We start from the raw sequence: 223,640 nt of genomic DNA on the forward strand, positions 1-223,640 counted from the left end.
CCTGGACAACACCAACTCCTACTCGCGCTACAAGTGCAACAACGGCTGGTGCGCCTATCTGTACGGCCTGTACTTCGAGAAGGACCAGGCGCTGGCCAACAGCAGCATCGGCGGCCACCGGCATGACTGGGAACACGTGGTGATCTGGGTGCAGAACGGCGCGGTCCAGTACGTCTCGACGTCCAACCACGGCTCGTTCACGGTCACCGCCGCCTCCGGTGTCCGCTTCGACGGCACGCACGCGAAGATCGTCTACCACAAGGACGGCATCAGCACGCACTGCTTCCGGCTGGCCAACTCCAACGACGAACCCCCGGAGAACGCCAAGGGCACCTGGCAGTACCCGCCGCTGGTCGGCTGGAACGGCTACCCGTCGGGGCTGCGCGACAAGCTGAGCGCCTACGACTTCGGCAGCGCCAACTTCGGCCTCAAGGACGCCAACTTCGCCTCGCACCTGTCGTCGGCGAAGCCGTCGGGGATCTCCTTCGACCCCAACGCCTGACCAGGTGACACGATCGGGCGCGGGACCTAGGTCCCCCGTGCCCACGGGTTCCGTCCCGCGCCCGATCCCCGCCGCCCCGGCCCCCGCATAGCGTCCTGTGCATGGACACGACCGACACGAGCGACACCAGCGGGCACCTCGAAGAGGCCCTGGACCGCGTCCACGCGGCCGGCCCGGAGCGGGAGGGCTGGCTGAGCAACCACGCCCCCATGGTGGTCGAGGCGCTCGCCGCGCACGGACAGGCCGGCTCGGTGCACCGGTGGCTCGACCTGTACCGGGACAGGCTGGAGGACTTCCCCGACCGCACCGCTCCCGTCACGGACGACAACTGGCCCTCGGCACTGGGCGATCCGCGCCGGATCGCGGACTGGACCGACCACTACTCCCGCACGCTCGCCGAACGCCCCTGGCAGGACGTCCTCGCCGAGTGGTGGCCGCGCCTGCTGCCGGGCATGTACGGCGGCGCCACGCACACCGTCATCCGGGTCGGCCACGCCGTCCGCGCCGTGCGCGCCCACGAGAACGCGCCCCGGCTCACCGAACTCGCGCACGCCCTGGGCTACTGGGCGGCACGCCACCAGCCCGTGACCGGCCTCGTGGAACTGCCGGGCGCCACGGCCGCCGCGGACGCCCTGGACGCCGTACCCGCCATCGAGCCCGGCCACCTGGGCTTCCGGAACCGTCTGGGCGCCGTACGCCGACTGCCCGGGTGGGCGCGTGACGTCACCGACCCGGACACCGCGAAGGAGCGGCTCACCGAGCTCGTCCGCGCCGCGACCCACCGCTACGCCACCCACGGCCACGGCGAGCCGACCATGCTCGTGCACGCGGCCACGGCCCCCAACGCCGTACTGCGGACCCTGGACTCCCTCCCCCGCGACCAGTGGGTGCCGAGCCTGCACGCGGCCTGGACCGCGTCGGCGGCGGTCACCGCGATGTACGCGCCGGTGGCACCGGTCGCCTACGCCCCACCCGCGCGCCTGACCGCCGAGGAGGTCCTGGAACGCGCCCTCGCCCACGGCGACGAGCACGTCATCAAGCTCACCGACACCGCCCTGGACATCGGCGACGAACAGGCCCTCGCGGCCGCCCTGCGCTCGGTCGAACTCAGCGAACCCCTCGTCTGAACATCCGTACCGGGCAGGGCCGACGGCGGTGGACGCGGCCGGGACCGGCGGCCGATGATGACCGGATGGATCTTCACGAGGAACTGCCCGCCGCCGTCGACGTCGAGGCCCTGCTCGCCCTCGCCGACACCCACCACGCCCGCCCCGTACGGCCGTTGGGCACCAGGGAGGCCGCCGGGCACCTGGTGAAGGTGTACGCGCTGGAGGCGCCCGGCCGTACGGTGTCCGACGAGGACGCCGAGGCCGGGCTGCGGATCGCCGCCCGGCATCTCGGACTCGGGCCGCTGCGGGGCTCCCTCGGGCTCGCCGTCCTCATCGTGCACGCGGGCGGCGACGGCGACTACGTCCTGGTCCAGAGCTGGATCGAGGGCGACATGGCGGACCTGGCCGTCTTCGCGGGCCCGGCGGGCGAGCCCGAAGCGCTGCGGCCCGGCCGGGCCGGACTGGCGCCCTGCGTGTGGGAGGCCGCCGTCCTCGCGCACGAGCGGGACGCCTACTCCCGCCACGTCCTGGACGGCACCGGGTCGCTCGCCGGACGCCTCACGGCCTGGGGCGCGGACACGCTCGCGGGGGACGTCCGATGAGCGACTCCCCCCACGTCCGGCACGCCGAGCGGGCCGACCTGCCCGCGGTCGCCGAACTCGCCACCCGGCACGCGGAGTACGAACAGGCGGCGCCGCCCCCGCGGGACCTGCCCGACCGGCTGGCCGCGCTCCTCTTCGACACACCCGCGCCCCGCCTGCGCTGCCTGGTGGCCGCAGTCCCCGACGGCGAACTCGCCGGCTACGCCACCTGCGCGCCCGAACTCTCCACCTGGCAGGGCCGCGAGTACCTGCACCTGGACTGTCTGTTCCTGCTCCCCGGCCACCGCGGACTCGGACTCGGCGTGCTGCTCATGGACGCCGTGGCCGCCGAGGCCCGCGCGCTGGGGCTCGACGAGGTCCAGTGGCAGACGCCGACCTGGAACGACGGGGCGATGCGGTTCTACGACCGGTTGGGCGCCCGCTCCCGGCAAAAGGTGCGCTACTCCCTACCCGTCGGACCCTGAGCGTCAAACACGCGACCGCCGCAGGGTCTATCGTGTCCCGCATGTCCCTCCCGGAACCTGTCCGTATCGTCTCCCGTGACTCGCCGATGGCGCTGGCCCAAGTGGAGCGTGTCAGAAGCGAGTTGACAGCCCTCTACCCCGGTGTGCGCACCGAGGTCGTGCCGGTGAAGACCACCGGTGACAAGTGGATGGGCGACCTGTCCAAGGTCGAGGGGAAGGGCGCCTTCACCAAGGAGGTCGACGCCGCGCTGCTGGCCGGCGAGGCGGACCTCGCGGTGCACTGCGTGAAGGACGTGCCCGCCGACCGGCCGCTTCCCGCGGGCACCACGTTCGCGGCGTTCCTCAAGCGCGACGACATCCGCGATGCCCTGATCCACCCGGGCGGACTCACCCTGGACGAGCTTCCCGAGGGGACCCGGATCGGCACCTCCTCGGTGCGCCGCGTGGCCCAGCTCGCCGCCACCCACCCGCACCTGGAGTGCGTGCCGTTCCGCGGCAACGCCAACCGGCGGCTCGCCAAGCTGGCGGCCGGCGAGGCGGACGCGCTGCTGCTCGCGGTCTCCGGCCTGGAGCGCATCGGCCGCGAGGACGTGATCAGCGAGATCCTCTCCCCCGAGACGATGATGCCGCCGATCGGCGCGGGCATCCTCGCGCTCCAGTGCAGGGAGGGCGACACCGAGCTGATCGACGCGGTCAGCGCGCTGGGCGATCCGGACACCTTCCGGGAGGCGACCGCCGAGCGGATGTTCCTGCATGTGCTCCAGGGCCACTGCAACAGCCCGATCGCTGGGTACGCGCGCGTGGACCACGGTGGCGAACTGTCCCTGCGGGCCTGTGTGTTCACCGCCGACGGCAAGGTCCGGCTGAACGCGCACGAGTGGGCGGGCCGGCTGGACCCGGCCACGCTGGGCACCTCGGTCGCCGTGGCGCTGCTGCGTCAGGGTGCCCGCGAGATCATCGACGGCATCCCGCACTGAGGCCCGCGCGGGATCAGGCGGTGCCCTCTTCGGCCTGGTCCCGCAGGAAGTTGCTCACCTGGCAGGCCAGGCCCTCGCGGCCCACACCCACGTGCGCGGCGCCCTCGTCGAGTCCGATGCCGCCCGCCCACAGCCTGCGGTCGGCCCACTCGTCGTCGACCCGCAACTGGATCTGCACGTCGATCTGGCCGAGGGTCGCCTCCGGTCCCGCCGCGAACAGCACGGCGGTGGCGCGGCGCAGCGGGTAGACGTCGAACCCCTCGATGAACTGCGAGTTGCGCCAGTCGATGAAGGCGCTCTCGCCGTCGGGGCCGATCCGCACGTCGATCTGACCGTCCTCGAGGTGGACGGTCGGATGCCGGTCACCTCGGTTCTCGACGGTCACCCGGACGCTGAAGTACGTGAGCCCTTCGGCGGCGTCGTCGCGTCCACGCGGCGGCTCGGCCGCCTCCAGACGGTGGACGCGGACACGCAGACCGGCATGCTCGTCGTACTCCTGCCAGTCCCCGACCACGTTGGGCTCGTACACAGTGCACCTCTTCGACCTCAGAGAGCTGCTTCCTATCTGTGTGCTCAATGCACTGTCAAATGAGCAGAATGCGCTGTGGCCAGGGAATTCGCCCCCTTTGATCACTGATCAAGCCGTGCGCAGGAAGAATCCGCCGAACGGCCGGAAAAACCCTTCCGCGGGCGTGCCGCACATCACGTTCCGCTTCCATGATCAACGGGCCAGCCGGCCGAGGAGCGAGGAGGCCGCCGTGATGCCCAGTACGGCGGCCACCGCCAGTACCCCGAAGTCGAGCGCGAGATGGGCGGGCGTGCCGAGGAGCAGCCCGCGCAGGGCGTCGACCTCGTAGCTGAGCGGGTTCACCTTGCTGACGGCCTGGAGCCAGCCGGGCATGACCGACAGCGGGTACAGGGCGTTGGAGCCGAAGAAGAGCGGCATGGTGATGGCCTGCCCGATGCCCATCAGCCGGTCCCTGCTCAGCACGATGCCGGCGATGGTCATCGACAGGCAGGAGAAGAACGCCGAGCCGAGGATCACGATCACGCCGACGCCGAGGAGCTTGAGCGGGTTCCAGGTCAGGGACACCCCGAGCAGGGCGGCGATGACGATGACGACGACGGCCTGGATCAGCGACTTCACGCCGGCCGCGAAGGCCTTGCCGGTGGTCAGCGCCGAGCGCGGGGTGGGGGTGACCAGGAGTTTGTTGAGGACGCCCGCGTCCCGTTCCCAGATGATCTGAATGCCGTAGAAGATCGCGATGAACATGGCCGACTGGGCGATGATGCCCGGGGCCAGGTAGTCGATGTAGGGGATGCCCTGGGTGGGGATCGCCTTGATGCGGGTGAAGGTCTGGCCGAAGATCAACAGCCACAGGGCGGGCTGGACCGCGCGGGTGTAGAGCTCGGTGCGGTCGTGGCGGAGCTTCTGGAGCTCGACTGCGCACATCGCCACCACCCGTGCGGGCAGCAGGCGCCAGCCCGCGCGGGGCTCCGGTGGCCTCAGCAGCAGGTCCGTGTCAGCCGACACGGTTCGCGGTGCGGCGGGTGCTTCGGACATCGCGGAAATCCCCTCCCTCGTCTTCGAGTCCGCTGCCGGCGACGTCACGGAAGACGTCCTCCAGGGTCGGCAGGGCGTCGGTGCCCCGCTTCTCGGCCAGTGACCGCCTGAGTTCGGCGGGCGTGCCGAGGGCGCGGACGCGGCCGCGGTGCATGAGGCCGACCCGGTCGCAGTACTGGTCTGCCTCGTCCATGTAGTGGGTGGTCACGAGGACGGTCATGCCGGTCGCCTCGCGTACGGCGTTGATGTGTTCCCAGACGCCGGTGCGGGCGATCGGGTCGAGGCCGATGGTCGGCTCGTCGAGGATCAGCAGCCGGGGCGCGCTGACCAGGGCCTGGGCGAGTTCCAGTCGGCGGACCATGCCGCCGGAGTAGGTGCCGGCGAGCCGGTCGGCGGCGTCGGTGAGGTCGACGGCGGCCAGGGCCTGGGCGACGCGCCGGGCGCGTTCCCTGCGGGCCACGTCGAAGACGCGGGCGAAGAGGGTGACGTTCTCCCGGCCGGTCAGGTTCGCGTCCGCCGACAACTGCTGCGGTACGTAGCCGAGGAGCCGGCGTACGGCCATCGGCTCGTCGGCGGTGTCTCGGCCGAAGACGTGGATCATGCCGGCGGGGACGGGCAGCAGGGTGGTGATGCAGCGGATGGCGGTGGTCTTGCCGGCGCCGTTGGGCCCGAGGAGTCCGAAGACCTCGCCCTCCTCGACGGTCAGGTCCAGCCCGTCCACGGCTCGGGTGTCACCGAAGGCGTAGGTCAGCCCGGTGCAGGAAACAGCTTCGGGAGTCATCTCTCCTCGGCCTCCTCGTGCAGATCGACGGCGAGCGCGCGCAGGGCGGGGAGCGCGGCGCGCAGGGCCTCCTGGTCGGCCGCGTCCAGACGGGTGACGTGCCGGGTCACGAGCGCGACCCGCCGCTGCTTCCAGTCGCTGAGCCGCGCCTCGGCCTTCTCGGTGAGCAGCAGCCGGGCGGCGCGCCGGTCGTCGGGGTCGGTCTCGCGGACCAGGTGGCCGTCCTTGACCAACTGGTTGACCAGGGTCGAGACGGAGTTCCCGGCGAGGTACAGCTCCTTGGCCGCGTCGGAGACCCGGATGCCGGGCCGTGACTCGACCAGCCGCAGCAGTTCGACCTGGGCGCCGCGCAGCCGCGGCACCGTCATCCCGGCGCGCAGCCTGCGTCTGAGCAGTCGCTGGACCCCGACGAGCGCGTCGGCCAGCTCCTCGGGGAAGGTCTCTTCGTCCACACCGGTGACATTACCTCTGAGTCAGAGCTATCTCGCTCAAGAGTCGGTCAAGGACACCCGGGACGATTGGCATCTTTGTTTCATTTCACCCGAGAGCGGGAATCCACTCCTCAGTGCTTCGGACAGGAGGCACGTCCGTGGGTGCCCCGCCGAGCGGGCCCCGGATGTCCTGCCAGGGTCCGAGTGCGTGTCTCCCACGGTGTCTGTCCATCCAGCACCCGCTCAGGGAGGTGCGCGACATGTCCGTCGCCACCAGAACGAAGCCGCATCCGCACGACGACGCCCCCGACACCAACGAGGCGTTCGAGCGCCTGTCCCACCTGCCCGAGGGTCCGGAACGCAAGGCGCTGCGGGACGAGCTCGTGGAACTCTGGCTGCCCATGGCCGAGCGGATCGCCGTGCGTTTCCGGGGCCGTGGGGAGTCCCTCGAGGACCTCTACCAGGTGGCCGCCCTCGGGCTCGTCAAGGCCGTCGACCACTACGACCCGACCCGCGGCAGCGCCTTCGAGGCGTACGCGGTGCCGACCGTGACCGGCGAGATCAAGCGGCACTTCCGCGACCACATGTGGACGCTGCACGTGCCGCGCCGGGTACAGGACCTGCGCAACCGGGTCCGGCAGGCCGCGAAGGAGCTCGCCCAGACGCCCGGCCGGGCGCCCACCGTCGCCCAGATCGCCGAGCTGGCGCACCTGACCGAGGACGAGGTGCGCACGGGCGCGGAGGCGCTGGAGTGCTTCTCGGCGCTGTCGCTGGAGGCGGAGATGCCCGGCACGGACGGGTACGCCCTGGGCGACTCGCTCGGCGGCCCCGACCCCGGCTACGACGTGGTCGTCGACCGCGTGGCCGTCGGGCCCCGCCTCAAGGCCCTGCCGGAGCGCGAGCGGACCATCCTGTACCTGCGCTTCTTCCGGGGCATGACCCAGAGCGGCATAGCCGAGGAGCTCGGCATCTCGCAGATGCACGTCTCGCGACTGCTCAGCACGTGCTTCGCGCAGTTGCGCGAGGAGGTCCTGGCCGACGACCGCTGAGCCCGCGGGCGGGGTCTCACTCGGGCGGCGCACCCGGAATCTGCGTCGGACCGTACCGGTCGAGAGCCTCCTCCAGCTCCACGCGGATCTCCCGGGGGATCTCGCCGGACCGCCCCCAGATGAGGATCAGCTCCGCGACGTTGCGCAGTTTGATGTTGGTGTGCTGGGAGACGTCCTTCAGTACGGCCCAGCCCTCGTCGGGGGTGATCCTGCCGAGCGCGACGACCATGCCGATGGCCTGGTCCACGACCGCGTGGGAGGCCACCGCTTCCTTGAGCTGGCCGATCTCCTCCTCCAGGGCGAAGATCCGGTCGGACTCGTCGGCTGGTTCGTTCGGTACGACTGGCACGCATCCATCCTGTCACTCGGGCAGGCCCACGCCACCGGGCGGAGGCGAACGGGACACCGTTTCGGCGGCGCCCCCGGGGTACTCGGCAGGCGCCCGAAGCGGTTCCGGACGGACACTGGGGGAGACCGCCCGGTGGCCGCCGGCCGACGAGAGCAGGACGCGACTGCCATGAACCACGATCCGAGACATCCCACCGCGACCGCGGACGTCGTCTCCACCCACCATGTCTTCGGAGCGCCCTGCTGGGTGAGCCTGACCAGCCGCGACCAGCAGACCACGGAGGACTTCTACGGGGCCGTCCTCGGCTGGGAGTGGAAGCCCGCGAAGCTCGGTGAGCGCTTCCGGGTGGCGCTGGCGAACGGCACTCCGGTCGCCGGGATCGCGGCGGTGGCGTCGATGTGGCAGATGGCGGTGGCCTGGACGCCGTACTTCGCGGTGCCCAGCGCGGACGAGGCGGCGGCGCGCGTGCAGGAACGCGGCGGCACGCTGGCGGTCGGCCCGCTGTCCTTCCCGCCCGGCCGGGCGGCCCTGCTCTCCGACCGCGACGGCGCGACCTTCGGCGTCTGGGAGGGCGACCTCGTCGCCAACTGGGAGGGGTGGCGACGCGCCCAGCCGGCCTTCGTGCGCCTCCACACCCGCGACGCCTTCGACGCCGCCATCTTCTACGGCGAGGTCCTCGACTGGGCGACCGAGCGCCCCGACTGCTGCGAGGTCCGCTACGAGGGCGACGAGGTGGTGCTGCGCAGCAGCGGCGACGTGGTGGCGCGCATCGAGTCGGGGGCGCTGGGCTCGGCCCCCGATCCCGCGATCCGCCCGCACTGGCAGGTCCACTTCGCGGTCGCGGACGTCGCGGCCTGCGCCAAGGCGGCCGAGGTGCACGGCGGCAGCGTCCTCTCCCACGACCCGGCCGAGGCCGTGCTGCGCGACCCGGACGGGGCCCAGTTCACGGTCACGACCCGCCGGACCCGCTGAGCACGAGGGCGCCGCGCGCCAGGGCTTCCCAGGCTCGCTTCCGCCGGCACACCCTTCGACATCCTCCACCGCCTCGCCACACCAGACGCTCTGGACGAGGACCCGGCGCCCGCCTTGACGGTGCCCGCGTGGGGCGGCCGCCCACGACCGTCTGGCACCACACGCACGAAGGGCGAGGCCCACGGGCCTCGCCCTTCGTTCACACGCCGCGCCGTGCAGCGTCACGCTTCACGAACCCCCGCGGGACGGTCGCGACAGCAGGACCATGCTGCGGGCCTCCACCGTCATCTCCGTGCCGGACTTGTGTTCGGCCTCGTCGGCGCCCTGGGGCTCGGACGTGTCCAGCACCGTCGTCCAGCGTTCGCCGTAGGCAGGGTCGGGGAGGCGGAAGTCGACGGGCTCCCAGTGGCCGTTCAGCAGCAGCAGGAAGGAGTCGTCGACCACCCGGTTCCCCCGCGCGTCGGGCTCGGCGATGGCGTCGCCGTTGAGGAAGACCCCGACCGCGTGCGCGTCGGAGCGCTGCCAGTCCTCCTCGGCCATCTCGCGGGCGTCCGGCAGCAGCCAGACCAGGTCGGGCAGCGGCTGCCCGGCGTGCGTCACGGTCTCGCCCCGGAAGAACCGGCGCCTGCGCAGGACGGGATGCGCCGCGCGCAGACCGATCACGTGCCGCGTGAAGTCGGCGAGTTCGCGCTGCTCCCCGGACAGCTCCCAGTCGATCCAGGAGATCTCGTTGTCCTGGCAGTAGGCGTTGTTGTTGCCCCGCTGCGTCCGGCCGAGTTCGTCGCCGTGGCAGAGCATCGGGATGCCCTGGGACAGCATCAGCGTGGCGATGAAGTTGCGCTGCTGGCGGGCCCGCAGCTCCAGGATCGCGGGGTCGTCGGTCTCGCCCTCGGCCCCGCAGTTCCAGGACCGGTTGGTGCTCTCGCCGTCCTGACCGTCCTCGCCGTTGGCCTCGTTGTGCTTGTCGTTGTACGAGACGAGGTCGCGCAGGGTGAAACCGTCGTGCGCGGTCACGAAGTTGACGCTGGCACGCGGGCGCCGCCGGCTGTGCTGGTACAGGTCGGACGAGCCGGTCAGCCGTGAGGCGAACTCACCGAGCGTGTGGGGCTCGCCCCGCCAGAAGTCCCGTACGGCGTCCCGGTACTTGCCGTTCCACTCCGACCACAGCGGGGGGAAGTTGCCGACCTGGTAGCCGCCCTCCCCCACGTCCCAGGGCTCGGCGATCAGCTTGACGCGGCTGATCACCGGGTCCTGCTGGATGAGGTCGAAGAACGCCGACAGCCGGTCCACCTCGTGGAACTGCCGGGCCAGGGTGGCCGCGAGGTCGAAGCGGAAGCCGTCGACGTGCATCTCGGTCACCCAGTACCGGAGCGAGTCCATGATGAGCTGGAGCACGTAGGGATGCCGCATGAGCAGGCTGTTCCCGGTGCCGGTGGTGTCGTAGTAGTGCTCCCAGTCGCCGTCCACCAGCCGGTAGTACGAGGCGTTGTCGATGCCCCGGAAGGAGAGTGTGGGCCCCTTCTCGTTGCCCTCGGCGGTGTGGTTGTAGACGACGTCGAGGATGACCTCCAGGCCGGCCGCGTGCAGCGCCTTCACCATCGCCTTGAACTCGGTGACCTGCTGTCCGCGGGTGCCGTGGGCGGCGTAGGCGTTGTGGGGCGCGAAGAAGCCGATCGTGTTGTAGCCCCAGTAGTTGGCCAGGCCCCGGTCCTGGAGCACCCCGTCCTGCACGAACTGGTGCACCGGCATCAGCTCGACGGCGGTGACGCCGAGCGAGGTCAGGTGGTCGATCACCGCGGGGTGCGCGAGACCGGCATAGGTGCCGCGCAGTTCCGGTGGGACGTCCGGGTGGGTGCGGGAGAGCCCGCGGACGTGGGCCTCGTAGATCACGCTGTCGGCGTAGGGCCGGCGGGGCGGCCGGTCGTCGCCCCAGTCGAAGGCGGGATCGGTGACCACGCCGAGCATGGTGTGCCCGGCGCTGTCGGCCTCGGGGGTGTGCAGCGAGGGGTGGCTGTCGACCTGCCCGTCCACCGCTTTGGCGTACGGGTCGAGGAGCAGCTTCGACGGATCGCACCGGTGGCCGAACGACGGCTGCCAGGGTCCGTGCACCCGAAAGCCGTACCGCTGGCCCGGTCCGACGCCCGGCACGAAGCCGTGCCAGACGAATCCGTCGACCTCCGTCAGCGGGACGCCGGTGTGGGCGCCCCGCTCGTCCACCAGCACGAGTTCGACACGCTCGGCGACCTCGCTGAACAGGGCGAAGTTGGTGCCCTCTCCGTCGAACGAGGCGCCCAGCGGGTAGGGGTGCCCGCTCCAGGCCGGCACCCGCTTACCGTTCCCGTCCGGCTTCTTCCTGGACGACGCCATGCTCAGCACCCGCCGTCGGCGGTCGCGGCGGCCAGGGCCGCGACCGGCATCTCGCGGGGCACCTGGAGCACCTCCCGCAGGCTCGGGGCGGGGGCCGTCGGCACGAGCGGGACGCGCTCACCGGCGCGGGCCCGCTGCGAGAACCAGATGACCTTGCTGCCGGTGTCGGTGGCGCAGCAGCCCCAGCCGTCGCTCATCGCGGCGATCCGTTCCAGGCAGGCGCGCAGGTCCAGGTCCGGGCGCAGGTCGCAGTCGTTCTCGGCGACGGCGGTGATGAGGTGCTGGCCGTTCCACCACAGCTCGATGGAGGTGTTCTTGTCCCTCGCGTGCTCGTCGATGGCCTTGAGCAGGAGTTCGGCACCGCGGCAGACGGGCTCGACCAGGGTCTCCAGGTCCCAGAGCCGTAGGTGGGCGGCCAGGATGCGCCTGACCTGTCCGACCCGTTCCGGGCTGACCTCCACGTCGAGGTGGTAGTAGCAGGGCACTGCGGTCTTCATCGTCGCTCCTCACCGGCGAAGCTCCCGCTCCCTCCCGATCCCCGCGGGACCGGGCCCCGTAAGCACGGAGCGTGAGCGCTGATCGCTTCAGAGTCACTCCAGAGTGGGAGTGCTACGCCATTCGTGCAACACGAGCGACCAGCGAGGTAGTTGAAGAACCAACAAGACGCTGAGTCGTCACACGTGCACCATGAGTGAAGATCTCTTGAATCCCGGATCTTCTTGAGCCCTGGATCTTCCCGAGCCCGGACACTTCCGCGCCCTGGATCCTCCCGAGTCCGAAAGGTGAACGGCGCCATGCTGCTACCGGCCAAAGCCGAAGTCGCCCGGCAACTGCGGCGCTATCGCGCCTGGGAGCGGGTCATGCTCGCCTCCCCCGCCGACCGCGACGTCCGGGCCACCTTCGAGGACTCGGGCTACACGCTGTGCGTGCTGATGGGAAAGCGCTGTGCGCGTGAGGCGGCCGAGGCGGCCGAGCGCTATCTCAGCAGCAGCGTGGTGGCCTACCTCCAGGAGCAGAGCGACCTCCCCCGGGCGGGTGCGGTCGCCAGACGTGGTCCGCCGAGGGCCGCGGAACGTTCCCCCGCGGGGAGGTAACCCCTTCCGGCGCAGCTTGGACCCCCGGCCGGGCGCAGTCAGCGCCCGGCCTCGAGCACGGCGGAGGCGAGAGCATGAGTTCCACCCCGGTCATCGGCCGCATCCCGGTTCGGGACGTCCGCCCTGCCGTCGATTCCGGCAGACGCCCGGCGAAGGCGGTCGTGGGAGAGACCTTCGAGGTCACCGCGACGGTGTTCCGCGAGGGCCATGACGCGGTCGCCGCGAACGTCGTCCTGACCGACCCGGAAGGGCGGCACGGCCCCTGGACGCCGATGCGGGAACTGTCCCCCGGCAGCGACCGCTGGGGTGCGGAGGTCACCCCGGACGTCGAGGGCCGCTGGACGTACCGCGTCGAGGCATGGAGCGACCCGGTCGGCACCTGGCGCCACGTCGCCCGCATAAAGGTTCCCGCGGGCCTCGACACCGGGCTGGTCCTGGAGGAGGGCGCGGAGCTCTACACCCGGGCGGCGGCGGGCGTCCCGGAGGGACCACAGCACGCGGTGCTGGTGGCCGCGGCGCAGACACTCGCGGACGACTCCCTGCCGGTCGCCACCCGTCTGGCGGCAGCGCTGACTCCGGACGTGGACGCGGTCCTCGCCCGTCATCCCTTGCGGGAGTTGATCACGGCGTCGGAGTCGTTGCCGCTGCTGGTGGAGCGGGAGCGGGCGTTGTTCGGGTCGTGGTACGAGTTCTTCCCCCGGTCGGAGGGCACTCCGGAGCGGCCGCACGGCACGTTCCGTACGGCGGCGCGCAGGTTGCCGGCGATCGCGGCGATGGGTTTCGACGTGGTGTATCTGCCGCCGATCCACCCGATCGGCACCACGTTCCGCAAGGGCCGCAACAACACGCTGTCCGCGGGGCCCGAGGACGTGGGGGTGCCGTGGGCGATCGGCTCGCCGGAGGGCGGCCATGACGCGGTGCACCCGGATCTGGGCACGATCGAGGACTTCGACTGGTTCGTGCAGGAGGCGGCCGGCCAGGGGCTGGAGATCGCGCTGGACTTCGCCCTGCAGTGTTCGCCGGACCATCCGTGGGTGCACAAGCATCCGGAGTGGTTCCACCACCGCCCGGACGGGAGCATCGCGTATGCGGAGAACCCGCCGAAGAAGTACCAGGACATCTACCCGATCGCCTTCGACGCGGATCTGGAGGGGCTGATCGCGGAGACGTGCCGGGTGCTGCGGCACTGGATGGGGCACGGGGTGCGGATCTTCCGGGTGGACAATCCGCACACCAAGCCGGTGGTGTTCTGGGAGCGGGTGATCGCCGACATCAACGCCACCGACCCGGATGTGATCTTCCTTGCGGAGGCGTTCACCCGGCCGGCGATGATGCACACCCTGGCCCAGATCGGTTTCCAGCAGTCGTACACCTACTTCACCTGGCGCAACAGCAAGCAGGAGCTGACCGAGTACCTGACGGAGCTGTCGGAGGAGGCGGCCTCCTACATGCGGCCGAACTTCTTCGCCAACACCCCCGACATCCTGCACGCCTTCCTCCAGCACGGCGGCCGGCCCGCGTTCGCGCTGCGCGCGGTGCTGGCCGCCACGCTGTCGCCGACCTGGGGCATCTACTCCGGCTACGAACTCGCCGAGAACACCCCCCTGCGCGAGGGCAGCGAGGAGTACCTCGACTCGGAGAAGTACCAGCTCAAGGCCCGCGACTGGGACACCCCGGACTCCCTCGCCCCCCTGATCACCCAGCTCAACACCATCAGACGCCGCCATCCCGCCCTCCAGCACCTCCGCAACATCCGCTTCCACCACACCGACAATGACTCGGTCATCGCCTACAGCAAGCGCACCGGCGACGACACGGTCCTGGTGGTCGTGAACCTCGACCCGCACCACACCCAGGAGGCGACGGTCTCGTTGGACATGCCGCAACTCGGCCTGGAAGGGCACGAGTCCCTGTCCGTGCACGACGAACTGACGGGTGAGACCTACCACTGGAGCAGAAACAACTACGTGCGTCTGGAGCCCGGCCGGGCACCGGCGCATCTGTTCCAGGTCCGCAGGTCGGCGCCGCAGATCGGAGGATCCACAGCGTGACTGTCAACGAGCCCGTCCACGACACCTTCGAGGACACCCCGGCCAAGGACCGGGACCCCGACTGGTTCAAACGCGCGGTCTTCTACGAGGTGCTGGTCCGCTCCTTCCAGGACAGCAACGGCGACGGCGTCGGCGACCTCAAGGGCCTGACCGCCAAACTGGACTACCTCCAGTGGCTCGGTGTCGACTGCCTGTGGCTGCCGCCCTTCTTCAAGTCACCGCTCAGAGACGGCGGGTACGACGTCTCCGACTACACCGCCGTCCTGCCGGAGTTCGGCGACCTCGCCGACTTCGTGGAGTTCGTCGACGCCGCCCACCAGCGCGGCATGCGCGTGATCATCGACTTCGTCATGAACCACACCAGCGACCAGCACCCGTGGTTCCAGGAGTCCCGCAAGGACCCCGACGGCCCCTACGGCGACTACTACATGTGGGCCGACGACGACAAGCAGTACGAGGACGCGCGGATCATCTTCGTCGACACCGAGGCCTCCAACTGGACCCACGACCCGGTCCGCGGCCAGTACTACTTCCACCGCTTCTTCTCCCACCAGCCGGACCTCAACTACGAGAACCCGGCCGTCCAGGAGGAGATCCTGGCCGCCCTCCGCTTCTGGCTCGACCTCGGCATCGACGGCTTCCGCCTCGACGCCGTCCCCTATCTGTACGCGGCCGAGGGCACCAACTGCGAGAACCTGCCCGCCACGCATCAGTTCCTGAAGCGGGTGCGGCGCGAGATCGACGCGATGTACCCGGACACGGTCCTCCTCGCGGAGGCGAACCAGTGGCCGGAGGACGTCGTCGACTACTTCGGCGACTACCAGGCCGGCGGCGACGAATGCCACATGGCCTTCCACTTCCCCGTCATGCCCCGCATCTTCATGGCCGTGCGCCGCGAGTCCCGCTACCCGATCTCCGAGATCCTCGCCAAGACCCCGGCGATCCCGCAGAACTGCCAGTGGGGCATCTTCCTGCGCAACCACGACGAGCTCACCCTCGAAATGGTCACCGACGAGGAACGCGACTACATGTGGGCCGAGTACGCCAAGGACCCACGGATGCGCGCCAACATCGGCATCCGCCGGCGCCTGGCCCCCCTGCTTGACAACGACCGTGACACGATCGAGCTGTTCACCGCCCTGCTGCTGTCCCTGCCGGGTTCGCCGATCCTCTACTACGGCGACGAGATCGGCATGGGCGACAACATCTGGCTCGGCGACCGGGACGCCGTCCGCACCCCCATGCAGTGGACCCCCGACCGCAACGCGGGCTTCTCCACGGCCGATCCGGGCCGGCTCAACCTGCCGATCATCATGGACCCGGTCTACGGGCACCAGGTCACCAATGTCGAGGCGTCGATGGCCTCCCCGTCCTCCCTGCTGCACTGGACCCGCCGGATGATCGAGATCCGCAAGCAGAACCCGGCGTTCGGCCTCGGCACCTTCACCGAACTGCAGTCCTCCAACCCGGCGGTGCTGGCCTTCCTGCGGGAGTACGAGGACGACCTGGTCCTGTGTGTGAACAACTTCTCCCGGTTCGCGCAGCCCACAGAACTGGACCTGCGTGAGTTCGACGGCCGGCACCCGGTCGAGCTGTTCGGCGGAGTGCGCTTCCCGGCCATCGGTGAACTGCCGTATCTGCTGACCCTCGGCGGGCACGGCTTCTACTGGTTCCGGCTCTCCCGAGTCGCATCCCGCATCGGCCGACGCCTTTGAGCGTGCCGACGAAAGGACGCGTCACCATGCCGAAGACCGCACCCCTCAGCCCCAGACCCGCGCCCGCGGCCGATCTCATGGCCTCGCTCGGTGAGCTGCTGCGCCAATGGCTGCCGCGGCAGCGCTGGTTCGCGGGCAAGGACCGGCCCGTGAGCGAACTCGGTCTGCTGTCGATGACCGAGCTGTTCCCGGGCTGTCTGCACCTGCTGGTCCACACGGGTCACGGCGGGGTGCCCGCGCCCGGCGGCGGCGCCCCGAACGGTGACTGCTACCAGTTGCTGCTCGGGGTGCGCAAACACCTCTCGCCGCGGCTGGGCCGCGCCCTCATCGGCCGCGTCGAGCAGGGCCCCCTGGCCGGACTCACGGTGTACGACGCCCTGCACGACCCGCGCTCGGCCCAACTGCTGCTGGAGCGGCTGCGGCAGCCCGGCACGGCCGGCCCGCTGCGCTTCGAGCGGGCCCCCTCGGTACCGGTGCCCGCCGGGCTCCCGCCGCGGCTGCTGGACGCCGAGCAGTCGAACTCCTCACTGGTGTACGGCGACGAGTTCATCCTGAAGGTCTTCCGCCGCATCCAGCCCGGGGTCAATCCGGACCTGGAGGTGCCGGTCGCGCTGGCCGGACAGGGCTGCCGCCGGGTGCCGGCGCCGGTCGCCTGGTTCCGCACCACGCATCCGCAGGAGGCCACGCTCGGCGTGCTCCAGCCGTATCTGCGCGACGCGTCCGACGGCTGGGCGCTGGCCCTGCAGGCCCTCGCCTCGGGTGACGACTTCACCGTGCAGGCGCACGAGCTCGGGCGGGCCATGGCCGAGGTGCACCTGGCCCTGGCCGCCGCCTTCCCCGGCAGCGGCCACGACGACAACGGCGCCACCGCGGCCGCGATGACCGAGCGCCTCGACTCCGCCGCGCACAGCGTGCCGGCGCTGCGGCCCTTCGTCCCGGGCCTGCGCAACGCCTTCGGTGCACTCGCCACCTGCGACTCCGGACCGCCCGCCCAGCGCGTCCACGGCGACCTGCACCTGGGTCAGGTGCTGCGGGCCGGCCGCGAGTGGTTCGTCATCGACTTCGAGGGCGAGCCGTCGCGCCCGCTCGCCGAGCGGTGCACCGCCCAGTCCCCGGTGCGGGACATCGCCGGCATGCTGCGCTCCTTCGACTACGCGGCCCGGCAGCGCCGGCCCTGGCGCCCGGAGTGGGCGCGCCGCTGCCGGGAGGCCTTCTGCGGGGGCTACGCCGCCCTCGCCGGATGGGATCCACGCAAGAAGCACGGCCTGCTGCGCGCCTACGAGACCGACCGGGCCGTCTACGAAGTCCTGTACGAGGCACGACACCGCCCTGACTGGCTGCCCGTGCCGATGGCGGCGATCGAACGCCTCGCCGTGAGAGGAGACTGAGCCGTGGCCCTGCGCGACACCACACTGCCCGAGCCGTCCGGACCGGCGCGCTGTGCCCCGGCACCCGCGCTCGACCCCGCGGACCGGGGCCGGCTGCTGGCCGGCGCCCACCACGACCCGCACGCCCTGCTGGGCGCCCACCCGGCCGCGGAGGGGGTCGTCTTCCGGACCCTGCGCCCCTTCGCCCGCGGGGTGAGCGTCGTGATCGACGGCGAGCGCCAACGGCTGGCCTCGGAGGGGGACGGCCTCTTCTCCGGTCTGCTGCCCCTCGACGCGATCCCGGACTACACCCTGCTGGTGTCGTACGCGGACGGCGAGCAGGAGGTGCACGACCCCTACCGCTTCCTGCCCGCGCTTGGCGAGACCGACCTCCACCTCATCCGGGAGGGCCGCCACGAGCAGCTCTGGAAGGCACTCGGCGCGGAGCCGATGACCCACCAGGGGGTGACCGGCACCCGCTTCACGGTCTGGGCGCCCAACGCCCAGGGCGTCCGGGTGGCCGGGGAGTTCACCTTCTGGGACGGACAGGCGTTCCCGATGCGCTCGCTCGGCTCGTCCGGGGTGTGGGAGCTGTTCCTGCCGGGGATCGGCGAGGGCGCCCGCTACAAGTTCGAGATCACCTCGCGGTACGGCGACCGGTTCCTCAAGGCCGACCCGATGGCGCGCGCCACCGAGGTGCCGCCCGCGACCGCGTCCGTGGTGACCGCCTCGCACTTCGAGTGGGACGACCAGGAGTGGATGGCCCGGCGCGGCGAACTCCCCGTGCACCAGGCGCCGTTCTCGGTCTATGAGGTCCATCTGCCGTCCTGGCGACAGGGCCTGACGTACCGTGAGCTCGCCGAGCAGTTGCCCGCCTACGTCAAGGACCTGGGCTTCACCCACGTCGAGCTGATGCCGGTGGCCGAGCACCCCTTCGGTGGTTCCTGGGGCTACCAGGTCACCGGGTTCTACGCGCCGACCTCCCGGCTGGGCACGCCCGACGACTTCAAGTACCTCGTCGACGCGCTCCACCGGGCCGGTGTCGGTGTGATCATGGACTGGGTGCCGGCCCACTTCCCCAAGGACGACTGGGCGCTGGCCCGGTTCGACGGGGACCCGCTGTACGAGCCGGGAGACTCCCGCCGTGCCGAGCACCCGGACTGGGGCACGTACGAGTTCGACTTCGGACGCGTCGAGGTGCGCAACTTCCTGGTCGCCAACGCCGTGTACTGGTGCGAGGAGTTCCACATCGACGGGCTGCGGGTCGACGCGGTCGCCTCGATGCTCTACCTCGACTACTCGCGCGACTCCGGACAGTGGAGCCCCAACGTGTTCGGGGGCCGGGAGGATCTCTACGCGGTCGCCTTCCTCCAGGAGATGAACGCGACCGTGTACCGCCGGGCGCCGGGTGTCGTCACGATCGCCGAGGAGTCCACGGCGTGGGACGGCGTGACCCGCCCCACGGACAGCGGGGGCCTGGGTTTCGGCCTGAAGTGGAACATGGGCTGGATGCACGACTCCCTCGGCTACATCAGTCATGAGCCGGTGCACCGCAAGTACCACCACAACGAGATGACCTTCTCGATGGTGTACGCGTACAGCGAGAACTACGTCCTGCCGATCTCCCACGACGAGGTCGTCCACGGCAAGCAGGCGCTGGTGTCCAAGATGCCGGGCGACTGGTGGCAGCAGCGCGCCAACCACCGCGCGTACCTCGGCTTCATGTGGGCACACCCGGGCAAGCAACTCCTGTTCATGGGCCAGGAGTTCGCCCAGGGCGCCGAGTGGTCCGAGGCGCACGGCCCGGACTGGTGGCTGCTCGACCCGGCGTACGGCGCCGAGGCCGACCACCGGGGCGTCCGTGACCTGGTCCGCGACCTGAACACCGTCTACCGGGCGACTCCCGCCCTGTGGGAGCGCGACACCGACCCCGGCGGCTTCCGGTGGGTGGTCGGGGACGCGGCCGAGGACAACGTCTTCGCCTTCCTGCGGTTCGACGCGGCGGGCCGCCCGCTGCTCGCGGTCTCCAACCTCTCCCCCGTCGTGCGCGAGGACTACCGACTCACCGTGCCCGAGGGTCTCCCCCTGTGGCAGGAGTCCCTCAACACGGACGCCGAGCGGTACGGCGGCGGTGACGTCGTGCGGCGCGACCCGGTCAAGGCGGAGGACGGGGAGCTGCGGCTGACCCTGCCGCCGCTCGCGACGGTGTGGCTGGTCCCGGTGCCCGACTGAGTCCGCAGGCGACGCGGAGGTGTCCGACCGGCCCCCAAGGGGCAGTCGGGGTCGTACGAGAACCAGCATCCTCGTCGTCGCCGAGGGCCACAGAAAGGGCTGCATCACGTGCGCACCGTGGGAGTGGAGGAGGAACTCCTCCTGGTCGACCCCGAGACCGGCGAGCCGCAGGCACTGTCCGCGGCCGTACTCGCGCGGGCCGAGCAGGACGAGCAGGACCAGGACGTCTTCGAGAAGGAACTGCACAACCAGATGGTGGAGTTCGCCACCCACCCGCAGTCGAGCATGGACGAACTCCGCGCGGAGATCGGGCGCTGCCGCAAGGAGGCCGCCCGGCTGGCCGGTGACAGCGGCTGTGCGGTGGCCTCGCTGGCCACCTCCCCGCTGCCCGTCAGCCCCTCCGTGGGGGTCGGCCGGCGCTACCAGTGGATGGCGGATCAGTACGGCATCGCCACCCAGGAGCAGCTCGTCATGGGCTGTCATGTGCATGTGTCCGTGGAGTCGGACGAGGAGGCCGTCGCCGTCGTCGACCGCATCCAGCCCTGGCTGACCGTGCTGGCCGCGATGAGCGCCAACTCGCCCTTCTGGCAGGGCAAGGACACCGGTTACAGCAGTTACCGCAGCCGGGTGTGGCAGCGCTGGCCGTCGGCCGGCCCGACCGAGCCCTTCCGCTCGGCGGAGCGCTATCACCGGCGGGTCGCGGACATGGTGGCGACCGGCGTCATCCTGGACGAGGGAATGATCTACTTCGACGCCCGGCTGTCCCGGAACTTCCCGACGGTGGAGATCCGGGTCTCGGACGTCTGTCTGCAGGCGGACACCGCGGCGCTGCTCGCGACCCTCGCCCGCGGGCTGGTGGAGACGGCCGCGCGCGACTGGCGGGCGGAGCGGGAACCGGTGACGCACAGCGTGAGCCTGCTGCGCCTCGCGGCCTGGCGGGCCGCCCGCTCGGGGCTGTCCGAGGAGCTGCTCCACCCGGCGACCATGCACCGGATGCCCGCGGAGACGGTGGTGCGGGCCCTGCTGGAGCACATCGAGGACGCCTTGGCCGACAGCGGCGACCTGGAGCAGGCCCGAGCGTCCTGCGCCGAACTGCTGCGGCACGGCAACGGCGCCCGGGTGCAGCGTGACCTGCTGGAGCGCACCGGCAGCCTGCGGAGCGTGGTCACCGAGTGCGTGAAGCTGACCCAGTCGTAGGTCTCACAGGGCCAGGACGATCGCGTACACCAGGAAGAACGCGGCGACGAGGACGACCAGGAGCAGGATCAGGGCCAGCGGCCCCTTGGCCCAGCCCCTGGTCGGGGCGTGCGTCTCCCGGGGGCCGGCCTCGGGCATGCTGCTCTCGGCGGGCGGGGTCTCGCCCGGGGGTACGCCGCCGCCCGGTTCCAGTCCGGTGGTGCGCTCGGGTTCGGGATCGGGGTTCGTGTAACTCATGCGGTCCGAGTGCCCCGATCTCGACGAGATCACGGGTGACCGCTTACTTCCGTATTCCAGGTACCACTCGCTCGCGCCTGGGCTAGATTCGAGCACCGCGGTTGACCCAGCTCGTCCGCGCAGTCACAGCTCGTACACGTCAGGAGCAGCGCATGCGCGACTTCGCCCTCGCTCCCCGGACCCTCTCGCGCTCCAGCGGCGGTCTGGCCGACAGTGTGTTCGAGCGGGCGGAGCTGGAGCCCGCCCTGCCGGTGCTGGCCCGCCGCCCCGAGGGCTCCTCGGGAGGCTGGCAGAAGGTCACGGCCGTCCAACTGCGGGACGAGATCGTGGATCTCGCGAAGGGACTGGTCGCCTCCGGGATCTCGCCCGGCCACCGGGTGGCGATCATGGCGCGCACCCGTTACGAGTGGACGGTCCTCAGCTACGCGCTGTGGACGGTCGGCGCCGAGGTCGTCCCGATCTATCCGACGTCCTCCCGCGAGCAGGTCGAGTGGATCCTGCGCGACGCCGCCTGTGTGGGCGTGGTGGTGGAGGACGAGCAGGCGGTCATGACGGTCGGCTCGGTGTGCGCCTCGCTGCCCCGGCTGCGGCACGTCTGGCAGCTCGACGCGGACGCGCTGGCGGACCTGACGGAGCGGGGCCGGACCATCCCGCTCGCCACGGTCGAGTCGCTGCGCCGGATCGTGCTGCCCGACTCCACGGCGGTCGTCGCCTACACCTCCGGCACCACCGGCCACGCGCTGGGCTGCGCCCTCAGCCACAGCGGCCTCGCGAGCCCGGTCGACACCCTCCTCGAAGGCTGGCGCCAGATCACGGCGGCCCCCGGGGAGCAGCCGTCGGTCCTCGCCTTCCTGCCCTTCTCCCATGTGTACGGCCTCATGATCCAGGGCGTGTGCATCCGCGGCGGTCTGCTCATGGCCCACGAGCCCGACCTCGGCGAGGAGGCGCTGGCGGCCTCCCTGCAGTCCTTCCGCCCCACCTACTTCTACGCCGTGCCCTCGGTGTTCGAGAAGATCTACAAGAACTTCCTGCGCGCCTCCCAGCAGGCGGGCCGCGGCGCGCTGTTCGAGCGGGCCGCCGACACGGCCCGCGACTTCGCCCTGGCGTGCGAGCGGCAGCGGCTGGGCGAGGGCCCCGGCCCCGGGTTCGACCTGCGGCTCCAGCACGCCCTGTACGAGCGGACGGTGTACCGCAGACTGCGGGCCGCGCTGGGCGGCCGGGCCCGCCGGGCCACCTCGGGCGGCTCCACCCTCAACCGTGAACTCTCCCTCTTCTACGAGGGCATCGGGATCTACGTCCACGACGGGTACGGCCTCACGGAGACCTGCGGCGGCATCACCATGCAGCCGCTGGGCCGGGAGAAGTCCGGGACCGTGGGCCGTCCGCTGCCGGGCGTGGATCTCCGGGTGGCGGACGACGGGGAGATCCTGGTGCGCGGGCCGTCGGTCTTCCAGGGCTATGTCAACGACGAGGCCGCGACCCGGGCCGCGCTGTACGGCGGCTGGCTGGCGACCGGGGACCTCGGCAGGCTGGACGCCGACGGCTATCTGACGATCACCGGCCGCAAGAAGGACATCATCGTCACCGCCAGCGGCAAGAGCGTGGCCCCGGCCGCCCTGGAGCACCGGCTGAGGATGCATCCGCTCGTCCACCAGGCCGTGGTGGTGGGCGACAACCGGCCCTGCGTGGGCGCCCTGCTCACCCTGGACCCGGTGTTCCTGGCGCACTGGCGCGGAGTGCTGGTGGCCCAGCAGGACCCCTCGGCGCGCGAGGCCCGGGAGGAGAACGCGCTGCGGGAGGAGATCGCGCGGGCGGTGGCCGCCGCCAACAGCACGGTCTCGCGCTCGGAGTCGATCCGGGTGTTCCGTGTGCTGCCCGAGCCGTTCGACCTGGCCAACGGCCTGCTGACGCCGTCGATGAAGCTGCGCCGGGACGAGATCGTGCGCCGGTACGCGGCCGAGATCGACGCGATGTACCAGGCCCGCTCGGCCGGTGCCCGGCGCAGCTCGACGGAGGACTTGCTGAGCTGGGACGACTCGGACAACGTGTTCCGGTGAAACCTCGCCCGCCGAGCGCGTTCCCGAAGGTGAGGACGATTGGGCGGCCTGCCCTCGGGAACACGGCTCATTGGCGACGTGAGAGAGTACGACAACCCGCTGACGCCGGGCCGTGAGAGCGGCTCGGCACCGAGCCGCATTGGGACGAGACACTGACTTCCGAGGCGATTCCGAGCCGCACCACCCGTTTCGCGGGCGAGCCGCAATGCGTGACGGGTGCGCGGCTCGCCGCTGAAGAATTCCTGGACGAACTCGGCGAGAGCGTGCCGCCCGCGACCCCTGAGCACTGGGACGACATCCTGCTCGTGGTCACGGAACTCGCGGCCAACGCCGTCCAGTACGCCCCCGGGCCCTTCGTGCTGCGCATGCGCCGCACCTTCGACGGCGTGCACGTGACGCTGCGCGACACCAACCCGACACCGCCGGCCCCCCGTTCCTTCGATCCGCGCACGGGCGGCGGCGGCATCGGCTGGCACCTGGTCCACGCGCTGTGCGACCAGGTCAGCGTGGTGACGGACGAGCGCGGCAAGGACGTGCACGTCTTCCTGCCGTGGTGACCCGCCCCGCTCGCGTCAGGCGGTGGCCGTGAGCCCCAGGTAGTAGGCGCCGACCGCCGCGAGGTACTCACGGTCCCTGGTCTCGCTGTCGGTGCGGAAACGGGGGGCCGCCTTCACCTCCGACCCGGTGCAGGCCAGCGTGATCCGCCGGGCCTCGGTGTCGACCCGGGTGACGACGCCCACCGGGACCAGCACACTGCGGCCGAAGATCCAGACCCCGGTGTCGACGACGAGGTGCGCCAGGCCGTCGGGGGCCGCCTCCCGGTCCACGTGTCCGATCGTGCCGTCGCTCGCGACGACGCTGAAGTCCGTCAGGTCCTGTCCCTCGACGTATCCGCTGTCCGGCGCGTACGACCAGATTCTGTCGGTGGTCACGCTGCTCCTTCCCTCCCGAGCGCTGCGTGGATCCCGCCTCCTCGGTGCGGGCGGGCCCACAGCACCCAATACCCTTCTGCCGCACACGCATTCGGCGACCGGCACCCTCACAAGCGGTTTCCCCGCGTCCGGTCCGCGCACCTCCTTCACCTTTCTCCCGGTGCACTTTCAAGCCAGGACGGGCAAGGTGGTCATCGACGCATTCGTCGCGCCCGCACGGGCACACGAAGGGCGTTCGAGGCAGACCGCCTGGAGCCGCAGAAAGGGATGAACACCGTGACACGACCCAGGATCCTGGTGGTCGGCGCCGGCTTCGCCGGTGTCGAATGCGTGCGCCGGCTGGAGCGGAAGCTCTCCCCGGACGAAGCCGACGTCACCCTGGTGACGCCGTTCGCCTACCAGCTCTACCTCCCCCTGCTGCCCCAGGTCGCCTCGGGTGTCCTGACGCCCCAGTCGATCGCCGTCTCCCTGCGCCGCAGCAAGAGGTACCGCACCCGGATCATCCCGGGTGGCGCGATCGGCGTGGACCTCAAGTCCAAGGTCTGCGTGATCCGCACCATCACCGACGAGATCGTCAACGAGCCGTACGACTACATCGTGCTGGCCCCCGGAAGCATCACCCGTACCTTCGACATCCCCGGTCTCACCGAGCACGCCTTCGGCATGAAGACCCTCGCCGAGGCCGCCTACATCCGCGACCACGTCATCTCCCAGCTCGACCTCGCGGACGCCAGCCACGACCCGGCCGAGCGGGCGGCCCGGCTGCAGTTCGTGGTGGTCGGCGGTGGCTACGCCGGCACCGAGACCGCCGCCTGTCTGCAGAAGCTGACCCACGCGGCGGTCAAGCGCTACCCGCGCATCGACCCGTCGCTGATCAAGTGGCATCTGATCGACATCGCCCCGAAGCTGATGCCGGAACTGGGCGACAAGCTGGGCCGCAGCGCACAGGAGATCCTGCGCCGGCGCGGCATCGACGTGTCGCTCGGGGTCTCCATCGCGAAGGCGGGCCCCGACGAGGTCACCTTCACCGACGGCCGGGTGGTCCCGACCCGGACCCTGATCTGGACGGCCGGGGTCGTCGCCAGTCCGCTGATCGCCACGCTCGGCGCGGAAACGATTCGCGGGCGGCTCGCGGTGAACGCCGAGATGACCCTGCCGGGCCACGACGGCGTCTTCGCGCTCGGCGACTCCGCCGCCGTCCCCGACAAGGCCAAGGACGACGACAGCGCGATCTGCCCGCCCACCGCCCAACACGCCATGCGCCAGGGCAAGACGGTCGCCGACAACGTCATCGCGACGCTGCGGGGCCAGGCGCTGAAGCCGTACGTCCACAAGGACCTCGGCCTGGTCGTCGACCTCGGCGGAACGGACGCCGTCTCCAAGCCGCTCGGCATCGAACTGCGCGGCCTGCCCGCCCAGTTCGCGGCCCGCGGCTACCACTGGGCCGCGCTGCGCACCAATGTCGCCAAGGTCCGCGTGGCGACGAACTGGACGCTCAACGCCGTCGCCGGCGACGACTTCGTGCGCACCGGCTTCCAGGCCCGCAAGCCCGCCAAGCTGAAGGACTTCGAGTACACGGACGCGTATCTGACGCCGGAGCAGGTCCGGGCCCAGGTCGAGGGGACAGGACAGCTCGACCAGTAGGTGTGGCGCACGTCACTTAGAGTCGCCGATCGGTTCCGTGCCGGTCGGCGGTCTCATGAGGGACAGCACATCGCCACCGAGAGGACACCGCCATGGCCGAGACCGTGAAGGGCCCCGCGAGCTACTTCCCGTCCATCGAGAAGAAGTACGGCCGCCCGATCGCCGAGTGGCAGGAGCTCGTCCGCTCCTCGCCGCTGACCCGGCACATGGAGCTGGTCGCCTGGCTGAAGACCGAGCACGGGCTGGGCCACGGGCACGCCAACGCGCTGGTCGCCCACACCCTCGCGGAGGCCGGGGGCGAGTGATCCACCCCGCCGTGCCATGCTGGAAACGGATCATGACGTGACACGGGAGTGAGTACGGCGGAGTGAACACAGCGAGGCTGCGCGATCGGGTCGCCGCGTCGGACCCGGGGCTGCTGCGCCTGGCCGCCGGTCTGCGCACGGTGGGGGCGATCGCGCTCACGCTGGTCGTGCTCGGCGTGCTGGGGGTCAGCGTCCCGCACCTGGTGGCGGGCGCCATCGCGGCGATGGTCGCGACCTTCGCCATCCGGGAGAAGCAGCGCGCCCCGCAGGCCGTCACCCTGGCCCTGGGCCTCCCGGTGGCCCTGGTCTCGATGTCTCTCGGGGCTCTGCTGAGCTCCCGCGTCCTGGCCGGCGACCTGTTCTTCGTCGCGCTGATCTTCTGCGCGGTCTACAGCCGCCGCTTCGGCGACCGGGGCACCGCACTCGGCCTGATCGGCTTCCAGGTCTACTTCGTGTCCCTGTTCGTCGGCGCCACCGTCTCCGGCCTGCCGGAGCTGTACGGCGTCCTCGGCGTCGCCTTCCTGTGCAGCGCGGCGGCCCGCTTCCTGCTGGTGCCGGAGACCCCCGCGGGCCTGCTGGAGCGCCTGCGGGAGGCCTTCCGGGTCCGGCTGGCCCAGCTCGTGTCCGCGCAGCTCGCGCTGCTGGACGCGGGGCCCGAGGAGATCGACGCGGCGCTGAAGGACGTACGCGAGGGGACCGCGCGGCTGCACGAGACCGCGCTGATGATCCAGGGGCGGCTTGAGGAGGGGACCTCCGACGCGGCCGCGGCGCGGCTCGTGCAGCGGCGCGTCGCGGACGCCGAGATCGCCGCCGAGCGGCTCGGTCTGCTCCTGCTGACGGCCCGCAGTTCCGAGCGCGCCGACACCCTCACGCTGCATCTGCCGGGCGCGCCGGCCCCGCGGGCGGACCGGATGCCCGGCCGGGACGAGGCGATGAACCGGGTGCGCCGCGATCTGGAGGCCCTGCGGCTGCTGGTGCTGCGCCCGGTCGCCGCCAGGTCCGGCACGGCCCTGTCCCAGGTCCGCAACCGGCTCCTCGGCTACCGCGAGGAGGAGAACCTGCCGCCCGCACCGGCCGCCGTCCAGGACGTTTTCCGGGGCGTCGGCGAGGCCGCCCGCGCGGTCCTCGGCCTCAGGATCGCCCTGGACGGCCCGCAGGACGAGTCGGACGACTCCCCCGCCACGGCCCGCTCCCGTGAGGAGCTGGACGCCGAGGACGCCGTCATCGACGCGGCCGAGGAGGACGGCGGGGCGCAGGAGGAGCTCACGGGGCTCCGGCGGCCCACCACGCGGGCCGCGGTGCAGGTCGCCGTGGGGTCCGCGCTGGCCATCGTCGGCGGCGAGTTCCTCTCCAGCCAGCGCTGGTACTGGGCCGTGCTCACCTGCTGGATCGTCTTCATCAACACCGCGTCCACGGGCGAGATCCTGGTCAAGGGCTATCGCCGGCTGGTGGGCACCGTCCTCGGTGTGCTGGCCGGGATCGTGCTCGCGGGAGCCGTCGGGCAGCACACCTGGACGGCGTTCGCCCTGGTGCTGGTGCTGGTGTTCGCGATGTTCTACACCGCGCCGCTCTCCTACACGCTGATGTCGTTCTTCGTCACCGCGGCGCTGGGGCTGCTCTACACGCTGCTGCACACCTACAGCCTCTCGGTGCTGGTGCTGCGCGTGGAGGAGACCGCGCTCGGCGCGGCCTGCGGGGTGATCGCGGCGGCCTTCGTCCTGCCGGTGCGCACGGACCGCCGTACGAACGACCTGCTCGTCACCGTCCTGGAGCGGCTCGACGAGGTCACCGAGGCCGCCGTGGACCAGCTCAGCGGCGGAACCCCCGAGGAGCTGCTCGACCGGGCGCGCGACCTGGACCAGGCGCTGGCGGACCTGCGGGCGGCCACCCAGCCGCTCACCCACCCGATCACGCCGCTGCGGGCCCGGCGGGACACGGCCCGCTACGTCGTGGCGCTCCTGGAGACCTGCGCGTACCACGCGCGCTCACTGGCGGCCACGGCGGAACTGCTGCCCACGCACCCCTCGATCGCGGCCGATCCCCGGCTGCGCAGGGCCGGCCGGCGCATCGGGGAGAACATCGCGGCCATCGCCGCGCATGTCGCCGACGAGCACTCCACGGCCCGGGTCGAGACCGGGCCGAGCATCGCCTCGCTCCTGGAGTCCGAGGTGCCCGGCACCCCGCGCTTCGGCCGGGTCACCGACCGCGTGCTGCGGCACGTCCAGCGACTGGACGAGACCCTGGTGGGTCTGGCCCGGCCGCTGGACGTGCCGGTCGCGGCGCCCGGACGATAGGGCGCTCACAGATCCGTGGGCAGACCGCTCACCTCGGCGATGCCGCGCAACTCGTCGTCGAGCCGCCGGCGTTCGCGGATGTAGTCGGCTATCTCACCGAGGCGGACCGGATCGGAGGCCGTGTCCGCGTCGGTGACCACCCGGATCGGGCTGGTGGTGTCGTCGACATGGAGTTCGATCACCTTGTTGTCCATGCGGCCGGTCACCGCCGTGGCGATGACCAGGGCGGCCTCGTCGCGGATCTCCTGGGGCAGCCCGTCCTGCTGGCTGTCCTCGAGCGCGAAGTCCAGGGCGGGCAACTGATGTTCGTCGATCGCCCGCAGGACCGGACGGACCACGCTGAGCAGGAGCTCGTAGTCGTCCGAGGCCATACGGATGCGCAGAAGGTCCAGGTAGACGTCCACGGGCCTACCGTCGGGCGGAAGCTCGGGTTCGTTCATGAACCCCGGGTTCCCCGTGACCCGCGGCTCAGACCCGCCGCCAGCGAGCCATCGCGAACGAGAACACCCCGAACAGCACCAGCCCCACCGCGACCAGCACGAGCAGCCACGGCCCCAGCGGGGTGTCGGCGAAGGAGCGGAGCGTGTCGTCGAGACCCTTGGCCTTCTCGGGCTCGTAGTCGACCGCCGCCCGGACGGCGAACGCGCCCGCGGCGGTGAACACCACACCGCGCGCCACTCCGCCGGCCACGCCCGTCACGTCGACGAACTTCCTGACCCGCGGACCCATCTGGCCGAGCTTCATCTTGTCGTGGAAGGACCTGCGCAGCGCCTGTGCGGCGATCCACACACCGGCCACCGCGACACCGACGCCCGCGACGGCCACCAGCCACTGCCCGGCGGGCCACTCCAGCACCCGCGCGGTGACGTCCTTGGACTGCTTGTCGCTGGAGCCGCCACTGCCCGAGCCGACGGCGAAGGACAGCACGGAGTAGGCGACGAACGCGTAGAAGACACAGCGGGCCGCCGACAGGAGGCGTTTGGTGGCCTTGCCGCCGTCGGGGCCGACCGAGCCGAACACGACCTCCGACAGGCGCCACAGGGCCATGCCGACGAGTCCGATGCCCAGCGCCCACAGGACGACGGATCCGAAGGGCTTGTCGGCGAGGGCGGCGAGGGCGCCGCCGCGGTCGGCCTGACGCTTGCCGTCGCCGAAGGCGATCTGCAACGCCAGCACACCGACCAGCAGGTAGATCACCCCGCGGGCGGTGAAGCCCGCGCGGGCGGCGCCCTCCATGACGGAACCGCGTGCCGCGCGCCTGGCCTGGATCCGACCGGTGGGTGCTGTGGAGCTCGTGGTCATGTCGACCTCCTGGAAGTCCGGACGCCGTCCTGCCGGACGGCCGCGCGGGGTGCGGTCAGTCTGCCGGTCACGCGGGTTCGGGCGTGGCACCGAGCAGACGGTGAGCCGTCTCCAGGGCCAGCCGCACGTCCCGCGTGCCGGTGGATACACAGAGCGTGTAGGCGAGGTCCCGGGCCCGTGGGCTCGGTTCGGCCGCCGTCGCGGACTCCTCGGTCCGCAGCGCCTCGTACTCCTGGACGAGGCGCCGCAGAAACGTGCGATCGGGTATCAGCATCTGACTCCGTCCTCGTGTTCTCAGGCCTCGGCCGGGCCGTCGGACTGCCGCCTCGCCCGGTCGGCCAGCGCCTCGTCGCGCACGCGGGCGCAGCTACGGCTGATGAGCCGGGAGACGTGCATCTGCGAGATGCCGAGCTGGTCGGCGATCCGGCTCTGGGTCATGTCCTCGAAGAAGCGCATGTAGAGAATGGCCCGCTCGCGCTCGGGCAGCCGGCGCAGGCCCTCCTTGGCCGACTCGCGGTCGACCACGACGTCGTACGAGGTGTCGGGGCCGCCCAGGGTGTCGGCGAGGCTGTAGCCGTCGTCGCCGGCCGAGAGCTCGGCGTCCAGGGAGAGGGTGCTGAAGCTCTCGAGGGCTTCGAGGCCGGTGGTGACCTCGTCCTCGGTCAGGCCGGTGTGGGCGGCGATGTCGGCGGGGCTCGGTTCGGGGGATCCGGGGTTCTGGGTGAGCTCGCGGCGGGCCACCCGGACCTTGTTGCGCAGTTCCTGCACGCGGCGGGGCACCCGGAGGGCCCACATGCGGTCGCGGAAGTGGCGCTTGACCTCACCGGTGATGGTGGGGACGGCGTAGCTCTCGAAGGCTCCTCGTTCCGGTTCGAACCGGTCGATGGCCTTCACGAGGCCGAGGGCGGCGACCTGGCGCAGGTCCTCGATGGACTCGCCGCGGTCGCGGAACCGGCCCGCGATGCGGTGGGCCATGGGCAGCCACGCGGTGACGAGTTCGTCGCGCAGGACGTCGCGTTCGGGGCCGTCCTCCAGCCCGGCCAGCCGGGTGAAGAGGGCCATGGTGTCGGGGGCGTCGTCGTGCCGCCGCCTGCCGGGAGCGGTGGGACGGTCCTGCGTAGAGGGACGGCTGGTCGACGTGTCGGTGAGCATGCGGATTCGCTCCTGAAGAACGGGTTCAGGGACTGACCGCGGGAGGAAAGACGCCGGGACCGCCGAAGTGGGGCCCGCAGCAGCCATACCGCTCCCGCTGGCGCGCCTCCGGTCCGAAGCACGAAAGTGCGTCTGCCCTGCTCCATGGGGCCCAAACTCCGCCGGTGGAACTCCGTTTTCCGGCGGCTTGCACAGGGGTGTCGGACTAGCTCAGGGGCACCACGGCGGTGATGCACTTCCCGCCCGAGGGCAGGTCGGTCACGCGCACGTCGCGGGCCAGCCGGCACACGATCGGCCAGCCGTGGCCGCCGGGGTGCCACCTGCCGTGGGGATCGACGGGTTCCTTGGCGACCGGCAGCGCGGCGCTGCGGTCGCTGACCGAGACGCACACGCCCCTGCCCTCGACGGTGACACGGAAGTCGGTGACCCCGCCACCGTGGAGGATGGCGTTGGTGGTGAGTTCCGAGGCGACGAGCAGCGCGTCCGAGAGCGCCTGCGCGTCGCACGGGGTGTGCGTGGCGCGGCAGCGCTCGGACACGGCCCGCTCGACGGCCTGGCGAGCCTCGGCGGGCCTGCACGGCCGCGGGCTCACGCGCCAGCGTGCGACAGAGATTTCGGGGGTGGCTTCGGTCCTGTGCTCGTCGCACATGACGTGGCTCCTGATCAATGGATCGACTGGTCGTTGCAGGTCGGTGAAGCAGAAGCCGGGCCCGGCCGGACCCACGGACACGGTGACCGTGCTGTACGGTGCGCGCCCTCCGTAGGCCTCCAGTAATCGGCTGACCTGTGTGCGCCGGGTCAAACCTCCCCGTTTCGGGCGGGAACCCGGGCGGTTCGATCGCGTTCCCGGGGTACGCGCACTGCATGACGGATGTCGTGGACTCAGATGAACTGCTGCGCCGGATCCAGCGTGCCCGGGCCTGTGCGGCGGAGGAGGAGCGGTCCTGGCGGGCCCGCAGCGACGAGCTGGAGGCCTCCGATCCGCAGGGCGCCCGGGACGCCGCCGTACGCACCCTGGCCTACGAGGCCGTGACCCGGGTGCTGGACGAGGTGTTGAGGCCGGGCAGTCGCTGATCCGCCGGGCGCCGCGGTCCGGATTGACCCACGTCCGGGCCGGGCACCCGGGGGCCATGACTGTGGATCACACCCGAGCACCGGTTCTGGAAGCCCTGGCCGACTACCACCGCCGGGGGCAGCTCTCCTTCGCGCCCCCGGGGCACAAGCAGGCGCGGGGGGCCGATCCGGCGGTGCGGGAGGTCCTGGGGGACGCGGTCTTCCTCGGGGACGTGCTCGCGTCGGGCGGCCTGGACGACCGGCTGACCCGGGGGCGGGTGCTGGAGCGGGCCGAGGAGCTGATGGCCGACGCCGTGCACGCCGACCACACCTTCTTCACCACGTGCGGGAGTTCCCTGTCCGTGAAGGCGGCGATGCTGGCGGTCGCGGGCCCGCACGAGCAACTGCTGATCGGGCGGGACGCGCACAAGTCGGTGGTGTCCGGGCTGATCCTGTCCGGCATCGAGCCGGTCTGGGTGGAGCCGCGGTGGGATGCCGAGCGGCACCTCGCCCATCCGCCGTCCGCCGCGGAGTACGAGCAGGCCTTCGAGGCCCACCCGGACGCGAAGGGCGCCCTGGTCACCAGCCCCACCCCGTACGGCACGTGCGCGGCCCTCGGGGACATCGCCGAGGTGTGCCACCGCCGTTCGGTGCCGTTGATCGTGGACGAGGCGTGGGGGGCGCACCTGCCCTTCCACCCCGATCTGCCGTCCTGGGCCATGGACGCGGGCGCCGACATCTGTGTGACCAGCATCCACAAGATGGGCAGCGGCCTGGAGCAGGGGTCCGTGTTCCATCTGCGGGGCGACCTGGTGCCGCCGGACCTGCTGAAGATGCGGGCCGACCTGCTGGGCACCACCAGCCCGTCGGTGCTGCTGTACGCCGGTCTGGACGGCTGGCGCCGGCAGATGGCGTTGCGCGGCAAGGAGTTGATGGGCGGGGCGCTGGATCTCGCGGCCCGGGTGCGTGCCGCGATCGAGGAGATCGACGGGATGCACGTCAACGACCGCGACGACTTCTGCGGGCCCGGCCTGGCCGACGACTTCGACCCGCTGCCGGGCGTCATCGACCTCTCGGAGCTCGGGATCTCGGGGTTCCAGGCGGCGGACTGGCTGCACGAGCACCGGCACATCGACGCCCATCTCAACGACCACCGGCGTATCGGGATGCAGATCACGCACGGCGACGACGACGCGACGACGGATGAGTTGCTCGCGGCGCTCAGGGATCTCGCCCGGGTCGCACCGGAGTTGGGCCCGGCCCCGCGGACGGAGGTGCCACCGCCGTCCGAGCTGCGGATGGAACAGGCCAGGCTGCCCCGGGACGCGTTCTTCGGGCCGGCCGAGAACGTGCCGGTCTCGGAGGCTGCCGGGCGGATCGCGGCCGAGATGATCACGCCGTACCCGCCGGGGATCCCGGCCGTGCTGCCCGGTGAGCTGCTGACCGCGCCCGTGCTGGAGTATCTGCGGACCGGACTGGCCGCGGGCATGAACCTGCCGGACCCCGCCGACGGCAAGCTGGAGACGATCCGGGTGGTCGGCACGTCCGCCGAGTGAAACCGGTCACGCACCCCGGATCGGATTGCGCGAAATCGCCATGGATGGTTTACGGTTCATCCATACGTGGTGACGGGGTCGACACACCGTCCTCCGACACCGCCTCTGACTGCCCTGGCTGGCCTCCCCCGTCCAGCCAGGGCTTTTTCATGCCTTCCGCAGATCCTCACATCCGCCGAGGTGCCCCGGACGGCGGCAGCCGCTGAAATGGGCGTAGGCACAACACCGGAATCCATCGCCGGCGAGGAGCCCCGCGTCATGACCAAAGCGATAAAACTGCTGACCGCACTGCCGCAGCCGCAGCGCCAGAGCCTGATGACGCTCGCCAGGGAGGTCTCCTTCCCCGAGGACTTCCACATCTTCGAGGCCGGCGGTACGGCCGACCGCTTCTGGGTCATCCGCTCCGGAGCGGTCTCGCTGACCCAGCAGGTGACCAGCCACCACCTGGTCACCGTCGCCGGACTCGGCTCGGGCGACCTGCTCGGCTGGTCCTGGCTGTTCCCGCCGTACCAGTGGGACTTCGGCGCCGAGGCCTTCAGCCCGGTGCGGGCCTACGAGTTCGACGCGGCCGCGGTGCTGCGGCTGTGCGAGGAGGACCGGCAGCTCGGCATGATCCTGGTGCGCAGCGTGGCCGAGATCCTCGCCCACCGCCTGGAGACGACCCGGGGCAAGCTCATGGAGCAGTACGGCTCGCAGCGCAGGAGGGTTCTGTAGGGCTCAGATCCGGTAGCGGCGCAGCGCGGGCACGGCGAAGGCCAGGGCCAGCATCACGGCGACGACCAGGAGGCCGCCGCCGGCCACCGCGCTGCGGGCACCGAAGACCGATCCTGCGGTGCCGTGCAGGACGTCGGCGAGGCGGGGGCCGCCCGCGACGACGACGGTGAAGACGCCCTGCATCCGGCCGCGCATCTCGTCCGTGGCGGCGGAGAGCAGGATCGCCCCGCGGAAGACCATCGAGACCATGTCGGCGACCCCGGCGGCGGCCAGGAACACCACCGCGAGCCAGAGACTGCCGCTCAGCCCGAACCCGGTGATGGCCACACCCCATGCGACGACCGCCCCGATGACCATCCAGCCGTGCCGGCGGGCCCGGGAGAACGTGCCGGAGAACAGTCCGCCGACCACCGCGCCGATCGGGATGGCCGCGAACAGCAGGCCCAGCGCGAGCCCTTCGTCGTACGCGGCGTAGGTCTCGGAGGCGAGCTGCGGGAACAGCGCCCGGGGCATGCCGAAGACCATGGCGATGATGTCCGCGAGGAAGGACAGCAGCAGCACCTTGTGCGCCGAGATGTACCGGAAGCCCTCGGCGATCTCGCGCACGCCCGCCCGGCGGGCCTTCGCGGCGGCGAGCGGCGGCAGGGAGGGCAGCCGGTACACCGCCCACACCGTGACGCACAGCGCGAGGGCGTCGACGAGGTACAGCTCGGGCAGGCCGATCACCGGGATCAGCACACCCGCGAGGAGCGGGCCGACCACCTGTCCGGTCTGCATGACGGTGGAGCCGAGGGCGTTGGCGGCGGGCAGTTGCCCCTCGGGGACCAGTCGGGCGATGGAGGCGTTGCGGGCGGGCGCGTTCAGGCCCCAGAACGCCTGCTGCACCGCGAGCAGGACCATGAGGACGGCCACCGAGTCGAGTCCGCCGGCCGCCTGGAGCCAGAACAGGACCGAGGTGACGGCGATGCCGATGTTGGTGATCAGCAGGAGCTTGCGGCGGTCCATGGTGTCGGCGACCGCGCCGCCCCAGAGCGCGAACACGATCAGCGGCAGCAGTCCGGCCAGACTCGCGGCGCCGACCCAGGCCGAGGAGCCGGTGATGTCGTAGATCTGCTTGGGCACCGCGACGGCGGTGAGCTGGCTGCCGACCGCCGTGACGATGGTCGAGCTCCACAGCCGGCGGTAGGCCGGGATGCGCAGCGGGCGGGTGTCCATCGCCCAGCGGCGCCAGCCGCGCCGGGGCGGCGGCGCCTCCTGCGTCGCGGGTGTCTGGGGTTCGGTGCTGCTCTCGCCGGTGTCCACGCGAATCCTGGTTGCTCGTTACATCTATCGGGTCCAGGGTTCACTATCGCAGCATCGACCAGGCGTTCGGGACGCGGTGTCCCAGGTCGTGGTCGCGGAGGGGATCACGCGCCGGCCACGAGGGTGGCGCCCAGGGCGATCATCGTCGCGGCGACCAGTCCGTCGAGGACCCGCCAGGCCGTCGGCCTCGCCAGGAAGCGGCTGAGCAGCCGGGCGCCGAAGCCGAGCGCCACGAACCAGCACAGGCTCGCGAGCACCGCGCCGAGGCCGAAGGTCCAGCGCAGCGGGCCGCGGTCGGCGGCCACGGAACCGAGCAGGAACACGGTGTCGAGGTAGACGTGCGGGTTGAGCCAGGTCATCGCCAGACAGGTCAGCACCGCCCGCTTGCGGGAGCCGCTCGCCTCGCCTTCCGCGCGCAGGCCCGACTCCCCCGGCCGCAGGACCCGGCGGGCGGCCAGGGCGCCGTAGCACAGCAGGAACCCGCCGCCGATCCAGCCGACCAGGGCCAGCGCGCCCGGCCAGGCCACCACCACCGCCCCGACACCGCCGACCCCGAGGGCGATGAGGGCGGCGTCGGACAGGGCGCAGATGCCGACGACGGCGAGGACCGCGTCCCGGCGGACCCCCTGGCGCAGGACGAAGGCGTTCTGGGCGCCGATGGCGACGATGAGCGAGAGGCCGGTGCCGAAACCAGCGGCGGCGGCGGACAGAGCAGCGGGCATGAGGTCGACGGTACGGAGACGATCACTGTACGTACAGCTAAAGATTCTTACGTATCATTAGCTGTCGTGATGATGACCGAACTGCCTCTGGATCAGGTGCGGACGCTGCTCGCGGTGGTCGACGAGGGCACGTTCGACGCGGCGGCCGCCGCCCTGCACGTGACGCCCTCGGCGGTGAGCCAGCGGGTGAAGGCGCTGGAGCAGCGCACCGGGCGGGTTCTGCTGGTGCGCACGAAACCGGTGCGGCCGACCGAGTCCGGCGAGGTGGTCGTGCGGTTCGCCCGCCAGCTCGCCCGCCTCGAACGGGACGCGCTCACCGAGCTCGGGATGCCGGGCGAGGGAGAGGTGACCCGGGTGTCGGTCGCGGTGAACGCCGACTCCCTGGCGACCTGGTTCCTGGAGGCGCTGACACGGGTGCCGGACCGGGAGCGGTTGTGCTTCGAGCTCCGGCGCGAGGACGAGACCCGTACGGCGGAGCTGTTGCGCGAGGGGCTGGTGATGGCGGCGGTGACGTCCTCTCCCCAGGCCGTGGCGGGCTGTTCGGTGCGCGCGCTGGGCCGCATGCGGTATCTCGCGGCCGCGGAACCCGGATTCGTCGAGCGGTGGCTCGGAGGGTCGTCGCCGGAGGGGCTGGCCGACGCGCCGGTGGTGACCTTCGACCGGAGCGACGACATCCAGGACGGCTTCGTGCGGGGGCTGGGCCTCAGCGGGGCGAGCCGGGTACGGCACGCGGTACCCACGTCGGAGGGGTTCGTGGAGGCGGTCGCGCTGGGACTGGGGTGGGGGATGGTGCCCGAGGTCCAGGCGGACCCCCTGCTGCGGACCGGCCGCCTGGTCCCACTGGCCCCGGACCGCCCCGTCGACGTCCCCCTGTACTGGCAGCAGTGGAAACTGGACTCCCCGGCGTTGGCGGCGCTGGCCGACGCGGTGACGGGGGCGGCATCAGCGGTACTCCGCTGAGGGCCCGGGATGAGCGTGCCCCGCTGACGGGACCGTCTCAGAGCTGCCCCGCCGACCCGGCCGCCCCCTCGGCTCCCATCCGCTGTTCCACGCTGTCCAGGAGCATGTCCAGCGCTGTGGGGTACGCGCTGGTCACCATGTGGGTTGCCAGGAGGTGGGCCGCTTCGGCGATTCTCGGGTACCGGTCGGCGGGCAGGTGGGCGTACGTCGAGCGCCACTTGTCCTCGTCGGCGTCCAGCGCCGCGCTCGGCAGGGCCAAGGACGCCGCGTCCAGGGCGGCGAAGGCCAGCGTCTGGTCGATGAAGGCGTGGTAGATCCGCACGGTCTCCGGGAGGGGCAGGCCGGCCCCGCGCAGGATGTCCAGGACCGCCTCGTCCGCGGCCAGTTCGTTGGCCCGGCCGGTGACCCTGCTGGTGGTCAGCACGGCGGCCTGGGGATGGGCGACGTACGCCGCGTGGATGCGCAGGCCCACCTCGCGCAGGTCGTGCCGCCACTCCCCCGTCGGCGCCCACCCCTCCAGCGCCTGGCCGATCAGGGCGTCGCCGATGGCCAGCGTCAGCTCGTCCATGCCGCGGAAGTAGCGGTAGAGCGTGCTCGGGTCGGCGTCCAGCGCGAGGCCGAGGCGGCGGGCGGTGAGCCCGGTGCTGCCGTGCTCGCGGAGCATGCGCAGCGCCGTCTCGACGATCAGCCCCTCGGACAGCACGGTCCCGCTCCTGGTGGGCCGGCGCCGACGGCGTTTCTCCTCCGGGACCACGGGTTTCGGCATGGCGGCCTCCTTATGCCAACGCCATTGACCTTAAGCGAGCGCACGGCGTTGTATCTCCGCCAGGGCCCCCTTCTTCCGTCTCGACCCGTCAGGGAGTGTTTGCCATGCGTGTACTGCTCGTGGGCGCCGGGGGCGTCGGCACCGCCATCACCCGGATCGCCGCCCGGCGGCCCTTCTTCGACGCCATGGTCGTCGCCGACTACGACCCGGCCCGCGCGGAGGCCGCGGTGACCGCGCTCGGCGAGAGCGGCGAGCGCTTCCGCGCCGAGCGCGTGGACGCGAGCGACGAATCGGCCGTGACCGCGCTGCTGGAGCGGCACGCCTGCGACGTCCTCCTCAACGCCACCGACCCGCGGTTCGTGATGCCGCTGTTCCGGGCGGCGCGCGCGGCCGGGGCGACCTATGTCGACATGGCGATGTCCCTGTCCCGTCCGCATCCCGAGCGGCCGTACGAGGAGTGCGGGGTCAAGCTCGGCGACGAACAGTTCGCGCAGGCCGAGGAGTGGGAGAAGGCGGGCGCGCTCGCCCTGGTCGGCATGGGCGTCGAGCCGGGTCTGTCGGACGTCTTCGCCCGGTACGCGGCCGACGAACTGTTCGACGAGATCGAGGAGATCGGTGTCCGCGACGGTGCGAACCTCACCGTCGACGGCTACGACTTCGCGCCCTCCTTCAGCATCTGGACCACCATCGAGGAGTGCCTCAACCCGCCGGTGGTCTACGAGGCCGACCGCGGCTGGTTCACGACGGAGCCCTTTAGCGAGCCGGAGGTCTTCGACTTCCCCGAGGGCATCGGCCCGGTCGAGTGCGTGAACGTCGAGCACGAGGAGGTGCTGCTCGTCCCCCGCTGGGTCGGCGCCCGCCGCGTCACCTTCAAGTACGGCCTGGGCCGCGAGTTCGTCGAGACGCTCAAGACCCTGCACCTGCTGGGACTTGACCGCACCGAACCGGTGACCGTGCCGGGCCCCGAAGGACCGGTCGCCGTCTCGCCGCGGGACGTCGTGGCCGCCTGCCTGCCCGACCCGGCGACGCTGGGCGACCGGATGCACGGCAAGACCTGTGCGGGCACCTGGGTGAAGGGCGTGAAGGACGGGGCGCCGCGCGAGGTGTACCTGTACCACGTGGTCGACAACCAGTGGTCCATGGCGGAGTACGGCTGCCAGGCCGTGGTGTGGCAGACCGCCGTGAACCCGGTCGTCGCCCTCGAACTCCTCGCCGGCGGCGCCTGGACCGGCTCGGGCGTCCTCGGTCCCGAGGCGTTCCCGGCCCGGCCCTTCCTCGATCTGCTGACCGACTACGGCTCCCCGTGGGGCGTTCGGGAGCAGTGACCGGGCGGATCCCACAGGACCCGGTTGTTTCACCGCGCATCGACAGGTGACCCGATAGCGAGTAAGGCATGCACGAGGGCACGTACGACTTCGATCGCAGGTGACTTTGATGGACAACTGGCGAACCCATGCCGCGTGCCGCCGCGAGGACCCCGATCTCTTCTTCCCGATCGGCACCACGGGCCCCGCGCTGGTTCAGACGGAGCAGGCCAAGACCGTCTGCCGGCGCTGCCCCGTCCAGGAGCAGTGCCTCCAGTGGGCCTTGGACACGGGACAGAGCATCGGCGTCTGGGGCGGCACCAGCGAGACGGAACGCCGGGCTCTGACCCGGCGCGCGGCCGCCGCGCGGAGAAGGTCCGGCTGACGGGCAAGCCCGGACGGGCCCGGTTTCCACCGGGCCCGTTCAGCGGCCCGTCCGGCGCAGCGGGCCCCAGGGATTCTCCTGCCGCCCCACCGCGGCCCGCGCCTCCTCGATCACCTGGGGGTCGATCCAGCACATCGGACGGACGTCGGCGACGAGCGGCTCGTTGTCCGGCCCCCGGCCCCGCTCACGCCCCTGGAGCACCCAGGGCCGTACGCCGGGGCCTTTCTCGTGCGGCAGGTGCGAGTAGTCGTACAGGCGCCGGGCCACCCATAGCTGCACAGGCCGCCCCTGCCACCAGTCCTCGACGTCGAGCGGGTTCGCCGACAGCCCCGGCAGGGACAGGCCGGTGAGCTCGTCGGTGCTGGACGCGCGGGCCAGATCCATCTCGGGGCCACGCGACCAGCGGACGTAGAGCCGGTCGTGCCGCTCGGCCAGGTCCGCCAGTTCGGCGAGTGTCCGCACCACCGGCAGCCCGTCCGCCACGGTCATCTCACGTCCTCCCATTCCTTCCGCGGGCATACGGGGTACCCGCACGCCACGGGGGGAATCAGGCGTCCGGCCCCGGCGCGGGACCCCCCGGCATCCGCAGGGTGAAGACGCTGCCGGCGCCGTGCTCGCTCGCCGCCGCGACCGTTCCGCCGTGGGCCGCGAGCAGGTGCCGGACGATGGGAAGGCCCAGGCCGGAGCCGCCGGTACGACGGCTGCGGGACTTCTCCGCGCGCCAGAACCGGTCGAAGACGTGCGGCAGGTCCTCGGGCGCGATGCCGCTGCCGGTGTCGGCGACCTCCAGGACGATGTCGTCGCCGTCCCGGCGCGCGGACAGGGCGACTTCGCCGCCGGCCGGGGTGTGGCGCAGCGCGTTGGACACCAGGTTGCCGAGCGCCTGCCGCATGCGGACCGGGTCGGCGTCCAGCCAGGGCTCCCCGTCGACGTCGGTGCGCAGTGCGACCCGGGCCGCGTCGGCGGCGACGCGGTGGGCCGCGGCGACCTGCTGGAGTAGTTCGTCGCAGCGGACCGGCTCCCGGTGCAGGCGCAGGGTGCCGGCGTCGGCGTCGGCGAGGTCCTGGAGGTCGTCGATGACGCGCTGCAGGACGAGGGCCTCGTCGTGCAGGGAGGCGAGCAGGACGGGGTCGGGTTCGACGACACCGTCCCGGGTGACCTCCAGCCAGCCGCGGATGTTGGTGAGCGGGCTGCGCAGTTCGTGGGCGATGTCGCTGACCATCGCCTTGCGCTGGGCTTCCAGGCGTTCGCGGCGTTCGGTCAGGTCGTTGAAGGCGACGGCGAGGATGCCGGTCTCGTCCCGGGTGGTGACGGGGACACGCACATGGAGTTCGGGCGGCTGCTGGGCCGCTGCGGTGAGCGCGCGCAGCGGCCGCACCAGCCGAGTGGCGACCAGGGCCGTCGCGGCGACGGTCACGGCGAGCACGAGCCCCGCGGTGCCGACGACCTTGGCCTTGTTGGCCGGAGACATGTCGAACAGCACGGCCGGCGTGTCCCCGGTGCCCAGGAAGAGTTCGGCCACCGGCGCCACATAGGGGTCGAGTTGAGCGCGGCGGGCCTGGTCGAGACAGGGCTGGGCCTGGCGCGCTTCCTTGTCGCCGAGCTTGCCGGGCAGAATTCCGTGCACGTCCGCCCCGCCCGGTCCGCTGCCGAGCAGTGCGGCATATCCGTCGTCGAGTCCCGCCTTGACCAGGCAGTCACGGGCGAGCGTGCGCAGCGCCTCGGTCGCCCTCTCCTCCGTCGGGGTGGGTGTGTTGAGCAGTCCGTCCGCGCAGGCGTCGGGCACGTAACCGGGTGTGGCACCGGTGTCCGGGTCGATGAGGACCGTCCGCCCGCTCGGAGTGCGGCGCAGGCTGGTCTCCACGCCCTGCTTGGCGAAGCAGAGCCGGCGCTTGGCGGCCAGGGCGGCGACCTTGCGGCGTTCCGCGTCGGTGAGCCGGTACGGGCCCACCGCTCGCGGGTCCATGCCGGGGATCTGCGCGCCGCGTTCGCTGTGGGTGTCGGTGTGCAGGGGGTCGACGGCGGCGGCCGCGCTCGGCGGCAGGGACGTGCCGGGCGTCGCGGAGTCGGCGATGATCCGACGGTCCGAGGTGGTCAGGGCGATACGGCGGCCGGTCTTCGCCGACAGCTCCCGTACCGTCCGGGCCACGTCGGACCAGTCCGGGTGGGTGGCCGCGTACCCGCTGAGTGCGGCGAGGACGTCCATGTCGTCGGCGAGGGCCTGACCCTGTTCCTCGCGCAGGGCCTGGGTGGTGGTGGCCACGGCCAGCCAGGCGGTCGCGGCCACCGAGCACACGGCGATGAGCCCGGACGTGATCAGCAGGCGGACCAGCAGCCGCTTGTGCAGGGGTATCCGCGCGCTCATCCGCGGCCGCCGCTGAGCTTGTAGCCGACGCCGAACACCGTCAGCAGCCGCACCGGCCGGCGCGGATCGGCCTCGATCTTGCGGCGCAGGTTCATGATGTGCACGTCCACGGCCCGTTCGGTGGAGGCCCGGTCGGTGCCCCGGGTGACCTCCAGCAACTGCCGCCGGGAGAAGACCCGTTCGGGCTCGGCGGCCATGGCCAGCAGGATCTCGAACTCGGCCGGGGTGCACTCCACGGGCGTCCCGTCGCACCGCACCTCGTGCCGTACCGGGTCGACGGAGAGGCCCGCGGCTCGGACGACGGGGTCCTCCCGCCGGTCGGACACGGCGGCCCGTCCGCTGCGCCGCAGCACCGTCCGGATGCGGGCCATCAACTCCCGGGGGCTGTACGGCTTGGTCATGTAGTCGTCGGCGCCCAGTTCCAGGCCCAGCAGGACGTCGTCCTCGTCGGACCGCGCGGTGAGCATCACGACCGGGATGTCCGCGTCGCGGCGCAGCACCCGGCACACGCCGAAGCCGTCGATCACCGGCAGCATCAGGTCCAGGACGACGAGGTCGGGGGCGACCCGCCGGGCCGCGTCCAGGGCGGCCCGGCCGTCGTGGACCACGGTGGCGGTGTGACCCTCGGCGAGCAGGGACCGCCGTATGAGTTCGGCCTGCATCTCGTCGTCCTCGGCGACCAGCACATGTGCGCACACCTGGCGGATCCTAGGCGCTCAGCGGTGCAGGGACCCGGCGTCGCCCATGACGACGACGGGGTGGAGGTCCGGGTCGAGGGTGAGGAGGAGCTCCTTCATGTGCTGCTCGGCGATGCTGACACAGCCGTGGGTGGGGCCGCCGTGGTCGACGTGCAGCCATATCCCGCCGCCGCGCCCCGCGCCCAGCGGCCGGGTCCAGTCCAGCGGAGTCGTGCCGGGCTGCCGGTTGTAGTTGATGGCGATCACGTAGTCGAAGGACCCGGCCAGCGGTTCGCCCTCGAAGCCCCTGCCGGGTGCGGTGAAGCCGACCCCGCGGTCGTACGGCAGCTTGGTGCCGGGGTTCTTCAGGAGTCCGCCGGCGTCGGTCAGGGTGTACACGCCAATTGGTGAGCGCAGGTCGCCGGCCAGGTGGTGGTCGCTCCAGCCCTTGAGGGCGTTGTGCGCGGGCCAGTTCGCGCCGGCCTGCCAGCCGGCCCCCGTGCGTTCCCAGAGCACCACGGTGGAGGTCGACGAGTTCCGGCCCCGCCCGGTGACCACGACGGCCTGCCGGGCGTCGGCCGGTACCCGCGCCCACGTCTTCGGGCCGAGCCCGGGTATCTGCTGGGGAGCCACCTCGACGGAGATCTCCGGCGAGGGAGCGGTCCCGGTGGGCTCCCGGGACGGCGTGGGTGCGCTCCGGGTGTCGGCCACGGCACCGCCGCCGCATCCCGTGAGCAGCAGGGACGCGGCGAGCAGGGCGACGTGGGTTCTGCGTGTGATCATGGAACGACTCTGACCGACACTTGTGAGGAACTCGTCAGCTCTCAGGGCCGGTTCGGCTTGCCGGACGTGTCGAGCCAGGTCCGGAACAGCCCGTCCAGTTTCCTGCCCGACACCCGCTCCGCGAGACGCTCGAACTGCGCGGTGGTGCCGTTGCCGTAGCGGTGCCCGGTCGCCCAGGCGCGCAGGATCAGGAAGAACGCCCGGTCGCCGACGGCCTTGCGCAGGACGTGCAGGGTCATGGCACCCCGGGCGTAGACGGGGGTGCCGAAGATGTTGGCGCCGCTGCCCGGGTTGCCGGGCGGGAACTCCCACAGGTCGTCGCTCGACGGTTTCGCGTACAGCTCGTCGAAGGCCTTCTGCGCGCTGTCCCCGCCGTGCTGCTCGGCGTACAGCCACTCCGCGTAGGTGGCGAAGCCCTCGTTGAGCCAGATGTCCTTCCAGGAGGTCAGCGAGACGTAGTCGCCGAACCACTGGTGGGCGTTCTCGTGGACGAGGGTGCTCAGGTCGGGGGCGCGGTCGTAGACCGGGCGGCTCTGGGTCTCCAGCGCGTAACCGACGTCCGGGGCGCGGTCCACGATGGATCCGGCGGCGCGGAACGGATAGGGCCCGAACAGCTTGCTCTCCCACTCCAGGACGGAGGGCAGTTGCTTGAGCACGGGTGCCGCGGCGGCGGCCTCGCGCGGGTCGACGGCGTTGTAGACGCGGATGCCGTCGCGGGTGGTGAACTGCTCCACCCTGAACTTCCCGACGGTCGCGGTGGCCAGGTAGGCGGCCATGGGCTCGCTCTGCCGCCAGCGGAACGTGGTCTTCCCGTGCTGGGTCCGCTGCGAGAGGAGCACGCCGTTGGCGACCGCGGTGCGCCCCTGGGGCACGGTGATCGTGAAGTCGTACGACGACTTGTCGGTGGGGTGGTTGTTCGCCGGGAACCAGGTCATCGCGCCCTGCGGTTCCCCGGCGACGAAGGCTCCGTCGTCGGTGGGGATCCAGCCGTCGAGCGAGCCGTCCGGGTCGGTGACGGGCGCGGGCTTCCCCTGGTAGGTCACCGTGATGGTGAATCGTTCCCCCTTGCGCAGGGCGCGCTGCGGGGTGACGACGAGTTCCTGTCCGGCGCGGCGGAATCCGGCCTTGGTGCGACCGACCGTCAGGCCGGTGACGGTGAGCCCCTTGAAGTCGAGGTCGAAGCGGGTCAGGCGCTGGGTGGCGCGGGCGGTCAGGACCGCCTTGCCGTCGAGATGCCGGCTGCCGGGGTCGTAACGGAGTGTCAGGTCGTAGTGGCCGACATGGTAGCCACCGTTCCCGGCGAGCGGGAAGTAGGGGTCGCCGGCTCCGGACGAGCCCGTCGACGAGGGCGCGGCGGCCCCGAGCAGAGCGGTCAGGGCGAGGGGGGTGGTGACGAGGACGAAGGTGCGTCTGACGGCCTTCGGCACGTGCTCTCCTACGGGTCGGGGGGCGGACGACTGCTTCACACTAAAGGCCCCCTCCCCCGCAACTCACCCTTGATCAGGTCAAGTCGCGCCGGACTGCGCAGTACGCTCCGAGCCACCCGTCCCTGCGTCGAGAGGCCGCCCGTGAGCGTGCGCGTCCGCCGTGTCTACGAACCGCCCGAGCCCGCGGACGGTGTCCGCGTCCTGGTCGACCGGCTGTGGCCGCGCGGCCTGTCGAAGGACGCGGCCCGCGTCGACGAGTGGCCGAAGGCGCTGACCCCGTCCACCGAGCTGCGCCGCTGGTTCCACGCGGGCGAGGGCTCGTACGAGGAGTTCGCCGAGCGCTACGAGGCGGAGCTGACCGATCCTGAGGCCGTCGAACTCCTGGAGCGCTTGCGGGAGTTGGCGCGGAAAGGCGACGTGACCCTGCTGACCGCGTCGAAGACGCCGGAGCAGAGCCACGCCACCGTGCTGGTGCGCCTGATGCGGGACTGACCGCCTCAGCCGGTCTGCTTCGCCGCCGCCCGTCCCGCGGCGCGCCCGGAGAAGAGGCAGCCGCCGAGGAAGGTGCCCTCCAGCGCGTTGTAGCCGTGGACGCCGCCCCCGCCGAAGCCCGCGACCTCGCCCGCCGCGTACAGCCCTTCGAGAGGCTTGCCGTCCGTGCCCAGGGCGCGGGATTCGAGGTCGGTCTGGATGCCGCCGAGGGTCTTGCGGGTCAGGATGTGCAGCTTGACGCCGATCAGCGGGCCCGCGGCGGGGTCGAGGATGCGGTGCGGGGTGGCGACGCGTCCGAGGCGGTCGCCGATGTAGCGGCGGGCGTTGCGGATGCCCTGCACCTGGGCGTCCTTGCTGTAGGAGTGGGCGATCTGGAGGTCGCGGGCCTCGATCTGGCGGCGGATCGAGGCGGCGTCGAGGAGGGCCTTGTCCGTCAGGCCGTTCATCTTCTCCACGAGCTGCTCCAGGTCGGGCGCGGTCACAAAGTCCGCGCCCTTGCGCAGGAACGCGTCGACCGGCCCGGGCGCGCCCTTGCCGAGGACCCGCTCCTTGAGGAAGCCCGCCCGGTCCTTGGCGGTGATGTCGGGGTTCTGCTCGGAGCCCGAGAGCGCGAACTCCTTCTCGATGATCTTCTGGGTGAGGATGAACCAGGAGTGGTCGTGCTCGGCGATGTCCTCGGTGGTGCGCAGGTGCCTGAGGGTGCTGAGGGTGTCGTAGCCGGGCAGGCAGGGGTCGGGCAGCCGGCGGCCCAGGGCGTCGAACCACATCGAGGACGGGCCGGGCAGGATGCGGATGCCGTGACCGGGCCAGACGGGGTCCCAGTTCTGGATGCCCTCGGTGTAGTGCCACATCCGGTCGCGGTTGACCAGGCGGACGCCGGCGCCCGCGCTGATGTCGAGCATCCGGCCGTCGACGTGGGCGGGGACGCCGGTGATCATCTCGGTGGGCGGGGTGCCGAGCCGCTCGGGCCAGTAGCGGCGGACGATGTCGTGATCGGCGCCGATGCCGCCGGTGGTGACGACGACGGCCTGGGCGGTGAGTTCGAAGTCGCCGATCCGGTCGCGGTTGGAGGCCACCCCGCGCGCGGAGTTGTCCTCGGCGAGCACGGTCCCGCGCACGCCCCGCGCGGTGCCGTCCGTCACGACGAGCTCGTCGACCTGGTACCGGTGGTAGAAGGTCAGCAGCCCGTCGCGCGCGGCCTGCTTGGCGTAGCCGACGAACGGCTCGACGACACCGGTGCCGGAGCCCCAGGCGATGTGGAAGCGGGGCACGGAGTTGCCGTGGCCGTGGGCCCTCAGGTCGCCGCGCTCGGCCCAGCCGACGGTGGGCAGGAACTTGATGCCGTGCCCCTCCAGCCAGGACCGCTTCTCGCCGGCCGCGAACTCGACGTAGGCGCGGGCCCAGCGCACCGCCCAGGAGTCCTCGTCGTCGACGCGGTCGAACTTCGCGCTGCCCTGCCAGTCGCTCCAGGCGAGGTCGAAGGAGTCCTTGACGCCGAGGCGCCGCTGCTCGGGGGTGTCGACGAGGAAGAGCCCGCCGAAGGACCAGAAGGCCTGGCCGCCGAGGTTCGCGGCGTTCTCCTGGTCGACCAGCGCGACCCTCCTGCCGCGGCTGGTGAGTTCGTGCGCGGCGACCAGGCCCGCGAGCCCCGCTCCGACGACGATGACGTCGGCATCCATGGCGACCGTCCCTTCCCTCATACGGTGGTGTCGCTGCCGTCGGTGAGCAGCGCGGTGAGCAGTTGCTTGAGCCAGGCGCGGGCGCGCTCGGCGTCGGCGTCCAGCAGCAGTTGGACGGTGACCCCGTCGTAGGCCGCGACCACGGCCTGGGCGGCGCCCTCGACGTCGACCAGGACGGCGGGCAGTTCGGCGTGCCCACGCGCGCGTGCCAGGCGGTCGGCGATGGCGCGTCTGAGCCTGGCCCGGTGTTCGAGCAGGGTCCGGGCGACCTCGGGGACGCGGGCGGCGTGCACCAGGAAGTCGGTCTTCACCAGGAGCCAGTCGCGGTCCAGGAGCAGCACCTCGGTGACCCGGTCGACGGCGGCCGGTACGTCGAGGCCGGGGCCGTCGAGGGCGAGGGCGCAGGCGACCTGGTCCGCGATGAGGTCGGCGCGCTCCCGGTAGAGCGCGAAGAACAGCTCGTCGAGGCTGTCGAAGTTCGAGTAGAAGGCGCCGCGGCTGTATCCGGCGGCCTCGCAGACCTCCTCGATCGAGACCCGTCCGAAGCCCTTGGCGGCGAACACCGCGAAGGCCGCGTCCAGGAGGTTGGCACGCGTGCGGACCCGGCGCCTGGTCACACGCCTGGTCGGGTTCTCCACCGCCATGTGGGGCCCTCCGTTCGATACGGGAATGTATCCGATACACCCGTGTATCGAAAGGGCCGCGCACGCCAGAGAATCCCATGGGAACAGATTTTCGAATCAGGGAGTACGCTGGATCCATGACCGCGCACCTCCAGGGCTCCCTGTTCGACCAGACCGACCAGCTCCGGCTCGGCCCGCTCGACGGGATCCGCCGTACCGTGCTCGCCCACGGCGCCTGGATCGACGTGCTGCCCGGATGGCTCGGCGGCTCGGACGCCCTGTTCGAACAGCTCGCGGCCGAGGTGCCCTGGCGTGCCGAGCGCCGCAAGATGTACGACCACGTCGTCGACGTCCCCCGGCTGCTCGCCCACTACGGCGTGCACGACGAGCTGCCGCATCCCGTGCTCACCGAAGCCCGGGAGGCGCTGACCGCGCACTACGCCGACGAGCTGGGCGAGCCGTTCACCACGGCCGGGCTCTGCTACTACCGCGACGGCCGGGACAGCGTCGCCTGGCACGGCGACCGGGGCGGGCGGGGCGCGAGCCAGGACACCCTGGTCGCGATCGTCTCCGTGGGCGCCCCGCGCGACCTCCTGCTGCGACCGACCCGCGGTGGCGGCGAGACGCTGCGGCGACCTCTTGGCCACGGCGACCTGATCGTGATGGGCGGCTCCTGCCAGCGCACGTGGGAGCACGCCGTACCGAAGACCACCCGCGCCACGGGCCCACGCATCAGCATCCAGTTCCGCCCACACGGCGTGCACTGAGCCCCTCCGGGGTTGGGCGGATGACGGAGGGGGCCGCATCCCTCGGGGGCGGGTTGCCGGCGGAGGCAGTCTCGTCCCTCCGGGTCGAGCGGGGAGAACCGGCGAGAAGCCGCTGCGGCGGTGGTGCGGGCGTGCCAGTCCCGTGGCCTACGCGCGGCTGAGGGAAGACGCCCACCGCCCCGTCGCCTTCGACGCCTTGTCCCTCCGGGGAGGGGGGCGGGGAGGATCCGCGCAACGCCGCTGCGACTGTGGCGCGGGCGCGTCGGCCCTGCGCTCGCACGGCTGCCGGAAGGCGCCCACAGCGTGTCGCTGTACGACGCCGGGGGCAGCTTCCGTCCCCCGGCCTGGTCCCGCCGGAGAGCGGGCGGCGGCTGGAGAGAAACTGCTGCGGCGATGGCACGGACGCGCCAGTCCCGTGGCCACCGCCCGGCTGACGGAAGGCGCCCACCGCCCGTCGCCGTCCGGCGCCGGAGGCGGCCTCGTACCCGCGTGGGTCCGGGGGCCGCCTCGGGGCTGGGAAGTTGAGCGCTGGAGGACCGGTACCCGCCGCTCCGGATCGGCTGAGCGTCTGCTTTGCTGTGTGCCGTCGGGCAGCAACTCACCGGGCGGGGCGATCATGAGCGCAGGCGTGCAGCAAGTGGCGGACGGCACCTATCTGGTGCACGGCAGCAACACCAACTGGGTGATCCTGACCGAGGGCAGCTCCGCCACGCTCATCGACACCGGCTACCCGGGGGACCGGGAGCAGGTGCTCGCCTCCCTCGCCGAGGTGGGGAGTTCCCCGGAGGCGCTCACCGCCGTGCTCGTCACGCACGCCCACAACGACCACCTCGGGTCCGCCGAGTACCTGCGCGCCACCTACGGCACGCCGGTCTACCTGCACGAGGCCGAAGTCCCCCACGCGCGCCGGGAGTTCCTGCACCAGGTCTCCGTCGGGACGGTCCTGAAGAACGGCTGGCGCCCCGGAGTGCTGCCGTGGGCGGTGCACGCGATCCGCGTGGGCGGCACGGCCCACGTACCGGTCGCCTCCCCGCAGCCCTTCCCGGCGGCGGGCGCCCTCGACCTGCCGGGCCGCCCGGTGCCCGTGCCCACCCCGGGCCACACCGACGGGCACTGCGCCTTCCACCTCCCCGACCGCGGTGTGGTGATCTCCGGCGACGGCCTGGTGAGCGGCCACCCCACCTCGCGGGTCACGGGCCCCCAACTGCTGCCCGACATGTTCCATCACGAGCGCGCCCGTGCCGTGACCTCGCTGGACGTGTTCGCCGAGCTGGAGGGCGATGTGCTGCTGCCAGGACACGGCCCGGTCCACCGCGGTCCGGTCCGTGAATCGGCACTTCAGGCCAAGGAGCGCGCGCTCTAAGGTGAGGTGACGATCACCGGCCGGACAAGGACACCGCACCATGGCACTGCAGATCAGCGCGACGAACCCGGAGCACCCCGCGCTCCTGCTCGAACTGCCGTGGCATCTGCCGCTGGAGCAGTGGCCGGACGAGGTCCTGGTCCCGCTGCCGCGCGGCATCTCCCGCCACGTGGTGCGCTACGCCCGCGCCGGTGACGAGGTCATCGCCGTGAAGGAGCTCGCCGAGCGCCCCGCGCTGCGCGAGTACGAGCTGCTGCGCGACCTGGACCGGCTCGGCATACCCGCCGTCGACCCGCTCGCCGTCGTCACCGGGCGCACCGACACCGAGGAGGCCCCGCTGGAGTCGGTGCTGGTCACCCGGCACCTGGGCGGCTCGATGCCGTACCGCTCGATGTTCGAGACGACCATGCGGCCCGCCACCATGCACCGCCTCATGGACGCCCTGGCGGTCCTCCTGGTCCGGTTGCACCTGGCCGGCTTCGCCTGGGGCGACTGCTCCCTGTCCAACACGCTCTTCCGCCGGGACGCCGGCGCCTACGCCGCCTACCTGGTGGACGCCGAGACCGGCGACCTGCATCCGCAGCTCAGCCCCGGACAGCGGGACTACGACCTCGACCTCGCCCGCGTCAACATCAGCGGCGAGCTGCTCGACCTGGAGGCGTCCGGGGCCCTGCACCCCTCCGTGGACGCGATCGAGTTCGGCATGGAGATCTGCGCGCGCTACGGCAGCCTGTGGGAGGAGCTGACCCGCCGGTCCGTCTACCCGGCGGGCAAGTACCACTACATCGAGCGCCGGATCAGGCGGCTCAACGACCTCGGCTTCGACGTGGCCGAGATGCAGATCGAGCACGCGCCGAACGGCGACTCGGTCACGTTCGTGCCGAAGGTCGTGGACGCGGGTCACCACCAGCGCCAACTCCTGCGCCTGACGGGCCTGGACACCGAGGAGAACCAGGCCCGGCGGCTGCTGAACGACCTGGAGAGCTGGATGGCAACCCAGGACGACTACGCCCCGGGCGACCCGCTCGGCGCCCGCCCGGAGGTGCTCGCGCACCGCTGGGTGCGGGACGTCTTCCGGCCCACCGTGCGGGCCGTGCCGCTGGAGATGCGCGGCTCGATGGACCCGGCCGAGATCTACCACGAGCTGCTGGAGCACCGCTGGTACCTGTCCGAGCGGGCCCAGCACGACATCGGGCTGGACACGGCGGTGGACGACTACATCACGAACATCCTCCCCAAGGCCCGCGAGACGCTCCAGCCCACCCCGGCCACCGCGGACTGACCTCAGACGTGCGGCACCACGGCCACCGGGCAGTCGGCGTGGTGCAGCACCCCGTGCGCGACCGAGCCGATCCGGGCGCCGACGGCGGTACGGCGGGCCCGGCGGCCGACGACCATCAACTGGGCCCGCGCGGTCACCGACAGCAGCACCTGGCCCGCGCTGCCCATCTCGACGTGCTCGACGACCGGCACGTCGGGGAAGCGCTCCCGCCACGGCTGGAGCGCAGAGGCCAGCCCCTTCTTCTCGTACGGCTCCAGGCCGCCGGCCTCGTCGAGGAGCTTGAGCGAGCCGGGGCTGTAGGCGAACACCGGCGGCAGCGTCCAGGCCCGTACGGCCCGCACGGTCGCGCCCCGGGCCGCCGCCGTCTCGAACGCGAACCGCAGGACCTTGGCGCTGTCCTCCGGGTCGCCCTCCTGGCCCACGACGATCTCGCGTCCCGCGACCTCCGCTGTGGCCTGGTCCCCGGCACGCACCAGGACCACGGGCCGGGTCGCCTCGGCGATCACCTGCTGGCCCACCGAGCCCAGCAGGAAGCCGACCACCGGGCCGTGCCCGCGGGAGCCCAGGACCAGCAGTTCGGAGTCGGCCGCCGCGGCCACCAGGACGTCGACGCTGCCGCCCTCCACGAGGTCGGTGTCCACGTCGAGCCCGGTGTGCCGCCCGGTGACGGCCCGCACGGCCTCGGCGACGGCGTCCCGAGCCCAGCCCGCCTGGGTGTCCCGGTCCCCCGCGTCGATCCCCTCGTACGGCTGGAACCGCCACGCGTGCACCACCCGTAGCGCCGCGCCCCGCCGGACCGCCTCCCGCGCGGCCCAGCCGAGCGCGGCGAGGCTCTCCTCGGTTCCGTCGATCCCTGCGGTGATCGGGCGGGTCATGCGGGGGCCTCCCTGGTTCGCGGTCACGTCCGTCGGGTCCAGTCTTCACTACGCTGCCCCCATGGCCTTGGAATGGGAGCAAGTCATCGTGGACTCGGCCGACCCCGTCGCTCTCGGGCGCTGGTGGGCCGAGGCGCTGGGCTGGGTGGTGGTCGGGGAGGCACCCGACGAGTTCGAGATCCGCCCCGAGAAGGACCGGATGCCGGGGCTGCTCTTCGTGCCGGTGCCGGAGCCGAAGAGCGTCAAGAACCGGCTCCACCTCGACTTCCGCCCGGACGACCAGGAGGCCGAGGTCACCCGCTTCCTCGCCCTGGGCGCCCGGCACGCGGACGTGGGACAGGGCGAGCAGCCCTGGGTGACGCTCATGGATCCCGAGGGCAACGAGTTCTGCGTGCTGGGCGAACGCCGGGCCTGACAACGGCGGGGTCGGACATCCCTGCGCGTTGCCCGGCGATCGAACATACGATGGGCGGGACCGGGCCGGTGACCACGGGGGGCGCCGTGCCCCGACCGACCGCCCGGCGTGGGGAGACGCATGGCACAGGCCGCCGAATCGGCGCGGACCGTCATCCTGACCGTGGACGACGACCCGGGAGTGTCCCGTGCCGTCGCCCGCGATCTGCGGCGGCGCTACGGCGAGTCGTACCGGATCGTGCGCGCGGAGTCCGGTGAGTCCGCGCTGGAGGCGCTGCGGGAGCTGAAGCTGCGCGGCGACCTCGTGGCGGTGATCCTGGCCGACTACCGCATGCCGCAGATGAACGGCATCGAGTTCCTCGAACAGGCCCTGGACGTGTACCCGGGCGCCCGCCGCGTGCTGCTGACGGCGTACGCGGACACCAACGCGGCGATCGACGCGATCAACGTCGTCGACCTCGACCACTATCTCCTCAAGCCGTGGGACCCGCCCGAGGAGAAGCTCTACCCGGTGCTGGACGACCTCCTGGAGGCGTGGCGGTGCAGCGACTACCGGCCGGTGCCCGCCACCAAGGTGATCGGGCACCGCTGGTCGGCGCGCTCCTCGGACGTGCGGGAGTTCCTGGCCCGCAACCAGGTGCCGTACCGCTGGTACTCCACGGACGAGCCCGAGGGGCAGCGGCTGCTGTCGGCCGCGGGCCAGGACGGGCAGCGGCTGCCGGTGGTGATCACCCCGGACGGGACGCCCCTGGTCGAGCCGGAGGCACCCGACCTGGCCGCCCACGTGGGTCTCGCCACGACCCCGACCGCCGACTTCTACGACCTCGTGGTCATCGGCGGCGGTCCGGCCGGGCTCGGAGCCGCGGTGTACGGCGCCTCGGAGGGGCTGCGGACCGTGCTGGTGGAGCGGTCGGCGACCGGCGGGCAGGCCGGGCAGAGCTCGCGGATCGAGAACTACCTGGGCTTCCCGGACGGGGTGTCTGGCGCCCAGCTCACCGACCGGGCCCGCCGGCAGGCGACCAAGTTCGGGGCCGAGATCCTCACCGCCCGTGAGGTGGCCGGTCTGGAGGTCAACGGCGCGGCCCGCACCGTGCGGTTCTCGGACGGGTCCGCGGTGGCCGCGCACAGCGTGATCCTCGCGACCGGTGTGTCGTACCGGCAACTGGAGGCGCCGGGCTGCACGGACCTGACCGGCTGCGGGGTGTACTACGGCTCGGCCCTGACCGAGGCGGCCTCCTGCCAGGGGCAGGACGTGTACATCGTCGGCGGGGCCAACTCGGCCGGGCAGGCGGCCATGTACCTGTCCAGGGGCGCCAAGTCGGTGACCCTGCTGGTGCGCGGCCCCGATCTCGCGGCCTCGATGTCGCACTACCTGATCCAGCAGATCGAGGACGCCCCGAACATCTCGGTCCGCGCCCGCACCGTCGTCGAGGCCGCGCACGGCTCCGACCACCTGGAGCAGCTCACGCTGCGCGACACCGAGACCGGGAAGACCGAACTCGTCGACGCGCAGTGGATGTTCGTGTTCATCGGCGCGGCCCCGCTGACCGGCTGGCTGGACGGCACGGTGCTGCGGGACGAGCACGGGTTCATCCTGGCCGGACCCGACCTCACCGCCGACGGGCGACCGCCGGCGGACTGGGAGCTGGATCGGCCGCCGTACCACCTGGAGACCAACATTCCGGGCGTGTTCGTCGCGGGCGACGCGCGCGCCGAGTCCGCGAAGCGGGTCGCGTCCGCCGTCGGAGAGGGAGCCATGGCCGTGATGCTCGTCCACCGATTCCTGGAGCAGTCGTGAGCGGGCAGTTGATGCCGTGCAGCCCCGCGGAGATCGGGTCGCTGTTCCTGTTCGAGAAGCTGACCCCGGAACAGCTCGGGCAGTTGTGCGCCGCGGGACGGGTCGAGAGGTTCGAACCCGGCCCGGTGTACAACGAGGGTGAACCCGCCACCTGCTTCTACGTGATGATCGAGGGCACGATCGTCCTCTCCCGCCGGGTCGGCGGCGACGACATCGAGATCAACCGCACCTCGCAGCGCGGGGTGTACGCGGGCTCCATGCAGGCCTACCTCGGCGACCGGGTGCAGCAGACCTACGCCGGCTCCATGCGGGTCACGGAACCCTCGCGGTTCTTCGTCCTGCCCTCGGAGACGTTCGCGGCCTTCATGCAGGAGTGGTTCCCGATGGCCGTGCACCTGCTGGAGGGGCTGTTCTTCGGTTCGAAGAACACCCAGCGGGCCATCGGTCAGCGCGAACGGCTGCTGGCGCTCGGCTCGTTGTCGGCCGGTCTCACGCACGAGCTCAACAACCCCGCGGCGGCGGCCGTACGGGCCACGGCGACCTTGCGCGAGCGGGTCGGCAAGATGCGGCACAAGCTCGCCGTCATCGCCCAGGGCGCCTACAGCCCCGAGGTGATGGCGAACCTCATCGACATGCAGGAGCGCACCGCGGAACGGGTCGCCAAGGCGCCCGCGCTGAGCCCGCTGGAGGCCTCCGACCGGGAGGACGCCCTCGCCGACTGGCTCGACGACCACGGCATCCAGGAGGGCTGGCGGATCGCGCCCACCTTCGTGCAGGGCGGCCTCGACGTGGACTGGCTCGACCAGGTCGCGGCGACCGTGGGCGAGGAGGTCCTGCCGAACGCGATCGGCTGGCTCAACTACACCGTCGAGACCGAGCTGTTGATGGACGAGATCAACGACTCCACGGCCCGGATCTCGCACCTGGTCGACGCGGCGAAGCAGTACTCCCAGTTGGACCGGGCGCCCTACCAGGTGGCCGACGTGCACGAACTCCTCGACAGCACCCTGCTGATGCTGTCGGGGAAGATCGGGCAGCAGATCAAGGTCGTCAAGGAGTACGACCGGACCCTGCCGAGGGTCCCGGCCTACCCCGCCGAGCTCAACCAGGTGTGGACGAACCTGATCGACAACGCGGTGCAGGCCATGAACAGCGTCGGCGGGGAAGGGACGTTGACCGTCCGGACCGCCCTCGAGCACGACCGGCTGCTGGTGGAGTTCCGGGACACCGGGCCCGGGGTGCCGCCGGACATCCGCGGGCGCATCTTCGACCCCTTCTTCACCACCAAGCCGGTGGGCGAGGGGACGGGACTCGGGCTCGACATCTCCTGGCGGATCGTGGTCAACAAGCACCACGGGACGCTCCAGGTGGAGTCGTCGCCGGGCGACACCCGCTTCCAGGTGCTGCTTCCGCTGACCGCCGTGGACAACGACTCGACCGAGGAGCCGGTATGACCGACATCAAGGGGATCGACCCGACCGTCCCGCCGAGCGGCGACGGGTGTGTGGAGTGCGACGCGGCCGGTGGCTGGTGGTTCCATCTGCGGCGGTGCGCGCAGTGCGGGCACGTGGGGTGCTGCGACTCCTCCCCCGGGCAGCACGCGACCGGCCACTTCCGGGATTCCGGGCATCCTCTGGTGCAGAGCTTCGAGCCGGGTGAGGAGTGGTTCTGGGACTTCTCGACGAACGAGATGTTCGAGGCGGGACCGGAGTTGGCGGGGCCGGGGAGCCATCCGGAGTCGCAGCCGGCTCCTGGGCCGGAGGGGCGGGTGCCGGCGGATTGGGCGCGAGTGTTGCGCAGGTGAGCTCGGGGCGACCTGTTTGACGGCGGCTGCGGGTTGATCGTGGCTGGTCGCGCGGTTCCCCGCGCCCCTGAGGGGATCGACCGGCTGTCAGTGCAAAGTGCCAGGATGTGTTCGTGTCGCAGATCTCCAGCAGTACTCCGCTCATCGGGCGAGACGACGAACTCGGCCGGCTCTCCGGTGTTCTTGAGCGAGCCCAGCGCGGGGAGGCGCGTGCCGTTCTCGTCGCCGGGGACGCCGGGGTCGGCAAGACGCGGTTGCTGGACGAGGTCAGGGGGCGGGCCGCGGCGGCCGGGATGACCGTGCTCGCCGGGCACTGCGTCGACCTCGGTGACGTGGGCCTGCCGTACCTCCCGTTCACGGAGGTGCTCGGGACGATCGCGCAGGACGAGCGGTTCGCGGGTGCTCTCGCCGCGTACCCGGTGGTGGAGCGGCTGCTGGGCGGCGGCTCCGCGGGGGACTCCGGTGGGCGGCTCCGGCTGTTCGAGTCGATCGCCGCGCTGCTCGCCGACCTCTCGGACATCGCTCCCCTGTTGCTCGTCCTGGAGGATCTGCACTGGGCCGACCAGTCGTCCCGGGACCTGCTGCGGTTCCTGCTCAGCCGGGGGATCCTCCAGCGGTCGGCGGGCGGCACGCCCACGCACCGGCTGGCCGTACTCGCCTCGTACCGGGCCGACGACCTGCACCGGCGGCATCCGCTGCGCCCGCTGCTCGCCGAACTCGTGCGGCTGCCCGCCGTCGACCGGCTGGAGCTGCGCCCGATGGCCGACGGCGAGGTGGCCCGGCTGGTGCGGGCCCTGCGCGAGGAGCCCATGCCGGACACCACCGTGCGGCGGATCGTCGAGCGGGCCGAGGGCAACGCCTTCTACGCCGAGGAACTCCTCGCCGCCACGGGCAGCGGACAGGGCGGAGTGCCCAGTGGGCTCGCCGACGTCCTGCTGATCCGGTTCGAGCAGCTCTCCGGCACCGCCCAGCAGGTGCTGCGGACCGCCGCAGTCGCCGGCCGACGCGTCGAGCACGACCTGCTGCGGGAGGCCGTACGCCTGCCCGACGAGGAGCTGGAGGCGGCCCTGCGCGAGGCCGTCGGGCGGCAGCTCCTGGTGCCCGGTGACGGGGACACGTACGCGTTCCGGCACGCCCTGGCCCGTGAGGCGGTGTACGCCGATCTGCTCCCCGGTGAGCGGGCGCGGCTGCACGGTGCGTTCGCCCGGCTGCTCGACGGGCGGGAACGGCGGGCCGAGAGCGCCGCGGAGCGGGCCCACCACTACCGCGAGAGCCACGACCTCGCCCCCGCACTCGCCGCCTCCCTGGAGGCCGCGGACCACGCCGAGCGGGTCGGGGCGCCCGCCGAGGAGCTGCGGCACCTGGAGGCGGCCCTGGACCTGTGGGTGGCGGTGGAGTCGTCCGCGCGGCCCTCGGGCGAGGGGGTCGACCGGGTCCGGCTGATGCTGCGGGCCTCGTCGGCGGCCGCGCACGCCGGCGAACTGCACCGGGCGGTCTCGCTCACCCGGGCCGCCCTCGCCGGCGTCGGCCAGGAGGCGGACTCCGAACTGGCCGCCCGGGTGCGCTACACCCTCGCCGGGAACCTGATGAGCGTCGACAACCTCAGCGCGGCCTTCGCCTACAGCAGCGAGGCGCTCGCCATGATCCCCGCCGATCCGCCGACCCGTACCTGGGTGTGGGCCGCGGCCACCCACGTGGTGGCGGCCCGGCAGGTCGGGGAGAACGAGGTCGCGCTGCGGGTCGCCCGGCAGGCCCTCGGGGTCGCCGAGCAGTTGGGCGTGCCGGACGCCCAGGCGGATCTGCTGATCTCCCTGGCCGTCCTGGAAGGCGGTGGCCGCCGTACGCCGGCCGGGCGGGAGCGGCTGCGGCAGGCCCGGGAGCTGGCCCGCGAGGCGTGCAACACACCCGTGGAGATGCGCGCCCTGTTCAACCTCGCCGTCGGCTGCTTCGAGTCCGGACACCTCGACGAGTGCCTGCCCTGGCTCACCGAGGGCCTGGACCGGGCCCGGCGCGCGGGGCTGCTGTCGTCGCCGTACCCGATGGAGATGCGTTATCTGCACCTCCTGGTCCTGTACACGCTGGGGCGCTGGGACGACTGCGTCCGCGCGGCGCACTCCGACGCCGAGGTGCTGCCCGCGGCCGGCGGATACACGATGGCGCCCGCGCTGTACGTGGCGCTCGCGCGCGGCGACTTCCGGGCCACCGAGCGGGCCCGGACGCTGCTGGAGGGGCCGTTCGACTGGATGGCCACCCTCGTCGCGGGCATCGTGCTGACCGACGCGGCGGCGCTGCGCGGTGACCCGGAGGAGGCCGTGGAGCGGACGCGGGCCACCGTCACCGCACTGACCGACGACATGGGCACGGCTCCCCATGTCACCGTCCGGCTGGCCGCCCTGGCCCTGTCCGCGGTCGCCGACCGGGCCGCCGAGCTGCGCCTCCGGGGGGATCAGGCGGGCGCTCACCGCTGGGTGGGGACCGCGACCGAGCTGGTGGAGCTGGCCAGGACCGCGGCCGTGCAGGGGGAGGGCGGCATACCGCAGGGCCCCGAGGGCCAGGCGTGGCTGGCCCGGGCCGAGGCCGAGTGGACGTGGGCCGTGTCGGGACCGGACGCCGAGGCCTGGGCCAAGGCGGTCGCCGCGTTCGACTTCGGTGACGTGTACGAACCGGCGCGCTGCCGACTGCGGTACGCCGAGGCGCTGCTCGCGGCCGACCGGCGTGAGGAGGCCGCGACCGAGGCGCGTGCGGCCCGTGAGGTGTTCGCCCGGCTCGGTGCCACGCCGCTGCTCCGACGGGTGGACGAGCTGGTCCGGCGCGGTCGCCTGGGCGAGACCCCGCCGACCGCGTCGCCGCTCACCGCCCGTGAGCAGGACGTGCTGCGGCTGCTCGCCCGGGGCCGCAGCAACCGCCAGATCGGCGAGGAGCTGTTCATCACCGGCAAGACGGCCAGCGTGCACGTCTCCAACATCCTCGCCAAGCTGGGCGCGGCGAGCCGCACCGAGGCCGTGGCCGTCGCCTACCGGCAGGGGCTGATCACCCCGGAGACGACGGCCCGCGGCTGACGGTGCCTCAGCGGCGTGCGCAGTCCAGGCTGTCGAGGTCGACGGAGTCCGCCATGGCCTGCATGCCCTTGTCGTTGGGGTGGATGTGGTCCCCGCCGTCGAACACGGGCAGCATCCGCTCGTGGTCGTAGGGGCTGCGCAGGACGCGGTCGAAGTCGCTGACCGCGTCGAACTCGTCGCCGTGGCTCCTGACGAAGTCGTTGACCTCCTGTCGTACGGCCTCTGCGGCCGTGTCCCATTCGGGCCAGCCCTTGAACGGGGCGATGGTGGAGACGACCACGCACTTGCCGGCGTCGTGGGCCCGGTCGACGATCTCGCGGTAGCCGGAGATCAGGTCCGCGGCGGTGACACCGCTGTGGGCCTTGAGGTCGTTGACCCCTTCGAAGAGGAACACGGTCCGCACGCCCGGCTGTGAGAGCACGTCCCTGTCCAGCCGGTTCAGGGCGCTCGGCCCGGCGCCGTCGGCCAGCACCTTGTTGCCGGAGATTCCCTCGTTGGCCACGCCCTTGACCGTGGTGCGGGCCTTCTGGAGACGGCGGGCGAGGTAGTCGGGCCAGCGGCGGTTCTGGTCGGTGGTGGACTGCCAGCCGTCGGTGATGGAGTCGCCGAGCGTGACGACGGCTCCGGTGCTCGCGGGCGCCCGCACCGAGACCGCGTCGAGGTAGAACCACGACCCGATGCTCTCGGTCCAGTGGGTGCCGCTCTCCTCGGCGGTGTGGTCGCCCCGGGTGGCGTACGAGGTCTGCAAAGCCATCGAGTGGCCGGTGACCGGGCCCGCGGCGTCCGGGGTGTGGACGCTGACGACCAGGTTCGACCCGGCGGCCAGCGTGCCGGGCAGCGGGTCGCTGTACACCGTGTCGCCGGGTTCCACAATGACGGAGGACGAGCCGTCGAAGGTGAGCCGCCGGTTGCTGCCGCGCACCAGCTCGGCGTCCTTCAGTTGCCGTCCGGCGTAGACGCTGTCGAAGGTCACCGGCTGCTGCCCGAAGGCGTTGGACAGCCGGATGCGCGCGTCGCGGCCGTCGACGCTGGTGTGGACGACCATGCGGTAGCCGCGGTCGGCGGCCGATTCGCCGATGGAATAGGCGCTCGCGCCCCAGGTGATCACCCCGTCGGGCGGGGTGACGGCGGCCTGCGCGGGCGTGGCCTGAAGGGCCGCGGACGCGACCGTGACGGCGAGGAGCCGGGCCCAGCGGGCTGCCGGGCGGCTCATCGGCCGAAGCCCTTCAGGGTGACCGTCTCCCCCGGCTTCAGCGTCACCGTGCGGGTGCTTCCCGCGTGGGCGACCGTCGTGGTGCGGCCGCCGGTACTGCGGATCCGTGCTTCGGTCGGTTTCCCATCCCGCCAGCGTAGGTCCACGACGAAGCCGCCGCGGGCGTTCGCTCCGCTGAGGGAGCCGGAGGCGGCCCAGGCGTCGGGCAGGGCCGGCAGGAGTTCCAGGTGGCCGGGGCGTGAGTACAGCAGCATCTCGATCATCGCTGCCGGGGTACCCAGATTCGCGTCGATCTGAAAGATCCCGCGGCCCTGTTCCACCTGGTAGATGTCGAAGAGGTTGAAGGCGGTGCCGTTGCTGCCTCCGCTGGAGGGGCGGAGGTTGTTGAGCACGAGCTGGTAGGCCTTGTCGGCGTTCTTGAGCCGGGCCCAGCACAGGGCGCGCCAGGCGTTGGCCCAGCCGAAGCTCTCCATGCCGCGTGCGGTGAGCAGGGCGGTGGCGCCGTCGACGATCTCGGCCGGGGTGGAGCCGTCGGGTCGGATGCGGTCGCCGGGGAAGAGACCGACGAGCGGGGACAGGTGGCGGTGGGTGGTCTCGCCGAGGTTGTCGGGGGACATCCACTCCTCCAGCCAGCCGGTGGTGGGGCTGACCTGCGGGAGGTAGAGGCGTTTGCGGAGGCCGGCGATCGTGGCGGCGAAGCCGGTGTCCTTCTTCAGCGCGGCGGCGGCCGCGCAGTAGTTGCCGAACAGGGCCCACACGAGTTCCTGGGCGTAGGTGATGCCCTTGGCGTCGAGGGGGCCGTGCTCGGGCGACCAGTCGCTGTCGGCGATCAGGACCTCCCGCGAGGTGCCCGGGAGGGTCGTGGTGAGCAGCCGCGCCTCCCAGAACTCGCAGGCGCCCTTCAGGAGCGGGTAGATCTTCTCCAGGTGGGTGCGGGAGGTGGTGAACTCGTAGTGCTCCCAGAGGGAGTTGCACAGCCAGGCGTTGCCGGCCGGATGCCACCACCAGCCGCCACCGCCCCAGGGGTTGGTGGAGATGGCGACCGTCCAGCCGGCGTTCTTCCCGGTGGAGTTGCGGTAGCGGTTGCGGGGGTCGTTGAACAGTCTGCGGGTGAGGTCGGTCCAGGACGGGAGCTGGGCGACGCAGTAGTCCGTGAACGCGTCGAAGCACTGGGACAGGCCGGCCCGGTCGGTCGCCCAGTAGTTCATCTGGATGTTGATGTCGGTGTGGTAGTCGCCCATCCAGTCGGGGTCGTTGCCGTCGAGCCAGAGCCCCTGGAGGCCGAGCGGCAGGCTGCCCCGGGAGGCCGCGATCGTCAGGTATCGGCCGAACTGGAGGTACTGGGCCTCCAGTTCGGGGTCGGGTGTCCCGCCCGCCACGCGTGCGTGCAGGCGCTCCCAGGTGTCGAGGGAGCGCTGCTCGGCGGTGGACGTGCCGAGCGAGAGGTCCAACTGCCCGTACAGGGCGTGGTGGTCGGCCGTGTGGGTGCGCAGCAGGGTGGCCGCCGAGTGGCGGGCGGCCGTACGGACCTTGGTGCGCGCCAGTTTCTGCGGGTCGAGGGCGGGGTCGCGGTAGTGGGCGGCGGCGTCGGGGGCGTAGTTGGTGCCGCCGCTCAGGACGACGGTGAGGTCCCTGCACCCGCTGAAGGCGATGTGCGGGCCGTCGACGGTGACGCTGCCGCCGGAGCCGTACGCCGCGATCGCGGCTCCGTAGCGCAGCCCGTTGGGGAGGGTGGCCCCGAAGGAGACCGCGGGCTCCTCGCCGTGCGTGCCCTCCAGCGTGACGGTGCCGGTGTAGCGGCCTCCCCCGCTCTGGGTGAAGTGCAGGACGACGACGTCGTCGGGGTGGCTGGCGAAGATCTCCCGTCGGTAGGTCACGCCGGAGCGGACGTACGACGCGGTGTTGACGCCCCGGTCGAGGTCGAGGGTGCGGCGGTAGCCGGAGACGGCGGACAGGTCGTGGTCGGGGATGTCGACCGTGAGCCGGGCCAGCAGGGTGAAGGAGCCGAAGTCCCCCCGCCCGTAGGGGAACTGGCCGTCGGAGTCGAGGGTGTCGTTGAGGCCGCCGGTCCACATCGTGGCGTCGGTGACGAGGAGGAGTTCACGGCCGGGGTCGTTGCTCACGAGGGCGCCGAGGCGGCCGTTGCCGACGGGCAGGCCCTGTTCGATCATCGAGTGCTCGTCGGCGGGGGCCTGCCACCACAGCCGGTGGCGGGCGTCGGCGTCGGGGGCGGACGAGTCGGCGGGCCGCTGTGGCGCGGCGGTCGCCTTGAAGGCGGGCAGGGCGGCGAGCGCTGCGGTCAGCGCGAGGACACCGCGTCTGGAGGGGGCGGGGGTCATGGCGGCTCCTGGTGGCTCGGTCAGGACTTCGGAACGTCGATCCGGTCGATGTCCGGCGCGTAGCCGGTGCCGCTGTCGAAGGTGATCGTGTTGGCGCCGGCCTTGAGCGTCACGGGCACGTAGACGCTGGCCACGGTCCCCCAGTCGCCGGTGGCGGGCAGCTTGTGGCGGGTGGCGCCGCCGCCGTTGGCCGAGATGTCCACGGAGCGGGCGTCACCGCTGATGTAGGAGACCTTGATCTGGTAGGTGCCGGCCTTCGCCACGACGACGTCGTTGAAGGTCAGGGTGCCGCCGAGGTACAAGTTGCCGACCTTCTTCCCGTCGGAGCAGGCGGAGCAGTCGGCGACGGAGGCGTTGCCGCCGAGGGTGTTGGCGGAGGACTCGGCCTCGTAGCCGGTGAGGGCGACCGCGGTGCCGCGCGGGGTGACCGTGAACAGGCGGGAGCCGTGGGCGGGCAGGGCCTCGGTGATCTTGTTCTTGTGGGTGCCGAGGTTCTCGTGGTTCCACAGGTCACGGACGGACGCCTTGCCGGTGAAGCCGAGGGTGCTCCAGTCGGCGGTGACGGCGGCGGGGGCGTCGGCGAGGTTGAACAGGGCGACGGTGTAGGTGCCGTCGGTGTTCCTGGCGGCCCACACCTGCTGCGGGTCGGAGGGGGTGACCGGCTGGGCGGGCGGGTTGGGGCCCTGGTCGATCGCGATGACCTCGCGGTTGGTCAGCAGGGAGAGGCCGTAGGAGTCGAGGCGGGTGAGGTCGTCGCCGGTGTACAGGGGGGACTTGGCGATGGCCCACAGGGTGGCGTAGCTCTGCCGTTCGGCCTTGGTGAGGCCGTCCATCTGTCCGTTGCCGACGTCGAGGGAGTCGAGGTCGTTCCAGCCTCCCGGTCCCGCGTGCCGGGTCCAGGCGGGGGTGTCGTCCCACCGGTCGTCGACGGAGTTCTCCCAGCTCACGAGGGTGTTGCAGTAGCACTCGACGTCGGTGTCGATGCGCCAGCCCTGCGAGTACTTCTTCCAGTCGGCGGCGTGGCCGATGTCGAGGGACCAGGAGAGTTCGAGGTGGATCGGGCGGCCGGTGCCGGCTATCGCCTGGTGCCAGGCGGCCACGTCGGCAACGTTGTCGTACTGGTCGCCGCTCTTGCCGGAGCCGGGACCGACGCCGTCGAGCTTGAGGAAGTCGAAGCCCCAGTCGGCGATCAACCGGGCCTGGGAGTCGATGTACTTGCTGGTGCAGGGCTTGGAGAAGTCGAGCTTGTACGCGCTGTCCCAGCCGTTGGTGGTGCGCAGGTCGTCGTAGACGATGTCGGCCGTGGTGCAGCCCTCGGCGTTCCAGACCGGCGTCTTCCCGTCGCCGTAGGCACCCTTCTCCAGGCCGGCCGGGAGGTAGATGCCGGCCTTGAGGCCCTTGGCGTGGATGTGGTCGGCGACGGCCTTCATGCCGCGCGGGAAGCGGACCGGGTCGGGCTTCTGGCGGCCGTACTGGTCGAACCCGGACTTCCAGGTCTTGTCCATCCACCAGCCGGCGTCGATGTTGACGTACTCGTAGCCGTACTTCTTCAGCTTCGTGGCCAGGGCGTCGGTCTGCTTGAGGACGTTGGCCTCGGTGAGGTAGCTGTAGTCGCCGTCCGGGTTGAGGCCCGGGTACTTGGACGACTGCATGCTCCAACTGGACCAGCCCATGTAGGGCTTGGCGGCGAGGGTGGGTGCGGGGGTGTCGGCGGCGTGCGCCGTGGGGACGGCGACCGCGGTGAGGGCGAGCACCAGCAGGGCTCTGGCGGGCATGGCGAAGTACGAGGATGACCGCATGGGTCGTACCTCCAATGGGGTGCGGGTTCTTATCGGCTCGTGACCGGGCTGATGAAGGACTGGATGGCGGTGGCGGCGGCTCCGCGGGCCCACTCGTCGAAGGGCAGCGGGTGGGTGCGGACGTCGCACTGGGCGGCGGAGCCGAAGGCGGCCGCGACGAAGGCGTCACGGATCTGCTCGGCGAACAGGTCGTAGGCGGCGAGTCCCTCGCCGGAGATGATCACGCGTTCGGGGCCGAGGAGGTTGGCGACGGTGGCGATGCCCCGGCCGATCGCCTCGCCCGCGCGGGCGTACACGTCCCGGGCCCCGGCGACGCCCTCGCGGGCCAGGGCCAGCGCGGCCGCGGCGTCGGGGAGTTCGGCGCCGGTGGCCGCGCGGACCTGCCGGACGATCGCGGCCTCCCCCGCGACGGCCTCCACGCAGCCGCGGTTGCCGCAGTGGCAGAGCGGGCCGGACGGATCGACGGTCACATGGCCGATCTCGCCGGCCACTCCGTGCGCCCCGGCGACCACCCGGCCGTGCACCACCAGACCGCAGCCGATCCCGGCGCCGACGGTGACCACGGCGAAGTCGGACAGGCCGACCCCGGCGCCGAACCACTGCTCGGCGACCGTCAGGGCGCGGACGTCGTTGTCGACGGTGACCGGCAACCCCGTGGTCATGGCGGCGAGTTCGGCGAGCGGGACGTCACGCCACTCCAGGAACGGCGAGTAGCGGACCGTGCCCTCGCCCCGGTCGACGTCGCCGGAGACCGCGATGCCGAGGCCCAGGACCGCGGCCGTGGCGTCGTCCGTCTCGGCGAGGAGCTGCCGGACAAGCTCCGCGATGCCCTCGAGCACCGCCTTGGGGTCGCGGTCGGACAGCGGCAGGTGCCGGGCGGCGCGGATGCGGCAGCACAGGTCGGTGAGGACCGCGATGATCTCGCCGCCGGTGACCTTGACGCCGATGAACAGGGCCCGTCCCCCGTCGACCCGCACGAGATTCGCGGGCCGGCCGAGCGCCGGGCGGGCCTCCTCGTCCACGCCCTCCACCAGGTAGCCGGCCTCGATGAGCGGCCGGACCGCCTTGGTGACGGCGGCCGGGGACAGGCCCACCCGCCGGGCCACCTCCAGTCGGGGCAGGGGCCCCTGGGACAGGACGGTGGTGAACACCTGGGAGGCGGCCGGTGTGTTGACCGGAAACGTTTCGGCTGGCGGGGTGGAGCGCATGGCCGGGAACTTAGAGTGATTCTTTTCCGTCGTCAATAAAAGAAGCAGGATTGGCTGTGCGTTCCTGAAGAGACTTCTGTGCCAGCCGGGGCGGCAAATCATCACTTTTCGTGCTCTTCATGGCGATACTCTCCGCATCCGTACCGGAACTGACGAAGCGACAGGAGTTCAGCCGGATGACATCAGCACGAGTGGTGGTCGGCGCGGTGGCCGGAGCGGTCCTGCTGCCCCTTCTCGCGGTCCCCGCGCACGCCGGGTCAGCCACCGCGCCGGAGGTGGATCTCGCAGGTCTGCGCGGCGTGTTGCGTTCCGCGCAGGTCCAGGGCGCGCCCGGAACGATGGCCCGGATCGACGACGGGGGCACGGTGTTCCGGGCCGCAGTCGGCGTCGCGGACCGCGGGAGCGGGCGGGCCATGAGCGACACCGACCGGTTCCGCATCGGCAGCGTCACCAAGATCTTCACCGCCGTCGTACTGCTCCAACTGGTCGACGAGCAGAAGCTGCGCCTGGACGCGCCGGTCAACCGCTATCTGCCCGGGCTGCTGCCGGACGACCGGATCACGGTGCGGCACGTCCTCGGCCACCGCAGCGGACTGTACGACTACACCAACGACATGTTCGCCCGGACCGTCCCCGGGTTCGAGGCGGTCCGCAAGAGGGTCTTCACCCCCCGGGAACTGGTCGGGCTCTCGCTCGCCCGACCGCGCACGAACGCGCCGGGCGCGGCGTACTCGTACTCGAACACCAACTTCGTCGTCGCCGGGATGCTCATCGAGAAGCTGACCGGGAACCCGGTGCACACCGAGTACGAGAACCGGATCATCGCGCCGCTGGAGTTGCGCGACACGCTCTACGTGCACCCGGGCATGAAGATCCCCGGCCCGCACGCCCGCGGCTATCTCACCCCGGACGAGGCGGGCGCCCCGCTCGTCGACGCGACCGAGCAGACCGTGTCGTGGGCGCAGAGCGCGGGCGCGCTCATCTCCAGCACCCGGGACCTGAACACCTTCCTGTCCGCCCTGCTCGGGGGCCGGCTGACCTCGGCCGCCCAACTGGCGCAGATGGAACGCTGGATGCCGTCGGGCACCGCTCAGGCGTACGGCCTCGGGCTGCGCCGCCGCGATCTGTCGTGCGGGATCTCGGTGTACGGCCACACCGGTGCCGTACAGGGCTTCTACACGTACGCGTTCGCCTCCAAGGACGGCAAGCGCTCCCTGGCGGCGGTCGCCAACACGTCCAACAACGGCACGGTCCTCAACACCATGCTGCGCACCCTGGACTCGGCGTTCTGCGGCAAGACCGCCAAGAACCTGCCCGGGAAGGCACCGCGCGGCAAGGCTCCGGTGGAGCGGCACGAGGACGTGGCACCGGCGCTCACGCGGGACTGAGCACGGGCCGGGAACCCCCGCGCCCCGGTGTCCGTTCTCCCGGCGAGCGACGACATCAGGGCGGCACGATGAGCGACTTGGTCCCCGGGGGCAATCTGCCCCTGCCCGAGGGGGCCGTCACCGTGCGGGTGCCCGGCCCCTTCGACGTGTCCGCGCTCGTCACGGACGAGGGCGGCAGGGTCCGGGGCGACGCGGACTTCGTGTTCTACAACCAGCCCGCCGCTCCCGGCGCCCGGCTCGCCGCCGACACGCTGACAGTCGATCCCCGGCGGCTGCGCGCGGGCGCCGCCCGGGTCACGGTCGTCGTCAGCCCGTCCGACCCCGGCACCCCCCTGGGCCGGCTGCCCGCCCCGGTCCTCGAGGTCACGGGCGCGGGGGGCCGTCCGCTGGCCCGGTTCACGCCGCCGCGCCCACGGCAGGAGACGGTGTTGCTGCTCGTGGAGATCTACCGGCGCGGTGACGGCTGGAAGCTGCGGGCGCTCGGACAGGGGTACGCGGACGGGCTGGCGGGGCTGGCCCGGGACTTCGGGGTGGACGTCGTGGACGACACGCCGACGGGAGCGGTGCCTCCGGCGTCGGCGCGAGCCACTGCGCCCTCCGCGCCCCCGGCGGACACCGCGCCCGCCGCGTCACGTACGGCCGCCGCGCCGTCCGGGGCGCCGACGGCCTCGGGGACGCACCCCGCTCCCGCCGTGCGGGCCGCGCCGGGGCTCCACCCACCCGCCCCCTCCCCCGACGCGGCCGCCTTCCTGGCCCTGGTCAACTCGGCTCGCGCCACGGCCGGTTCACCTGCGGTCGCGCTCGATCCGCGGCTCTTCCGGGCCGCCCTCGCCCACGCCACCGCCATGGCCGCCGCGGGCCGGCTCGGTGTCGAGGGCGCGGACGGCGTCTCCGTCTTCCAGCGGCTCACCGCCACCGGCTACACGTACCTCACCGTGGGCGAACACCTCGTCTCCGGCCCCCGCAACCCGTCCGAACTCGTCGAGTACTGCCTGCGCACCGAGCAGCCCAGGCGGACCCTGCACGACCCCGCCCTCCGCCATGTCGGTCTGGCACACTCCGCCGAGGGCCGCTCCGGCGACACGTACTGGACCGCGCTGTGGGCCACGCCGCTCACGCCCGGCGCCCTCACGCGGACCGCGGACGAGGTCGTCGACCTCACCAACCGCGAGCGCGGCCGGGCCGGTCTGCCGCCGCTCACCGTCGATCCCCCGCTGGCCCGGGCCGCGCAGGCGTACAGCACCGACATGGCGGCCCGCGCCTTCTACTCCCACACCTCGCCGGAGGGCACCCAGCCCTGGGACCGGGCCGCCGCCGCGGGCTCCGGACGCCGCTCGATCGGCGAGAACATCGCGTGCGGCCAGCGCTCCGCCGCCGAGGTCGTCGAGGGCTGGATGAACAGCCCCGGGCACCGCGCCAACATCCTCAAACCGGACTTCACCCACATCGGGATCGGGTTCGCGGGCGGCGGCCCGGCGGGCACGTACTGGACCCAGCTCTTCGGAGCCTGACTCGGGCCGTGGGAAAGGGAGTCGGGCCGCGATCTTGGCGGAGGGAATCCCTCCGGGCCAGGATGCCCCCATGAAGGGTGACCTCTTTTCCAGTGAGCACATGGTGCAGCCGGCCACCGCGCCGGGCATGACGGTCGAGAACTCCAAGTGCATCCGGTACACGGTGCACGGCGAGATGCTCGCCCGCCAGGGGGCGATGGTCGCCTACCGCGGCAGTCTCCAGTTCGAGCGCAAGGGCCAGGGCGTCGGGGGCATGCTCAAGCGGGCCGTCACCGGTGAGGGCCTGCCGCTGATGGCGGTGCGCGGCCAGGGCGAGGCCTGGTTCGCGCACGAGGCCCAGAACTGCTTCGTCGTCGACGTCGAGCAGGGCGACGAGTTCACGGTCAACGGCCGCAACGTCCTGTGCTTCGACGCCTCGCTGGCGTACCGGATCTCGACCGTGAAGGGTGCCGGCATCGCGGGCGGCGGGCTGTTCAACAGCGTCTTCACGGGCCACGGCAGGCTCGGTCTGGTCTGCGACGGCGACCCGCTGGTGATCCCGGTCGCGCCGGAGTTCCCGGTGTACGTCGACACGGACGCGGTCGTGGGCTGGACGGCCGGGCTCGCGACCTCGCTGCACCGTTCGCAGTCCATCGGGTCGATGCTGCGCGGCGGTTCCGGCGAGGCGGTGCAGCTCATGCTGCAGGGCTCCGGCTACGTCGTCGTACGGCCGAGCGAGGTGACCCCGCAGAAGGCGCAGCAGCACTGACCCCGCGGACAGTGATCTGCGCCGCACAGGCAACCCGTCCGCCTCCGTCGCCGTCTTGACCGGCGACGGACGATGCCCCGGCCCACCGGCCGGGGCTCATTTTCAAGGCACTATGCACACTATGTATACACACCATGTATACATGCGGTGCATACGGGACGGAAAGGCGTACATGTACGGCAAGGCATTCGCCCCGGAGTACCAGGGCGCGCTCACCGATCTCTCCGTGAACTCCTCGCTGGAGGACGTACTGGCTGCCGGCACCGAGCAGTTGAGAGCGGCCGAGCGGGCCGGACGGCACGAGGAGGCGGCGCGTTCCGGACTCGCGGTCGCGGAGGCGCAGCGCAGGCTCGGCCGGGTGGCCGACGCCGACCGGGCGTGGAAGGCGAGCTACCGGGCCGCCCGGCAGGGCGGGGACATCGCGGGGATGGCCTGGGCGCTGTGGAGCGGCGGCACACTGGCCCGGCAGCGGGGCGGATTCGCCCTGGCCCGGCGGCTGCTGGGGCTGGCGGCCGAGTTGGGCGAGCGCGGCGGGGACGTCGTGGTGCGCGGTTACTCGCTGGCGGGACTGGCCGAGACCGGCCGCATCCAGGGCGACTACGAGGCCGTCGGCCGGCTGCACGAGCAGTTGCTGGCCGAGGCCAGGCGGCGAGGCGAGGCCCGGCACACCGTGTGGGCGCTGTCCGGCATCGCGCAGATGCACCGCAACACCGGTTCCCACGACACCGCGTTCGCCATGTTCGAGGAGGCCGCCCGGATCGCCGCGAACGCCGACGACCGGCGCGGCCACGCCTGGGCCCTGCGCGGGCTCGCCGATCTCGCCTCCGTGCGCGACGGCGACACCGAACGGGCCCTCGCCCTGCTGTCCGAGGCGGAGGCGACGTGCCGGGAGATGAACCTGTCCAGCGCGCTGGCCTACAACCACAAGATGCGCGGCAACGTCCTCTACCGGGCGGGGCGTTACCCGGAGGCCCGCGACCTGTACGAGCAGGCGCTCGCCGAGTTCCGCGCCATGAGCGAACCGCGCGGGGAGGCTCTGGCCCGGCTCGGGCTGGCCAAGACGCTGGCCCGCCTGGGCCGCGACCGGGCCGAGACGGCGGCCGAACTGGACGATCTGGCCCGCCTGTTGGAGCGGACCGGACTGCGGCACGCCCGGGAGATGGTGAGCCGGGCCCAGGAGGAGTTCGGCGTGCGCGCGGAGGTGGCTCCGTGACGACGGTCGCCGCTCCCGAAGTCCTCACCCGCTGTCGCGCGTTGGTACGCCCCGCGCTCCGGGAGGCCGTCGGCGGACTGCACCCCTGGGTGCGCGAGATGGCCGCCTACTCCTTCGGCTGGTGCGAGGTGGGCGGCGCCCCGGCCACGGCGTCCGGCGGCAAGGGGGTGCGCCAGGCGCTCGCCGTCCTGGGGGCCGAGGCGGCCGGAGCACCCGGACGGGCCGGGGTGCCCGCGGCGGTCGCGGTGGAGCTGGTGCACGTCTTCTCGCTGCTCCACGACGACATCATGGACGGCGACCCGGCCCGGCGCGGCCGCCCCACGGTGTGGAAGGCGTACGGCACCGGACCCGCCGTCCTCGCGGGCGACGCCCTGTTCGCCCTCGCCGTCGAGACCCTGGCCGGGGCCGGCGCGGGCGCCGTGCGGCTGCTGTCCGCGGCCCTGTCCGACCTGGTCCGGGGGCAGGCGGACGACCTCCTGTTCGCCACCCGCCCCTGGACGGGACCGGATCGGGTGCTGCCGGACGAGTACCGGGCCATGGCCGAGCACAAGACCGGGGCGCTGCTGGGCTGCGCGGCCGCGCTCGGCGCCCTCCTCGGCGGGGCACCCCCGGCCGCGGTGGCCGAGCTGGACCGGGCGGGACGGCATCTGGGGATCGCGTTCCAGATCGTCGACGACGTCCTGGGCATCTGGGGCGACCCCCTGGTCACCGGCAAACCCGTGCACGGCGATCTGCGCGAGCGGAAGAAGACGTTCCCGGTGCTCGGCGCGCTCGACTCGCCGACTCCCGCGGCGGGGCGGCTGGCCCGGCTCCTGGAGTCGGACGGGGCACCGCGGGAGATCGCGGCCCTGGTCGAGGAGTGCGGCGGCAGGGCGGCCGCACTCGCCGAGGCCCGCCGCCACATCGCGGCCGCCGAGAAGGCGTACGCGCTGCGGCCCGTACTCGACTACCTCCTGCGGCGTGATCTCTGAGACGGAGTTGACCTGCGCCGCGCGTGGGGACAGGGTTCGAGGAGAGCTCTCCGCGCCGGAAGGAAAACCCCTTGATCGGGATCACGGACATCGAGCGGCAGGCCGGACTGATCGCCGGACACGTCGTACGCACCCCGACCCTGCCCAGCCCCGGTCTGTCCGCACTGCTCGGTGCTCCCGTCACCGTCAAGCTCGAACTGCTCCAGCGCACCGGCTCGTTCAAGGCGCGCGGGGCGACGGCCAAGCTGCTGTCGCTGAGCGAGGCGGAGCGGGCGGCCGGGGTCGTGGCGGTCAGCGGCGGCAACCACGGGATCGCCCTCGCCCACATGGCGGCCGCCCTCGACGTCAAGGCGACGGTGGTCATGCCGCGCTCGGCGCCCGCCCGGTCGGTGGAGATCGTCGAGGCGGCCGGAGCCTCGCTCCGGCTGACGGACGACATGGACGGTGCCTTCTCGCTCGTGAACCGGCTGCGGGACGAGGGCCTGACCCTGGTCCACCCCTTCGACGACCCCCTGGTGATCGCGGGGCAGGGGACGGTCGGGCTGGAGTTCGCCGACGACGCGGGCGACCTCACCGACGTCCTCGTCAGCGTCGGCGGCGGTGGGCTGATCGCCGGGGTCGCCGCGGCCCTGCGGGCGCGCCGGCCGGGTGTCAGGGTCTGGGGCGTGGAGACCGAGGGCGCCGAGGCCATGTCCCGGGCGCTCGCCGCGGGCGGGCCGGTGCCCGTCGCCCTGTCCTCCGTCGTGTCCACGCTGAGCGCCCCGTCCGTCTCGCGGCTCACGTACGACCATGTGGCGGCTCTGGTCACCGAGGTCCTCGTGGTCCCGGACCGGGAGGCCGTCCAGGGCTGCCTCGACCTGGCCGACCACGCCAAGGTGTGGGGCGAACCCGCTGCCGGTTGTCTGCTGCCCGCCGCCCGGACGGTGCTGGAGCGGGTCGGCGACGGGTGCAGGCTGGGCCTCGTGGTGTGCGGCGGCAACGCGACCACGTCCGACGTCATGGACTGGGCCGCGCGGTTCGGCCTGCGCTGACGGGGGCGTTCCGCCGCGCCCGTTCTACTGACCCGTGAGTCAGAAACGGAGCGGCCGGAAAGCGGAATCCATCGGTTGGGGAATTCATTGAACGCACCCCGCCGCACCCGCCGTACCTCTGTGAAAGGTGAGAGCCAGGGGTTCAGCGAGGGATGACCATGGTCAAGGCGCACGTCTCCACACACGAGTTGGTCGCCGGACGGTACCGGCCCCTGGACGTCCTGCACCGGGAGACCAACCGGACGTGCTGGTACGGCGAGGACGTCGCGGCCGAACGCCCCTGTCTGCTCACCGGGATCGGGCTGCCGGCCGGCACCGACGAGGAGAGCGCGCTGCGCACCGCCGCGGGAGTCGTCCGGATGTCCAAGACCATGCGGCTGCTCTGTCCGGGCCGGATCGCCTCGGTCGTGGACGCCGTGGCGCAGGAGGGCACCCTGTGGACCGTCACCGAACCGGTCGACGGCGTCCCGCTCGGTGAACTCCTCGGCCGGCAGGGGACGTTCGACTCCGCTCGGGCGGCCCGTATCGGCCTGGAGGTGCTGGAGGTCCTGGAGGCGGCGCACGGCGAGGGCATCACCCACGGTGAACTCAGCCCCGGCCAGGTGTTCGTGCACCACCAGGGCACGGTCGTGCTCACCGGCTTCGGCCTGGCCGGGGCGACCCTCGCCCCGAGGCTCTCGGCACCCTCGTACGCCTCCCCCGAACAGGCCCGTGACGAGCGCATCGGGCCGGCCGCCGACCTGTGGGCGCTCGGCGCGATCCTCTACACGCTCGTCGAGGGACGTCCGCCGTTCAGGGACCGGGACCGGCCCGCGGCCACCCTGAAGGGGGTCGACCGGCTGCCGCTGCGGGCCCCGGTGCGGGCCGGGCCACTCACCCCGATCGTGCAGGGGCTGCTGCGGAAGAACTCCCAGGAACGGCTGAGCCGCACGGCCGCGCGCAACGCGCTGCTCCGGGTCCTGGACGAGGACCCCGAGGCGGACCCGGCGGAGGAGCCCCGGCCGCGCACCCTGCCCGTTGTGCCCCCGGGCCGCGGCAACCGGCTCCTCGTCGCGGGGACCGCCCTGGCCGTCGTCACGGTGGCCGCCGCCGTCCTCACGGTCACCAAGGCGCTGCCCGGCGGCGACAGCGCGACGACCGGGGAGGCTCCCGCCCCGTCCGCCTCGGCCTCCGCCACCGCTCCCGCCCCGGTGCCGTCGGCGCCCTCCCCGTCGGTGACCGCGACCGGCAGCCGCACCGACGAGAGCTCCGCCCCGCCCGCGTCCCCGACGGGCGGCCCGAGCCCCGGCAGGACGGCCACCCCGACCGCGGGCACGGGGCTGCCGCCCGGGTTCCGCACGTACCGCTCCCCCGAGGGCTTCTCCGTCGCCCTCCCCCAGGGCTGGAAGCCGCTGGAGACCTCGCGCCAGGCCGACCTGGCGTACCGCGTGACCTTCGGCGCCTCCGGTGACCCGCGGACCCTCGCCGTCACCTACAGCGAGGCCGTCGGCACGGACGCCGTGGCCGTGTGGCGCGACGACGTGGAGCCGCGGCTGCGGGACGACCCCGGCTACGAGCGCCTCGGTGACATCCGCGCGACCACCTACCAGGGCCGCGAGGCCGCCGACATGCAGTGGGTCGAGGACGTCGACGGCACCCGGGTGCGCACCTTCGGCCGCGGCTTCCTGATCGGCGACGGCCGCGGCTACTCGCTGCGCTGGACGACCCCGGCGGCGGACTGGAACGACGACGCGAACCGGACGGCACTGGACACCGTCCTGAGCACCTTCCGGGCGCCCTCGCACTGAGCGCGCCCGGGGACGGTTCTCAGGCCGGGCGCGGGGCCCGCATCCGCCGCAGCGGGCCCCCGTGCAGGGGCTGGGTGCGCCAGCGCGCGGTGAAGGTCCGGTCGCCCAGCGAGCACGTCAGAAGCAGGCGGTGCGGGGTCTCCAGGAACGCCACGTCGATGACGAGGGTCTCCGCGTCGGTCCAGCCGCCGCTCACCGCGACGGGCACGGTCTCGTCGGCGACCGTCCAGCCGCCCTCCCCCGCTGCGAGCCGCAGGTCCAGCCGGTCGCCGTCGTCGACGAGGGTCACCCGGCCGCCCCGGTCCACCTCGACGCTGGTGAGGGTCGGCCGGTCGGCGCACGTGCCGCCGCGCGGCGCGAAGGCGGTGTCCCAGTCGTCCGCCCGGCCGACCGGGACGGGCCCGCCCTCGGCGGGCGGCAGGGTGAGCCGTGCCAGCCGTGCGGCCAGCGCCGCGTCGGCCGCCTCACCGCCGGGCGGCGGACCGGCTCCGAAGGCGGGCAGCAGGTGCTCCCACACCAGGTCCAGGACCTTCTGCATGTCCTCGGTCTCCGAGGTGATCGCGAGCACCGCGTCCTGCTCGGGCAGCACCACGCAGAACTGCCCGTAGGCCCCGTCCCCGCGGTAGCCGTGCCGGGCCATCCAGAACTGGAAGCCGTAGCCCTGGTGCCAGTCCGACCTGCCGCCCTCCTCCGCTGCCTCGTGCGCGATCTGGACCCGCGTCGCCTCGGCCACCCAGGTCTCGGGCAGCAGCCGCTCGCCTTGCCAGAACCCGCCCCGCAGATACAGCTCGCCGAGCCGGGCCACCGCGTCGGTCCTTGCGTGCAGCCCGCTGAAGCCGAGCTCGCGGCCGCGCCGGTCGGCGATCCAGGCCGCCTCGCCGATGCCGAGCGGCTCGAACAGCCGGGGCCGCAGGTACTCGGTGAGCCTCTGTCCCGTGACCCGCTGGACGATCGCGGCGAGGGTGTAGGTGGCGGGCTGGTTGTAGGCGAAGACGGTGCCCGGGTCCCGGTCCGGCGGAACCAGCAGGAAACCCCGGACGAGCTCGTCGGGGTCCTGGGCGCGGGCCCGGTCCAGGGTCTCCTGCGCATGACCGCTGGCCATCGACGCCACATGCCGGACGAGCATGGCCCGGCTGCGCGGGTCGGTGACGTCGGCCTCGAACTCCGGGAAGTAGGAGATCACCGGGTCGTCCAGCGCGATCAGTCCCTCGGCGACGGCGAACCCGGCGGCCGTGGCCGTGAAGCTCTTGCTGAGCGAGTAGAGGAGCTGGGGCCGTTCCGGGGCGTACGGCGCCCACCAGCCCGAGGCCACGACCCGGCCGTGGCGCAGCAGCATCAGACTGTGGGGCGCGATGTGCGGGTCGGCTTCGAGGGCGTCGAGCAGGGCCTGTATGCCGGCCGCGTCGACGCCCTCGGCGGCGGGGGTGCTCATGGGCAGGGAACTCATAGGCGCATCCTCCCCCGTGCGACGGTCTTGATCGAGAGTGCCGCGAAGCCCGTTTTCCCCTCCGGCCCCCGGGGGACTCGGGCCCCATGGTGCAGATCGGATACACGATGATGACCGAGCAGGCGGGCCCCCGTGAGCTGGTGGGCCATGTGGTGCGGGCCGAGGAGGTGGGCTACGACTTCTCCGTGACCTCGGACCACTACTTCCCGTGGCTGCGGACGCAGGGGCACTCGCCGTACGCGTGGAGCGTGCTCGGGGCCGCCGCCCAGGCGACCTCGCGCATCCCGCTGATGACGTACGTGACCTGTCCCTCCTTCCGCTACCACCCGGCGGTGGTGGCGCAGAAGGCGGCGACCATGCAGCTCCTGTCGGAGGGCCGGTTCCGGCTGGGACTGGGTTCCGGCGAGAACCTCAACGAGCACGTGGTGGGCGGCGGCTGGCCGTCGGCCGATGTGCGGCACGAGATGCTGGAAGAGGCCGTGGAGATCATCCGCGCGCTGTTCCGGGGCGGTCACGTGAACCATCGCGGCACCCACTTCGACGTGGAGTCGGCACGGCTGTGGGACCTGCCGGACGAGCCGCCGCAGATCGGTCTGGCCGTCTCCGGCGAGCAGTCCTGCGCCCTGGCCGGCCGTCTCGCGGACCTCGTCATCGCCACGGAGCCCAAGGCGGGCCTCCTCGACGCGTTCGACCGCAACGGCGGCGAGGGCAAGCCTCGGGTGGGGCAGCTCCCCGTCTGCTACGACCCCGACCGGGACACCGCCGTCAAGCGGGCGCACTCCCAGTTCCGCTGGTTCGGCAACGGCTGGAAGGTCAACTCCGAACTGCCGCACCCGGACTCCTTCGAGTCGGCCACCCAGTTCGTCACCCCCGACGACGTGGCGGCGTCGATTCCGTGCGGTGACGATCCCGACGCCTTCGTCGAGGCGGTACGCCCGTACGCGGAGGCCGGCTTCACCGAGATCGCGCTGGTGCAGATCGGCGGAGAGTCCCAGCACGCGTTCCTGGACTGGTCGGAGAAGACACTGCTGCCCGCGCTGCGCGACGCGTTCGCCTGAGCCGCCCGGCTGCCGAGGCGGCCCCCTCGGGTGCAATAGGCTTTTCGACTCGCACGCCGTGCGGTTCGAACGAACCTGACCAGGAGAAACACCCGTGACTCTAGCGATCGACCCTTCCGAGGCGTCGGCCCCCGTCTCCTCCGGGACACCGGAGGAGACGTCCCCCGCGCCCCTGAGTGACCTCGTCGCGCGGGACGCCCGCGAGTTCGGGGTCTACGCGCGGACCGGCGGATGGGCCTTCGGCCTGATGGTGGCGCGCAGCGTGCGGCCCGGCGGCCAGAGCGCGGACGAGACGCCGAAGGTGTCCGCGAAGGAGTTCGCCGAGCTCGCCGGCTGCTCGCCCGAGCGTGTGATGCGCTACTACAAGGCCTGGGACCGGGCCGCCGACGACGGCATGGTCCCGCACTTCGAGGCGCTGGCGCCGGGCCAGGAAGTGGAGCTGCCGGACGCCGACGTGTGGCTCGGCTACTACGTCTCCCGCAGCAGCGCCGCCTCCGAGCGCGGCACCGCCATCGCCGAGGCCGCGGAGGCCGAGGGCATCCGGCCGACGAAGGCGCTGGAGGTCGCGGAGAACCCGACCGCGCTGCGCGCCGCGATCCTCGCCGACCCGTCCACCGCCCGGGCCGCGCGCAGCGCGCTGCTCGACCGGATCAAGGAGGACCCCGAGCTCCAGGCCTCGCTGGCCCGCGACGTGGTGCGCACCGACGACCTGAAGAAGGCCGTGGCCACCGAGAGCAGGGCGGCCGACCGGATCGGATACGTCCGGCAGATCGCCGAGTCCGGGCAGGTCAAGACGCCGGCCGGCCAGACCATCGACGCGCCCGTGGACCTGCGCCAGGAGGCCGAGCGGCACCTGTCCCTCCTGGAGGAGCTGGAGGAGGACGAGGACACCGGCGAGTGGGCGGCCGAGGCGTTCGACACCATGAAGTCGCTCGTCGCCGAGGCCGTGGAGGCCGATCCCGAACTCCGGGTCCAGGAGCGGCGGACGAAGTTCTACAACAGCCTCCAGCGGGCCACCAAGGTGTTCGAGGAGCTGACCTTCGACGACGCCCAGGACTTCTACGAGGACGACATGGTCCAGCAACTGGAGGAACTCCAGCAGGCCATCGCCTCGTGCATCACGGCCCTGCGCACCGCGAAGGGGAATCACCCGGACGGCTGAGCATCTTGGCCGTGGAAGGGGTACTAGAGGGCTCTATGTCGTTCTTCCCGGAGGCCTCCAGGTGAACCCCTTCGTCCGCAGGACCGCCCACAAGACCCTCGTCGTGCAACTGCAGGCGGGCGGCACGGGCCGGTGCCCCGTGCTCGCCCACCTCGGGTACGACGCTGCGGACCCGTTCGCCGTCACCGCAGTGTTCAGCCATGACGGCCGGGTGCTGGCGCGGTGGCGGCTGGACCGGGAGATGCTCGCCGAGGGCCTGGGCGGCCCGGTCGGGGTGGGTGACGTGCGGCTCGGCCCCGTCTCGACCGGTGTCTGGGAGGAGCTGCGCATGGAGTTCTTCGGCGAGGCCCGTCCCGACGGGGGCCGCCAGCACGCCGTGGTCTTCGCGTGGGCCCCGGCGCTGGCGTCCTTCCTGCGCGAGACCCGCGAGATCGTGCCGCCGGGGAAGGAGGAGGTCAGAGTGGACGACTTCCTGGCCTCGGTCATCGCGGGCGGCTGAGACCGGGCTGGATGCGCACGCGGCCTGAGTAGCCGTACTCATGCCGTGGTCGTCCCCGTGCCCCGACGATGGGGGCTCCTACGACGAGGAGCTCCTCATGACCGCTGTGCGACGGCCCCTGCCGGTCCTGCTCGCCTGGGCCGTGGTGGCCGCACTGGCCCTGTCCGCCTGGGGTCCGCGCGACCGCACCACCTGGTTCCTGGAGACCGTCTGGGTCCTGGTCGGGCTGCCGCTGATCGTGCTGACGTGGCGCCGCTTCCCGCTGACCGACCTGCTGTGCTGTCTGCTGGCGGTGCACGCGCTCGTGCTGATCGTGGGCGGCCACTACACCTACGCGCAGGTTCCGCTGGGCGACTGGGCGCGGGACACGTTCGGGCTCGACCGCAATCCGTACGACCGTCTCGGGCACCTCATGCAGGGTTTCGTGCCGGCGGTCCTCGTACGGGAGCTGCTCAGCCGTACCTCGCCGTTGCGGGGCAGCCGCTGGCTGGCGCCGCTGACGGTGTGCGCGTGCCTGGCCTTCAGTGCCGTCTTCGAGATGCTGGAGTGGGCGGCCGCGGTGACCGGCGGTCAGGCGGCGGACGCCTTCCTGGCCACGCAGGGCGATGTGTGGGACACCCAGTGGGACATGTTCTGCGCACTGATCGGCGCCACGGTCTCGTTGCTCGTGCTGGCCCGCCCGCACGACCGGCAGTTGGCCGGGCTCGCCCTCACCGCGTCGTATAGCGCCGGCGCGTCCACATCGGCACGCCGAACCAGCACAGCAGGTACCAGGCCACGACTCCGGTGACGAGCCAGGGCACCCAGTCGTCATGGGTGGCCACGCGCAGGATCAGCAGCAGGGCGCAGGTCATCGTCGTCAGCAGCAGGACCAGCCCCACGAAGGTCAGCCGGGAGGCGATCCGCACGGCCTGGGGTTTGATGCGCCGCCCCGAGACGAGGCGGTGCAGGGAGACCGGTCCTATGAGGGCTCCGGTGGCGCAGGAGCCGAGCACCACGGTCACGATGTAGATGACCTGGTCGGTGTGGGCGAGGTCGTCGTACTTCGGTGTGAACACCACGGTGAGCAGGAAACCGAAGAGGATCTGCACACCTGTCTGCGCGACGCGGATCTCCTGGATGAGTTCGCCCCACATGCGGTCCGCGCGCTCTTCCTCGGTCTCGTCGCGTCCCGTCCGTCTCACCGTCTCGACCATGCGGTACGGGTATCCGGTAGCTGATCGTTCAAACGGTCCGGCGCCGGGAACGGCGAGCGCGGTTCCCGGCGACGGAAACGGTCACCAGCGGTTCTCCACCTGCTCCTTGACGCGACGGTCGTAGAGGTCGCGGACGGCCGCGAGGGTCTCCCGGGACAGCGGCGGCAGCTTCGCGGCGGCCGCGTTCGCGCGCGCCTGCTCGGGGTTGCGGGCGCCGGGGATGACGGTGGTGACGCCGGGCTGCTCGATGATCCAGCGCAGGGCGAGCTGGGCCGGGGTGTAGCCCTCGGGCGTCAGGGCGGTGAACTCGGCGGCGGCCTCGACACCGGTCGTGTAGTCGACGCCGGAGAAGGTCTCGCCGACGTCGAAGGCCTCGCCGTGCCGGTTGTAGGCGCGGTGGTCGTTCTCCGGGAAGACCGTGTCCTTGGTGTACTTGCCGGACAGCAGGCCGGAGGCCAGCGGGACGCGGGCGATGATGCCGACGCCCGCCTCCTGAGCGGCGGGGAGCACCTCGCGCAGCGGCTTCATGCGGAAGGCGTTGAGGATGATCTGCACGCTCGCCACCCCCGGCCGGGCGATCGCGGTCAGCGCCTCCGCGCAGGTCTCGACGCTGACGCCGTAGTGGGCGATGCGCTCCTCCTCGACCAGGGTGTCGAGGGCGTCGAAGACCTCGTCCGTGGAGTACACGGACGTCGGCGGGCAGTGGAGCTGGACCAGGTCGATGCGGTCGACGCCGAGGTTGCGGCGCGAACGGTCGTTCCAGGCGCGGAAGTTGTCGAGGACGTAGTTCTCGGGGATCTGGTCGACGCGGCGGCCCATCTTCGTCGCGACCAGCACATGAAGGTCGGGCCTGCTGCTGAGGAAGGTGGCGATGGTCTGCTCGCTGCGTCCGTCGCCGTACACGTCCGCCGTGTCGAAGAAGGTGACCCCCGACTCGGCGGCGGCCTCCAGCACGGAGAGGGCTTCCTTGTCGTCGACGTCTCCCCAGTCGGCTCCCAGTTGCCAGGTGCCGAGTCCGACGACGGATGCGTGCTGCTGCGACCTGCCGAATGTGCGCTCGTCCATGGCGTCAGTCTGTCATCTGTCGCCGACCTGCGCGGAACGAGGGGCTCCGGGGCGGGACCTGTGAATTGTTCACTCGCACGGGTGACACGCCCCCGCGAGGGGCATGCACGTGTCAACGGCCGCCTAGCGTGACCCCGTGACTGATCGTTCCGTGAGCAACCACCCGCAGGACACGCCGTCCTGGACCCGTCGCGGCTTCCTCGCGAGCGCCGCCGCCCTCGCCGCCGTACCGATTCTGCTGCCGGCCGACCCGGCGGCCGCGGCCGATGAGCTGCCCGGTTTCCCGGCGGGCGTGGCCCTGCACCGTTCGGCGTACCGCAACTGGGTCGGCGAGATCACCGCCGACGGGCTGTGGGCCTGTGCGCCCACCGGCCCGGACCAGGTGGTCGAGGTCGTCAACTGGGCCTGGCGGCACGGCTGGCGGGTCCGCGCGCGGGGCTCCTCGCACGGCTGGTCACCGCTCACCGTCACGGAGGGCACCGCCTCCGACGCGCCCGTCCTCCTCGTCGACACCGCCTCCCACCTCACCGGCCTGTCCCTGGACTCCGCCTCCGCCGTCCGGGCCGGCACCGGCGTCACCCTGGAGGCGCTGCTCACCTATCTGGAGGAGCACGGTCTCGGGGTCACCGCCGCGCCCGCGCCCGGAGACCTCACCCTGGGCGGCGCGCTGGCGATCGACGCGCACGGCACCGCCGTTGCGGCGGCTGGCGAGGAGCGGCTGCCGGGACAGACGTACGGCTCGCTGAGCAATCGCGTCCTGTCGCTGACGGCGGTGGTGTGGGACGAGGAGGCCGGGGCGTACGCGCTGCGCACCTTCAGCCGCGCCGAGGCCGACAGCGCGGCCCTGCTGGCCCATCTCGGGCGGGCCCTCGTCACCGAGGTCGTGCTGCGCGTGGGGGCCGACAGCAATCTGCGGTGCGTGAGCCGGGTCGACATCCCGGCCGCGGAGCTCTTCGCGGCGCCCGGCGGTGACGGGCGGACCTTCGCGAGCTTCCTGGAGGAGACCGGGCGGGTCGAGGCGATCTGGTTCGCGTACACGGAGTTCCCGTGGCTGAAGGTGTGGAGCGTGGCCCCGACCAGGCCGCTGACCTCGCGGCGCGTGACCTCGCCGTACAACTACCCGTTCTCCGACAACGTCCCGACCGTGGTGGCGGACCTGGCCGGGCGGATGGTGTCGGACGCGGCCTGGTACCTGGCGCCGGTGCTCGGGAACGCGCAGCTCGACGTGGCGGCCGTGGGGCTCACGGCGACGCTGTCGGCGGACATCTGGGGGCCCTCGAAGAACACGCTGCTCTACATCAAGCCGACCACGCTGCGGGTGACCGCGAACGGCTACGCGGTGCTGACCGCCCGGGACCAGGTGCAGCGGGTGGTGTCCGGGTTCACGGACTTCTACCGGGAGCGGCTGGCCGCGTACACCGCCCAGGGGAAGTTCCCGGTCAACGGGACGGTGGAGATCAGGGTGACCGGGCTCGACGACCCGGCCGAGGCCGAGCTGGACGGGGCGCGGGCCCCGCTGCTGTCGGCGCTGCGGGCTGACCGGGCGCGCCCCGAGTGGGACACGGCGGTGTGGCTGGACATCCTGACGCTGCCGGGGACGCCGTACGCGGAGGCGTTCCTGCGGGAGGTCGAGCAGTTCCTGTTCGAGGGGTACGAGGGGACGCGCGTCGAGTGGTCCAAGGGCTGGGCCTACACCGACGACGCCGCGTGGGCGGACGAGGAGGTGCTGGGGACGACGATTCCCGGGTCGTTCGGTGAGGCGGTGTGGGGGCAGGCGGCGGGTGTGCTGGACCGGCTCGACCCGCACGGCGTCTTCGGCAACGCCTTCCTGGACCGGCTGTTCGGCTAGGGCGTCAGGTGGGCCTGCACCGTGGGGGCGTAACGGTCCACGAGCTCCTCCACGGAGCTCGCCCGCAGCTCGGTGCCCCGGGCGATGCCGTACATCACGCCCAGGCCGAGGAGGGTGCCCACCGCCAGTTCGGCGCGCAGGCCGGCGTCCGGGCCCGGCAGCCGCTCCGCGAGGCGATCGACCACCTGGGTACGGAAGTTGACGCGCAGGATGTCACCGTGCTCGCCCTGGACGGGGGCGAAGGCGATCCGCAGCAGGGGGTCGGCGCCGCGCTCGATCTGGCCGGTGAGGACATGGCGGACCATGTGGCGGCCCAGTTCGTCCAGGGGGGCGTCGAGCAGGGCCGTCGCGTCCGACTCGAAGGACATCACCCGGGCGAGGAGGGCGTCCTTGTTGCCGAAGTACTTCACGATCAACGGCGGGCTGACACCGGCGCGTTCGCCGACCGCCTTGAGCGTGATGTCGGCGTGCGGGGTGCGGGCCAGGAGGTGGCGGGCCGCCCGGAGGATGGCGGCCCTGGTGGCCTCGGCGTCACGGCGGGCGGGTGCGGCGGCGGGGGGCGTGGTGCTCACGGCACTCATGCTCCCTCCATCGCCCCGTCCCGCGCGCCCCGGGTGCCGCCCTCGGCCCGGCGGGTCTCCTCGGGCGCGGGGTCGCCGGGGATGGTCAGGGCCGCCGCGCAGGCAGCGAGGGCGACCGCGCCCGCCATGGCGAAGGCCAGCAGGTAGCCGTGCAGGGTGGGCACGAGGGCGCCGCCGACCGGGCTGGTGTGGTGGACCAGCACCGCTGCGACGGCCGCGCTGGAGGTGGCCTGTCCGATGGTGCGCATCAGGACGTTGACGCCGTTGGCGGAGGCGGTCTGGTCGGCCGGGACGGCGCGCAGGATCAGGGTGGGCAGGGCCGAATAGGCGAGGGTGGTTCCCGTGGCCACCACGGTCGCGCCGAGGATGACCATCCACAGGTCGCGGCTGTCCGCGATGCGCAGCGCGTAGCCGCAGGCGATGACCGCGGCGCCGAGGGCGAGCGTGACGCGCGGGCCGCGGGAGGCGGAGATCCGGGCCGAGAGCGGGGAGAACAGCAGCATGGTGACGCCGCCCGGCAGCAGGCACAGGCCGGTGGCCACGATCGACAGGCCGAGTCCGTAGCCGGTGGCCTTCGGCGCCTGGACGAGCTGGGCCGTCACCAGGGAGTTGGCGTAGAACGCGAACCCGGTGAGCAGGGCGGCCACATGGGACAGGCCCACGCGCGGGCGGGTGACGAGCCGCAGGTCGACCAGGGGCTGCTCGGTGCGCAGTTGGCGCCACCACCACAGGGCCAGGACGGCGACGGACACCAGGAAGAGGCCGAGGACGCGGGGGCTGCCCCAGCCCCACTGGCCGCCCTGGGAGACCCCGAGCAGCAGGCTGACGAGGCCGACTGCCAGTCCGAGGGCGCCCGGTACGTCGAAGCGGCCCGGCTGTCGTACCGGTGACTCGCGGACCGCCCACGCCACGGCCGTGATCCCGAGGGCGCCGAGGGCGCTGGTCATCCAGAACATGGTGTGCCAGTCGGCGTACTGCACGACCACGGCGGCCAGCGGCAGGCCGAGCGCGGCGCCGATGCCGACCGTGGAACTCATCATCGCGACCGCGGAACCCCGGCGCTCGGGCGGCAGTTCGTCGCGCAGGATGCTGATGGACAGCGGCACCACGGAGGCGGCGGCCCCCTGCAGGGCGCGGGCCGCGATGAGCACGGTGATGTCGGACGACAGGGCGCACATCACCGAGCCGGCCGTCATCAGCCCGAGGGACGCCGTGAGCACCTTGCGCTTGCCGTACATGTCGCCGGCGCGGCCGAGCACCGGGGTGAGGACGGCTCCGGCCAGCAGGGTCGCCGTGACCATCCAGGAGACGGCGCCCGCCGAGGAGTGCGTCAGCCGGGGCAGGTCGGGCAGCAGGGGGACGACCACGGTCTGCATGACGGCCATGAGCGTGCCGCACATCGCCAGCGCCGGCACGGTGAGCCGGGCCCGCAGGCCGGCTCCGCGGGGCGGGGATATCGGGCCCTGCTGGTCCATCAGCGCTCCGGATGCGGTGAGAAAGAAAGCGGGTGAATGGCAATTCACTTTAGCGGTGAATCGCCATTCACCCAACCCGCCCCGGATGTGGCGGCTACTTGCGGGAGGCCAGCTCCCGCGCATGCACCCCGCGCGCGAGCTTCGGCCCGAGCCAGCGCTTGAACCTGCGCAATGCCTCCAGTTGCCCGGCGGCCCGGTCGATCCGGTAGTAGAGCTGGGGCGGGACGTGCGGCAGCAGCGGTGAGTGACGCTGGCCGAGCAGGGCGAACATCTGCTCCGGGGGCAGGTCGATGTAGCGGGGCAGGTTCTCGTACCACTGGGCGCTGTAGCGGGCCGCGCTCTGGGCGGAGAGCAGCTCCGACGTGCGCTGCCGCTCGTAGTGGGCGAGGGCCCGCGGCAGCTCGCCGTGCGCCTGGAGGGCTCCGGCCAGGGCGATGGCGTCCTCCAGGGCGAGGGTGGTGCCGGCGCCGATGGAGTAGTGGGTGGTGTGGGCGGCGTCGCCGAGGAGGACGAGGTTGTCGCGGTGCCAGGTGCGGTTGGTGAGGGTCCGGAAGTTCAGCCACTGGGCGCTGCCCGAGCCGGCGGAGCGGCCGATCAGCGGGTGCCCGTCGAGGATGTCGGCGAACAGCTTCTCCAGCAGGGCGAGCCCGTCGGCCTCCCCGGCGGCGCCGAGGCCGAGACCGGTCCAGGTCGGGGGTGCGCACTCGACGACGACGGTGCTGCGCTCGGGGCTGAAGGCGTAGCCGTAGCACCAGATCCAGCCGTGCTCGGTCTCGACGAAGGCGAAGGTGAAGGAGTCGAAGACCTTGCTCGTGCCGAGCCAGATGTAGTGGTTGCGGCCCTCCTCGGTCCGGGCGCCGAAGTGCTCGGCGTACCCGGTGCGCAGGGCGCTGCGTACGCCGTCCCCGGCCACGAGGAGGTCGGCCGCGGGGAGGTTCCCGTGGGTGATCTCGTGCTCGTACTCCAGGCGGACGCCCAGGGAGCGGGCCCGGGCGGCGAGGATCTCCAGCAGGCGGTGCCGGCCGATGCCGAAGCCCTCGTCGCTGGGGCGCCGGGTGACCAGGTCGCGCACCCGGGCCTCGCCCTGGTTCCAGGTGACCGAGGCGTCCTCGATCGCGCGGGCGGACTCGGGGTCGTGCGCGTGGAGCTTGTCGAGCAGTCCGCGCCAGTAGGTGACGCCCCAGCCGTAGGTCGAGCCCTCCGGGTCGCGCTCGTGGACCGTGATGTCGTGGGACGGGTCCTGCCGTTTCAGCAGGATCGAGAGATACAGGCCGGCGGGCCCGCCGCCGACGCAGGCGACCTTCACACGCACCCCTAGGAATTACCCAAAGCAGTCGATTGGCAACGCAGGGTAGCAGTCGGCGTGCGGGGCCTTCGCGCCGCTTCACGCCACTTTCGCGAGGTGAGCAGGGCCACTGCCAGCGGGTTCACCCGCAAAGGATCTTCGGAACGACCGCGCACGGGAGAAGGAATTCCTCCGTCCGGGTTCCAGAAAGCCCTCTCTGTGGCAAGATCATCTTCGTTCAACTCTGTACGACATGTAGGTAATTGTCTGGATCACAGCCAACCGGTCATGCGCGATTTCTCCCGCTCCCACCTGGGCCGATAGGCATGCGGAGTCCGTCGACTCAGGAGGTACACCGCATGCCGGAACTCACCCGCCGTACCGCGCTCACCGCGACCGCCGCCCTCGCCGCAGCGACCGTCGTGGCCCCGCGCGCGTCCGCCGAGGAGCACCACCACGACTCCCCCGAGTCCTTCGACGAGGTCTACAAGGGCCGCCGCATACAAGGGCGTTCCACCGGGGGCCATCACGGGGGCTACCGGGTGACGGTCGACGGCGTGGAGCTGCACCTGATGCGCAACGCCGACGGCACCTGGATCAGCGTCGTCAGCCACTACGACCCGGTGCCCACCCCGCGCGCCGCCGCACGGGCCGCCGTCGACGAGCTCCAGGGCGCGCGTCTGCTGCCGTTCCCCGCCAACTGACCGCCCCGCACGTTTCCTTGGAGCATCCGCACATGACCGTCCGCAAGAACCAGGCCACCCTGACCGCCGACGAGAAGCGGCGGTTCGTCGCCGCCGTCCTGGAGCTGAAGCGCAGCGGCCGCTACGACGCGTTCGTCACCACGCACAACGGCTTCATCATGGCCGACACCGACAACGGCGAGCGCACCGGCCACCGTTCGCCCTCCTTCCTGCCCTGGCACCGCAGATTCCTGCTCGACTTCGAGCGGGCCCTGCAGTCGGTGGACCCCTCGGTGGCACTCCCCTACTGGGACTGGAGCACCGACCGCTCCCCGCGCGCCTCGCTGTGGGGCCCCGACTTCCTCGGCGGCACCGGGCGCAGCCGGGACGGGCGGGTGATGGACGGCCCGTTCGCCGCGGACACCGGCAACTGGCCGATCAACGTGCGGGTCGACGGCCGCACCTATCTGCGGCGCTCGCTCGGGACCGGCGTCCGGGAGCTGCCGACCCCGGGCGAGGTGGACTCGGTGCTGTCCATGGCGACGTACGACATGGCTCCCTGGAACAGCGCGTCGGACGGTTTCCGCAACCATCTGGAGGGCTGGCGCGGGGTGAACCTGCACAACCGGGTCCATGTCTGGGTGGGCGGGCAGATGGCGACCGGGGTCTCCCCCAACGATCCGGTCTTCTGGCTCCACCACGCCTACGTGGACAAGCTGTGGGCCCGGTGGCAGCGGCGGCATCCGGGCTCCCGCTACCTCCCGGCGGCCGGCACCCCCGATGTCGTCGACATCGACGAGACCATGCGGCCGTGGAACGACGTACGCCCCGCGGACCTGCTGGACCACACCCCCCACTACACCTTCGACACCGCGTGAGCGTCGTAGCGGCGGTTTGCCCTCCGGTTGACGGGTACCCGCGCCGCACACACCGAGAGGACGAAGGAGGGATTCACCCGTGTCGCAGGTCGAGGAGTCCATCGAGGTCGGCGTGCCGGTGCACACCGCTTACAACCAGTGGACGCAGTTCGAGACGTTCCCCGAGTTCATGAGCGGGGTCGAGCGCATCGAGCAGCGCACCGACACGCTCACGCACTGGGTGACCAACGTCAACGGGGTGCACAGGGAGTTCGACGCGGAGATCACCGAGCAGATCCCGGACGAGCGGGTCGCGTGGACCACGATCGCCGGCGAGGCCAAGCAGGCAGGTGCGGTGACCTTCCACCGGCTCGACGACGGCCACACCAAGGTGATGCTCCAGATGGACTTCCATCCGGACAGCATCACCGAGAAGGTGGGCGACAAGCTCGGGTTCGTGAAGCGGCAGACCAAGGGCGACCTGGAGCGCTTCAAGACGTTCATCGAGGAGCGCGGTCAGGAGACCGGCGAGTGGCGCGGGGCGGTCATCTGACCGGCACGTCCCGACGCTATCCGACCGCTTCCGTACGGCATTCCGGGTGCCCCCAGCCCTGGCCGTTCTTCGCGATGGGCTCGCCCGCCGCGTAGGAACGTCCGCACAGACACCGGCCGGGGAACTTGGCCTTGATCGTACGAGAGGTCGAACCGCCGCTCCGCTTGGGTGACTTGGCCCGGGCGGGGCGGTCGGTCTTTTTCGGGGTGTCCGGCGACGGCGGCGGCGCCGGGGAGCCCAGTTCGCTGCTCGCGGGCTCCTGGACGATCGCGGCCTGGCTGGCCGCCCGGTCGGCGAAGTCGTTGAGCGGGTCGCCGTCGACCTGGTGGGCGGGGACGTAGCGGAACTCCACCGAGCGCCCGTCGAGCAGTTCGTCGATGCGGACGACGAGCTCCTGGTTGGCGACCGGCTTGCCCGCGGAGGTCTTCCAGCCGTTGCGCTTCCAGCCCGGCAGCCAGGTGGTGACGGCCTTCATGGCGTACTGGGAGTCCATCCGGATCTCCAGCGGCACGTCCGGGTCGGTCGCGGCGAGCAGCCTCTCCAGCGCGGTGAGTTCGGCGACGTTGTTGGTGGCCCGGCCGAGCGGCCCTGCCTCCCAGCGGTCCGGCGTCTCCGACTCGTCCGCGATGACCCAGGCCCAGGCCGCGGGTCCCGGATTTCCCTTCGAAGCCCCGTCGCACGCGGCCACCAGTCGTTCCTGCATGTGCTCGATCATGCCATGTGCCGCACGGCGTCCGGTCACCCCACCGCGACGACCGCGGCCACCATCCGGCGGACCTCGGCGTCCCCGGGCGCCGCGCCCTCCGCGTCGGCGAACAGCAGATGGGCGGCCCCGATCAGGGTGGGGGCGAGCACGTCCACGTCGGCGTCGGCCGGGACGCGTCCCCGCTCGCGTTCGGCGGCGAGATAGCCGGCCACCATCGCGGTGGCCTCCCGCAGCACCGGCACTCCCCCGCCCCGCGCCTCGCGCAACCGGGCGCGCAGGGCGTCCCGCGCGATGACCAGGCCGACGATCCGCAGGGCGATCGTCCCGAACAGCTCGGTCAGGGCGGTAGCGAGGTTGCCGACGACGTCACCGGTCCCCGCGGCCGCGCGCAAGGCCTCGGAGCGCGCCTCGATCCGGTCGATGCGGTCCACCACGAGGTCGGCGAGGAAGGCGTCGAAGTCCGCGAAGTGACGGTGCAGGACCCCCTTGGCGACCCCCGCCTCGGTGGTGACCGCCCGGCTGGTCAGCGCGTTCGCCCCGTCCCGCAGCAGGATCCGCTCGGCGGCGTCGAACAACTGCTCCCGCACATCACGGATGGCGATCCCTGTCGGCACGGCCCACCTCTCGCTCTCCTTCGGACATCCTCCCCGATTCTTGTCGAGTGGGCACACGCCCATTTAGAGTGGGCGCATGCCCACTTCTCCTGGACAGCACCGCGAGATCGCGGAGTCGTACGGCTCGGACGCCGAGCGCTACGACCGGACCCGGCCCCGGTACCCCGACGCCCTGCTGGACCGGATCGTCGCCGGGAGCCCGGGGCGGGACATGCTGGACGTCGGCGCGGGCACCGGAATCGCCGGACTGGCCCTCCGGGACCGTGGCTGCCGGATCCTCGGCGTCGAGCCCGACCCCCGGATGGCCGCGTTCGCACGCCGGAAAGGGCTCGACGTCGAGATCGCCCGCTTCGAGGAGTGGGATCCGGCGGGCCGGGACTTCGACGCGGTCGTCGCGGGCACCGTCTGGCACTGGGTCGACCCGGTCGCCGGCGCCGCCCGGGCGGCCCGGGTGCTGCGGCCGGGCGGACGGCTGGCCCTGTTCTGGAACGCCTTCCAGCCCGCCCCCGAGGTGGCCGAGGCGTTCGCCGGGGCCTACGCCCGCGTCCTGCCCGACCTGCCGATGGACTGGCGCCGGCTGACCGGCCCGGACGCCTACGCGGGCGTCTGCGCCACGGCGGCCGACGGGATCCGCGCGGCCTCCGCGTTCGCCGAGCCGGAACAGTGGCGCTTCGATTGGGAGCGGATCTACACGCGCGCGCAGTGGCTGGACCAGGTACCCACCTTCGGCGGCCACGGACGGTTGCCCGCCGGGAAGCTCGACGCCCTGCTCACCGCCGTCGGCGACGCCGTCGACACGCTGGGCGGCAGCTTCCCGATGCACTACACGGCCGTGGCCGTCACGGCGGTGCGCACCGGCTAGGGCACGTCGGAGATCTGCGGCATCTCACCCTGGGTCGTCGTCACGTCGATGACCGAGAAGTTCGCGCCCTGCGGGTCGCTCAGCGCCGCGAACCGGCCGAACGGGGAGTCCATCGGCCCGAACCGCAGGACGGCCCCCAGCTTGGTGGCGCGGGCCACGGCGTCGTCGCAGTCGTCGACGGCGAAGTAGACGTTGATGTACGCCGGCACCTCGGGCGGGAAGTCCTCGGTCATCCTCATCCGGCCGAGGACGGTGTCGTCCCCGAGGTCGAACATGCGGAAGTCGACGGCGTCGTCCTGCATCTGCTTGGCGCGGTAGCCGAAGACGGCGGGGAAGAACGCGTCGGACTTCTCCGGCTCGCGGGTGTAGATCTCGGCCCAGCAGTACGCGCCGGGCTGCCCGGGCGGGGCCTCGAAGCCCTCGTGGGTGCCGCCCTGCCATACCCCGAAGACGACACCGCTAGGGTCGCGCCCCAGGCACATCGTGCCGAAGTCGCCGACCTGCATCGGTTGCATGAGCACCTCGCCGCCGTTGGCACGGATCCTGTCGGCGGTGGCGGCCGCGTCCGGCGACGCGAGGTACAGGCACCACTGGGACTGGCCCTCCTGCCCCGGCATCGGCGGCACGACGGCGGCGACGGCCTTGCCGTCCGCGTAGGCCTGCGTGTAGTTGCCGTACTCCGACGACGAGTCGCCGAAGGTCCAGCCGAGGACGTCGCCGTAGAAGTTCTTGGCCCCCTCGACGTCGCTGAACATCGCATCGGCCCAGCAGGGGGTTCCCTCAGGTTGTACGGCCATGATCGCGGCCCTTCCCGAATCGGTGGTCGGTCCGTCTCCACACGCTAGTCACGGGTGTGCCCGACCGCGCGCCGAACGGACGATTCACCCTCAGACGGGACAGAAGGTGCGCTCACCGAGGGGGCGTGCGTCGGGAAGCCACTCCTGGAGGCGGGGGGCCGTACTGGTGACCGACCCGACCCGAGGAGCGCGGGAGCACTCATGAGGCGTCGACTGCCTCACGGTCGTGGTTTACACCTTCCCGGCCGCGAAGCCGCCCCCTCCGCGCCCTGATCAGGCGGCCCGCCCGGCTGTTTGGCTGGTGCCCGCGCCCGGCCATCCCGCTCACTGTCAGGAGGGAACGTGTCCACACCGGACAGCGCCACCGGCCCCGCCGTCGACGAACCCGAACCCCCGTCCGAAGCCCAGCTCACCAGCCTCAGCACCACGGCGGCCCGACAGCTCGCCACCACCACCAAGTCCGAACCCCAGATGCAGGCCATCAGCTCCCGCTGGCTGCTGCGCATGCTGCCGTGGGTGGACGTGAAGGGCGGCACCTACCGGGTCAACCGGCGCCTCCAGCTCCGGGTGGGCCGGGGCCGGGTGCAGTTCGAGCAGAACGGCGCCGACGACATCCGGGTCATCCCCCGGACGCTCACCGAACTGCCCGCGTTGCGCGGCTACTCCGACATCGAGGTGCTCAAGGAGGTCGCCGGCCGCTTCCGGGCCCGGGAGATCCGGGCCGGGCAGGTCCTGGTCGAGGCCGGACAGCCGGTCACCGAGGCCTACCTGGTGGTGCACGGCCGCTTCACCCGCTTCGCCGAGGGCAAGTACGGCGAGGAGGAGATCGTCGGCGTCGTCACCGACGGCGACCAGATGGGCGACGAGGCCATCGGCCGGCCCGACCCGCTGTGGCTGCACTCGGTCCGGGCGGAGACCTCCGGCACCGTGCTGGCCCTGCCCTGGTCCGTGGTCACGGAGTTCACCGAGCGGGTGCCGTCCCTCGCCGAGCACCTGGAGGCCTACGCGCGCCGGCAGAGCCTGCCGATGAACCGCAAGGGCGAGGCCGACGTCCCCGTCCAGGCCGGCCATGTCGGGGAGCCGACGATCGGCGGCGGATACGTCGACTACGAACTCTCGCCGCGCGAGTACGAGTTGTCCCTGACCCAGACCGTGCTGCGGGTCCACACCCGGGTCGCCGACCTCTACAACCACCCGATGGACCAGACCGAGCAGCAACTGCGCCTGACCATCGAGGAGATCCGGGAACGCCAGGAGTGGGAACTGGTCAACAACCGGGAGTTCGGGCTGCTGCACAACGCCGACCACGGCCAGCGCATCAGCACCTTCACCGGCCCTCCGACCCCGGACGACATGGACGAACTCCTCGCCATGCGCCGCAAGACCAAGCTGTTCCTCGCCCATCCCAAGGCCATCGCCGCGTTCTTCCGGCAGTGCAACCGGCGCGGGCTGGTGCCGGGCACGGCCAACGTCGAGGGGCACGAGATCCCCGCCTGGCGCGGGGTGCCGATCTTCCCCTGCAACAAGATCCCGGTCAGCGGACAGCACACCAGCAGCATCATCGCGCTGCGCACCGGAGAGGGCGACCAGGGCGCCATCGGGCTCTACCAGACCGGCATCCCCGAGGAGTACCAACCGGGCCTGAACGTGCGGTTCATGGGGATCGACGCCAACTCGATCATCCGCTACCTCGTCACCGCGTACTACTCGATGGCCGTCCTCGTCCCCGACGCGGTCGGCGTCCTGGAGAACGCGCAGATCGGCCGGACGCCCGAGTGACCGCGGCGAACACCAGGCCCCTGCCGGGCCCGCCCGACATCGCGAGCAGCCTGCGCACCCCCCGGCGCGGCGGGGCGATCCCGGGCCTGCGGCACCGGCAGGTCCCGCCCGCCGACCCGGTCAGGGCCGCGGAGATCGACCGCAGGCTGGAGGCCTGGGCCCGGCGCCTCGACCTGTTCCCCGAAGCGTGGAAGGGGGACTTCTCGGGCTTCCAGTTCGGCCGGGCCGTGGTCCTCCAGCACCCGCAGGCGGCCGACCTCGAACGGCTCACGGTCGCCGGGGAGTTGCTGCTCGCGGAGAACGTCGTCGACTCCTGCTACTGCGAGGAGGACGAGGGCCGCGGCGGAGCGCGCCGGGGCCTGGGCGGCCGGCTCGTCATGGCCCAGTCCGCGATCGACCCGTACCACGGCATCCCCGAGCTGGAGGAGGAGTGGCGCGAGGGCGTGCGCGCCGACGGCCCCCTGCGCTCCTACCACTTCGCCCTGGAGGACTACTCCGCGCTCGCCACCCCTAGCCAGACCGACCGCTTCGTCCACGACATCGCCCGACTGCACCTGGGCTACCTCGCCGAGGCCGCCTGGGCGGAGACCCGGTACGTCCCCCGGGTCTGGGAGTACCTGGTCATGCGGCAGTTCAACAACTTCCGGCCCTGTCTGTCGATCGTCGACGCCGTCGACGGCTACGAACTGCCCGAGGCGCTCTACGCCCGGCCCGAGATCCAGCGGGTCACGGCACTGGCCTGCAACGCCACCACGATCGTCAACGACCTCTACTCCTTCACCAAGGAACTGGCGAGCGACCCCACCCACCTCAACCTGCCGCAGGTCGTCGCCGCCAACGACCGGTGCGGGCTGAAAGCCGCCTACCTGAAGTCCGTCGAGATCCACAACCGGATCATGACGGCCTTCGACGAGGAGTCGGCCCTGCTGTCCGCCGGCTCGCCGCTCGTGGAGCGCTACACCCGGAGCCTGTCCGACTGGGTCGCCGGGAACCACGAGTGGCACGCCACCAACAGCCACCGCTACCACCTGCCCAACTACTGGTAGTCCGCCCCCGCATGACGCAACGTCACACGCACCAGCACAAGGAGTCACCGTTGACCACCGCCCCCCACACCGGCACCCGGGCAGCCCAGGTGCCGACCCAGTCGACGTACCAGAACCGTGTCGCGGACTACTGGAACGCCGAGGAGAACCCGGTCAACCTCGAACTCGGCAAGCTCGACGACCTCTACCACCACCACTACGGCGTCGGAGCGGCCGACCGCGCCGTCCTCGACGAACCCGATCCGGCGCGGCGGCGCGAGCGCATCACCGCCGAACTGCACCGCCTCGAACACACCCAGGCCGAGCTCCTCGCCGCCCGGCTCGGCCCGCTCGGCCCCGAGGACCGGGTCTTCGACGCCGGCTGCGGGCGCGGCGGCGGCAGTGTCGTCGCGCACCTGCGCTACGGCTGCCACGCCGACGGCGTCACCATCTCCGAGAAGCAGGCGGAGTTCGCGAACGCCCAGGCCCGCAAGCGCGGCATCGACGACCGGGTGCGCTACCACCACCGCAACATGCTCGACACCGGGCTCGCCTCGGGCGCGTACGCGGCCTCCTGGAACAACGAGTCGACCATGTACGTCGAGCTGGACCTGCTGTTCGCCGAGCACGCCCGGCTGCTGCGCCGCGGCGGACGCTACGTGGTGATCACCGGCTGCTACAACGACACCTACGGCCGGGCCTCCCGTGAGGTCTCGCTCATCAACGCCCACTACATCTGCGACATCCATCCGCGCTCGGCGTACTTCCGGGCGATGGCCCGCAACCGGCTGGTGCCGGTGCACGTGGAGGACCTCACCGAGGCGGCGCTGCCCTACTGGGAGCTGCGCAGGGAGGCCGAGCACCTGGTGACCGGGATCGAGGAGACCTTCGTGAGCGCCTACCGCAACGGCAGTTTCCAGTACCTGCTGATCGCCGCCGACCGGGTGTGAGTCAGACGCCGGTCGCCTCGTCCCACGTGGCGACCGGGTCGAACACGTCCAATGTGCCGTGCGCCCGCAGCAGCCGCCGGGTGTCCGGGGCGCACAGCACGGAGAAGGTCGCGCCGCCCTCCAGCACCCGGCGGCGCAGGCGCAGCAGCAGGTTCAGGCCCGTGGAGTCGACGAAGGAGACCGGCCGCAGGTCGACGACGTACGCCGGTGCGGCGAGGGCCACGAGGGAGTCGAGCCAGCAGCGCAGCCGGTGGGCGGTGGCGAGGTCGATCTCGCCGTGCAGTTCGGCGACCACCAGGCCGTCCGCGCCGCGCACGAGTCCGTGCGCTCCGGGCGGGGGCGGCCAGGCCGCGGTGACGACGGGATGCGGATCGTGGTCGTGCACTGTGTCCCGTCCCCGCTGTCGTGCCGGTGCGTCCGCGCCGGGGCCCGTGCTCCGGCGCGGACGCGTGCGGCGGTGTCGCGCTCCCCGCACCGCACGTGTCCGCGCCGGACCCCCCCGGGCGGCTCCCCCCTTGAACCGTGGTGCCTACTGTTCTACCTTCGCCACATGGTCTGGGCATCAACGCCCGCTCATCAGCGACACAACGGGCGGGTACCGGGCGGGCCAGGTGATGCGGAATGCGCCCGCACCTCGCCCTGATCGAGGACGAGCCCGACTTCGCACTGATGTGCCGTTCCTATCTGGAGCGGGCCGGATTCACCGTCACCTGGGCCATGGACGCCCGCGCCGGAAAGTCCGTGCTGTACGAGAGCCAGGTCGACCTGGCGATCCTGGACCTGGGCCTCCCGGACGGCAGCGGCCTCGAACTGCTGCGGGCGCTGCGGTCGACGAGCCGGCTCCCCGTCATCGTGGTCTCGGGGCGCGGCGCGGAGGCGGACCGGGTGGCGGGGCTGGAGATCGGCGCGGACGACTACCTGGTCAAGCCGTTCTCGCAGCGCGAGCTGGTGGCCCGTATCCACGCCGTGCTGCGCCGCTCGCGGCCGCCGGAGCTGCCGACGGTGATCCAGGCCGGCTCCCTGCTCGTCGACACCGCGGCCCGCCAGGTCTCCGTCGACGGTGTCCTGCTGACCCTGCGTCCCAAGGAGTTCGCCCTGCTGGAGATGCTGGCCGCCGCGCCCGGCCGGGTCTTCTCACCGGAGCAGTTGCTGGAGCGGATCTGGGGTTCCTCCTGGCAGCAGCCCGCGACCGTGATCGAGCACGTGTACCGGCTGCGCGGCAAGCTCGCCGAACTGCCCGCCCCCGCCCCGCGGATCACCACGGTCCGCGGCTACGGCTACCGCCTCGACCCCTGAAGCGAGGTCCTTGGACGGTCCCGAGACGGTGATCCCCCAGACACGGCCCGGCCAGGAGGTCCGCCCATGCCCGACGCCCCGGACTTCCGGCGCCTGTTCGACTCGCATCTGTCCCCGCTGCTCGTCCTCACCCCCGACTTCGTCATCGTCGAGGTCAACCGCGCCTATCTGACGGCCACGCGCACCGACCGCGGCATCGTCGGACGGCCCGTCTTCGACGTGTTCCCGGACAACCCCGAGGACCCCTCGGCCGACGGCGTGGCCAATCTGCGCCGCTCGCTGGAGACGGTCGTGGCGAGCGGCCGCACCGACACCATGGCCCTCCAGCGGTACGACATCCCGACCAGCGAGGCGGGCGTCTTCGCCGAGCGGTACTGGAGCCCCGTCAACACGCCGGTCCTGGACGACACGGGCCGGGTGACGCACATCGTGCACCGGGTCGAGGACGTCACGGAGTTCGTGCACCTGCGGCGGGTGGGCCGGGAGCAGCAGCGGGCGGTGGCCGACGCGCAGATGCGCGCCGAGGGCATGGAGATCGACCTGTTCGTACGGGCGCGGGAGATCCGCGAGGTGAACGAGCAGCTCAGCCGGGTCAACGCCGAACTGGACGCGGCGGGGCGCCGGCTGCGGGAGGAGCAGCGGGCCAAGGACCGGTTCATCGCCACGCTCTCGCACGAGTTGCGCAACCCCCTCGCGGCCGCGACCGCGGCCACCGAACTGCTCGCCCTGGACATGCCCGAGGGGCATCCGGCGCTGGCGGTCCTGGAGCGGCAGCTCGGCACACTGGCCCGGATGAGCAACGACCTGCTGGACGGCACCCGGGCGGTCACCGGGCGGCTGGAGCTGGTGAGGGAGCCGGTCGACCTGCGCCCGGTGGTCGAGGGGGCCTGCGCCGACATCCGCGGTCTGTTCGCGCACGACGGCCGCACGCTCGACGTACGGCTGCCCGCCGAGCCCCTCGTCGTGGACGGCGACCGGTTGCGGCTCGCGCAGGTGCTGACCAACCTGCTGTCCAACGCGCTCAAGTACACCCGGCCGGGCGGCCGCACCGAGGTGGAGCTCACGGACGGGGTCGGGGAGGCGCGGCTGACCGTGCGGGACGACGGCATCGGCTTCGAGCCGGGTCAGGCCGAGGAGTTGTTCGGGGTGTTCATGCGGGCGGCGCCCGCCGGTCCCGACACGCCGGAGGGCCTGGGGCTGGGGCTCGCCGTCGCGCGGACGATCGCGGAACTGCACCACGGCCGGGTCGGCGCGCACAGCGACGGGCCCGGCAGGGGGGCGACGTTCACCGTGGTGCTGCCGGTCACCGGCTCCGCGGCCCTGCCGCGACCCCCGTCCGCGGCCGTCCGGTCCACGCCGGGCGGGCTGGCCGTGCTGATCGTGGAGGACAACGAGGACCTGGCCGCGACCTACCACACGCTGCTGGAGCGGCGGGGCCACCGCGTGACGACCGTGCACACCGGGACCGCCGCGCTCGCCGCGACCGAGGCGCAGGCGTTCGACGTCGTGCTGTGCGACCTGGGACTGCCCGACATCGACGGCCACACCGTCGCCCGCCGGGTGCGGGCACGGCCGGGCGGCGAGCGGCTCCGGCTCATCGCGGTCTCCGGGTTCAGCCAGGGGACCGACCGGGCGCTGTCGCGGGCGGCCGGGTTCGACGCCCATCTGACCAAGCCGCTGCCGCTGACCGACCTGACGGACGTCCTGGAGCGCCGGGACGGGGAGTGAACCCCGCCGCGCGTCTTCCCCCCTGGACCCGGCTGTGCTTGCCTGGGGAACCGTTTTTCGGCGACCGGGGCGGGAGTCGCGCATGCGGACACCGTGGATCGTGGGACTCCTGACCGCTGTGCTGCTGCTCGGCGCCTGCGGCGACCCGTCCGACGGGCCCGAGCCGGCGCCCCCGACACCGGACGTCCCCCGCGCGGCCACCACGCACCGGCGCGCCCAGTCCGCCCCGGACGCCTCCGCGGCCGTCGTCGCCCCGCGCGTGCTGTACCTCGGCGACTCGCTCGCCACGGAGGCCCAGCAGGTCCTCGGCCAGGAACTGCGCCGGCGGCTGCGGGCGACGTACACGAGCGCGCCGTACTCGGGGACCACGCCGTGCGACTACCTGGAGGGCACGGGGAAGAAGTCGCTGGTGCCCGACCGGGACAAGGCGGCCGCGCTGGTCCGGGCGCTGCACCCGGACGTCGTGGTGCTGCAGTTCTGGGGCAACGCGTGGGGCTACACATGGTGCATGGACGGGATCAGCCATGCCGCCGCCCCGGGGAAGTACTTCAGCAGGTACCGGGCGGACCTGAGGAGGCTGACCGGTCAGATCGCCGCGGCGGGCGGTGAGCGGCGGCCCCGGATCGTGTGGGTGGCGCAGGGCCCGGACCCGATCACCCCCGACCGGGTCCGGCGCGTGAACGAGCTGTACGCGGAGCAGGCGGCCGCCTCGGACGACGTCGTCGCCGACGCGGGCGCGACGGTGGCGCCCGCCGGAGCCCGCTACGTCTGGGCGCAGTACCTGCCGTGCACCTCCTACGAGCACGAGCATCCGGCCTACTGCACCGAGTCGGCCCGCGACCGCACCGCCCTGCATCTCGACAAGGACTACCTGCACTTCTGTCTGGCGCCCACGACGTCCACACCCCGGCCGTGCCCGGTCCGCTCCCCCGGCATCCTGCGGATGGCCCGGGAGGTCACGCGGGTGATCGGCCGGACGCCCGTCGGCTGACGCTCACTCGCCCGCGTACGCCTTCTCCAGGGCGGCCACGTCGAACTTGCTCATCGCCATGAACGCCTTGGTGACGCGGGCCGCCTTCTCCGGGTCCGGGTCGCCCACCATGTCGGCCAGCCCCTCGGGCACGACCTGCCACGACAGCCCGTAACGGTCCTTGAGCCAGCCGCAGGGGCCGGGCTCGCCGCCGTTCTCGGTGAGCTTGGTCCAGTAGTAGTCGATCTCCTCCTGGTCCGCGCAGAAGATCTGGAAGGAGACGGCCTCGGTGAACGTGAACTGCGGTCCGCCGTTGAGGGCGACGAAGTCCTGTCCGTTGACCGTGAAGTCCACCGTCAGGACGGTCCCGGCGGGCTGCATCGCGCCCTCGGGATAGTGGGTGACCCTCCCGATGGTGGAGCCCTTGAAGACCGAGACGTAGAAGTGCGCGGCCTCCTCGGCCTGTCCGTCGAACCAGAGACACGTGGTGAAGGGCTTGCTCGCCATGGTTTCCTCCTGAGGCGTCGTCGTGCGGTCGTAGGGGAGGACCGGTCCTCGGCGCGGAACTCATCGGTCGTGCGGCCGGAATATCCACGTGGCCCGTACACCGGTGCGGCCTAGCATCCCCGCATGACGTCAACCGACAGCATCACGCCCTTTTGCCTCGACGTTCCGCAGAGCGACCTCGACGACCTGCACGACCGGCTCGACCGCACCCGCTGGCCCGACGACCTCTCGGCCACGGGCTGGGCGTACGGCGTGCCGGCCGCTTACCTGCGGGAGCTCGTCCGGCACTGGCGGCACGGCTACGACTGGCGCGCGGCCGAGGCCCGCCTGAACGAGTGGCCGCAGTTCACGACCGTCATCGACGGCACGACGGTCCACTTCGCCCACGTCCGCTCCCCCGAGCCGGACGCGACGCCCCTGGTCATCACCCACGGCTGGCCGGGGTCGATCGTCGAGTTCCTCGACGTGGTGGGCCCGTTGACCGATCCGGCGGCCCACGGCGGCGACCCGGCCGACGCCTTCCACGTCGTCGTACCGAGCATCCCCGGCTTCGGGCTGTCCGGGCCGCCCGCGGACACCGGCTGGGAGGCGGGCCGGATCGCCGACGCGTGGGCCGAGCTGATGACCAGGCTCGGCTACGAGCGGTTCGGGGCGCAGGGCGGCGACTGGGGCTCGGCGATCTCCCGGGAGCTGGGCCGCGCCCACCCCGGGCGGACCATCGGCGTGCACCTCAACCTGCTGCCGGGCGCGCAGGCCACCCATGAACCGACCGAGGAGGAGCTCGCCGCGCTCGAACCCGGGGAGCGGGAACGCGCCCTGGAGTCGTGGCGCCGGTGGAGCGCCTGGTCGCGCGAGGGCACCGGGTACGCGGTCCTGCACTCCACCCGGCCGCAGACCCTCGCCTACGCGCTCACCGACTCGCCGGTCGGCCAACTCGCCTGGATCGTCGAGAAGTTCCAGGAGTGGACGGACTCCGCGGAGCTGCCCGAGGAGGCCGTGGACCGGGACCGGCTGCTGACCAACGTGATGCTGTACTGGCTGACCGGGACCGCCGGTTCGGCCGCCCGGATCTACTACGAGCGGGCGCACGCCACGGACGGGAGGGCGGCCCGGCCCACCGAACCGTCGACCGCGCCGACCGCGCTCGCCGTCTTCCCGGCCGAGATCCAGCTCCCGCTACGGCACCGGGCGGAACGCACCGAGAACCTCGTGCGCTGGACCGAGTTCGACCGGGGCGGTCACTTCGCGGCGATGGAGGAGCCGGACCTGCTGGTGGACGACGTGCGGGCGTTCTTCCGGGAGCTGCGCGAGAAGGGCTGAGCGCACCCGCGGGCAAGCGCTCTGCCGGTGGCGAATCTGCCACCGGCAGAGAAACCGCTTCGGGGCGGCCTGCGCGGTCGACAGTGGAGCCGACGGCATCCCTACGACCACGAGGACCGCCCATGACTTCCCCCCGGGCCGAGGAAGGCGACACCCCTCCCACCCGCTTCGACGACCAACTGGCCGCCCAGCTCCTCGCCCAGCGCATCGTGCTGCTGGGCACCCAGGTCGACGAGGTCTCCGCCAACCGCGTCTGCTCCCAGCTCCTGGTGCTGTCCGCGGAGGACCCCCGCACCGACATCAGCCTGTACATCAACAGCCCGGGCGGCTCCGTGTACGCGGGCCTCGCCATCTACGACACCATGCGGCTGATCCCCAACGACGTGTCGACGCTCGCCATGGGCTTCGCGGCGAGCATGGGCCAGTTCCTGCTCTGCGGCGGCACCCCCGGCAAGCGCTACGCCCTGCCGAACGCGCGGATCATGATGCACCAGGGGTCCGCGGGCATCGGCGGCACCACCGCCGACATCCTGATCCAGGCCGAGAACCTGGACCACAGCAAGCAGACCATGGAACGGCTCCTCGCCGAGAACACCGGCCAGACCCCGGAGACGATCGCCCGCGACGGCGACCGGGACCGCTGGTTCACGGCCGAGGAGGCCAGGGAGTACGGCATGGTGGACCGGGTCGTGGAGTCCCTCGCGGACGTCCGCCCGGCCGCCTCCAGGCGACGGATGGGGCTGTGACATGGCGAACTACACGATTCCGTACGTCGTCGAGCGCACCGCGCACGGCGAGCGGTCCTCCGACGTGTTCAGCCGCCTGCTGTCCGAGCGGATCATCTTCCTCGGCACCGAGATCGACGACGGGGTGGCCAACGTCGTGATCGCCCAGCTCCTGCACCTGGAGTCGGCGGCGCCGGAGAACGAGATCTCGATCTACATCAACTCCCCCGGCGGCTCGTTCACCTCGCTCATGGCGATCTACGACACGATGACCTACGTGCAGACGCCGATCTCGACGCTGTGCGTGGGGCAGGCGGCGTCCACCGCGGCCGTCCTGCTGGCCGGCGGGGATCCCGGGCGGCGGCTCGTGCTGGAGCACGCGCGCGTGCTGCTCGGCCAGCCGGCGTCCGGCGGCAGCCGCGGCGCGATCTCCGACCTCGCCCTCCAGGCCAAGGAGATGGTCCGCATCCGCTCCCAGGTCGAGGAGGTGCTGGCCCGCCACACGCACCACGACATCACGACCCTGCGCGCGGACATGGACCGCGACAAGGTCTTCACCGCGCAGGAGGCCGTGGAGTACGGGCTGGCCGACGAGGTGGTGAGCCGGCGCCTCGTGCGCGTCTGAGGCACCGGCTTCCTCCGGGGTCAGGCGGCCAGGCACATCCCGTTGTACGGCGCTCCCGGCACCGCGCGGCGGCTGCGGGCGGAGTGCCGGGTGAGCTCGCCCTGGGCCAGGGAGAGCAGATCCCCGAGGCCGAGGCCGAGTGCCTGGGCGGCGGCCGCGAGGACCTCCGAGGAGGCCTCCTTGCGGCCGCGCTCCACCTCGGAGAGGTAGGGCATCGAGATCCGGGCCGCGTCGGCCACGTCCTTGAGCGTGCGCTCCTGGGCGAGGCGCTCGCGGCGCAGGACGTCTCCGACGAGGTCACGCCACAGGGGTTCCCTGACGGCGGGCTCCTTCGGCGGTGCCCCGGCGGGGCGTTCGGAGACCGGGCGGACGGACCCCGGGCGCGCGGACTGCGGGCGCAGCGGGATCACGCGGGCTTGGTTCGGCGCTTCGTTGCTCACCGGATCAGCCTAAATTCCCTGGCCGCCAGGGGAAGGGCCCGGCATTCTGCCCTGGGTGGAATCGACGACGGGAAGGGCGCGCGGCCCGGTGCCGCGCGAGACGTTCAACGACGTGGCGGAGCTCTACGACAGGGCGCGGCCGAGCTATCCGCCCGCGCTGGTCGCCGAGTTGGCCCGGGTGTCGGGCCTCGGCCCGGAGAGCCGGGTCCTGGAGTTGGGGCCGGGCACCGGGCAGCTCACCCGCGCCCTGGCCGGGTTCGGCTGTCACCTCACCGCGGTGGAACTGGGCGACGCGATGGCCGCCGTGGCCCGGCGAGGACTGGCCGCGTTCCCCCGGGTCGACGTACGGACCGCCGAGTTCGAGCGCTGGCCCCTGCCGGAGGAGCCCTTCGACCTGGTCGCCTGTGCCACCGCCTTCCACTGGATCGACCCTGCGGTCCGGGTGGAGAAGGCCGCGGACGCGCTCCGGGTCGGGGGACGCCTCGCCGTCATCGCCACCCACCACGTGGCGGGCGGCACGACCGACTTCTTCGCCCGGGCCCAGGACTGCTACGAACGCTGGGATCCGGACACCCCCCCCGGGCTGCGGCTGCGGCCGTCCTCCGAGCTCGAACCCGACACGGAGGAGTTCGAGGGCTGTCCCCGCCTCCGTGACGTCACGGTGACCCGCTTCGAGCAGGACATCACCTACACCGCCGACCAGTACATCGACGTGCTCCTCACCTATTCGGGGCACCGAACCCTGGCCGACGCCCGTCGTGAGGGTCTGCTGGGCTGTGTCAGGGGCTTGATCGAGACACGTCACGGTGGGCGGGTGGTCAAGCGCTACCTGCACGAACTGGTGGTCGCCACCCGGGTCGCCCCCTGAGAACCGGCGATTTCTGGCCACTGGTCCACTTGGTGGGCATGGCTCGTCACTCCCCGGGTACGCGCAGGGCGAGGGAGCTGCGGGCGGGTGGATTCGGCCGGTGGCCCGGGGAGGCATATGTTGTCGACATCGGGGTACACGGCAGTCCACACATCTGCAGGACCCGAGACAACCCAGGCCGAAGAGGCAGACGTCGAGCCGTGACTTTCGTGGGAGAGGTAATGCATACCGCCGTCACCGCCGTGAACCGTTCGGAGGCACAGGTCACCGAGCACGCCAGCGGGACCAGGACGGGTGGGACACCCCTGCCGGGAGTCGAGGAACCGCGGTCCGTCGCGCCGCGGGACGCACGGGAGCTGTCCCGCCAGTTCTTCCAGCGCCTCACCGAGCTCGAGGAGGGGACGCACGAGTACCAGTACGCGCGCAACACCCTCATTGAGATGAACATGTCACTCGTGCGTTTCGCGGCCGGGAGGTTCCGGGGCCGCGGCGACGACATGGAGGACATCGTCCAGACCGGCATGATCGGTCTGATCAAGGCGATCGACCGGTTCGAGATCTCCCGTGAGGTCGAGTTCACGTCGTTCGCCCTCCCCTACATCGTCGGCGAGATCAAGCGCTTCTTCCGTGACACCACCTGGGCGGTGCACGTCCCGCGGCGCCTTCAGGAGCTGCGCGTCGAGCTGGCCAAGGCCCGCGAGGAGCTGGGCAGCCGGCTGGACCGCGACCCGACGGTGGCCGAGCTCGCGACCCTGATGAACATCTCCGAGAACGAGGTGATCGAGGCGCAGATCGCCTCGAACGGCTACAACTCCTCGTCGCTCGACGCCGCCCTGACCGGCGACGGCCCCGAGGGCGGCGAAGCGGTGCTCGCCGACTTCATCGGGGTGGAGGAGGAGGGCCTGCGGCTCGTCGAGGACTTCCAGTCGCTCGCCCCGCTGATGGCCGAGCTCAGCGACCGCGACCGGCAGATCATCCACATGCGGTTCGTGGAGGAGGCCACCCAGTCGGAGATCGGTGAGCGCCTCGGCTGCTCGCAGATGCACGTGTCCCGGCTGATCAAGCGGATCATCACGCGGCTGCGCGAGGGCATGCTGGGCGAGCTGGGCTGCGCCTGACACACGGCCTGCCATACAGACAGAGCGAAAAAGCGGGTGCCGTCCTCGGACGGCACCCGCTGCATGACCGGACTGGTTCAGTCCACGTGGTCGACGCGGCCGGGGCGCGCGCTCACGGCTTGTCGCCGAAGCCCAGCACGGCCCGCACCCGCTTGCCCACCGGGACGCGTTCGGCCGCCACCTCGCGGGCCAGCACGTGCACGATCTCCAGACCGTGCCGGCCGACGCGCTCGGGATCGCGCGGGAACCTGCGGGGCAGGGCCGCACTGCTGTCGTAGACGGTCACGACGACCTCGGCGTCGGTGCCCTCCAGCTCAAGGATGTACGGCCCGTTGCTGTGCCGGTCGGCGTTGGTGACGAGTTCGCTCACCACGAGGAGCACCTCCTCCTCGGCGCGGTCGCCGATGGCGGCACACCACTCGGTTCTGAGCCGCCCGAGGAAGTCCGCGGCGAACGACCGCGCCTCGGCGATGCTCCCCGGCTCACCGGTGTAGTGCGCCGCCCGCCGTAGGGGTTCCACGGGCACGTCGAAACCAGTCGGTATCACTGCCCCGTCCAGGTGATCGATCATGCGTTTCTCTCTCGGAAGCCGGACTGGCCGGACGCTGCTGCACCAGTCCTCGTACCCCGAGTCGCGCGTCGCAGTCCAGGTGACGCGTCACACCACCCACGCGACCGGGGCGCCGGCCTGCGGCGCCGACTGCGTGGTGCTCGCCGTGGTGTCGGAGGCGAGCGGCGGCTCCGGGGGCGAGGAGTCCGGTGCAAGGCTCTCACCTGGGGATTCGCTGCTGGGCGGCGGTTGCGAGGAGGGGCTCGACGGCGGCGAGGACGGGGCGATCAATGCCGGCGGGCACGGACTCGACGATCCGGACGGGTGAGCGGACGGTGCTCCGGACGACGTGGAGACACAGGGCTCCGGGGAGTTCGGGGATGCCGGGCTGCTCGATGTCGTCGGCGGTGACACGCTCACCGGCGGCGACGACTTGGCCGGCGGATCGGTCTTGTGGTCCTTGCCTCCGGTGTCGCCGCGGTGCCGGGCGATCCAGTCGTGGTGGTCGGGGTCGTAGAGCACGAAGACGTTGATGACCGTCGTCGAGGGCGCCACCACGACCACCTTCGAGGGGCTGTACGACGGCCAGGAGTCGCCGGTGCGCTTCGGCGTGGTCTGCTGGGCGACCGGTGGGGTCAGCGGGTTGCCGCAGGCGCAGCGCGTGCGGGGCACTCCGCGGTCGTCGACCAGGACGGCGGTGCCGGCCTGGAGGACGGCCTGGTAGCTGGTGGCGGCGCCGTCACGGTAGCCGTGGTTGGTGACGCGGGTGTCCATGCGCAACTGGACCGGGGTGAGCGAGCGCAGGAAGGCGGGGACCCCGGACGGCCGGACCCCGGCGACGGAGGCGAACACGCTGTTCTTCTCGGGGTCGGCCCCCAGGGCCTTGATCTGCTTCTCGACGTCGCAGCTCGACGCGTTGCGGGTGCCGCCGTAGAGACCGGGAGCGGCGCCGTCCACACCGCGTACGGCGTTCGCGGGCTCGGAGGCGCCGGTCGGGGAGGGCGAGACCGGCGGCACGGAGCTGTCCTTCGCGGTCGACTCGGTGAAGGGCTCGGGGCCGGTCTTGGCGGCGGCCTGGAGGAAGACCTCGCCGTTGCCGCCGGCCGGTGTGGAGCCGCCGCCGGAGCGGGTGAAGACGACCGCGAGGACCACGGCGACGACGACCGCGGCGGCGATCACCGCGACCCGGGGCGCCGACCGCCACCAAGGGCGGCGGGGTTCGGGCGCGGGTGCTCCGCCGCTGCTGCCGGGGGGCTGCGAGGGCGGGCCCGTAGGCGGTTGCGAGGGACCCGACAGCGGGCCGGAGGGCGGACCGGTGGGGCGGCCCGACGAGGGCGGTTCGACGCTCACGAGTTCTTCTTCCCGACGCGGGACCCCTGCGGCGCGATTCGATTGCCCCGATTCAGCCGCATTTCTCCGCGACATACCCATTGTCTGCTCTGCTTCGGTGCCTCTCGCAAGCGGACGCGGACGGACCTCCCGGCAGGCGGGCCGTCCGCACGCTGCTTAGCGTGGCAGGGTGCACCCGCAACCCCCCTTCGACCAGCCGGTCGTCGCCCGCCACGGCTGGGTCCAGGCCCTGGCCACGGTCCTGGTGGCGGTGCTCGCCATGGGGGCGGTGGCCGCGCTGGGACTGTGGGCGGCGGGAGCGGCCGACCTGCCGGACCACGCGTTCCCCCGGGTCGTCGCGGCGAGCGTCGTCACCGCCGTCGGCGGCACGGTCAAGCTGTCGGGCGGCGCGGGCGGCCTCGCGGACAGCGCGGCCGGACTCACCGTGATCCCGCTCTCCGTGACCCTCACCGGGGCGCTGGTGGCCGGGGCCGGCTTCCTCAGGCCGCTGCGACACCGGGCCGTCGCCGGCGGCCGGGAACTGGCCGGCTGGGCCGCCCGCGTCGCCGTCCTGTGGCTGCTCGCGCTCCTCGCCCTGGCCTACGCGGCCCGCCAGACGTTCAAGCTGTCCGTCGGCGACGACACGCTGAACGACCTGGGCGATCTGTTCGGCGTCTCCCCCGAGGTCGGCTTCACCACGGACGTCCCGCCAACCCTCCTGTTCGGCCTGCTGTGGATGGCCGGTGTCCTGGTGCTGGCCCTGCTGGTCTCGCGCCGGGCTCCGCTGCCGGGGCGACTGCTGCGCCTCCAGGAGTCGGTACGGCCCCCCGCCTACGCCATGGTCGTGCTGCTGCTCGCCCATGTCGTCCTCGGCATCCTGATCGCCCTGGTCGTCGCCGTGACCCGCGGCCATGCGCCCGAGACCCTCGCGGTGATCCTGCTGGGCCTGCCGAACCTGGTCTGGCTCGCCCTGACCATCGGCCTCGGCGCCACCTGGAACGGCCGCGTCGACGGCCCGTTCGGGCTGCCCATGCCACACCTCCTGGACGAGGTCCTGCGCTCCTCGGACACCACCACGCTGAACCTGCGCACACTCGCCGAGCACGACGGCCGGGTCTGGTGGCTGGTGGTGGTCGAGGCCCTCCTGCTGCTCTCGGTGGCGTTCCTGGCGGCGGCCCGCTCCCCCGCCCGTGTCCGCGCCTGGCAGCACGCCGTGCACCTGGCGGTCGCCCTCGCCCTGACGGTCCTCATGATCTGCCTCACGGGCCGGATCTCCGCCCACTACGGCCTGTCGGTCCTCGGCATCGGCGACCTCGGCGGCGGACTCAACGGCGAGTTGTTCCTCGAACCGGAGCTGTGGCGCGCGGTGGCCCTCGGCGCACTGTGGGGCCTGGTCACCGGGTTCCTCGGGGCACTGGCGGCACGGACCGTGCGCCGCGGAGGGGAGATCGCACCGGCCGACGTGTGACGGCGACCGAGGGACGGCGACGCCCTCGGGGGTCGCGGCTCCGGCTAGCGTCCTCGGACCGCCGGCTCCGCCCAGCGGGGCGGGGGCTTGGGCCGGGTCTCCGGCGGTTCCACGGTCCGCAGGACGACCTCCGTCGGCGGGTGGCCGCCCGTCGCCGTCGAGCGGAGGGCCGCGACGAAGTCCAGGCAGGAGTCGTGGCGGTCGTCGGGGGACTTCGCGAGGGCCCTGGCGAACACCGTGTCGAGCGGTGCGGGCAGTTCCGGGCGGGACTCGGAGAGCGCGGGCGGGGGGTCGTACTGGTGGGCCCACAGCAGGGCCATGTCGTCGTCGCGGCGGAAGGGCGGGTGGCCGGTGAGGGACTCGAACACCACGCAGGCGAACCCGTAGACGTCGCAGCGGCCGTCGACCGGGCGGCCGGAGATCTGCTCGGGGGCCACGTAGTCGAGCGTGCCGACGAACTGGCCCACCGACGTGAACCCGGTCAGCGACAGTGACTTCTTCGTGAGTCCGAAGTCGGTGAGGTAGACGTGCTCGGGATGGTCGCTGTCGGTGCCCCGGGAGACCAGGATGTTGCCCGGTTTCACGTCCCGGTGGACCAGGCCGTGCTCGTGGGCCGCGTCCAGCGCGGAGGCGACCTGGGCGGCGATCCGCAGGGCGGTCGCGAGGGGCAACGGCCCCTGGCGGTCCAGGAGATGACGCAGGTCGCTGCCGGCGACGTACCGCATGGCGATGTACAGCACGCCGTCCGTCTCGCCCGCCTCGAAGACGGGGACGATGTGCGGGTGGTCGATCGCGGCGGCCACCCGGGACTCGTGGCTGAAGCGCTTGCGGAAGGTGTCGTTGCGGGCGAGCTCAGGGGCCAGCAGCTTCAGCGCCACCGTCCGGTCCAGGCGCAGGTCCCGGGCCCGGTAGACGACCGCCATGCCGCCCCGGCCGATCTCCTGCTCGATGCGGTAGTTCGCGACCTGTCGGCCGATCAGTTCGGAGGGGCTGCCGGAGAAGAGACTCGTCTCACGGGCCATCGGGGGTCACCACCTGGGTGGGGGCGTGCCCGGGGCTGTCGGCACCCGCGCGGGGCGCCTCGTCGGTGGCGTAGGTGGCGAGCCGGGTCCCGTCGGCGTAGACCCAGCGGCCGTGCTGGGCGTCGTATAGCCACACGTCCTCCCCGTCGACGACCACCCCGATCCGCAGCCCCCGGGTGCGGCCGCGGAAGGTGTCCCCGTCGAGGCCGCCGCGGGCCAGTTCCTCGACGGCGGCCCGGTAGCGGGCGAGGGTCTCGTCTGCGCGGGCCAGCAGAGGGCGGGGGTCGGCGGTGCGGGTGAGCGGGCTGTCGGGGGCGGGCGGGTCCTGGGGTACGGCGATCAGGTGGCGGCCGTCGACCCAGGCCGACCAGCCGTTGGCGCACAGGACGTGCGCCCAGTCGCCGCGCCGCTCGACGAGCTGGACGGGCAGGAGGGGGTCGAGGGGCACGGTGGGACGGGCGGGGTCCGGGCCTTCCCAGGCGGGCATGCCGTACCCGGGGACGACATGGCTGGGCCGGAATCCGGGGGTCGTCATCGGCGGCCTACTTCCGCATGACGGCGGGTTCGTGGCGGCGCAGCAGCCGGGAGACGAGGAATCCGAAGAACACCGAGAGGACGACGAGCATGCCGATGTTCAGCAGCCACACGCCGACCGAGTGCTCGAACAGCGGATCCCCGGTGAGGTCGCCGGGCACGATCCGGGCGAGGCCGATGGTGCCGGCCATCGCGCCGAGCGCCCAGCGCGAGGGCACCAGCCAGGAGAACTGCTCCAGGCCGGGCACACCGTCGAGCTTGAGCAGGGCGCCGCAGAACACGACCTGGACGATGGCGAGCAGCACGAGCAGCGGCATCGTCACCTCCTCCTTGCGCACCAGCGCGGACACGAGCAGACCGAGCATCATCGCCGTGAACGCCAGCAGGGCGACCGCGAGGGTGATCTCCGCAAGGGGCGGCATCACCACGCCCTCGCCGCCCGGAGCGTTGAGGTCGACGCCCAGGAGGGCGACCAGGGTCAGGACCACCGCCTGCACGACGGTGATCGTGCCCAGCACGACGACCTTGGACATGAGGTAGGCCGATCTGGACAGGCCCACGGCCCGTTCCCGCCGGTAGATGACGCGTTCCTTCACCAGCTCGCGTACGGCGTTCGCGGCGCCGGTGAGCACGCCGCCGACGCACAGGATGAGCAGGGCGTTCATCGCGGTGTCCCGGGTCAGTTGGCTGCCCGCGAGGGCCCGGGCCATGGCGCCCATGACGAAGGGGAGCGCGATCATGATGGCGAGGAAGGTGCGGTCCGCGCCGAGGGCGGCGGTGTAGCGGCGGATCAGGGTGCCGAGCTGGGCGCCGCGGCTGCGGGGCCTGGGCGGGGGCGCGATGATGACCGGTTCGGAGCGGGGTGTGCGCGGTTGTGCGGTGGCCTCGGTGACGTACTGGTGCTGGAACGCCGAGGAGTGGAAGTCCCCCGCCCAGTCGCGGTCCTGGTCGCGTTCGAAGGCTTCGAAGGCCTCGGGCCACTGGGTGAAGCCGAAGTAGGCGAGGGCGTCCTCGGGCGGGCCGTAGTAGGCGATCCGGCCGCCCGGTGCGAGGACGAGGAGGCGGTCGCAGACGTCGAGGCTCAGGACGCTGTGGGTGACGACGATGACCGTGCGGCCGTCGTCGGCGAGGCCGCGCAGCATGTGCATCACCGAGCGGTCCATGCCGGGGTCGAGACCGGAGGTCGGTTCGTCCAGGAAGAGCAGAGACGGTTTGGTGAGCAGTTCCAGGGCCACGCTGACCCGCTTGCGCTGGCCGCCGGACAGGCTGTGCACGGGTTGGCGGGCGCGCTGTTCCAGGCCGAGCTCGCGGATGACCTCGTCGACCCGTTCACGGCGTTCGGCCTTCGCGGTGTCCTGCGGAAAGCGCAGTTCGGCGGCGTAGGACAGGGCGGCTCGGACGGTGAGCTGGGCGTGCAGGATGTCGTCCTGCGGGACCAGGCCGATGCGCTGGCGCAGCTCGGCGTAGTCGCGGTAGAGGTCGCGGCCGTCGTACAGGACGGTGCCGTGGTCGGCGGGGCGCTGGCCGGTGAGGGCGTTCAGGAGGGTGGACTTGCCGGCGCCGCTCGGGCCGACGACCGCCAGCAGGCACTTCTCCCCCACCGGGAAGGACACGTGGTCGAGCAGGGTCTTGCGCCCGCGGTCCACGGCGACCGTGAGGTCCTGGACGTCGAGGGAGACCTCGCCGGTGTCGACGTACTCCTGGAGCATGTCGCCGACGAGGGAGAACGCCGAGTGGCCGATGCCGACGATGTCCCCGGGCCCGAGGGGGGCGCTCGTGACGGGCCGGCCGTTGAGGTAGGTGCCGTTGTGGCTGCCGAGGTCGGCGATCTCGTAGCTGCCGTCGGGCAGGGCGCGCAGTTCGGCGTGGTGGCGGGAGACGACCAGGTCGTCGACGATCAGGTCGTTGTCGTCGGCGCGGCCGATGCGGACCGTGCGGGCGGGCAGCGGCCGGACCGCGGTGGGCCGGCGGAAGGTGCCGGTGAGCCCGGGCATCGAGACCGCCGAGGGGCGCTCGGGGGCGGGGAGGCCCAGCAGGACCGCGCAGGGGCCGTCGGAGGGGCTGCCGAAGTGGATGACGCTGCCGGGTCCTACGTGCCACTCGTGGACGCGGCGGCCGTCGGCGTAGGTGCCGTTGGTGCTGTTCTCGTCCTCGATGGTCCAGTGGTCGGCCTCGGGTCGCAGCACCGCGTGGTGCCACGAGACCCGGGCATCGTCGAGGACGATGTCGCTCAACGGGTCGCGTCCCACGCGGTAGTCGTGGCCCGGGCTCATCACCGTGGAGCCGGTGTCGGTCTCCAGGACGAGCTCGGGCGCCGTCGGTGCGACCGGCCGCTCCGCCATGCCTGAATTCTACCGATTCACCCCATTGGGCGCCCGGTGACGAGAGTCGGCGGCGGAGAGCGAGGGGCCGGCGGCGCGGGTCGGGGCACGGGGCCGGGGCGCGGCTGGATGACTCAGGTGGCGGGAGGGGGGAGCAACGGGGCGACTCCAAGAGGAAGCAAAGTGGTGGCGGGACCTCCGGGACAGGACGCGGGAAGCAATAGCCGGACTCCCGCAGGGAGCGGGGTGCGGTGAGGCGACCCGGCGATCGGCGGGAGCGGGGTGCGGTGAGGCGACCCGGCGATCGGCGGCGAGATGCAACGAGGCGGCTCCGGCAGGGGCAGGGGTGCGGTGAGGCAACTCCGACGACAGGGAGCGGGACGCAGAACACGACTCCGGCAGGGAGCGGCGGGCAGCGGCAGCGGCAGCGGCAGCGGCAGCGGGGTGCAACTACGGCGGCAGCGGGGTGCAACTACGGCGGCAGGCAGGGGGTCACGTCGGCCTCCGCCGAGCGACCCGGCGACCGGGACCGGACGGCCGCGAGGCGGATCAGGCGACCGGGGTGAAGAGCGTCGAGGCCATCCGGTGCATCCGCACGGCGTCCACGGACTCGGCGAGCAGTTCGTACTCGGTGGTGTCGTCGCTCGCGGCGATCCGGACCAGCCGGCCGGCCGCCAACTCGTCGGCGACGAACTCCTGTTGGTAGAGGTCGGTGCACCAGGCCCGCATGACGGTGGGCACGTCGAGCACGGTGTCGGCGACGGGGATCAGCGCGCCCACCGGCAGGTACTCGGCCCCGGGCTGCGGGTCCAGCCGGTCGGCGATCCACGAGGCCCGGTCACGCAGCCACCACAGGGCGAGGGCGAGAGTGGGCGCACGGTAGGTTCCGAGGGGGACGCCGATGCGCCGCCCGTCGCAGATGCCGTACCCCGTGACGTGGCACAGGAATTCGTCGTGCACGATCCACTCCCCCGCTTGCTCCAGTCGCCTGCCGGCAGGGTCCTCGCTCTCCGTGCGGCTCAGTGGTGGTACGCGCTCTTGCTGCTGTACGTGACGGGTTCTTCGCTCGATGTGAAGGACCTGTCAGTCGAGTATGTTCACTACTGAAACACTGTCACCACGTCTTTTTGGCCAGTCTCCTGGCATATTCACCCCCTTTCCTGGCCGAAATCTGACGGGTACTCGTTCAAACTCCATGACCCCGGAAGCAATCGACGGTGCCGGGCGCCCCGGGCAGGGTTGTCGCAGCAGGTCCCACCAGCACAGACGACCTCGATGGAGGCTGATTCCCCGTGCCCGCGAACACTGAACGCTATGAGAGCGCCGTGGCCCCGCTACTTCGAAGCCTGGAACGCGCGTGACCCGCAGGCCCGCTCCAAGGCGGTGGCGGCCGCCTGGGCGGTGAGCGGCGGCCGCGATGAGTTCTCGCCCCGTCGGAGGTCTCCTGAGAAGGAACCGTCGGCGAGGGAGAACATCATGGCCACGACCGGAAAAGTGGACGCGGAATTCACCGCGGTCCTCAGCAGGAACCCGGGGAAGGGCGGCTGGACCTGCGTCCGCTGGCCCTCCTCCGTCGAGTTCTTCGGCACCCGCGGTCTCGTCAAGGTCCGCGGGACGATCGACGGGCACCCCTTCCGGAGCTCCTTCATGGCGCTCGGGGACGGCACCCACATGCTGCCCGTGAAGGCCGAGGTGCGGAAGGCGATCGGCAAGGACGTGGGCGACGCGGTGACCGTGCGCATCGAGGAGCGGACCGGCTGATCGCGGTGTGACGCGGACCGGACACCGGCCTGAGGCCGGTGCCCGGTGGGTGCGACCGCTCGGCCGTGCCGGCCGCGGCGATGTCAGCCCTTGACGATCGCGTCGATTCTCGCCAGTTCCTCCGTGTCGAAGTCCAGGTTGGCGATCGTGCCCACACTGTCCTCGATCTGCTGCGGACTGCTCGCCCCGACCAGGGCCGAGGTGACGCGGCCACCGCGCAGGACCCAGGCCAGGGCCATCTGGGCCAGGGTCTGGCCGCGGCCCTTGGCGATGTCGTTGAGCTGGCGGAGCTGCCGCACCAGGTCCTCGGTGACCGCGTCCGAGTTCAGGAAGGGGCTGTCGCTCGCGGCGCGGGAGTCCTCGGGGATGCCGTCGAGGTAACGGCCGGTGAGGAGACCCTGCTCCAGCGGGGAGAAGACGATCGAGCCGACCTGGAGCTCGTCCAGCGCGTCCAGCAGGCCACCGTCCTCGGGGCGGCGGTCCAGCATCGAGTAGCGCGGCTGGTGGATGAGGAGCGGGGTGCCGAGCTCGCCGAGGATGCGGGCGGCTTCGCGGGTCTGCTCGGCCGAGTAGTTGGAGATGCCGACGTACAGCGCCTTGCCCTGCTGGACGGCGGTGTGCAGGGCGCCCATCGTCTCTTCGAGGGGGGTGTCCGGGTCGGGGCGGTGCGAGTAGAAGATGTCGACGTAGTCCAGGCCCATCCGGGTCAGGCTCTGGTCCAGCGAGGACAGCAGGTACTTGCGGGAGCCCCACTCGCCGTACGGTCCGGGCCACATGAGGTAGCCGGCCTTGGTGGAGACGATCAGCTCGTCGCGGTAGGCCGCGAGGTCGGCCTTGAGGGCCTCGCCGAACGCGGACTCGGCGGCCCCGGGCGGCGGGCCGTAGTTGTTGGCGAGGTCGAAGTGGGTGACCCCGAGGTCGAAGGCGCGGCGCAGGATGGCCCGCTGCGTCTCGACGGTGCGGTCCGCCGGGCCGAAGTTGTGCCACAGACCGAGCGAGATCGCGGGAAGCTTCAGACCGCTGCGTCCGGTGCGCCGGTAGGGCATCTCCGCGTAGCGGTCGGGGTGTGCGGTGTACAACGCGACTCCAGAGGGGTTGGCACGGGGGAACCGAAGTCCTGAATCCGTGCCCACTCTTTCGCGACCTGGGGGCATTGGTCCAACAGAAGAATCCGATGGAATTAAACGGATAGGCTTCTCAATCATGGAACTGCGTCATCTCCAGCACTTCGTGGCGGTCGCCGAGGACCAGCACTTCACCCGGGCCGCCGAGCGGCTCCTGGTGTCCCAGTCCGGGCTGTCCGCATCCATCCGGGCACTGGAGCGCGAGCTGCAGACCCCGCTGTTCGTGCGGACCACCCGCCGGGTGACGCTCACCCCGGCCGGGCGGGCCCTGCTGGGCGAGGCCGAACGGATCCTCGCACAGGTGCGCTCCGCCCACGAGGCCGTGGCCGCCGTGCAGGGGGTGCTGCGCGGGATGCTCGCGCTGGGCTCCGAGCAGTGCATCGCCGGGGTGAACGTGGCGGGGCTGCTGGCCGCGTTCCGACGGCAGCATCCGGACGTGGAGATCTGTCTGCGGCAGGCCGGCTCGGGCGCGCTCGCCGAGGAGGTCGCCGCGGGGCGTCTCGACCTGGCGTTCGCCGTACGGGGCACGCCCGAGGAGACCGACCAGCTCCGGGCCGTACCGCTGACCGGTGAGCCGATGACCGTGCTGTGCCACCCGAGTCACCCGCTCGCGGCGGCCGGCGCGGCCGTGACCCCGGAGGACCTGGGCGGCGAGGTCTTCGTCGACTTCCATCCGGACTGGGGGCCGCGCCGCACCACCGACGCGGTCTTCGCCGCGGCGGGGGTGCGCCGGACGGTCGCGCTGGAGGTCAACGACGTGCACAGTCTGCTCGACCTGGTGGACGAGAACCTCGGTGTGGCCGTCGTCCCGCAGCACTTCCGGCACAAGCGCCCGTCGCTGACGGCCCTGCCCGTCAAGGGCACCGGGGAGACCGTGTACGAGACCGTCGCCCTGCTGCCGCCCCCGCAGGCCACCAGTCCGGCGGCGCGGGCGCTGATGGCCCTGCTGGAGAGCTGAGCCGCCGCGCCGAAGAGGGGGTCTGGCAACACCCCCAGGACGGGGCCCACCCCTCCTGACCGGAGCCGTCCCACCGCACAGACTCATGACCGTCGGTGAAGCCAACTGCGGTCAGGAGCAGGGAACATGACGGACCCCACGAGGACCACGAACTCCGCACGCACGACGGACCCCACGCGCCGGAACGTCCTGCGCGGTGCCGCGGCGGTCGCCGCCGCGGGCGGACTGATCGGCACCGGTCTGGGCGCGGCACCCGCCTCCGCGGCTCCGCGCCCGGCGGCCACGCGCCGCTTCCCGTTCCTGGAGGGCGCCTTCGAGCCGGTCACCGAGGAGCTGACGGCCTTCGACCTGCCGGTCACCGGCCGCATCCCGCGTGAGCTGAACGGCCGCTATCTGCGCAACGGCCCGAACGCCCTGGGCCTGGAGGACCCGCGCGCCCACCACTGGATGCTCGGCGAGGGCATGGTGCACGGCGTGCGACTGCGCGACGGGCGGGCCGAGTGGTACCGCAACCGCTGGGTGCGCTCCTCCCAGGTGGCGAAGAAACTGGGCGAGCCCTACCCCGGCCCGGTGCCGCCGGACGACTTCCCCTGCAACACCCATGTGATCCCCCACCGGGGGCGGATCCTGGCGCTCCAGGAGAGCGGACCGCTGCCGTACGAGCTCGACGACGAGCTCAACACCGTGGGCACCTACGACTTCCGGGGCACCCTGGAGGGCGCGTTCACCGCGCACACCAAGTTCGACGCGCACGCCGGTGAACTGCACGCGATCGCCTACTACCCGACCTGGGACCACGTCCGGCACCTGGTCGTGGACCCGCAGGGGCGCGCCTCGCGCAGTACGCGGATCCCGGTGGCGGACGCGCCGATGATCCACGACTTCGCGCTGACCGAGCGGTACGTGATCATCCTCGACATGCCGGTCACCTTCGACATGGCGGGAGCCGAGCGCGGTGACGTCGTGCCCTACGTGTGGAACGACCGGCATCCGGCACGGGTCGGCGTGCTGCCGCGCGCGGGAGGTGCGGTCCGCTGGTTCGAGGTCGAGCCGGTGTACTACTCGCACACCCTCAACGCGTACGAGGAGGGCGACAACCTGGTCATCGACATGACCAATTTCGACGCGCCCTTCCTCGTGGCGGGCAACGGCTCGGGAGGCCCGTACGGGGCGAGCACCCCCCGACTGGACCGCTGGACGGTCGACCTGCGGCAGGGACGGGTGCGGACCCGGACCCTCGACGACCGGCCGCAGGAGTTCCCGCGCGTCAACGAGGCGCTGGTGTCCCGCCGGCACCGCTACGGATACTCGGCGGCGGCCGCGGAGATGATGCGGGCCTACCAGGCGGTCGACGGCAATCCGCCCGACCGGGCGTTCAGCAACGCGCTCATCAAGCACGACCTGCTGCGGGGCACCTCGCAGGTGCACCGGCTGCCCCGGGGGGCGGCGGCGAGCGAGGCCGTGTTCGTGCCGTCCGACCCCTGCGACGACAGGGCCGCCGAGGACGACGGGTACGCGATCGCCTATGTGCACAACCCCGACCGCGGGGCCTGTGACCTGCTGATTCTCGCGGCCCAGGACTTCACGGGCGAGCCGGTGGCCCGGATCCACCTGCCGGGACGGGTGCCGCTGGGCTTCCACGGGAGCTGGATCCCCGACGCGTGAGTCGGGGCGGGATTTACGCTCGTGCCCTCGGGGCGGGATTCCGACGCGTGACGCGGCGCGATGCGCGATGGTGGATGTCATGCATGCAAAGGACATCCTCATCGACGGTTTCGGCCGCATCCAGGAAGAAGTCCACGCCGTCGTCGAGGGCCTGGGCCCCGACGACCTCAACCACCGTCCCGGCCCCGACGCCAACTCCGTGGCCTGGCTGGTCTGGCACCTGACCCGCGTCCAGGACGACCACGTGGCCGGTGCCCTCGGCCTCGACCAGGTGTGGCTGACCCAGGACTGGGAGAAGCGGTTCGGCCTCGACCTGAAGCCGCGCGACATCGGCTACGGCCACACCTCCGCGCAGGTGGGCAAGGTGCGGGTCGACTCCGCGGACGTGCTGACCGGCTACTACGACGCCGTGCACGCCCAGAGTCTCGAAGCCCTGCGCGGGCTGAGCTCCGCCGACCTGGAGCGGGTGGTGGACGAGAACTGGGACCCGCCGGTCACGCTGGGGGTGCGGTTGGTCAGCGTCCTGTCCGACGATCTCCAGCACGTCGGACAGGCCGCGTATCTGCGGGGGCTGCTTCAGAGCGCGTAGCCCGGCAGGACGACGTCCTCGATGAGGGCCTTGCGCTCGTCGAACGGGATGAAGGCGCTCTTGAGCGCGTTCACCGTGACCGTGCGCAGGTCCTCGACGGTCCAGCCCGCCTGCTCGACCAGCAGGGACATCTCCCGGGTCATCGTCGTCCCCGACACCAGCCGGTTGTCGGTGTTGAGGGTGACCCGGAAGCCCAGGTCCTTGAGGGCCGTGATCGGGTGCTCGGCGATCGACGTGGCCGCGCCGGTCTGGAGGTTGGACGTGGGGCACATCTCCAGGGCGATACGGCGGTCCCGGACCCAGCCCGCGAGGCGGCCGAGCTTGCCGCCCGCGAGGTCGGGGATGTCCTCGGTGATCCGCACCCCGTGGCCCAGCCGCTGGGCGCCGCAGACCTGCACGGCCTGGTGGATGCTGGGCAGGCCGTGGGCCTCGCCGGCGTGGATGGTGAAGGGCACGTTCTCGCGGCGCAGGTGCTCGAAGGCGTCCAGGTGGTCGGCGGCCGGGAAGCCGTCCTCGGCACCGGCGATGTCGAAGCCGACGACCCCGGCGTCCCGGAAGGCCACGGCCAGGTCGGCGGCCTCGCGCACCCGGTCGAACATCCGCATCCCGCACAGCAGGGTGCCGACCCGGACCGGGGTGCCCGCGGCGGCGGCCTTCGCCATACCGGCGGCCAGGCCCTCCTGCACGGTCTCCACGACCTCGGCCATGGCCAGCCCGCCCTTGGTGTTCAGCTCGGGGGCGTAGCGCACCTCGCCGTACACGACCCCGTCGGCGGCCAGGTCGAGGACGTACTCCTCGGCCGTGCGCAGCAGGCCCTCGCGGGTCTGCATGACCGCGAGGGTGTGCTCGAAGGTGGCTATGTAGCGCACCAGGTCGCCGGAGTTGGCGGAGTCGAAGTACCAGGCGGCGAGCTCGTCCGGGTCCGTGGTGGGCAGGGTGTGGCCGATCTCCGCCGCGAGCTCCACCACGGTGGCGGGGCGCAGGCCGCCGTCGAGGTGGTCGTGCAGGACGGCCTTCGGGAGGCGGCGGATCAGGTCGGTATCTACGCGCGTAGCAGTCATGGCGGGGTCTTTCTTCGAACGTCCGGCGGGGTGGCGGGAGGATCAGGCGGCGGGCTGGAGGAGGTCCCAGCGGTTTCCGTACAGGTCCTGGAAGACGGCGACCGAGCCGTAGGGCTCGTGGCGGGGCTCCTCCAGGAAGGTGACGCCCGCGGCGAGCATGCGGGCGTGGTCGCGGGCGAAGTCGTCGGTGTGCAGGAAGAAGCCGACGCGGCCGCCGGTCTGGTCGCCCACCCGGCCCTGCTGCGCCTCGTCCTTGGCGCGGGCGAGCAGCAGGTCGGTGCCGCCCTCGCGCCCGTCAGGGCGTACGACGACCCAGCGGGAGCCGTCGGGGCGCGGGGTGTCCTCGACGAGGTGGAAGCCGAGGGCCTCGGTGTAGAAGCGGAGCGCCTCGTCGTAGTCGTCGACGACGAGGGTGACCAGGGCGACGCGTCTCATCGGAACCTCTCGGGACGGGTGGTTGACGGGAGAGGTTATACGTAAAACTACGGCGACGCCAGTCCGGTCTCCGGGGCCCCGAGTCGGCGGTCCGCGCGACGCGTGGCAGGCTGGTGATCACCGCCGGGGTCACGGCTCCGGCGCCCCCTCCACCGGACCGCACAGGAGTCGAGCACGATGGCCGAACTGCCGAAGTCGACCGGAGCACCTGCCCACCAGAACGTCACCTTCCCGAGCGGCGGCACCACCGCGCACGGCTACCTGGCGCTGCCGCCGTCCGGGAGCGGGCCGGGGGTCATCGTGATCCAGGAGTGGTGGGGGCTCACCGACCACATCGCCGACGTCGCCGACCGGCTGGCCGCCGAGGGGTTCGTCGCGCTCGCTCCCGACCTGTACGGCGGCAACGTCGCCCACGACAACGCCGAGGCCCTGCGCATGATGCAGGCGCTGCCGGTCGCGCGGGGCGTGGAACTGCTGTCCGGCGCGGTCGACCACCTGCTGTCGCTGGACGAGGTCACCTCCGACACCGTCGGCGCGGTCGGCTTCTGCATGGGCGGCGGATTCGTCCTGTACCTGGCGGCGGCGGAGCCCCGGGTGAGTGCCGCGGTGCCGTTCTACGGCGTGATCCAGGGCGAACTCCCGGACTTCTCGGGCCTGAAGGCGCAGATCCTGGGCCACTACGGCGAACTCGACCGGACCATCCCGGCGGAGAGCCTCGACGCCCTGCGCGAAGCCGTCCACGAGCAGTCCGGAATCACCCCGGACCTGCACCTCTACCCGGCGAACCACGCCTTCTTCAACACCGGCGGCCCGACCTACGACGCCGAGTCCGCGTCCCGCGCCTGGGAGCGTACGGTGCCTTTCCTGCGGGAGCGGTTGGGGTAGGGCGGCGGGGCGGTGCCGTCGGTTGCTCGGAGGCGGCGGGGGTCGCGCGGTGACCAGGCGGCGGCCGAGGCGGGCCGACTTGTGCCGAGGGGATGCGGTGCGGTCGGGGTCGCGGCGCGGCGCGGCGCGGAGGCGGACCGGGTTCTCGAGGCCGGCGATGGCCGCATGGCTCCGAGGGCGGAACCTCTGGAACCGTAGGGGCATCAGGCGGGCCGGCTTTCGTAGTTGGGGGTGTCTCGGGCTGTGGTCGTAGGGCCGGGGGCCGAGGCGGTGGGGGGTGGGGGCCGGTAGCGTCGCGGGCATGACGGTCATCGAGGGGCGGAGCGCCGCAGAGCGCAAGCGGGACGTGCTGGATCGGCTGGAGCGGGAGAGGGACGTCTGGGTGGCCTCGGCGGACGCCGACGGGCTGCCGTGTCTGGTGGCGCTGTGGTTCGTGTGGGACGGCGAGTGCGTCTGGCTGTCCACGCGGATCACCAACCCCACCGGCCGCAATCTGCGCGACGGCGGCCGTACCCGGCTGGCGTTCGGGGACACCCAGGACGTCGTGCTCATCGACGGGGAGGTGCGCACGTACGGCGGGAAGGACGTGCCGGCCGCGGCGATCGAGGCATTCCGGGCGAAGACGGGCTGGGACCCGCGCGAGGACAGTGACTCCTACGCCTTCTTCCAGGTGCGCCCGCACACCGTGCAGGCCCTCAACGGCGTGCACGAGATGCGCGGGCGGCATGTCATGGAGGACGGCGTGTGGGTCGTGTGACCTGTCAACCGGCCTGCTGACGCAGTGAGTCGAGCCTGCGCAGTTCCTCGTCGGTGAGCCGGAGGGCGCCCGCCGCGACGTTCTCGGCGAGGTGGTCGGGGTTGCCGGTGCCGGGGATGGCGAGGACGTGCCGACCCTGGGCGAGGGTCCAGGCGAGCCGGACCTGGGCGGGGGTCGCGTCGTGCGCCCGCGCGACGGCCAGGACCGCCTCGTCGTGGCCGGCGGTGGCGCCGCGGGAGCCGCCGTCCCCCGCGATCGCGAAGAACGGCACGAAGGCGATGCCCTGTTCGCCGCAGATCCGCAGGACCTCGTCGGTGCCCGAGTCGCGCGCGTCGAGCCCGAACCGGTTCTGCACGCACACCACCGGAGCGATCGCCTGCGCCTCGGCGAGATGGCGGGGCTCGACGTCCGAGACGCCGAGGTGCCGGATCAGACCCTTGTCGCGGAGTTCGGCGAGGGCGCCGAAATGCTCGGCGATCGAGTCCTGGCGCATCCGCCGGAGGTTCACCACGTCGAGGTGGTCGCGGCCCAACTGGCGCAGGTTCTCCTCGACATGGCCACGCAGGTCCTCCGGCCGGGCCGAAGTCGCCCACTCCCCCGCGTAGTTCCGGAACGGACCGACCTTGGTGACGATGACGAGGTCGTCGGGGTACGGGGACAGGGCGCTGTTGATCAGCTCGTTGGCGGAGCGCAGCGAGGAGAAGTAGAAGGCCGCCGTGTCGATGTGGTTGACGCCCAGCTCCCTCGCCCTGCGCAGCACGGCGATCGACCGCTGCCGGTCGCTCGGGGTGCCGAGGTGGAAGGCCGCGCTGCCGGTCAGCCGCATCGCGCCGAAGCCGACGCGGTGCACGGTGAGATCGCCGAGTGTCCAGGTGCCTGCCGCGTCCGCGGTGATCGTTTCGGAGGTCATCGGCGGATGATGACACACCTCCCGCTCGGGCCCGTGGGTGCTTTCCCGACTCCTACCGTCGCTGTGCGGCCAGCCGGACGGGCGCGTTGGCTGCGCCGAACCCGGCGTAGCCGCCCGTGCGCTGCACGAACTCGAAGAAGACATGGCCGACCGTCTCGGTGTAGCAGTGCCGGAACTCGCCGCCCCGCTCGTCACGGTCGTAGAGGATGCCGAGCTCGCGGTACGTCTCCAACTCCCCCTCGGCGAAGTCGAAACGGGCCTCCAGGTCGTCGTGGTAGTTCGCCGGGACGCGCAGCAGGCGTGCCCCGGCCGCCCGGATGCGGCGGACCGCGGTGACGATGTCGTCGACGGCGAACGCCACGTGCCGGGCCCGCGTCTCGCCGTCCTCCTCCGGGGTGGGCGCGAGGTTGAGGACCAGTCGGGGCCCGTCCGAGCCGGCGGACAGGGCGCGGCTGCGGAACAGGCCGTAGGGGTCGGCGAGTTCGACGGTGTCGTGGGGGCTGAGGCCCAGGACCGTGCGATGGAAGAGCACCGACTCGTCGAAGTGGTGCCAGGGCTGGGTCAGCGCGAGGTGGTCGATGGTGAGGGCGGCCCCGGGCGGGGCCTGGGCGGTGTGCCCGAAGTCGGCCGTCCAGTCCGGGAGTTCGGCGCGGCCGGTCGCGCAGAACAGGACCTCGGTGCCGTCCGGGGCGGCGATCGACTCCAGTGGGACGTCCTGGGCGCCGCGGCGTTTGGGCACGGCGGGCGCGAGCAGGGCCTCCGCCCGCCGCGCGGAGGCGGCCGGGTCCGCGGTCTCCAGGCCCACGGCGGCCAGGGTGGTGTCGGTACGGCGGCCCCCGGTCCCGGTGTTGACCAGGACACGCGCCTCGCCCTGTTCCCAGAGGTCGACCGGCTTGCCGTGATGGCGGCCGGTGCGGGTGAAACCGAGCGCCGTGAGGAGTTCGCCGACGGGTTCGGGGTCGCTGGTGGCGAGTTCGGCGAAGGCGACGCCCGAGGGCACCACCGGGGCCGGGAGCGGCAGGACTCCGGCGTTCTCCTCCAGGGCGAGCAGGGAGCGCAGTCCGTCCAGCGCCGTACGGCCCGCGTCCGCCTGACGGAAGACGTCGTTGAAGACCTCCAGGGACAGGGGGCCGTCGTATCCGGTGTCGAGGACGTGCCGCAGGAGTCCGGCGACGTCGAATCCGCCCTGGCCCGGGAAGCAGCGGTAGTGCCGGCTCCACTGGAGGACGTCCATGGCCATCAGCGGGGCGTCGGCGAGCTGGAGGAAGAAGATCCTGTCGCCGGGGATGTCCTCGATGCCCCTGGGGTCGGAGCCCCTGGAGAGGATGTGGAAGCTGTCCAGGCAGGTGCCGAGCGCCGGGTGGTCCGCGGCCCGGACGATCTTCCAGGCGTGGTCGTACGTGCTGACGTGCCGTCCCCACGCCAGTGCCTCGTAGGCGACCCGGATGCCGGACTCCCGGGCCAGGTCGGCCAGTCGGCCCAGTTGCTCCGCCGCGAGGTCGTCGTCGTCCACGGCGTGCGGGGAGACGCTGGAGCAGACCAGAACGGTGTCGGCGCCGAGCCTGCGCATCAGCTCGAACTTGTGCCGGGCCCGCCTCAGATTCCGGGCGAAGAGCTCCTCGGGGACGGCCTCGATGTCCCGCATCGGCTGGTAGAGGTCGATGCGCAGGCCCAGGTCGGCGGTGCGGGCGGCGATCTCCTCCGGGGCGAGGGGGCTCGCGAGGAGGTCGTTCTCGAAGATCTCGACGCCGTCGAAGCCCGCCCGTGAGGCGGCCGTCAGCTTCTCGGTGAGGGTGCCGCTGAGACAGACGGTGGCGATGGACTTCCGCATGGTCGCTCCCGAGGTCGGTCCTATTGTGAGGTCGCCGGCTGTGGTCGCGGATCGTCGGGCCGCGCGGCGCGCGTCGGCGCCGGACCACGTCTTCGGAGGTCAGCGGCAGCCGCTCCGGTCCACCAGGCGGTCCGGCACGTCCGCTGCGGCAATCCTTGCTTCGGCCGAACCTCTCGCGCGCCCATGGTCACTCCACCGGGCCCGCGCATCGGCTCCGGCAGGTCGTCATGGGTCGCGATCCGTTCCTGTGTCGTACGGGCTGCTGCATCCACTGAAGCTTCGACGACCGCTAGACGGTCCGTTCGATCCACTCTGCGGTCAGACTAGGCGGCCTCGACTCGTCGGACAAGGGTGCTGGGTGCGGTCTGCCGTGCTGAGCAGGACTTCCGCGATGTCTTGGTTTCCTCGGTCCGCAGAGCGGACTACCGTCGGAGGCAGCAGCGGTCGAGGGCCGTGCGGAACCTACGGGGAGGCAGCGGGTGAGCGACGGACGGACGCGGGCCGAGGGCGCGGCGGACCAGCAGGCGGGCGGGGTGCGCAGTGTGCGGCGGGCCTTCGACATCCTCACCCTGCTCACCGAGGACCGCCCGGTGATCACCCTGCGCGAGATCACCGGGGCGACCGGGCTCGCCAAGACGACCGCGCTGCGTCTGGTGCAGACCCTGGAGGAGACCGGCCTGCTGGGCTCGCACCCGTCCGGTTACACGGCGGGGCCCGCCCTGTGGCGCTGGGCCTATCTCGCCCGCGGCCAGTGGGAGGTGCCGCAGGAGACGCGGAAGGTGATGCGCGATCTCGCGGACCGGCTCGGCGAGACGGTCAACCTGTTCGTCGCCCGGGGCGTGCACCGCATCTGTGTCGCCCATGAGGAGAGTCCGCATCCGCTGCGCCATGTCGTCGACGTCGGCGACGAGCAGCCGCTGTGGGCCGGCGCCTCCTCCAAGATCCTGCTGCGGGACGCCTCCGAGGCGTTCCTGCGCCGGGTGGCGGCCGCCTCCCCGCAGGGCGAGGAGCACGCCGGGCGTCTCGGGACCTGGGCCGCGGAGGCCGCGGAGCGCGGTTACGCCGTCAGCAGCAGCGAGTTCGACGAGGGACTCACCGCCGTGGCGGTCCCGGTCACGGGCCGCACGGGCCGGGTCGTCGCGTCCCTCTCCCTGAGCGGTCCCAGCCACCGCTTCCCCTACGAGGCCGTCGAACGGTTCGCCACGGAACTCGCCGCGGGTGCCCGTCTCATCTCCGACCAGGGCTTCAGCCATCCCCTGAGCAACGACACCTGAGGCGGGCGGGTTCGGTCGGTGTCCCCGCCCGCCCTACGGGCGTGCCGTCAGCCGGAGGCTTGGTCGTTGTCCTTCATCTCGCCCCAGCCGTGCCAGCGCTCGACCTCGATCCAGGCGCTCACGCGGCCCCGGACCCGGTCGGGGTAGGGACGGCCGCCGTAGTGGGTGGAGAGGCGGTCGATGTCGGTGAGGTCCTTGTCCTCGTAGGTCTCGACCACACGGCCGATGAGCGTGAGGTGCGTGTACCAGTCGTCGCCGTCCAGGACGGTGAGAGTGATGCGCGGGTCGCGGCGCAGGTGCTTCAGCCGGACCCGGCCCTCGTCCAGGTTGATCAGGACACGGCCGTCCTCCCAGAGGTACCAGGTGGGGGTCGACACCGGTGCTCCGTCGGAGCGCAGGGTGGCCATCACACAGGGGTTGGGGCGGCGCAGCAGTTCGACGGCCTCGGGCGGCAGGGGCGGCTTGGACATGCGGGGTCCTCCTCGGGGTGGGCGTTGCGGTCTCGGGTCCGTGGTCCGGTCTCCGGGTCCGTGGTCCGGTCGCGGTCTCGGTTTCGGTCTCGGCCTCGGATCCGGCCTCGGTTTCGATGCCGGCCTCGACCTCGGTTTCGGTTTCGGCCTCCGTCTCAGGCCTTCTCGTCGAAGCTCGCGAAATACGCGGCGGCCATGTCCTCGTCGCCGTGGCCCTGGGCGGTGGCCCGCTCGAAGCGCTCGGCGCCGGCCGCGGCCACGTCCAGGCGGACTCCGCTGCGCTCGCCGGCCTCCACGATGAGCCGGGCGTCCTTTGCGGCGGTGGACACCGCGAACTGGGCCGGGGACAAGCGGTCGTCGAGGACGAGAGCCGCCTTGGCCCGCAGGTAGCCCATGTCGAGCGGGCCGCCGTCGATGGCGTCGAAGAAGCCCTGCGGGTCCACGCCGAGGGCCTTCGCGAGGGCGAGGGTCTCGCCGGCCGCGTTGGTGACCGCGAGCACCCAACTGTTCGCGACCAGCTTGAGGCGGGTCGCGCTGCCCTCGGCACCGTCCTCGCCGGTCCACACCGTGCGGGCGCCGACGGCGTCGAACACGGGGGTGACCGCGCCGCGTCCGTCGACCGGTCCGGCCGCGAGGACCAGGAGCTGTCCGGCCTCGGCGGGCTGCCGGGTGCCCAGGACGGGCGCGTCGAAGAAGACCAGCCGGTGCTCGCGGGCGAAGGCGGCCAGGTCGGCGATGGACTCGACGCCGGCGGTGGTCGACTGCACCCAGGCTGCGCCCGGGCGCAGCCCCTCGGCGGCCCGGCGCATCACGTCGAGGGTCGCGGGACCGTCGTACAGCATGGTGAGGACGACGTCGGCGCCGCGCACGGCCTCGGCGGGGCTGTCGGCGATCTCGACGCCGTCCGCGGCCAGCGGCCGTGCCTTGTCCGGACTGCGGTTCCAGGCGCGGACGGTGTGTCCGGCGCGGGCGAGGTTGCGGGCCATCGCGGCACCCATGATGCCGGTGCCCAGGACGCTCACGGTGAGCTTGTCGGTCATGACGTCAACTCCATGCGGGGGTGCGGTTGTTCTGCCGGGCACCGAGCTTGCCGGAACGGTTTCGGCGAGCTCGGCCCGGGGGGTCATGGCGCGGGGAGGGGGTCCACGGTGACGAATCCCTGGGTACCCACGGCCGGGAGCGTGGCGTCCGGGCCGTAGAGGAATCCGGCGAGGGCCGGGGTGACGCGGTAGGCGAAGACGGACGCCGGTACGCCGAGGACGGCCGGGGTGTCGAGAAGGAAAGGCAGCTCGCGGTCCAAGTGCTCGGCTCCGGCGGTCAGTTGGTCGGCGGTCGGGGTCCGGTCGGCGGGCATGGTGGTGCGCAGCCCGCCGGTGACCATGCGGGCGCAGGTGGCGTGGAACGCGGGCTGCTCCCGGTGCGCGCGGGAGACGCGCTCCAAGGCGGCACGGTAGGCGGGGGTGTCGCGGAACTCGGAGCAGCGGGCGACGCGCTGCCGGGCCGGGTCGATCCGTGCGGTGGTCGCGGCGCGGGAGATCCGGTTGGCCGTCTGGCGCACGTCGCGGGGGGCGCGGGCGCGGGCGTGCCGGGGTTCGTAGCCGCGGCCGAGGTAGGTGCAGGCGACGGTGCCGGTGTCGGGGTGGGCGATCGCGACCCGGGTGAAGCGGGCGGCGGCCCGGCGCAGCAGCCCGACGAGCCGGGCCTCGGAGAAGTAGCCGTTACCGGGGATGGTCCCGAGGAACACGTGGTGTCCGGCTTCGAGGAGGTCCGCGCAGCGCTCGCAGAAGGGCGCGGCGAGGAAGCCGTCCCCCCGGCGGGCCGCGGTGGAGCGCGCCGAGGGGGTCGGCATCGCCCAGTCGTGCATCCGTGCTCCCCCGTGTTCCGCGCAGGCAGTGCGCCGTCGTGCTCAGGCCGTCGGCATCGAGCCTAGAAGCAACCGGTGGTGCCGTGGTTCCACGGGGTGGGAAACCGCGCCGATGGCCCAGCAGGTCCCACCCGCCCGCCGGGCCCGGGCGTGCCGCGTGCGGCGACTAGCCGAGGGGCTTCTCCAGGACCGCCTTGCGGTGGCTGAAGGTCTCGATGGACCAGCGGCCGTGGTAGTTGCCCATGCCGCTCTCCCCGACTCCGCCGAACGGCAGGTCGGAGACGGTGAGATGGGCGAGGGGCAGGCCGAAGCCGAGGCCGCCGGAGGAGGTCTCGTCGGCGATGCGGCCGCGTGTCGTGTCGGAGTCGGTGAAGACGTACAGCGCGAGGGGCTTGTCGCGGTCGTTGATGAAGTCGATGGCGGCGTCCAGTCCGGGCACGGTGACGATCGGCAGGATGGGGCCGAAGATCTCCTCCCGCATCACCGGGGAGTCGGGGTCGACGTCGGCGAGGACGGTGGGCGCGATGTACTTGCCCGCACGGTCGCTCGTGCCGCCCACGACCGTGCGGCCCGAGTCGAGGAGTGCGGTGAGCCGGTCGAAGTGCCGCTCGTTGATGATGCGGCCGTACTCGCCGGAGTCGGCGGGGTCGCTGCCGTACAGGGTCTCGACGGCGTTCTTCAGCCGCGGCTCCAGGGCGGCCGCGGTCTCCGGGTCGGTGAGGACGTAGTCGGGGGCGACACAGGTCTGCCCGGCGTTGAGGAACTTTCCGCGGGCCAGGCGGTCGGCGACGACGGCGAGGTCGGCGTCGCGGTCGACGAACGCCGGTGACTTGCCGCCCAGTTCGAGGGTGACCGGGGTGAGATGCTCGGCGGCGGCGCGCAGGACGACCCTGCCGACGGTGCCGTTGCCGGTGTAGAAGATGTGGTCGAAGCGCTCGGCCAGCAGGGCGGTGGTCTCCGGGATGCCGCCCTCGACGACGGCGACGGCGTCGGTGTCCAGGTAGGCGGGCAGCAGCCGGGCCACGGCGGCGGAGGTGGCCGGGGCGAGTTCGCTGGGCTTGGCGACCACGGCGTTGCCCGCGGCGAGGGCGCCGACCACCGGGGCGAGCAGCAACTGGGCCGGGTAGTTCCAGGGGGCGATGACGAGGACCACGCCGAGCGGGTCGTACCGCGTCCAGGCGGTCGCGTCGGCGCCGAGGTGGGCCGGGACGGGGGCGGACTCGGGGCGCAGCCAGTCGGTGAGGTGGTCCAGGGTGTGGTCGATCTCCCGGATCGTGAAGTCGATCTCGGTACGGAAGGCCTCGGTGGAGCTCTTGCCCAGGTCGGCGTGGAGGGCGGCGGCCAGGTCGGTGCCGTTGTCCGTGAGCATCTCCCGCAGTCGGCGCAACTGGGTCGTACGCCACTCGACGGGCTTGGTGCGGCCGCTGCGGAAGGTGGCGCGCAGTCGGGCGACGACGTCGGCGGGCTGCTCGGGGGCGGGGTGGTTCACGGGTGCCTCGCTGGGGTGCGCGGGCCTTGCGGCCTGGTTCTCGACGGTCAGATGTATATTGCAACCTTTTCGCGGCCGGGTAAATTCCGGGCGGTCGTCGGCACCCTCCGCGGCGGGTTCACAGCGCGCGGCGGCGGCGGTCGAGATGGGCGCGCTCCGCCGGGTTCCCGGTGAGCTCCGCGGCCTTCGCATAGGCGTCCGCGGCCTCCGTGATCCGTCCGAGCCGGCGCAGCAGGTCGGCCCGGACGGCGTGCAGGACGTGGTAGCCGTCCAGGTCGAGTGCGTCCACCAGGGCGAGGGCGGGCCCGGGTCCGTCGGTCTCGGCGACGGCGACCGCGCGGTTGAGGGCGACGACGGGGCTCGGCGCCACGGCCATGAGCTGGTCGTACAGCAGGCGGACCTGCTTCCAGTCGGTGGGCGGGTCGCTGTGCACAGCCTGGACCGCGGCCTGGATCTGGTACGGCCCGGGCCGGTTCCGGCGCAGACACCGCCGGACGAGTGCCTGCCCCTCGGCGACGAGCGCGCGGTCCCAGCGCGCCGGGTCCTGTTCGGACAGCGGTACGAGCGCCCCGTCGCCGTCGGTGCGGGTGGCCCGGCGGGACTCGACGAGCAGCATCAGCGCGAGCAGACCGGTGACCTCGGGTTCGTCCGGCATCAGCTCGGCGAGCAGCCGACCCAGGCGCACGGCCTCGGCGCACAGTTCGGGGGTGCCGCCGTAGCCCTCGTTGAAGACGAGGTAGACGACGGCGAGCACGCCGTTGAGCCGGTCGGGGAGGTCGGCGTCGCGGGGGACGCGGTAGGGGATGCGGGTGTCGCGGATCTTGGCCTTGGCGCGGACGAGACGCTGGGCCATCGTCGGCTCGGGGACCAGGAAGGCGCGGGCGATCTGCGCGGTGGTCAGGCCGCCGAGCAGCCGGAGGGTGAGGGCGACGCGGGCCTGGGGCGCGAGCGCGGGGTGGCAGCAGGTGAAGATCAGGCGGAGCCGGTCGTCGCGCACGGGGTTCTCCTCGGGCGGTGCGTCGGAGGCGTACAGCAGGGCGGCCTCGGCGTGGCGGGCCTCGCGGGTGGACTCGCGGCGCAGCCGGTCGATCGCGCGGTTGCGGGCGGTGGTGATGATCCAGCCGGCCGGGCTGGGCGGCACCCCGGTCTCCGGCCAGCGCCGCACGGCCGTGGTGAAGGCGTCCTGGACCGCTTCCTCGGCGAGGTCGATGTCGCCGAGGAAGCGGACGAGGACGGCGACCGCGCGGCCGTACTCCTCGCGGAAGACGCCTTCGATGTCCAAGGTCGTCAGTCCTCGGACTCGTGCTGGAAGGGGCGCACCTCGATGGGCAGGGTGGTGGCCAGGGCCGCCTTGCGCCCCCATTCCAGGGCCGCGTCGAAGTCGGGTGCCTTCACGATGCACAGGCCGCCGAGCTGTTCCTTGCCCTCGGCGTACGGTCCGTCGGTGATCAGGACGTCGCCGTCGCGGGGCCGCAGCACGGTCGAGGAGTCGGGGCTGTGCAGCCCTCCGGCGAAGACCCAGGCCCCGGCCTCGCGGAGCTCCTGGTGGAAGACGTCGAGCCGTTTCCCGATCTCGGCCAGGACCTCGGGGGCGGGCAGCTCGTCCCAGCCGGGCTGCATGACGTTGAGCAGGTAGTACTGCATGTCCATCTCCTCCTGTGAGTGTGTCTCACCTCCTACACGAACGGCACACCCCAGGATCGACACCGCGCGCGACCCGATCGGGAGAATCCTGTCCATGACCACCGCACCGCACCCGCTGCTCGCCACCGCCCGCGCCCTCGCGGACGGCCTCCTCGCCCCGTACGCGGCACGCGTCGACCAGGAGGGCGTGCCCGTGGCACACCTCGACGCGATCAAGGGCTCGGGCCTACTGGGGGTGAGCGCGCCGAAGGAGTACGGCGGTGCGGGCGCCCCCGACGCGGTGGCGCGGGAGGTCCAGGAGATCCTCGCCGGGGCGTGCTGCTCGACCTGGTTCGTGCAGACGCAGCACCACAGCCCGGTACGGATGCTCGCGCGGTGCGAGCTGCCGGTGCGGGAGCGACTGCTCGGGCCGCTCGCGACCGGCGAGCTGCTGGCGGGGATCGCGTTCGCGCACGTCCGCTCGTTCCCCCGGGTGCCGGTGCGGGCGACGGCGGAGCGCGGCGGCTGGCGGTTCGACGGGAAGGTGCCCTGGTACACGGGCTGGGGCCTGAACGACGTGATGCTGCTGGCCGGAGTGAGCGAGGCGGACGAGGTGGTGTTCGCGTTCACCGGGGCGCACGAGCAGCCGGGGCTGCGGGCCTCGGAGCCGATGCGGCTCGCGGCGCTCACCGCGGCCCGCACGGTCTCCCTGGAACTGGACGGCCTGTGGCTGCCCGGGGACGCGGTGGTGCTGCGCACTCCGCAGGAGGAGTTCGCGCTGCTGGACCGGCCCCGCAACACCAACGCCTCCCCCGCGGTCTTCGGGGTGGCGTACGCGGCGCTCCGCGTTCTCGAGGACGCCGGCGAGCAGGAGACGGCGGCCTCCCTTCGCGGCCGTCTCGACGAGGTGCGCGGGCAGGTGTACGACCTCGCCGACCACCCCGTCCCGTACGAGCGCGTGCCCGAGCGACTCGCGCTCAAGACACGGTCGTACGACCTGATGCGCGCCGCCACGACGGCGGCCGTGGTGTCCGGCGGCGGGCGCGCCATGGCCCTCGACGGCACGGCCCAACGGCTGTTCCGGGAGGGGATGTTCCTCCTCGTGCAGGGACAGACGACCGAGGTGCGCCGCGCTCATCTGGACGCGCTGGCGGAGCTCTAGGACGGGAAGCCGACGAGGGCGGCCGTCAGGTGCGCCGGGGCGTCCTCCTGGAGACGTCGACCCGGCTTCGAGACGCGCGTCCAGGCGTCGCCCTGCTCCTCACGCGCGAGACGTCAGGGATCTCGGGTCGGCTCTGCTCAAGTGCGGGGCGGAGGCGGTCGCGCGGTCCGTGACTGCCGTACGGACCCGGCGGGCCCGGTGTCCCACGAAGTGCTCGTGGGACACCGGGCCCGCCGGCGGGTGGGTCGCCCACGGCCACCCGTGAGGGATGCCCTCAGTCCTCGTCCCGGCCCGGGACCACCACGAGGAACGCGTCCGACTTGAGATCCATCACCACGGTCGCCGGTTCACCCTGCGCCCGCCTCTGCGCCGCGTATTCCTCTGCCGGCCACGACCCGCGCGGAGATCCCGCTGGAAACCGCTCCAACACCTTCGCGCTCATAGCGGCAGACACCTCCGACTTCGCTGACGAACCGTCTCGTACCTGTCCGGTTGCCCGGGATTCGGGCGTACATGTCACACCTTCGTGGTTTCGCCGACGGCGGTCGGCCACCAGACGCGGGGTCCGATGTCGCGGACCAGGGCGGGCACCAGCAGGGACCGGACCACCAGGGTGTCGAGCAGGACGCCGAAGGCGACGATGAAGGCGATCTGGGCGAGGAAGGCCAGCGGGATCACCCCGAGGGCGGCGAAGGTGGCGGCCAGCACCACGCCGGCGGAGGTGATGACACCGCCGGTCGTGATCAGGCCGCGTGCCATCCCCTGCCGCACCCCGTGCCGCAGCGACTCCTCGCGGACCCGGGACATCAGGAAGATGTTGTAGTCGACGCCGAGGGCGACGAGGAACACGAAGCCGTAGAGCGGCACGGAGGGATCGGTGCCGGTGAAGCCGAGCACATGGCGGAAGACCAGGGCCGAAACTCCCAGTGTGGTCAGGAAGTTGAGGGCCACGGTCGCCACCAGCAGCACGGGCAGCAGCAGCGACCGCAGCAGGACGACCAGGATGAACAGGATGATCGCGAGGACCACCGGGACGATGACGGTGCGGTCGTGCTCCGCGGTGCGCAGGGTGTCGTACTGCTGGGCCGTGTAGCCCCCGACGAGGGCGTCGGCGTCCGGTACCCCGTGCAGGGCGGTGCGCAGCCGCGCGACGGTCTCCTTGGCGGTGTCGCTGTCGGGGGCCGCGGTGAGGGTCACGTCGACGCGCACCCGGCCGTCGACGACCAGCGGTTCGGCACCGGGGCGGCCGGAGGCGCTCGCGGGCGTGGCCGACGCGACCCCCTCGGTCCCGCGGGCCGCCCGGACGACCTCGGAGAGCCGGTCGGCGTCGGCGACGACCACGGCGGGGTTGCCCGAGCCGGCCGGGAAGTGCCGGCTCAGGGTCTGCTGGGCGGCCACCGAGGGGGCGTCGTCGACGAAGGTCTCGTCGAGGGGAACGCCCTTCGAGGTGAGGGCGGGGGCGAAGGCGGCACCGGCCACCAGGACGACGAGGGTGACCGCCCAGACCTTGCGGGGCGCCCGGTCGACGAGCGCGGCGACCCGGTGCCAGACGCCCTCGCGGTGGTCGTCCGCCGGGCGGGGGCGGGCGGGCCAGTAGGCGGCGCGGCCCAGCAGGGCGAGGGCGGCGGGCAGGAAGGTCAGGGAGGTCAGGACGGCGCAGGCGATGCCGATGGCACCGACCGGGCCGAGGGCGCGGTTGTTGGTGAGGTCGCTCAGCAGCAGGGCGAGGAGGCCGAGGGCGACCGTGGCCGCGCTGGCGACGATCGCCGCCCAGGAGCGGCGCAGCGCCGCCCGCGCGGCGCCGAACCGGTCGGCGTCGCGGGCGAGTTCCTCGCGGTAGCGGGCGGTGAGCAGCAGGGCGTAGTCGGTGGCCGCGCCGATCACGAGGATGGAGAGGATGCCCTGGACCTGCCCGTCGACGCGGACGACGTCGTGGTCCGCGAGGGCGTACACCACGGCGCAGGCGACGCCGAGGGCGAAGACCGAGCCGAGGATGATCACCAGCGGCAGGAGCACGCTGCGGTACACCAGCAGCAGGATGACGAGGACGACGGCCAGCGCGACGGCCAGGAGCAGTCCGTCGATGCCGGCGAAGGCGTCGGAGAGGTCGGCCTGGGTGGCGGCCGGTCCGGCGAGCTGGACGGTCGTGCCGGGGACGCGTTCGGCGGCGGACCGTATCCGTTCGAGGGCGTCGGGGAGGGTGTCACCGAGGTCGGGGCGCAGGGGGACCACCCCTTCGAGGGCCTTGCCGTCCTCGGAGGGGATCGCGGGCGACACCTCGCCGGCGACTCCGGGTGCGTCGGCGAGGGAGGTGAGCGCCCGGTCGGCGTCCGCCTTGTGGTCGGCCACCGCGCCGCCGGTCCAGACGACGATCACGGGCAGGGTCTCGTTCTGCCGGAACCTCTTCTGCTCGGCGATGACCGCGGTCGACTCGGCGCTGCGCGGCAGGAAGGCCGCCTGGTCGTTGGTCGCGACCTCGCCGAGACGGCCCGCGAAGGGACCGAGGACGCCTCCGGCGACGAGCCATACGGCCAGCAGGAGGAGCGGGATGAGCACACGGGTGCGGCGGGCGGCGGGGGACATCGGTCTCCAGGGTTCGGGGACATGTAACTCGATGAAAAACAATCTCAATCATTGAGTTACATCATGTCGGTGATCGTAGACGACGCCTGTGCTTCTCCCGTCACCCGGTCGGCGGATGCGCCCGCGGCGGGCGGATTCAGCCGCCGGTCGGCCGCGCGGCGGAGAGTTCGTCGTTCAGCGCCTCGAGGAAGCGCACCACCACCGTCAGTTCCTGCTCGCCGAACCGGGAGCGGGCGGCCTCGGTCGCCTCGGCCAGCGGACGGAAGTACGACCGTGCGGCCGCCCGGGCCTCCGGAGCGTAGTGGAGGTGGACGACCCTGCGGTCGGCGCTCTCCCGGACCCGGCGGATGTGGCCCGCCCGCTCCAGCCGGTCCACGCACGCGGTCACCGCGCCCGAGGTGAGCCCGAGGTGGCGGCGCAGCCCGCCGGGGGTCATCGGCTCCTCCGCGTCCATGATCGCGGCGAGCGCCTGGATGTCGGTGGCGTGCAGCCCGTGATCGCCCGCGAAGCCCTGGACGAGGCGGTTGATCTCGCCGTTCATGCGGCGCAGCCGGACGGCGAAGGCGTACAGGTCGGTCGGCGCCCCGCCCGTGCCGGACTCCGGGCGCTCGTCCTGTTCCCGCTGGTTCGCTGTGGCCACGTGATCAGCGTATAGAAGCCCCGCGCTCCCGCGGGCCCGGGCCGCATCCGAACCGGATCCCGCGGTCGAAGTGATCAGCAGGGGGCGACAGGAAGGGCGGAGGGCGATGGAGCAGGACGACGCGCGCGCGGGACTGCGGTGTCTGGTGACCGGTGCCACCGGGTACATCGGCGGACGCCTGGTTCCCGAACTGCTCGACGCGGGGCACCGCGTTCGGTGTCTGGCCCGCTCCCCCGACCGGCTGCGCGACCATCCCTGGGCCGGCCGGGCCGAGGTGGTCGCCGGCGACGTGACCGACGCCGCGTCCGTGGCCCGGGCCCTGGACGGGGTGGACGTGGCCTACTACCTGGTGCACGCGATGAGTTCGGGCAAGGGTTTCGAGGAGACCGACCGCAGGGCCGCCCGGATCTTCGCCGAGCAGGCCCGCGCGGCCGGTGTGCGGCGGATCGTGCACCTCAGCGGGCTCATCCCGGCGGGTGTGCCCGAGCACGAGCTCTCGCCGCATCTGCGGTCCCGCGCGGAGGTCGCCCGCATCCTGCTCGACTCGGGGGTCCCGACCACGATCCTGCGCGCGGCCGTCGTCATCGGCTCGGGTTCCGCCTCCTTCGAGATGCTGCGCTACCTGACCGAACGCCTGCCCGTCATGGTCACCCCGAGCTGGGTGCACACCCGCATCCAGCCCGTGGCGGTCCGCGACGTGCTGCGGGCCCTGGTCGCCGGCGCCACCATGCCCCCGGACGTCGACCGGGCCTTCGACATCGGCGGGCCGGAGGTGCTGACGTACCGGCAGATGATGCTCAGGTACGCGGCGGTCGCCGGGCTGCCGCGCCGGGTCATCCTCCCGGTACCGGTGCTCACCCCCGGCCTCTCCAGCCACTGGGTGGGTCTGGTGACGCCGGTGCCCGCCTCGATCGCGCGGCCGCTGACCGAGTCCCTGCGGCACGAGGTGGTCTGCCACGAGAACGACATCGCCCGCCATCTCCCCGGCCCGCCCGCACCCCCGATCGGCTTCGACGAGGCCGTACGCCTGGCTCTGCAACGGGTGCGGGACGCACGGGTCACCACCCGGTGGTCGTCCGCGTCGGTGCCCGGCGCCCCCAGCGATCCACTGCCCACCGACCCCGACTGGGCCGGCGGAAGCCTCTACAGCGACCACCGGGAGCTCCCGGTCGAGGCCTCGCCCGAGGCGCTGTGGCGGGTCGTGGAGGGCATCGGCGGCGAGAACGGCTGGTACTCCTTCCCGCTCGCCTGGGCGGTGCGGGGCTGGCTGGACCGGCTGGTCGGCGGGGTCGGGCTGCGCCGGGGCCGCCGGGACGCGGCACGGCTGCGGGTCGGCGACTCGCTGGACTTCTGGCGGGTGGAGGCGATCGAGCCGGGCCGGCTGCTGCGGCTGCGGGCGGAGATGCGGCTGCCGGGTCTGGCCTGGCTGGAGATGGGCGTGGTGACCGACGAGGGCGGCCGCACCCGGTACCGGCAGCGCGCCCTGTTCCATCCGCACGGACTGCTCGGCCATGCCTACTGGTGGAGCGTCTCGCCCTTCCACGCGATCGTCTTCGGCGGCATGGCCCGCAACATCGCCCGCGCCGCGGCGAGTCCGACGGCTCGCGCCCCTGAGCACGCCCCCGTCCACTGACCCCCGGCTCCTTCCCGCATCCCGGAGTACGCGCCATGAGCATCTCGGTCGTCCTGTTCACCTGCGACCTGCGTCTGCACGACCATCCGTCGCTCGCGGCGGCCCTCGACGGCACCGAGCGGGTCGTCCCGCTGTTCGTGCGGGACCGGGCCGTGGACGCCGCGGGCTTCGCCGCCCCCAACCGGCTGGCGTTCCTCGTCGACTGTCTGCGCGACCTCGACGCCGGTCTGCGCGAGCGGGGCGGCCGGCTGGTGCTGCGCTCCGGCGACCTCGTCGACCAGGTGCGCAAGGTCGCCGCCGAGGCGGACGCCGACGAGGTGCACATGGCCTCCGACGTCAGCGCGCACGCCCACCGGCGGGAGGAGCGGCTGCGCCGGGTCCTGGAGGCCGAGGGGGTGCGCCTCCACGTCCACGACAGGGTGGCCACGGCCGTCGCCCCCGGCGAGGTGGTCCCGGTCGCCTCGGACCACTTCGCCGTGTTCACGCCGTACTTCCGGCGCTGGTCCGAGCAGCGGCTGCGGGAACCGCTCGCGGCCCCGCGGTCCGTGCGGGTCCCGGACGGCGTCGACTCCGAGCCGCTGCCGTCCCGCGACGACCTGTCCGGGCTCTCGGAGGGACTGGCCGCGGGCGGTGAGACGGAGGGCCGCAAGCGGTTCACCGCCTGGCTGCGGAGCGGTCTGGCCGGGTACGGGGACAGCCACGACGACCTGGCCGGCGACGCGACCTCCCGGCTCTCCCCGCACCTGCACTTCGGCACCCTCTCCCCCGTCGAGCTCGTCCACCGGGCGCGCCGGGCGGGCGGTCCGGGCGCGGAGGCCTTCGTACGGCAGCTCGCCTGGCGCGACTTCCACCGGCAGGTGCTCTCGGGCCGGCCGGCCGCGGCCACCGCCGACTACCGTGACCGGCACGACCGTTGGCGCTCCGAGCGGACCGCGGGCGAGGACATCGAGGCGTGGAAGGCGGGCCGCACCGGCTACCCGATCGTCGACGCGGCGATGCGCCAGCTCCGCCACGAGGGGTGGATGCACAACCGCGGCCGCCTGCTGACCGCGAGCTTCCTCACCAAGACGCTGTACGTGGACTGGCGGATCGGCGCCCGGCACTTCCTGGACCTGCTGGTGGACGGGGACCTCGCCAACAACCAGCTCAACTGGCAGTGGGTGGCGGGCACGGGCACCGACACCCGCCCCAACCGGGTCCTCAACCCGGTCATCCAGGCCAAGCGGTACGACCCCGACGGCACGTACGTCCGCCGCTGGGTGCCCGAACTGGCCGCGCTGGAGGGGGCCGTGGTGCACGAACCGTGGAGACTGCGGGGCCCGGACCGCGCCGCGCTGGACTACCCGGAACCGATCGTGGAGCTGTCCGAGGGGCTCGCCCGCTTCAAACAGGCGCGCGGCCGCGACTGATTCAGGCGGGCGGTTCCGCCGCGTACAGCCGGGCCAGCGAGTCCAGGGCGTCCTGGAAGGTCGTCGGCCGCAGCATTCCCTGGCCGGAGCGGCCGAGCCAGCCGGCCCCGCCCAGCATCACCACGGGCCTCGTGCGGGCGCCCTTCACGCCCCACTGGGCGCCGGCGATGTGCCGGGCCAGCGGCAGGCTCGCCGTGGAGCGGGCCTGCGCCCACAGGACGACGGCCGCCGGGCCGAGCCGGTCCACCGCGGCGGTCAGCGCCTCCACGGGTACGGCGGCCCCGAACATCCTGGTGGGCACGCGCAGTTCGTTCAGACCGGCGTTGAGGGCCTCCAGCGCCAGCGTGTGCTGCTCGCCGGGGACGCAGGCCAGCACGACCGGCCCGGGTCCGAGCGTGTCGCCCTGTCGGGCCGGTGGCCGGGTGCAGCGACGCAGAGCGGTGGACATGTGCCAGGACAGCAGGTGCTCGACCTCGACGTAACGGTCCCCGGACGAGGCCCACTTGCGTCCCACCGCGTGCAGCGTGGGCACCATCACCTCCTGCCAGGCGACGGCGATGCCGTGGGTCTCGACGGCCGCGGCCAACTGCTCCTCCACGGCGGGCGCGTCCAGGCGGACGGCGGCGCGGGCGAGACCGCGGCACTCCTGCCGCACATCGCCCAGCGGGAGCGTGCCGGCCGCCCGGGAGCGGGGCCGGGTCGCGGGTTCGGGCGCGCTCGGCGGGACCGCGCCGGCGCCGGGCCCCGGTGCCGCCGAGTCCTTCGCCGCGCGGGCCGCCTCGGCGGGCGGCACCCCCGCGGAGGTGAGCCGGCACATCGACTCCAGCACGGCGATGTCCTGCGGGGTCCAGCGGCGGTGCCGGCCGTCGGTGCGGACGGCGGGGCCGATGCCGTAGCGGCGGTCCCAGGAGCGCAGCGTGGTGGGCGACACCCCGAGCCGCCGGGCCAGGGCCCCGGTGGTGAGACTCGTCGCGATGTCGGGGAGGGCCGGTTCCGGCCGCTCCTCCAGAACCCCGCCGTCCGGTATGCCGCTCATGGAGCGACTATACGACGCAGAACCGATGCGAGTTGATGACCATGGTCCCGGGCCGGAACCATGGCGGCACGGTGGCCGCGCGAGCCGCGGGCTCGTCCTCGCTTTCGACGCGGAAGCGGTGCGCCGATCATCGGCCCGGCCGCGCAGGGCGCCCGGCTCACCGTCCGCCCCTCGGAGGGAGTCGGCGCTCTGCCGGGGGGCGGACCTGGTCACCTCTACACATAAAGGGGAAATAAGCGCAGAATGTATCCAGGCGGCGCTTACCGCACTCCGCACCAGACGCGGCCGGGCCAGTGAGTTCGAAGGAGACGATCATGGCCAACGTCTCGCACCCCAGAGGTGACATCAGCAGCCACCCCGACGCACCTGAAATGCGGGAGCGCTACGCCCGCATGCTCGGCGGTCGCGATGTGGCCCTCGTGGACGGACCGGTGTTCCTGCTCGGTCTGTACTGCGCCGTGTCCCCCTGGATACTCCACTACACGACGAGCCAGCCCGCGCTCGTGACCCACAACCTGATCGTGGGCATAGCGATCGGTCTGCTGGCCCTCGGATTCACCCAGACCCCCGAGCGCATGTACGGCCTGAGCTGGGCCTTCTGCGCGGTCGGCATCTGGATGATCATCGCCCCCTGGGTCGTCGGCGACAGCCCCGACACCGGTGTGGCGCTGAACAACATCATCATCGGCGCCCTCGCGGTGATCCTGGGGCTGATGTGCACCGTCACGGCGGCGAAGAGCGCCCCGAGGCCGTAGCGGTCCCCTCGGCACGGCGGACGGCAGGGCCGGCCCACCGGACGTGGGCCGGCCCTGCGCATGTCACCTGTGGGGTCGTCACATCAGGAAGGCACCGAGCGCGTCACGGTGCCCCGCGACCCACTCCCGCGCGGCCCGCACCTCCGCCACGACCCCGCGCTCGCGCAGCCCGGTCATGGCCGGCTCCCCCCGCAGCGCGCCCGCCTCGATGCCCCTCCAGCACCGGTCCTGCCACCACAGGACCGTGTCCAGCAGGCCGTCCCGCTCGTCGAGGCCGTAGGCGTCGCAGAGCAGCCGGACGCGGCGGGCGGTCTGCCCTACGTCCCTTACGCCCGGCCCCAGTTCCAGGTACTGCCAGCACACGTGGGCGAGGTCGTGCACCCGGTCACCGGGGGCGGCGAGGTCCCAGTCGATGAACGCGACGGGCCGCCCGTCGGCGTACACGGTGTTCTTCGGCGCGAGGTCGTTGTGGCACACCACGTCCCGGTCCCCGGCGAGCGCTGTTCCGTGGGTCAGGTCGTGGAAGGCGCGGACCAGCCCGGCGACCTCCGCGAGGGCCTCGTCGGTCCGGGCCGCGGCGCGCTCGTCCGGAGTCACGGCGGCCTCGCCCTCGACGAAGTCGAAGATCTCCCTGCCGAGTTCGTCCACACCGAGGAACCGCGGCGCGCCCGGCCACCCCGCACTCTCGAACAGGGACAGCAACTCCCGCACGTAAACCGACCGTTGGGACGGCGGGCGCCGAACGGTGTCGCCGACCCGGACGACCTCGTTGACCGCACCGCCACCGAGCACCGACTCCTCCATCCGACCCCCTCCCTGGGGCAGGATCGGCCCATGGACACGAACCGAACCCTCACCCTCCTCCCACCCGTGCGCCTCGAAGGCTACGGCGTCGAGCTGCGCGAGTGGACGGACGCCGACCTCGCCGACCTGGTCGCGCTCTACGACGATCCCGAGATGGCCCGGTGGACCCCCGTGGCCTCGCCGTTCGACCTGGACGCGGCGCGCGCCTATCTCGCCGGGGCCCGGCAGGGGCGGGCAGAGGGACGGAAGGTCCAGTTGGCCGTCACCACCGACGGGATCCGCCCCCGGGGTGAGGTGCTGCTGTTCCTCAGCGGTCCCGACGAGCGGGACGTGGAGCTCGCCTACGGCGTCGGCCCGGCCCACCGGGGGCAGGGGCTGGCCGCGCGGGCGGTGCGGCTGGCCGCCGAGTACGCCGTCCGGGACGTCCGGCCGCGCCGGGTGGTGCTGCGCATCGACGCCGCCAACGCGGCCAGTGAGGCGGTGGCCCGGTCCTGCGCCTTCGAGCTCGCGGACGAACCGCCGGTCCGCAGGGTGTCGCGGGGCCGCGAGATCGTCCTGCGCACCTGGCGGCTGTGCGCCTGAAATCCCGTGGCCCGGCGGGGACATGGGGTGCCACCCTCGCCGTATGGAGCACGCGGAGGTACTGCTCGTCGGGGGACGGGCCGGGGTCGGCAAGACGAGCGTGGGCTGGGAGGTCTCGGCGCGACTGCGGGCCGCTCGGGTCGCCCATGCCGTGATCGACGGGGACTTCATGGGGCAGGTGCATCCGGCCCCCGAGGGCGATCCCCACCGGGCCGCCATCGGCGAGCACAACCTGACCGCCGTGTGGGGGAACTACGCCGACCTCGGCTATCGGCGCCTCGTCTACGTGAACACCGTGAGCGTGCTGGAGACGGGCATGTTCCGGCGGGCGATGGGCGACGGCGTGCGGATCGTGCGGGTCCTGCTCACCGCGACCGACGAGACGGCCGAGCGGCGGCTGACCGGGCGGGAACTCGGCTCCGAACTGGAGCGGGAGCTGCGCGGCAGCGCCCGCAAGGCACGGATGCTGGACGAGCGTGCGCCCGCCGGCACGCTGCGCGTGGCGACCGACGGGCGCACGGTGCCCGACATCGCGGCCGAGGTGACAGCCGCCACCGGGTGGGTCCCGGCGCGGGTCGGTTGACGGTCAGTGCCGTCTCGCTGATGCGAGGACGGGTACCACGCGCATGGCTGCACGTTGACCGGAGGGCCGATGCGCCACGGTCCAGCGGCTAATCCCGTTGCGAACGCCGGGGCCTGACGGCAGGCTTCAAGCGCCCGCCCACCCCTCCCCTCGACGGAGACCCGCTTGTCCTTCGACATCACCCCGCTCGCCGACCCCGAAGCCTCCGTCTCCAGTCGCCGGCTGGCCTGGCTGGCCTCCGGGGACGACGGGGTCCCGCTCGGCTCGGCCTTCCTGCGGTTGTTCACGAAGGAGGGGCAGGAGCATCTCGCCGAACTCCAGCTCGCGGTGCACGGCGCCGAGCGTCGGCAGGGCGTCGGAACCCGGCTCCTGGCGGCCGCCGTGGACGCGGCGAAGGCGGAGCGGCGACGGTCGGTGATCGCGCAGGCCGTCCAGGGCTCCCCCGCCGACCTGTTCCTCGCCGCACGCGACTTCCGGCCGGTCCTGACCCTCACGTACGCCCGGCTCCCGCTGGCCGACGTCGACCGAGCCGCCCTGCAGGCGCTCGTCGAAGTGCCCCACCCCGGCTACCGGTTGACCGCGTGGGACGGCACCGTGCCGGACGCGCTGGCGCGGTCCTTCGCACAGTCCCGGCGCGCGATGGACGACATGCCGATGGAGGGCACGGACTTCGGCACGGTCGTCTGGGACGTGGACCGGGTGGTCGCGGCTGCGGAGGCCGTCGCGCGGCGCGGCGAACTGCTGCACACCGTCGCCGTCCTGGACGCGACGGACGGCGGTGTGGTCGGCTTCTCGGAACTCGTCGTGCCCGGCGACGGGTTGGGCGACGGCCAGCACTACGGCACCGCCGTGCTCCCCGAACACCGTGGGCGCGGACTGGCCCGCTGGATGAAAGCCGCGGCCGTGCACCACGCCTTGGCACGGCACCCGGCGCTGTCCGGCCTCCGTACCGACACCGCGGCGAGCAACCGGCCGATGCTCGCCGTCAACGACTCGCTCGGCTATCTGCCCACGCACAAGGCCGTGGAGTACCAGCTCGACCTGTGACCACCGGGTCGTTCACCCCGTCGCGGCCCGCAGTGCCGCCAGACCGTCGCGGCTGGAGGGGTACCTGGGCGTCCAGCCCAGCTCCCGCTCGGCCTTGGCCGCCGACACCCGCATGCTCGACGCGAACATGGTGTGCACATAGGCCATCGGCCTGGTCGTCCACAGCGGTACCGTCAGCGGCTTCGGCACCCCGAACTCCTCGGCCACGCACAGCAGATGGGCCCGGAATCCGAGCGGGTCGCCGTCCACGACGTTGTACGCCTGCCCCGGGCGCCCGTGTGCGACGGCGGCGGCCACCGCGCGGGCCGCGTCCGTGAGCTCGATCCACGGCAGGACCCGGCCGCGGTCGGCGGGGGCGGGCAGTTGCCGACTGCGCAGCAGGGGCAGGAGCGCCTCGGTGCCGCCGGGGCCGTAGAAGAGCCCGAAGCGGAGCGCTATGCCCTCCAACCCGGGCGTTCCGAAGGTGAGTTGCTCCTTGGTGCGCATGCCGGCGAGGTGCCGTTCGAGCCGCGGGTCGGTGCCGCGCGGGCCGAAGTCGTCGTCCTCGGTGATCAGTCGGTCGCCGAAGTCGCCGTAGCCGTATCCGAAGACCATCGACTCGCTGACGAAGCGGCGGGCCCCGGTGGCCCGGGCTGCCTCGATCAGATGCGCGGTGCCCTGGACGCGCAGGGCGTCGGTGGCGTACATGTCGCGATGGCGCAGGGGCGGCTTGCGCAGGGCGGTCGCCGCGTGCACGACCGTGTCGAAGCGCTGTCCGTCCACGGCACGCAGCAGGGCGTCGCGGTCCATGAGGTCGGCCCGCACACCGTTGCCCGCGCTCCGGCCGAGGCCGGTGACCTTGTGACCCGCGTCGGTCAGCGCCGTGCTGATGTGGCGCCCGAGGACGCCGCTCGCGCCCGCGAGGAGGATGCTCTGGCTCTGGTCCGTCTTCATACCGGTGCGACGGAGGGGGCGGGCCGGGATGTGACATCCGGGCCCGCCGGGCTCCGGTGAGCCGCCCTGGGCTACGGCTGGTACACGTGCGGCTGCGTGATCGTCAGCGGCTCGAACCCGAGGCGTTCCAGGATGGGGCGGCTGGTGGCCATCGCGTCGACCTGGAGGTAGCGGTAGCCCCGCTCCACGGCGGCGCGGGCGCGGTGGGCGACCAGGGCGCGGTAGATGCCACGGCCGCGCCAGCCCTCGACGGTGCCGCCGCCCCACAGCCCGGCGAAGCGGGTGCCGGGCACGAGTTCCATCCGGGCCGCGCTGACCGGCACGTCACCGGCGAGCGCGACCACCGCGACCACGGTGTCGGGGTCGTCCCGGAGCCGGGCGAGCAGTTGGTGCCGCAGCCGGGAACTGTCGGTGCCGAAGGCCTTCTCGTGCACGTCCGCCACGAGGTCGACGCCCGCGCGGTCGGTGACCGGGAGGAAGCGCACCCCCTCGGGCGGCTCGACGTCCAGGGTGAGGTCGGCGACCTCGGCGATCATCAGCGTCTCCTCGGGCTCGGGGGTGAACCCGGCCGCCCGCAGCCGCTGCCCGAGATCGACGGGCAGGTCGTGGCCGTACAGCTTCCACTCGAACTCCCGGCCCAGCCCGGTGTAGTACGCGATCTGCTCGGCGATCGCCGCGTCGGCGCTCGCCTCGTCCAGGTCGGACCAGACGACGCCGTTCCAGCCGTGTTCCGCGGCGACCTGCCGGACCACCCCGCCGACCCGCTCCACACGCGCCCCGGGACCGTCCGGCTGTGCGCCTTCGCGCATGTCCCGGTCGTAGAGGGCGAGTACCGCAACATGATCCATGTGCTCACTTCACCACCCGGACGCCCGCGCGGCAACGGCGTTTACGGCCGCAGGGCAGGCGGTGGGCCGGTAAAGGCGGGACCGCGGCCGGTCGGGGAGGCGCGGTGGACCGGCGGCCCGCGTTTCCGCCGGAGCCGCGATGATCCTAGGCTCGGCTCATGGTCGTGAAGGAAACCGAACTGCCGTATCTGCGCCGCTGTGTCGAGCTGGCCGCCGAGGCGCTGGAGGCCGGGGACGAACCGTTCGGGTCGGTCCTGGTGGGCGCCGAGGGCGTGATCCTCGCCGAGGACCACAACCGCGTGGCCTCCGGTGACCGTACCCGCCACCCCGAGTTCGAGCTGGCCCGCTGGTCGGCGGCGCACCTGACGCCCGAGGAGCGGGCCGCGGCCACCGTGTACACCTCCGGCGAGCACTGTCCGATGTGCGCCGCCGCGCACGCCTGGGTGGGCCTGGGACGCATCGTGTACGTCGCCTCGTCCGCGCAACTGGCCGCATGGCTGCACGAGTGGGGGGTCCCGGCACCGCCGGTGCGGACCCTGCCGGTCGGCGAGATCGCCCCCGGTGTGACCGTGGAGGGCCCGGTGTCCGAGTTCACGGAACGTGTACGACAGTTGCACCACCGGTTCCACCGGGGCTGACCGCGCCTCTCCGGGATGCAGGCCGTCACCCCCGTGCCTACGATCGAAAGATCCCGGACCAGGTGGAAGACCCGGTCTCCTCCAGTGGCCAGTGGGGGGAGGCGCTCGCCTTGCAGTCGGCACGCCGGGCGACGTACGGCCATCTCTGTCTGGTCGCCGTCGCCACGCTCCTCTACATGACGATCCCTGCCGCGCGCACACCGCTGTGGGCCGTGATCGGCCTCTCCGGTGTCTGCGCGGTGCTCGTCGGCGTCCGACTGCACAAGCCCGCCCACCGCTGGCCCTGGTGGACGCTGGCGGCGGGCCTGCTCACCTTCATCACGGGAGACACGTACTACAACGTCATGGAGGAGTACTTCGACGCCTCCAACCCCTTCCCCTCCCCCGCCGACGCCAGCTACCTCGCCACCTACCCGCTCTTCGCGGCCGGCCTGTACGGCCTCATCCGCTACCGGTGGGCGGGCCACGACCTGCCCAGCCTGCTCGACGCCCTCATCTTCACCGCGGGCCTCGCCCTGCCCGTGTGGGTCTACCTGGTGCAGCCGCTCACCGAGGTCGAGGGCCTGACCTGGCAGCAGCGGGCCATCAGCATCGCCTACCCGCTCGGGGACGTGCTGGTCCTCGCCCTGCTGGCCCGGCTGCTGACCCCGAACCCGGTGGACGGGCCCAACCGGTCGGTACAGCTCCTGGTGGTCGGCACGCTGACCCTGCTCGGCTTCGACATCGCCTACGGCATCCTCCAGCTCAACTCCCTGTGGCAGGCCGGCACCCTGCTGGACTCCGGGTGGATCGTCTTCTACACGGCCTGGGGCCTGGCCGGACTGCACCCCTCCATGGCCGCGCTCACCGCCGCCAGTCCCCAGCGGCAGGCCCCTCTTCCGCCGCCCCAGCGGCTGGTGATGCTGGCGGCGGTCACCCTCATCGCGCCGGGGATGCTGCTGTACGAGGCGGTCACCCACAGCGCCCACCACGCGGCGGTGATCGGCGCCTTCTCGGCCGTGCTGTTCCTGTTGGTCATCCTGCGCCTGGCGGGCATGGTGGTGGCCCACCGGGGCGCGGTGGCCCGCGAACTGGCCCTGCGCCGGGCGGCCGGGTCCCTGGTGTCCGCGGTCCGGCAGCAGGACGTCGTACGGTCCTGCGAGGCGGCCGTCGCCATGCTCCTGGGGCCGGCGGTCCGCCACCGCACCCTCGTGCTGTCGGCCGAGGAGGCCGCGCCCCTGCATCCCCGTGAGGCCCGCCGGGCGGACCCCGCGGACCTCGGACCCGACCTCGCGGACCGGCTGGACGGCCTCCCCGCGGTCCAGGTGTGCCCCATGACCTCGCCCGACCGCCCGGCCGCCCAGGATCCCGGCGTCCTGCTGGTCGCCGGCCCGCCGGGCCCGCTCACCGAGACCCACGGCTCCCTGGAGATCCTCGCCTCCCACGCCGGGCTGGCCATGGAACGCGTCCTGCTGCGCCAGGAGGTGATCCGCCGGGAGAGCGAGGCCTACTTCCGCACCCTGGTGCGCAACACCTCCGACGTCATCCTGATCGTCGAGGACGACAACACCATCCGGTACGCCAGCCCCTCCGCCGCCGCCGTGTTCGGCACCGCGGACCTCGTCGGCACCTCGCTGCCGGACCTGGTGGACCCCCGCGACCGCCGCCGGGCGGCCCGTGAACTGACCGCCGTACGCGACCACGGGCCGCGCGTCTCCCACGACCACTGGTGGGTGCGGCACCGGTCCGGGCGGGTGGAGGTGGAGGTGCGGTGCAGCGACTTCCGCGACGAGCGGACCGTGGCCGGCCTGGTGGTCACCCTGCGCGACGTGACCGAGCAGCGCAGGCTGGAGCACGAGCTGACGCAGCGCGCCTTCCACGACTCGCTCACCGGTCTGCCCAACCGGACGCTGCTCCTGGAGCGGATCGAACGCGCCCTGCTGCGCGGGCGCCGCGAGTCGTCCCTGACCTGTCTGCTCTTCATCGACCTGGACGACTTCAAGCAGGTCAACGACACCATGGGGCACTCGGCGGGCGACCACCTCCTGCTCGACGTCGGCAACCGGTTGACCCGCACCCTCCGGCGCACCGACACCGCGGCCCGGCTGGGCGGCGACGAGTTCGCCGTCCTGATGGAGGACGCCCGGCAGCCGCTCGACGCCGAACTGCTGGCGGCCCAGGTGGTGCAGACCCTCACCAGGCCCTTCGTGCTCGGCGACGAGTCGGTCACCGTCTCGGCCAGCGTGGGCGTGGCCACGGCCCGCGACAGCACCGACGCCGAGGAACTGCTCGGCCACGCCGACCTCGCCCTGTACGCGGCCAAGGCGGCGGGCAAACGGCAGTGGCGGCGCTACCGGCCGATGCTGCACGCCCGCATGGTCGAGCGGCACGACCTGCAGAGCCGGCTCGCCCGGGCGGTCGCCGCGCAGGAGTTCGCCCTGCGCTACCAGCCCGTCGTGGACATTGACGCGGGCGAGGTGGTCGGCTTCGAGGCGCTGGTGCGCTGGCCGCGGGCCCCGCACCAGCCGGTCTCCCCCGAGCAGTTCATCAGCCTCGCCGAGGAGACCGGGCACATCGCCCCGCTGGGGTCGTGGGTGCTGGAGAACGCCGTCGTCGACATCGCGGGTCTGCAACGGCTCCGGGCGCCCGCGGCTCCGCCGTACGTGAGCGTGAACGTGTCCGCGCGGCAGTTCCGCGACACCGGGTTCGTGGACCAGGTCGGCCGGGCGCTGCGGACCCCGGGGCTGGCCCCCGGTTCCCTCCAGCTAGAGCTGACGGAGACGGTGCTGCTGCGCCGGGACGCCCAGATCCAGCGCGTGCTGCAGTCCCTCAAGGAGCTGGGGGTGCACATCGCGGTCGACGACTTCGGCACCGGGTTCTCCTCGCTGCGCTACCTGCGGGACTTCCCCATCGACGTACTGAAGATCGACAAGTCGTTCATCGACGACATCACGCGCGACGCCCGGCAGGTCGCCCTCGTGGAGGGGATCGTCCGCATCGCCGACACGCTCGGCCTGCAGGTGATCGCCGAGGGCATCGAGGACCCGGCGCAGCGGGACATGCTGGCCGCGATGGGGTGCCGGTTCGGGCAGGGCTTCCTGTTCGCCCGGCCCATGACGGTGGAGCAGAGCGAACGGGTGCTGCGCCAGGACGGCGGCCGCTTCACACCGGGTTCCGCCGGCACGAACGGGCGCCCGGCCCGCCGCTCCGCGCCCTCGGCCGTCGCCGAGAAGCGCACGGCGGACCTGGAGCATCTGCGGCGCACCAGCCCGATGAGCGACGCGGTCATCGACGAGGTGCGCGGCCGCCGCATCCGTTGCCGCGACCACTGGCTCAGCGACTTCGCCTCCTGCAACTACCTCGGCTTCGACTGGGACCCGGAGATCGCCGCCCGCATCGATCCCGAGGTGCAGCGGTGGGGCACCCACCCCAGTTGGTCGCGGCTGCTGGGCAGTCCGCGGCTGTACCCGGTGCTGGAGGAGCGCCTCGCCGCGCTGCTGGGCGCCCCCGACACCCTGCTGCTGCCGACGCTGACCCTCATCCACGCCTCGGTGATCCCGGTCCTCGCCGACGACGGTCATGTCTTCGTCGAGGCCAGCGCGCACCGCACGGTGTACGACGGCTGCGTGGTCGCCCGCGGCCAGGGCGCCACCCTGCACCGCTTCCACGCCGAACGGCCCGAGGAACTGGACGCGCTGCTCTCCTCGGTGCCCGCCCGCACCACCCGGCTGGTCTGCATGGACGGCGTGAACAGCATGACCGGCAACATCCCCGACCTGCCGGTGCTGGCCGCGCTCTGCCGCGAGCAGGGCGCGACGCTGTACGTCGACGACGCGCACGGCTTCGGACTGATCGGGGAGCGCGCCCCGGACGAGCCGTGTCCCTACGGCCGGCGCGGCAACAGCGTGGTGCGGCACACCGGGGAGTCGTACGACGGGATCGTGCTGGCCGGCGGGTTCTCCAAGGCGTACTCGTCGCTGCTCGCGTTCCTCGCGCTGCCCACCGGTCTCAAGAACCGTCTCAAGACGACCGCGGCGCCCTATCTGTACTCCGGTCCCTCGCCCACGGCGTCGCTGGCCACCGCGCTGGCCGGGCTGGAGGTCAACGACCTGAGGGGGGACGCGCTGCGGGCCGATCTGTACCGCAAGACCATGCGGGTACTCGACCATCTCGCGGACCTCGAGGTGGGCACTCTCAACACCGACCGGCTGCCCATCGTGGAGATCCCGCTGGCCGACCCGGCCGACCTCGACGCGGTCGCCGCGTTCCTGTGGGAGGAGGGCATCTACGTGACGCTCGCGGCCCATCCGCTCGTGGCCCGGGACCGGGTCGGTTTCCGGGCGCAGATCACGGCGCTCAACACCGACGAGGACATCGACCGGCTGAACGCCGCGCTGACCGGGCTGGCGGGGCGCTTCCGGCTGCGGCCGCGGACCTGAGGAGGTGGCTGCGATGGTGACGACGCACAACGACGACGTGGACTGGGACCGCTGGCCGGTCGCCGACTACCTCGCCGAGAACTACCGGGAGCTGCATCCCGCGGACGCCGAGGTGATCGCCCACCACTCCGCGTTCTACCGGCGCCTGCCCCCGGGCGGGGTCGCGCGCTCGGTGGAGTTCGGCGCGGGGCCCAACCTGTACCCGCTGATCCTCGCGTCCGCGGCGAGCCGGCACGTGGACGCCGTCGAGGCCGGCGCGGGCAACGTGGCCTATCTGCACCGGCAGATCGTCTGCGGTCCGGACGCGAGCTGGCTGCCGTTCCACACCCTGTGCCGGCGTCTCAACCCCGCTCTGCCGCGAACTCTCGCGGGGTCGCTGGCGCAGGTGCACGTCGTGCACGCGGACGTCCGGGACCTGGAGCCGGGCGGGTACGGGCTGGCGTCCATGCACTTCGTCGCCGAGGGGGCCACGGAGGACTTCGCCGAGTTCGCCGACTTCTGCCGGGCGTTCGCCCGCTGTGTGGAGCCGGGCGGTTATCTGGTGGCCGCGTTCATGGAGAACATGCCGACCTACCGCATCGGGCCGACCTCGCGCTGGCCGGGCTGTCCCGTGTCCCCGGAGTCCGTCACAAAGGTGTTCGCACCGCTCACCCGGGAGCTGTCCGTCACCCGCGTCGACGCCGATCCGACGCTGCCGGACTACGGGGACTCCGGGATGGTGCTGCTCACGGCGGTGACACGGGACGGGCGAGGCCGGGCGGGCACGGACGGCAGGCACGCTCCGTGATCCCGCTCGTCCGGAGGCGTACCGCCACAGGGCCGCTTATCGTGATCGAGGGCGCCGATGGGCGTCCTTGGAGGCATGGATGCTCGCCAAGGTGACGAGGCGGCGATGCGCCGTGTCCGGAGCCGTGGGGCTGGCCCTGCTCGGCGCCGGGCTGCCGGCCGTGGCCGCGGACGGCTCCGGACCTGACCTGTCGCGCTTCTACCACCAGAAGATCAAGTGGTCGAAGTGCGTGGGCCTGGAGACACCGAAGGACCTGCAGTGCGGGAAGGTCACGGTGCCCCTCGACTACACGAAGCCCCGCGCGGGCAGCCTCGACCTGGCGCTCGCCCGCTACCGGTCCACGGCCCGGCACAAACGCGGCTCGGTGCTGATCAACTTCGGCGGCCCGGGCGGTGCCGGCGTCCCCGCGCTCGCGGCCGGCGGCGACGACTTCATGGGCCTGACCGACGAGTACGACGTGGTGTCCTTCGATCCGCGCGGCGTGGGCAGGTCCTCCCCGGTGAGCTGCGGCGCCGGCACCGACGAGGCGCTGGCGGCCACCGACGACGAGACGGCCGTCGCCCAGGACCCGCGGTCGGTGCTCGGCAGGCTCCGGGACGCGGCCGCCCAGTGCGCCGAGCACTCCGGGCCCGTGCTCCGGCACATCGGCACCGTGAACGTCTCGCGCGACCTGGACGTCATGCGCCAGGCCCTCGGCGACACGAAGCTCAACTACCTGGGCTTCTCCTACGGCAGCCGGCTCGGGGCGGTGTACGCGGCCCAGTTCCCGAAGAAGGTGGGCCGGCTGGTGCTGGACGGGGTGGACACCCTGACCGAGCCGCTGGCCGAGCAGGGCAGGGCGGGCGCCGCCGGACAGCAGACGGCTCTGGAGGACTTCGTCGACTGGTGCGTGAAGGACATCGCCTGCCCGTTCGGCACTGACGCGCGCGGCGCCCGGGAGCAGGTCCTGCGCCTGGTGGCGTCGCTGGACGAGGACCCGGTGCCGACGGACTTCGGCCCCGCCTTCACCGGACAGGACCTCGTGGGCGCCATCAGCCAGGCCCTGTACAGCGAGGATCTGTGGCCCTCGCTGGAGCGGGCGCTCGCCGAGCTGGTGGAGGACGGCGACACGACGGGGGTCCTGAGTTTCGCGGGCGGCGGCTCCGGTTTCCTCACCCGCACCGGTTCCCTGACCCGCACCGGTGTTCCCGCCCGCGCGCGTCCGCCCTCCGACGACCCGACGCACACGCCCCTGTCCGACGTCGAGGACGTGCCCCTCGACAATCTTCCGGCGGCGCTGATGGCGGTCAACTGCGCGGACGATCCCGACCGCCCCGGCGCCGACCGGATCGCCGGGGACCTGACCCGGCTGCGCACCGCCTACGAACAGGCGTCCCCGGTGTTCGGCCGCTACCGGCTCACCGAGTACCTCATGTGCTACGGCCGCCCCAAGGGCACCGACTTCATCCGTGAGAAGGTCCGCGACGTGCCGACCCCGAAGATCCTGCTCGTGGGCACCCGGGGCGACCCGGCGACGCCGTACCGCTGGGCGGAGGAGACCGCCGAGCGGCTCGGCGACTCGGCCGTGGTCCTGGACAACAAGGGCGAGGGCCACACCGGTTACGGCTCCTCCAAGTGCGTGCACCGCAAGGTCGACGACTTCCTGCTGTACGGCAACCTGCCGCCCGACGGCAGCTCGTGCGGGGCCGAGAGCGACGACTGAGAGGCTGGCGGAACGGCCCCCTAGGAGTCCCAGTGGGCGAGCCGGTGCATGGCCGTGGCCGCGCCGGTGAAGCCGTCCTCGCCGAGCAGCTCGCGCAGTTCCGCGTTGAAGCGGTCGATCTCCGGTTGCGCGGCCCGCAGGGCGTCGGTTCCGGCGTCGGTCAACTCCAGAACCACGGCCCGGTGTTCGCGCGGGTGCGCGTTCTTGGTGACGAGGCCCGCCGTGGTGAGCCGGCCGACCAGACCGGTCACCGCCGACTCGCGCAGGCCGAGCGTGCGGGCGAGGCCCTGCTGGGTGAGGCCGGGCTCGTCGTGCACGGCGAACAGCGCGCCGAGCTGGGCCGTGGTGACGCCCGCGGCGGCCAGGCAGCGCCGGTCCGCGGTGGTGCGCAGGCGGTGTGCGGCCCGCTGGAGCAGGAAGTAGAGACGCTGGTCGTCGGGCTCGGGCATGGGCCGATGTTGACAGACGCACACGGTGCGCGCCAGTCTCACTTCACTAGCGAAGTGAGGTGGGGGCATGGAACGGACCCTGGACCTGGAACTCGCCCGGAAGGTCCTGGCGGACCAGCCCTTCAGCAGGCTGGTCGGCGCCCGGCTGACCGCCTTCGAGGAGGGCGGGGCGACCCTCGAGTTCGACATCCGCGGCGACCTGCTCCAGCAGCACGGCACCGTGCACGGCGGGGTGCTCGGGTACGCGGCGGACAACGCCCTCACCTTCGCGGCGGGTTCGGTGGCCGGCCCGGCGGTGACCACCGCCGGTTTCGCCATCGATTTCCTGCGGCCGGCCCGCGGGCAGGTGCTGCGGGCCCGCGCCCGGGTCGTCCGGGCCGGCCGCACCCGCGTGGTGTGCCGGTGCGAGCTCAGCACCGTGGACGCGGACGGCGCCGAGACCCTGTGCGCGGTGGCGCAGGGCTCGATCGCCGTGCTCGAACCGCTCCCGGCGTGAGCGGTCAGAACTCCACCGGGTCCCGCACGATCGGGCAGGTCATGCAGTGCCCGCCGCCCCGGCCGCGCCCCAGTTCGGCGCCGACGATGGTGACGACCTCGATGCCGGCCTTGCGCAGCAGCGTGTTGGTCTGGGTGTTGCGGTCGTAGGTGAAGACCACACCCGGTTCCAGGGCGACGGCGTTGTTGCCGCTGTCCCACTGCTGGCGCTCGGAGGCGTAGATGTCCCCGCCGGTCTCCACGACCCGCAGCTCCGACAGCCCGAGGGCCTTGGCGACGACGTCGACGAAGGCCGCCGAGCCCTCGTCGACGACCTCGACGCCGGGCGCCTTGTCACCGGGCCGGAGGGAGAAGGTGTGGACGGCCTCCATGATGGCCGGGTAGAGGGTCACCAGGTCGCGGTCGGCGAAGGTGAAGACGGTGTCCAGGTGCATCGCGGAGCGCAGCTTGGGCATGCCGGCGACGACGACGTGCTCGGCGGCGCCGTTCGCGAACAGGGCGGCGGCCACCTGGGTGATCGCCTGCCGGGAGGTGCGTTCGCTCATGCCCATCAGCACGACGCCGTTGCCCACCGGCATGATGTCGCCGCCCTCGAACGTCGCCTGTCCCCAGTCGAGTTCGGGGTCTCCCCACCAGACCGTGGCGCCCGTGCAGTCGGGGTGGAAGGCGTAGACGGCCTTCATCAGCAGCGTCTCGTCGTGCCTGGCGGGCCAGTACAGCGGGTTGAGGGTGAGACCGCCGTAGAGCCAGCAGGTGGTGTCCCGGGTGTAGAGCGTGTTGGGCAGCGGCGGCATCAGGTACTCGCGGACGCCGGTCGACTCGCGGGCCAGCGCGATGTGGGCGGAGCGGTACTCCTCGGGCAGGTCGGTGGTGGCCAGGCCGCCGATCAGGTAGCGGGCGAGCCGGTCGGGTTCGAGGGTCTCCAGGTAGGCACGGGTGCCGTCGATGAGGCCGATGCCGACCTCGTTGGCCACGATCTTGCGGTCGAGGAGCCAGTCCCTGGCCCCGGGGACCGCCATCGTCTGCGCGAGCAGGTCGTGCAGCTCGACGACGTTCACGTCCCGCTCCCGCAGCTTGTTGACGAAGTCGGCGTGGTCGCGCTGGGCGTTCTCCACCCACATGACGTCGTCGAAGAGCAGGTCGTCGGAGTTGGTGGGGGTGAGTCTGCGATGTGCGAGCCCGGGCGCGCAGACCAGCACCTTGCGCAGCCTTCCGACCTCGGAGTGGACGCCGTATGCGGTACTGGTCACGAGGTGCACCTTTCCGAGCACGTGCGAGGGTCAGAGACTGATCCAGCCCAGGGTCAGGGCGACGATCCCGAGGACCGCGCCGGCGATCGAGACGCCGAGGATGACGAGTTCGCGTGCCGAGAACAGCCGTCTGCCCTGCTCCCTGCGGGCCATCACGAACAGCGCGGTGGCGGGGGCGTAGACGATGAAGGAGACGAGGACGAACTTCAGGCCGGCGGCGTAGATGAGGAACGCGGTGTAGAGGGTGGCGAGGACGGCGACCACCAGCTCGCCGCGCACGCCGATGCGCACCGCGAACGCGGCCGCCAGCAGGAAGGGGATCAGGGTCAGCGCGCTGGTGAGGTCCAGGGCGAAGTTGAAGGCGTCGTCCGAGAACAGGGTGACGACGAGGAAGAGCTGGCTGAGCAGGGTGCTCAGCACCAGCGCGGGCACCGGGACGTCGGCCGCCGTCGAGCGCTTGAGGAACCGCGGCATGTCGTCGTCCTTGGCCGCCACGAACAGCACTTCGGCCGCCATCAGCGTCCAGGCGAGGTAGGCGCCGAGCACGGAGACGATCAGGCCGACGCTCACGAACACCTTGCCCCAGGTGCCGACGGCGTGTTCCAGGACGCCCGCCATGGAGGGCTGGCGCAGCTCGGCGATCTCGCCCATCGGCATCAGGCCGTACGACACGACCGTCACCGAGGCGAAGATGGCGAAGACGCTGAGGAAGCCGAGCACGGTGGCCCTTCCGACGTCCTCGCGGCGGCGTGCGTGCCGGGAGTAGACGCTGGCGCCCTCGACTCCCAGGAAGACGAAGACCGTTGCCAGCATGGTCCCTTTGACCTGCTGGAACAGTGAGCCCGCGTAGTCGGCGCCGCTGAAGTTGTCGGCGAACACGGACGGCTTGAGGTAGAAGAGCGCGAGGACCACGAAGAAGAGGATCGGCACCACCTTGGCGATGGTGACGATCCTGTTGATGGCCGCCGCCTCCTTCACGCCCCGGCTGATGAGCGCGAAGAACAGCCACAGGCCGACCGAGGAGAGCACCACGGCCAGCACGGTGTCGCCCTCGCCGAGCGCGGGCGCGAGGGTGCCGATCGTCGACATGATCAGCACCCAGTACGTGACGTTGCCGACGCAGGCGCTCGCCCAGTAGCCGAACGCCGCGAAGAAACCGAGGTATTCACCGAAGCCGGCCTTGGCGTAGGCGTACACACCGGCGTCGAGGTCGGGGCGGCGGACGGCGAGGCTCTGGAAGACGAAGGCCAGCATCAGCATGCCGGTACCGGCCACGGCCCAGGCGATGAGCGCCCCGGCCACGCCCGTCTCCTGGGCGAACCGGCGGGGCAGCGAGAAGACTCCGGCGCCGACCATGGAACCGACGACCATCGTGGTCAGCGTGGGGAGGCTCAGTTTCGCCGGGGTGGCGGGGGCCTGGGTCTCGATGTCGTTCTTTGCCATGAGATCATCACGTTAACAACGAAATACCCTGGTTGCCCGATCAAGTTGCCCCAAATGCCTGATCGGCGGATCGGTCCTATGGTGCTGTTATGGAGCACGCACTCAGCCCTGCGACCCTCTCCGAACTGCGCCGACCGCGCACCTATCCGGCGGTGTCCGTGCTGACGCCGACGCACCGCCGTGAACCGGAGAACGCCCAGGATCCGGTCCGGCTGCGCAATGTGGTGGCCGAGGCCAAGAAGCAACTGGAGGCCGATCCCGCGGTCCCCCGGGAGCGGCGCATCGACGTCGTCCGACAGCTCGACCAGGCTCTCGCCGAGGTCGATCTGACACACGCCGAGGACGGACTGGTGATCTACGCCGCGCCGGGCGAGCACCAGGTGTGGTCCGTGGCCCGCGCCGTTCCGGAGCGCGTGGTGCTCTCGGACACCTTCCTGACCCGCAACCTCGTCTCCGCACAGGCCTCCGAACGGCCGTTCTGGGTGCTGTCGGTCTCGGCCGACGGTGCCACTCTGTGGAACGGCGGCGTAGACCGGGTCACCGAGCACCGGGCCGGCGGCTTCCCGCTGACCAGGACGCGGGTGAACTTCGACGCCGAGCGCCTGGAGCGGATCGGCGACATGCCGAGCACCTTCCGGGACGAGGACACCCGGCACTTCTTCCGGGACGTCGACGCCGCCCTGGCGAAACTCCTGCGCGAGGAGCCCCGCCCGCTCTACGTCACGGGCGAGACCGGGGCGCTGTCCGCGCTGGACGACGTCGGCAGCGTCACGAAGGACGCGGTGCACGTGCCGCACGGCGGTCTCACGCACGGCACCCCGGACGCGGTGTGGCAGGCGGTCGCCCCGCTGGTCGCCGCGGAGGCCCGCAAGAGCACCGACGCGGTGACCCGGGAACTCGAATCGGCGCGCGGGCGGCGGGCGTTCGCGGCCGGCGTCGACGAGATCTGGCAGAGCGCCCGGGAGGGCCGGGTACGACTGCTGGCCGTCGAGGAGAACTACCGGGTGACCGTCCGCGACGAGGGCGGCGACCATCTGGTCCCGGCCGAGAGCGGCGACCTCGACGCCCGCGAGGACATCGTGGACGAGATCGTCGAGCAGTGCCTGGAGACCGGCGCCGACGTGCGCTTCGTCCCGGACGGCACGCTGGGCGGCGCCGACGGGATCGCGGGCGTGCTGCGGTACTGAGCCGCAGCGGTCACCGAGTCACCGCTCAGACGCTCCCGAAGAGGGCGCTGAGCCCCCGCTCGACGGCCTCGCCGAGGTCCTCCTGCCCGTTGCCCACCACCGCGTAGCTGCGCAGCAGGAAGTCGCGCAGGGTGGGCGTGGGGAACTGGAGGAGGGCGAGGCCGTACGGCGAGTGGAACTCCACGACCGTGACGTCCCGGCCGCACGGCCAGATGTGCACGTCCCCGCCGCCGGCCGGTCCGCGCAACCCCTCCTCCAGCAGGGCGCGGGCGAAGGTCCAGGTCACCCCCCGCCCGTCCAGGCAGACCTCGGCCGGGAAGTCGACGCACACCGCCAGCGGGTCGGCGGAGCCGTAGCGCAGTGTCGCGGGGACGGGCAGTTCCTGGTTCTCCGCGGTGATCAGACGGGCGCGGGCGGGCTGCTCGAAGGTCGTGTCCATGTTCTTAGGAGCACGCAGGGGCCCTTTGCATTACGCCTGAGCGAAGACGAATTTTGTGACCTGCATCACACCAGTGACCGCACGGTCTCCCTGTGCCACACTCCTTAGAACACCAGGCCGTCGAACACGCGGATGAAGACCGGCCCGGCCACCCCGTCAGCCCCTCAAGTCACGTACGTCCCCTACGACTTGAGACAGCGAAGAGGGTGGACAACATGCCCGGTACGAGCGCTCCGTGAAGACTGTGGCATATGCCAGAAGCACCACCGTATCGTGTGTTGCCAAATCCCTTACAGCGCGTCGCGGCCTGTGCGACAGTCGTAACGGTCCCTCCGTCCCGCCTTGGTCGAACCGTCCCCGCATCGGAGTGCGTCATGCCGTCCCACCTCTCCGCGGACCGCCCCGCCGCCCAGCCGCCCGGACGCGGCTCGGTCGACGCACTCATATCGCAGACGCGGCGGCTCAAGGGTGACGTGGACGCCGTACGACGGGACGCGCCCATCGACGACACGGACCCCCAGGAGCGCTGGCAGCGCGCGCTGTACGACCTCGCACTGCACCAACTCAGCGACCTGGACGAGCACTTGGCACAACTGCGGGACGGACCGCCGCCCGTGCCGTCGGCAGCCGGGGCGGAGTCCACCGCGCGAACCGCGCCGCCCGCTCCCCGGCGCGGCTCGCTGCTCAGCCGGGTCGGCAGCGCGGAGTGGAACCTGCTGACGGACGAGGCCAGTTGGTCCGGGGAGCTGTACGAGATCCTGGGCCGCGACCGCACCGCTCCCCCGCTCACCCTCGACGAGCTCCCTTCCCTGGTGCTCGACGAGGACCGGCCGCGGCTGACGGGCATGGTCACGGACTGCCTGGTCGACGCCAAGCGCATAGACGGCGAGTTCCGGGTCGTGCGCCCGGACGGCGAGGTGCGCACGGTCCACATGATGGGCGAGCCCGTGCTCGCCGCCGACGGCAGCACCGCCTCGATGTGGGCCGTGCTGCGGGACGTCAGCGAACTGCGCCGCAGCGAACGCGCGGTGAGCGAGACCCGGGACTCGTTACAACGCCACCGGCAGCGGGCGCAGAGCGAGCACCGGCTCGCGGTCGCGCTGCAGGAGGCCGTGCTGCCGCCGTGGCGTGGCTCCCTGCGGCTCCCGCACCGGGGCACCGAGACCCTGGACCTGGCCGCCCATCACCTGCCGTCGACGGCGAGCACCCTGATCGGCGGTGACTGGTACGACGCGCTCGAATTGGCCGACGGCGAGACCCTGCTCAGCGTCGGCGACCTCACCGGCCACGGGGTCTCCGTGGCCTCCGGCATGGCGACGCTCCTCGGCGCCGTGCGCGGCATGGCGATGGCGGGCACCCAGCCCGGTCCGCTGATGTCCCTGCTCAACCAGTTGCTCGACGCCACCGTGCAGCCGGCCCTCGGCAGCGCGGTCTGCTGCCGCTACCGACCCGACTCCCGCACCCTGGTCTGGGCACAGGCCGGGCACCCCGCCCCGCTGCTGTTCCGGGGCGGGACGGGGCGCCGGCTGGACTCCCCCGACGGCGTACTCCTCGGCGCGACCTCCGGAGCCGTCTACGCGCAGGCCGAGGTGACCCTCGAACCGGGTGACCTGCTGCTGCTGCACACGGACGGACTGGTGCCGGGGCAGGGCGACACGGCTGCCGTGAACCGCCTCCTGGACCTCGCCCCCCGGTTCGACGGGGCGCGCACCGCGCAGGACTGCGTGCGGACGGTCGTGGAGGAGTTCGGCGAGACCGAGCGCGAGGACGACGCCTGCGTGCTCATCGCCAAGGTGACTTCATAACAAGCTCACGCACGTGCGCTGTTGCCACCCCTTCCCTTCGGCTTCGGCAGCGCCTGCCTGATCTCCTCGCGCAGTTCGTTGATCTTCGGGTAGCTGGAGTACTCGGCGGTGAGCCGGTACATCTGACGCAGTCGGTCCCAGGTGCGGTGGGAGGAGTTGGAGCCCATCGACACCAGCGCCAACCGCGCGTACCGGTCCGCCTGTTCGGGGTCGTCGGCGATGAAGCAGGCCGAGGCCATCGACAGGAAGTCGAAGATCTTCGACCGCTGCCGTCCGTCGACCCGCAGGGCGAGGGCCTTCTCCGCGTAGTGCTGGGCGTGCGCGGCCGCACCCGGCTCGTGCTCCGCCAGCGTGCGGTAGGCCAGGGCCTGCATGCCGTACAGGTCCTCCTCCTTGAAGGTCTGCATCCAGCTCGGCGGCGGCACGTCGCTCTTGTCGGAGACGAACAGGTCCTCCGCCTGTCCCAGGGTGCGGCGCATGGCCTGTCCCTTGCCCATGGACGCCTGGGCCCAGGCCTCGATGGTGTAGAGCATCGCCCGGGTGCGGGGCAGCACCTCCTCCCCCGAGCCGGACTGGGCGAGCTTCATCAGGTCGAGCGCGTCGTCGGGCCGGCCCAGGTGCACCATCTGGCGGGCCGCGCGGGAGAGCGCCTCGCCGGCGCGGGGCCGGTCACCGCCCTCGCGCGCGGCATGGGCGGCGATCACGAAGTACTTCTGGGCGGTGGGTTCGAGACCGACGTCGTGGGACATCCAGCCCGCGAGGACGGCCAGGTTGGCGGCGACGCCCCACAGGCGCCGCTGGAGATGGTCGGGGTGCCGGTAGGCGAGCATGCCACCCACCTCGTTGAGCTGGCCCACGACGGCCTTGCGCTGCAGCCCGCCGCCGCGGGCCGCGTCCCAGGCCCGGAACACCTCGACCGAGCGCTCCAGTTCCTCGATCTCCTGCGACCCGATGGGGGCGGCCTCGTAACGGTCGAACCCAGCGGGGTCGGCGTGCAGGGGGTCGTCGAACTGGGGGGCATCGGCGGTGAGGGCCGGATCGGTGTGCAGCCAGTCGTGCATGGCACTGGTGAGTGCGGATCCCGCGGCGAGCGCGGCACCCGCGCCCACCAAGCCGCGTCGGTTGAGCATGAGGTCCATTCCCGTGAATTCGGTGAGGACCGCGGCGGTTCGGTCGGGCGCCCACGGCATGCCGTCGGGATGTTCCGCGCTCCCGTCGCCCTGCCGTTTCCCCATACGCCCGTGCCTGACCAGACCGAGGTCCTCGATGGTCACGACACGGCCGAGACGCTCGGTGAACAGAGCCGCCAGCACCCGCGGCACCGGATCGCGCGGGATCTCTCCCATGTCGATCCACCGCCGCACCCGGGAGGTGTCGGTCGAGAGCTGCGGATGGCCCATGGCCGCCGCCTGCCGGTTGACCAGCCTCGCGAGTTCACCCTTGGACCAGCCGGCCAGGCCGAACAGGTCCGAGAGTCGGGTGTTGGGTTGTCCGCTCACGTCAAGCCCCCAGGTTCTCGGCTGAGTTGACAGTAGCCCCGTGTCAGTTGCTCCGGGACTATTCGCCAGGGTTCGCCAGGGTGCGCCAGATGGTGTGCCACCGGGCATATGCGCTGAGGTAGGAACGCGCCACCCCGACCCGGACCGCACAGGGACATTCCCCAGGGTGCACCCGGTGTTCCGGGTCGGGCCGGCGCCGCTTCTCCAGGCACAGCAGGCACACGAAGGGATCTGTCTCGCCCATGTACGCAGCATCGTCCTCCGTGTCCGCCCCGCCCCGGTCGCCGCACCTCCGCCCGGCGGGCGGCGGCCCCTACCTCGACCCCGCGCGGCCGACGGCCCCCGTACCGGGTACGGGCAGGGCACGACGCGTCCCGGGGCTCGGCACCCAACCGCTCAGCGGGAGACTCGACTTGTCCGGCCCTCAGGGCGCCCAGCTCCGTACGGCGCTCGCGTCGGTGCACCGGATCTGCCCGGAGTTCGCCCCGGTGCAGGTGCTGCGCCGCAGCGGACGCTCCGTGCTGCTGGTCGGCACGACGGGACGCAGCACGGCCGTCGCCAAGTGTTTACTCGACCACTCCCCCGTCTGGGCCGAGCGGATCCGGCACGAAATAGCGGCATACCGCTCGTTCGTCCGGCACCGCCCTCCGGTGCGCGTGCCGCGGCTGATCGCGGCGGACCCGGACAACTGCACCCTGGTCATCGAGCGGATGCCCGGCCGGGTGGCGGCACTGCACCGGCATCCGGCGGAGGCCCCGCCGCGCGCGGACATCAGGGCGGCGCTCGGCTCGGTCTGCCGGCTCAACGCCTGGCGTCCGCCCGCGGGCACCTTCGACGCCCCGCTCGACTACGCGTCCCGCATCTCCCGCTACCACGAGCTGGGGCTGCTGACGGACCGGGACATGGGCGACCTCCAGAAGCTGCTGCACGGCATCGCGCACTCGGCGGGCCGGCAGGGCATGGGCCAGTTCTGCCACGGCGACGCACTGCTCTCGAACATCCTGCTCTCACCGGCCGGTCCAGTGCTGGTGGACTGGGAGCACGCGGGCTGGTACCTCCCGGGCTACGACCTGGCGACGCTGTGGTCGGTCCTCGGCGACGCCCCGGTGGCGCGTCGTCAGATCAGCCAGATCGCCCAGTCCGCGGGCCCGGCCTCACGGGACGCCTTCCTGGTGAACCTGATGCTCGTGCTGACCCGTGAGATCCGTACCTACGAGACGGCCGTGCAGCGTTCGATGCACGACTCGACCCCGGCGGCACCGGGTGCGGCCCACCCCGGTGCTGCGCCGTCCGGCGAGGAACAGCGGCTGCTGCTGAGGCGGCTGCACGACGACTGCCAGTTGGCCCGTCGGGCCGTACGCGCGGCGGTCGGCACTCGCTGACGGGGACGGTGGTCCGCGGTGCGCCCGGTGGAGCGGCGCGCCGCGGACCGTCGTATGTCCGCGGCTGTTCCGGGACCGGTCAATGGTGTACGCCACTGACGCCCCGCAGGCCCGCGAGGCACCCGCCACGAAACTCCCGCGAACCCGGATTGACATGGGAAATCCCCTGCCTCTGGGCATGATTGACGGATCGTCGACAAGCCGGTAGCACTGACGCACGCCCGGCCCCGCTCGGCTCATCTCGCTCGATCGTCCCTGGAGGCTGCATTGCGAGGATCCGCCACCGCCCCCGACAGAGCCACCCGGAGGGTGCTCGGCACACTGGCCGGCACCGCCCTGCTGCTGCCCCTGCTGGGCGCGGCCCCGTCGTCGGCCGAGGACTCCTCGGCCGGTCTCCAGCGGGCGTTCGCCTCGGCGGCCGCCGAGTACCACGTGCCGCAGAGCGTCCTGCTGGGGGTCTCCTACCTCCAGTCCCGCTGGGACTCGCACGCCGGCGCGCCCAGCGTGACCGGCGGCTACGGCCCGATGCACCTGACCGACGCCCGCACCGCGCTCGCCTCGGCGCCGCACCACGGCGAGGGCACGGAGGACGCGCGCGGCGACAGCGCCCGCGCCCCCCTGCTGCCCGACACCCGGGTCCCGGAGACGGCCGACCTGCCCGCCCGCCTGAAGACCCTGCCGAGGGCCGCCGAGCTGACCGGCCTGAGCGCGGGGGACCTGCGCACCGACCCCACGGCGAACGTCGCCGGCGGTGCCGCACTGCTGGCCGCCGCGCAGAAGGACCTGGGCGAGCCGCTGAGCCAGGACCCCGCGGACTGGTACGGCGCGGTGGCCCGCTTCTCCGGAGCGGACGACAGCGCGACCGCAGCGGCGTACGCCGACGACGTCTTCGACGTGCTGCGCACCGGCGAGGAACGCACCACGGACACCGGCCAGCGGGTCGCCCTGGCCGCCCGGCCCGAACTCGCCCCGGACACCGGCCAGCTCGCCCGGACGGGCCTCAGGAAGCTGAGCGCGGCGAACACCGAGTGCCCAAGGACCGTGTCCTGCGAGTGGATCCCGGCGCCCTACGAGCAGTTCGGGGACAACGACTACGGCAACCACGACCTCGGCGACCGTCCGGCCTCGCAGAGCATCAAGTACATCGTCATCCATGACACCGAGGGCGCCTGGGAGGGGGTCCTCAACCTGGTGCAGGACCCGACCTATGTGTCCTGGAACTACACCCTGCGCTCGACCGACGGTCACATCGCCCAGCACGTGAAGGCGAAGGACGTGGCCTGGCACGCGGGCAACTGGTACGTCAACGCCAAGTCGATCGGCCTGGAGCACGAGGGCTTCCTGGCGAACCCGGACGCCTGGTACACGGAGGCGATGTACCGCTCCTCGGCGCGCCTGGTGAAGTACCTCTCCGCGAAGTACGGCATCCCGCTGGACCGGCAGCACATCCTCGGCCACGACAACGTGCCGGGCCCGACGACCTCGACCGTCGCCGGCATGCACACCGACCCCGGCCCGTACTGGGACTGGCGGCACTACTTCGAGCTGCTGGGCCACCCGTTCCGGGCGACCGCGCCCAAGCAGGGCGGCCTGGTGACGATCCGGCCCGACTACGCCACCAACCAGCCGCTGTACACCGGCTGCGTCACCAAGGGCGAGCCCTGCGCGGCCCACGGTTCCAGCGAGGTGCGGCTCTACTCGGCCCCCGACGAGAGCTCGGCCCTCATCACGGACATCGGGCTGGGCGGCAAGGCCCCGACGATCGACGTCAACGACCTGTCGTCGCGGGTCTCGACCGGTCAGCAGTACGCGGTCGCCGGGCGGGACGGTGACTGGACGGCGATCTGGTACCTGGGCCAGAAGGCCTGGTTCAGGAACCCCGCGGGCGACCCGACCGCGGTGAACGCCGCCGGCCTCGTGGTGACCCCGAAGGCGGGCCTCGACAACGTCCCGGTGTACGGCCGCGCCTACCCCGAGGCCTCCGCCTATCCGACGGGGGTTCCCGCGCAGGCGGTGTCGCCGCTGCCGTACAAGGTCCTCGCGGGCCAGTCGTACGTGGTCGGCGACAAGGTGCCCGGGGAGTACTACTACGCGGTGACCTTCACGACGGACTCGCACAAGGTCGTCGTCGGTGAGGACCTGTACTACGAGATCCAGTACGGCCACCGGGTGGCGTTCGTGCGGGCGGCGGACGTCGACGTGAAGCCGTCCGTCCGGCGGTAGCACGGCAGCTCCGCGGCGGGACGTGCTGTCCCGCCGCGGACGCTCTGCCGTGGGTGGTTCAGCCCTGCTGGAACAGTTCCGCCGGCAGGGGCTTGAGGAGGGCGTACAGGTCGTCCGTGATGGGGCGGTCCCAGGCCGCGATGGTCACCAGGACGTTGTCGCTGCGGTCGAACTGGACGCAGGAGATCCGGCTCTCGGACAGCTTGAGGCGGCGCACGATCAGGAGGTTGTCGCCCTGCATCACCGGCACGTCCTCGGTGTCGGTGACGGTGACCTCCTCGTCGTTCTCCAGCGCGATCAGGAGCTGGGCCACCTCGAAGGGGATCTCGCCCTCGGCGACCTCGCGGGCCGGGGAGCCCTCGGGGAGGTTGCCGATGATCATCGCGGGGCCGCGGCCGCCGAAGAGGTCGTAGCGCAGGAAGACGCCCTGGCAGGTGCCGTCGGGGGCGGGCAGGAGACCCGCGCCGAGGTTGCCGGGCCAGTCGCCCGGGTCCATGGCCAGCACATCGAAGTCTGGACCGGCGGGGGTTGCGCTGCGGCGGCGGAGGAACGACATGCGCCCATGGTAATGGCGCTCAGGGGCTCGTGCGGGCGCAGGTGTGCGGGGGTCGGCCGCCCGGTTTCGCCCGCCGCTGCGGGGGATCACTCAGGGTTCGCAGCCCGGTGCTGTCCGTTCCCGGCTTGCGGCAGACGGCCCGTGCGGCCCCGCGCCGTGAGGGCGTGCACGGGGGTCGGGTCCGTCCGGACGCAGGCCGGTGAGGTCTGCCGACGCCTCGGCGACGGCGGCGAGTTCGCTGTCGCGTTCCAGGAGAGTCCTAGTGGCAGGTGTCGTCGGGGCCGGGCAGGAGACCCGCGCCGAGGTTGCCGGGCCGGTCAGGTTCTCTGCCCCTGCTTGTGACGCTCGTGGTGGCGTGCCACCCGGGCGCGGTTGCCGCAGGAGGGCTTGCACCACTCCTGCCGCGGATGGTCCTTCAGGAAGTAGCGCACGCAGCGCGGGCCGTGACAGGCGCGCAGCCGTCGCCGGTCGGCCCCGGAGAGGAACGCGATTGCGGCGTGCGCGAGTACGGCCGTGAGGTCGGTCTGCGGAGCCGCCGGCCGTCGGTGCACGCCGGGATCGGCGTCGTCGGTCCAGTGCAGCACGGGGACGGTCGGGGTGCGGGCGGCGGCCGTGTTGAGGCGGGCGACGGCCTCGGGCACGGGCAGCAGGCGGGCCGCGTCGGCGGGGCTGGGGGCGCCGGGGCGCACGGCGCGGGCGAACAGGGCGCGGACGGCGGCCCGCAGGTCACGCACCGCGGCGAGGGCGCTCTCGTCGAGGACGGGGTCCGAGACGTCCGGCAGCGCCTCGGCGTGTTCCCGGACCCAGGCAGTGAGTCCGGCGAGGTCGCTGAGGTCGTCGGCGACCCCGCCGTGACCGTCGTGCCGGATGGTGAGGGCCAGGTCCAGGGCGAGCCGGGTGTCGCTGTCGATCGTGTCCTGCATGCGGCTGATGCTAGAGCCCGAGGCCCGCGGCAGACACGCGGCCGCCGCGATCGCCTGCTCGACCGACGGGGTGCTCGCTCAGTCCTCCCCGGGCCGGTGCCAGCAGACGGCGCCGGTGCCGGCCGACGACGACCAGGTCGGCGCCCTGGGACCCGGTGCCCGCTCAGTCCTCCGGAAGGTCCTGCGGCTCCACCGGCCCGGGCGGCACCACCGCCACCGGGCTCGCCGCGTGCAGCAGAACGGCCTGGGTGACGGACCCCATCATCCGGGCCGGTGCCAGCAGACGGCGCCGGTGCCGGCCGACGACGACCAGGTCGGCGCCCTGGGAGGCCGCGACCAGAAGTCCGGCCGCATCGCCCGGCAGCACGTGCGGCTCGGGCACGACTCCGGGGTGACGGGCGCTGTGCGGGGCGAGGAAGCCCTCGGCGAGGGCCCGGGTCTCGTTCTCCACGGCATCCTGGTCGATCTTCGGCGGGATCATCTCGCCCGGCGCCGCCCAGCCCTGCAGGGGCCACTGGTAGGCGGCGACCACCTGGAGGCGGGCGCCGCGCAGGCCGGCCTCGGTGTACGCGAAGTCGAGGGCGGCGTCGTCGGGGCTGTCCACGTGCAGGCCGACGACCACGCGCGGGCCCGGCCCGGCAGGGGCCTCACCGTCGACCTGGCGTCCGGGGCGGGGCACGACGACCACGGGGCACTCGGCGTCCCGGGCGGCGGCCATGCCGTTGGAGCCGAGGAGCAGACTGGCGAAGCCGCCCCGGCCCCGGGAGCCGAGCACCAGGAGCTGGGCGCCGGAACCCAGTTCGGGCAGTACGGCACCGGGCGCGCCCTCGACACCGAGGTACTCCGTCCGCGGCAGGTCCGGCCGGTCCGGCTGGTCGGAGCCGTCGGGGTGGTCGGGGCGTTCCGCCAGGTGGATGCGTACCCGGTCGAGGACGGGATCGTCGTCCGCGTCGGGCGCGCCGGCGACGAGGACGTCGGGCTGGGCCCAGGCGGCGTACTGCCGTACGTGCACCACCCGCAGCGGTGCTCCGCGCCGACGGGCCGCGTCGAGCGCCCAGTCCAGGGCGCGCAGGCTGTCGTCCGAACCGTCCACCGCGGCGATCACCGGCAGGGTGCTCATGTGTTCCTCGCTTCCGGAAGCCGACCTTCCCCTCCTCCGGTCAGCCTCGCTCAGGCGTCGCCCCGGGGAAGGTGCTCAAGGTCGCGTGTCCGGAAAAACGGAAGGAACACCGCCGGATCGGCCCGTCGGTTCGCGTCCCTCTCGTGCTCACCCGCAGGTGAGGTCCCGCTCAGGTGAGGTCCCGCTCAGGTGAGATCCCGCTCTCAGGTGAGGTCGAACTCCCCTTCCCGCGCCCCTGACACGAACGCGCCCCACTCCGCGGGGGTGAAGATCAGGGAGGGGCTCTCCGGGCGGCCGCTGTTGCGCATCGCGATGAACCCCTCGACGAAGGCGATCTGGACATCCCCCAGACCGCGGCTGCTCGAGTGCCAGTCGGCGTTGCTCAGGTCCAGCTCCGGCTTCTCCCAGCCCATGAGCGGCTGCTGCTGGATGGTGGTCTCGGCCACGTCCGTGCTCCTCCCGATCGCTTCGTCCGCGGCCAGCCTAGCGATCGACTCCTACCGCCGACAGGCCACGTGAGGGGGACCTTTCCGGAGGCATTTCACGCATCCGGGGGCTCGGACCCCACCAGCCACATGGAGAAGAACTGGGATCCGCCGCCGTAGGCGTGCCCGAGCACCCTGCGGGCGCCCTCCACCTGGTGCTCCCCGGCCTGCCCGCGGGCCTGGAGGGCGGCCTCGGCGAAACGGATCATGCCGGAGGCGCCGATCGGATTGGTGGAGAGCACCCCGCCCGACATGTTGACGGGCAGGTCCCCGTCCAGCTCGGTGACCCCGGCCTCGGTGAGCTTCCAGCCCTCGCCCTCCTCGGCGAAGCCCAGGTTCTCCAGCCACATGGGTTCGTACCAGGAGAACGGCACGTACATCTCGACGGCGTCGATGTCCCGGCGCGGGTCGGCGATCCCGGCCTGCCGGTACACGTCGGCCGCGCAGTCCTTGCCCGCCTGCGGGGACACGGCGTCCTTGCCGGCGAACAGCGTGGGTTCGCTGCGCATGGCGCCGCCCAGCATCCAGGCGGGCGGCCGGGGCGCGCGGGCGGCTCCGGCCCGGTCGGTGAGCACCATGGCGCAGGCGCCGTCGGAGGAGGGGCAGGTCTCCGAGTAGCGGATGGGGTCCCAGAGCATGGGCGAGGCCTGGACCTTCTCCAGGGTGATGTCGTGCTCGTGCAGATGCGCGTACGGGTTCTTGAGCGCGTTGCGGCGGTCCTTGTACGCCACCAGCGAGCCGACGGTGTCGGGGGCCCCGGTGCGCCGCATGTACGCGCGCACGTGCGGCGCGAAGAAGCCGCCCGCCCCGGCCAGCAGGGGCTGCTGGAAGGGGATCGGCAGGGACAGGCCCCACATGGCGTTGGACTCGGACTGCTTCTCGAAGGCGAGGGTGAGGACGGTGGTGTGCACCCGGGCGGCCACCAGGTTCGCGGCGACCAGGGCCGTCGATCCGCCGACGCTGCCCGCCGTGTGCACCCGCAGCATCGGCTTGCCCACCGCGCCGAGCGCGTCGGCCAGGTACAGCTCGGGCATCATGACGCCCTCGAAGAAGTCGGGCGCCTTGCCGATCACCACGGCGTCGACGTCGGCCCAGGTCAACTCGGCGTCCTCCAGGGCCCTCCTGGCGGCCTCCCGGACGAGCCCGGCGATCGACACGTCCCGGCGGGCCGCGACGTGCTTGGTCTGGCCGATGCCTACGACGGCCACGGGCTCCTTGCTCATCGCGGATCCCCTTCGAGTACGGCGACCAGGTTCTGCTGGAGACAGGGTCCGGAGGTGGCGTGGGCGAGGGCGCGGTCGGACTCGCCCCGGTGGATGCGGGCGGCGGCCTCGCCGACGCGGGCGAGACCGGCGGCCATCATCGGGTTGGCGGCGAGGGCGCCGCCGGACGGGTTGACGGTCGTGGAGTCGTCGAGCCGCAGCGCCTTGCGCAGGACGACCTCCTGCGAGGTGAAGGGCGCGTGCAACTCGGCGGTGTCGACCGGCCGTTCGAAGGCCCCTGCCTTCTCGGCGGCGAGGCGGGTGGAGGGCGAGTCGGTCAGGTCGCGGACGCCGAGCGAGTGGGCCTCGATGCGGTGGTCGACGCCGCGGATCCAGGCGGGGCGCCCGCACAGTTCCCTGGCCCGCTCCCCCGCCGCGAGGACCACGGCGGCCGCCCCGTCCCCGATGGGCGGACAGTCCCCGGTGCGCAGCGGCCGTACGAGGTAATCCCCTTGCGGCGCGGGCCCCTTGAGCTGGGCGCGCGGGTTGTCGGTGGCGCGGCTGCGGGCGCCGATCGCCGCCAGTTCGCGCTCGTCGGTGTCGCCCGCGTCGATGAGTGCCTGTGCCTGGAGGGCGGCGAGGGCCACGGAGTCGGGCCACAGCGGGGCGAGGTAGTACGGGTCGAGCTGCCGGGTGAGCACGTCCCGGAGGGAACCGGGCGAGGACTTGCCGTAGGAGTACACCAGCGCGGTGTCGGCGTCCCCGGACAGCAGCTTGGTCCACGCCTCGTACAGCGCCCACGCGCCGTCCGTCTCGACGTGCGACTCGGAGATGGGCGGCCAGGCACCCACGCCGTCTAGGGCCAGGGTGAAGGAGAAGGCGCGGCCGGCGAGGTAGTCGCAGGAACCGGAGCAGGTGAAGCCGATGTCGGCGGTCTTCAGGCCGGTCTGCGCGAGGACGTCGTGCAGGACCGGCATGAGCATCTCCACCTCGGACAGTTCCTCGGTGGAGCGCCGGGTGTCGGACTGGGCGAAGGCGACGACTGCGATGTCACGGGTCACAGCAGCTCCTTGTAGGCGTCGTACTCCGCGTCGGGTTCGCCGGTCGGCCGGTAGTGGTCCGGGTAGCGGCCGCCCTCGGTCCACACCGGTTCGACCCGCAGGCCCATGCGCACCTGGTCGTAGGGGATGCCGCCGATCCGGCCGTGCAGCGCGAGGTCGGCGCCGTCGAGGGCGATGTGGGCGTAGACGTACGGCACTTCGATGTCGAGGTTCTTCGCCTTGATGTTGACGATGCAGAAGGTGGTGACGGTGCCGCGGGGACCGACCTCCACCTGTTCCGCCGTGGCGACACCGCAGGTCGGGCAGGCGCCCCGCGGTGGCACGTAGACCTTGTGGCAGGAGGGGCAGCGCTCGCCGACGGCCCGCCGTTCGGATTCCAGGGCCTTGATGTAGGCGGTCTGGGCGCGGCCCGGTGAGTAGGTGTAGTCGAGGCGGGCCTCGGCGACGATGCCGCTGACGGGGTCGTCGAACTCGCCCTCGTGGACGGGGACTTGGGGCTCGCCCCCGTCGTACGGCTCGAAGCAGGCGATGTCGGTGATGGCGCCGACGCGCTCCCCGGCCCAGCGGACGCGGACCCGCATGCCGCTGTGCACGGCGTCGGGGCCGGAGGCGTCCAGGGCGTGCAGCAGGGCGGTGTCGGCGCCGTCGAGCCGCACCAGGACCCAGGCGAAGGGCGTGTCCAGGGGCTGGCCCCGCCGGGGTTCGTGGTTCCAGGCCCAGGTGGTCACGGTGCCGGTGGTGCCGACGGGGACGAGGTCGTGCAGGTCCTCGGCGGTGACGGGGTCGTACTCGACGGGCGGAACCAGAGTGCGGCCGTCGCGGGTGCGCACGCCGAGGACCACGCGTTCGCGGAGCCCGGTCAGGAAGGCGCTCTGGACGGGGCCGAGGGAGCGGGTGAAGGGGAATTCGACGACCAGCGGCGCCCTGAGTACGTCAGCCATAGGCGCGTGCCTCCTTCAGAGGTCGGTGCGGGGGCGCCCCTTCAGGGGCGCGGGGAACTGCGCGACCAGCGACGACGGACCCGCGGCCAGGGACCGGCCCGAGCCGCGCAGCACTACGCTCGCTTGTAGAGCGGCGGCCGTTTCTCCGCGAAGGCACGCGCCCCCTCCTTCGCGTCGGCGGTGTCGAAGATCGGCCACCCCCGCTTCAACTCGGCGGCCAGTCCTTCGTCCTCGGTCATCCCGGCCGTCTCGTACACCGAGGCCTTCACCGCCTCGACCGCCAACGGGCCGCAGGCGTTGATCAGTTCGGCGATCTCCAGGGCCTTGGCGAGTGCCGTGCCGTCCGGGACGACGTGCCCCACGAGACCGATGTCGGCGGCCTCGCGGGCGGTGTACGGGCGTCCGGTGAGCAGCATCTCCAGCGCGTGGGTGCGCGGGATCTGGCGTTGCAGCCGGACCGTCGAGCCGCCGATCGGGAAGAGGCCGCGTCTGACCTCGAAGAGGCCGAAGGTCGCGGACTCGCCGGCGACCCGGATGTCGGTGCCCTGGAGCATCTCGGTGCCGCCGGCGACGCAGTAGCCCTCGACGGCCGCGATGACCGGTTTGCGGGGGCGGTGGTGGCGCAGCATCGCCTTCCAGTGCAGGTCGGGGTCGGCGGTCAGCCGGTCCCGGTAGCGCTCGCCGCCGGTCGTCCCGCCCGCGAGGGCCTTGAGGTCCATGCCGGCGCAGAACGAGCCGCCCGCGCCGGTGAACACGACCGAGCGGATCGAGTCGTCCGCGTCCGCCTCCAGCCAGCCGTCGTACAGGCCGACCAGCATCGGCAACGAGAGCGCGTTCTTCGCCTCGGGCCTGTTGAGCGTGAGCACCAGTGTGGCGCCCTCGCGCTGGATGTCGAGGTGTTCCGTCCCACCCATCGACCCTCTCCCCTCTGCCAGAACGAGAACAGGTTGCAGGAGGCGCCGATGCACTTCAAGGGTTTTCTGACAGACAGTCAGATTTATTCGCGCGAGCCCTTCACAGTCGGGCCGCCCTTTGCTCTGATGACCGGCGAGCCGTCACAGAGCCGGGCCGGGACCAGTTCAGGAGGAGCGGTGGAGTACAACCTTGCCGACCTGTTCGAGTCGGTCGTCGACGTGGTGCCGGACCGTGAGGCGCTCGCGCACCTCGACATTCCCGGTACGGGCGCGGAGCGCCGGCTGACCTACGCGGAACTGGACGCCGCGGCCGACCGCATCGGGCACCATCTGCTCGACAGCGGGGTACGGGCCGGTGAGCACGTCGGACTGCACCTCTACAACGGGGTGGAGTACGTGCAGACGCTGCTGGGCTGCATGAAGGCGCGGATCGTCCCGGTCAACGTCAACTACCGCTATGTGGAAGAGGAGTTGGTGTACCTCTACCGGGACGCGGATCTGGTGGGGCTGGTCTTCGACGCCGAGTTCTCGGACCGGGTGGCGGCGGCGCTGCCCCACACGGAACGGCTGCGGCACCTGGTCCGGGTCGGGGAGGCGCGGCCGGGCGGACCGGCGGCGGTGGACTTCGCGGACGCCGAGACGTCCGGGCCGCCCGGGCGCGGGTTCCCGCGGCGTTCGGCCGACGACCAGTTCATCATCTACACCGGCGGGACCACCGGGATGCCCAAGGGCGTGATGTGGCGCCAGGAGGACCTGTTCTTCTCCGGTCTCGGCGGCGGCGCCCCCACCGGGGAGCCGGTGCGGCGGCCCGGGGAACTCGCCGAGCGGGTCGCGGCGGGCGGGGCCGGGATCACCTTCTTCCCCACTCCCCCGCTGATGCACGGCACCTCGACCCTGACCGCCCTCATCGGCTTCAACTTCGGCCAACGGGTCGTGCTGCACCGCAAGTTCGTGCCCGAGGAGGTGCTGCGGACCGTCGAGCGGGAGAGGGTCAGCGCGATCTCCCTGGTGGGCGACGCGATGCTGCGGCCGCTCATCGACGCCCTGGAGGGCCCGATGAAGGGCACCGACATGTCGTCCCTGTTCAGCGTGTCCTCGTCGGGCGCGATCATGTCGGACACGGTGAGCCGGCAGTTCCGGACGCTCGTCCCGAACGCCCTGCTGCTCAACAACTTCGGCTCCTCCGAGTCCGGCTTCAACGGCACGGCGACGGACGACTCCGGCCCCGAACGCGGCTTCCGGGTACGGGTCAACTCCCGCACCCAGGTGGTCGATCCGGCCACGCACGAGCCGGTGGCCGTGGGCGAGGTGGGCCGGGTCGCGCAGTGCGGCCATGTCCCGCTCGGCTACTACAACGACACCGGGAAAACGGCCGACACCTTCTTCGAGAAGGACGGGGAGCGCTGGGTGCTCCTCGGTGACATGGCCACCGTCGACGAGGAGGGGGTCGTCACCGTCCTCGGGCGGGGCTCGCAGTGCATCAACACCGGCGGCGAGAAGGTGTACCCCGAGGAGGTCGAGCAGGCGCTCAAGGCGCATCCGGACGTGTACGACGCGCTCGTGGCCGGGGTGCCGGACGTGAAGTGGGGACACCATGTGGCGGCCGTCGTGCAGTTGCGCCAGGGCGCGGGGCGGATGTCCCTGGACGACCTCCAGACGCACTGCCGGACACGGCTCGCGGGGTACAAGGTGCCGCGCCAGCTCGTGATCACGGAGTCCATCCGCCGCTCGCCGAGCGGCAAGGCGGACTACCGGTGGGCGCAGAAGGTGGCGGCGGGCGCGGCCGGCGGCTGACGGTCCCGAAATCGGCCCCGAGCAATTGAACCGAACGTGACGTGCGACCGTACTGGTGGTGGCAGGCTCGGTCGACGGGCCCTGTTCGTCATGCCGTCGCCGCACCACTGCACGTCACAGCACGACCGCACGGAAGGACCACCGGGTGTCGCTCTTCACTCGTTCAAGCCCGCCGCAGGACACCACTGAGCACGACAGTGATGCGGACGGGGCGGGTGCGACGGGGGAAGAGGGGACGGAGGAGGCCGGGGAGCGCGACAGCCCGGTGCGCCCCGGCTGGTTCGGCTGGCGCCGCCGCTACCCCCGTACGGCCCGCGGGGTGTCCGTGGGGACGAGCGTGCTGGCGGGTCTGCTGGTGCTGCTGGTGCTGCTCTTCCCCAACCGGCTCGACCACATGAACCTGCGGTCGTTCCTGCGTCTGCCCGTCGAGGCGATCGTCATCGCGGCCGTCCTGCTCGTGCTGCCGCCGCGGGTGCGCCGGATCGCGGCGGTCGTCCTCGGGCTGTTCCTCGGCCTGTTCACCGTCCTGAAGTTCCTCGACATGGGTTTCTACCAGACGCTGGCCCGGCCCTTCGACCTGGTCTTCGACTGGATCATGCTGGGCAACGCGACGGACTGGCTCAGGGAGTCCTTCGGCCGCACCGGCGAGATCCTGGCGGTGACCGGGGTGATCGTCCTGTTCCTCGCCCTGCTCGCGCTGAGCACCTGGGCGGTGGTGCGGCTGTCGAACGTGATGTCCCGGCACCGCCCCAAGGCCGTCGGCACCGTCCTCGTCCTCGGCACGGCGTGGGTCACCTGCTTCACGGTGGGCGTGCAGTTCGGCGGGGTCTCGTTCGCCACCAAGGGCAACACCGAGTTCCTCGCCAACCGCGTCCAGCACGTGCGCAACGGACTGGGCGACGCCAAGGTCTTCGAGAAGCAGTCCGCCGTCGACGCCTTCGCCGCCACCCCTCCCGACCAGCTCCTGACCGGACTGCGCGGCAAGGACGTCCTGTTCACGTTCATCGAGAGCTACGGGCGGGTGGCGATCGACGACCCGGCGATGGCACCGGAGATGGACGCGACGCTCAAGAAGGGCGACGCGACGCTGAAGGCGGCTGGGTTCGCCTCGCGCAGCGGCTGGCTGCGGTCCCCGGTGACGGGCGCCGGAAGCTGGATGGCCCACTCGACGTTCCTGTCCGGACTGTGGGTCAAGAACCAGCAGCGCTACCTGAACCTCACCTCCAGCGACCGCGCGACGCTCACCAGCTACTTCCAGAAGACGGGTGACTGGCGGACGGTCGGCATCGTGCCGGGTGTGCGCAAGTCGTGGCCCGAGGGCAAGTACTTCGGCCTCGACCACATCTACGACTCGACGCACCTCGGCTACAAGGGCCCGTACTTCAGTTGGACGCCCGTGCCGGACCAGTTCAGCCTGGAGGCCTTCCAGAAGCTGGAGCACGGCAAGAAGAACCGCGACCCGATCATGGCGGAGATCATCCTGGCCTCCAGCCACAACCCCTGGTCGCCGATCGCCCGCACGATCGACTGGGACGACCTCGGTGACGGCTCGGTCTTCGAGCAGATCAAGAAGGAGGGCACGAACCCGACGGAGGTCTGGAAGAGCCAGGACCGGGTGCGCACCGAGTACCGCAAGGCCATCCAGTACTCCGTGGACAGCCTGACCCAGTGGATGCAGCGCTACGGCGACGAGAACACCGTCCTGGTCTTCCTCGGCGACCACCAGCCCGTGCCCACGGTCACCAAGGGCTCCACCAGCAGGGACGTGCCGGTCACGATCGTCGCGAAGGACCCGAAAGTCCTCGACCGGGTCGACGACTGGAACTGGACGGACGGTCTCAAGCCCGCCGACGACGCGCCCGAGTGGGGCATGGACAAGTTCCGCGACCGCTTCATGACGGCGTTCGCCAAGTGAGGTCCGGCGACTCGTCCAGGAAGGGCTCGACCACCGACAGGAAATCCTCCGGCCTGGCCTCGTGCACCAGATGACCACCACCGACGGTGACCAGCCGCGCGTCGGGAATCGCCGCGGCCACCAGGGCGACCTGCTCCTGCGGGACGGTACTGGTGGCGCCGCCCCCGATGACCAGCGTGGGCATGGTGATCCGCTCCATGTGCTCCCACCACATGGGGTTCGGGGCGTTGCGCTGGGCGTCGGTGGCCAGCAGCATGGCCCAGTCGAAGGGCGGGTCGGTGTCCGGGGCGGGGGCGGGCGGCCGGGGCGGGTCGAGGGGCATCGGCGCGGGGACGTCCTCCAGGACCAGCCGTCGTACGGCACTGGGCGTGTGCTGGGCGAGGAGGTAGGCGACGGTCCCGCCGAGCGAGTGGCCCACGACGTCGGCGCGCCCGACACCGAGCGCGGCCAGGAGGCCGAGCGTGTCGTCGCGCATCGCCTCGTACGCGTACTCCCCCGGCCGGTCGCTGCCGCCGTGGCCTCGCAGGTCGGGTGCGTAGACGCGTCGCGGACGGGCTCCCCCGGCCAGTCGCCCGGCGATCCCGGTCCAGTCCGCCCCGTCCGCGCCGCGGCAGTGCAGCAGGAGCACGGGAGGCGCGTCCTCGGGTCCCCAGGACCGGTACGCGAGGGTGATGCCGTTGGCCTTGACGGTGTCCATGGCGGCGAAGGTATCCGCAGGCGGGGAGCACCGCCCGGCCGCTCTGCCGAGGGCAGAACGCCGGCTCCGGAGCGGCTCCCGCCGGGCACGCTCCGCCTGCGAACCGCACCGGCCCCTTGCCTCGGGGCGTCTCGCCTGGATTACTGATCCCCAGCACCTCGACCGAATGATCGGTCGCCCGTAATGATGTGGTTGGAGGGACGTTCCGATGGCGGATGCGGAGCTGCTGGACTCGGGGGAACGGCTGGACGCCGGGGCGTTGCGGGCGTTGCAGCTCGAGCGGTTGCGGGCGTCGCTGCGGCACGCGTACGAGCACGTGCCCTTCTACCGGGAGTCCTTCGACAAGGCGGGGGTCCGGCCGGACGACTGCCGGTCCCTGGAGGACCTGGCGAGGTTCCCGTTCACCACCAAGGCCGACCTGCGCGAGAACTATCCGTACGGGATGTTCGCCGTGCCCCGGGACCATGTGCGCCGCATCCATGCCTCCAGCGGCACCACCGGGCGCCCCACGGTCGTGGGCTACACCGAGAACGACCTCTCCCTGTGGGCCGACATGGTGGCGCGTTCCCTGCGCGCGGCCGGCGCCCGGCCCGGGGACGTCGTCCATGTGGCCTACGGATACGGGCTGTTCACGGGCGGACTCGGCGCGCACTACGGCGCGGAGCGGCTCGGCTGTACGGTCGTCCCCGCGTCCGGCGGCATGACGGCACGCCAGGTGCGGCTCATCCAGGACCTGGAACCCGCGATCATCATGGTGACCCCGTCGTACATGCTCACGCTGCTCGACGAGTTCGAGCGGCAGGGCGTCGACCCGCGGAGCACCTCGCTGCGGGTGGGTGTCTTCGGGGCCGAGCCCTGGACCGAGGAGATGCGCCGGGAGATCGAGGAGCGGTTCGCGATCGACGCCGTGGACATCTACGGGCTGTCGGAGGTGATCGGCCCGGGCGTGGCGCAGGAGTGCGTGGAGACCAAGGACGGGCTCCATGTGTGGGAGGACCACTTCTACCCCGAGGTCGTCGACCCGATCACCGGGGAGGTCCTGCCCGACGGCGAGCGGGGCGAGCTGGTGTTCACCTCGCTCACCAAGGAGGCCATGCCCGTCATCCGCTACCGGACCCGGGACCTGACCCGGCTGCTGCCGGGCACGGCGCGGGTGTTCCGGCGGATGGAGAAGGTCACCGGCCGCAGCGACGACATGGTGATCCTGCGCGGGGTGAACCTCTTCCCCACCCAGGTCGAGGAGATCGTCCTGCGCACCCCGGGCGTCGCGCCCCACTTCCAGCTCCGGCTCACCCGCGAGGGCCGCCTCGACGCCCTGACGGTGCGGGCCGAGGCCCGGCCGGACGCCACCCCCGAGACCAGGGACGCGGCCGCCCGCTCCATCGCGGCGGCCGTGAAGGACGGCATCGGGGTGTCGGTCGGCGTCGAGATCGTCGAACCGGAGTCCCTGGAGCGGTCCGTGGGCAAGATCCGCCGGATCGTCGACCTGCGCTCCCGCTAGCCCGTCACGACGAGAACCGGTCCCGCAGCTCCCGCTTGAGGATCTTCCCGCTGGCGTTTCGGGGCAGCTCGTCCACGAACAGGACCCGCTTGGGCGCCTTGAAGTGGGCGAGCTTCTCCCGTACGTGGTCGAGGAGTTCGGCCTCGGTGACCTCGCCGCGCGGGACGACGACCGCGGTGACGGCCTCGATCCACCGCTCGTCGGGCAGCGCGATGACGGCGACCTCGGCGACGCCCTCGTGGGTGTACAGGGCGTCCTCGACCTGGCGTGAGGCGACCAGGACGCCACCGGAGTTGATGACGTCCTTCACCCGGTCGACGATCGTGAAGTAGCCGTGCGCGTCCCGCACCGCGAGGTCACCGGAGTGGAACCAGCCGTCCCGGAAGGCCGCTTCGGTCTCCTCGGGCTTGTCCCAGTAGCCCTCGCACAACTGCGGTGACCGGTAGACGATCTCGCCGGGCGTGCCGTCCGGCACGTCCTTGCCGTCCTCGTCCACGACCCGCGCGTCCACGAACAGGACGGTCCGGCCGCAGGAGTCCATCCGTCCCTTGTGCTCGTCGGGCGCGAGGACGGTGGCCAGCGGGCCGATCTCGCTCTGTCCGAAGCAGTTGTAGAAGGCGAGCTTCGGCAGCCGTTCGCGCAGTCGCTCCAGGACCGGCACGGGCATGATCGAGGCGCCGTAGTACGCCTTGCGCAGCCCGCTGAGGTCGCGGGTGGCGAAGTCGGGGCGGTTGGCCAGTGCGATCCACACGGTGGGCGGCGCGAACAGGCTGTCCGCACGGCCCTGTTCGACCAGGTCGAAGAGGCGGTCCCCGTCGGGTGCGTCGAGGATGACGTTCGTCGCGCCGACCGCGAGATAGGGCAGCAGGAAGACGTGCATCTGCGCGGAGTGGTACAGCGGCAGCGAGTGCACCGGGCGGTCGCCCGCGCTCAGGTCGCAGGCGGTGATCGCGCTCAGGTACTCGTGCACCAGGGCGCGGTGGGTCATCATCGCGCCCTTCGGCAGGGCCGTCGTCCCCGAGGTGTACAGCAGTTGGACCAGGTCCTCGCTGCGCGCCTCGGGGCCGTCGTACGGCGGCACGGCCTCCAGCCGGGCCAGCAGGGAGTTCTCGGAGTCGCGCAGCGGCAGCGTGCGGACGCCCTCGGGGAGGCGCCCCGCGAGTGCGGGGTCGGCGAGGACGAGGGTGCTGCCGGACTGGCCGACGAGGTACGCGAGGTCGTCGCCGGTGAGGTTCTGGTTGACCGGCACATGGACCAGCCCCGCGCGGGCGCAGGCGAGGAAGGCGATCAGGTACGCGTCCGAGTTGTGGCCGTAGGCGCCGACCCGGTCGCCCCGGTCGAGGCCCTGGTCGAGGAGCAGGCGCGCCGCGCGGGAGACGGCGTCGTCGAGGTCCTCGTACGTCCAGGAGCGCTCGCCGTACTCGACCGCGACGCGTGCCGGGGTGCGCCGGGCGCTGCGCCGCAGCACCCCGTCAACCGTACTGCCGTGTCCAGGCGTCATACGGGACAACCTACCGGTTGGTACGCTCAACCGCTCCTTCCCTCACTGACGTTGGGAGGCACGATGCGCACCCGCCCCAGACGCGCCGTCGTCGCGGCCGTGGTCCTGTTCGCCGCCGTCGGCACGCTGCCGTCCGCAGCCGCGCAGGACCGGCAGAAACAGGAACATCCCTCGCACGGCGGTCTGTCCGCCACCATCCGCTACACCGAGTACGGCATCCCGCACATCCTCGCGCGGAACTACACGGACCTCGGCTTCGGCACCGGGTGGGCGCAGGCCGCCGACCAGGTGTGCACCCTCGCCGACGGGTTCGTGACCGTGCGCGGCGAGCGTTCGCGCTACTTCGGGGCCGACTCGGCTTCCGACGCCGCGCTCTCCTCGGCCACGAAGAACCTCTCCAGCGACCTGTACTTCCGCGGCGTGCGGGAGGCGGGGACGGTGGAGAGGCTGCTGGCCACGCCCGCGCCGCGAGGTCCGAGCCGTGACGTGAAGAACCTGATGAAGGGCTTCGCGGCGGGCTACAACGCCTGGCTGAAGAAGAACCGGATCACCGACCCGGCGTGCCGGGGCGCCGACTGGGTCCGTCCCGTGTCGGTCCGGGACGTGGCCGCGCGCAACTACGCGCTCGCCGTCCTGGGCGGTCAGGGCCGGGCCGTGGACGGCATCACCGCCGCGACGCCGCCCGCGGCCGGCGTCGCGGCGGCCGGCGCGCCCGACGCCCGGGACACCGCTCGCGCGGCCCGGGACCTGTTCGCCGCCGACTCGGCCGACATGGGCTCCAACGCCGTCGCGTTCAGCGGGGCCACGACGGCGAACGGCCGCGGGCTCCTCCTCGGCAACCCGCACTACCCCTGGCAGGGCGGCCGCCGCTTCTGGCAGTCGCAGCAGACCATCCCCGGCGAACTGAACATCGCGGGCGGCTCGCTGCTCGGCTCGGCGACGATCTCCATCGGCCACAACGCCCAGGTGGCCTGGAGCCACACGGTGGCCACCGGCGTCACCCTCAACCTGCACCAGCTCACCCTGGACCCGGCCGACCCGACCACGTACCTCGTCGACGGCAGGCCGCAGCGGATGACCCGGCGCGAGGTGACCGTCGCCGTCCAGGGCGGCGCACCGGTGACCAGGACCCAGTGGTGGACGCGGTACGGCCCCGTCGTCACCTCGCTCGGGGCCGCGCTGCCGCTGCCCTGGACGACCACGACGGCGTACGCCCTGAACGACCCCAACGCCGGCAACCTGCGTGCCTCCGACACCGCGCTGGGCTTCAGCAGGGCCCGCGGCACGGGCGATGTGCTGAACGCGCTGAAGCGCACCCAGGGGCTGCCGTGGGTCAACACCGTCGCGGCCGACTCGCGGGGCCACACGCTGTTCACCCAGTCCCAGGTGCTCCCCCGGATCACCGACGAACTGGCGCAGCGCTGCTCCACCCCCCTGGGCAAGGTCACCTACCCGGCCTCGGGAGTCGCGATCCTCGACGGCTCGCGCGGCGACTGCGCTCCGGGCAGTGATCCGGACGCCGTCCAGCCGGGGATCTTCGGGCCCGCGAGGATGCCGGTCCTGAAGGACGCGCCGTACGCGGAGAACTCCAACGACAGCGCCTGGCTGGCCAACGCCGAGCGGCCGCTGACGGGTTACGAGCGGGTCTTCGGCACCGTGGGCACCCAGCGCTCGATGCGCACGCGGGGTGCCGTCCAGGACGTGGCCGCGATGGCCGCGCGGGGGAAGCTGACCGTACGGGACCTCCAGGCGCAGCAGTTCGCCAACCGGGTGCCCGCCGGTGACCTGGTGGCGGCCGACGCGGCGAAGGCGTGCGCGGCCCTGCCCGGCGGCACGGCGACGGGCAGCGACGGCAAGGCGGTCGACGTCCGCGAGGCCTGTGGGGTGCTCGCGGCCTGGGACCGCACCGCGGACACCGGCAGCCGGGGCGCGCTGTTCTTCGACCGGCTCTGGCGGCGGCTGCCGACGGCCCAGTTGTGGAAGGTGCCGTTCTCCGCGGCCGACCCGGTGGGCACACCGAACACGCTCGACACCGGTGCGCCCGCCTTCACGGCGGCCCTCGCGGACACCGTCACCGAACTGCGGGCGGCGGGCATCGCGCTGGACTCCCGGCTCGGCGAGCACCAGTTCGTCGTACGCAACGGACAGCGCATCGCCGTGCCGGGGGGCACCGAGTCGCTCGGGGTGTGGAACAAGGTCGAGCCGGTGTGGAACCCGGCTGGCGGCGGATACACGGAGGTGACGACCGGGTCCAGTTACATCCAGGCGGTGGGCTGGGACGGCGGCCGCTGCCCGGTGGCCCGGACCCTGCTGACGTACTCCCAGTCCTCGGACCCGAACTCGCCGCACTTCAGCGACCAGACCCGGCTGTTCTCGGCGGAGCGGTGGGTGGCGTCCCGGTTCTGCGAGAAGGACATCCTGACCTCGCCCGCGCTGCGGATCGTGCGGGTGCGTTCCTGAAGCCGGGCGGGCTCACACCGGCCGTGAGCGCCCCTCCCAGTACGGGTCCCGCAGGCGTCGCTTGTACAGCTTGCCGTTGGGATCGCGGGGCATCTCGGTGATGAAGTCGACGCTCTTCGGGCGTTTGTAGCCCGCGAGCCGTTCGGCGCAGTGGGCGAGGACGTCGGCGGCCAGGTCCGGCCCGGGTGTGTGGCCCGGGGCCGGTTCCACCACGGCCTTGACCTCCTCGCCCCAGTCGTCGTGCGGGATGCCGAAGGCGGCGGCGTCGGCGACGGCCGGGTGCTGGAGCAGCACGGACTCGATCTCGGCGGGGTAGATGTTCACCCCGCCCGAGATGATCATGTCGATCTTGCGGTCGCGGAGGAAGAGGTAGCCGTCCTCGTCGAGGTAGCCGAGGTCGCCGACGGTGAAGAAGTCGCCGATGCGGTTCTTCCGCGTCTTGGCCTCGTCCTTGTGGTAGGTGAAGCCGCCGGTGTTCATCTTCAGGTACACGGTGCCGAGTTCGCCGGGCGGCAGCCGGTTGCCGTCGTCGTCGAAGACCGCCAGCTCGCTGATCGGCCACGCCTTCCCGACCGTGCCCGGCTTCTTCAGCCAGTCCTCGGCGGTGGCGAAGGCTCCGCCGCCCTCGCTGGCCGCGTAGTACTCCTCCACGCAGGGCCCCCACCAGTCGAGCATCGCCCGCTTCACATGGTCGGGGCAGGGGGCGGCGCCGTGGATGGCGTGCCGCATCGACGAGACGTCGTAGCGGGCCCTCACGTCCTCGGGCAGCGCCAGCAGACGGTGGAACTGGGTCGGGACCATGTGGGTGTGGGTGCACCTGTGCGCGTCGATCAGCCGCAGCATCTCCTCCGGCGTCCACCTGTCCATCAGGACCAGCGGGTGGCCGATGTGCAGGGCCGCGGCCGCGAACTGCAGGACGGCGGTGTGGTAGAGCGGCGAGCAGACGAGGTGGACGTTGTCGTCGAAGGGCCGGATGCCGAAGATGCCGAGGAAGCCGCCCAGGTACGCCTCCTCCGGCAGCTTTCCGGGCAGGGGCCGGCGGATGCCGCGCGGGCGGCCCGTCGTACCGGAGGTGTAGTTCATGACCCAGCCGAGCTCACGGTCCGCGGGCGGCGACTCCGGTTGCCCGGCGAGGAGTTCGGGGTACGGCCGGAAGCCCTCGACCTCGCCGACGGCGTACCGGTGGCTCGCCGGGAGGCCCGCCTCGTCGGCCGCCCGCCGGACGGCCTCCCCGAACCTCTCGTGCGCGACCAGCACCTTGGCGCCGGAGTCGGCGACGATCCAGGCGATCTCCGGGGCGACGAAGTGGTGGTTGATCGGGACCAGGTAGAACCCGGCCTGGCCGGCGGCGAGGTGCGCGGTGAAGAACTCCGCGCCGTTCGGCAGGACGACCGCGAAGGCGTCCCCGCGCTCCAGTCCGGCCGCGCGCAGGCCGTGCACGAGCCGGTTGGCGGCCCCGTGCAGGCGACCGGCGGTCCACGGCTCGCCGTCGGGGGCGATGAGGACCGTGCGCGAGGGGTCCTGCGCGGCCTGGGTCCAGAAGCCCGCGGGAGGTGTGCTCGTCACTGGCCGCTCCTTCCGGCGATGCGGTTGACGCGGTCGACGGCTTCCTCGAAGCCGTGGGTGAGGTCGTCGAAGACGGCCTGGACGCTGCGTTCGCTGGTCATCCGGCCGACGATCTGGCCGACGGGTGTGCCGAGGAGGGGTTCCACCTCGTACTTCTGGATGCGGGAGACGGCGTCGGCGACCAGCAGCCCCTGGAGGGGCATGGGCAGGGTGCCGGGCCCGTCGGCGGAGTCCCAGGCGTCGGTCCACTCGGTACGGAGCTGGCGCGCGGGTTTCCCGGTCAGCGCGCGGGAGCGGACGGTGTCCCCGGAGCCGGCCGCGAGCAGCTTCGCGATCAGCTTGGGTGACGGGAGCTCGGCCTCCGTGGTGGTCAGCCACAGGGAGCCCAGCCACACCCCCTGGGCGCCGAGTGCCAGTGCGGCCGCCACCTGCCGGCCGCTGCCGATGCCGCCCGCCGACAGCACGGGCAGCGGGTGCACGGCGTCGACGACCTCGGGCGTGAGGACCATGGAGGCGATGTCCCCGGTGTGGCCACCGGCCTCGTAGCCCTGCGCGACCACGATGTCGATGCCGGCCTCCTTGTGCTTGACGGCGTGCCGGGCGCTGCCCGCGAGGGCGGCGACCAGGACGTCGCGTTCGTGCGCCCGGGCCACCACGTCGGCGGGCGGGGAGCCCAGGGCGTTGGCCAGCAGCCGGATCGGGTAGTCGAAGGCGACGTCGAGCTGGTTGCGGGCGACCTGCTCCATCCAGCCCGTGATGCGCCACCCGGACGCCTCGCCCTCGGCGAGTTCGGGCACCCCGTACCGGGCGAGGGTGTCCTTGACGAACTGCCGGTGCCCCTCGGGGATCATCGCCTCGACGTCCGCCTCGGTGACCCCTTCGACCTTCCTGGCGGGCATGACGACGTCCAGGCCGTAGGGCTTGCCGTCGACGTGGGCCTCGATCCAGTCGAGGTCGCGTTTGAGTTCGTCGGGGGCCGTGTAGCGGACCGCGCCGAGCACTCCGAAGCCACCGGCCCGGCTGATGGCCGCGGCGACGGCGGGGAACGGCGTGAAGCCGAAGACGGCGTGCTCGACTCCCAGTGTCTTGCTCAGCTCCGTCTGCATGGCCGCAGGATGCCGCAGACCCCCGGATGACGGAAGAGCTTTTCTGATGCTCCGTCAGATTCAGGTCCGCTCGGACCCGGTACGGACCCGGCCCGTCCGGCGGCTCAGCCGGGACCGGGTCTCGTACGTCACCGGCGTGGTGCTCCGTGTCGACGGCGGCAGCCGGGTCTGAGGGCGGGCGCGGACCGGCTCCGCGTCAGGCGCCGAGTTCCTCCAGGACGGCCATCGCCGCGTTGTGCCCCGGCACCCCGCTCACCCCGCCGCCGCGCACCGCGCCCGCCCCGCACAGCAGCACGTTGGCGTGCCGGGTCTCCACGCCCCAGCGGCCGGTGCCCTCCGCGGCGTACGGCCAGGACAGGTCGCGGTGGAAGATGTTGCCGCCGGGCAGCCGCAGGTCCCGCTCCAGGTCGAGCGGGGTCTTCGCCTCGATGCAGGGCCGGCCGTCCGCGTCCGTGGCCAGGCAGTCGGCCAGCGGCTCGGCGAGGTGGGCGTCGAGCTGGGCGAGGGTCGACTTGAGGAGCTCCTCGCGCACGCCGTCGTTGTCCCGGTCGAAGAGCCGGGCCGGGGTGTGCAGTCCGAACAGGGTGAGGGTCTGGTAGCCCCGCTCGACGAGGTCCGGGCCGAGGATCGTCGGGTCGGTGAGGGAGTGGCAGTAGATCTCCGAGGGCGGCGCGGCGGGGAGCCGGCCCGCGGCGGCCTGGGCGTGGGCGGTGGCCAGCTCCTGGTAGCCCTCGGCGATGTGGAAGGTGCCGGAGAACGCCTCGCGCGGGTCGACCTCGCCGTCCCGGAGCCGCGGCAACCGCTTGAGCAGCATGTTGACCTTGAGCTGGGCGCCCTCGGCGGGGGCCGGCGGGCGGTCGCCGGTGAGCTCGGCGAGGGCCTGCGGGGAGGCGTTGACCAGGACGTGCCGGGCCTCGACGGTGCCCTCCGTCCCGTCGGCCCGGTACGTGACCTGCGCCCAGGTGCCGTCCGTGGAGATCCCCACGGCCTCGTGTCCGGTGGCGAGGACCGCGCCGGCCTGGCGTGCCGCGCCGGCCAGGGCGTCGGTGAGGGCACCCATGCCGCCGACGGGTACGTCCCAGGCACCGGTCCCGCCGCCGATCACGTGGTAGAGGAAGCAGCGGTTCTGCTTGAGGGAGGGGTCGTGGGCGTCGGTGAAGGTGCCGATGAGCGCGTCGGTCAGGACCACGCCCCGGACCAGGTCGTCGGCGAAGCGGTCCTCCACCGCCACTCCGATCGGCTCCTCGAACAGGACCCGCCACGCCTCCTCGTCGTCCACCCGCAGCCGCAGTTCGTCCCGGGTGGGCAGCGGTTCGGTGAGGGTGGGGAAGACCTTCTGCGCGACGCGGCCCGTCATGTCGTAGAACCGCTGCCAGGCCCGGTACTCGTGTTCGCCGCCGGTGAGCCGGGCGAAGGCCTCCCGGGTACGGCGCTCACCCCCGCCGACGAGCAGCCCGGTCGCCCTGCCGTCGCGTTCGACGGGGGTGTACGACGAGACGTTGCGGGTCCGGACCCGGAAGTCCAGACCGAGCTCGCGGACGATCTTCCTGGGCAGCAGGCTGACCAGGTACGAGTAGCGCGACAGCCGGGCGTCCACCCCGGCGAACGGCCGCGTGGACACCGCGGCTCCCCCGGTGTTCCCGAGCCGCTCGAGAACCAGGACGGACCGTCCGGCCCGGGCCAGGTAGGCGGCGGCGACCAGTCCGTTGTGGCCCCCGCCGACGATGACGGCGTCGTAGCGGCGGTGGTGTCCCTCGTGTGCAGGCATGGTTCTTCGTAACACGTGATGATCTAGGTCGGCCAGAGGTGGGCGGCAGTCGACCCAAGGCCCCGCCCCCGGGTCACTGCGGTCCGGAGGCCCGCTGCTGCCGCAGTACCGCGACCCTGCGGTACAGCGCGACCGCCTCCGCGCCCCGGCCGAGCTGCTCCAGGCAGTGGGCCTCGTCGTTGCGGCTGGCCAGGGTGTCGGGGTGGTCGGCGCCGAGGACGCGTTCGCGGGAGCCGGCCACCGTGCGGTACTCGGTGAGGGCGTCCGTCCAGCGGCCGAGCCAGCCGAGCCCCACGGCCACCTCGCGGCGGCTGACCAGGGTGTCCGGGTGGTCGGGGCCGAGGACGCGCGCGCGGATCGCGCACACGTCCCGGGACTCGGCGAGGGCTTCCTCCCAGTGGCCGAGGCGGCCGAGGTTGACGCCGAGGCCGTGGCGGGCGCGCAGGGTCTCGGGGTGGGCGGGGCCGTGGACGCGGGTGCGGTCCTCGATCAGCTCGCGGTAGAGACGGAGCGCGTCCGTGCTGCGGCCCAGGCGGCCGAGGCTGATGCCGACCTCGTAGCGGGCGGCGAGGGTGTCGGGGTGGTCGGGGCCGAGGGCCTGGGCGCGGGCCTCGGCGACCTCGTGGTAGGTGTGCAGGGCTTCCGCCCAGCGGCCCAACTGGCCGAGCGCGTAGGCGACCTCGTAGCGGGTGACGAGGGTGTCGGGGTGGTGGGGGCCCAGCACCCGGGCGCGGGCGGCGGCCACCTCGCAGGCCATGCGGTACGAGTCCTCCAGGCGGCCGAGCCGGGAGAGGTTGAAGGCGAGGTTGTGGCGGCAGCGCAGGGTGTCGGGGTGGTCCGGGCCCATCTCGCGCTCGCGGGCGGCGAGGACCGCGTTGTAGACCTGGTGGGCGTCGAAGTGCCGGCCCAACTGGCCGAGGACGTACGCCATCTCCTGGCGGGCCGCGAGGGTGTCGGGGTGGTCGGCGCCCAGGGTGCGGGTCCTGGTCGCGGCCACGTGCTTGTACTCGCGCAGGGCGTCGGCGGCCCGGCCGGTGCGGCTGAGGGTGAAGGCGACCTCGTAGCGGCTGGCGAGGGTGTCGGGATGGTCGGGGCCCAGCAGGTGCTCGCGTTCGGCGGCGACCGCGCGGTGCACCTCGCCGGCCTCGGCCCAGCGGCCCAGGCGCCCGAGGCTGAGCCCCGCGTTGTGCCGGCCGGCGAGGGCCGTGAGGGCCTGCGCGGAGGGCACGGGCGGCCCCTCGGGCACCGGTTCCTCGACGCGGCCGGTGGCGGGGCGGGCGATCCACTCGCCGGTGAGGGCCGCCCCGGCGTCCGGGGGCGTGGTGACGAGTCCTGCGCCGGTGGCCTTGTGGCCGGTGGTCATGCCACGGGTCCAGGACGGCAGCCGGGTCTCGCGGGCCCGCTCCGGCTGCGGCGGCCGGAGGTCGGGCCGCGGGGTCACCACGGTGGGCACGTACGCCGGTGCGGAGCGGCCCAGGGTGATGCGGCGGCCCAGCTCGCGGGCGTCGGGCGGGCGGTGTCCGGGCTCCTTGGCCAGCAGGTCGAGGATGACCCGGTCGAGGTACTCGGGGAGTTCGGCGCGGTGGCTGCGCGGCGGCCGCGGCGGGGTGTCGCGGTGCCCGACGAGGATCGCCCAGGCGTCCTCCAGGTCGAACGGCGGTGCCCCGGTGGCGATCTCGTACAGCACGCACCCGAGGGAGTACAGGTCGCTGCGCTGGTCGACCTCGGAACCCCCTATCTGCTCCGGGGACATGTAGTGCGGGGTGCCCATCGCGATGCCGGTGCCGGTCAGCCGGGAGGTGAAGTCGACGTCGTGGCCGAGCCGGGCGATGCCGAAGTCGCAGATCTTCACGGTGCCGTCGGTGAGGCGGACGATGTTCGCGGGCTTCAGGTCCCGGTGCACGATGCCCTGCTGGTGGGTGTAGGCGAGGGCGGCGGCGACCTGGTCGGCGATGTCGATGACGTCGGACACGGGCAGGGGGTGCTGTTTGTTGTCCTCCAGGAGCTGGCTGAGGTTGCGCCCCTCCAGCAGCTCCATCACCAGGTAGAGGACCCCGTCGGACTCGCCGAAGTCGTGCACGACGGTCACCCCGCGGTGGCTGAGCGCGGCGGCCACCCGGGCCTCCCGGCGGAACCGCTCCCGCAGGACCCGGGTGAAGGTCTGGTCGTGCTGCCCGCCCAGCGGCTTGAGGCACTTCACGGCGACATGGCGCCCCAGCGACTCGTCACGGGCCCGCCACACCTCGCCCATGCCGCCGCGCCCGATCAGGTCGAGCAGTCGGTACCGCCCCTGGATGAGCCTGCTGTCCCCCATCTTCTGCGACCGCCCCCGTCGAACTCGCCCCGCTTCCCCTGGCCTGTCCAGTATGGCGAGCTATCGTCCGAGTTTGTACGGGGCGGGACGGGCGCCCGGGCCGAGCCGCGCCATGGCCCGCAGGATGTGTTTGGGCGGGAGTTGCCAGCGCAGACGTGCGGGAACGCAGCGCAGCAGGGTGCCGGTGGCGCGCAACCGGCGGGTGACGGTGCCGGGTTCGGGGGCTTTCCTGCCGTAGAGCTCGTGGGCGTACGGCGGCAGGGCGGCGTACGCCAACTGCGCCACGCGCCGCCAGAGCACCTCACGCGCCGGGACGAGGAGGGGGTGCGTCGGCGGGCGGAGCAGGAAGTCGTCCACCGCGCGGGCCTCCGGCGTAGCGGCGAGTTCGGGCAGCACCTTCTCGAAGTAGGCGGCCAGCTCCGCCTGGTTCGCCGGTACGGCATCAGGGTCCAGGCCCACCAGGCGGGCGCTGACCCGGTGTTCGGCCAGGTAACGGTCGGCCTGCTGGTCGGTGAGGCGGAAGCCGGAGCGGCGGGCGACCTGGAGGTAGGAGTCGATCTCGGCGCAGTGCACCCACAGCAGGAGTTCGGCTTCGTCGACGCCGTAGCGTTCGCCGGTGTCGGGGTCGGTCGCGCCGAGCATGGCGTGGATCTTCCGGACGCGCGCGCCGGCCTTCTCTGCGGCCTCGGCGGTGCCGTAGGTCGTGGTGCCCACGAAGCTCGCGGTGCGCATCAGCCGGCCCCAGGCGTCGCGCCGGAAGTCGGAGTTCTGCATGACGCCGCGCACCGCGCGCGGGTGCAGGGCCTGGAGGTAGAGCGCGCGGATGCCGGCGACCCACATCATCGGGTCGCCGTGCATCTGCCAGGTCACGGACGATGGACCGAACAACCCCGGATCACCCGTCATGCCGGAAGGCTAACGCCGTACCCGCGGCATACCCAGGCCGATCCACGAGATGATCTCCCGCTGGATCTCGTTGTTCCCGCCGCCGAAGGTGAAGATGACCGCGGAGCGGTAGCCGCGTTCCAGTTCGCCGTGCAGGACGTCGCCCACCGAGCCCTCCTTCAGCGCGCCGGCCGCCGCGACGACCTCCATGAGCCACGCGTAGGCGTCCCGGCGGGCCTCGGAGCCGTAGACCTTGACCGCGGAGGCGTCCTGCGGGGTGAGGGTGCCGTCCTGGACGGCGTTCACCATGCGCCAGTTGAGGAGTTTGAGGGCGTCGAGCCGGGTGTGGGTCCGGGCGAGGCGGCCGCGCACCCACGGCAGGTCGATCACCCGGCGGCCGTCGGCCAGCTTGGTCTCCACGGCCCAGCGCTGGACGTCGCGCAGGGCGCGGATGGCCATGGTGCCGTGGGCGGCGAGGGTGACGCGCTCGTGGTTGAGCTGGTTGGTGATCAGCCGCCAGCCCTGGTTCTCCTCGCCGACCCGGTGCGAGAGGGGGACGCGGACGTTCTCGTAGTAACTGGCCGTGGTGTCGTGCGAGGCGAGGGTGTTGATGACGGTGCAGGAGTAGCCGGGGTCGGTGGTCGGCATCAGGAGCATGGTGATGCCCTTGTGGGGCGGGGCGTCGGGATCGGTGCGCACGGCGAGCCACACCCAGTCGGCGGTGTCGCCGTTGGTGGTCCAGATCTTGTGGCCGTTGACGACGTACTCGTCGCCGTCCCGTACGGCACGCGTCTTCAGGGAGGCGAGGTCGGTACCGGCGCCGGGCTCGCTGTAGCCGATCGCGAAGTCGATCTCACCGGAGAGGATGCGCGGCAGGAACCAGGACTTCTGCTCCTCGGTGCCGTACTGCATGATCGTCGGCCCGACGGTGTTCAGGGCCATCAGAGGCAGCGGTACGCCGGCCTGCGCGGCCTCGTCGAAGAAGATGAACTGTTCCATCGCGGTCAGGCCGCGGCCGCCGTACTCCTTGGGCCAGCCGACGCCGAGCCAGCCGTCGGTGCCGAGGCGGCGGATGGTGTCACGGTAGAAGCGTTTCTGAGCGTCGCGGTCGGTGAACCGGGCGTGCGCGTTGTCGGGGACCAGGTCGGCGAAATAGGTACGCAGTTCGGTGCGCAACCGCTGCTGCTCGGGCGTGTGGTCGAGATGCACGGCGCCTCCAGGCTCCCAGGCAGGTCCTGACGGCGCACACGGTAGAACGTGTTCCAGTAATTGGGAACGGCCGGGAGGAGGTCTCTCCCGCGCGGGCGGGCTCCCTCAGATCAGGGTCGCCATGAAGTCCGTGCACGCCTGGGCGCACTCGCGGCACGCCTTGGCCGCGTCCTGGGCACCGGCGTGCTGGTCCATGACCTGCGCGCACTCCAGACAGACCGACCTGCACCATTCCAGTTGGACCCGGATGCCGGCCTCGTCGAGGTGGTTCTCCTCGGACAGCACCCGGCAGGTCGCGTCGCACACCTCGGCGCACATGATGCCCTTGCGCCGCAGCAGTTCCTGTTCCTCGGTCCCGTCCGGGTCGACCAGGCTCGCGCGCAGCGCACAGGCACGCGCGCACTCGGTGCACGCCTGGGCACACGCGAAGCGGTCCTCCAGGAACCGGAAGAGCTCCTGTTGAGAAGTCGAAGTCGTCACGGAGGGCGGGTAGCCGGGGGCGGGGCCGCCAAACCCGGAGTTCCCGGGGGTTTGCGGGACTGCGGGGCAGGTCGGTTCGCTCGCAGGTCCCGGGGTACTCGCGTGACATGAACGAAGCCCTGAACAGCGAATGGATGGACCTGGCCGCGGGCCGGGGCGGCCTCGCGGCCGGAGTGATCGCGGCGGGTGTGGTGGTCGTGGCGGTGCTGATCGGTGCCTTCTTCCTGGGCTCCCGCGTCAGGCGCCGCGAGTCCCGTCCGCCGACTCCCGAGGAACAGCCGAGGCTGCCCGAGGGCGGGCCGGTCCGCGAGGTGAGGGAGCACCGGGAGCCCGACGAGGTGCCCCGGAGCGACACCCGGCTGACCCCGCACGAACTGCCCAACCACGGCAACAGCCCGAGCCGGACGGCCTCGGGCGGCGAGCGTCCCCGCTGGGACGAGGGCAGCAGTGGTTCGTTCGGCAGCGGCGGCCCGGGAGGCGGCTGAGGTCCACGGCGTGCCGCGGACCTCGTCGCACAAGCCTTGCCACAACCGACGACAACAGCTCAGCAACCGCTGGAGGCGGGCGTCCGGTCACTCACCGAGCCGGGCGGCCGCCTCCAGCAGCAGTGCGTGGACGAACGCCTGCGGGAGGTTGCCGCGGAGCTGACGCTGGGCGATGTCGAACTCCTCGGCGTACAGCCCCGAGGCCCCGCAGGCGCCCCGGTTGCGTTCGAACCAGCGGTACGCCTCGACCGTCCGGCCCTGCTGGTGTTCGGCCAGCGCCATGACGAACCCGCACAGCAGGAAGGCGCCCTCGGCCTCCTCCAGGGGGCGGTCGTCGTGGCGGAAGCGGTACAGGAAGTGGTCGTCGGCCAGTTCCCGGCGGCACGCGGCGAGGGTGGCCCGGGTGCGCGGATCGTCGGCGGGCAGCGCCCCGCGTACGCCGGGCAGCAGCAGGGCGGCGTCCACGGACGGGTCGTCGGGGGTGCGCTGCCAGTGTCCGTCGGGGTGCAGGCAGCTCCGCTCGGCGGCGTGCAGCAGGGTGTCGGCCAGGCGGGTGCAGGTGTCGGCGAGCGGGTGGCGGGGCGCCGCCGCCGCTACGGCCCGTAGGCCCGCGACGCAGATGAGCCGGCTGTGGGTCCAGTGCCGGTCGTTCAGTTCCCAGATCCCGGCGTCGGGCTCGCGCCACCGTTCGGAGACGGCCCGCACGGCGATCTCCACGGCCTTCCAGTGGCCCTCGTCCAGGCGACCGTGCCGTTCGGCGGCCGCGAGCAGCAGGAGCGCCTCGCCGAAGCAGTCGAGCTGGAACTGCTGGTGCACCTGGTTGCCGATGCGGTCGAAGCCGCCGGGGTAACCGGGCAGGTCGAGGTCGCGCTGAGCGGGCACCGGGTCGCCGTGCACGGTGTAGGCCGGCACCAGGCGCGAGCCGTCGGCGTGCAGGCGCGCGGTGACGAAACCGACGGCGGAGTCGAGCAGGTCGTGGGCACCGACCGCGGCGGCGGCCTGTCCGGCGTAGCTCTGGTCGCGGATCCACACGTACCGGTAGTCGTAGTTCCGGCCCTCTTCCGCGCGCTCGGGCAGGCTTGTCGTGGCCGCGGCGACCATGCCCCCGCCTCGTGTGGTGAGACCGCGCAGGACGGCGTACGCCCGGCGTGCGTCCCGGGGGGCGACGGTGTTGTCGAGCGCGGGGACCGTCTCGTGCCAGGCGGCCTCGGTGGCGGTCCAGGTCCGCGCCGGCTCCGGTGGCTCGGCCGGCAGCGGCGAGACCGCGCATTCCAGGACCAGGTCGTGCCGCTCGCCGGGCTTCAGCTCGATCTCCACGGTGAGTCCGCGCTCCCCCGCGACGGCCCGCGGTGCCCCCTGCCAGCGCAGTCGGTACCGGCCGGTGCGCAGCTCCCACACCCCGTCGTCGGTACGGCGCACCGAGCCCGGGTCGACCGGTGTCGCGCCGTATCCGGCGTGCGGGTCGAGAACGACGGAGACCCGGGCGGGACCGTCCACCGCGCGCAACTGCCGCAGCAGGACGAGCCGGTCGGGGTCGCCGGGGAACGCCAGCGCCTCGCGGCACTCGACGATCCCGTCGTCGGTGACCCAGCGGCTGCGCCAGATGAGCGTGCCCTCTTCGTAGTAGCCGCCGAACACGTACCGTCCGGCGGGAGTGACGGCGTACGCGCCCCGTCCGCCGACCAGACCGGCGAAGATCGCCTCGTCGTGCCAGGTGGGCGCGCACAGCCACCCGATGGCCCCGTCGGGCCCGATGAGCGCCCCGCGCTCACCGTCGGCCAGCAGCGCGTAGTCGTGCAGGGCGTGGGGCGGGAAGGGGTTGCTCATGGTCAGCGGGTACCCACGACCCGACGAGCCCAACGACGGGCGGGGCGGCACCCGGCTGCCGGCATGTGGAGGGGACGGCCCCCCCCGCCGACGGAGCCGCCCCCTTTTCGCTGCCGTGACCCGGGCACCGGCCCGGCACCCGAGACACCGAGCCTCGCCCCCGCTTTGCACGCAGGTCCGCGAGGCCTCGCCCCCGCCCGGCACCCCCAACCGGCCGGCCTCACTCACGCCCGACATCCGGAACCACCGGGCCGCACCCTCACCCGTCACGCGAATCGTCGGGCCCCCGGCGCGCAAAAAGTCAGGCTGCACCGCCGCCCAGCGCCCACAACCGCCAGGCCCCACCCCACCGGCCCCGAGAACCGCCGTGCCTCACCCCCACCCGGGCACCCGTCGGGCCTCGCCCCGTCCCGCACCCGAAACCGCCAGGCTTCACCACACCGGCATCCGCCAGCCAGGCCCCGTCCCCGCCACGCAGAACCACCAGACCCCACCCCACCGGCTCCGGGAACCGCCGTGCCTCACCCCCATCCGAGCACCCGTCGGCCCTCGCTCCCGTCCGGCACCCGAACCGGCCAGGCTTCATCACACCGGCATCCGCCACCATCAGGCCCCGTCCCCGCCCGCCACGTAGAACCATCAGGCCCCACCCCACCGGCAACCCGGGAACCGCCAGGCCCCATCCCCGGCACCCGCACCGTCGGGCCCCACCCGACACCCGAAACCGCCAGGCCCCCCACCGGCACCCGTCGGCCCTCGCCCCGTCCGGCACCCGAAGACTGCCGGGACTCACCCCACCCGGCCCCCACGACCGTCAGGCCCCGCCCCCCTCACTCCCCGCCACCGCCGAGACCACCTCGATGGACCCCTCTCCCCCGGACGCCGCGACCTGCGTGCCGCCCGTTCGCGTGCCGTTGGGGCGGCGCAGCAGGACGAGAGCCACTATCGCGGCCAGCAGGGTGAGGGAACCCGCGACCGTCAGGCACAGCCGCAGTCCGTCCAGGAAGGCGTCCGAGAGGGCACCCAGGGCGCGGCCGGTGTCCGGCCCGAGGTCGAGGCCGGCCACCGCGCCCAGTCCCCCCTGGTCCGCGGTCGTGACGATCCGGTCCTGCGCCGCCCCGGTCAGCCCGGCGTCGGCGAGGTGGCCGGGGAGGCTGTCCAGCGCCCGGGTGGTGAGCAGCGCGCCGAGGACGGCCGGCCCGAGCGCCCCGCCGAGCTGGCGGAAGGCGTTGTTGCCCGCCGCGGCCATCCCCGCCAGGTGGTGCGGCACGGAGGCCACCGCCGTCGCGGTCATCGGGGTCATGACGGCCCCCAGCCCCAGTCCCAGCGGCGCCAGCCGCCAGGCCAGACCGCCGAAGGAGGTGTCCGCGTCCACGCCGACCAGCAGGAACAGCGAGGCGGACACGACCAGCAGACCGCCCGTGATCAGCACCCGCGCGGAGACCCGGTGCATGAGGCGTCCGACGGGCCCGCCGACCAGGATGGCGCAGGCGGTCACCACCAGCATCCGCCAGCCCGCCTGGAGGGTGTCGAGCTGCTGCACCATCCCGAAGTAGAGGCTGAGCAGGAAGAAGAAGCCGATCAACCCGAGGAAGGTGATCATCGCGACGAGCGTGGTCGCGGTGAAGGCCGGGCTGCGGAACAGCGCGAGGTCGAGCATCGGACTGTCGCTGCGCCGCTCGGCGACCACGAAGGCGGCACCGCCGACCACGGCCACCGCGAGAGCCGTCAGCACCTTGGGAGCGGTGAAGGAGTCCGCCCCGCCCTCGATGACGCCGTACACCAGGGCGGTGACCGCCACCGTGGCGGTGATCTGGCCCGGCCAGTCCAGCCGCCGCTCGTAGGGCGCGCGCGAGTCGGTCAGCAGCCGGGCCGCGAACACGGTGGCGAGCAGCGGGACGGGGATCGACAGGAGGTAGATCCAGCGCCAGGCGAAGTGGTCGAGGATCACCCCGGCGACCAGCGGGCCGACGGCCAGCGCCGCCATGAGCGAGGTGGCCCACAGGCCGATGAACTTCCCGCGCTCCCGGTGGTCGGGCACCGCGTGGCTGATCAGCGCGAGCGTGGTGGGCAGCAGCGTGGCCGCGCCGAGTCCGGAGAGGGCCTGTCCGATCCACAGCACCTGCACCGACTGCGCGGTGAGCGCGACGGCGGCCCCGGCCGCGGAGGACAGCAGCCCGGCCTGGAACACCCTCTTGCGCCCGTGGACGTCGCCGACGACACCGGCGGTCAGGATGAACGCGGCCATGGGCAGGACGAACGCGTCCTGGACCCAGGACAGTTGGGCGGTCGTCGCGCCCAGCGCCGACTGGACGGCCGGCAGGCTCACGGCGACCGTGGTGACCGGCAGATAGGCGACGAAGACGCCGAGACAGGCCATGACGAGCGTGGCCGCCCGCCGGTCGGCCGGCCCACTCGCCCGGGTCGTGACATTCACGGGGAACTCTCCTCTACGGCGACGCGCGCCGCGGTCGTTCAGGGTTTCTCGAGCGCCCCAGCATCGGCGACGGCGAGTCCGATCCCCAACGTCACGCCCGGAAGTGCACACATACATCCATCCGAGAGCGCCCTGCTGTCACACTTCTCTCATGTTCGACGAGATCGACGGAAAAATCCTCCGCGCGCTCCAGTACCGTCCCCGCGCCTCCTTCCGCCTGATCGGCGAGGTGGCCGGGGTGTCGGAGCAGACCGCCGCCCGCCGCTACCAGGCCCTGCGCCGCGAGGGGGTGCTGCGGGTGGTGGGTCTGATCAACCCGGAGGTGCACGGCCTGGCCCGCTGGATCACCCGTATCCGCTGCCGCCCCGACCGGGTCGCCCCACTGGCGGACGCCCTCACCCGCCGGCCCGACATCGCCTACGTCGGTCTCGCCTCCGGCGGCTCGGAGATCGTCTGCATGATCCACGCACCGGTCGACGCCCCCCGCGACGACATCCTGCTCCGCCAACTCCCCAAGGCAGCCTCGGTGCTGGACGTCAGCATCGACCTGCTGATCCACCCGTTCGGCACGCCGGGCACCTCCGAGTGGTCCGGATACGGCGGCCGGCTCAGCGCCGACCAGGTGACCCGGCTCACCGCGGACCGGCCGCCCGCGCCCACCGGCCCCGTGCAGCCGCCCACCGCCGAGGACAGCCCGCTGCTCGACGCCCTCGCCGAGGACGGGCGTACCACCCACACCCGGCTCGCCGAGCTCACGGGCTGGTCCAAGGCGCGCGTCGCCCGGCGGCTCGACGCCCTGGAGTCCTCGGGCGCCCTCACCTACGACGTCGACCTGCTCCCCGAGCGGCTGGGCCACCGCCTCAACGCCACCCTGTGGTTGCGGCTGGCGCCGGCCCATCTCCACCGGGTCGGCGAGGAGTTGGCCGGGCATGACGAGGTGGCCTTCGCCGGTGCCATGAGCGGGGACCACAACATCATGGTGGTCGCCAACTGCCGTGACGCCGAGGACTTCTACCGGTACCTCACGACCCGGGTGGCGGCCGTCCCCGGGATCGACGCCTACAGCGTCAGCGTCCGTGTCCGCCGCCTCAAGCAGGCCGCGTCCCTCATCGCCCACGGCCGGCTGATCCCGCCGACCCCCGCATAGGACGACCCGGGAGCCCGGTTGCCACCGGATCGCACGGGGAGACGAGCCGATCCCCTCGCTCGCGCCCCCCACCGCCCCTCCCACTCAACTGCTCTTCTTCTCCCAGACGTTGACCCGCCCCGCACACGACAGCAGAATGACCCCGCCTTTTGAGAGCGCTCTCAAGAACTCCGTACTTCCCGAGGAGACCCATGACCGGCAGCCCCCGCCCGCCCCTCAGTCGCCGCACCCTCATCGGGACCGGTCTCGGAGTCGTGGCCCTCGCCGCGACCGGCACCGGGACCGCCCACGCGGCGACTCAGGGCGCGTCCGCGACCTCCGCCCCCCGTCGTGCGCGGGCTTTCCTGGCCGCCGCCATGGACGCCTACCCGGACCACGGGACGATCCGGCTCACCCAGAGCTACACGGACCAGGCCGGCCTGTTCAGCACGGCGTTCACCTACGACAACGCCCTCGCGATCCTGGCCCACCTCGCCTCCCCGGGGGGCCGGTCGCGGGCCGTGGCCCTGGGAGACGCGCTGCTGTACGCCCAGGCCCACGACCCGGCGTACGACGACGGCCGGCTGCGGCAGGCCTACAACGTCGGGCCGTACACCTTCTACGACGGCTCCCCGCAGCCGGACGGGTTCGTCAAGGCGGACGGCACGGCCAACGTGGGCACGCAGTTCGGCTTCACGGGCACCGCCGTGGGCGACATGGCGTGGGCCGGCATCGCGCTCGGCGCGCTCGCGGAGCGGACCGGGGAGCGGCGCTTCCGCACCGGCGCGGTGCGGATCGGCGAGTGGATCGAGCGGGTGGGGCGGACCGACGAGCCGCTGGGCGGCTACAAGTTCGGGGTCGACGGGGCCGACAACAGGCTGCCCTTCACCTCCACCGAGCACAACACGGACCTGGTCGGTCTGTTCGGTCGGCTCGCCCGGCTGACCGGGGACAAGGTCTGGCGGGAGCGCCGTGCGCGTGCCCGGGCCTTCGTCGAGAGGATGTGGGAGCCGTCGGGGGGCTTCTTCTACACCGGCACCAACGACGGCGTGACGATCAACAGGTCCCCGATCCCGGAGGACACCCAGACCTGGACCCGCCTCGCCCTCGACTCCCCCGCCCACTCCCGTTCCCTCGACTGGGCCGCGGCCGAGCTGGCCGTCCTGGACACGGCCGACCGGCCCAACAGCACGGTTCCCGCCGGTCAGTCCTACGAGGGCGTCACCTTCAGCTCCGCGAGCCTGCTGGCGAACGAGAGCGCCCCCATCGCCGACGGCCAGCCCCGGCCCGACCGCAACGGCGTCTGGTTCGAGGGCACCGCGCACCTCGCGCTCGCGTTCCGCCACCGCGGACACGCCGGCGACGAGAGGCGCGCCCGCCGTCTGCTCGGCTCGATCGAACGTGCCCAGGACCACCTCGGCGGCGCCCAGACCGTCGGCGGCACGGCCCTCCCGGCACGCTCCGGGGTCGTCTCGGCGAGCAGCCCCCTGGACACCGGTTTCGGGTTCGGCTACTACCCCTACCGGCACACCGGCGCCACCGCCTGGTACCTCCTGGCCACGGCCCGCGCCAATCCCTTGCGGGGCTGACGGAAGGTCGGGCGGCAGCCCGGGCGTGCGCCGGCGGCCCGCTTCCTGACCGAGCGGGAGCAAATGCATCACGGCTCCCCCACCGGCGGCGGGCGCCGGGCCGCGCCCGGGCGGTTCCGTGCACGTGACCTTCACCGGCACAAGGTCGATACTTCCGACAGCGGCAGTGCGCTCCCGTCCGCCGCGGGGCGTCAAGATCGCCTACTGGTCACACTCGTTGTGAACTGTTAGAACGCAGACCACGAGTCCATCCGTTGTCGCACCCGGAGGTACCCATGAAGATGCTGATCAACGTTCCGGAAACCGTGGTCGCGGACGCCCTGCGCGGCATGGCGGCCGCCCATCCGGAGTTGACCGTGGACGTGGAGAACCGGGTGATCGTACGGCGGGACGCCCCCGTCGCCGGGAAGGTCGCCCTCGTCTCCGGCGGCGGCTCCGGGCACGAGCCGCTGCACGGCGGGTTCGTGGGACCCGGCATGCTCTCCGCAGCCTGCCCGGGCGAGGTGTTCACGTCCCCGGTGCCCGACCAGATGGTGCGGGCGGCGGCCGCCGTGGACAGCGGGGCGGGTGTGCTGTTCATCGTGAAGAACTACACGGGTGACGTCCTCAACTTCGACATGGCGGCCGAACTCGCCGAGGACGAGGGCATCCAGGTCGCGAAGGTCCTGGTCAACGATGACGTGGCGGTGACCGACAGCCTCTACACGGCCGGCCGGCGGGGCACCGGCGCCACGCTGTTCGTGGAGAAGATCGCGGGCGCCGCCGCCGAGGAGGGGCAGCCGCTGGAGCGGGTGGAGGCTATCGCCCGGCAGGTCAACGAGAACTCGCGGAGTTTCGGCGTCGCCCTGAGCGCGTGCAGTACGCCCGCCAAGGGCAGCCCGACCTTCGACCTGCCGCCCGGCGAGCTGGAGCTGGGCGTCGGCATCCACGGCGAGCCCGGCCGGGAGCGGCGCGCGATGATGACCGCGCGGGAGATCGCCGACTTCTCGGTGCACGCGATCCTGGACGACATGAGCCCGCGCAACCCGGTGCTCGTCCTGGTCAACGGCATGGGCGCCACCCCGCTCCTGGAGCTGTACGGCTTCAACGCCGAGGTGCAGCGGGTGCTCGCCGACCGCGGGGTCGCCGTCGCCCGCACCCTGGTCGGCAACTACGTCACCTCCCTCGACATGGCCGGCGCCTCCGTCACCCTGTGCCAGGTGGACGAGGAGCTGCTGCGCCTGTGGGACGCGCCGGTGCGGACACCGGGGCTGCGCTGGGGAGTCTGAGCAAGCGATCGACGTACCGACCACGCGAGGAGACCCAGTGCTCGACGCCGACTTCTTCCGCCGTTGGATGACGGCGACCGCCGCCTCCGTCGACCGTGAGGCGGAGCGCCTCACCGCCCTCGACTCCCCCATCGGGGACGCCGACCACGGCAGCAACCTCCAGCGCGGGTTCACCGCGGTGGCCACGGCCCTGGAGAAGGAGGCCCCGGGCAGCCCGGGAGCGGTCCTCCTCCTCGCCGGCCGCACCCTCATCTCGACGGTCGGCGGCGCGTCGGGGCCCCTGTACGGGACCCTGCTGCGGCGGACCGGCAAGGCGCTCGGGGACGCCGGCGAGGTCAGTGCCGAACAGCTCACCGAGGCCTTGCGGACGGGGGTGGAGGCCGTCATGGCGCTGGGCGGGGCCGCCCCGGGCGACAAGACCATGATCGACACGCTGGTGCCGGCCGTCGACGCGCTCGGCACGAGCTTCGCCGCGGCCCGGTCGGCCGCCGAGGAGGGCGCGCTGGCCACCACGCCGTTGCAGGCGCGCAAGGGCAGGGCGAGTTATCTCGGCGAGCGCAGCATCGGGCACCAGGACCCGGGCGCGACCTCGGCCGCCCTGCTGGTCGCCGCGCTCGCGGAGGCCGCAGGTGAGTGACGTGAGGCTGGTCGGGATCGTGCTGGTGTCGCACAGCGCGGAGGTCGCCGCGTCCGTGGCGGAGCTGGCGAAGGGGCTCGCGGGCAGTGGCACGGAGGTGCCCGTGGCCGCGGCCGGGGGCACCGAGGGCGGCGGCCTCGGTACGAGTGCGGAGCTGATCGCCGGCGCGGCCGCCGCCGTGGACCGGGGTGCCGGGGTCGCCGTCCTGACGGACCTCGGCAGTGCGGTGCTCACCGTCAAGGCGCTGCTGGCGGAGGGCGACGAACTCCCCGAGGGCACCCGGCTGGTGGACGCCCCGTTCGTGGAAGGAGCGGTGGCCGCGGTCGTCACGGCGGCTACCGGGGCCGACCTCGCGGCGGTGGAGGCGGCGGCCGCGGAGGCGTACGGCTACCGGAAGGTGTGACCCCGTCCAGCACGACGGCCGGCCGGCACTCCGGTCAGCCCGACCGGTGCCGGCGGGGTCACTTGCCCTGGGCGAACAGTGCGGCCAGCCGCTCCCCGGTGGCGACGGCGGCGGCATGGTCCTCGATCGGCTTCACCTGCGTGTTCCTGAAGACGATGTAGGTGACGCCGGAGGGCGTGCCACCGCCGCGCGGATCGGGCCGGATCCCGAGGGCCTCGGCGGTGGCGTAGGACGCCTCGCCGATGATGTGGCCCGGCCCCACGTCCCCGACCACGGCGTACTGCACCCGGTCCCCGTACACGACGGCCGCGACCGCGCCGCCCCGCACGCCGTGCGCGCGGTGGTCCCAGATCTGGCTCGGGGCCGGCACCACGATGTAGGGCAGGCTTTCGGCGCTCAGGTAGCGGCCGTCGGACTGCTGGAAGGCGGTGGCGTCGGAGAACAGCGGGTCGGTGCGGCCGTTGCAGCGGGTGCCGGGCCGGCCGTCGCAGTCGATGTCCATGTCGGCCTTCCAGAAGACGGCGTCCCGGGTGCCGCAGACCGGGATGTTCGCGGCCGTGCCGTCGTCGCTGCGGTAGCGGCCGCGCGAGACGGGGGCGCACTCGCGCACCCTGGCCAGGAGGTCGGCGGCCGCGACCTTCCCCTCGCGCCGCACCACCGGTTCCGTCCGGGCGGCGGCGGACTCCACGGCGGGGGACGTCGTCGGGGCGAGCAGAGCGGCACTTGCCGCGGCCAGCGTCAGCGACTGGACACGCACGATAGGACCCTCTCCTCGGGGCGTTGACGGGCACTCAGCGCCCAATCTGATGCCGCTTCAGCCGGGCGGCCACCGCAGAGGGTCCGGACGGGGCAGGGGCCAGGGGTCGGCGCCCTCGACGAACCCCGGCCCCCCGGCCACCCGTACGGCGCGGGAACAGCGACGACAGCGGCCCGCGCCACCGGCACGAACTCCGTTTCCCTCGCAAGGAGTTCGACCGTACAGGTGTTCAGCATACGTAACCCTCCCGAGTGCGCCCCGCACGGTCCGCCCTCTTGCTGCGGGCGGGCGACCGGCGTCATATTGGTCCGGACCATTGCCGTGCTGGTGTCCCTGGAGGGCAGAGACGTGCGAGGTGTGCCCGTACCCCTGTCCTTCTGCGCCGCGTTGGTCCTCGTCGCCTCGTGCGGCTGGGCCGGACCGGACGACGCCGAAGGCGGCGGGCTGCCCGCCGCCCCCGTGGGGGTCACCGCCGCCGCGGGGAGCGCCACCACCGTGCACGTGATGTGGAACGCCGTCGGCACGGGGATCGAGCGCTACGAGGTGTATCGCGGCACCACGAAGATCGAGGACGTGCCGGGTTCGCTGCACATGGTGGATGTCATCCGGCTGAAGCCCGCCACCTCGTACGTCTTCAGCGTGCGGGCCCGGGACAGCGAAGGGCGGCTCGGCCCGCCCAGCCGGGAGGTGCGGGCGACGACTCCGGCGGCCACGGCGGCGGACCGCTCGGCCCCCACCCGCCCCGGAGGCCTGCGGGGCCGGACGGTGGGCAGCCGGGCCGTCCAGTTGAGCTGGGCCGCCGCCAGGGATGACCGGGACGTGTCGTCGTACGACATCTTCCAGGCCGGCACGAAGATCCACAGTGTGGGCGGTCAGCAGACGGCGGCCGTGGTCACCGGGCTGCTGCCGGGCACCCGCTACTCCTTCACCGTGCGGGCCAGGGACGCGGCCGACAACCTCTCGCCGGCGGGGAACGCCGTCCGGCTGACGACGCCGGGCGCCGACGACGGCCGGGCCACGGCACCGACGCGGTTCGGCGCGACCGCTCGGCGGGCGGCCGACGGCGCGTACTACCTCGACCTGTCCTGGACGCCGCCCCGGACGGACGGTGTCGTCACGGAGTACCAGGTCCACCTCGACGGCAGGGCGGCCACCTCGCTCGTGTTCGGCGGGACGCCTCCGCGCGAGAAGGCGACGTACAGCTTCTACCTGGGGCGCGAGGCAGGCGAGAGGCACCGGGTGCGGATCCGGGCGCGGCTGCCCGACGGCACCTGGGGCGGGCTGTCGGCGGAGCGGTCGGTGACGACGGGCGCCGCCGCTGCCCCGTGACGCTGCGCCGGACGGGGCGGTCCGTCACCTGTCCGGCGCAGCCCCACGTGCGGGCCGGGCCCGGGGCACATTGGCTGTCCCCGAGGCAGCACGGGCTTCCCCCACCTCGGCGGCGCCACGGATGTACCGCCAACCGTGCCGCCGGAGGGCAGTCCATGCGCACTGAACAGCTACTTCTCCGCTCCGGCCTGACCGTCGCGGCCGTCGCCGCGCTGCCGCTCGTCCTGACCGCCGGGCCGGCCGCCGCGGCGTCGGGGATCTCCGTGAGCACCTCCGGATCCACGGTCTCCGTCACGACCACGGCCTGCTCCCGCACCGCCACCACCGGCGGCTGGGGCACGGCCTCGCTCCTGACCAGCAGTCAGGCGAACTTCAGCCAGGGCCGTCAGGTGGCCCTGTCCGGGACCACCTCGCTCCAGTCCGCGGCCTGGTCGAACGTGAGCCCCGGCACGTACACCGTCATCGTGATGTGCGCCTTCAACAACAGCACGGCGGGCACCCAGTCGATCATCGTCTCGGGGTCCGCCACGCCCACCATCTCGGCGACGGCCACGGCTTCCCCGTCCCGCGGTGTCATGGGCGGTCTGGGCGGCGGCACCGAGGACTACGGCACGCTGACCCTGGTGGCCGGCGGCGGCCTGGTGGCGGTCGGCGCGGTGGCCGCGGGGTGGTTCCTGCGCCGCCGCTCCCGGCCGTACCGCCTCTGACGGCTTCGCTCCCGGCGGTCCGTTCGCGAAAGGCCCTCAGCGTTGCGGGAGTTCGGCCAACTCCCGCAGCGCCTCGGTGAGCCACCGCGTCCAGAAGGTCTCCAGCTCGATGCCCGCGCGCAGGACCAGGTGTTGCAGCCTGGCCTGCGCGCTGTCGTTGCCGGGCGGGAAGTCGCGCTCCTCGATCTCCTCGTACTCCGCCAACTGTCGCCGGTGCAGGTCGAGATGGCGGCGCAGGTCGGCTTCGAGACCCGCGGTGCCGACGACGGCCGCCGCGCGCAGGCGCAACAGCAGGGCGTCCCGGTGCGGCTTGGGGTCCTGCGTCGCGGCCGTCCAGCGCTCGAGTTCGGCGCGGCCCGCGGGCAGGACCTCGTAGCTCTTCTTCTGCCCGCGGGTCGGGCGGTCCTCCGGGATGGCCCGGATGTGGCCCTCGGCCTCCAGTTTTCCCAGCTCGCGATAGATCTGCTGGTGCGAGGCCGACCAGAAGTAGCCGATCGACTTGTCGAACCGGCGGGTCAGGTCCAGCCCCGCGGACGGCCTTTCGAGCAGTGCGGTGAGGATCGCGTGCGGGAGTGACATGGAGTCATCCTAGGGACGCCCCTCAGAGGGCGGCCGCGACCTCGGTGCCCTGCTTGACGGCCCGCTTGGCGTCCAGCTCGGCGGCCACGTCGGCACCGCCGATCAGGTGCACGCTGCGGCCCGCGGCGACGAGCTCCTCGTACAGGTCCCGGCGCGGTTCCTGGCCGGTGCACAGCACGATGGTGTCGACCTCCAGGACCGTGCTCTCCTCGCCGACGGTGACATGCAGTCCGGCGTCGTCGATCCGGTCGTAGCGCACCCCCGGGACCATGGTGACGCCCCGGTGCTTGAGCTCGGTGCGGTGGATCCAGCCGGTGGTCTTGCCGAGCCCGGCGCCGACCTTGCTGGTCTTGCGCTGGAGGAGGTGCACGGTGCGGGGCGGGGCGGGGCGTTCGGGGGCCGCGAGTCCGCCGGGTGCCGTGTAGTCCATGTCGACGCCCCACTGGCGGAAGTACGTCGCCGGGTCCTCGTGCGCCTTGTCGCCGCCGTCGGTGAGGAACTCGGCCACGTCGAAGCCGATGCCGCCGGCCCCGAGGATCGCGACCCGGTCGCCGACCGGGGCGCCGTCGCGCAGGACGTCCAGGTAGCCGACCACGCTCGGGTGGTCGACGCCCGGGATGTCCGGGGTGCGCGGGGTGACACCGGTCGCGACGACGACCTCGTCGTAGTCGGCCAAGTCGCCTGCGGAGACAGGGGTGTCGAGCCGTACGTCCACGCCGTGGGCGTCGAGCCGGTGGCGGAAGTAGCGGATGGTCTCGTCGAACTCCTGCTTGCCGGGGACCCGGCGGGCGACGTTGAGCTGGCCGCCGATCTCGCTTGCGGCGTCGAACAGGGTGACCTCGTGGCCGCGTTCGGCGGCGGAGACCGCACAGGCGAGACCCGCCGGGCCGGCTCCGACGACCGCCACGCGTTTGCGCAGCCGGGTCGGGGACAGCACCAGCTCGGTCTCGTGGCAGGCGCGCGGGTTGACCAGGCAGGAGGTGATCTTCCCGCTGAAGGTGTGGTCGAGGCAGGCCTGGTTGCAGCCGATGCAGGTGTTGATGGCCTCGGGCGTCCCGGCGGCGGCCTTGTTCACGAACTCCGGGTCGGCGAGCATCGGGCGGGCCATCGACACCATGTCGGCGTACCCGTCGGCGAGCAACTCCTCGGCCAGTTCGGGGGTGTTGATGCGGTTGGTGGTCACGAGCGGGATCGACACCTCGCCCATGAGCCGCTTGGTCACCCAGGTGTAGGCGCCGCGCGGCACGGAGGTGGCGATGGTGGGGATGCGGGCCTCGTGCCAGCCGATGCCGGTGTTGATGATGGTGGCCCCGGCTGCCTCGACGGCCTTGGCGAGGGTGATCACCTCGTCGAGCGTGGAGCCGCCCGGGACGAGGTCCAGCATGGACAGCCGGTAGACGATGATGAAGTCCTCGCCGACGGCCTCGCGCACCCGGCGCACGATCTCGACGGGGAACCGCATGCGGTTCTCGTACGGGCCGCCCCAGCGGTCGGTGCGCCGGTTGGTCTGCGCGGCGATGAACTCGTTGATGAGGTAGCCCTCGGAGCCCATGATCTCCACGCCGTCGTAGCCGGCCTGCCGGGCGAGGCGGGCGGCGCGGGCGTAGTCCTCGACGGTCCGCTCGACCTCGGCGTCGGTGAGCTCGCGGGGCGGGAAGGGGCTGATCGGCGCCTGGAGGGGGCTCGGGGCGACCAGGTCCCGGTGGTAGGCGTACCGGCCGAAGTGCAGGATCTGCATCGCGATCCGGCCGCCCTCGCGGTGCACGGCCTCGGTGATGGCCCGGTGCTGCTCGGCCTCCGCGCCGGTGGTGAGCTTGGCGCCGCCCTCGTAGGGCCGCCCCTCGTCGTTGGGCGCGATGCCGCCGGTGACGATCAGGCCCACTCCCCCGCGCGCCCGCTCCGCGTAGAAGGCGGCCATGCGCTCGAAGCCGCGCTCGGCCTCCTCGAGACCGACGTGCATGGAGCCCATCAGCACACGGTTGGGCAGGGTGGTGAAGCCCAGGTCGAGCGGGTTCAGCAGGTGCGGGTATCGGCTCATCGGGCCCCTCCGTCGCGGTCTCGTGCCTCTCTGTTGTAGAGGACCGCGACGCCTTTATGCAACTAGTTGCACAACCGGGGCGGGGTGATCCGAGCCACGTGGCGCTCTCAGGTGCCGGCCGTCCGGTCGGCGGGGGCCTCGGCCGCGGCGAGGCTGCCCAGCAGGGCGAGCGCCTGTTCCGACGGGCTGCCCGGCTCGGCCTGGTAGACGACCAACTGCTGGTCGGGGGCGCTGTTGACGGTCAGCGACTCGTAGTCCAGGGTCAGGTCGCCGACCAGCGGATGCCGGAAGCGTTTGCGCTCGCGCGTCTTGCGGCGGATGTCGTGCCGGGCCCAGAGCGCGCGGAACTCCGCGCTGTGCAAGGAGAGTTCACCGACCGTGGCGATCATGCCCGGGTCGTCGTGGGCGGTCTCCGCGCAGGCCCGCAGCGCGGCCACGGTGTTCACGGCCACTGACTCCCAGTCCGGGTAGAAGTCCCGGGCGCCGGGATCGAGGAAGACCAGCCGCGGCAGATCGGCGCTGTGGGCGTGGCCCGCGAACAGGGCACCGCCCAGGACGTTGTGGGCGAGGACGGTCAGACAGCGGCCGAGGACCACCGCCGGGGTGCGGTGCCAGCCCGCCATCATCCGCAGCAGGGCGGGGCTGACCGCTTCCGGCCCCGGACGTGACCGGCTCCCGGCAGGACGCGCCAGGCGGTGCAGGTGGTCGGCCGCGTCGTCCTCCAGGCCCAGCACCCGTGCCAGCGCGTCGACGACCTGCGCCGAGGGACTGCGCTCGCGGCCCTGTTCCAGGCGTACGTAGTAGTCGGTGCTGACCCCTGCCAGCACCGCGACCTCCTCGCGGCGCAGGCCCGCCACCCGGCGCCGGGCCCCGGCCGGCAGCCCGGCGTCCTCGGGCCGGACCAGGGCACGGCGGGCACGCAGGAAGAGGCCGAGCCGGTTGTCGGTGTCCATACCGCCGACCCTAGGTCCGGCCGCCGTCCCGCGGCAGCTCTCAAGGTGGCCGCGGTACTCCTACGATCCGCTCTCCTCGGGGTGGCACGGCCTGGGCACCTGCGCGGACCGGCCCCACCGTGGACGGCATGACAGACACGTGGAACCTCACCCACCGCGTCGCGGTCGTCACCGGCGCCTCCAGCGGGATCGGCGCGGCCACGGCACGCCGCCTCGCCGCCGGCGGGGCGAGCGTCGCCCTGCTGGGCCGCCGCGAGGACCGGCTGAAGGCGCTGGCCGACGAGCTGGGCCGTACGGCCGACGGACGGGTCCTGCCCGTCCCCGTGGACCTGACCGACGCCGAGGCGGTCACGCGGGCCGCCGCCGACGTCAGCGGGACGCTCGGCACCGTCGACCTGGTCGTGGCCAACGCCGGCGTCATGCTGGGCGCCCCCTTCGAGCGGGCCGGCACCGACGAGTGGGACCGCATGATCGACGTCAATCTGCGCGGCCTGCTGCACACGTCCCGTGCCTTCACCGACGACCTCCTCGCGGCGGCCTCCCGCGGCGGCCCGGCGGACCTCGTCCACGTCGGCTCCGTGGGCGGCCATCTCCTCTTCCCCGACTGGTCGGTCTACTGCGCCACCAAGGCGGCCGTCGCCCACCTCGCCCGCAACCTGCGCGCGGAGCTCGGTCCGCGCGGAGTGCGGGTGAAGAACATCGAGCCCGGGGTCACCACCACCGAGCTGGGCGCGGACATGCGGGACACCGGGGCCCGGGAGTCCCTGTCCCGCATGCGCTCCGATCTGACGCCCCTGACCGCGGCGGACGTCGCGGAGACCGTCGCCTTCGCGGTGGCGGCCCCGCCGAACGTCAACGTCGCCGAGATGGTGGTGGTGCCGGTGCGGCAGGGCTGATCACCGGGCGGCCGGTCGCGCCCCGACGGCCGCGCGACCGGCCGGGGCGGCGGCCCCGCGGGCGGTGACTGGCACAACAGCCGCAGGTCCGCGACCGGCCGTGGCGGCCCCGCGCACGGTCAACGGCTCTCCAGCCGCAGGTTCGCGACCAGCCGTGACGACCCCGCGGGCGGTCAACGGCACTCCGGCCGCAGGTTCGCGACCAGCCGTGACGGCCCCACGGACGGTCAACGGCTCTCCAGCCGCACGTGCAGTTCCCGCTCCTGGTCGCCCGACGCGGACGCGAGGTCCCGCACCGTGAACATCGAGTCCAATGTCTCCCGGAGCCTCTCGATGGCCCAGTACCCGCCCTGCGCGTCGGCCTCCACGGAGGACGACAACCGCGCGGGCGGCGGGCAGGACCGCGCCTCGGTCACCTCGAACGTCCCCAGCCACACCATCGGCCGCGTCTCGTGCAGTTGCTGCGGCACCTCGTCGGCCTCCCGGTCCGAATCGAAGCACGTGTTCAGCGTGTCGAAGACGATCCGGGCGTCCTCCGCGCTGCATCCGCTGATCTCCAGCGAGACGGACTCGTCGTGCGCTCGCTCACGATCCATCGTGGTCGCTCCTCTCATGGCGTTGATCGGTACCGTCGGGTTCCCCGCGAACCGCGCCACACCCCCAGAAAAGCACCCCGGTTCCCGGAGCACTACCGCGGCGGGGTCAGCGCGGCGGCCGGTCCCGGTGCGGATCGAACAACGGGACGGCGATACCGGCGAGAACCAGGCCCGCGGCCACGAGGATGCCCACCGGCAGTGCCATGCCCGCGGCCAGGAGGCCCAGGGCGACCGCGAGGGTCCCCCAGGCACCGCCGCGCCGGTACTCGCGGGGCCGGGCGGGTCGGCCCGACCCCAGCGCGCGGGCGAACCGTGGGTCGTCACGCTCCAGCCTGGCCGCGAGATGGACCAGGTGCTCGTCGTCGGGCCGGTGCATGGCTCCTCCTTCGCACGGCGAACGTCCGCTACCGTTCGACGTCCGCACCCACCGCGACGGAGACCGGCTGTGGTGGGGTGCCGTCCCCGGGTGTCCGGGCACGACGACGGGACCCCAGGGCCCGGGCCAGCAGATGGGCCCGCCCCGCGGCCACGGGACCGAGAACGGCCAGGACAAGGACATACCCGGCGATGAACGGCGCCAGACGTGCGTCGAGCCCCGCACTTGCCGCCATCGCCCCGAGGATCAGGGCGAATTCGCCGCGCGCCACGAGGGTCGTGGCGATGTCGGCGGCGGGCCCGGCACCGTAGCCGTAGAGCCGGGCGACGAGCAGACCGGCCACGACGTTCATCACGACGGTCACGGCCGCCGCTGCGGCGACGGGTCCGGCGACGGACGTGACGACTCCCGGGTCGATGGACAGTCCGAAGGCGAAGAAGAAGATGGCGGCGAAGGCGTCGCGCAGCGGGTGCACCAGCCGGCGGATGCGGGGCCCGGAGGGTGTGCCGGCCAGGATCAGCCCGACCATGAAGGCGCCGATGGCGTCGGCGACGCCGAGCACCTCGGAGACTCCGGCGACCAGGACCGCGGCACCGAGGAAGCTGATGACCAGCAGTTCGCTGTCGCGGACGTGGACGAGCCGGCCGATCCAGCGGGTGCCGTACCGGGCGGTGGCGGCCAGGACCAGCAGGAACCCGAACGCCTTGCCGGCCTGGAGGAGCACCTCCACCGGGCCCCGGGCGCCGCCGATGACGGGCTGGAGCGCGGCGAGGTAGAGCGCGAGGAAGATGTCCTCGACCACGATCACGCCGAGGATCAGCCGGGTCTCGGGGCGGCCGATCCGCCCCAGGTCGATGAGGATCTTGGTGACGATCGCGGACGAGGAGATGCCGAGGACCCCGGCCAGCACCAGCGCCTCCCGGGTCCCCCAGCCCAGCGCGAACCCGAAGCCGAGGCCGGCGCCGACGTTCGCCACGAGGTAGATCCCGCCCGCCGCGAGCAGCCGCCTGCCGCCGGTGCGCAGGTCGTCGACGTGGAACTCCAGGCCCAGGTAGAACAGCAGCAGCACCAGGCCGAGCGCGGAGAGCATCTCGAAGTCGTGAGCGTCCTCGACCAGGACCAGGCCGGGGGTGTGCGGGCCGAGCAGGATGCCGGCGAGCATGAACAGCGGGATGGTCGGCAGTCCGATGCGGCCGCCGAGCCGGGCGAGGAACGCGGCCGCCAGGAAGGCGCCGCCCATGGCGAGCAGGGTGTCAGCGTGTCCCACGGGTCACCTCCCCCGGGGGCGCGGAAGGTCGTACGGGCGGTGTCTCACGGAAACGGATGCGCATCTCCCTTGCTGTGGTGGGTGTTTGTACCACCGTCGCATCCGGGTTCCGGCTCCCGCCATCGGTGCCGACCCCCATTTCGCGGGGGCCGGCACCGGCCCGTCAGGGGCTCAACTCCTGGTGAAGCGGTACGTCTTGCTGTCCGTCAGGACGCAGAAGCCGGGCGAGACGACGATCACGCGCAGGGTTCCGGTACGGCGGTCGTAGTCGATGCCCTCCGCCTCGAACGTGCCCGAGCAGGAGCTCCTGAGCGGCAGTTGGCGCAGTGCCGTGACATGCCCGGAGACGTTCCCCGAGCCGGTCGGGGCGGCGCTCAGGTCGATCTGGAGGAGCGGCTTGGTGTAGCCGAAGAGCGTGCCGGCCGGATCGTCGGAGGAGCACAGCAGTTGCGTGGCGCTCAGGAAGTCGCAGCCCTGCACGTCCCGGACCGCGTGGTCGAGGGTGACGGTGGCGGCCTGCGGGAGGTTCGCCGAGGGCGAGGTGCTCGCGTTGACCCCGGGCGTGGGGAAGACCAGGAAGCGGGTCATGGTGCCCCACTCGCCGGACAGCATCCACTGTCCGTCGGGCGAGATCGCGACCCACGAGTTGTTGAGCGCCTCGCCGGGGCTGAGCGTGTGGACGTACTCGGACCAGGTCCCGTTCGGCGCCTGCACGCGGTACATCTTCGCGGTGCCCGAGTCGGCCTGGTAGGGCTCGATGTAGTGGCCGTCGTAGGAGGCGTCGGGGTCGCCCACGTGGTTCCAGCCGCGGGTGGCGAGGCCGAACGGGATGGTGCCGATGCCGGTGTACCGGTTGGCGGATCCGGCCGGGACCTCGACCGAGGTGAGGCCCTGGCTCTCGGTGAGCGGATCGGCGCGGTCGCTGCCGACCTCGGTCCAGGTGTCCGCGGCGGAGGCCGGCGGTGCGGCGGCCAGGAGGGCCGTCGCGGTGAGGGTGACGAGGGCGGCGAGGACCGCGTGACAACGCTGTCTGGCGCGCAGGGGCATGCAGAACTCCTGAGGCTCCTGGAGCGTGGGTGAGCTGGGTCGGCGCACAGTCTGGCGCCCCTACGGCGGTCATGTACAGGCCAATCGAATGAACAAGCGGCCTTCGTCACCCCGGCGCACTTCACCGGACGCGCCCCCGCGTGTTGAGGGATGGTGGAAGAACACGACCGCGTGGTCACGGAGACGGTTGAACGCGGTAGAACAAGGGGAGTCGGCACGGGGGTACGGCGTGCCGCGAGGACGGTCTAAGGCGGTTCGTGCAATGGGTGCAGCCGGAATAACCGCGTCCGAGGGCAAAGAGCCCCCGCACGGGGCCGTACGGCCGAGCGGACTGCTCGACGAGCTGGGCATGGCCTCGGTGGTGCTGGACGCCGAGGGCCGCATCGTGCTGTGGAGCCCGCAGGCCGAGGAGCTGTTCGGATACAGCGCCCAGGAGGCGCTGGGCCAGTACGCGGCCCACCTGATGATCCACGAGCAGCACGCCGACCTGGTCGTCAAACTGTTCGCCGACGTCATGGAGACCGGGCAGAGCTGGGCCGGCGCGTTCCCCGTCCGGCGCAAGGACGGCGGCACCCGGCTGGTGGAGTTCCGCAACATGCGGCTGCTGGACGACCGCGGCGACGTCTACGCGCTCGGGCTGTGCGCCGACCAGTCGACCGTGCGCCGCCTGGAGCGGGACGTGGCGCTGTCGACCCGGATGGTCTCCCAGTCCCCGATCGGGCTGGCCGTGCTGGACACCGAGCTGCGGTACGTCTCGGTGAACCCGGCCCTGGAACTGCTGAACGGCGTGCCGGCCGCGGACCACGTCGGGCGCAAGATCGGCGAGGTGCTCCCCGACCTCGACGTGGCCGCCTTCGAGGCCGCCGCCCGGGAGGTGCTGCGCACCGGCACCCCGCTGGTCGACCAGCACACGGTCGGGCGTACGCCCGCGGACCCCGACTCGGACCACGCCTGGTCGGTCTCGCTGTACCGGCTGGAGGACGCGCTCGGGACCGTCCTCGGGGTGGCGGGCTCGGTCCTGGACGTCACCGAGCAGCATCTGGCGACCGTGGAGGCCGAGACGGCCCGGCGCCGCCTGGCGCTCGTCGCCGACGCCTCCACCCGCATCGGCACCACCCTCGACCTGGACCGCACCGCCCGTGAGCTGGCCGACGTGGCCGTGCCGGAACTCGCGGACGTGGCGGCCGTGGACCTGCTGGAGGCGGTGGCCCAGGGCAGACCGAGCACCCTGCGGCCCACCGAACCCGCGGTGATGCGCCCCCTGGCCGTCGAGGCGTCCGGCGCCCCCGACGCCCTGGGCGCGGCCGATCCGCCCGGGAAGGTCGCCCGGTACGCCCCCGAGCGCCTGGTCACCGAGTGCGTGCGCACCGGCAGCCCGGTCCTGGTGGCCCGGGTCGGACCGGAGGACCTCACCCGCATCGCGCGCTCACCGGAGGCGGCCGCGCTGCTGGCCAGGGCCGGCGTGCACTCCTACCTGGCCGTGCCGCTGATCGCCCGCGGCGAGGTACTGGGCGCCCTCGACCTCAAGCGCGTCCACAATCCGGAGCCGTTCGGGGAGGACGACCTGCTGCTGGCGCGGGAGCTGGCGGCCCGCGCGGCGGTGCAGATCGACAACGCCCGCTGGTACCAGGACGCCCGCAACACCGCGCTCACCCTCCAGCGCAGCCTGCTGCCCAGCCACCCCTCCGTGACCGGCGGCCTGGAGGTGGCCTCCCGCTACCAGCCCGCGGGCGCCACCGCCGAGGTCGGCGGCGACTGGTTCGACGTGATCCCGCTGGACGAGGGCAAGACCGCGCTGGTCGTGGGCGACGTGATGGGCAGCGGCATCACGGCCGCCGCCACGATGGGCCGGCTGCGCACCGCGACCAACACCCTGGCCTCCCTCGACCTGGACCCGGCCCGGCTGCTCGAACACCTCGACCGCATCACCGAGGACCTGGACCACTCCATCGCCACGTGCGTGTACGCCGTGCACGACCCGCGGCTCGGGCAGTGCCGGATCGCCAACGCCGGGCACCTGCCCCCGGTACGCCTGCGCCCCGGCCGCCCGCCGGAGCTGCTGGAGCTCCCCACGGGGGCGCCGCTGGGCGTGGGCGGCGTCGCCTTCTCCACGACCACCGTCGACCTCGCTCCCGGTGACCGGCTCGTCCTGTACACGGACGGCCTCGTCGAGACCCGCCAGCATCCGCTGGACGAGCGCCTGGACGCGCTGCTCGACCTGCTCGACACCCCGGACGGTCCGCTGGAGGAGGTCTGCGACCTGCTGCTGCGCACCCTGCACCAGCCGGACAACTCCGACGACGTGGCACTGCTGATCGCCCGCGTGCAGACGCCCGCGTCTTGAGCGACGTACGGTCCGGATCCGCGGGTGCGGACGGACTCGGGTCCGGCGGGCCGCCCGTGCCCGCACCGGTTCCTGGGAGTACGACGGTCCGGGCGCCCGGCGTCAGGGGGATCCGGCGGAGGAGGGCAGGGCGTCCTGGCTCGCCTCGGGCACGGCGGCGGGCCTGCGGGGCAGCAGGAGCGGGGTGGCCAGCAGCAGGAGGCCGGCGAGGGCGATGGCCTCGCGGGTTCCGGTGAGGGTGGCCAGGAGGCCCCACAGGGCGGTCAGGGCCGCGGTGGTCAGTTTGCCGGTCACCGACCAGGCGGAGAGAGTGCGGACCACCCGGTCCGTCGGGGTCAGCCGCAGCCGGTGGGTGGAGAACACCGGGTTGAAGACGGCGCAGGAGGTGATCACCCCGAGCTCCACGGCCATCACGAGCAGCAGCCCGGCCGTACCGGGCCCGACGAAGGCCAGGCCGAGGGGCCAGCACGCGCGCAGGACGCCCGAGGTGACCAGGACGCGGTGCTGTCCGTACCGGCTGACCAGGGGGCGGGCGATCCGTGAGCCGAGCAGGCCGCCGAGACAGGGCACCGAGAAGGCGAGTGCGTACTGCCAGGGCGCGAAGCCGAGCGGGCCGAGCATGAGGACGGTCAGCAGCGGCACCGGCACCATGATCAGGGCGTTCACCAGGACCGTGTTGAAGAACAGGGGCCGCAGGGCGGGACTGGCCAGGATGTGGCGCCAGCCCTCCAGGAGGGACCCCCTGCCCGCCCCGGTGGGCACCGGCCGCGGTTCGCCGCCGCCGATCGCGCGGATCCCCAGCGCCGACAGCAGATAGCTCACCGCGTCGGCCAGCAGGGTCGTCACGGGCCCGAACAGCCCGATGGCGGCCCCGCCGAGGGGAGGCCCGATCACGATCGTGGTCCAGTTCGTGGCCTCGAACCGCCCGTTCGCGACCAGCAGGTCGTCCGGACCGACGAGGGACTTGAGGAAGGCCCCGGAGGCGGCGGTGAAGGTGATGTCCGCCGCCGCGACGACCACCGACACGAGCAGGAGCTGGACGAAGCTCAGCGCACCGAGCGCGTAGGCCGCGGGGACACTCAGCAGGGCGGCGAACCGGACCAGGTCCATCGCCACCATCACCGGTCTCTTGCGGCGGAACTCCACCCAGGGCCCGAGCGGCACCGCCACCGCGGCCCCGACCGCGAGCCCCGCGGCCGCCAGCGCCGACACCGCGGCGGGGCCGGCGTGCAGCACCAGGACGGCGACCGTCGGGAAGGCGCCGAACGACAGCGAGGTACCGAACGCGCTGACCGCGTAGGCCGCCCACAGCCACCCGAACCGCCGCCCCAGCGACCCTCTCGCGCCCACTCCCGCATCCCCTCGCCGACAACCTGACGTTGACCGACGCCATCCAACCGACTGCCGGCCCCGCCGATCAAACAACCAGCGCCCCGGTCGGCCACAACCCGGGGTTGTGCACGGACGGCCTAGGCTGCCCGCATGGATCTCGACGCCGTACGCACCTTCGTCGCCGTGGCGGACGCGGGACGGTTCCAGGAGGCCGCCGACCGGCTGGCGGTCACCCAGCAGGCCGTGTCCAAGCGGGTCGCCGCCCTGGAGAAGGACCTCGGGGCACGGCTGTTCACCCGCACCCCGCGCGGCGCCCGGCTGACCATCGACGGCCAGGCGTTCCTGCCGCACGCCCGCGAACTGCTGCGCGCCGCGGAACGGGCGGCGGCGTCGGTACGGCCGGGCAGCCGGGCCCTGCGCGTCGACGTGATCGGCCGCCGGCTGGCCCCCGCGGAACTGCTGCGCGCCTTCCACCGCGCACACCCGGACGTCGAGCTCGACGTCGTCACCCTCTTCGACGCCGACGCGGCCCTCGCGGCGCTGCGGTCCGGCACGATCGACGCCACCTTCCGCGCCGTCCCGCACTCCGCGGGCCGGTCGGCCGACGGCGTCGCGTCCGCGCGGGTCTACGACGAGCCGGTCCAACTCCTCACCGGCCCCGGCCACGCCCTAGCGGGAGCCCGCTCGGTGACCCCCGCCGGTCTGGCCGGGCACCGCATCTGGATGCCCGGTCTGGTCACCGGGACCGAGTGGGGCACCTACTACGACGACCTGGCCGCCGCCTTCGGCCTCACCATCGAGGTCACCGGCCCCGACTTCGGCACCGACCCCCTCCTCGACACCATCGCCGACTCCGCGGGCCTGGCCACCCTCGTCGGTGAGCTGACCCGTCTGGTCTGGCCGTCCGACCAGGACCTGCGCCGCATCCCGGTGCACGGGCCCACGCCGGTCTACCCGCACTCCCTGCTCTGGCGCGCCGACAACCCCCACCCGGCCCTCGCCGCGCTCCGGGACCACCTGCACGCCACCCGGCCCGACCCACCGGGTGTGGGGACCTGGGCGCCGGGCTGGACCTAGGCCCTGGTGCCGGTCACGACATGGGCGTACAGCTCCTCCGAGAGGGCGAGGCGGGCGGTCAGACCGCTGCGGGTGAACGCGTCGAGGGCGGCGGCGGCCTGGCGTTCGCTGGTCTCGACGAGGAGGCAGCCGCCGGGGGCGAGCCACCGCGGGGCCTCGGCCGCGACCCGGCGCAGGACGTCCAGCCCGTCCGTCCCGCCGTCGAGGGCCACCAGGGGTTCGTGGTCGCGGGCCTCGGTGGGCAGCAGGGCGACCTCCTCGGTGGGCACGTAGGGGACGTTGGCCGCGAGGATGTCGATCCGCCCGCGCAGGTCGGCGGGCAGGGCCGCGAAGAGGTCGCCGGTGTGCACCCGGCCGCCCGCGTCGGCGGTGTTGCGGCGGGCGCAGTCCACCGCGGCCGGGTCGATGTCGGCCGCGTGCAGTTCGACCGGGCCCAGCGCGGCCGCGAGCGCGGCGCCGACCGCCCCGGAGCCGCAGCACAGGTCGACGACGACACGGGCGCCCGGAGCCAGGGCGAGGGCCTGCTCGACGAGGAACTCGGTGCGCCGGCGCGGCACGAAGACGCCGGGCGCCACGGTGATGCGCAGTCCCCGGAACTCGGCCCAGCCGACGACGAGTTCGAGGGGGTGGCCGCCGACCCGGCGGTCGACCATGTCGGCCAGTTCGGCCGGGGTGCGGGCGGCGGCGAGGAGCAGCCGGGCCTCGTCCTCGGCGAAGACGCAGCCCGCGGCGCGCAGGGCGGCGACGACGGCGTCGGGCGTGGTGAAGCGGGGAGACAGTGGAGGCATGGAAGCCGGGAGCCTTTCGAGAGCCGAAGGGCGCTCCCGCGGTCGCCTGGGCTACAGGCGGTGACCCGCGTCGACGCGAGGAGGGAGCACCCGGTCTGACACAGCGTTGATGGGTCTCACCTCCTCGGTGTCTCACGGCCGGGACCTCCCCCGACCGGACGGCCACCCTACCCCAGGGCGCCCTGAGTTGTACTCTGCAACCAGTACGGCGAAGGAGGTCCGGTGGAAGCGGCGACGGCGGTGGAGACGATCCAGCGCGAGATGACGGTCTTCGCACGACGGGCCCGCGCCTCGGCGGGCCGCCTGCATCCCGAGCTGTCCCTGGTGTCGTACACGCTCCTCGGGCATCTGGAGGAGCGTGACGGCTGCCGCGCCACCGACCTGGCCGCCCACTACGCCCTGGACAAGTCCACGGTGAGCCGCCAGGTCGCCGCCCTGGAGCGGGCGGGTCTCATCGAGCGGCGCCAGGACCCGGAGGACCACCGGGTCCAGGTGCTGCATCTGACCGGGGCCGGCCGGAGCATCCTGGGCCAGGTCACCGTGAGCCGCCGCGCGGCCGTCGGCGAACGGCTCGCGGACTGGTCGCGGGAGGACCTGGAGCGGTTCGCGGGGTACCTCGTGCGCTACAACGCCTGGTCCGGGCCGGCCGAGGGTCCTCAGTAGGCCTCCTCCGGCAGCCGCTCGGGCACCCGTGCGGCGAGGAACGCGGTGGTGCGCCGGAGCCGGAAGCCGAGGGACTCGTAGAGCCGGACGGCCTGGGTGTTGCGGGCTCCGGTGTGCAGGAAGGGCGCCTCCCCGCGCTGCCGTATGCCGTGCGCGACGGCGAGGATCAGCCGGGTCGCCAGGCCCTGGCCGCGGACCGCGGGGTCGGTGCAGACCGCGCTGATCTCGGTCCAGCCCGGCGGGTGCAGCCGCTCCCCCGCCATCGCGACGAGGACGCCGTCCCTGCGTATGCCCAGGTAGGTGCCCATCTCTATGGTGCGGGGGAGAAAGGGGCCGGGCCGGGTGCGGGCGATCAGGTCGACGATCTCCGGGACGTCGTCGGGGCCGAGGCGGACCGCCTCCGGATCAGGTGCGGCGGCGAGGCCGTCGTCCACGAGCTGCACGCCCTCGACGTGGAAGGTGACCTCCCAGCCCTCGGGCACCTGCCCCGCGTAGGCCGTCAGCGGGACCTCCGCCCCGGCACCGGCGAGCGCGGCGAGGTCGGCCCAGTCGCCCGGGTCGGGCTCGTCGGGCAGGGCAAGCCACGGGGAGACGTCGACGGGGTAGCGCAGGACCCGGCCACGCTTCTCGGCGAAGTGGGCGTGCGGGCCGGTCAGGGAGGCGAGGGCCGGGTTGTCGAGCACGTGCGGTGCGCGGTCGGTCATCGGGCGACCTCGATGACGGTCTTGCCGCGGGCGTGGCCCTCCTCGACCGTGCGCAGCGCGTCGCCGGCCCGGTCGAGGGGAAACGTTTCGGTGATGTGCGGGTCCAGGTCCCCCGCGACCACCAGCCCGGCGACCGCCTCCAGCACGGCCGCGGTGCGGGCCCGCGCCACCCGCGCCCCGCCCAACCGCCGCACCTCCTCCTCCGGGGCTCCGGCGGTGATCAGCCTCGACCGGTCGGTGAGCAGTTCGGCGGCCTCGGCCAGCACCCGGCCCCCGACGAGGTCGTAGACGCCGTCGGGCGCGGTCGCGCGGGCCCGCTCCGCCCAGTCGGGGCCGGAGGGGACGTGGACGGCGCCGAGCGACTCGACGAGGTCCTTCTTGCCCTCGCTCGCCACGCCGACCACGCGGAGACCGAAGGCGCGGGCGATCTGCACGGCCGCCGCGCCGACCCCGCCGCCCGCGCCGGTCACCAGCAGGGTGGCGCCCGGGGGCAGGTCGAGCTGGCGGACGCCGTCGTAGGCGGTCGCGGCGGCGACGGGCAGGGTGGCGGCCACCGTGTGGGCCAGCTCCGCGGGCTTGTGGGCGGCGACGGCGGCCGGCACCAGGGTGTACTCGGCGTAACCGCCCGCGAGCGCGGTGCCGAAGACCTCGTCCCCCACCGCGAACCCCTCGACGCCGGCCCCGATCTCCTCGACGACACCGGAGACCTCGTTGCCGAACACGACGGGGAAGACCCGCTCATCGCCCTCGCCGGGGCGCCTGAAGCCGTTGCGCTGCTTCCAGTCCACGGGGTTCACGCCCGCCGCGCGGACGGCCACCAGCAGCAGGCCGGGTCCGGGACTCGGCCGGTCCACGTCCACGAGCGCCTCGGTCTCCGGGCCGCCGTACCGCGTGAAGACGTACGCCTTGGGCATCTGCTCCCTCACTCTCCTCGCACCGTCACCGGGCCACCGGCCCGGCACACCAGCGCCAAGGAGCGGCGCGCGACGACTATTCCCGGGTCCTCCCGGTGTTCACACGGTCGCAACGATCGGGGCACTGACCTGGGACGGGGCACCCGCGACGACAGCGTACGGTTGAAGCATGAACGTCACCCGAGGCTTCACCGGACGCCCCCGCGTGGACAACACCGGGCTGCCCCCTGGCCAGTACGACACGGGCGACGACTGGCCCGTCCTGTCCGCGGAGGTCACCCCGGACCTGTCACCGGCCGACTGGACGTTCCGGGTGGACGGGCTGGTCGAGGAAGCGCGCACCTGGAACTGGGACGAGGCGCACGCCCTGCCCGTCTCGGCCTACGAGGGTGACATCCACTGCGTGACGAGCTGGTCGAAGTTCGGGGTGCGGTTCGCGGGTGTGTCGCTGGACGCGTTCCTGGCCGTGGCGCGGCCCCACGCGTCCGCCACCCACGCCGTCGCCCGCTCCCACACCGGGTACACCACGAACCTGCCCCTCGCGGACCTGACCGGTGGGCGGGCCTGGATCGCGTGGGAGTACGACGGCAGCCCGCTGCCCGCCGAACACGGCGGTCCGGCGCGGCTGTTGGTGCCGCATCTGTACTTCTGGAAGAGCGCCAAGTGGATCGCGGGGCTGACGCTGCTCGACCACGACGAGCCGGGGTTCTGGGAGCGCAACGGCTATCACGCGCGGGGCAACCCGTGGGAGGAACAGAGGTACGCCGGTGACTGAGGCGCTCTTCTCCCCCTCTCCCGCGCCTGCTCACGCTCCCGCTCCGGTCGACCGGTTCGCGGTGCCGGGGCGTATCGCGGTCGGCGAAGGCGTCGGAGCCGTCTGGCAGACCGCGACGCTGACCGAGATCCGCCGTGAGACGCCGTACGCCTCCACGTTCCGGTTCGCGGTGCCCGCCTGGCAGGGGCATCTGCCCGGCCAGCACCTGATGCTGCGGCTGACCGCCGAGGACGGCTACACGGCCCAGCGCCACTACTCGATCGCGTCGCCGCCGGAGGACACCGGGCACGTCGAGCTGACCCTGGACCACGTCGAGGGCGGCGAGGTCTCGGGCTGGTTCCACACGGTCGCCCGACCCGGGGACGAGATCGAGGTGCGGGGGCCGCTGAGCGGTTTCTTCGCCTGGCCGGGAGACCGGCCGGCGCTGCTGGTCGGGGCCGGTTCCGGGGTCGTACCGCTGATGTCGATGGTGCGCCACCACCGGGTGCGTGGACTGTCCGTGCCGCTGCGGCTGCTGGTGTCGGCGCGCAGCCCCGAGGAGCTGATCTACGCGCGGGAGTTCGGCGCCGAGACGACCCCCGTGTTCACGCGAAGCGCCCCGGACGGGGTGCCGGTGGGACGTATGTCGGCCGCACATGTGGCACCCCTCCTGGCCGAGCCGCCCGAGGGTGGGTGGGAGGCCTATGTGTGCGGTTCCAACGCCTTCGCCGAGCACGCCTCGCGGCTGCTGGTGAGGGCGGGCCAGCCGGTGGACCGCATCCGGATCGAGCGCTTCGGCTGACGGGGTGCGCCTGCGCACCGGGCGCGCACCCGCACCCCTCCCGCACGTGAACGACGCGGATGGAGGGGTACTACATCTGTGTGACCACTCGCAGGGGTGCGTGGTGCGGAGGTCGACAATGCGAACCCGGGTGCGCGGCTGGCGCTGGCGGCGCAATCCGCTCCGGCGCCGGTCGGACGTCGTCGAGGCGTGGACGGTGCTGGCCGTCGCCGTACTGATGCTGCTGGGCGCCCCGCTGATCGGTGCGGCGGTGGGCTGGTGGGCGCATGGCGACGCCCGTGCGGTGGCGGCCGCGCAGCGCTCCGAACGCCACCGGGTCCGCGCGGAGGTCGTGGGCAGGGTCCCGGACGCGCCGCCGACGGTCCAGGGCGGTCGGGAGCGCTCCTACCGGGTGACCGTGCGCTGGACGGAGGCCGGGGGCGCCACGAGGACCGCCGAGGCCCGGGTGCCGGCCGGTACCGACGGGGGCGAGAAGGTCGACGTGTGGTTCGACGCCCGCGGGCGGAGCGTGGCCGCGCCGCCGGACGAGACCGCGATCTGGCAGCACACCCTGGTCATGGGCGCCTGCGGCGCGGGCGCCACGGTCGCCGTGATCCTCCTCGGCCGCTCGCTCGTCCGCGGGGTGGCGAACCGCCGGCGGCTCGCCGAATGGGAACGGGACTGGGCGCTCACCGAACCGCAGTGGACCCGCCGCCGGGCCTGACCGCACCGGCCGCTGGTGAGGCGGTGTCGACCCGACCATTCTCGACAGCCGACGCTCCGCGCCCGCCGTCCACAGCCGCCGTCCCGTCGCCCTGACCAGCAGTTCCACGGCCTTCGGGCGGTCGGCAGCCCGTCGCCGATGCGGCAAGGGCCTGGCGATTCGTCCGACCACACACGTACCGTGTGATCATCCGGCGCTGTCCCTTCCCGAAGGCGGTCCTGCATGGCCCTGTTCGACCTCCCCATCGACGAGTTGCGCGAGTACCGCAGCGACTCCACCGAGCCCGAGGACTTCGACGCGTTCTGGTCCAAGACCCTCCAGGAGGCCCGCGAGCACGACCTGGACGCCCGCTTCGAACTCGTCGACACCGGCCTGTCCACGGTCAAGGTGTACGACGTGACGTTCGCCGGGTTCGGCGGCCACCCGGTCAAGGGCTGGTTCACGATCCCCGCCGAGGTCTCCGCCCCGATACCGGTGGTCGTGGAGTTCATCGGGTACGGCGGCGGGCGCGGGCTGCCGCACGAGCATCTGCTGTGGGCGTCGACCGGCCGGGCCCACTTCGTCATGGACACCCGCGGGCAGGGCAGCGCCTGGGGCGGCGGCGGTGGCACCGCCGACCCGGTGGCCGGCGCGCCCGCCTACCCGGGGTTCATGACCCGGGGCGTCGACGCCCCCGAGAACTACTACTACCGCCGGGTGTTCACCGACGGTGTGCGGGCGGTGGAGGCGGCACGTTCGCACCCGCTCACCGACCCGGCGCGCACGGTCGTCCTCGGCGGCAGCCAGGGCGGCGGCATCTCCATCGCGGTCGGCGGTCTGGTGCCGGACCTGGCGGCGGTCGCCCCGGACGTGCCGTTCCTGTGCGACTTCCCGCGCGCGGCGACCCTGACGGACCGGCACCCGTACCGGGAGATCGGCCTCTACCTCAAGACGCACCGCGGCCGCTTCGAGGACGTCCTCGGCACCCTCGCCTACTTCGACGGCGTGCACTTCGCGAGCCGCGGCCGTGCCCCGGCGCTGTTCTCGGCGGCCCTGGAGGACCAGACCTGCCCGCCCTCCACCGTGTTCGCGGCCTTCAACGCCTGGGGCCAGGACGACAAGGCGATCGAGGTCTACGACTTCAACGACCACGAGGGCGGCGGCCCCTACCAGGAGGCCGCGAAACTGCGCTGGCTGCGCTCGTACGCCTGAGCCCCGCCGAGGACCTTCCGCACGGCACCTGTCGAGGCGTTGTGCAGCGCCCCGTGACCGCGGCCGCCCGGTACCGGCCTCAGGGGCGCTCGCCGCGCACCACGCGGGACTGACGGCCCAGGGCCAGCAGACGGCCGTCCGCCGCCCAGACGGCACTGTCGTCGACGGCCCAGCCGGCACCCGCGTGATCGGTCCGGATCCGCACCAGGGTCCAGCCGGCGTCGGCGCCCTCGTCCAGGGCGCCGGTGAAGTGGACGGTCAGTTCCGCGCTGGGCACGGGGCGCGGGGTGCGCCAGACGGCGTACAGCGCGGGCGGGAGCACATCGGTGAGGGTGACCACCGCGCCCGCGTCGAGCGCCCGCCCGTCCGTGAAGCGCACCCAGGCCAGCAGTTCGGCCCGGTCACCGCCGGCCAGCGGGAGGTCGTCGGTGGCCGGCCGTATCTCCAACTGCCGGGCGAAGGGCGCCAGATGACCCGGCAGCAGGATCGTCCGGCAGTCCTCCGGGCCCGGCACGTCCGGCACCGGCTGTCCGTCGTACGGCATGCCCGGGCGGCCGGAGCCGAACAGGGCAGATCCGACGACGACCGGGAGGCCGTCCTGGTGGCCCGTGAAGACGCAGGCCGCGGTGCGGCGGCCGGAGGCGGGCGCGGTGCCCGAGACGTGCAACGGACCGGCGGCGGCCGGGGCGAGGAAGTGCGTGGTCAGTGTGCGCACCGGATGGGCTCCCCCGGCGAACCGGGCGCGTACGGCCGTCAGGGCGACGGCGGCGACATGGCCGCCGTGCGCTCCCTCCCAGGACCGCCACAGGGGATCGATCCGCGACTCGTTCTCGGTGGATGTGGTCACGCGCCTCACCATAACCTGGTGAGTTGGAAAATCAAACGGTTGAGTTGGAAATCCGGACGGTCTGGAGCGGGCGCCTCGCCACGACCATGCGGACCCGCGGGCTGCCGTCCCGGCGCACCCCGAACTCGGGCAGGGCGTGCAGCTCCACGCGGAGACCGGCCCTTTCCAGTTCCCGCCGCACGTCCCCGAGCCGGAAGGCCCGGTAGTACATGACGAACGGCGGTCGCCACAGCGCGTTGCGCACCCGCATCACGGCGTCGAAGCCGAGGAGCGCCCAGTAGGCGGGCGACGACGGGCGGGGCGGGGCGACGACCGGGAACGCGAAGCAGCCACCCGGGCGCAGCACTTCGCGGACCTGGGCGAACAGGCCGGGCAGTTCGTCCGGCAGGAAGTGCCCGAAGGCCCCGAAGCTCACGACGAGGTCGAAGGAGGCGGGGGCGAACGGCAGGGCGCGCGCGTCTCCCCGCACCCAGGACAGGCGCGACCCCCCGGGCCGGGCCCGCGGCCGCTCGCGGGCCACGTCGAGCATCCCGGCGCTGAAGTCGACCCCGGTCACGCTCTCCCGGCAGACCCGGGTCAGCACCCGGGTCCCGGCGCCGGTGCCGCAGCACAGGTCGAGCCCGGCCTCGAAGGGGCCCGTCCGGCGCAGCGCGGACGCGACGGCGTCCAGCACCGAGTCGGGCGTACGGAAGGGAGTGTGGTCGAACTTGGGGGCGAGCAGGTCGTAGCCGCGCTCGACGGACGACAGTGCCTGGACGGCGAGTTCGCGGAGGCTGGGGCCTTCTGGGCTGAACATCCGCGTCAGCTTAGGGGAGCCCGGCGCTTCAGGAGGGCAAGCACGCGTTCGCACCAGCGGACGGTCTCCGCCTCCAGGGCGATCCCGCCCAGGAGCGTGAGATACGGGCCGATCCGCTCCGCCTCGGCGAGGTAGCGCTCCTCGCTGCGGCCGTCGAGGAGCCGGTCGCGGACCCGTTCGTAGCGGGCGAGTTT

At 72.5% G+C, this 223,640-nt stretch carries 209 protein-coding genes (2 of these 209 cut by a window edge); 105 read left to right on the forward strand and 104 right to left on the reverse strand.

The window, feature by feature from the left end; genetic code table 11:
• The 5 genes from ACZ66S_RS26845 to hemC all read left to right on the forward strand — a co-directional run.
• Window positions 1-502: the 3' portion of an NPP1 family protein gene (locus ACZ66S_RS26845; protein ID WP_469904083.1), read on the forward strand. It extends 275 nt beyond the left edge of the window; the window shows 502 of its 777 coding nt (coding positions 276-777); its start codon lies off the left edge, out of view; the stop codon is at window positions 500-502.
• A 101-nt stretch (window positions 503-603) separates the two neighbouring features.
• Entirely contained in the window at window positions 604-1,629 is a 1,026-nt protein-coding gene (locus ACZ66S_RS26850) for a questin oxidase family protein (protein ID WP_469904084.1), read from the forward strand.
• A gap of 65 nt (window positions 1,630-1,694) precedes the next feature.
• Entirely contained in the window at window positions 1,695-2,213 is a 519-nt protein-coding gene (locus ACZ66S_RS26855; protein WP_469904085.1) for a hypothetical protein, read from the forward strand.
• Entirely contained in the window at window positions 2,210-2,677 is a 468-nt protein-coding gene (locus ACZ66S_RS26860) for a GNAT family N-acetyltransferase (RefSeq protein ID WP_469904086.1), read from the forward strand. Before ACZ66S_RS26855 ends, ACZ66S_RS26860 begins: the two co-directional genes overlap by 4 nt.
• 41 nt (window positions 2,678-2,718) lie before the next feature.
• Window positions 2,719-3,654, forward strand: a complete 936-nt coding sequence (gene hemC, locus ACZ66S_RS26865; RefSeq protein ID WP_469904087.1) for a hydroxymethylbilane synthase — start codon at window positions 2,719-2,721, stop codon at window positions 3,652-3,654.
• 13 nt (window positions 3,655-3,667) lie between these two features.
• On the opposite strand, the gene ACZ66S_RS26870 is transcribed toward hemC, so the two are convergent.
• From ACZ66S_RS26870 to ACZ66S_RS26885, 4 genes are all read right to left on the reverse strand, one after another.
• Window positions 3,668-4,183, reverse strand: coding sequence for a hypothetical protein (locus ACZ66S_RS26870; protein WP_469904088.1), 516 nt, complete (start codon window positions 4,181-4,183; stop codon window positions 3,668-3,670).
• A gap of 192 nt (window positions 4,184-4,375) precedes the next feature.
• Window positions 4,376-5,218, reverse strand: a complete 843-nt coding sequence (locus ACZ66S_RS26875; RefSeq protein ID WP_469904089.1) for an ABC transporter permease — start codon at window positions 5,216-5,218, stop codon at window positions 4,376-4,378.
• Window positions 5,178-5,999 (reverse strand): ABC transporter ATP-binding protein, encoded by an 822-nt coding sequence (locus ACZ66S_RS26880; protein ID WP_469904090.1) that lies wholly within the window; start codon window positions 5,997-5,999, stop codon window positions 5,178-5,180. The genes ACZ66S_RS26875 and ACZ66S_RS26880 overlap by 41 nt, the downstream gene beginning before the upstream one ends.
• The gene (locus tag ACZ66S_RS26885; RefSeq protein ID WP_469904091.1) at window positions 5,996-6,451 is read right to left on the reverse strand and encodes a MarR family winged helix-turn-helix transcriptional regulator; all 456 of its coding nucleotides are present in this window, start codon (window positions 6,449-6,451) and stop codon (window positions 5,996-5,998) included. Before ACZ66S_RS26885 ends, ACZ66S_RS26880 begins: the two co-directional genes overlap by 4 nt.
• A 239-nt stretch (window positions 6,452-6,690) precedes the next feature.
• Here ACZ66S_RS26885 and ACZ66S_RS26890 point away from each other — a divergent pair, with 239 nt between their 5' ends.
• Window positions 6,691-7,479, forward strand: a complete 789-nt coding sequence (locus ACZ66S_RS26890) for an RNA polymerase sigma factor SigF (protein WP_469904092.1) — start codon at window positions 6,691-6,693, stop codon at window positions 7,477-7,479.
• A 16-nt stretch (window positions 7,480-7,495) separates the two neighbouring features.
• Here the strand turns inward: ACZ66S_RS26890 and ACZ66S_RS26895 are convergent, their stop codons facing one another.
• Window positions 7,496-7,828, reverse strand: coding sequence for an ANTAR domain-containing protein (locus ACZ66S_RS26895; RefSeq protein WP_469904093.1), 333 nt, complete (start codon window positions 7,826-7,828; stop codon window positions 7,496-7,498).
• Window positions 7,829-7,996: 168 nt separating this feature from the next.
• On the opposite strand from ACZ66S_RS26895, the gene ACZ66S_RS26900 reads away from it, so the two are divergent.
• Window positions 7,997-8,800, forward strand: a complete 804-nt coding sequence (locus ACZ66S_RS26900) for a VOC family protein (RefSeq protein ID WP_469904094.1) — start codon at window positions 7,997-7,999, stop codon at window positions 8,798-8,800.
• A gap of 228 nt (window positions 8,801-9,028) precedes the next feature.
• On the opposite strand, the gene glgX is transcribed toward ACZ66S_RS26900, so the two are convergent.
• On the reverse strand, window positions 9,029-11,167 hold the full coding sequence (gene glgX / locus ACZ66S_RS26905; protein WP_469904095.1) for a glycogen debranching protein GlgX: 2,139 nt from the start codon (window positions 11,165-11,167) through the stop codon (window positions 9,029-9,031).
• Window positions 11,168-11,169: 2 nt separating this feature from the next.
• A complete protein-coding gene (locus ACZ66S_RS26910) occupies window positions 11,170-11,664 on the reverse strand; it encodes a pep a2 (protein ID WP_469904096.1) in 495 nt (164 codons plus the stop codon).
• Between the two features lie 297 nt (window positions 11,665-11,961).
• Between ACZ66S_RS26910 and ACZ66S_RS26915 the strand changes: the two genes are divergently transcribed.
• The 6 genes from ACZ66S_RS26915 (at window position 11,962) to ACZ66S_RS26940 (ending at window position 20,823) form a co-directional block, all read left to right on the forward strand.
• Window positions 11,962-12,261 carry a DUF5133 domain-containing protein gene (locus tag ACZ66S_RS26915; RefSeq protein ID WP_053848081.1) on the forward strand — a complete coding sequence of 100 codons (300 nt, stop codon included), beginning with the start codon at window positions 11,962-11,964 and terminating at the stop codon, window positions 12,259-12,261.
• A gap of 74 nt (window positions 12,262-12,335) precedes the next feature.
• Window positions 12,336-14,312: an alpha-1,4-glucan--maltose-1-phosphate maltosyltransferase gene (locus ACZ66S_RS26920; RefSeq protein ID WP_469904097.1), complete on the forward strand. Its 1,977-nt coding sequence runs from the start codon at window positions 12,336-12,338 to the stop codon at window positions 14,310-14,312.
• A complete protein-coding gene (gene treS / locus ACZ66S_RS26925; RefSeq protein WP_469904098.1) occupies window positions 14,309-16,027 on the forward strand; it encodes a maltose alpha-D-glucosyltransferase in 1,719 nt (572 codons plus the stop codon). Before ACZ66S_RS26920 ends, treS begins: the two co-directional genes overlap by 4 nt.
• 26 nt (window positions 16,028-16,053) lie before the next feature.
• Window positions 16,054-17,415, forward strand: a complete 1,362-nt coding sequence (locus ACZ66S_RS26930; protein WP_469904099.1) for a maltokinase N-terminal cap-like domain-containing protein — start codon at window positions 16,054-16,056, stop codon at window positions 17,413-17,415.
• A gap of 3 nt (window positions 17,416-17,418) precedes the next feature.
• Entirely contained in the window at window positions 17,419-19,626 is a 2,208-nt protein-coding gene (gene glgB, locus ACZ66S_RS26935) for a 1,4-alpha-glucan branching enzyme (RefSeq protein WP_469904100.1), read from the forward strand.
• Between the two features lie 108 nt (window positions 19,627-19,734).
• A complete protein-coding gene (locus ACZ66S_RS26940; protein WP_469904101.1) occupies window positions 19,735-20,823 on the forward strand; it encodes a glutamate--cysteine ligase 2 in 1,089 nt (362 codons plus the stop codon).
• A gap of 3 nt (window positions 20,824-20,826) precedes the next feature.
• On the opposite strand, the gene ACZ66S_RS26945 is transcribed toward ACZ66S_RS26940, so the two are convergent.
• Entirely contained in the window at window positions 20,827-21,060 is a 234-nt protein-coding gene (locus ACZ66S_RS26945; RefSeq protein ID WP_469904102.1) for a DUF6480 family protein, read from the reverse strand.
• 152 nt (window positions 21,061-21,212) lie between these two features.
• Between ACZ66S_RS26945 and ACZ66S_RS26950 the strand changes: the two genes are divergently transcribed.
• Together ACZ66S_RS26950 and ACZ66S_RS26955 are read left to right on the forward strand one after the other, a co-directional pair.
• Window positions 21,213-23,117 carry an AMP-dependent synthetase/ligase gene (locus tag ACZ66S_RS26950; protein WP_469904103.1) on the forward strand — a complete coding sequence of 635 codons (1,905 nt, stop codon included), beginning with the start codon at window positions 21,213-21,215 and terminating at the stop codon, window positions 23,115-23,117.
• Window positions 23,118-23,269: 152 nt separating this feature from the next.
• A complete protein-coding gene (locus tag ACZ66S_RS26955; protein ID WP_053848058.1) occupies window positions 23,270-23,674 on the forward strand; it encodes an ATP-binding protein in 405 nt (134 codons plus the stop codon).
• A gap of 15 nt (window positions 23,675-23,689) precedes the next feature.
• Here the strand turns inward: ACZ66S_RS26955 and ACZ66S_RS26960 are convergent, their stop codons facing one another.
• Window positions 23,690-24,049, reverse strand: coding sequence for a PRC-barrel domain containing protein (locus tag ACZ66S_RS26960; protein WP_469904104.1), 360 nt, complete (start codon window positions 24,047-24,049; stop codon window positions 23,690-23,692).
• A gap of 267 nt (window positions 24,050-24,316) precedes the next feature.
• On the opposite strand from ACZ66S_RS26960, the gene ACZ66S_RS26965 reads away from it, so the two are divergent.
• The 3 genes from ACZ66S_RS26965 (at window position 24,317) to ACZ66S_RS26975 (ending at window position 28,292) form a co-directional block, all read left to right on the forward strand.
• A complete protein-coding gene (locus tag ACZ66S_RS26965) occupies window positions 24,317-25,693 on the forward strand; it encodes an NAD(P)/FAD-dependent oxidoreductase (protein ID WP_469904105.1) in 1,377 nt (458 codons plus the stop codon).
• Window positions 25,694-25,785: 92 nt separating this feature from the next.
• Window positions 25,786-25,998, forward strand: coding sequence for a DUF4287 domain-containing protein (locus tag ACZ66S_RS26970; protein WP_469904106.1), 213 nt, complete (start codon window positions 25,786-25,788; stop codon window positions 25,996-25,998).
• 62 nt (window positions 25,999-26,060) lie between these two features.
• Complete coding sequence (locus tag ACZ66S_RS26975; protein ID WP_469904107.1) at window positions 26,061-28,292, forward strand: FUSC family protein; 2,232 nt, start codon at window positions 26,061-26,063, stop codon at window positions 28,290-28,292.
• A gap of 5 nt (window positions 28,293-28,297) precedes the next feature.
• Here the strand turns inward: ACZ66S_RS26975 and ACZ66S_RS26980 are convergent, their stop codons facing one another.
• The 5 genes from ACZ66S_RS26980 to ACZ66S_RS27000 form a co-directional block, all read right to left on the reverse strand.
• Complete coding sequence (locus tag ACZ66S_RS26980) at window positions 28,298-28,732, reverse strand: hypothetical protein (RefSeq protein ID WP_469904108.1); 435 nt, start codon at window positions 28,730-28,732, stop codon at window positions 28,298-28,300.
• Window positions 28,733-28,760: 28 nt separating this feature from the next.
• On the reverse strand, window positions 28,761-29,594 hold the full coding sequence (locus ACZ66S_RS26985) for a DUF1206 domain-containing protein (protein ID WP_469904109.1): 834 nt from the start codon (window positions 29,592-29,594) through the stop codon (window positions 28,761-28,763).
• A gap of 67 nt (window positions 29,595-29,661) precedes the next feature.
• Window positions 29,662-29,868, reverse strand: coding sequence for a DUF5133 domain-containing protein (locus tag ACZ66S_RS26990; protein ID WP_469904110.1), 207 nt, complete (start codon window positions 29,866-29,868; stop codon window positions 29,662-29,664).
• Between the two features lie 20 nt (window positions 29,869-29,888).
• The gene (locus ACZ66S_RS26995) at window positions 29,889-30,746 is read right to left on the reverse strand and encodes a SigB/SigF/SigG family RNA polymerase sigma factor (RefSeq protein WP_469904111.1); all 858 of its coding nucleotides are present in this window, start codon (window positions 30,744-30,746) and stop codon (window positions 29,889-29,891) included.
• A gap of 205 nt (window positions 30,747-30,951) precedes the next feature.
• Complete coding sequence (locus tag ACZ66S_RS27000) at window positions 30,952-31,395, reverse strand: ATP-binding protein (RefSeq protein WP_469904112.1); 444 nt, start codon at window positions 31,393-31,395, stop codon at window positions 30,952-30,954.
• A gap of 215 nt (window positions 31,396-31,610) precedes the next feature.
• On the opposite strand from ACZ66S_RS27000, the gene ACZ66S_RS27005 reads away from it, so the two are divergent.
• The 3 genes from ACZ66S_RS27005 (at window position 31,611) to ACZ66S_RS27015 (ending at window position 34,069) form a co-directional block, all read left to right on the forward strand.
• Window positions 31,611-31,820: a hypothetical protein gene (locus ACZ66S_RS27005; RefSeq protein ID WP_469904113.1), complete on the forward strand. Its 210-nt coding sequence runs from the start codon at window positions 31,611-31,613 to the stop codon at window positions 31,818-31,820.
• Between the two features lie 56 nt (window positions 31,821-31,876).
• Window positions 31,877-33,355, forward strand: a complete 1,479-nt coding sequence (locus ACZ66S_RS27010) for an aminotransferase class I/II-fold pyridoxal phosphate-dependent enzyme (protein ID WP_469904114.1) — start codon at window positions 31,877-31,879, stop codon at window positions 33,353-33,355.
• 258 nt (window positions 33,356-33,613) lie between these two features.
• Window positions 33,614-34,069, forward strand: a complete 456-nt coding sequence (locus tag ACZ66S_RS27015) for a cyclic nucleotide-binding domain-containing protein (RefSeq protein ID WP_469904115.1) — start codon at window positions 33,614-33,616, stop codon at window positions 34,067-34,069.
• Window positions 34,070-34,072: 3 nt separating this feature from the next.
• Here the strand turns inward: ACZ66S_RS27015 and ACZ66S_RS27020 are convergent, their stop codons facing one another.
• Complete coding sequence (locus ACZ66S_RS27020) at window positions 34,073-35,371, reverse strand: MFS transporter (protein WP_469904116.1); 1,299 nt, start codon at window positions 35,369-35,371, stop codon at window positions 34,073-34,075.
• 104 nt (window positions 35,372-35,475) lie between these two features.
• Window positions 35,476-36,093, reverse strand: coding sequence for a LysE/ArgO family amino acid transporter (locus ACZ66S_RS27025; protein ID WP_469904117.1), 618 nt, complete (start codon window positions 36,091-36,093; stop codon window positions 35,476-35,478).
• 69 nt (window positions 36,094-36,162) lie between these two features.
• Here ACZ66S_RS27025 and ACZ66S_RS27030 point away from each other — a divergent pair, with 69 nt between their 5' ends.
• Window positions 36,163-37,053 (forward strand): LysR family transcriptional regulator ArgP, encoded by an 891-nt coding sequence (locus tag ACZ66S_RS27030; protein ID WP_469904336.1) that lies wholly within the window; start codon window positions 36,163-36,165, stop codon window positions 37,051-37,053.
• A 37-nt stretch (window positions 37,054-37,090) separates the two neighbouring features.
• On the opposite strand, the gene ACZ66S_RS27035 is transcribed toward ACZ66S_RS27030, so the two are convergent.
• A complete protein-coding gene (locus tag ACZ66S_RS27035) occupies window positions 37,091-37,819 on the reverse strand; it encodes a TetR/AcrR family transcriptional regulator (RefSeq protein WP_469904118.1) in 729 nt (242 codons plus the stop codon).
• 104 nt (window positions 37,820-37,923) lie between these two features.
• On the opposite strand from ACZ66S_RS27035, the gene ACZ66S_RS27040 reads away from it, so the two are divergent.
• Both ACZ66S_RS27040 and ACZ66S_RS27045 read left to right on the forward strand, forming a co-directional pair.
• Complete coding sequence (locus tag ACZ66S_RS27040) at window positions 37,924-39,144, forward strand: saccharopine dehydrogenase family protein (protein WP_469904119.1); 1,221 nt, start codon at window positions 37,924-37,926, stop codon at window positions 39,142-39,144.
• A gap of 109 nt (window positions 39,145-39,253) precedes the next feature.
• The gene (locus ACZ66S_RS27045; protein WP_469904120.1) at window positions 39,254-39,508 is read left to right on the forward strand and encodes a WhiB family transcriptional regulator; all 255 of its coding nucleotides are present in this window, start codon (window positions 39,254-39,256) and stop codon (window positions 39,506-39,508) included.
• Window positions 39,509-39,547: 39 nt separating this feature from the next.
• Here the strand turns inward: ACZ66S_RS27045 and ACZ66S_RS27050 are convergent, their stop codons facing one another.
• Genes ACZ66S_RS27050 through ACZ66S_RS27070 form a run of 5 tightly spaced genes read right to left on the reverse strand, consistent with a single transcriptional unit; the run spans window position 39,548 to window position 44,760 of the window.
• A complete protein-coding gene (locus tag ACZ66S_RS27050) occupies window positions 39,548-39,997 on the reverse strand; it encodes a DUF6098 family protein (protein WP_469904121.1) in 450 nt (149 codons plus the stop codon).
• Between the two features lie 58 nt (window positions 39,998-40,055).
• Window positions 40,056-41,873, reverse strand: coding sequence for a sensor histidine kinase (locus ACZ66S_RS27055; RefSeq protein WP_469904122.1), 1,818 nt, complete (start codon window positions 41,871-41,873; stop codon window positions 40,056-40,058).
• Window positions 41,870-42,571 (reverse strand): response regulator, encoded by a 702-nt coding sequence (locus ACZ66S_RS27060; protein ID WP_469904123.1) that lies wholly within the window; start codon window positions 42,569-42,571, stop codon window positions 41,870-41,872. Before ACZ66S_RS27060 ends, ACZ66S_RS27055 begins: the two co-directional genes overlap by 4 nt.
• Before the next feature lie 18 nt (window positions 42,572-42,589).
• A complete protein-coding gene (locus ACZ66S_RS27065; protein WP_469904124.1) occupies window positions 42,590-43,333 on the reverse strand; it encodes a L,D-transpeptidase family protein in 744 nt (247 codons plus the stop codon).
• 41 nt (window positions 43,334-43,374) lie between these two features.
• Window positions 43,375-44,760: a M1 family metallopeptidase gene (locus ACZ66S_RS27070; protein WP_469904125.1), complete on the reverse strand. Its 1,386-nt coding sequence runs from the start codon at window positions 44,758-44,760 to the stop codon at window positions 43,375-43,377.
• Window positions 44,761-44,901: 141 nt separating this feature from the next.
• Between ACZ66S_RS27070 and ACZ66S_RS27075 the strand changes: the two genes are divergently transcribed.
• Window positions 44,902-45,252 carry a DUF488 domain-containing protein gene (locus tag ACZ66S_RS27075; protein WP_469904126.1) on the forward strand — a complete coding sequence of 117 codons (351 nt, stop codon included), beginning with the start codon at window positions 44,902-44,904 and terminating at the stop codon, window positions 45,250-45,252.
• 5 nt (window positions 45,253-45,257) lie between these two features.
• Here the strand turns inward: ACZ66S_RS27075 and ACZ66S_RS27080 are convergent, their stop codons facing one another.
• A complete protein-coding gene (locus ACZ66S_RS27080) occupies window positions 45,258-46,931 on the reverse strand; it encodes an FAD-binding dehydrogenase (RefSeq protein ID WP_469904127.1) in 1,674 nt (557 codons plus the stop codon).
• A gap of 17 nt (window positions 46,932-46,948) precedes the next feature.
• The gene (locus ACZ66S_RS27085; RefSeq protein WP_469904128.1) at window positions 46,949-47,575 is read right to left on the reverse strand and encodes a TetR/AcrR family transcriptional regulator; all 627 of its coding nucleotides are present in this window, start codon (window positions 47,573-47,575) and stop codon (window positions 46,949-46,951) included.
• A gap of 116 nt (window positions 47,576-47,691) precedes the next feature.
• Here ACZ66S_RS27085 and ACZ66S_RS27090 point away from each other — a divergent pair, with 116 nt between their 5' ends.
• The 3 genes from ACZ66S_RS27090 to ACZ66S_RS27100 all read left to right on the forward strand — a co-directional run bounded on the left by ACZ66S_RS27090 (window position 47,692) and on the right by ACZ66S_RS27100 (window position 50,966).
• The gene (locus ACZ66S_RS27090; protein WP_469904129.1) at window positions 47,692-48,321 is read left to right on the forward strand and encodes an alpha-ketoglutarate-dependent dioxygenase AlkB family protein; all 630 of its coding nucleotides are present in this window, start codon (window positions 47,692-47,694) and stop codon (window positions 48,319-48,321) included.
• Between the two features lie 616 nt (window positions 48,322-48,937).
• Window positions 48,938-49,684 carry an MBL fold metallo-hydrolase gene (locus tag ACZ66S_RS27095; RefSeq protein WP_469904130.1) on the forward strand — a complete coding sequence of 249 codons (747 nt, stop codon included), beginning with the start codon at window positions 48,938-48,940 and terminating at the stop codon, window positions 49,682-49,684.
• A gap of 40 nt (window positions 49,685-49,724) precedes the next feature.
• Window positions 49,725-50,966 carry a DUF4032 domain-containing protein gene (locus ACZ66S_RS27100; RefSeq protein ID WP_469904131.1) on the forward strand — a complete coding sequence of 414 codons (1,242 nt, stop codon included), beginning with the start codon at window positions 49,725-49,727 and terminating at the stop codon, window positions 50,964-50,966.
• Between the two features lie 2 nt (window positions 50,967-50,968).
• Here ACZ66S_RS27100 and ACZ66S_RS27105 read toward each other — a convergent pair whose 3' ends face one another.
• Entirely contained in the window at window positions 50,969-51,841 is an 873-nt protein-coding gene (locus ACZ66S_RS27105) for a universal stress protein (protein WP_469904132.1), read from the reverse strand.
• A 61-nt stretch (window positions 51,842-51,902) separates the two neighbouring features.
• On the opposite strand from ACZ66S_RS27105, the gene ACZ66S_RS27110 reads away from it, so the two are divergent.
• The 5 genes from ACZ66S_RS27110 (at window position 51,903) to ACZ66S_RS27130 (ending at window position 58,916) form a co-directional block, all read left to right on the forward strand.
• A complete protein-coding gene (locus tag ACZ66S_RS27110) occupies window positions 51,903-52,256 on the forward strand; it encodes a VOC family protein (RefSeq protein ID WP_469904133.1) in 354 nt (117 codons plus the stop codon).
• Window positions 52,257-52,376: 120 nt separating this feature from the next.
• On the forward strand, window positions 52,377-54,053 hold the full coding sequence (locus ACZ66S_RS27115; protein WP_469904134.1) for an NAD(P)/FAD-dependent oxidoreductase: 1,677 nt from the start codon (window positions 52,377-52,379) through the stop codon (window positions 54,051-54,053).
• The gene (locus ACZ66S_RS27120) at window positions 54,050-55,507 is read left to right on the forward strand and encodes an ATP-binding protein (protein ID WP_469904135.1); all 1,458 of its coding nucleotides are present in this window, start codon (window positions 54,050-54,052) and stop codon (window positions 55,505-55,507) included. Before ACZ66S_RS27115 ends, ACZ66S_RS27120 begins: the two co-directional genes overlap by 4 nt.
• Entirely contained in the window at window positions 55,504-55,857 is a 354-nt protein-coding gene (locus tag ACZ66S_RS27125; RefSeq protein WP_469904136.1) for a UBP-type zinc finger domain-containing protein, read from the forward strand. The genes ACZ66S_RS27120 and ACZ66S_RS27125 overlap by 4 nt, the downstream gene beginning before the upstream one ends.
• Before the next feature lie 113 nt (window positions 55,858-55,970).
• Window positions 55,971-58,916, forward strand: coding sequence for a helix-turn-helix transcriptional regulator (locus ACZ66S_RS27130; protein WP_469904137.1), 2,946 nt, complete (start codon window positions 55,971-55,973; stop codon window positions 58,914-58,916).
• 7 nt (window positions 58,917-58,923) lie between these two features.
• Here ACZ66S_RS27130 and ACZ66S_RS27135 read toward each other — a convergent pair whose 3' ends face one another.
• The 4 genes from ACZ66S_RS27135 to ACZ66S_RS27150 are packed head-to-tail and all read right to left on the reverse strand — an operon-like array spanning window position 58,924 to window position 65,475.
• Complete coding sequence (locus ACZ66S_RS27135) at window positions 58,924-60,129, reverse strand: SGNH/GDSL hydrolase family protein (protein ID WP_469904138.1); 1,206 nt, start codon at window positions 60,127-60,129, stop codon at window positions 58,924-58,926.
• Window positions 60,126-62,468, reverse strand: coding sequence for a glycosyl hydrolase family 95 catalytic domain-containing protein (locus ACZ66S_RS27140; RefSeq protein ID WP_469904139.1), 2,343 nt, complete (start codon window positions 62,466-62,468; stop codon window positions 60,126-60,128). Before ACZ66S_RS27140 ends, ACZ66S_RS27135 begins: the two co-directional genes overlap by 4 nt.
• Before the next feature lie 20 nt (window positions 62,469-62,488).
• Window positions 62,489-64,267: an alpha-galactosidase D gene (locus tag ACZ66S_RS27145; RefSeq protein ID WP_469904140.1), complete on the reverse strand. Its 1,779-nt coding sequence runs from the start codon at window positions 64,265-64,267 to the stop codon at window positions 62,489-62,491.
• A 29-nt stretch (window positions 64,268-64,296) separates the two neighbouring features.
• The gene (locus tag ACZ66S_RS27150; protein WP_469904141.1) at window positions 64,297-65,475 is read right to left on the reverse strand and encodes an ROK family transcriptional regulator; all 1,179 of its coding nucleotides are present in this window, start codon (window positions 65,473-65,475) and stop codon (window positions 64,297-64,299) included.
• Window positions 65,476-65,651: 176 nt separating this feature from the next.
• On the opposite strand from ACZ66S_RS27150, the gene ACZ66S_RS27155 reads away from it, so the two are divergent.
• The 7 genes from ACZ66S_RS27155 (at window position 65,652) to ACZ66S_RS27185 (ending at window position 74,124) form a co-directional block, all read left to right on the forward strand.
• On the forward strand, window positions 65,652-66,863 hold the full coding sequence (locus ACZ66S_RS27155; protein WP_469904142.1) for a serine hydrolase domain-containing protein: 1,212 nt from the start codon (window positions 65,652-65,654) through the stop codon (window positions 66,861-66,863).
• Between the two features lie 68 nt (window positions 66,864-66,931).
• The gene (locus tag ACZ66S_RS27160) at window positions 66,932-68,374 is read left to right on the forward strand and encodes a CAP domain-containing protein (protein ID WP_469904143.1); all 1,443 of its coding nucleotides are present in this window, start codon (window positions 66,932-66,934) and stop codon (window positions 68,372-68,374) included.
• Window positions 68,375-68,444: 70 nt separating this feature from the next.
• The gene (locus tag ACZ66S_RS27165) at window positions 68,445-69,122 is read left to right on the forward strand and encodes an AIM24 family protein (protein WP_469904144.1); all 678 of its coding nucleotides are present in this window, start codon (window positions 68,445-68,447) and stop codon (window positions 69,120-69,122) included.
• Window positions 69,123-69,294: 172 nt separating this feature from the next.
• The gene (locus ACZ66S_RS27170; protein WP_469904337.1) at window positions 69,295-70,335 is read left to right on the forward strand and encodes a tetratricopeptide repeat protein; all 1,041 of its coding nucleotides are present in this window, start codon (window positions 69,295-69,297) and stop codon (window positions 70,333-70,335) included.
• Window positions 70,332-71,306: a polyprenyl synthetase family protein gene (locus tag ACZ66S_RS27175; protein WP_469904145.1), complete on the forward strand. Its 975-nt coding sequence runs from the start codon at window positions 70,332-70,334 to the stop codon at window positions 71,304-71,306. Before ACZ66S_RS27170 ends, ACZ66S_RS27175 begins: the two co-directional genes overlap by 4 nt.
• A gap of 71 nt (window positions 71,307-71,377) precedes the next feature.
• A complete protein-coding gene (locus ACZ66S_RS27180; protein WP_469904146.1) occupies window positions 71,378-72,337 on the forward strand; it encodes a threonine/serine dehydratase in 960 nt (319 codons plus the stop codon).
• A 152-nt stretch (window positions 72,338-72,489) separates the two neighbouring features.
• Window positions 72,490-74,124 (forward strand): serine/threonine protein kinase, encoded by a 1,635-nt coding sequence (locus tag ACZ66S_RS27185; protein WP_469904147.1) that lies wholly within the window; start codon window positions 72,490-72,492, stop codon window positions 74,122-74,124.
• Window positions 74,125-74,143: 19 nt separating this feature from the next.
• Here the strand turns inward: ACZ66S_RS27185 and ACZ66S_RS27190 are convergent, their stop codons facing one another.
• On the reverse strand, window positions 74,144-75,571 hold the full coding sequence (locus ACZ66S_RS27190) for a serine hydrolase domain-containing protein (protein WP_469904148.1): 1,428 nt from the start codon (window positions 75,569-75,571) through the stop codon (window positions 74,144-74,146).
• Window positions 75,572-75,657: 86 nt separating this feature from the next.
• Between ACZ66S_RS27190 and ACZ66S_RS27195 the strand changes: the two genes are divergently transcribed.
• The 4 genes from ACZ66S_RS27195 (at window position 75,658) to ACZ66S_RS27210 (ending at window position 79,080) form a co-directional block, all read left to right on the forward strand.
• Window positions 75,658-76,629, forward strand: coding sequence for an LLM class F420-dependent oxidoreductase (locus tag ACZ66S_RS27195; RefSeq protein WP_469904149.1), 972 nt, complete (start codon window positions 75,658-75,660; stop codon window positions 76,627-76,629).
• A gap of 94 nt (window positions 76,630-76,723) precedes the next feature.
• Window positions 76,724-77,791, forward strand: a complete 1,068-nt coding sequence (locus ACZ66S_RS27200; RefSeq protein ID WP_469904150.1) for a hypothetical protein — start codon at window positions 76,724-76,726, stop codon at window positions 77,789-77,791.
• Between the two features lie 61 nt (window positions 77,792-77,852).
• Complete coding sequence (locus ACZ66S_RS27205; RefSeq protein WP_469904151.1) at window positions 77,853-78,290, forward strand: SsgA family sporulation/cell division regulator; 438 nt, start codon at window positions 77,853-77,855, stop codon at window positions 78,288-78,290.
• Window positions 78,291-78,387: 97 nt separating this feature from the next.
• Window positions 78,388-79,080, forward strand: a complete 693-nt coding sequence (locus tag ACZ66S_RS27210) for a DUF2238 domain-containing protein (protein WP_469904152.1) — start codon at window positions 78,388-78,390, stop codon at window positions 79,078-79,080.
• Here ACZ66S_RS27210 and ACZ66S_RS27215 read toward each other — a convergent pair.
• Both ACZ66S_RS27215 and ACZ66S_RS27220 read right to left on the reverse strand, forming a co-directional pair.
• Complete coding sequence (locus tag ACZ66S_RS27215; RefSeq protein ID WP_469904153.1) at window positions 79,001-79,486, reverse strand: DUF6328 family protein; 486 nt, start codon at window positions 79,484-79,486, stop codon at window positions 79,001-79,003. The genes ACZ66S_RS27210 and ACZ66S_RS27215 overlap by 80 nt on opposite strands.
• A gap of 81 nt (window positions 79,487-79,567) precedes the next feature.
• Window positions 79,568-80,551 carry an aldo/keto reductase gene (locus tag ACZ66S_RS27220; RefSeq protein ID WP_469904154.1) on the reverse strand — a complete coding sequence of 328 codons (984 nt, stop codon included), beginning with the start codon at window positions 80,549-80,551 and terminating at the stop codon, window positions 79,568-79,570.
• 151 nt (window positions 80,552-80,702) lie between these two features.
• Between ACZ66S_RS27220 and ACZ66S_RS27225 the strand changes: the two genes are divergently transcribed.
• The gene (locus ACZ66S_RS27225) at window positions 80,703-82,400 is read left to right on the forward strand and encodes a cholesterol oxidase substrate-binding domain-containing protein (protein ID WP_469904338.1); all 1,698 of its coding nucleotides are present in this window, start codon (window positions 80,703-80,705) and stop codon (window positions 82,398-82,400) included.
• On the opposite strand, the gene ACZ66S_RS27230 is transcribed toward ACZ66S_RS27225, so the two are convergent.
• The 3 genes from ACZ66S_RS27230 to ACZ66S_RS27240 form a co-directional block, all read right to left on the reverse strand.
• On the reverse strand, window positions 82,397-82,981 hold the full coding sequence (locus ACZ66S_RS27230) for a TetR/AcrR family transcriptional regulator (protein WP_469904155.1): 585 nt from the start codon (window positions 82,979-82,981) through the stop codon (window positions 82,397-82,399). The genes ACZ66S_RS27225 and ACZ66S_RS27230 overlap by 4 nt on opposite strands.
• Entirely contained in the window at window positions 82,978-84,456 is a 1,479-nt protein-coding gene (locus ACZ66S_RS27235; RefSeq protein WP_469904156.1) for an MFS transporter, read from the reverse strand. The genes ACZ66S_RS27230 and ACZ66S_RS27235 overlap by 4 nt, the downstream gene beginning before the upstream one ends.
• 94 nt (window positions 84,457-84,550) lie before the next feature.
• Window positions 84,551-85,768: an FAD-dependent monooxygenase gene (locus ACZ66S_RS27240; RefSeq protein ID WP_469904157.1), complete on the reverse strand. Its 1,218-nt coding sequence runs from the start codon at window positions 85,766-85,768 to the stop codon at window positions 84,551-84,553.
• A 332-nt stretch (window positions 85,769-86,100) separates the two neighbouring features.
• On the opposite strand from ACZ66S_RS27240, the gene melC1 reads away from it, so the two are divergent.
• The 3 genes from melC1 (at window position 86,101) to ACZ66S_RS27255 (ending at window position 87,834) form a co-directional block, all read left to right on the forward strand.
• Complete coding sequence (melC1, locus tag ACZ66S_RS27245) at window positions 86,101-86,445, forward strand: apotyrosinase chaperone MelC1 (protein ID WP_469904158.1); 345 nt, start codon at window positions 86,101-86,103, stop codon at window positions 86,443-86,445.
• A gap of 32 nt (window positions 86,446-86,477) precedes the next feature.
• Complete coding sequence (melC2, locus tag ACZ66S_RS27250) at window positions 86,478-87,302, forward strand: tyrosinase MelC2 (RefSeq protein WP_469904159.1); 825 nt, start codon at window positions 86,478-86,480, stop codon at window positions 87,300-87,302.
• A 79-nt stretch (window positions 87,303-87,381) separates the two neighbouring features.
• Window positions 87,382-87,834 carry an SRPBCC family protein gene (locus tag ACZ66S_RS27255; RefSeq protein ID WP_469904160.1) on the forward strand — a complete coding sequence of 151 codons (453 nt, stop codon included), beginning with the start codon at window positions 87,382-87,384 and terminating at the stop codon, window positions 87,832-87,834.
• Between the two features lie 16 nt (window positions 87,835-87,850).
• Here the strand turns inward: ACZ66S_RS27255 and ACZ66S_RS27260 are convergent, their stop codons facing one another.
• Together ACZ66S_RS27260 and ACZ66S_RS27265 are read right to left on the reverse strand one after the other, a co-directional pair.
• A complete protein-coding gene (locus ACZ66S_RS27260) occupies window positions 87,851-88,549 on the reverse strand; it encodes a ribonuclease H family protein (RefSeq protein WP_469904161.1) in 699 nt (232 codons plus the stop codon).
• A gap of 23 nt (window positions 88,550-88,572) precedes the next feature.
• On the reverse strand, window positions 88,573-89,154 hold the full coding sequence (locus tag ACZ66S_RS27265; protein ID WP_469904162.1) for a TetR/AcrR family transcriptional regulator: 582 nt from the start codon (window positions 89,152-89,154) through the stop codon (window positions 88,573-88,575).
• 76 nt (window positions 89,155-89,230) lie between these two features.
• Between ACZ66S_RS27265 and ACZ66S_RS27270 the strand changes: the two genes are divergently transcribed.
• Window positions 89,231-90,016: a class I SAM-dependent DNA methyltransferase gene (locus tag ACZ66S_RS27270; RefSeq protein ID WP_469904163.1), complete on the forward strand. Its 786-nt coding sequence runs from the start codon at window positions 89,231-89,233 to the stop codon at window positions 90,014-90,016.
• Here ACZ66S_RS27270 and ACZ66S_RS27275 read toward each other — a convergent pair.
• On the reverse strand, window positions 90,013-90,813 hold the full coding sequence (locus tag ACZ66S_RS27275; RefSeq protein WP_469904164.1) for a VOC family protein: 801 nt from the start codon (window positions 90,811-90,813) through the stop codon (window positions 90,013-90,015). The genes ACZ66S_RS27270 and ACZ66S_RS27275 overlap by 4 nt on opposite strands.
• Window positions 90,814-91,155: 342 nt before the next feature.
• On the opposite strand from ACZ66S_RS27275, the gene ACZ66S_RS27280 reads away from it, so the two are divergent.
• From ACZ66S_RS27280 to ACZ66S_RS27290, 3 genes are read left to right on the forward strand one after another with little or no spacing between them, the layout of a single operon-like run.
• Window positions 91,156-92,592 carry a family 2B encapsulin nanocompartment shell protein gene (locus ACZ66S_RS27280; RefSeq protein WP_469904165.1) on the forward strand — a complete coding sequence of 479 codons (1,437 nt, stop codon included), beginning with the start codon at window positions 91,156-91,158 and terminating at the stop codon, window positions 92,590-92,592.
• Window positions 92,589-93,638, forward strand: a complete 1,050-nt coding sequence (locus ACZ66S_RS27285) for a family 2 encapsulin nanocompartment cargo protein terpene cyclase (protein WP_469904166.1) — start codon at window positions 92,589-92,591, stop codon at window positions 93,636-93,638. Before ACZ66S_RS27280 ends, ACZ66S_RS27285 begins: the two co-directional genes overlap by 4 nt.
• A gap of 50 nt (window positions 93,639-93,688) precedes the next feature.
• A complete protein-coding gene (locus tag ACZ66S_RS27290; protein ID WP_469904167.1) occupies window positions 93,689-94,567 on the forward strand; it encodes a geranyl diphosphate 2-C-methyltransferase in 879 nt (292 codons plus the stop codon).
• A gap of 1 nt (window position 94,568) precedes the next feature.
• Here the strand turns inward: ACZ66S_RS27290 and ACZ66S_RS27295 are convergent, their stop codons facing one another.
• A complete protein-coding gene (locus ACZ66S_RS27295) occupies window positions 94,569-94,952 on the reverse strand; it encodes an STAS domain-containing protein (RefSeq protein ID WP_469904168.1) in 384 nt (127 codons plus the stop codon).
• A 236-nt stretch (window positions 94,953-95,188) separates the two neighbouring features.
• Here ACZ66S_RS27295 and ACZ66S_RS27300 point away from each other — a divergent pair, with 236 nt between their 5' ends.
• From ACZ66S_RS27300 to ACZ66S_RS27310, 3 genes are all read left to right on the forward strand, one after another.
• Window positions 95,189-95,863 (forward strand): response regulator transcription factor, encoded by a 675-nt coding sequence (locus tag ACZ66S_RS27300; RefSeq protein ID WP_469904169.1) that lies wholly within the window; start codon window positions 95,189-95,191, stop codon window positions 95,861-95,863.
• A gap of 66 nt (window positions 95,864-95,929) precedes the next feature.
• A complete protein-coding gene (locus ACZ66S_RS27305; protein WP_469904170.1) occupies window positions 95,930-97,591 on the forward strand; it encodes a hybrid sensor histidine kinase/response regulator in 1,662 nt (553 codons plus the stop codon).
• Window positions 97,592-97,673: 82 nt separating this feature from the next.
• Window positions 97,674-98,582 carry an SGNH/GDSL hydrolase family protein gene (locus tag ACZ66S_RS27310; RefSeq protein ID WP_469904171.1) on the forward strand — a complete coding sequence of 303 codons (909 nt, stop codon included), beginning with the start codon at window positions 97,674-97,676 and terminating at the stop codon, window positions 98,580-98,582.
• A 3-nt stretch (window positions 98,583-98,585) separates the two neighbouring features.
• Here ACZ66S_RS27310 and ACZ66S_RS27315 read toward each other — a convergent pair whose 3' ends face one another.
• A complete protein-coding gene (locus ACZ66S_RS27315; RefSeq protein WP_469904172.1) occupies window positions 98,586-99,068 on the reverse strand; it encodes a VOC family protein in 483 nt (160 codons plus the stop codon).
• Window positions 99,069-99,191: 123 nt separating this feature from the next.
• On the opposite strand from ACZ66S_RS27315, the gene ACZ66S_RS27320 reads away from it, so the two are divergent.
• From ACZ66S_RS27320 to ACZ66S_RS27330, 3 genes are all read left to right on the forward strand, one after another.
• Window positions 99,192-100,388, forward strand: a complete 1,197-nt coding sequence (locus ACZ66S_RS27320) for an epoxide hydrolase family protein (RefSeq protein ID WP_469904173.1) — start codon at window positions 99,192-99,194, stop codon at window positions 100,386-100,388.
• Window positions 100,389-100,510: 122 nt separating this feature from the next.
• Window positions 100,511-101,134 carry a ClpP family protease gene (locus tag ACZ66S_RS27325; protein ID WP_469904174.1) on the forward strand — a complete coding sequence of 208 codons (624 nt, stop codon included), beginning with the start codon at window positions 100,511-100,513 and terminating at the stop codon, window positions 101,132-101,134.
• 1 nt (window position 101,135) lies between these two features.
• A complete protein-coding gene (locus ACZ66S_RS27330) occupies window positions 101,136-101,738 on the forward strand; it encodes a ClpP family protease (protein ID WP_469904175.1) in 603 nt (200 codons plus the stop codon).
• 20 nt (window positions 101,739-101,758) lie between these two features.
• On the opposite strand, the gene ACZ66S_RS27335 is transcribed toward ACZ66S_RS27330, so the two are convergent.
• Window positions 101,759-102,178, reverse strand: coding sequence for a helix-turn-helix domain-containing protein (locus tag ACZ66S_RS27335; protein ID WP_469904176.1), 420 nt, complete (start codon window positions 102,176-102,178; stop codon window positions 101,759-101,761).
• Between the two features lie 88 nt (window positions 102,179-102,266).
• On the opposite strand from ACZ66S_RS27335, the gene ACZ66S_RS27340 reads away from it, so the two are divergent.
• Window positions 102,267-103,046, forward strand: coding sequence for a class I SAM-dependent methyltransferase (locus tag ACZ66S_RS27340; RefSeq protein WP_469904339.1), 780 nt, complete (start codon window positions 102,267-102,269; stop codon window positions 103,044-103,046).
• A 221-nt stretch (window positions 103,047-103,267) separates the two neighbouring features.
• Window positions 103,268-104,164, forward strand: a complete 897-nt coding sequence (locus ACZ66S_RS27345) for an RNA polymerase sigma factor SigF (RefSeq protein ID WP_469904177.1) — start codon at window positions 103,268-103,270, stop codon at window positions 104,162-104,164.
• 112 nt (window positions 104,165-104,276) lie between these two features.
• Here ACZ66S_RS27345 and ACZ66S_RS27350 read toward each other — a convergent pair whose 3' ends face one another.
• Both ACZ66S_RS27350 and ACZ66S_RS27355 read right to left on the reverse strand, forming a co-directional pair.
• Window positions 104,277-104,735, reverse strand: a complete 459-nt coding sequence (locus ACZ66S_RS27350) for an ATP-binding protein (protein WP_469904178.1) — start codon at window positions 104,733-104,735, stop codon at window positions 104,277-104,279.
• A gap of 87 nt (window positions 104,736-104,822) precedes the next feature.
• The gene (locus ACZ66S_RS27355) at window positions 104,823-106,064 is read right to left on the reverse strand and encodes a DUF6777 domain-containing protein (RefSeq protein WP_469904179.1); all 1,242 of its coding nucleotides are present in this window, start codon (window positions 106,062-106,064) and stop codon (window positions 104,823-104,825) included.
• Between the two features lie 169 nt (window positions 106,065-106,233).
• On the opposite strand from ACZ66S_RS27355, the gene ACZ66S_RS27360 reads away from it, so the two are divergent.
• On the forward strand, window positions 106,234-107,511 hold the full coding sequence (locus tag ACZ66S_RS27360) for a streptophobe family protein (protein ID WP_469904180.1): 1,278 nt from the start codon (window positions 106,234-106,236) through the stop codon (window positions 107,509-107,511).
• 44 nt (window positions 107,512-107,555) lie between these two features.
• Here the strand turns inward: ACZ66S_RS27360 and ACZ66S_RS27365 are convergent, their stop codons facing one another.
• The 4 genes from ACZ66S_RS27365 to ACZ66S_RS27380 all read right to left on the reverse strand — a co-directional run bounded on the left by ACZ66S_RS27365 (window position 107,556) and on the right by ACZ66S_RS27380 (window position 112,348).
• Window positions 107,556-108,533 carry a serine/threonine-protein kinase gene (locus ACZ66S_RS27365; protein ID WP_469904181.1) on the reverse strand — a complete coding sequence of 326 codons (978 nt, stop codon included), beginning with the start codon at window positions 108,531-108,533 and terminating at the stop codon, window positions 107,556-107,558.
• Entirely contained in the window at window positions 108,523-109,068 is a 546-nt protein-coding gene (locus tag ACZ66S_RS27370; RefSeq protein ID WP_469904182.1) for an SH3 domain-containing protein, read from the reverse strand. The genes ACZ66S_RS27365 and ACZ66S_RS27370 overlap by 11 nt, the downstream gene beginning before the upstream one ends.
• Before the next feature lie 7 nt (window positions 109,069-109,075).
• On the reverse strand, window positions 109,076-111,409 hold the full coding sequence (locus tag ACZ66S_RS27375) for an ABC transporter ATP-binding protein/permease (RefSeq protein WP_469904183.1): 2,334 nt from the start codon (window positions 111,407-111,409) through the stop codon (window positions 109,076-109,078).
• 528 nt (window positions 111,410-111,937) lie between these two features.
• The gene (locus ACZ66S_RS27380; RefSeq protein ID WP_469904184.1) at window positions 111,938-112,348 is read right to left on the reverse strand and encodes a hypothetical protein; all 411 of its coding nucleotides are present in this window, start codon (window positions 112,346-112,348) and stop codon (window positions 111,938-111,940) included.
• Between the two features lie 516 nt (window positions 112,349-112,864).
• On the opposite strand from ACZ66S_RS27380, the gene ACZ66S_RS27385 reads away from it, so the two are divergent.
• Window positions 112,865-113,149 carry a DUF1905 domain-containing protein gene (locus ACZ66S_RS27385; RefSeq protein WP_469904340.1) on the forward strand — a complete coding sequence of 95 codons (285 nt, stop codon included), beginning with the start codon at window positions 112,865-112,867 and terminating at the stop codon, window positions 113,147-113,149.
• An 83-nt stretch (window positions 113,150-113,232) separates the two neighbouring features.
• Here the strand turns inward: ACZ66S_RS27385 and mgrA are convergent, their stop codons facing one another.
• Window positions 113,233-114,228 carry an L-glyceraldehyde 3-phosphate reductase gene (mgrA, locus tag ACZ66S_RS27390; RefSeq protein WP_469904185.1) on the reverse strand — a complete coding sequence of 332 codons (996 nt, stop codon included), beginning with the start codon at window positions 114,226-114,228 and terminating at the stop codon, window positions 113,233-113,235.
• A gap of 124 nt (window positions 114,229-114,352) precedes the next feature.
• On the opposite strand from mgrA, the gene ACZ66S_RS27395 reads away from it, so the two are divergent.
• The 3 genes from ACZ66S_RS27395 to ACZ66S_RS27405 all read left to right on the forward strand — a co-directional run bounded on the left by ACZ66S_RS27395 (window position 114,353) and on the right by ACZ66S_RS27405 (window position 117,485).
• Window positions 114,353-115,231 (forward strand): LysR family transcriptional regulator, encoded by an 879-nt coding sequence (locus ACZ66S_RS27395; RefSeq protein WP_469904186.1) that lies wholly within the window; start codon window positions 114,353-114,355, stop codon window positions 115,229-115,231.
• 126 nt (window positions 115,232-115,357) lie between these two features.
• Complete coding sequence (locus ACZ66S_RS27400; protein WP_469904187.1) at window positions 115,358-116,896, forward strand: carotenoid oxygenase family protein; 1,539 nt, start codon at window positions 115,358-115,360, stop codon at window positions 116,894-116,896.
• Window positions 116,897-116,975: 79 nt separating this feature from the next.
• Complete coding sequence (locus tag ACZ66S_RS27405; RefSeq protein WP_469904188.1) at window positions 116,976-117,485, forward strand: mycothiol transferase; 510 nt, start codon at window positions 116,976-116,978, stop codon at window positions 117,483-117,485.
• Here the strand turns inward: ACZ66S_RS27405 and ACZ66S_RS27410 are convergent.
• Window positions 117,473-118,546 carry an adenosine deaminase gene (locus tag ACZ66S_RS27410; protein ID WP_469904189.1) on the reverse strand — a complete coding sequence of 358 codons (1,074 nt, stop codon included), beginning with the start codon at window positions 118,544-118,546 and terminating at the stop codon, window positions 117,473-117,475. The two genes, ACZ66S_RS27405 and ACZ66S_RS27410, sit on opposite strands and share 13 nt — an antisense overlap.
• Window positions 118,547-118,588: 42 nt before the next feature.
• Window positions 118,589-118,981 carry a VOC family protein gene (locus ACZ66S_RS27415; RefSeq protein WP_469904190.1) on the reverse strand — a complete coding sequence of 131 codons (393 nt, stop codon included), beginning with the start codon at window positions 118,979-118,981 and terminating at the stop codon, window positions 118,589-118,591.
• A 177-nt stretch (window positions 118,982-119,158) separates the two neighbouring features.
• Between ACZ66S_RS27415 and ACZ66S_RS27420 the strand changes: the two genes are divergently transcribed.
• Window positions 119,159-119,866, forward strand: a complete 708-nt coding sequence (locus tag ACZ66S_RS27420) for a dienelactone hydrolase family protein (protein WP_469904191.1) — start codon at window positions 119,159-119,161, stop codon at window positions 119,864-119,866.
• Between the two features lie 301 nt (window positions 119,867-120,167).
• Window positions 120,168-120,623, forward strand: a complete 456-nt coding sequence (locus ACZ66S_RS27425) for a pyridoxamine 5'-phosphate oxidase family protein (RefSeq protein WP_469904192.1) — start codon at window positions 120,168-120,170, stop codon at window positions 120,621-120,623.
• 4 nt (window positions 120,624-120,627) lie between these two features.
• Here ACZ66S_RS27425 and ACZ66S_RS27430 read toward each other — a convergent pair whose 3' ends face one another.
• Window positions 120,628-121,533 carry an oxidoreductase gene (locus tag ACZ66S_RS27430; protein WP_469904193.1) on the reverse strand — a complete coding sequence of 302 codons (906 nt, stop codon included), beginning with the start codon at window positions 121,531-121,533 and terminating at the stop codon, window positions 120,628-120,630.
• Window positions 121,534-121,585: 52 nt separating this feature from the next.
• On the reverse strand, window positions 121,586-123,364 hold the full coding sequence (locus ACZ66S_RS27435; protein ID WP_469904194.1) for a bifunctional sugar phosphate isomerase/epimerase/4-hydroxyphenylpyruvate dioxygenase family protein: 1,779 nt from the start codon (window positions 123,362-123,364) through the stop codon (window positions 121,586-121,588).
• 479 nt (window positions 123,365-123,843) lie between these two features.
• On the opposite strand from ACZ66S_RS27435, the gene ACZ66S_RS27440 reads away from it, so the two are divergent.
• Window positions 123,844-124,638 carry an IclR family transcriptional regulator gene (locus ACZ66S_RS27440; protein WP_469904195.1) on the forward strand — a complete coding sequence of 265 codons (795 nt, stop codon included), beginning with the start codon at window positions 123,844-123,846 and terminating at the stop codon, window positions 124,636-124,638.
• 47 nt (window positions 124,639-124,685) lie between these two features.
• On the opposite strand, the gene ACZ66S_RS27445 is transcribed toward ACZ66S_RS27440, so the two are convergent.
• The 6 genes from ACZ66S_RS27445 to ACZ66S_RS27470 all read right to left on the reverse strand — a co-directional run bounded on the left by ACZ66S_RS27445 (window position 124,686) and on the right by ACZ66S_RS27470 (window position 130,105).
• The gene (locus ACZ66S_RS27445; protein WP_469904196.1) at window positions 124,686-125,108 is read right to left on the reverse strand and encodes a PPOX class F420-dependent oxidoreductase; all 423 of its coding nucleotides are present in this window, start codon (window positions 125,106-125,108) and stop codon (window positions 124,686-124,688) included.
• Window positions 125,109-125,263: 155 nt separating this feature from the next.
• Window positions 125,264-126,148 (reverse strand): NAD(P)-dependent oxidoreductase, encoded by an 885-nt coding sequence (locus tag ACZ66S_RS27450; RefSeq protein ID WP_469904197.1) that lies wholly within the window; start codon window positions 126,146-126,148, stop codon window positions 125,264-125,266.
• A gap of 83 nt (window positions 126,149-126,231) precedes the next feature.
• On the reverse strand, window positions 126,232-126,972 hold the full coding sequence (locus tag ACZ66S_RS27455) for a tRNA-dependent cyclodipeptide synthase (RefSeq protein ID WP_469904198.1): 741 nt from the start codon (window positions 126,970-126,972) through the stop codon (window positions 126,232-126,234).
• Window positions 126,973-127,138: 166 nt separating this feature from the next.
• Complete coding sequence (locus ACZ66S_RS27460) at window positions 127,139-128,461, reverse strand: aldehyde dehydrogenase family protein (protein ID WP_469904199.1); 1,323 nt, start codon at window positions 128,459-128,461, stop codon at window positions 127,139-127,141.
• A 118-nt stretch (window positions 128,462-128,579) separates the two neighbouring features.
• Window positions 128,580-129,743 carry an RNA polymerase sigma factor gene (locus ACZ66S_RS27465; RefSeq protein WP_469904200.1) on the reverse strand — a complete coding sequence of 388 codons (1,164 nt, stop codon included), beginning with the start codon at window positions 129,741-129,743 and terminating at the stop codon, window positions 128,580-128,582.
• A 5-nt stretch (window positions 129,744-129,748) separates the two neighbouring features.
• Window positions 129,749-130,105, reverse strand: coding sequence for a YciI family protein (locus tag ACZ66S_RS27470; protein WP_469904201.1), 357 nt, complete (start codon window positions 130,103-130,105; stop codon window positions 129,749-129,751).
• 94 nt (window positions 130,106-130,199) lie between these two features.
• Between ACZ66S_RS27470 and ACZ66S_RS27475 the strand changes: the two genes are divergently transcribed.
• Window positions 130,200-131,246 (forward strand): acyl-CoA dehydrogenase family protein, encoded by a 1,047-nt coding sequence (locus ACZ66S_RS27475; RefSeq protein WP_469904202.1) that lies wholly within the window; start codon window positions 130,200-130,202, stop codon window positions 131,244-131,246.
• Between the two features lie 274 nt (window positions 131,247-131,520).
• Here the strand turns inward: ACZ66S_RS27475 and ACZ66S_RS27480 are convergent, their stop codons facing one another.
• The 3 genes from ACZ66S_RS27480 to ACZ66S_RS27490 form a co-directional block, all read right to left on the reverse strand.
• Complete coding sequence (locus tag ACZ66S_RS27480; RefSeq protein ID WP_469904203.1) at window positions 131,521-131,688, reverse strand: hypothetical protein; 168 nt, start codon at window positions 131,686-131,688, stop codon at window positions 131,521-131,523.
• Window positions 131,689-131,762: 74 nt separating this feature from the next.
• On the reverse strand, window positions 131,763-133,829 hold the full coding sequence (locus ACZ66S_RS27485) for an MMPL family transporter (RefSeq protein ID WP_469904204.1): 2,067 nt from the start codon (window positions 133,827-133,829) through the stop codon (window positions 131,763-131,765).
• Window positions 133,830-133,965: 136 nt separating this feature from the next.
• Window positions 133,966-134,469 (reverse strand): MarR family winged helix-turn-helix transcriptional regulator, encoded by a 504-nt coding sequence (locus tag ACZ66S_RS27490; protein WP_469904205.1) that lies wholly within the window; start codon window positions 134,467-134,469, stop codon window positions 133,966-133,968.
• A gap of 106 nt (window positions 134,470-134,575) precedes the next feature.
• Between ACZ66S_RS27490 and ACZ66S_RS27495 the strand changes: the two genes are divergently transcribed.
• Window positions 134,576-136,102, forward strand: a complete 1,527-nt coding sequence (locus ACZ66S_RS27495) for an SDR family oxidoreductase (protein WP_469904206.1) — start codon at window positions 134,576-134,578, stop codon at window positions 136,100-136,102.
• 35 nt (window positions 136,103-136,137) lie between these two features.
• Window positions 136,138-137,511 carry a cryptochrome/photolyase family protein gene (locus ACZ66S_RS27500; RefSeq protein ID WP_469904207.1) on the forward strand — a complete coding sequence of 458 codons (1,374 nt, stop codon included), beginning with the start codon at window positions 136,138-136,140 and terminating at the stop codon, window positions 137,509-137,511.
• A 1-nt stretch (window position 137,512) separates the two neighbouring features.
• On the opposite strand, the gene ACZ66S_RS27505 is transcribed toward ACZ66S_RS27500, so the two are convergent.
• A complete protein-coding gene (locus ACZ66S_RS27505) occupies window positions 137,513-138,547 on the reverse strand; it encodes a MerR family transcriptional regulator (protein ID WP_469904208.1) in 1,035 nt (344 codons plus the stop codon).
• 314 nt (window positions 138,548-138,861) lie between these two features.
• Here ACZ66S_RS27505 and ACZ66S_RS27510 point away from each other — a divergent pair, with 314 nt between their 5' ends.
• Window positions 138,862-139,302, forward strand: coding sequence for an SPW repeat protein (locus tag ACZ66S_RS27510; protein WP_356592095.1), 441 nt, complete (start codon window positions 138,862-138,864; stop codon window positions 139,300-139,302).
• Between the two features lie 78 nt (window positions 139,303-139,380).
• Here the strand turns inward: ACZ66S_RS27510 and ACZ66S_RS27515 are convergent, their stop codons facing one another.
• Complete coding sequence (locus ACZ66S_RS27515; protein ID WP_469904209.1) at window positions 139,381-140,106, reverse strand: phosphotransferase; 726 nt, start codon at window positions 140,104-140,106, stop codon at window positions 139,381-139,383.
• A gap of 30 nt (window positions 140,107-140,136) precedes the next feature.
• Between ACZ66S_RS27515 and ACZ66S_RS27520 the strand changes: the two genes are divergently transcribed.
• From ACZ66S_RS27520 to ACZ66S_RS27530, 3 genes are all read left to right on the forward strand, one after another.
• A complete protein-coding gene (locus ACZ66S_RS27520) occupies window positions 140,137-140,688 on the forward strand; it encodes a GNAT family N-acetyltransferase (protein WP_469904210.1) in 552 nt (183 codons plus the stop codon).
• Window positions 140,689-140,731: 43 nt separating this feature from the next.
• Window positions 140,732-141,271 carry a nucleoside/nucleotide kinase family protein gene (locus ACZ66S_RS27525; RefSeq protein ID WP_469904211.1) on the forward strand — a complete coding sequence of 180 codons (540 nt, stop codon included), beginning with the start codon at window positions 140,732-140,734 and terminating at the stop codon, window positions 141,269-141,271.
• A gap of 165 nt (window positions 141,272-141,436) precedes the next feature.
• Window positions 141,437-142,318: a GNAT family N-acetyltransferase gene (locus ACZ66S_RS27530; protein WP_469904212.1), complete on the forward strand. Its 882-nt coding sequence runs from the start codon at window positions 141,437-141,439 to the stop codon at window positions 142,316-142,318.
• Window positions 142,319-142,330: 12 nt separating this feature from the next.
• Here ACZ66S_RS27530 and ACZ66S_RS27535 read toward each other — a convergent pair whose 3' ends face one another.
• The gene (locus ACZ66S_RS27535; RefSeq protein ID WP_469904213.1) at window positions 142,331-143,251 is read right to left on the reverse strand and encodes an NAD-dependent epimerase/dehydratase family protein; all 921 of its coding nucleotides are present in this window, start codon (window positions 143,249-143,251) and stop codon (window positions 142,331-142,333) included.
• Window positions 143,252-143,322: 71 nt separating this feature from the next.
• The gene (locus ACZ66S_RS27540; protein ID WP_469904214.1) at window positions 143,323-144,099 is read right to left on the reverse strand and encodes a GNAT family N-acetyltransferase; all 777 of its coding nucleotides are present in this window, start codon (window positions 144,097-144,099) and stop codon (window positions 143,323-143,325) included.
• 158 nt (window positions 144,100-144,257) lie between these two features.
• Between ACZ66S_RS27540 and ACZ66S_RS27545 the strand changes: the two genes are divergently transcribed.
• The 4 genes from ACZ66S_RS27545 to ACZ66S_RS27560 all read left to right on the forward strand — a co-directional run bounded on the left by ACZ66S_RS27545 (window position 144,258) and on the right by ACZ66S_RS27560 (window position 151,644).
• Window positions 144,258-144,737, forward strand: coding sequence for a nucleoside deaminase (locus ACZ66S_RS27545; protein WP_469904215.1), 480 nt, complete (start codon window positions 144,258-144,260; stop codon window positions 144,735-144,737).
• Between the two features lie 176 nt (window positions 144,738-144,913).
• Entirely contained in the window at window positions 144,914-149,155 is a 4,242-nt protein-coding gene (locus ACZ66S_RS27550; protein ID WP_469904341.1) for an aminotransferase class I/II-fold pyridoxal phosphate-dependent enzyme, read from the forward strand.
• A 13-nt stretch (window positions 149,156-149,168) separates the two neighbouring features.
• Entirely contained in the window at window positions 149,169-149,942 is a 774-nt protein-coding gene (locus ACZ66S_RS27555; RefSeq protein WP_469904216.1) for a class I SAM-dependent methyltransferase, read from the forward strand.
• A gap of 79 nt (window positions 149,943-150,021) precedes the next feature.
• Window positions 150,022-151,644 carry an alpha/beta hydrolase gene (locus ACZ66S_RS27560; protein ID WP_469904217.1) on the forward strand — a complete coding sequence of 541 codons (1,623 nt, stop codon included), beginning with the start codon at window positions 150,022-150,024 and terminating at the stop codon, window positions 151,642-151,644.
• Between the two features lie 20 nt (window positions 151,645-151,664).
• Here ACZ66S_RS27560 and ACZ66S_RS27565 read toward each other — a convergent pair whose 3' ends face one another.
• A complete protein-coding gene (locus ACZ66S_RS27565; protein ID WP_469904218.1) occupies window positions 151,665-152,093 on the reverse strand; it encodes a MarR family winged helix-turn-helix transcriptional regulator in 429 nt (142 codons plus the stop codon).
• A 67-nt stretch (window positions 152,094-152,160) separates the two neighbouring features.
• Here ACZ66S_RS27565 and ACZ66S_RS27570 point away from each other — a divergent pair, with 67 nt between their 5' ends.
• The gene (locus tag ACZ66S_RS27570) at window positions 152,161-152,589 is read left to right on the forward strand and encodes a PaaI family thioesterase (protein ID WP_469904219.1); all 429 of its coding nucleotides are present in this window, start codon (window positions 152,161-152,163) and stop codon (window positions 152,587-152,589) included.
• 4 nt (window positions 152,590-152,593) lie between these two features.
• Here the strand turns inward: ACZ66S_RS27570 and ACZ66S_RS27575 are convergent, their stop codons facing one another.
• Together ACZ66S_RS27575 and ACZ66S_RS27580 are read right to left on the reverse strand one after the other, a co-directional pair.
• Window positions 152,594-153,838, reverse strand: a complete 1,245-nt coding sequence (locus ACZ66S_RS27575; protein ID WP_469904220.1) for an arginine deiminase — start codon at window positions 153,836-153,838, stop codon at window positions 152,594-152,596.
• Between the two features lie 30 nt (window positions 153,839-153,868).
• The gene (locus ACZ66S_RS27580) at window positions 153,869-155,281 is read right to left on the reverse strand and encodes a basic amino acid/polyamine antiporter (RefSeq protein WP_469904221.1); all 1,413 of its coding nucleotides are present in this window, start codon (window positions 155,279-155,281) and stop codon (window positions 153,869-153,871) included.
• Between the two features lie 89 nt (window positions 155,282-155,370).
• Between ACZ66S_RS27580 and ACZ66S_RS27585 the strand changes: the two genes are divergently transcribed.
• Complete coding sequence (locus ACZ66S_RS27585) at window positions 155,371-156,468, forward strand: baeRF3 domain-containing protein (protein WP_469904222.1); 1,098 nt, start codon at window positions 155,371-155,373, stop codon at window positions 156,466-156,468.
• 25 nt (window positions 156,469-156,493) lie between these two features.
• On the opposite strand, the gene ACZ66S_RS27590 is transcribed toward ACZ66S_RS27585, so the two are convergent.
• Window positions 156,494-156,907 carry an SsgA family sporulation/cell division regulator gene (locus ACZ66S_RS27590; RefSeq protein WP_469904223.1) on the reverse strand — a complete coding sequence of 138 codons (414 nt, stop codon included), beginning with the start codon at window positions 156,905-156,907 and terminating at the stop codon, window positions 156,494-156,496.
• A gap of 374 nt (window positions 156,908-157,281) precedes the next feature.
• On the opposite strand from ACZ66S_RS27590, the gene ACZ66S_RS27595 reads away from it, so the two are divergent.
• The gene (locus tag ACZ66S_RS27595) at window positions 157,282-158,712 is read left to right on the forward strand and encodes a PP2C family protein-serine/threonine phosphatase (protein ID WP_469904224.1); all 1,431 of its coding nucleotides are present in this window, start codon (window positions 157,282-157,284) and stop codon (window positions 158,710-158,712) included.
• Between the two features lie 5 nt (window positions 158,713-158,717).
• Here the strand turns inward: ACZ66S_RS27595 and ACZ66S_RS27600 are convergent, their stop codons facing one another.
• Window positions 158,718-160,211, reverse strand: a complete 1,494-nt coding sequence (locus ACZ66S_RS27600; protein ID WP_469904225.1) for a DNA-binding protein NsdB — start codon at window positions 160,209-160,211, stop codon at window positions 158,718-158,720.
• A gap of 242 nt (window positions 160,212-160,453) precedes the next feature.
• Between ACZ66S_RS27600 and ACZ66S_RS27605 the strand changes: the two genes are divergently transcribed.
• Both ACZ66S_RS27605 and ACZ66S_RS27610 read left to right on the forward strand, forming a co-directional pair.
• Window positions 160,454-161,593: an aminoglycoside phosphotransferase family protein gene (locus ACZ66S_RS27605; protein WP_469904226.1), complete on the forward strand. Its 1,140-nt coding sequence runs from the start codon at window positions 160,454-160,456 to the stop codon at window positions 161,591-161,593.
• Between the two features lie 267 nt (window positions 161,594-161,860).
• Window positions 161,861-163,816, forward strand: coding sequence for an N-acetylmuramoyl-L-alanine amidase (locus tag ACZ66S_RS27610; protein WP_469904227.1), 1,956 nt, complete (start codon window positions 161,861-161,863; stop codon window positions 163,814-163,816).
• A gap of 58 nt (window positions 163,817-163,874) precedes the next feature.
• Here the strand turns inward: ACZ66S_RS27610 and ACZ66S_RS27615 are convergent, their stop codons facing one another.
• The 8 genes from ACZ66S_RS27615 to ACZ66S_RS27650 all read right to left on the reverse strand — a co-directional run bounded on the left by ACZ66S_RS27615 (window position 163,875) and on the right by ACZ66S_RS27650 (window position 171,018).
• On the reverse strand, window positions 163,875-164,372 hold the full coding sequence (locus ACZ66S_RS27615) for a hypothetical protein (RefSeq protein ID WP_053846856.1): 498 nt from the start codon (window positions 164,370-164,372) through the stop codon (window positions 163,875-163,877).
• Between the two features lie 317 nt (window positions 164,373-164,689).
• Window positions 164,690-165,295: a CGNR zinc finger domain-containing protein gene (locus tag ACZ66S_RS27620; protein WP_469904228.1), complete on the reverse strand. Its 606-nt coding sequence runs from the start codon at window positions 165,293-165,295 to the stop codon at window positions 164,690-164,692.
• 163 nt (window positions 165,296-165,458) lie between these two features.
• The gene (locus tag ACZ66S_RS27625) at window positions 165,459-166,415 is read right to left on the reverse strand and encodes a universal stress protein (RefSeq protein ID WP_469904229.1); all 957 of its coding nucleotides are present in this window, start codon (window positions 166,413-166,415) and stop codon (window positions 165,459-165,461) included.
• 203 nt (window positions 166,416-166,618) lie between these two features.
• A complete protein-coding gene (locus ACZ66S_RS27630; RefSeq protein ID WP_007379863.1) occupies window positions 166,619-166,861 on the reverse strand; it encodes a DUF397 domain-containing protein in 243 nt (80 codons plus the stop codon).
• A gap of 95 nt (window positions 166,862-166,956) precedes the next feature.
• Window positions 166,957-168,123, reverse strand: coding sequence for a thiolase domain-containing protein (locus tag ACZ66S_RS27635; protein WP_469904230.1), 1,167 nt, complete (start codon window positions 168,121-168,123; stop codon window positions 166,957-166,959).
• Window positions 168,120-169,163, reverse strand: coding sequence for a thiolase domain-containing protein (locus ACZ66S_RS27640; protein ID WP_469904231.1), 1,044 nt, complete (start codon window positions 169,161-169,163; stop codon window positions 168,120-168,122). The genes ACZ66S_RS27635 and ACZ66S_RS27640 overlap by 4 nt, the downstream gene beginning before the upstream one ends.
• Window positions 169,160-170,104, reverse strand: coding sequence for an OB-fold nucleic acid binding domain-containing protein (locus ACZ66S_RS27645; protein ID WP_469904232.1), 945 nt, complete (start codon window positions 170,102-170,104; stop codon window positions 169,160-169,162). The genes ACZ66S_RS27640 and ACZ66S_RS27645 overlap by 4 nt, the downstream gene beginning before the upstream one ends.
• Before the next feature lie 113 nt (window positions 170,105-170,217).
• Window positions 170,218-171,018, reverse strand: a complete 801-nt coding sequence (locus ACZ66S_RS27650; RefSeq protein ID WP_469904233.1) for a crotonase/enoyl-CoA hydratase family protein — start codon at window positions 171,016-171,018, stop codon at window positions 170,218-170,220.
• A gap of 177 nt (window positions 171,019-171,195) precedes the next feature.
• Here ACZ66S_RS27650 and ACZ66S_RS27655 point away from each other — a divergent pair, with 177 nt between their 5' ends.
• On the forward strand, window positions 171,196-172,812 hold the full coding sequence (locus tag ACZ66S_RS27655; protein WP_469904234.1) for an acyl-CoA synthetase: 1,617 nt from the start codon (window positions 171,196-171,198) through the stop codon (window positions 172,810-172,812).
• A 145-nt stretch (window positions 172,813-172,957) separates the two neighbouring features.
• Window positions 172,958-174,727 (forward strand): LTA synthase family protein, encoded by a 1,770-nt coding sequence (locus tag ACZ66S_RS27660; RefSeq protein ID WP_469904235.1) that lies wholly within the window; start codon window positions 172,958-172,960, stop codon window positions 174,725-174,727.
• On the opposite strand, the gene ACZ66S_RS27665 is transcribed toward ACZ66S_RS27660, so the two are convergent.
• Entirely contained in the window at window positions 174,705-175,424 is a 720-nt protein-coding gene (locus ACZ66S_RS27665) for an alpha/beta fold hydrolase (protein WP_469904236.1), read from the reverse strand. The two genes, ACZ66S_RS27660 and ACZ66S_RS27665, sit on opposite strands and share 23 nt — an antisense overlap.
• Before the next feature lie 208 nt (window positions 175,425-175,632).
• Here ACZ66S_RS27665 and paaK point away from each other — a divergent pair, with 208 nt between their 5' ends.
• On the forward strand, window positions 175,633-176,925 hold the full coding sequence (gene paaK, locus ACZ66S_RS27670; protein ID WP_469904237.1) for a phenylacetate--CoA ligase PaaK: 1,293 nt from the start codon (window positions 175,633-175,635) through the stop codon (window positions 176,923-176,925).
• Window positions 176,926-176,929: 4 nt separating this feature from the next.
• On the opposite strand, the gene ACZ66S_RS27675 is transcribed toward paaK, so the two are convergent.
• Window positions 176,930-178,426: an acyl-CoA synthetase gene (locus tag ACZ66S_RS27675; RefSeq protein ID WP_469904238.1), complete on the reverse strand. Its 1,497-nt coding sequence runs from the start codon at window positions 178,424-178,426 to the stop codon at window positions 176,930-176,932.
• Window positions 178,427-178,489: 63 nt separating this feature from the next.
• Between ACZ66S_RS27675 and ACZ66S_RS27680 the strand changes: the two genes are divergently transcribed.
• Window positions 178,490-180,886: a penicillin acylase family protein gene (locus tag ACZ66S_RS27680; RefSeq protein ID WP_469904239.1), complete on the forward strand. Its 2,397-nt coding sequence runs from the start codon at window positions 178,490-178,492 to the stop codon at window positions 180,884-180,886.
• A gap of 12 nt (window positions 180,887-180,898) precedes the next feature.
• Here the strand turns inward: ACZ66S_RS27680 and ACZ66S_RS27685 are convergent, their stop codons facing one another.
• Entirely contained in the window at window positions 180,899-182,452 is a 1,554-nt protein-coding gene (locus tag ACZ66S_RS27685) for an acyl-CoA synthetase (protein ID WP_469904240.1), read from the reverse strand.
• Window positions 182,449-183,558 (reverse strand): nitronate monooxygenase, encoded by a 1,110-nt coding sequence (locus tag ACZ66S_RS27690; protein ID WP_469904241.1) that lies wholly within the window; start codon window positions 183,556-183,558, stop codon window positions 182,449-182,451. Before ACZ66S_RS27690 ends, ACZ66S_RS27685 begins: the two co-directional genes overlap by 4 nt.
• Window positions 183,559-183,604: 46 nt before the next feature.
• Between ACZ66S_RS27690 and ACZ66S_RS27695 the strand changes: the two genes are divergently transcribed.
• Window positions 183,605-183,730, forward strand: a complete 126-nt coding sequence (locus ACZ66S_RS27695; protein ID WP_469904242.1) for a hypothetical protein — start codon at window positions 183,605-183,607, stop codon at window positions 183,728-183,730.
• 24 nt (window positions 183,731-183,754) lie between these two features.
• Here ACZ66S_RS27695 and ACZ66S_RS27700 read toward each other — a convergent pair whose 3' ends face one another.
• The 5 genes from ACZ66S_RS27700 to ACZ66S_RS27720 form a co-directional block, all read right to left on the reverse strand.
• Window positions 183,755-185,326 carry a phytoene desaturase family protein gene (locus ACZ66S_RS27700; RefSeq protein WP_469904243.1) on the reverse strand — a complete coding sequence of 524 codons (1,572 nt, stop codon included), beginning with the start codon at window positions 185,324-185,326 and terminating at the stop codon, window positions 183,755-183,757.
• Between the two features lie 73 nt (window positions 185,327-185,399).
• Entirely contained in the window at window positions 185,400-187,640 is a 2,241-nt protein-coding gene (locus tag ACZ66S_RS27705; RefSeq protein WP_469904244.1) for a serine/threonine-protein kinase, read from the reverse strand.
• A gap of 60 nt (window positions 187,641-187,700) precedes the next feature.
• The gene (locus ACZ66S_RS27710) at window positions 187,701-188,546 is read right to left on the reverse strand and encodes an oxygenase MpaB family protein (protein WP_469904245.1); all 846 of its coding nucleotides are present in this window, start codon (window positions 188,544-188,546) and stop codon (window positions 187,701-187,703) included.
• Window positions 188,547-188,555: 9 nt separating this feature from the next.
• Window positions 188,556-189,734, reverse strand: a complete 1,179-nt coding sequence (locus ACZ66S_RS27715) for an acyl-CoA dehydrogenase family protein (RefSeq protein ID WP_469904246.1) — start codon at window positions 189,732-189,734, stop codon at window positions 188,556-188,558.
• Between the two features lie 105 nt (window positions 189,735-189,839).
• Window positions 189,840-190,214 carry a four-helix bundle copper-binding protein gene (locus tag ACZ66S_RS27720; RefSeq protein WP_469904247.1) on the reverse strand — a complete coding sequence of 125 codons (375 nt, stop codon included), beginning with the start codon at window positions 190,212-190,214 and terminating at the stop codon, window positions 189,840-189,842.
• 107 nt (window positions 190,215-190,321) lie between these two features.
• Between ACZ66S_RS27720 and ACZ66S_RS27725 the strand changes: the two genes are divergently transcribed.
• Window positions 190,322-190,699, forward strand: coding sequence for a DUF6479 family protein (locus tag ACZ66S_RS27725; protein WP_469904248.1), 378 nt, complete (start codon window positions 190,322-190,324; stop codon window positions 190,697-190,699).
• Window positions 190,700-190,786: 87 nt separating this feature from the next.
• On the opposite strand, the gene ACZ66S_RS27730 is transcribed toward ACZ66S_RS27725, so the two are convergent.
• On the reverse strand, window positions 190,787-192,526 hold the full coding sequence (locus tag ACZ66S_RS27730; protein WP_469904249.1) for a glycoside hydrolase family 15 protein: 1,740 nt from the start codon (window positions 192,524-192,526) through the stop codon (window positions 190,787-190,789).
• Window positions 192,527-193,340: 814 nt separating this feature from the next.
• Window positions 193,341-194,963: an MFS transporter gene (locus ACZ66S_RS27735; RefSeq protein WP_469904250.1), complete on the reverse strand. Its 1,623-nt coding sequence runs from the start codon at window positions 194,961-194,963 to the stop codon at window positions 193,341-193,343.
• Between the two features lie 151 nt (window positions 194,964-195,114).
• Here ACZ66S_RS27735 and ACZ66S_RS27740 point away from each other — a divergent pair, with 151 nt between their 5' ends.
• The 5 genes from ACZ66S_RS27740 (at window position 195,115) to ACZ66S_RS27760 (ending at window position 199,986) form a co-directional block, all read left to right on the forward strand.
• The gene (locus tag ACZ66S_RS27740) at window positions 195,115-196,110 is read left to right on the forward strand and encodes an Lrp/AsnC family transcriptional regulator (RefSeq protein WP_469904251.1); all 996 of its coding nucleotides are present in this window, start codon (window positions 195,115-195,117) and stop codon (window positions 196,108-196,110) included.
• 191 nt (window positions 196,111-196,301) lie between these two features.
• A complete protein-coding gene (locus ACZ66S_RS27745) occupies window positions 196,302-197,678 on the forward strand; it encodes a Tat pathway signal sequence domain protein (RefSeq protein WP_469904252.1) in 1,377 nt (458 codons plus the stop codon).
• Between the two features lie 275 nt (window positions 197,679-197,953).
• A complete protein-coding gene (gene dhaK, locus ACZ66S_RS27750; protein WP_469904253.1) occupies window positions 197,954-198,946 on the forward strand; it encodes a dihydroxyacetone kinase subunit DhaK in 993 nt (330 codons plus the stop codon).
• A 37-nt stretch (window positions 198,947-198,983) separates the two neighbouring features.
• A complete protein-coding gene (gene dhaL / locus ACZ66S_RS27755) occupies window positions 198,984-199,583 on the forward strand; it encodes a dihydroxyacetone kinase subunit DhaL (RefSeq protein ID WP_469904254.1) in 600 nt (199 codons plus the stop codon).
• Window positions 199,576-199,986: a PTS-dependent dihydroxyacetone kinase phosphotransferase subunit DhaM gene (locus ACZ66S_RS27760; protein ID WP_469904255.1), complete on the forward strand. Its 411-nt coding sequence runs from the start codon at window positions 199,576-199,578 to the stop codon at window positions 199,984-199,986. Before dhaL ends, ACZ66S_RS27760 begins: the two co-directional genes overlap by 8 nt.
• Before the next feature lie 58 nt (window positions 199,987-200,044).
• Here ACZ66S_RS27760 and ACZ66S_RS27765 read toward each other — a convergent pair whose 3' ends face one another.
• A complete protein-coding gene (locus ACZ66S_RS27765; protein WP_469904256.1) occupies window positions 200,045-200,743 on the reverse strand; it encodes a glycoside hydrolase family 75 protein in 699 nt (232 codons plus the stop codon).
• Between the two features lie 348 nt (window positions 200,744-201,091).
• Between ACZ66S_RS27765 and ACZ66S_RS27770 the strand changes: the two genes are divergently transcribed.
• Together ACZ66S_RS27770 and ACZ66S_RS27775 are read left to right on the forward strand one after the other, a co-directional pair.
• A complete protein-coding gene (locus ACZ66S_RS27770; protein ID WP_469904257.1) occupies window positions 201,092-202,072 on the forward strand; it encodes a fibronectin type III domain-containing protein in 981 nt (326 codons plus the stop codon).
• Between the two features lie 155 nt (window positions 202,073-202,227).
• Window positions 202,228-202,779: a hypothetical protein gene (locus tag ACZ66S_RS27775; protein WP_469904258.1), complete on the forward strand. Its 552-nt coding sequence runs from the start codon at window positions 202,228-202,230 to the stop codon at window positions 202,777-202,779.
• A 36-nt stretch (window positions 202,780-202,815) separates the two neighbouring features.
• Here the strand turns inward: ACZ66S_RS27775 and ACZ66S_RS27780 are convergent, their stop codons facing one another.
• The 3 genes from ACZ66S_RS27780 to ACZ66S_RS27790 all read right to left on the reverse strand — a co-directional run bounded on the left by ACZ66S_RS27780 (window position 202,816) and on the right by ACZ66S_RS27790 (window position 206,349).
• Window positions 202,816-203,358 carry a PadR family transcriptional regulator gene (locus tag ACZ66S_RS27780; protein WP_469904259.1) on the reverse strand — a complete coding sequence of 181 codons (543 nt, stop codon included), beginning with the start codon at window positions 203,356-203,358 and terminating at the stop codon, window positions 202,816-202,818.
• A gap of 22 nt (window positions 203,359-203,380) precedes the next feature.
• Window positions 203,381-205,396, reverse strand: a complete 2,016-nt coding sequence (locus ACZ66S_RS27785; protein ID WP_469904260.1) for an FAD-dependent oxidoreductase — start codon at window positions 205,394-205,396, stop codon at window positions 203,381-203,383.
• Between the two features lie 107 nt (window positions 205,397-205,503).
• On the reverse strand, window positions 205,504-206,349 hold the full coding sequence (locus ACZ66S_RS27790; protein ID WP_469904261.1) for a helix-turn-helix transcriptional regulator: 846 nt from the start codon (window positions 206,347-206,349) through the stop codon (window positions 205,504-205,506).
• Window positions 206,350-206,477: 128 nt separating this feature from the next.
• On the opposite strand from ACZ66S_RS27790, the gene ACZ66S_RS27795 reads away from it, so the two are divergent.
• On the forward strand, window positions 206,478-207,245 hold the full coding sequence (locus ACZ66S_RS27795; RefSeq protein WP_469904262.1) for an SDR family oxidoreductase: 768 nt from the start codon (window positions 206,478-206,480) through the stop codon (window positions 207,243-207,245).
• Window positions 207,246-207,472: 227 nt separating this feature from the next.
• Here the strand turns inward: ACZ66S_RS27795 and ACZ66S_RS27800 are convergent, their stop codons facing one another.
• The 4 genes from ACZ66S_RS27800 to ACZ66S_RS27815 all read right to left on the reverse strand — a co-directional run bounded on the left by ACZ66S_RS27800 (window position 207,473) and on the right by ACZ66S_RS27815 (window position 210,531).
• Window positions 207,473-207,841, reverse strand: a complete 369-nt coding sequence (locus ACZ66S_RS27800; RefSeq protein ID WP_469904263.1) for a hypothetical protein — start codon at window positions 207,839-207,841, stop codon at window positions 207,473-207,475.
• 106 nt (window positions 207,842-207,947) lie between these two features.
• On the reverse strand, window positions 207,948-208,217 hold the full coding sequence (locus ACZ66S_RS27805; protein ID WP_469904264.1) for a DUF3040 domain-containing protein: 270 nt from the start codon (window positions 208,215-208,217) through the stop codon (window positions 207,948-207,950).
• A gap of 28 nt (window positions 208,218-208,245) precedes the next feature.
• Complete coding sequence (locus ACZ66S_RS27810; protein WP_469904265.1) at window positions 208,246-209,484, reverse strand: cation:proton antiporter; 1,239 nt, start codon at window positions 209,482-209,484, stop codon at window positions 208,246-208,248.
• 171 nt (window positions 209,485-209,655) lie between these two features.
• Complete coding sequence (locus ACZ66S_RS27815) at window positions 209,656-210,531, reverse strand: hypothetical protein (RefSeq protein WP_469904266.1); 876 nt, start codon at window positions 210,529-210,531, stop codon at window positions 209,656-209,658.
• A 262-nt stretch (window positions 210,532-210,793) separates the two neighbouring features.
• Here ACZ66S_RS27815 and ACZ66S_RS27820 point away from each other — a divergent pair, with 262 nt between their 5' ends.
• The gene (locus tag ACZ66S_RS27820) at window positions 210,794-212,875 is read left to right on the forward strand and encodes a SpoIIE family protein phosphatase (RefSeq protein ID WP_469904267.1); all 2,082 of its coding nucleotides are present in this window, start codon (window positions 210,794-210,796) and stop codon (window positions 212,873-212,875) included.
• A gap of 102 nt (window positions 212,876-212,977) precedes the next feature.
• Here ACZ66S_RS27820 and ACZ66S_RS27825 read toward each other — a convergent pair whose 3' ends face one another.
• Window positions 212,978-214,225, reverse strand: a complete 1,248-nt coding sequence (locus tag ACZ66S_RS27825) for an MFS transporter (RefSeq protein WP_469904268.1) — start codon at window positions 214,223-214,225, stop codon at window positions 212,978-212,980.
• Between the two features lie 132 nt (window positions 214,226-214,357).
• Between ACZ66S_RS27825 and ACZ66S_RS27830 the strand changes: the two genes are divergently transcribed.
• Window positions 214,358-215,284 carry a LysR family transcriptional regulator gene (locus tag ACZ66S_RS27830; protein ID WP_469904269.1) on the forward strand — a complete coding sequence of 309 codons (927 nt, stop codon included), beginning with the start codon at window positions 214,358-214,360 and terminating at the stop codon, window positions 215,282-215,284.
• Here the strand turns inward: ACZ66S_RS27830 and ACZ66S_RS27835 are convergent.
• The gene (locus tag ACZ66S_RS27835; protein WP_469904270.1) at window positions 215,281-216,072 is read right to left on the reverse strand and encodes a putative protein N(5)-glutamine methyltransferase; all 792 of its coding nucleotides are present in this window, start codon (window positions 216,070-216,072) and stop codon (window positions 215,281-215,283) included. The two genes, ACZ66S_RS27830 and ACZ66S_RS27835, sit on opposite strands and share 4 nt — an antisense overlap.
• Window positions 216,073-216,294: 222 nt before the next feature.
• Between ACZ66S_RS27835 and ACZ66S_RS27840 the strand changes: the two genes are divergently transcribed.
• Entirely contained in the window at window positions 216,295-216,735 is a 441-nt protein-coding gene (locus tag ACZ66S_RS27840; RefSeq protein ID WP_469904271.1) for a MarR family winged helix-turn-helix transcriptional regulator, read from the forward strand.
• Here the strand turns inward: ACZ66S_RS27840 and ACZ66S_RS27845 are convergent.
• Together ACZ66S_RS27845 and ACZ66S_RS27850 are read right to left on the reverse strand one after the other, a co-directional pair.
• Window positions 216,729-217,439 (reverse strand): GNAT family N-acetyltransferase, encoded by a 711-nt coding sequence (locus tag ACZ66S_RS27845; RefSeq protein WP_469904272.1) that lies wholly within the window; start codon window positions 217,437-217,439, stop codon window positions 216,729-216,731. The two genes, ACZ66S_RS27840 and ACZ66S_RS27845, sit on opposite strands and share 7 nt — an antisense overlap.
• Entirely contained in the window at window positions 217,436-218,353 is a 918-nt protein-coding gene (locus ACZ66S_RS27850) for an NADP-dependent oxidoreductase (RefSeq protein ID WP_469904273.1), read from the reverse strand. The genes ACZ66S_RS27845 and ACZ66S_RS27850 overlap by 4 nt, the downstream gene beginning before the upstream one ends.
• Before the next feature lie 169 nt (window positions 218,354-218,522).
• Here ACZ66S_RS27850 and ACZ66S_RS27855 point away from each other — a divergent pair, with 169 nt between their 5' ends.
• The 4 genes from ACZ66S_RS27855 to ACZ66S_RS27870 all read left to right on the forward strand — a co-directional run bounded on the left by ACZ66S_RS27855 (window position 218,523) and on the right by ACZ66S_RS27870 (window position 221,803).
• Window positions 218,523-219,128, forward strand: a complete 606-nt coding sequence (locus tag ACZ66S_RS27855) for a sulfite oxidase-like oxidoreductase (protein WP_469904274.1) — start codon at window positions 218,523-218,525, stop codon at window positions 219,126-219,128.
• Window positions 219,121-219,909 (forward strand): ferredoxin reductase, encoded by a 789-nt coding sequence (locus ACZ66S_RS27860; RefSeq protein ID WP_469904275.1) that lies wholly within the window; start codon window positions 219,121-219,123, stop codon window positions 219,907-219,909. Before ACZ66S_RS27855 ends, ACZ66S_RS27860 begins: the two co-directional genes overlap by 8 nt.
• A 118-nt stretch (window positions 219,910-220,027) precedes the next feature.
• Entirely contained in the window at window positions 220,028-220,612 is a 585-nt protein-coding gene (locus ACZ66S_RS27865) for an Rv1733c family protein (RefSeq protein WP_469904276.1), read from the forward strand.
• Between the two features lie 222 nt (window positions 220,613-220,834).
• The gene (locus ACZ66S_RS27870) at window positions 220,835-221,803 is read left to right on the forward strand and encodes an acetylxylan esterase (protein WP_469904277.1); all 969 of its coding nucleotides are present in this window, start codon (window positions 220,835-220,837) and stop codon (window positions 221,801-221,803) included.
• A gap of 79 nt (window positions 221,804-221,882) precedes the next feature.
• On the opposite strand, the gene ACZ66S_RS27875 is transcribed toward ACZ66S_RS27870, so the two are convergent.
• The 3 genes in view from ACZ66S_RS27875 to ACZ66S_RS27885 are tightly spaced (at most 31 nt apart) and all read right to left on the reverse strand, a layout consistent with a single transcriptional unit that may run on beyond the window.
• Window positions 221,883-222,650, reverse strand: a complete 768-nt coding sequence (locus ACZ66S_RS27875) for an acyl-CoA thioesterase (RefSeq protein WP_469904278.1) — start codon at window positions 222,648-222,650, stop codon at window positions 221,883-221,885.
• 31 nt (window positions 222,651-222,681) lie between these two features.
• A complete protein-coding gene (locus tag ACZ66S_RS27880; RefSeq protein WP_469904279.1) occupies window positions 222,682-223,446 on the reverse strand; it encodes a class I SAM-dependent methyltransferase in 765 nt (254 codons plus the stop codon).
• Between the two features lie 5 nt (window positions 223,447-223,451).
• Window positions 223,452-223,640: the final stretch of a PadR family transcriptional regulator gene (locus tag ACZ66S_RS27885; RefSeq protein ID WP_469904280.1), read on the reverse strand. Its footprint extends 375 nt past the window's final position; only the last 189 of its 564 coding nucleotides appear in the window; its start codon lies beyond the right edge, outside the window; its stop codon occupies window positions 223,452-223,454.

This window comes from Streptomyces sp. NPDC107471 (genome assembly GCF_055582845.1).

Coding starts and splice junctions, on each gene's coding strand:
- ACZ66S_RS27395 (WP_469904186.1), top strand. CDS start 114,353: ATGGAACTGCGTCATCTCCAGCACTTCGTGGCGGTCGCCGAGGACCAG.
- ACZ66S_RS27680 (WP_469904239.1), top strand. CDS start 178,490: ATGCGCACCCGCCCCAGACGCGCCGTCGTCGCGGCCGTGGTCCTGTTC.
- ACZ66S_RS27425 (WP_469904192.1), top strand. CDS start 120,168: ATGACGGTCATCGAGGGGCGGAGCGCCGCAGAGCGCAAGCGGGACGTG.
- ACZ66S_RS26945 (WP_469904102.1), bottom strand. CDS start 21,060: ATGAGTTACACGAACCCCGATCCCGAACCCGAGCGCACCACCGGACTG.
- ACZ66S_RS27635 (WP_469904230.1), bottom strand. CDS start 168,123: ATGAGCAAGGAGCCCGTGGCCGTCGTAGGCATCGGCCAGACCAAGCAC.
- ACZ66S_RS27035 (WP_469904118.1), bottom strand. CDS start 37,819: ATGCCGAAACCCGTGGTCCCGGAGGAGAAACGCCGTCGGCGCCGGCCC.
- ACZ66S_RS27805 (WP_469904264.1), bottom strand. CDS start 208,217: ATGCACCGGCCCGACGACGAGCACCTGGTCCATCTCGCGGCCAGGCTG.
- ACZ66S_RS27550 (WP_469904341.1), top strand. CDS start 144,914: ATGACGATCCCTGCCGCGCGCACACCGCTGTGGGCCGTGATCGGCCTC.
- ACZ66S_RS27500 (WP_469904207.1), top strand. CDS start 136,138: ATGAGCATCTCGGTCGTCCTGTTCACCTGCGACCTGCGTCTGCACGAC.
- ACZ66S_RS27410 (WP_469904189.1), bottom strand. CDS start 118,546: ATGACTGCTACGCGCGTAGATACCGACCTGATCCGCCGCCTCCCGAAG.
- ACZ66S_RS27730 (WP_469904249.1), bottom strand. CDS start 192,526: ATGAGCAACCCCTTCCCGCCCCACGCCCTGCACGACTACGCGCTGCTG.
- ACZ66S_RS27855 (WP_469904274.1), top strand. CDS start 218,523: ATGAACGTCACCCGAGGCTTCACCGGACGCCCCCGCGTGGACAACACC.
- ACZ66S_RS27260 (WP_469904161.1), bottom strand. CDS start 88,549: ATGATCGAGCACATGCAGGAACGACTGGTGGCCGCGTGCGACGGGGCT.
- melC2 (WP_469904159.1), top strand. CDS start 86,478: ATGACCGTCCGCAAGAACCAGGCCACCCTGACCGCCGACGAGAAGCGG.
- ACZ66S_RS27865 (WP_469904276.1), top strand. CDS start 220,028: ATGCGAACCCGGGTGCGCGGCTGGCGCTGGCGGCGCAATCCGCTCCGG.
- ACZ66S_RS27520 (WP_469904210.1), top strand. CDS start 140,137: ATGGACACGAACCGAACCCTCACCCTCCTCCCACCCGTGCGCCTCGAA.
- ACZ66S_RS27030 (WP_469904336.1), top strand. CDS start 36,163: ATGATGACCGAACTGCCTCTGGATCAGGTGCGGACGCTGCTCGCGGTG.
- ACZ66S_RS27665 (WP_469904236.1), bottom strand. CDS start 175,424: ATGGACACCGTCAAGGCCAACGGCATCACCCTCGCGTACCGGTCCTGG.
- ACZ66S_RS27275 (WP_469904164.1), bottom strand. CDS start 90,813: ATGGCCGTACAACCTGAGGGAACCCCCTGCTGGGCCGATGCGATGTTC.
- ACZ66S_RS27385 (WP_469904340.1), top strand. CDS start 112,865: ATGGCCACGACCGGAAAAGTGGACGCGGAATTCACCGCGGTCCTCAGC.
- ACZ66S_RS26930 (WP_469904099.1), top strand. CDS start 16,054: ATGCCGAAGACCGCACCCCTCAGCCCCAGACCCGCGCCCGCGGCCGAT.
- ACZ66S_RS27430 (WP_469904193.1), bottom strand. CDS start 121,533: ATGACCTCCGAAACGATCACCGCGGACGCGGCAGGCACCTGGACACTC.
- ACZ66S_RS27140 (WP_469904139.1), bottom strand. CDS start 62,468: ATGACCCCCGCCCCCTCCAGACGCGGTGTCCTCGCGCTGACCGCAGCG.
- ACZ66S_RS27415 (WP_469904190.1), bottom strand. CDS start 118,981: ATGAGACGCGTCGCCCTGGTCACCCTCGTCGTCGACGACTACGACGAG.
- ACZ66S_RS27405 (WP_469904188.1), top strand. CDS start 116,976: ATGCATGCAAAGGACATCCTCATCGACGGTTTCGGCCGCATCCAGGAA.
- ACZ66S_RS27435 (WP_469904194.1), bottom strand. CDS start 123,364: ATGCGGAAGTCCATCGCCACCGTCTGTCTCAGCGGCACCCTCACCGAG.
- ACZ66S_RS27400 (WP_469904187.1), top strand. CDS start 115,358: ATGACGGACCCCACGAGGACCACGAACTCCGCACGCACGACGGACCCC.
- ACZ66S_RS27055 (WP_469904122.1), bottom strand. CDS start 41,873: ATGAGCGCGCGGATACCCCTGCACAAGCGGCTGCTGGTCCGCCTGCTG.
- ACZ66S_RS26950 (WP_469904103.1), top strand. CDS start 21,213: ATGCGCGACTTCGCCCTCGCTCCCCGGACCCTCTCGCGCTCCAGCGGC.
- ACZ66S_RS27645 (WP_469904232.1), bottom strand. CDS start 170,104: ATGGCTGACGTACTCAGGGCGCCGCTGGTCGTCGAATTCCCCTTCACC.
- ACZ66S_RS26995 (WP_469904111.1), bottom strand. CDS start 30,746: ATGCTCACCGACACGTCGACCAGCCGTCCCTCTACGCAGGACCGTCCC.
- ACZ66S_RS27190 (WP_469904148.1), bottom strand. CDS start 75,571: ATGAGTTCCCTGCCCATGAGCACCCCCGCCGCCGAGGGCGTCGACGCG.
- ACZ66S_RS27025 (WP_469904117.1), bottom strand. CDS start 36,093: ATGCCCGCTGCTCTGTCCGCCGCCGCCGCTGGTTTCGGCACCGGCCTC.
- ACZ66S_RS27220 (WP_469904154.1), bottom strand. CDS start 80,551: ATGGACGAGCGCACATTCGGCAGGTCGCAGCAGCACGCATCCGTCGTC.
- ACZ66S_RS27495 (WP_469904206.1), top strand. CDS start 134,576: ATGGAGCAGGACGACGCGCGCGCGGGACTGCGGTGTCTGGTGACCGGT.
- ACZ66S_RS26890 (WP_469904092.1), top strand. CDS start 6,691: ATGTCCGTCGCCACCAGAACGAAGCCGCATCCGCACGACGACGCCCCC.
- ACZ66S_RS27850 (WP_469904273.1), bottom strand. CDS start 218,353: ATGCCCAAGGCGTACGTCTTCACGCGGTACGGCGGCCCGGAGACCGAG.
- ACZ66S_RS27330 (WP_469904175.1), top strand. CDS start 101,136: ATGGCGAACTACACGATTCCGTACGTCGTCGAGCGCACCGCGCACGGC.
- ACZ66S_RS27000 (WP_469904112.1), bottom strand. CDS start 31,395: ATGTGCGACGAGCACAGGACCGAAGCCACCCCCGAAATCTCTGTCGCA.
- ACZ66S_RS27115 (WP_469904134.1), top strand. CDS start 52,377: ATGGCACAGGCCGCCGAATCGGCGCGGACCGTCATCCTGACCGTGGAC.
- ACZ66S_RS27570 (WP_469904219.1), top strand. CDS start 152,161: ATGGAACGGACCCTGGACCTGGAACTCGCCCGGAAGGTCCTGGCGGAC.
- ACZ66S_RS27135 (WP_469904138.1), bottom strand. CDS start 60,129: ATGAGCCGCCCGGCAGCCCGCTGGGCCCGGCTCCTCGCCGTCACGGTC.
- ACZ66S_RS27470 (WP_469904201.1), bottom strand. CDS start 130,105: ATGCAGTACTACCTGCTCAACGTCATGCAGCCCGGCTGGGACGAGCTG.
- ACZ66S_RS27185 (WP_469904147.1), top strand. CDS start 72,490: ATGACCATGGTCAAGGCGCACGTCTCCACACACGAGTTGGTCGCCGGA.
- ACZ66S_RS26920 (WP_469904097.1), top strand. CDS start 12,336: ATGAGTTCCACCCCGGTCATCGGCCGCATCCCGGTTCGGGACGTCCGC.
- ACZ66S_RS27835 (WP_469904270.1), bottom strand. CDS start 216,072: ATGCCTCCACTGTCTCCCCGCTTCACCACGCCCGACGCCGTCGTCGCC.
- ACZ66S_RS27710 (WP_469904245.1), bottom strand. CDS start 188,546: ATGACGGGTGATCCGGGGTTGTTCGGTCCATCGTCCGTGACCTGGCAG.
- ACZ66S_RS27350 (WP_469904178.1), bottom strand. CDS start 104,735: ATGATCGATCACCTGGACGGGGCAGTGATACCGACTGGTTTCGACGTG.
- ACZ66S_RS27455 (WP_469904198.1), bottom strand. CDS start 126,972: ATGCACGACTGGGCGATGCCGACCCCCTCGGCGCGCTCCACCGCGGCC.
- ACZ66S_RS27505 (WP_469904208.1), bottom strand. CDS start 138,547: ATGAGCGGCATACCGGACGGCGGGGTTCTGGAGGAGCGGCCGGAACCG.
- ACZ66S_RS27085 (WP_469904128.1), bottom strand. CDS start 47,575: ATGGCGGTGGAGAACCCGACCAGGCGTGTGACCAGGCGCCGGGTCCGC.
- ACZ66S_RS27690 (WP_469904241.1), bottom strand. CDS start 183,558: ATGCAGACGGAGCTGAGCAAGACACTGGGAGTCGAGCACGCCGTCTTC.
- ACZ66S_RS27700 (WP_469904243.1), bottom strand. CDS start 185,326: ATGCCTGCACACGAGGGACACCACCGCCGCTACGACGCCGTCATCGTC.
- ACZ66S_RS27705 (WP_469904244.1), bottom strand. CDS start 187,640: ATGGGGGACAGCAGGCTCATCCAGGGGCGGTACCGACTGCTCGACCTG.
- ACZ66S_RS27445 (WP_469904196.1), bottom strand. CDS start 125,108: ATGTCCAAGCCGCCCCTGCCGCCCGAGGCCGTCGAACTGCTGCGCCGC.
- ACZ66S_RS26980 (WP_469904108.1), bottom strand. CDS start 28,732: ATGAACGAACCCGAGCTTCCGCCCGACGGTAGGCCCGTGGACGTCTAC.
- dhaK (WP_469904253.1), top strand. CDS start 197,954: ATGAAGATGCTGATCAACGTTCCGGAAACCGTGGTCGCGGACGCCCTG.
- ACZ66S_RS27345 (WP_469904177.1), top strand. CDS start 103,268: ATGCATACCGCCGTCACCGCCGTGAACCGTTCGGAGGCACAGGTCACC.
- ACZ66S_RS26860 (WP_469904086.1), top strand. CDS start 2,210: ATGAGCGACTCCCCCCACGTCCGGCACGCCGAGCGGGCCGACCTGCCC.
- ACZ66S_RS27105 (WP_469904132.1), bottom strand. CDS start 51,841: ATGACCCGCCCGATCACCGCAGGGATCGACGGAACCGAGGAGAGCCTC.
- ACZ66S_RS27165 (WP_469904144.1), top strand. CDS start 68,445: ATGAAGGGTGACCTCTTTTCCAGTGAGCACATGGTGCAGCCGGCCACC.
- ACZ66S_RS27270 (WP_469904163.1), top strand. CDS start 89,231: ATGCCCACTTCTCCTGGACAGCACCGCGAGATCGCGGAGTCGTACGGC.
- ACZ66S_RS27475 (WP_469904202.1), top strand. CDS start 130,200: ATGACCACCGCACCGCACCCGCTGCTCGCCACCGCCCGCGCCCTCGCG.
- ACZ66S_RS27795 (WP_469904262.1), top strand. CDS start 206,478: ATGACAGACACGTGGAACCTCACCCACCGCGTCGCGGTCGTCACCGGC.
- ACZ66S_RS27050 (WP_469904121.1), bottom strand. CDS start 39,997: ATGACCGTGGCGGACGGGCTGCCGGTGGTGCGGACACTCGCCGAACTG.
- ACZ66S_RS27725 (WP_469904248.1), top strand. CDS start 190,322: ATGAACGAAGCCCTGAACAGCGAATGGATGGACCTGGCCGCGGGCCGG.
- ACZ66S_RS27695 (WP_469904242.1), top strand. CDS start 183,605: ATGCTCCGTCAGATTCAGGTCCGCTCGGACCCGGTACGGACCCGGCCC.
- ACZ66S_RS27155 (WP_469904142.1), top strand. CDS start 65,652: ATGACATCAGCACGAGTGGTGGTCGGCGCGGTGGCCGGAGCGGTCCTG.
- ACZ66S_RS27015 (WP_469904115.1), top strand. CDS start 33,614: ATGACCAAAGCGATAAAACTGCTGACCGCACTGCCGCAGCCGCAGCGC.
- ACZ66S_RS26855 (WP_469904085.1), top strand. CDS start 1,695: ATGGATCTTCACGAGGAACTGCCCGCCGCCGTCGACGTCGAGGCCCTG.
- ACZ66S_RS27560 (WP_469904217.1), top strand. CDS start 150,022: ATGCTCGCCAAGGTGACGAGGCGGCGATGCGCCGTGTCCGGAGCCGTG.
- ACZ66S_RS27555 (WP_469904216.1), top strand. CDS start 149,169: ATGGTGACGACGCACAACGACGACGTGGACTGGGACCGCTGGCCGGTC.
- ACZ66S_RS27305 (WP_469904170.1), top strand. CDS start 95,930: ATGCCCGACGCCCCGGACTTCCGGCGCCTGTTCGACTCGCATCTGTCC.
- ACZ66S_RS27820 (WP_469904267.1), top strand. CDS start 210,794: ATGGGTGCAGCCGGAATAACCGCGTCCGAGGGCAAAGAGCCCCCGCAC.
- ACZ66S_RS26875 (WP_469904089.1), bottom strand. CDS start 5,218: ATGTCCGAAGCACCCGCCGCACCGCGAACCGTGTCGGCTGACACGGAC.
- ACZ66S_RS27125 (WP_469904136.1), top strand. CDS start 55,504: ATGACCGACATCAAGGGGATCGACCCGACCGTCCCGCCGAGCGGCGAC.
- ACZ66S_RS27790 (WP_469904261.1), bottom strand. CDS start 206,349: ATGGACACCGACAACCGGCTCGGCCTCTTCCTGCGTGCCCGCCGTGCC.
- ACZ66S_RS27830 (WP_469904269.1), top strand. CDS start 214,358: ATGGATCTCGACGCCGTACGCACCTTCGTCGCCGTGGCGGACGCGGGA.
- hemC (WP_469904087.1), top strand. CDS start 2,719: ATGTCCCTCCCGGAACCTGTCCGTATCGTCTCCCGTGACTCGCCGATG.
- ACZ66S_RS27110 (WP_469904133.1), top strand. CDS start 51,903: ATGGCCTTGGAATGGGAGCAAGTCATCGTGGACTCGGCCGACCCCGTC.
- ACZ66S_RS26915 (WP_053848081.1), top strand. CDS start 11,962: ATGCTGCTACCGGCCAAAGCCGAAGTCGCCCGGCAACTGCGGCGCTAT.
- ACZ66S_RS27535 (WP_469904213.1), bottom strand. CDS start 143,251: ATGAAGACGGACCAGAGCCAGAGCATCCTCCTCGCGGGCGCGAGCGGC.
- ACZ66S_RS27675 (WP_469904238.1), bottom strand. CDS start 178,426: ATGACGCCTGGACACGGCAGTACGGTTGACGGGGTGCTGCGGCGCAGC.
- ACZ66S_RS27090 (WP_469904129.1), top strand. CDS start 47,692: ATGACCGCGCACCTCCAGGGCTCCCTGTTCGACCAGACCGACCAGCTC.
- ACZ66S_RS27880 (WP_469904279.1), bottom strand. CDS start 223,446: ATGTTCAGCCCAGAAGGCCCCAGCCTCCGCGAACTCGCCGTCCAGGCA.
- ACZ66S_RS26910 (WP_469904096.1), bottom strand. CDS start 11,664: ATGAAGACCGCAGTGCCCTGCTACTACCACCTCGACGTGGAGGTCAGC.
- ACZ66S_RS27010 (WP_469904114.1), top strand. CDS start 31,877: ATGACTGTGGATCACACCCGAGCACCGGTTCTGGAAGCCCTGGCCGAC.
- ACZ66S_RS27625 (WP_469904229.1), bottom strand. CDS start 166,415: ATGAGCACCCTGCCGGTGATCGCCGCGGTGGACGGTTCGGACGACAGC.
- ACZ66S_RS27315 (WP_469904172.1), bottom strand. CDS start 99,068: ATGGCGAGCAAGCCCTTCACCACGTGTCTCTGGTTCGACGGACAGGCC.
- ACZ66S_RS27320 (WP_469904173.1), top strand. CDS start 99,192: ATGACGTCAACCGACAGCATCACGCCCTTTTGCCTCGACGTTCCGCAG.
- ACZ66S_RS27210 (WP_469904152.1), top strand. CDS start 78,388: ATGACCGCTGTGCGACGGCCCCTGCCGGTCCTGCTCGCCTGGGCCGTG.
- ACZ66S_RS27150 (WP_469904141.1), bottom strand. CDS start 65,475: ATGCGCTCCACCCCGCCAGCCGAAACGTTTCCGGTCAACACACCGGCC.
- ACZ66S_RS27325 (WP_469904174.1), top strand. CDS start 100,511: ATGACTTCCCCCCGGGCCGAGGAAGGCGACACCCCTCCCACCCGCTTC.
- ACZ66S_RS26970 (WP_469904106.1), top strand. CDS start 25,786: ATGGCCGAGACCGTGAAGGGCCCCGCGAGCTACTTCCCGTCCATCGAG.
- ACZ66S_RS27525 (WP_469904211.1), top strand. CDS start 140,732: ATGGAGCACGCGGAGGTACTGCTCGTCGGGGGACGGGCCGGGGTCGGC.
- ACZ66S_RS27785 (WP_469904260.1), bottom strand. CDS start 205,396: ATGAGCCGATACCCGCACCTGCTGAACCCGCTCGACCTGGGCTTCACC.
- ACZ66S_RS27515 (WP_469904209.1), bottom strand. CDS start 140,106: ATGGAGGAGTCGGTGCTCGGTGGCGGTGCGGTCAACGAGGTCGTCCGG.
- ACZ66S_RS27615 (WP_053846856.1), bottom strand. CDS start 164,372: ATGTCGTTCCTCCGCCGCCGCAGCGCAACCCCCGCCGGTCCAGACTTC.
- ACZ66S_RS26985 (WP_469904109.1), bottom strand. CDS start 29,594: ATGACCACGAGCTCCACAGCACCCACCGGTCGGATCCAGGCCAGGCGC.
- ACZ66S_RS26880 (WP_469904090.1), bottom strand. CDS start 5,999: ATGACTCCCGAAGCTGTTTCCTGCACCGGGCTGACCTACGCCTTCGGT.
- ACZ66S_RS27450 (WP_469904197.1), bottom strand. CDS start 126,148: ATGACCGACAAGCTCACCGTGAGCGTCCTGGGCACCGGCATCATGGGT.
- ACZ66S_RS27215 (WP_469904153.1), bottom strand. CDS start 79,486: ATGGTCGAGACGGTGAGACGGACGGGACGCGACGAGACCGAGGAAGAG.
- ACZ66S_RS27870 (WP_469904277.1), top strand. CDS start 220,835: ATGGCCCTGTTCGACCTCCCCATCGACGAGTTGCGCGAGTACCGCAGC.
- glgX (WP_469904095.1), bottom strand. CDS start 11,167: ATGGCGTCGTCCAGGAAGAAGCCGGACGGGAACGGTAAGCGGGTGCCG.
- ACZ66S_RS27005 (WP_469904113.1), top strand. CDS start 31,611: ATGACGGATGTCGTGGACTCAGATGAACTGCTGCGCCGGATCCAGCGT.
- ACZ66S_RS26850 (WP_469904084.1), top strand. CDS start 604: ATGGACACGACCGACACGAGCGACACCAGCGGGCACCTCGAAGAGGCC.
- ACZ66S_RS27800 (WP_469904263.1), bottom strand. CDS start 207,841: ATGGATCGTGAGCGAGCGCACGACGAGTCCGTCTCGCTGGAGATCAGC.
- ACZ66S_RS27595 (WP_469904224.1), top strand. CDS start 157,282: ATGCCGTCCCACCTCTCCGCGGACCGCCCCGCCGCCCAGCCGCCCGGA.
- ACZ66S_RS27540 (WP_469904214.1), bottom strand. CDS start 144,099: ATGGATCATGTTGCGGTACTCGCCCTCTACGACCGGGACATGCGCGAA.
- ACZ66S_RS27045 (WP_469904120.1), top strand. CDS start 39,254: ATGGACAACTGGCGAACCCATGCCGCGTGCCGCCGCGAGGACCCCGAT.
- ACZ66S_RS27230 (WP_469904155.1), bottom strand. CDS start 82,981: ATGAGTGCCGTGAGCACCACGCCCCCCGCCGCCGCACCCGCCCGCCGT.
- ACZ66S_RS27590 (WP_469904223.1), bottom strand. CDS start 156,907: ATGGACACGACCTTCGAGCAGCCCGCCCGCGCCCGTCTGATCACCGCG.
- ACZ66S_RS27365 (WP_469904181.1), bottom strand. CDS start 108,533: ATGGCCCGTGAGACGAGTCTCTTCTCCGGCAGCCCCTCCGAACTGATC.
- ACZ66S_RS27650 (WP_469904233.1), bottom strand. CDS start 171,018: ATGGGTGGGACGGAACACCTCGACATCCAGCGCGAGGGCGCCACACTG.
- ACZ66S_RS27745 (WP_469904252.1), top strand. CDS start 196,302: ATGACCGGCAGCCCCCGCCCGCCCCTCAGTCGCCGCACCCTCATCGGG.
- ACZ66S_RS26900 (WP_469904094.1), top strand. CDS start 7,997: ATGAACCACGATCCGAGACATCCCACCGCGACCGCGGACGTCGTCTCC.
- ACZ66S_RS27545 (WP_469904215.1), top strand. CDS start 144,258: ATGGTCGTGAAGGAAACCGAACTGCCGTATCTGCGCCGCTGTGTCGAG.
- ACZ66S_RS27095 (WP_469904130.1), top strand. CDS start 48,938: ATGAGCGCAGGCGTGCAGCAAGTGGCGGACGGCACCTATCTGGTGCAC.
- ACZ66S_RS27845 (WP_469904272.1), bottom strand. CDS start 217,439: ATGACCGACCGCGCACCGCACGTGCTCGACAACCCGGCCCTCGCCTCC.
- ACZ66S_RS27565 (WP_469904218.1), bottom strand. CDS start 152,093: ATGCCCGAGCCCGACGACCAGCGTCTCTACTTCCTGCTCCAGCGGGCC.
- ACZ66S_RS27160 (WP_469904143.1), top strand. CDS start 66,932: ATGAGCGACTTGGTCCCCGGGGGCAATCTGCCCCTGCCCGAGGGGGCC.
- ACZ66S_RS27620 (WP_469904228.1), bottom strand. CDS start 165,295: ATGCAGGACACGATCGACAGCGACACCCGGCTCGCCCTGGACCTGGCC.
- ACZ66S_RS27780 (WP_469904259.1), bottom strand. CDS start 203,358: ATGTCACTCCCGCACGCGATCCTCACCGCACTGCTCGAAAGGCCGTCC.
- ACZ66S_RS27300 (WP_469904169.1), top strand. CDS start 95,189: ATGCGCCCGCACCTCGCCCTGATCGAGGACGAGCCCGACTTCGCACTG.
- ACZ66S_RS27580 (WP_469904221.1), bottom strand. CDS start 155,281: ATGGCAAAGAACGACATCGAGACCCAGGCCCCCGCCACCCCGGCGAAA.
- ACZ66S_RS27195 (WP_469904149.1), top strand. CDS start 75,658: ATGGTGCAGATCGGATACACGATGATGACCGAGCAGGCGGGCCCCCGT.
- ACZ66S_RS27375 (WP_469904183.1), bottom strand. CDS start 111,409: ATGGCGGAGCGGCCGGTCGCACCGACGGCGCCCGAGCTCGTCCTGGAG.
- ACZ66S_RS27065 (WP_469904124.1), bottom strand. CDS start 43,333: ATGATCACACGCAGAACCCACGTCGCCCTGCTCGCCGCGTCCCTGCTG.
- ACZ66S_RS27815 (WP_469904266.1), bottom strand. CDS start 210,531: ATGCCCCTGCGCGCCAGACAGCGTTGTCACGCGGTCCTCGCCGCCCTC.
- ACZ66S_RS27080 (WP_469904127.1), bottom strand. CDS start 46,931: ATGGATGCCGACGTCATCGTCGTCGGAGCGGGGCTCGCGGGCCTGGTC.
- ACZ66S_RS27310 (WP_469904171.1), top strand. CDS start 97,674: ATGCGGACACCGTGGATCGTGGGACTCCTGACCGCTGTGCTGCTGCTC.
- ACZ66S_RS27605 (WP_469904226.1), top strand. CDS start 160,454: ATGTACGCAGCATCGTCCTCCGTGTCCGCCCCGCCCCGGTCGCCGCAC.
- paaK (WP_469904237.1), top strand. CDS start 175,633: ATGGCGGATGCGGAGCTGCTGGACTCGGGGGAACGGCTGGACGCCGGG.
- ACZ66S_RS27370 (WP_469904182.1), bottom strand. CDS start 109,068: ATGACGACCCCCGGATTCCGGCCCAGCCATGTCGTCCCCGGGTACGGC.
- melC1 (WP_469904158.1), top strand. CDS start 86,101: ATGCCGGAACTCACCCGCCGTACCGCGCTCACCGCGACCGCCGCCCTC.
- ACZ66S_RS26990 (WP_469904110.1), bottom strand. CDS start 29,868: ATGCTGATACCCGATCGCACGTTTCTGCGGCGCCTCGTCCAGGAGTAC.
- ACZ66S_RS27775 (WP_469904258.1), top strand. CDS start 202,228: ATGCGCACTGAACAGCTACTTCTCCGCTCCGGCCTGACCGTCGCGGCC.
- ACZ66S_RS27485 (WP_469904204.1), bottom strand. CDS start 133,829: ATGTCCCCCGCCGCCCGCCGCACCCGTGTGCTCATCCCGCTCCTCCTG.
- ACZ66S_RS26965 (WP_469904105.1), top strand. CDS start 24,317: ATGAACACCGTGACACGACCCAGGATCCTGGTGGTCGGCGCCGGCTTC.
- ACZ66S_RS27420 (WP_469904191.1), top strand. CDS start 119,159: ATGGCCGAACTGCCGAAGTCGACCGGAGCACCTGCCCACCAGAACGTC.
- ACZ66S_RS27040 (WP_469904119.1), top strand. CDS start 37,924: ATGCGTGTACTGCTCGTGGGCGCCGGGGGCGTCGGCACCGCCATCACC.
- ACZ66S_RS27100 (WP_469904131.1), top strand. CDS start 49,725: ATGGCACTGCAGATCAGCGCGACGAACCCGGAGCACCCCGCGCTCCTG.
- ACZ66S_RS27510 (WP_356592095.1), top strand. CDS start 138,862: ATGGCCAACGTCTCGCACCCCAGAGGTGACATCAGCAGCCACCCCGAC.
- ACZ66S_RS27740 (WP_469904251.1), top strand. CDS start 195,115: ATGTTCGACGAGATCGACGGAAAAATCCTCCGCGCGCTCCAGTACCGT.
- ACZ66S_RS27170 (WP_469904337.1), top strand. CDS start 69,295: ATGTACGGCAAGGCATTCGCCCCGGAGTACCAGGGCGCGCTCACCGAT.
- ACZ66S_RS27235 (WP_469904156.1), bottom strand. CDS start 84,456: ATGGACCAGCAGGGCCCGATATCCCCGCCCCGCGGAGCCGGCCTGCGG.
- ACZ66S_RS27145 (WP_469904140.1), bottom strand. CDS start 64,267: ATGCGGTCATCCTCGTACTTCGCCATGCCCGCCAGAGCCCTGCTGGTG.
- ACZ66S_RS27480 (WP_469904203.1), bottom strand. CDS start 131,688: ATGAGCGCGAAGGTGTTGGAGCGGTTTCCAGCGGGATCTCCGCGCGGG.
- ACZ66S_RS27585 (WP_469904222.1), top strand. CDS start 155,371: ATGGAGCACGCACTCAGCCCTGCGACCCTCTCCGAACTGCGCCGACCG.